The organism is Serratia sp. EC4 (assembly GCF_059652115.1).
In genome coordinates this window covers 55,420-283,852 of record NZ_JBNIDE010000002.1, presented here as the reverse complement: position 1 = coordinate 283,852, position 228,433 = coordinate 55,420, and the positions used below count along the sequence as shown (strand labels likewise).

The 228,433-nt window shown below is 60.5% G+C and carries 219 protein-coding genes, 1 tRNA gene, 1 other RNA gene, 2 pseudogenes, 1 riboswitch and 1 other annotated feature (2 of these 225 running past the window's edge); of the genes and pseudogenes, 115 read left to right on the top strand and 108 right to left on the bottom strand.

Features of this window, described 5'->3' with window-relative positions:
• The 6 genes from ACP39K_RS07985 to ACP39K_RS07960 all read left to right on the top strand — a co-directional run.
• Positions 1–64, top strand: partial view of an amino acid ABC transporter substrate-binding protein gene (locus tag ACP39K_RS07985; RefSeq protein WP_004939976.1) — the final stretch only. It extends 833 nt beyond the left edge of the window; the window shows 64 of its 897 coding nt (coding positions 834–897); its start codon lies off the left edge, out of view; its stop codon occupies positions 62–64.
• Positions 65–277: 213 nt separating this feature from the next.
• Positions 278–1,018: an amino acid ABC transporter permease gene (locus ACP39K_RS07980; protein WP_004939979.1), complete on the top strand. Its 741-nt coding sequence runs from the start codon at positions 278–280 to the stop codon at positions 1,016–1,018.
• On the top strand, positions 1,018–1,692 hold the full coding sequence (gltK, locus tag ACP39K_RS07975) for a glutamate/aspartate ABC transporter permease GltK (protein WP_004939982.1): 675 nt from the start codon (positions 1,018–1,020) through the stop codon (positions 1,690–1,692). The genes ACP39K_RS07980 and gltK overlap by 1 nt, the downstream gene beginning before the upstream one ends.
• Positions 1,692–2,417 (top strand): amino acid ABC transporter ATP-binding protein, encoded by a 726-nt coding sequence (locus ACP39K_RS07970; RefSeq protein WP_004939983.1) that lies wholly within the window; start codon positions 1,692–1,694, stop codon positions 2,415–2,417. The genes gltK and ACP39K_RS07970 overlap by 1 nt, the downstream gene beginning before the upstream one ends.
• 113 nt (positions 2,418–2,530) lie before the next feature.
• The gene (gene rihA, locus ACP39K_RS07965; protein WP_016928768.1) at positions 2,531–3,463 is read left to right on the top strand and encodes a pyrimidine-specific ribonucleoside hydrolase RihA; all 933 of its coding nucleotides are present in this window, start codon (positions 2,531–2,533) and stop codon (positions 3,461–3,463) included.
• Positions 3,464–3,611: 148 nt separating this feature from the next.
• Positions 3,612–4,316: an FMN-dependent NADH-azoreductase gene (locus ACP39K_RS07960; protein ID WP_016928769.1), complete on the top strand. Its 705-nt coding sequence runs from the start codon at positions 3,612–3,614 to the stop codon at positions 4,314–4,316.
• Positions 4,317–4,356: 40 nt separating this feature from the next.
• Here ACP39K_RS07960 and ACP39K_RS07955 read toward each other — a convergent pair whose 3' ends face one another.
• A complete protein-coding gene (locus ACP39K_RS07955) occupies positions 4,357–4,839 on the bottom strand; it encodes a zinc ribbon-containing protein (protein ID WP_004939988.1) in 483 nt (160 codons plus the stop codon).
• 286 nt (positions 4,840–5,125) lie between these two features.
• Between ACP39K_RS07955 and leuS the strand changes: the two genes are divergently transcribed.
• The 13 genes from leuS to lipA all read left to right on the top strand — a co-directional run bounded on the left by leuS (position 5,126) and on the right by lipA (position 18,627).
• Complete coding sequence (gene leuS, locus ACP39K_RS07950; RefSeq protein ID WP_033641093.1) at positions 5,126–7,708, top strand: leucine--tRNA ligase; 2,583 nt, start codon at positions 5,126–5,128, stop codon at positions 7,706–7,708.
• A 14-nt stretch (positions 7,709–7,722) separates the two neighbouring features.
• On the top strand, positions 7,723–8,283 hold the full coding sequence (lptE, locus tag ACP39K_RS07945; RefSeq protein WP_016928771.1) for an LPS assembly lipoprotein LptE: 561 nt from the start codon (positions 7,723–7,725) through the stop codon (positions 8,281–8,283).
• Complete coding sequence (gene holA, locus ACP39K_RS07940; protein WP_016928772.1) at positions 8,280–9,314, top strand: DNA polymerase III subunit delta; 1,035 nt, start codon at positions 8,280–8,282, stop codon at positions 9,312–9,314. The genes lptE and holA overlap by 4 nt, the downstream gene beginning before the upstream one ends.
• A complete protein-coding gene (gene nadD / locus ACP39K_RS07935) occupies positions 9,304–9,966 on the top strand; it encodes a nicotinate-nucleotide adenylyltransferase (RefSeq protein WP_015376938.1) in 663 nt (220 codons plus the stop codon). The genes holA and nadD overlap by 11 nt, the downstream gene beginning before the upstream one ends.
• Positions 9,967–10,160: 194 nt before the next feature.
• The gene (gene rsfS / locus ACP39K_RS07930; protein WP_016928774.1) at positions 10,161–10,478 is read left to right on the top strand and encodes a ribosome silencing factor; all 318 of its coding nucleotides are present in this window, start codon (positions 10,161–10,163) and stop codon (positions 10,476–10,478) included.
• A gap of 3 nt (positions 10,479–10,481) precedes the next feature.
• On the top strand, positions 10,482–10,952 hold the full coding sequence (gene rlmH, locus ACP39K_RS07925; RefSeq protein WP_004940002.1) for a 23S rRNA (pseudouridine(1915)-N(3))-methyltransferase RlmH: 471 nt from the start codon (positions 10,482–10,484) through the stop codon (positions 10,950–10,952).
• Positions 10,953–10,990: 38 nt separating this feature from the next.
• On the top strand, positions 10,991–12,886 hold the full coding sequence (mrdA, locus tag ACP39K_RS07920) for a peptidoglycan DD-transpeptidase MrdA (protein ID WP_016928775.1): 1,896 nt from the start codon (positions 10,991–10,993) through the stop codon (positions 12,884–12,886).
• An 8-nt stretch (positions 12,887–12,894) separates the two neighbouring features.
• The gene (gene mrdB, locus ACP39K_RS07915) at positions 12,895–14,007 is read left to right on the top strand and encodes a peptidoglycan glycosyltransferase MrdB (protein WP_004940006.1); all 1,113 of its coding nucleotides are present in this window, start codon (positions 12,895–12,897) and stop codon (positions 14,005–14,007) included.
• Between the two features lie 10 nt (positions 14,008–14,017).
• Positions 14,018–15,103, top strand: coding sequence for an endolytic peptidoglycan transglycosylase RlpA (gene rlpA, locus ACP39K_RS07910; RefSeq protein ID WP_089184324.1), 1,086 nt, complete (start codon positions 14,018–14,020; stop codon positions 15,101–15,103).
• A 180-nt stretch (positions 15,104–15,283) separates the two neighbouring features.
• Positions 15,284–16,495 (top strand): D-alanyl-D-alanine carboxypeptidase DacA, encoded by a 1,212-nt coding sequence (gene dacA, locus ACP39K_RS07905; protein ID WP_004940010.1) that lies wholly within the window; start codon positions 15,284–15,286, stop codon positions 16,493–16,495.
• A 104-nt stretch (positions 16,496–16,599) separates the two neighbouring features.
• Positions 16,600–16,866, top strand: a complete 267-nt coding sequence (gene ybeD / locus ACP39K_RS07900; RefSeq protein ID WP_004940012.1) for a DUF493 family protein YbeD — start codon at positions 16,600–16,602, stop codon at positions 16,864–16,866.
• A 134-nt stretch (positions 16,867–17,000) separates the two neighbouring features.
• A complete protein-coding gene (gene lipB / locus ACP39K_RS07895) occupies positions 17,001–17,669 on the top strand; it encodes a lipoyl(octanoyl) transferase LipB (RefSeq protein WP_015376934.1) in 669 nt (222 codons plus the stop codon).
• Complete coding sequence (gene lipA, locus ACP39K_RS07890) at positions 17,662–18,627, top strand: lipoyl synthase (protein WP_330764681.1); 966 nt, start codon at positions 17,662–17,664, stop codon at positions 18,625–18,627. The genes lipB and lipA overlap by 8 nt, the downstream gene beginning before the upstream one ends.
• Before the next feature lie 93 nt (positions 18,628–18,720).
• Here lipA and tatA read toward each other — a convergent pair whose 3' ends face one another.
• Entirely contained in the window at positions 18,721–18,936 is a 216-nt protein-coding gene (gene tatA / locus ACP39K_RS07885) for a Sec-independent protein translocase subunit TatA (RefSeq protein WP_048795289.1), read from the bottom strand.
• Between the two features lie 218 nt (positions 18,937–19,154).
• Between tatA and ACP39K_RS07880 the strand changes: the two genes are divergently transcribed.
• The gene (locus ACP39K_RS07880) at positions 19,155–20,222 is read left to right on the top strand and encodes a diguanylate cyclase (protein WP_161544478.1); all 1,068 of its coding nucleotides are present in this window, start codon (positions 19,155–19,157) and stop codon (positions 20,220–20,222) included.
• A gap of 4 nt (positions 20,223–20,226) precedes the next feature.
• On the opposite strand, the gene ACP39K_RS07875 is transcribed toward ACP39K_RS07880, so the two are convergent.
• Positions 20,227–20,652: a GNAT family N-acetyltransferase gene (locus ACP39K_RS07875; RefSeq protein ID WP_497008414.1), complete on the bottom strand. Its 426-nt coding sequence runs from the start codon at positions 20,650–20,652 to the stop codon at positions 20,227–20,229.
• Between the two features lie 83 nt (positions 20,653–20,735).
• Positions 20,736–20,798, top strand: a riboswitch (Fluoride riboswitch).
• Positions 20,799–20,877: 79 nt separating this feature from the next.
• Here ACP39K_RS07875 and crcB point away from each other — a divergent pair.
• From crcB to ACP39K_RS07860, 3 genes are all read left to right on the top strand, one after another.
• Positions 20,878–21,261, top strand: a complete 384-nt coding sequence (crcB, locus tag ACP39K_RS07870; RefSeq protein ID WP_016928782.1) for a fluoride efflux transporter CrcB — start codon at positions 20,878–20,880, stop codon at positions 21,259–21,261.
• A 289-nt stretch (positions 21,262–21,550) separates the two neighbouring features.
• On the top strand, positions 21,551–22,147 hold the full coding sequence (locus tag ACP39K_RS07865) for a TetR/AcrR family transcriptional regulator (protein WP_016928784.1): 597 nt from the start codon (positions 21,551–21,553) through the stop codon (positions 22,145–22,147).
• Positions 22,148–22,153: 6 nt separating this feature from the next.
• Positions 22,154–23,344, top strand: a complete 1,191-nt coding sequence (locus ACP39K_RS07860; protein WP_033641097.1) for a multidrug effflux MFS transporter — start codon at positions 22,154–22,156, stop codon at positions 23,342–23,344.
• 57 nt (positions 23,345–23,401) lie between these two features.
• Here the strand turns inward: ACP39K_RS07860 and cspE are convergent, their stop codons facing one another.
• Positions 23,402–23,611 carry a transcription antiterminator/RNA stability regulator CspE gene (cspE, locus tag ACP39K_RS07855; protein ID WP_004940030.1) on the bottom strand — a complete coding sequence of 70 codons (210 nt, stop codon included), beginning with the start codon at positions 23,609–23,611 and terminating at the stop codon, positions 23,402–23,404.
• A gap of 346 nt (positions 23,612–23,957) precedes the next feature.
• Here cspE and ACP39K_RS07850 point away from each other — a divergent pair, with 346 nt between their 5' ends.
• The 6 genes from ACP39K_RS07850 (at position 23,958) to ACP39K_RS07825 (ending at position 29,876) form a co-directional block, all read left to right on the top strand.
• Positions 23,958–25,121 (top strand): M20 peptidase aminoacylase family protein, encoded by a 1,164-nt coding sequence (locus ACP39K_RS07850; RefSeq protein WP_033641098.1) that lies wholly within the window; start codon positions 23,958–23,960, stop codon positions 25,119–25,121.
• Positions 25,122–25,310: 189 nt separating this feature from the next.
• Positions 25,311–26,636, top strand: a complete 1,326-nt coding sequence (locus ACP39K_RS07845; protein ID WP_244757999.1) for an LLM class flavin-dependent oxidoreductase — start codon at positions 25,311–25,313, stop codon at positions 26,634–26,636.
• 26 nt (positions 26,637–26,662) lie between these two features.
• The gene (locus tag ACP39K_RS07840) at positions 26,663–27,583 is read left to right on the top strand and encodes an ABC transporter substrate-binding protein (protein WP_004940036.1); all 921 of its coding nucleotides are present in this window, start codon (positions 26,663–26,665) and stop codon (positions 27,581–27,583) included.
• A 9-nt stretch (positions 27,584–27,592) separates the two neighbouring features.
• Positions 27,593–28,120: a GNAT family N-acetyltransferase gene (locus ACP39K_RS07835; protein ID WP_015376925.1), complete on the top strand. Its 528-nt coding sequence runs from the start codon at positions 27,593–27,595 to the stop codon at positions 28,118–28,120.
• 31 nt (positions 28,121–28,151) lie between these two features.
• The gene (locus ACP39K_RS07830; protein WP_004940038.1) at positions 28,152–29,039 is read left to right on the top strand and encodes an amino acid ABC transporter permease; all 888 of its coding nucleotides are present in this window, start codon (positions 28,152–28,154) and stop codon (positions 29,037–29,039) included.
• A 9-nt stretch (positions 29,040–29,048) separates the two neighbouring features.
• Entirely contained in the window at positions 29,049–29,876 is an 828-nt protein-coding gene (locus ACP39K_RS07825) for an amino acid ABC transporter ATP-binding protein (protein WP_015376924.1), read from the top strand.
• 36 nt (positions 29,877–29,912) lie between these two features.
• Here ACP39K_RS07825 and ACP39K_RS07820 read toward each other — a convergent pair whose 3' ends face one another.
• Entirely contained in the window at positions 29,913–30,422 is a 510-nt protein-coding gene (locus ACP39K_RS07820) for a VOC family protein (protein ID WP_016928790.1), read from the bottom strand.
• Positions 30,423–30,588: 166 nt separating this feature from the next.
• On the opposite strand from ACP39K_RS07820, the gene ACP39K_RS07815 reads away from it, so the two are divergent.
• On the top strand, positions 30,589–31,068 hold the full coding sequence (locus ACP39K_RS07815; protein ID WP_016928791.1) for a cold-shock protein: 480 nt from the start codon (positions 30,589–30,591) through the stop codon (positions 31,066–31,068).
• Positions 31,069–31,092: 24 nt separating this feature from the next.
• Here ACP39K_RS07815 and ACP39K_RS07810 read toward each other — a convergent pair whose 3' ends face one another.
• The 4 genes from ACP39K_RS07810 to ACP39K_RS07795 form a co-directional block, all read right to left on the bottom strand.
• The gene (locus ACP39K_RS07810; RefSeq protein ID WP_033634293.1) at positions 31,093–32,541 is read right to left on the bottom strand and encodes a sensor domain-containing diguanylate cyclase; all 1,449 of its coding nucleotides are present in this window, start codon (positions 32,539–32,541) and stop codon (positions 31,093–31,095) included.
• Between the two features lie 630 nt (positions 32,542–33,171).
• Positions 33,172–33,723, bottom strand: coding sequence for a flavodoxin family protein (locus tag ACP39K_RS07805; RefSeq protein ID WP_033641101.1), 552 nt, complete (start codon positions 33,721–33,723; stop codon positions 33,172–33,174).
• 324 nt (positions 33,724–34,047) lie between these two features.
• The gene (locus tag ACP39K_RS07800) at positions 34,048–35,580 is read right to left on the bottom strand and encodes a glycosyltransferase family 39 protein (protein ID WP_161544473.1); all 1,533 of its coding nucleotides are present in this window, start codon (positions 35,578–35,580) and stop codon (positions 34,048–34,050) included.
• Positions 35,581–35,705: 125 nt separating this feature from the next.
• Positions 35,706–35,849: a hypothetical protein gene (locus ACP39K_RS07795; protein WP_016928795.1), complete on the bottom strand. Its 144-nt coding sequence runs from the start codon at positions 35,847–35,849 to the stop codon at positions 35,706–35,708.
• Between the two features lie 357 nt (positions 35,850–36,206).
• On the opposite strand from ACP39K_RS07795, the gene ACP39K_RS07790 reads away from it, so the two are divergent.
• Complete coding sequence (locus tag ACP39K_RS07790; protein WP_033641103.1) at positions 36,207–36,518, top strand: MoaF-related domain-containing protein; 312 nt, start codon at positions 36,207–36,209, stop codon at positions 36,516–36,518.
• 188 nt (positions 36,519–36,706) lie between these two features.
• Positions 36,707–36,948 (top strand): annotated as a pseudogene (locus ACP39K_RS07785) (tyrosine-type recombinase/integrase); the annotation flags it as partial.
• 15 nt (positions 36,949–36,963) lie between these two features.
• Here ACP39K_RS07785 and ACP39K_RS07780 read toward each other — a convergent pair.
• Positions 36,964–37,040: transfer RNA gene (locus ACP39K_RS07780), tRNA-Arg, on the bottom strand.
• A 412-nt stretch (positions 37,041–37,452) separates the two neighbouring features.
• A complete protein-coding gene (locus tag ACP39K_RS07775) occupies positions 37,453–37,662 on the bottom strand; it encodes a hypothetical protein (protein ID WP_497008413.1) in 210 nt (69 codons plus the stop codon).
• A gap of 205 nt (positions 37,663–37,867) precedes the next feature.
• Between ACP39K_RS07775 and folD the strand changes: the two genes are divergently transcribed.
• Together folD and ybcJ are read left to right on the top strand one after the other, a co-directional pair.
• Entirely contained in the window at positions 37,868–38,734 is an 867-nt protein-coding gene (folD, locus tag ACP39K_RS07770; protein WP_016928798.1) for a bifunctional methylenetetrahydrofolate dehydrogenase/methenyltetrahydrofolate cyclohydrolase FolD, read from the top strand.
• A 10-nt stretch (positions 38,735–38,744) separates the two neighbouring features.
• Positions 38,745–38,957, top strand: a complete 213-nt coding sequence (gene ybcJ, locus ACP39K_RS07765) for a ribosome-associated protein YbcJ (protein WP_015376914.1) — start codon at positions 38,745–38,747, stop codon at positions 38,955–38,957.
• 60 nt (positions 38,958–39,017) lie between these two features.
• On the opposite strand, the gene cysS is transcribed toward ybcJ, so the two are convergent.
• Positions 39,018–40,403 carry a cysteine--tRNA ligase gene (gene cysS / locus ACP39K_RS07760; RefSeq protein WP_497008412.1) on the bottom strand — a complete coding sequence of 462 codons (1,386 nt, stop codon included), beginning with the start codon at positions 40,401–40,403 and terminating at the stop codon, positions 39,018–39,020.
• Between the two features lie 309 nt (positions 40,404–40,712).
• Here cysS and ppiB point away from each other — a divergent pair, with 309 nt between their 5' ends.
• The 4 genes from ppiB to purK all read left to right on the top strand — a co-directional run bounded on the left by ppiB (position 40,713) and on the right by purK (position 43,678).
• Positions 40,713–41,207 (top strand): peptidylprolyl isomerase B, encoded by a 495-nt coding sequence (gene ppiB, locus ACP39K_RS07755; protein ID WP_016928800.1) that lies wholly within the window; start codon positions 40,713–40,715, stop codon positions 41,205–41,207.
• Between the two features lie 10 nt (positions 41,208–41,217).
• Positions 41,218–41,940: a UDP-2,3-diacylglucosamine diphosphatase gene (locus ACP39K_RS07750; protein WP_016928801.1), complete on the top strand. Its 723-nt coding sequence runs from the start codon at positions 41,218–41,220 to the stop codon at positions 41,938–41,940.
• Between the two features lie 149 nt (positions 41,941–42,089).
• A complete protein-coding gene (purE, locus tag ACP39K_RS07745) occupies positions 42,090–42,614 on the top strand; it encodes a 5-(carboxyamino)imidazole ribonucleotide mutase (protein ID WP_016928802.1) in 525 nt (174 codons plus the stop codon).
• Positions 42,611–43,678, top strand: coding sequence for a 5-(carboxyamino)imidazole ribonucleotide synthase (gene purK / locus ACP39K_RS07740; RefSeq protein ID WP_033641106.1), 1,068 nt, complete (start codon positions 42,611–42,613; stop codon positions 43,676–43,678). Before purE ends, purK begins: the two co-directional genes overlap by 4 nt.
• 77 nt (positions 43,679–43,755) lie before the next feature.
• Here the strand turns inward: purK and ACP39K_RS07735 are convergent, their stop codons facing one another.
• The 3 genes from ACP39K_RS07735 to ybbA all read right to left on the bottom strand — a co-directional run bounded on the left by ACP39K_RS07735 (position 43,756) and on the right by ybbA (position 47,300).
• Positions 43,756–44,055, bottom strand: a complete 300-nt coding sequence (locus tag ACP39K_RS07735) for a hypothetical protein (RefSeq protein WP_048795096.1) — start codon at positions 44,053–44,055, stop codon at positions 43,756–43,758.
• A gap of 129 nt (positions 44,056–44,184) precedes the next feature.
• Positions 44,185–46,617, bottom strand: a complete 2,433-nt coding sequence (ybbP, locus tag ACP39K_RS07730; protein WP_497008411.1) for a putative ABC transporter permease subunit YbbP — start codon at positions 46,615–46,617, stop codon at positions 44,185–44,187.
• The gene (gene ybbA, locus ACP39K_RS07725; protein WP_004940192.1) at positions 46,614–47,300 is read right to left on the bottom strand and encodes a putative ABC transporter ATP-binding protein YbbA; all 687 of its coding nucleotides are present in this window, start codon (positions 47,298–47,300) and stop codon (positions 46,614–46,616) included. The genes ybbP and ybbA overlap by 4 nt, the downstream gene beginning before the upstream one ends.
• Here ybbA and tesA point away from each other — a divergent pair.
• The 3 genes from tesA (at position 47,271) to ACP39K_RS07710 (ending at position 49,644) form a co-directional block, all read left to right on the top strand.
• Positions 47,271–47,909, top strand: coding sequence for a multifunctional acyl-CoA thioesterase I/protease I/lysophospholipase L1 (gene tesA, locus ACP39K_RS07720; protein ID WP_161545168.1), 639 nt, complete (start codon positions 47,271–47,273; stop codon positions 47,907–47,909). The genes ybbA and tesA overlap by 30 nt on opposite strands.
• A gap of 26 nt (positions 47,910–47,935) precedes the next feature.
• Positions 47,936–48,712 (top strand): SDR family oxidoreductase, encoded by a 777-nt coding sequence (locus tag ACP39K_RS07715; protein ID WP_016928808.1) that lies wholly within the window; start codon positions 47,936–47,938, stop codon positions 48,710–48,712.
• A 77-nt stretch (positions 48,713–48,789) separates the two neighbouring features.
• A complete protein-coding gene (locus ACP39K_RS07710; protein ID WP_025160052.1) occupies positions 48,790–49,644 on the top strand; it encodes a co-chaperone YbbN in 855 nt (284 codons plus the stop codon).
• 114 nt (positions 49,645–49,758) lie between these two features.
• On the opposite strand, the gene cfa is transcribed toward ACP39K_RS07710, so the two are convergent.
• Entirely contained in the window at positions 49,759–50,910 is a 1,152-nt protein-coding gene (cfa, locus tag ACP39K_RS07705; RefSeq protein WP_497008410.1) for a cyclopropane fatty acyl phospholipid synthase, read from the bottom strand.
• 325 nt (positions 50,911–51,235) lie between these two features.
• Here cfa and ACP39K_RS07700 point away from each other — a divergent pair, with 325 nt between their 5' ends.
• A complete protein-coding gene (locus ACP39K_RS07700) occupies positions 51,236–52,141 on the top strand; it encodes an SPFH domain-containing protein (RefSeq protein WP_004940203.1) in 906 nt (301 codons plus the stop codon).
• Positions 52,142–52,143: 2 nt separating this feature from the next.
• Entirely contained in the window at positions 52,144–52,605 is a 462-nt protein-coding gene (locus tag ACP39K_RS07695; RefSeq protein WP_016928811.1) for an NfeD family protein, read from the top strand.
• Here the strand turns inward: ACP39K_RS07695 and cueR are convergent.
• Positions 52,602–53,003: a Cu(I)-responsive transcriptional regulator gene (gene cueR, locus ACP39K_RS07690; protein WP_015376888.1), complete on the bottom strand. Its 402-nt coding sequence runs from the start codon at positions 53,001–53,003 to the stop codon at positions 52,602–52,604. The genes ACP39K_RS07695 and cueR overlap by 4 nt on opposite strands.
• A gap of 406 nt (positions 53,004–53,409) precedes the next feature.
• Between cueR and pigA the strand changes: the two genes are divergently transcribed.
• From pigA to ybaK, 17 genes are all read left to right on the top strand, one after another.
• Positions 53,410–54,567 (top strand): prodigiosin MBC biosynthesis dehydrogenase PigA, encoded by a 1,158-nt coding sequence (gene pigA / locus ACP39K_RS07685; protein ID WP_033641110.1) that lies wholly within the window; start codon positions 53,410–53,412, stop codon positions 54,565–54,567.
• Positions 54,564–56,579 (top strand): prodigiosin MAP biosynthesis oxidoreductase PigB, encoded by a 2,016-nt coding sequence (gene pigB / locus ACP39K_RS07680; RefSeq protein WP_239686209.1) that lies wholly within the window; start codon positions 54,564–54,566, stop codon positions 56,577–56,579. The genes pigA and pigB overlap by 4 nt, the downstream gene beginning before the upstream one ends.
• Positions 56,576–59,242: a prodigiosin ligase PigC gene (pigC, locus tag ACP39K_RS07675; protein WP_497008409.1), complete on the top strand. Its 2,667-nt coding sequence runs from the start codon at positions 56,576–56,578 to the stop codon at positions 59,240–59,242. The genes pigB and pigC overlap by 4 nt, the downstream gene beginning before the upstream one ends.
• Before the next feature lie 170 nt (positions 59,243–59,412).
• Complete coding sequence (gene pigD, locus ACP39K_RS07670; protein ID WP_497008408.1) at positions 59,413–62,016, top strand: prodigiosin MAP biosynthesis protein PigD; 2,604 nt, start codon at positions 59,413–59,415, stop codon at positions 62,014–62,016.
• Positions 62,013–64,574, top strand: coding sequence for a prodigiosin MAP biosynthesis aminotransferase PigE (pigE, locus tag ACP39K_RS07665; RefSeq protein WP_147827475.1), 2,562 nt, complete (start codon positions 62,013–62,015; stop codon positions 64,572–64,574). Before pigD ends, pigE begins: the two co-directional genes overlap by 4 nt.
• A 10-nt stretch (positions 64,575–64,584) precedes the next feature.
• Positions 64,585–65,601: a methyltransferase gene (locus ACP39K_RS07660; protein WP_004940222.1), complete on the top strand. Its 1,017-nt coding sequence runs from the start codon at positions 64,585–64,587 to the stop codon at positions 65,599–65,601.
• 23 nt (positions 65,602–65,624) lie between these two features.
• Positions 65,625–65,888, top strand: a complete 264-nt coding sequence (locus tag ACP39K_RS07655) for an acyl carrier protein (protein ID WP_004940224.1) — start codon at positions 65,625–65,627, stop codon at positions 65,886–65,888.
• A complete protein-coding gene (locus ACP39K_RS07650) occupies positions 65,885–67,831 on the top strand; it encodes an aminotransferase class I/II-fold pyridoxal phosphate-dependent enzyme (protein ID WP_060444129.1) in 1,947 nt (648 codons plus the stop codon). The genes ACP39K_RS07655 and ACP39K_RS07650 overlap by 4 nt, the downstream gene beginning before the upstream one ends.
• Before the next feature lie 4 nt (positions 67,832–67,835).
• Positions 67,836–69,311, top strand: a complete 1,476-nt coding sequence (gene pigI, locus ACP39K_RS07645; protein WP_497008407.1) for an L-proline--[L-prolyl-carrier protein] ligase PigI — start codon at positions 67,836–67,838, stop codon at positions 69,309–69,311.
• Entirely contained in the window at positions 69,308–71,596 is a 2,289-nt protein-coding gene (pigJ, locus tag ACP39K_RS07640) for a prodigiosin MBC biosynthesis protein PigJ (RefSeq protein WP_497008406.1), read from the top strand. The genes pigI and pigJ overlap by 4 nt, the downstream gene beginning before the upstream one ends.
• A 13-nt stretch (positions 71,597–71,609) precedes the next feature.
• Positions 71,610–71,924 carry a RedY/HapK family protein gene (locus ACP39K_RS07635; RefSeq protein ID WP_497008405.1) on the top strand — a complete coding sequence of 105 codons (315 nt, stop codon included), beginning with the start codon at positions 71,610–71,612 and terminating at the stop codon, positions 71,922–71,924.
• Positions 71,908–72,555 carry a 4'-phosphopantetheinyl transferase family protein gene (locus tag ACP39K_RS07630; protein WP_048795908.1) on the top strand — a complete coding sequence of 216 codons (648 nt, stop codon included), beginning with the start codon at positions 71,908–71,910 and terminating at the stop codon, positions 72,553–72,555. Before ACP39K_RS07635 ends, ACP39K_RS07630 begins: the two co-directional genes overlap by 17 nt.
• Positions 72,552–73,610, top strand: coding sequence for a nitroreductase family protein (locus ACP39K_RS07625; protein WP_060444125.1), 1,059 nt, complete (start codon positions 72,552–72,554; stop codon positions 73,608–73,610). Before ACP39K_RS07630 ends, ACP39K_RS07625 begins: the two co-directional genes overlap by 4 nt.
• Positions 73,611–73,628: 18 nt before the next feature.
• Positions 73,629–74,357, top strand: a complete 729-nt coding sequence (locus tag ACP39K_RS07620) for a DUF1295 domain-containing protein (RefSeq protein WP_016928822.1) — start codon at positions 73,629–73,631, stop codon at positions 74,355–74,357.
• 206 nt (positions 74,358–74,563) lie between these two features.
• Positions 74,564–77,275: a copper-exporting P-type ATPase CopA gene (gene copA, locus ACP39K_RS07615; protein WP_497008404.1), complete on the top strand. Its 2,712-nt coding sequence runs from the start codon at positions 74,564–74,566 to the stop codon at positions 77,273–77,275.
• Positions 77,276–77,408: 133 nt separating this feature from the next.
• Entirely contained in the window at positions 77,409–78,215 is an 807-nt protein-coding gene (locus ACP39K_RS07610) for a TraB/GumN family protein (RefSeq protein WP_033641125.1), read from the top strand.
• A gap of 228 nt (positions 78,216–78,443) precedes the next feature.
• The gene (gene ybaK / locus ACP39K_RS07605; protein WP_197787960.1) at positions 78,444–78,923 is read left to right on the top strand and encodes a Cys-tRNA(Pro)/Cys-tRNA(Cys) deacylase YbaK; all 480 of its coding nucleotides are present in this window, start codon (positions 78,444–78,446) and stop codon (positions 78,921–78,923) included.
• Positions 78,924–78,933: 10 nt separating this feature from the next.
• Here the strand turns inward: ybaK and dacB are convergent, their stop codons facing one another.
• Entirely contained in the window at positions 78,934–80,400 is a 1,467-nt protein-coding gene (gene dacB, locus ACP39K_RS07600) for a D-alanyl-D-alanine carboxypeptidase/D-alanyl-D-alanine endopeptidase (RefSeq protein ID WP_244757987.1), read from the bottom strand.
• 149 nt (positions 80,401–80,549) lie between these two features.
• Positions 80,550–82,202 (bottom strand): bifunctional UDP-sugar hydrolase/5'-nucleotidase UshA, encoded by a 1,653-nt coding sequence (ushA, locus tag ACP39K_RS07595; RefSeq protein ID WP_033641128.1) that lies wholly within the window; start codon positions 82,200–82,202, stop codon positions 80,550–80,552.
• Positions 82,203–82,380: 178 nt separating this feature from the next.
• Between ushA and ACP39K_RS07590 the strand changes: the two genes are divergently transcribed.
• Positions 82,381–83,601, top strand: a complete 1,221-nt coding sequence (locus ACP39K_RS07590; RefSeq protein WP_244757985.1) for an MFS transporter — start codon at positions 82,381–82,383, stop codon at positions 83,599–83,601.
• Between the two features lie 245 nt (positions 83,602–83,846).
• Entirely contained in the window at positions 83,847–85,538 is a 1,692-nt protein-coding gene (gene ybaL, locus ACP39K_RS07585; protein ID WP_004940247.1) for a YbaL family putative K(+) efflux transporter, read from the top strand.
• 59 nt (positions 85,539–85,597) lie between these two features.
• On the opposite strand, the gene ACP39K_RS07580 is transcribed toward ybaL, so the two are convergent.
• The 12 genes from ACP39K_RS07580 to ACP39K_RS07525 form a co-directional block, all read right to left on the bottom strand.
• The gene (locus ACP39K_RS07580) at positions 85,598–86,902 is read right to left on the bottom strand and encodes an inosine/guanosine kinase (RefSeq protein ID WP_004940249.1); all 1,305 of its coding nucleotides are present in this window, start codon (positions 86,900–86,902) and stop codon (positions 85,598–85,600) included.
• Positions 86,903–86,992: 90 nt separating this feature from the next.
• Positions 86,993–87,955 carry a ferrochelatase gene (gene hemH / locus ACP39K_RS07575; RefSeq protein WP_004940253.1) on the bottom strand — a complete coding sequence of 321 codons (963 nt, stop codon included), beginning with the start codon at positions 87,953–87,955 and terminating at the stop codon, positions 86,993–86,995.
• Positions 87,956–88,074: 119 nt separating this feature from the next.
• Positions 88,075–89,238 carry a glycerate kinase gene (locus tag ACP39K_RS07570; protein ID WP_244757984.1) on the bottom strand — a complete coding sequence of 388 codons (1,164 nt, stop codon included), beginning with the start codon at positions 89,236–89,238 and terminating at the stop codon, positions 88,075–88,077.
• A 9-nt stretch (positions 89,239–89,247) separates the two neighbouring features.
• On the bottom strand, positions 89,248–90,513 hold the full coding sequence (locus tag ACP39K_RS07565) for a GntP family permease (protein WP_033641131.1): 1,266 nt from the start codon (positions 90,511–90,513) through the stop codon (positions 89,248–89,250).
• A gap of 119 nt (positions 90,514–90,632) precedes the next feature.
• Positions 90,633–91,766, bottom strand: a complete 1,134-nt coding sequence (locus ACP39K_RS07560; protein WP_016928832.1) for a sugar diacid recognition domain-containing protein — start codon at positions 91,764–91,766, stop codon at positions 90,633–90,635.
• Between the two features lie 166 nt (positions 91,767–91,932).
• Positions 91,933–92,577, bottom strand: coding sequence for an adenylate kinase (adk, locus tag ACP39K_RS07555; protein ID WP_004940261.1), 645 nt, complete (start codon positions 92,575–92,577; stop codon positions 91,933–91,935).
• Positions 92,578–92,779: 202 nt separating this feature from the next.
• Complete coding sequence (htpG, locus tag ACP39K_RS07550) at positions 92,780–94,645, bottom strand: molecular chaperone HtpG (RefSeq protein ID WP_016928833.1); 1,866 nt, start codon at positions 94,643–94,645, stop codon at positions 92,780–92,782.
• Positions 94,646–94,788: 143 nt separating this feature from the next.
• Complete coding sequence (recR, locus tag ACP39K_RS07545; RefSeq protein WP_004940263.1) at positions 94,789–95,394, bottom strand: recombination mediator RecR; 606 nt, start codon at positions 95,392–95,394, stop codon at positions 94,789–94,791.
• On the bottom strand, positions 95,394–95,723 hold the full coding sequence (locus tag ACP39K_RS07540) for a YbaB/EbfC family nucleoid-associated protein (protein ID WP_004940264.1): 330 nt from the start codon (positions 95,721–95,723) through the stop codon (positions 95,394–95,396). The genes recR and ACP39K_RS07540 overlap by 1 nt, the downstream gene beginning before the upstream one ends.
• A 41-nt stretch (positions 95,724–95,764) precedes the next feature.
• Positions 95,765–97,723, bottom strand: coding sequence for a DNA polymerase III subunit gamma/tau (gene dnaX, locus ACP39K_RS07535; RefSeq protein WP_016928834.1), 1,959 nt, complete (start codon positions 97,721–97,723; stop codon positions 95,765–95,767).
• Positions 96,368–96,432: a sequence feature (DnaX frameshifting element), on the bottom strand. It overlaps the preceding gene by 65 nt.
• Before the next feature lie 92 nt (positions 97,724–97,815).
• Positions 97,816–98,367, bottom strand: a complete 552-nt coding sequence (gene apt, locus ACP39K_RS07530) for an adenine phosphoribosyltransferase (RefSeq protein WP_015376864.1) — start codon at positions 98,365–98,367, stop codon at positions 97,816–97,818.
• 153 nt (positions 98,368–98,520) lie between these two features.
• A complete protein-coding gene (locus ACP39K_RS07525) occupies positions 98,521–98,901 on the bottom strand; it encodes a DUF454 family protein (protein ID WP_019454167.1) in 381 nt (126 codons plus the stop codon).
• A 134-nt stretch (positions 98,902–99,035) separates the two neighbouring features.
• Here ACP39K_RS07525 and priC point away from each other — a divergent pair, with 134 nt between their 5' ends.
• Together priC and rsmS are read left to right on the top strand one after the other, a co-directional pair.
• Positions 99,036–99,572 carry a primosomal replication protein PriC gene (gene priC, locus ACP39K_RS07520; protein WP_033641136.1) on the top strand — a complete coding sequence of 179 codons (537 nt, stop codon included), beginning with the start codon at positions 99,036–99,038 and terminating at the stop codon, positions 99,570–99,572.
• 106 nt (positions 99,573–99,678) lie between these two features.
• Positions 99,679–99,858, top strand: coding sequence for a pleiotropic regulatory protein RsmS (gene rsmS, locus ACP39K_RS07515; protein WP_016928837.1), 180 nt, complete (start codon positions 99,679–99,681; stop codon positions 99,856–99,858).
• A gap of 31 nt (positions 99,859–99,889) precedes the next feature.
• Here rsmS and mscK read toward each other — a convergent pair whose 3' ends face one another.
• From mscK to acrR, 3 genes are all read right to left on the bottom strand, one after another.
• Positions 99,890–103,282, bottom strand: coding sequence for a mechanosensitive channel MscK (gene mscK, locus ACP39K_RS07510; RefSeq protein ID WP_497008403.1), 3,393 nt, complete (start codon positions 103,280–103,282; stop codon positions 99,890–99,892).
• A gap of 100 nt (positions 103,283–103,382) precedes the next feature.
• The gene (locus ACP39K_RS07505) at positions 103,383–103,736 is read right to left on the bottom strand and encodes a DsrE/DsrF/TusD sulfur relay family protein (RefSeq protein ID WP_016928839.1); all 354 of its coding nucleotides are present in this window, start codon (positions 103,734–103,736) and stop codon (positions 103,383–103,385) included.
• Positions 103,737–103,747: 11 nt separating this feature from the next.
• Positions 103,748–104,431, bottom strand: coding sequence for a multidrug efflux transporter transcriptional repressor AcrR (acrR, locus tag ACP39K_RS07500; RefSeq protein ID WP_042705619.1), 684 nt, complete (start codon positions 104,429–104,431; stop codon positions 103,748–103,750).
• 142 nt (positions 104,432–104,573) lie between these two features.
• Between acrR and sdeX the strand changes: the two genes are divergently transcribed.
• The 4 genes from sdeX (at position 104,574) to ykgO (ending at position 109,519) form a co-directional block, all read left to right on the top strand.
• Positions 104,574–105,761 carry a multidrug efflux RND transporter periplasmic adaptor subunit SdeX gene (sdeX, locus tag ACP39K_RS07495; protein WP_004940290.1) on the top strand — a complete coding sequence of 396 codons (1,188 nt, stop codon included), beginning with the start codon at positions 104,574–104,576 and terminating at the stop codon, positions 105,759–105,761.
• Between the two features lie 17 nt (positions 105,762–105,778).
• Entirely contained in the window at positions 105,779–108,925 is a 3,147-nt protein-coding gene (sdeY, locus tag ACP39K_RS07490; protein WP_016928842.1) for a multidrug efflux RND transporter permease subunit SdeY, read from the top strand.
• Positions 108,926–109,111: 186 nt separating this feature from the next.
• Entirely contained in the window at positions 109,112–109,366 is a 255-nt protein-coding gene (locus ACP39K_RS07485; RefSeq protein WP_004940303.1) for a type B 50S ribosomal protein L31, read from the top strand.
• Positions 109,367–109,378: 12 nt separating this feature from the next.
• Positions 109,379–109,519 (top strand): type B 50S ribosomal protein L36, encoded by a 141-nt coding sequence (gene ykgO / locus ACP39K_RS07480; protein WP_004940304.1) that lies wholly within the window; start codon positions 109,379–109,381, stop codon positions 109,517–109,519.
• A 107-nt stretch (positions 109,520–109,626) separates the two neighbouring features.
• Here the strand turns inward: ykgO and ACP39K_RS07475 are convergent, their stop codons facing one another.
• The 3 genes from ACP39K_RS07475 to ACP39K_RS07465 are packed head-to-tail and all read right to left on the bottom strand — an operon-like array spanning position 109,627 to position 112,098.
• Positions 109,627–110,505, bottom strand: a complete 879-nt coding sequence (locus ACP39K_RS07475) for a metal ABC transporter substrate-binding protein (protein WP_244757982.1) — start codon at positions 110,503–110,505, stop codon at positions 109,627–109,629.
• Positions 110,506–110,530: 25 nt separating this feature from the next.
• Positions 110,531–111,388, bottom strand: coding sequence for a metal ABC transporter permease (locus ACP39K_RS07470; protein WP_161544447.1), 858 nt, complete (start codon positions 111,386–111,388; stop codon positions 110,531–110,533).
• A complete protein-coding gene (locus ACP39K_RS07465; protein ID WP_497008402.1) occupies positions 111,385–112,098 on the bottom strand; it encodes a metal ABC transporter ATP-binding protein in 714 nt (237 codons plus the stop codon). Before ACP39K_RS07465 ends, ACP39K_RS07470 begins: the two co-directional genes overlap by 4 nt.
• 404 nt (positions 112,099–112,502) lie before the next feature.
• Between ACP39K_RS07465 and ACP39K_RS07460 the strand changes: the two genes are divergently transcribed.
• The 3 genes from ACP39K_RS07460 to hha all read left to right on the top strand — a co-directional run bounded on the left by ACP39K_RS07460 (position 112,503) and on the right by hha (position 113,636).
• The gene (locus ACP39K_RS07460; protein ID WP_048795900.1) at positions 112,503–112,856 is read left to right on the top strand and encodes a hypothetical protein; all 354 of its coding nucleotides are present in this window, start codon (positions 112,503–112,505) and stop codon (positions 112,854–112,856) included.
• Between the two features lie 158 nt (positions 112,857–113,014).
• On the top strand, positions 113,015–113,383 hold the full coding sequence (gene tomB, locus ACP39K_RS07455; protein ID WP_004940312.1) for an Hha toxicity modulator TomB: 369 nt from the start codon (positions 113,015–113,017) through the stop codon (positions 113,381–113,383).
• Positions 113,384–113,432: 49 nt separating this feature from the next.
• On the top strand, positions 113,433–113,636 hold the full coding sequence (gene hha, locus ACP39K_RS07450) for a hemolysin expression-modulating protein Hha (RefSeq protein ID WP_004940313.1): 204 nt from the start codon (positions 113,433–113,435) through the stop codon (positions 113,634–113,636).
• A 331-nt stretch (positions 113,637–113,967) separates the two neighbouring features.
• Here the strand turns inward: hha and ffs are convergent.
• Positions 113,968–114,064: signal recognition particle sRNA small type (gene ffs, locus ACP39K_RS07445), an RNA gene on the bottom strand.
• Positions 114,065–114,220: 156 nt separating this feature from the next.
• Between ffs and ACP39K_RS07440 the strand changes: the two genes are divergently transcribed.
• Positions 114,221–114,535 (top strand): MGMT family protein, encoded by a 315-nt coding sequence (locus ACP39K_RS07440; RefSeq protein ID WP_004940317.1) that lies wholly within the window; start codon positions 114,221–114,223, stop codon positions 114,533–114,535.
• 64 nt (positions 114,536–114,599) lie between these two features.
• Here the strand turns inward: ACP39K_RS07440 and ACP39K_RS07435 are convergent, their stop codons facing one another.
• Entirely contained in the window at positions 114,600–115,091 is a 492-nt protein-coding gene (locus ACP39K_RS07435) for a YbaY family lipoprotein (RefSeq protein ID WP_016928846.1), read from the bottom strand.
• Positions 115,092–115,321: 230 nt separating this feature from the next.
• Here ACP39K_RS07435 and tesB point away from each other — a divergent pair, with 230 nt between their 5' ends.
• The gene (gene tesB / locus ACP39K_RS07430) at positions 115,322–116,185 is read left to right on the top strand and encodes an acyl-CoA thioesterase II (RefSeq protein WP_016928847.1); all 864 of its coding nucleotides are present in this window, start codon (positions 115,322–115,324) and stop codon (positions 116,183–116,185) included.
• A 90-nt stretch (positions 116,186–116,275) separates the two neighbouring features.
• Here the strand turns inward: tesB and amtB are convergent, their stop codons facing one another.
• From amtB to ACP39K_RS07405, 5 genes are all read right to left on the bottom strand, one after another.
• Entirely contained in the window at positions 116,276–117,562 is a 1,287-nt protein-coding gene (amtB, locus tag ACP39K_RS07425; protein ID WP_004940322.1) for an ammonium transporter AmtB, read from the bottom strand.
• A 35-nt stretch (positions 117,563–117,597) separates the two neighbouring features.
• Entirely contained in the window at positions 117,598–117,936 is a 339-nt protein-coding gene (gene glnK / locus ACP39K_RS07420) for a P-II family nitrogen regulator (RefSeq protein WP_004940327.1), read from the bottom strand.
• Positions 117,937–118,214: 278 nt separating this feature from the next.
• Positions 118,215–119,993, bottom strand: a complete 1,779-nt coding sequence (gene smdB / locus ACP39K_RS07415; RefSeq protein WP_016928850.1) for a multidrug efflux ABC transporter permease/ATP-binding subunit SmdB — start codon at positions 119,991–119,993, stop codon at positions 118,215–118,217.
• On the bottom strand, positions 119,986–121,761 hold the full coding sequence (gene smdA / locus ACP39K_RS07410; protein ID WP_497008401.1) for a multidrug efflux ABC transporter permease/ATP-binding subunit SmdA: 1,776 nt from the start codon (positions 121,759–121,761) through the stop codon (positions 119,986–119,988). The genes smdB and smdA overlap by 8 nt, the downstream gene beginning before the upstream one ends.
• 92 nt (positions 121,762–121,853) lie before the next feature.
• Positions 121,854–122,315, bottom strand: a complete 462-nt coding sequence (locus ACP39K_RS07405; RefSeq protein ID WP_004940330.1) for an Lrp/AsnC family transcriptional regulator — start codon at positions 122,313–122,315, stop codon at positions 121,854–121,856.
• A 122-nt stretch (positions 122,316–122,437) separates the two neighbouring features.
• On the opposite strand from ACP39K_RS07405, the gene ACP39K_RS07400 reads away from it, so the two are divergent.
• The gene (locus tag ACP39K_RS07400) at positions 122,438–123,478 is read left to right on the top strand and encodes a PLP-dependent cysteine synthase family protein (RefSeq protein ID WP_049299677.1); all 1,041 of its coding nucleotides are present in this window, start codon (positions 122,438–122,440) and stop codon (positions 123,476–123,478) included.
• Positions 123,479–123,538: 60 nt separating this feature from the next.
• Here the strand turns inward: ACP39K_RS07400 and cof are convergent, their stop codons facing one another.
• A complete protein-coding gene (gene cof / locus ACP39K_RS07395; protein WP_497008400.1) occupies positions 123,539–124,363 on the bottom strand; it encodes an HMP-PP phosphatase in 825 nt (274 codons plus the stop codon).
• A 104-nt stretch (positions 124,364–124,467) separates the two neighbouring features.
• On the opposite strand from cof, the gene ACP39K_RS07390 reads away from it, so the two are divergent.
• Together ACP39K_RS07390 and queC are read left to right on the top strand one after the other, a co-directional pair.
• Positions 124,468–126,183: an SgrR family transcriptional regulator gene (locus ACP39K_RS07390; RefSeq protein WP_115116170.1), complete on the top strand. Its 1,716-nt coding sequence runs from the start codon at positions 124,468–124,470 to the stop codon at positions 126,181–126,183.
• Between the two features lie 115 nt (positions 126,184–126,298).
• Positions 126,299–126,997, top strand: a complete 699-nt coding sequence (gene queC / locus ACP39K_RS07385) for a 7-cyano-7-deazaguanine synthase QueC (RefSeq protein ID WP_004940343.1) — start codon at positions 126,299–126,301, stop codon at positions 126,995–126,997.
• Positions 126,998–127,033: 36 nt separating this feature from the next.
• On the opposite strand, the gene ACP39K_RS07380 is transcribed toward queC, so the two are convergent.
• The 9 genes from ACP39K_RS07380 to bolA all read right to left on the bottom strand — a co-directional run bounded on the left by ACP39K_RS07380 (position 127,034) and on the right by bolA (position 137,678).
• Positions 127,034–127,447, bottom strand: a complete 414-nt coding sequence (locus ACP39K_RS07380) for an acyl-CoA thioesterase (RefSeq protein ID WP_089184301.1) — start codon at positions 127,445–127,447, stop codon at positions 127,034–127,036.
• Between the two features lie 154 nt (positions 127,448–127,601).
• A complete protein-coding gene (locus ACP39K_RS07375; protein ID WP_033641142.1) occupies positions 127,602–127,976 on the bottom strand; it encodes a ComEA family DNA-binding protein in 375 nt (124 codons plus the stop codon).
• Between the two features lie 138 nt (positions 127,977–128,114).
• Positions 128,115–129,998 carry a peptidylprolyl isomerase gene (ppiD, locus tag ACP39K_RS07370; protein ID WP_016928857.1) on the bottom strand — a complete coding sequence of 628 codons (1,884 nt, stop codon included), beginning with the start codon at positions 129,996–129,998 and terminating at the stop codon, positions 128,115–128,117.
• A 178-nt stretch (positions 129,999–130,176) separates the two neighbouring features.
• Entirely contained in the window at positions 130,177–130,449 is a 273-nt protein-coding gene (gene hupB, locus ACP39K_RS07365) for a nucleoid-associated protein HU-beta (protein WP_004940351.1), read from the bottom strand.
• Between the two features lie 216 nt (positions 130,450–130,665).
• Positions 130,666–133,020: an endopeptidase La gene (gene lon, locus ACP39K_RS07360; RefSeq protein WP_004940352.1), complete on the bottom strand. Its 2,355-nt coding sequence runs from the start codon at positions 133,018–133,020 to the stop codon at positions 130,666–130,668.
• A gap of 194 nt (positions 133,021–133,214) precedes the next feature.
• Positions 133,215–134,486 (bottom strand): ATP-dependent protease ATP-binding subunit ClpX, encoded by a 1,272-nt coding sequence (clpX, locus tag ACP39K_RS07355; protein WP_004940354.1) that lies wholly within the window; start codon positions 134,484–134,486, stop codon positions 133,215–133,217.
• A gap of 143 nt (positions 134,487–134,629) precedes the next feature.
• A complete protein-coding gene (gene clpP / locus ACP39K_RS07350; protein WP_016928858.1) occupies positions 134,630–135,253 on the bottom strand; it encodes an ATP-dependent Clp endopeptidase proteolytic subunit ClpP in 624 nt (207 codons plus the stop codon).
• Between the two features lie 438 nt (positions 135,254–135,691).
• On the bottom strand, positions 135,692–136,996 hold the full coding sequence (gene tig, locus ACP39K_RS07345; protein ID WP_004940358.1) for a trigger factor: 1,305 nt from the start codon (positions 136,994–136,996) through the stop codon (positions 135,692–135,694).
• Between the two features lie 367 nt (positions 136,997–137,363).
• Positions 137,364–137,678: a transcriptional regulator BolA gene (gene bolA, locus ACP39K_RS07340; protein ID WP_004940361.1), complete on the bottom strand. Its 315-nt coding sequence runs from the start codon at positions 137,676–137,678 to the stop codon at positions 137,364–137,366.
• Between the two features lie 314 nt (positions 137,679–137,992).
• On the opposite strand from bolA, the gene ACP39K_RS07335 reads away from it, so the two are divergent.
• The 8 genes from ACP39K_RS07335 (at position 137,993) to ACP39K_RS07300 (ending at position 146,900) form a co-directional block, all read left to right on the top strand.
• Complete coding sequence (locus ACP39K_RS07335; RefSeq protein WP_004940363.1) at positions 137,993–138,571, top strand: lipoprotein; 579 nt, start codon at positions 137,993–137,995, stop codon at positions 138,569–138,571.
• 51 nt (positions 138,572–138,622) lie between these two features.
• The gene (ampG, locus tag ACP39K_RS07330) at positions 138,623–140,101 is read left to right on the top strand and encodes a muropeptide MFS transporter AmpG (RefSeq protein WP_497008399.1); all 1,479 of its coding nucleotides are present in this window, start codon (positions 138,623–138,625) and stop codon (positions 140,099–140,101) included.
• Positions 140,102–140,541: 440 nt separating this feature from the next.
• Positions 140,542–141,492: a cytochrome o ubiquinol oxidase subunit II gene (gene cyoA / locus ACP39K_RS07325; protein WP_004940365.1), complete on the top strand. Its 951-nt coding sequence runs from the start codon at positions 140,542–140,544 to the stop codon at positions 141,490–141,492.
• 3 nt (positions 141,493–141,495) lie between these two features.
• The gene (gene cyoB, locus ACP39K_RS07320) at positions 141,496–143,487 is read left to right on the top strand and encodes a cytochrome o ubiquinol oxidase subunit I (protein WP_004940366.1); all 1,992 of its coding nucleotides are present in this window, start codon (positions 141,496–141,498) and stop codon (positions 143,485–143,487) included.
• Positions 143,477–144,091: a cytochrome o ubiquinol oxidase subunit III gene (locus ACP39K_RS07315; protein WP_004940367.1), complete on the top strand. Its 615-nt coding sequence runs from the start codon at positions 143,477–143,479 to the stop codon at positions 144,089–144,091. Before cyoB ends, ACP39K_RS07315 begins: the two co-directional genes overlap by 11 nt.
• Positions 144,091–144,429 (top strand): cytochrome o ubiquinol oxidase subunit IV, encoded by a 339-nt coding sequence (locus tag ACP39K_RS07310; protein ID WP_016928864.1) that lies wholly within the window; start codon positions 144,091–144,093, stop codon positions 144,427–144,429. Before ACP39K_RS07315 ends, ACP39K_RS07310 begins: the two co-directional genes overlap by 1 nt.
• A gap of 17 nt (positions 144,430–144,446) precedes the next feature.
• Positions 144,447–145,337, top strand: a complete 891-nt coding sequence (gene cyoE / locus ACP39K_RS07305) for a heme o synthase (protein WP_015376842.1) — start codon at positions 144,447–144,449, stop codon at positions 145,335–145,337.
• 198 nt (positions 145,338–145,535) lie between these two features.
• Positions 145,536–146,900, top strand: a complete 1,365-nt coding sequence (locus ACP39K_RS07300) for an MFS transporter (protein WP_048795896.1) — start codon at positions 145,536–145,538, stop codon at positions 146,898–146,900.
• 34 nt (positions 146,901–146,934) lie between these two features.
• On the opposite strand, the gene ACP39K_RS07295 is transcribed toward ACP39K_RS07300, so the two are convergent.
• Positions 146,935–147,426 carry a YajQ family cyclic di-GMP-binding protein gene (locus ACP39K_RS07295; RefSeq protein ID WP_004940373.1) on the bottom strand — a complete coding sequence of 164 codons (492 nt, stop codon included), beginning with the start codon at positions 147,424–147,426 and terminating at the stop codon, positions 146,935–146,937.
• 182 nt (positions 147,427–147,608) lie between these two features.
• Between ACP39K_RS07295 and panE the strand changes: the two genes are divergently transcribed.
• Positions 147,609–148,520 (top strand): 2-dehydropantoate 2-reductase, encoded by a 912-nt coding sequence (panE, locus tag ACP39K_RS07290; RefSeq protein WP_033641148.1) that lies wholly within the window; start codon positions 147,609–147,611, stop codon positions 148,518–148,520.
• Positions 148,483–149,073, top strand: coding sequence for a protein deglycase YajL (gene yajL, locus ACP39K_RS07285; protein ID WP_033641150.1), 591 nt, complete (start codon positions 148,483–148,485; stop codon positions 149,071–149,073). Before panE ends, yajL begins: the two co-directional genes overlap by 38 nt.
• Positions 149,074–149,139: 66 nt before the next feature.
• Here yajL and thiI read toward each other — a convergent pair whose 3' ends face one another.
• Complete coding sequence (gene thiI / locus ACP39K_RS07280; protein ID WP_004940377.1) at positions 149,140–150,588, bottom strand: tRNA uracil 4-sulfurtransferase ThiI; 1,449 nt, start codon at positions 150,586–150,588, stop codon at positions 149,140–149,142.
• 160 nt (positions 150,589–150,748) lie between these two features.
• Here thiI and xseB point away from each other — a divergent pair, with 160 nt between their 5' ends.
• From xseB to ACP39K_RS07260, 4 genes are all read left to right on the top strand, one after another.
• Positions 150,749–151,012 (top strand): exodeoxyribonuclease VII small subunit, encoded by a 264-nt coding sequence (gene xseB, locus ACP39K_RS07275; RefSeq protein ID WP_015376838.1) that lies wholly within the window; start codon positions 150,749–150,751, stop codon positions 151,010–151,012.
• Positions 151,013–151,017: 5 nt separating this feature from the next.
• On the top strand, positions 151,018–151,938 hold the full coding sequence (gene ispA / locus ACP39K_RS07270; protein WP_033634008.1) for a (2E,6E)-farnesyl diphosphate synthase: 921 nt from the start codon (positions 151,018–151,020) through the stop codon (positions 151,936–151,938).
• 34 nt (positions 151,939–151,972) lie between these two features.
• On the top strand, positions 151,973–153,838 hold the full coding sequence (dxs, locus tag ACP39K_RS07265) for a 1-deoxy-D-xylulose-5-phosphate synthase (RefSeq protein WP_060444112.1): 1,866 nt from the start codon (positions 151,973–151,975) through the stop codon (positions 153,836–153,838).
• Between the two features lie 106 nt (positions 153,839–153,944).
• The gene (locus ACP39K_RS07260) at positions 153,945–154,919 is read left to right on the top strand and encodes an aldo/keto reductase (RefSeq protein WP_016928870.1); all 975 of its coding nucleotides are present in this window, start codon (positions 153,945–153,947) and stop codon (positions 154,917–154,919) included.
• A gap of 33 nt (positions 154,920–154,952) precedes the next feature.
• Here the strand turns inward: ACP39K_RS07260 and pgpA are convergent, their stop codons facing one another.
• The 6 genes from pgpA to nrdR form a co-directional block, all read right to left on the bottom strand.
• Entirely contained in the window at positions 154,953–155,447 is a 495-nt protein-coding gene (pgpA, locus tag ACP39K_RS07255; protein ID WP_016928871.1) for a phosphatidylglycerophosphatase A, read from the bottom strand.
• Positions 155,440–156,432, bottom strand: a complete 993-nt coding sequence (thiL, locus tag ACP39K_RS07250) for a thiamine-phosphate kinase (protein WP_049190507.1) — start codon at positions 156,430–156,432, stop codon at positions 155,440–155,442. Before thiL ends, pgpA begins: the two co-directional genes overlap by 8 nt.
• Before the next feature lie 51 nt (positions 156,433–156,483).
• The gene (gene nusB, locus ACP39K_RS07245) at positions 156,484–156,900 is read right to left on the bottom strand and encodes a transcription antitermination factor NusB (RefSeq protein ID WP_004940384.1); all 417 of its coding nucleotides are present in this window, start codon (positions 156,898–156,900) and stop codon (positions 156,484–156,486) included.
• A 20-nt stretch (positions 156,901–156,920) separates the two neighbouring features.
• A complete protein-coding gene (ribH, locus tag ACP39K_RS07240) occupies positions 156,921–157,391 on the bottom strand; it encodes a 6,7-dimethyl-8-ribityllumazine synthase (RefSeq protein WP_004940385.1) in 471 nt (156 codons plus the stop codon).
• A gap of 107 nt (positions 157,392–157,498) precedes the next feature.
• Positions 157,499–158,608, bottom strand: a complete 1,110-nt coding sequence (gene ribD / locus ACP39K_RS07235) for a bifunctional diaminohydroxyphosphoribosylaminopyrimidine deaminase/5-amino-6-(5-phosphoribosylamino)uracil reductase RibD (protein ID WP_197788181.1) — start codon at positions 158,606–158,608, stop codon at positions 157,499–157,501.
• Positions 158,609–158,618: 10 nt separating this feature from the next.
• Complete coding sequence (gene nrdR, locus ACP39K_RS07230) at positions 158,619–159,068, bottom strand: transcriptional regulator NrdR (RefSeq protein WP_004940387.1); 450 nt, start codon at positions 159,066–159,068, stop codon at positions 158,619–158,621.
• A 174-nt stretch (positions 159,069–159,242) separates the two neighbouring features.
• Between nrdR and ACP39K_RS07225 the strand changes: the two genes are divergently transcribed.
• Positions 159,243–159,803 carry a SadB/YajI family lipoprotein gene (locus ACP39K_RS07225; RefSeq protein ID WP_016928875.1) on the top strand — a complete coding sequence of 187 codons (561 nt, stop codon included), beginning with the start codon at positions 159,243–159,245 and terminating at the stop codon, positions 159,801–159,803.
• Between the two features lie 66 nt (positions 159,804–159,869).
• Here ACP39K_RS07225 and secF read toward each other — a convergent pair whose 3' ends face one another.
• The 5 genes from secF to queA form a co-directional block, all read right to left on the bottom strand.
• A complete protein-coding gene (gene secF, locus ACP39K_RS07220; protein WP_004940389.1) occupies positions 159,870–160,838 on the bottom strand; it encodes a protein translocase subunit SecF in 969 nt (322 codons plus the stop codon).
• 10 nt (positions 160,839–160,848) lie between these two features.
• Positions 160,849–162,696 carry a protein translocase subunit SecD gene (gene secD / locus ACP39K_RS07215; protein WP_004940390.1) on the bottom strand — a complete coding sequence of 616 codons (1,848 nt, stop codon included), beginning with the start codon at positions 162,694–162,696 and terminating at the stop codon, positions 160,849–160,851.
• A gap of 24 nt (positions 162,697–162,720) precedes the next feature.
• Positions 162,721–163,053, bottom strand: a complete 333-nt coding sequence (gene yajC / locus ACP39K_RS07210; RefSeq protein ID WP_004940391.1) for a preprotein translocase subunit YajC — start codon at positions 163,051–163,053, stop codon at positions 162,721–162,723.
• A gap of 33 nt (positions 163,054–163,086) precedes the next feature.
• A complete protein-coding gene (gene tgt, locus ACP39K_RS07205; RefSeq protein ID WP_016928877.1) occupies positions 163,087–164,211 on the bottom strand; it encodes a tRNA guanosine(34) transglycosylase Tgt in 1,125 nt (374 codons plus the stop codon).
• Positions 164,212–164,283: 72 nt separating this feature from the next.
• Positions 164,284–165,354 carry a tRNA preQ1(34) S-adenosylmethionine ribosyltransferase-isomerase QueA gene (gene queA / locus ACP39K_RS07200; protein WP_038873252.1) on the bottom strand — a complete coding sequence of 357 codons (1,071 nt, stop codon included), beginning with the start codon at positions 165,352–165,354 and terminating at the stop codon, positions 164,284–164,286.
• 120 nt (positions 165,355–165,474) lie between these two features.
• Between queA and ACP39K_RS07195 the strand changes: the two genes are divergently transcribed.
• The 3 genes from ACP39K_RS07195 to ggt all read left to right on the top strand — a co-directional run bounded on the left by ACP39K_RS07195 (position 165,475) and on the right by ggt (position 168,886).
• Positions 165,475–166,056 carry an acyl carrier protein phosphodiesterase gene (locus tag ACP39K_RS07195; RefSeq protein ID WP_033641155.1) on the top strand — a complete coding sequence of 194 codons (582 nt, stop codon included), beginning with the start codon at positions 165,475–165,477 and terminating at the stop codon, positions 166,054–166,056.
• A 229-nt stretch (positions 166,057–166,285) separates the two neighbouring features.
• The gene (locus ACP39K_RS07190) at positions 166,286–166,888 is read left to right on the top strand and encodes a peroxiredoxin C (protein WP_004940403.1); all 603 of its coding nucleotides are present in this window, start codon (positions 166,286–166,288) and stop codon (positions 166,886–166,888) included.
• A gap of 234 nt (positions 166,889–167,122) precedes the next feature.
• Positions 167,123–168,886 carry a gamma-glutamyltransferase gene (gene ggt / locus ACP39K_RS07185; protein WP_016928880.1) on the top strand — a complete coding sequence of 588 codons (1,764 nt, stop codon included), beginning with the start codon at positions 167,123–167,125 and terminating at the stop codon, positions 168,884–168,886.
• Positions 168,887–168,939: 53 nt separating this feature from the next.
• Here the strand turns inward: ggt and malZ are convergent, their stop codons facing one another.
• Positions 168,940–170,763 (bottom strand): maltodextrin glucosidase, encoded by a 1,824-nt coding sequence (malZ, locus tag ACP39K_RS07180; RefSeq protein ID WP_497008398.1) that lies wholly within the window; start codon positions 170,761–170,763, stop codon positions 168,940–168,942.
• Positions 170,764–171,009: 246 nt separating this feature from the next.
• Between malZ and ACP39K_RS07175 the strand changes: the two genes are divergently transcribed.
• The 4 genes and pseudogenes from ACP39K_RS07175 to ACP39K_RS07160 all read left to right on the top strand — a co-directional run bounded on the left by ACP39K_RS07175 (position 171,010) and on the right by ACP39K_RS07160 (position 173,315).
• Entirely contained in the window at positions 171,010–172,266 is a 1,257-nt protein-coding gene (locus ACP39K_RS07175; RefSeq protein WP_016928882.1) for a mechanosensitive ion channel family protein, read from the top strand.
• Positions 172,267–172,398: 132 nt separating this feature from the next.
• Positions 172,399–172,668, top strand: coding sequence for a hypothetical protein (locus ACP39K_RS07170; RefSeq protein WP_497008397.1), 270 nt, complete (start codon positions 172,399–172,401; stop codon positions 172,666–172,668).
• 86 nt (positions 172,669–172,754) lie between these two features.
• Positions 172,755–173,030, top strand: coding sequence for a type II toxin-antitoxin system RelE/ParE family toxin (locus ACP39K_RS07165; protein ID WP_147827522.1), 276 nt, complete (start codon positions 172,755–172,757; stop codon positions 173,028–173,030).
• Positions 173,030–173,315: pseudogene (locus ACP39K_RS07160) on the top strand (HigA family addiction module antitoxin). Before ACP39K_RS07165 ends, ACP39K_RS07160 begins: the two are co-directional and overlap by 1 nt.
• Before the next feature lie 45 nt (positions 173,316–173,360).
• Here ACP39K_RS07160 and proY read toward each other — a convergent pair.
• The 5 genes from proY to phoB all read right to left on the bottom strand — a co-directional run bounded on the left by proY (position 173,361) and on the right by phoB (position 179,651).
• Complete coding sequence (gene proY / locus ACP39K_RS07155; RefSeq protein ID WP_097103129.1) at positions 173,361–174,767, bottom strand: proline-specific permease ProY; 1,407 nt, start codon at positions 174,765–174,767, stop codon at positions 173,361–173,363.
• A gap of 73 nt (positions 174,768–174,840) precedes the next feature.
• On the bottom strand, positions 174,841–176,157 hold the full coding sequence (brnQ, locus tag ACP39K_RS07150) for a branched-chain amino acid transport system II carrier protein (protein WP_016928887.1): 1,317 nt from the start codon (positions 176,155–176,157) through the stop codon (positions 174,841–174,843).
• A 486-nt stretch (positions 176,158–176,643) separates the two neighbouring features.
• On the bottom strand, positions 176,644–177,606 hold the full coding sequence (locus ACP39K_RS07145) for a PstS family phosphate ABC transporter substrate-binding protein (RefSeq protein WP_033641159.1): 963 nt from the start codon (positions 177,604–177,606) through the stop codon (positions 176,644–176,646).
• Positions 177,607–177,620: 14 nt separating this feature from the next.
• Positions 177,621–178,937, bottom strand: a complete 1,317-nt coding sequence (gene phoR / locus ACP39K_RS07140) for a phosphate regulon sensor histidine kinase PhoR (protein WP_004940434.1) — start codon at positions 178,935–178,937, stop codon at positions 177,621–177,623.
• Positions 178,938–178,961: 24 nt separating this feature from the next.
• Positions 178,962–179,651 carry a phosphate response regulator transcription factor PhoB gene (gene phoB / locus ACP39K_RS07135; RefSeq protein ID WP_004940438.1) on the bottom strand — a complete coding sequence of 230 codons (690 nt, stop codon included), beginning with the start codon at positions 179,649–179,651 and terminating at the stop codon, positions 178,962–178,964.
• A 215-nt stretch (positions 179,652–179,866) separates the two neighbouring features.
• On the opposite strand from phoB, the gene sbcD reads away from it, so the two are divergent.
• The 3 genes from sbcD to licT all read left to right on the top strand — a co-directional run bounded on the left by sbcD (position 179,867) and on the right by licT (position 185,427).
• Positions 179,867–181,099, top strand: coding sequence for an exonuclease subunit SbcD (sbcD, locus tag ACP39K_RS07130; protein ID WP_048796796.1), 1,233 nt, complete (start codon positions 179,867–179,869; stop codon positions 181,097–181,099).
• Complete coding sequence (gene sbcC / locus ACP39K_RS07125; protein WP_497008396.1) at positions 181,096–184,347, top strand: exonuclease subunit SbcC; 3,252 nt, start codon at positions 181,096–181,098, stop codon at positions 184,345–184,347. Before sbcD ends, sbcC begins: the two co-directional genes overlap by 4 nt.
• A gap of 231 nt (positions 184,348–184,578) precedes the next feature.
• Positions 184,579–185,427, top strand: coding sequence for a BglG family transcription antiterminator LicT (gene licT, locus ACP39K_RS07120; protein ID WP_033641162.1), 849 nt, complete (start codon positions 184,579–184,581; stop codon positions 185,425–185,427).
• On the opposite strand, the gene ACP39K_RS07115 is transcribed toward licT, so the two are convergent.
• The 3 genes from ACP39K_RS07115 to mak all read right to left on the bottom strand — a co-directional run bounded on the left by ACP39K_RS07115 (position 185,424) and on the right by mak (position 187,057).
• The gene (locus tag ACP39K_RS07115; RefSeq protein WP_033641163.1) at positions 185,424–185,810 is read right to left on the bottom strand and encodes a type II toxin-antitoxin system VapC family toxin; all 387 of its coding nucleotides are present in this window, start codon (positions 185,808–185,810) and stop codon (positions 185,424–185,426) included. The two genes, licT and ACP39K_RS07115, sit on opposite strands and share 4 nt — an antisense overlap.
• A complete protein-coding gene (locus ACP39K_RS07110; RefSeq protein ID WP_033641164.1) occupies positions 185,807–186,040 on the bottom strand; it encodes a type II toxin-antitoxin system Phd/YefM family antitoxin in 234 nt (77 codons plus the stop codon). Before ACP39K_RS07110 ends, ACP39K_RS07115 begins: the two co-directional genes overlap by 4 nt.
• Positions 186,041–186,142: 102 nt before the next feature.
• Positions 186,143–187,057 (bottom strand): fructokinase, encoded by a 915-nt coding sequence (gene mak, locus ACP39K_RS07105; RefSeq protein WP_048796822.1) that lies wholly within the window; start codon positions 187,055–187,057, stop codon positions 186,143–186,145.
• 217 nt (positions 187,058–187,274) lie between these two features.
• Between mak and rdgC the strand changes: the two genes are divergently transcribed.
• Positions 187,275–188,186 carry a recombination-associated protein RdgC gene (gene rdgC / locus ACP39K_RS07100; RefSeq protein ID WP_004940461.1) on the top strand — a complete coding sequence of 304 codons (912 nt, stop codon included), beginning with the start codon at positions 187,275–187,277 and terminating at the stop codon, positions 188,184–188,186.
• Between the two features lie 65 nt (positions 188,187–188,251).
• On the opposite strand, the gene ppnP is transcribed toward rdgC, so the two are convergent.
• From ppnP to ACP39K_RS07050, 10 genes are all read right to left on the bottom strand, one after another.
• Entirely contained in the window at positions 188,252–188,542 is a 291-nt protein-coding gene (ppnP, locus tag ACP39K_RS07095) for a pyrimidine/purine nucleoside phosphorylase (protein WP_004940463.1), read from the bottom strand.
• Positions 188,543–188,693: 151 nt separating this feature from the next.
• Entirely contained in the window at positions 188,694–189,485 is a 792-nt protein-coding gene (locus ACP39K_RS07090; protein ID WP_089184293.1) for an energy transducer TonB, read from the bottom strand.
• Between the two features lie 2 nt (positions 189,486–189,487).
• Positions 189,488–190,819 (bottom strand): HlyD family type I secretion periplasmic adaptor subunit, encoded by a 1,332-nt coding sequence (locus ACP39K_RS07085; RefSeq protein WP_033641167.1) that lies wholly within the window; start codon positions 190,817–190,819, stop codon positions 189,488–189,490.
• Positions 190,816–192,600 carry a type I secretion system permease/ATPase gene (locus tag ACP39K_RS07080; RefSeq protein WP_497008395.1) on the bottom strand — a complete coding sequence of 595 codons (1,785 nt, stop codon included), beginning with the start codon at positions 192,598–192,600 and terminating at the stop codon, positions 190,816–190,818. Before ACP39K_RS07080 ends, ACP39K_RS07085 begins: the two co-directional genes overlap by 4 nt.
• 72 nt (positions 192,601–192,672) lie before the next feature.
• Positions 192,673–193,239 (bottom strand): hemophore HasA, encoded by a 567-nt coding sequence (locus ACP39K_RS07075; RefSeq protein WP_016928898.1) that lies wholly within the window; start codon positions 193,237–193,239, stop codon positions 192,673–192,675.
• 78 nt (positions 193,240–193,317) lie between these two features.
• Positions 193,318–196,017, bottom strand: coding sequence for a TonB-dependent receptor (locus ACP39K_RS07070; protein ID WP_497008394.1), 2,700 nt, complete (start codon positions 196,015–196,017; stop codon positions 193,318–193,320).
• 156 nt (positions 196,018–196,173) lie between these two features.
• Complete coding sequence (locus tag ACP39K_RS07065) at positions 196,174–197,127, bottom strand: FecR family protein (RefSeq protein ID WP_033641169.1); 954 nt, start codon at positions 197,125–197,127, stop codon at positions 196,174–196,176.
• Between the two features lie 76 nt (positions 197,128–197,203).
• Positions 197,204–197,704, bottom strand: a complete 501-nt coding sequence (locus tag ACP39K_RS07060; RefSeq protein WP_025301723.1) for an RNA polymerase sigma factor — start codon at positions 197,702–197,704, stop codon at positions 197,204–197,206.
• Positions 197,705–197,848: 144 nt separating this feature from the next.
• Complete coding sequence (locus ACP39K_RS07055; protein WP_015376810.1) at positions 197,849–198,049, bottom strand: YaiA family protein; 201 nt, start codon at positions 198,047–198,049, stop codon at positions 197,849–197,851.
• A gap of 47 nt (positions 198,050–198,096) precedes the next feature.
• Positions 198,097–198,501, bottom strand: a complete 405-nt coding sequence (locus ACP39K_RS07050) for a nuclear transport factor 2 family protein (protein WP_033641170.1) — start codon at positions 198,499–198,501, stop codon at positions 198,097–198,099.
• A 96-nt stretch (positions 198,502–198,597) separates the two neighbouring features.
• On the opposite strand from ACP39K_RS07050, the gene ACP39K_RS07045 reads away from it, so the two are divergent.
• Positions 198,598–199,341, top strand: coding sequence for a helix-turn-helix domain-containing protein (locus ACP39K_RS07045; RefSeq protein WP_033641171.1), 744 nt, complete (start codon positions 198,598–198,600; stop codon positions 199,339–199,341).
• A 36-nt stretch (positions 199,342–199,377) separates the two neighbouring features.
• Here ACP39K_RS07045 and aroL read toward each other — a convergent pair whose 3' ends face one another.
• The 4 genes from aroL to ACP39K_RS07025 form a co-directional block, all read right to left on the bottom strand.
• Positions 199,378–199,902, bottom strand: a complete 525-nt coding sequence (gene aroL, locus ACP39K_RS07040) for a shikimate kinase AroL (RefSeq protein ID WP_016928904.1) — start codon at positions 199,900–199,902, stop codon at positions 199,378–199,380.
• A gap of 109 nt (positions 199,903–200,011) precedes the next feature.
• Positions 200,012–200,530 carry a GNAT family N-acetyltransferase gene (locus ACP39K_RS07035; protein ID WP_497008393.1) on the bottom strand — a complete coding sequence of 173 codons (519 nt, stop codon included), beginning with the start codon at positions 200,528–200,530 and terminating at the stop codon, positions 200,012–200,014.
• Between the two features lie 53 nt (positions 200,531–200,583).
• Positions 200,584–202,707, bottom strand: coding sequence for a TonB-dependent siderophore receptor (locus ACP39K_RS07030; RefSeq protein ID WP_497008392.1), 2,124 nt, complete (start codon positions 202,705–202,707; stop codon positions 200,584–200,586).
• Positions 202,700–203,815, bottom strand: coding sequence for an ABC transporter substrate-binding protein (locus ACP39K_RS07025; RefSeq protein ID WP_048795154.1), 1,116 nt, complete (start codon positions 203,813–203,815; stop codon positions 202,700–202,702). Before ACP39K_RS07025 ends, ACP39K_RS07030 begins: the two co-directional genes overlap by 8 nt.
• 218 nt (positions 203,816–204,033) lie before the next feature.
• Here ACP39K_RS07025 and ACP39K_RS07020 point away from each other — a divergent pair, with 218 nt between their 5' ends.
• Positions 204,034–204,495, top strand: coding sequence for a GNAT family N-acetyltransferase (locus ACP39K_RS07020; RefSeq protein ID WP_021504707.1), 462 nt, complete (start codon positions 204,034–204,036; stop codon positions 204,493–204,495).
• On the opposite strand, the gene ACP39K_RS07015 is transcribed toward ACP39K_RS07020, so the two are convergent.
• On the bottom strand, positions 204,496–205,053 hold the full coding sequence (locus tag ACP39K_RS07015) for a class I SAM-dependent methyltransferase (RefSeq protein ID WP_016928909.1): 558 nt from the start codon (positions 205,051–205,053) through the stop codon (positions 204,496–204,498). It abuts the gene before it with no gap.
• A gap of 241 nt (positions 205,054–205,294) precedes the next feature.
• On the bottom strand, positions 205,295–205,579 hold the full coding sequence (locus tag ACP39K_RS07010; RefSeq protein ID WP_004940519.1) for a YdgH/BhsA/McbA-like domain containing protein: 285 nt from the start codon (positions 205,577–205,579) through the stop codon (positions 205,295–205,297).
• Positions 205,580–205,888: 309 nt separating this feature from the next.
• Here ACP39K_RS07010 and ACP39K_RS07005 point away from each other — a divergent pair, with 309 nt between their 5' ends.
• Positions 205,889–207,064 (top strand): low temperature requirement protein A, encoded by a 1,176-nt coding sequence (locus tag ACP39K_RS07005; protein WP_497008391.1) that lies wholly within the window; start codon positions 205,889–205,891, stop codon positions 207,062–207,064.
• A 31-nt stretch (positions 207,065–207,095) separates the two neighbouring features.
• On the opposite strand, the gene ACP39K_RS07000 is transcribed toward ACP39K_RS07005, so the two are convergent.
• Complete coding sequence (locus ACP39K_RS07000) at positions 207,096–208,457, bottom strand: esterase-like activity of phytase family protein (RefSeq protein WP_261280576.1); 1,362 nt, start codon at positions 208,455–208,457, stop codon at positions 207,096–207,098.
• A gap of 425 nt (positions 208,458–208,882) precedes the next feature.
• Between ACP39K_RS07000 and aqpZ the strand changes: the two genes are divergently transcribed.
• Positions 208,883–209,578 carry an aquaporin Z gene (aqpZ, locus tag ACP39K_RS06995; RefSeq protein ID WP_004940529.1) on the top strand — a complete coding sequence of 232 codons (696 nt, stop codon included), beginning with the start codon at positions 208,883–208,885 and terminating at the stop codon, positions 209,576–209,578.
• 57 nt (positions 209,579–209,635) lie between these two features.
• On the opposite strand, the gene ACP39K_RS06990 is transcribed toward aqpZ, so the two are convergent.
• Entirely contained in the window at positions 209,636–210,406 is a 771-nt protein-coding gene (locus ACP39K_RS06990; RefSeq protein WP_033641178.1) for a class I SAM-dependent methyltransferase, read from the bottom strand.
• Positions 210,407–210,523: 117 nt separating this feature from the next.
• On the opposite strand from ACP39K_RS06990, the gene ACP39K_RS06985 reads away from it, so the two are divergent.
• From ACP39K_RS06985 to ACP39K_RS06975, 3 genes are all read left to right on the top strand, one after another.
• A complete protein-coding gene (locus ACP39K_RS06985) occupies positions 210,524–211,327 on the top strand; it encodes a helix-turn-helix transcriptional regulator (protein ID WP_033641179.1) in 804 nt (267 codons plus the stop codon).
• 107 nt (positions 211,328–211,434) lie between these two features.
• Positions 211,435–212,178, top strand: coding sequence for a DUF2076 domain-containing protein (locus tag ACP39K_RS06980; protein ID WP_033641480.1), 744 nt, complete (start codon positions 211,435–211,437; stop codon positions 212,176–212,178).
• A gap of 95 nt (positions 212,179–212,273) precedes the next feature.
• A complete protein-coding gene (locus tag ACP39K_RS06975) occupies positions 212,274–212,822 on the top strand; it encodes a GNAT family N-acetyltransferase (RefSeq protein WP_033641180.1) in 549 nt (182 codons plus the stop codon).
• Here the strand turns inward: ACP39K_RS06975 and ACP39K_RS06970 are convergent.
• The 5 genes from ACP39K_RS06970 to ACP39K_RS06950 all read right to left on the bottom strand — a co-directional run bounded on the left by ACP39K_RS06970 (position 212,813) and on the right by ACP39K_RS06950 (position 215,787).
• A complete protein-coding gene (locus tag ACP39K_RS06970; RefSeq protein WP_016928917.1) occupies positions 212,813–213,064 on the bottom strand; it encodes a hypothetical protein in 252 nt (83 codons plus the stop codon). The genes ACP39K_RS06975 and ACP39K_RS06970 overlap by 10 nt on opposite strands.
• Positions 213,065–213,150: 86 nt before the next feature.
• Entirely contained in the window at positions 213,151–213,603 is a 453-nt protein-coding gene (locus ACP39K_RS06965; protein ID WP_497008390.1) for a thiol-disulfide oxidoreductase DCC family protein, read from the bottom strand.
• A 75-nt stretch (positions 213,604–213,678) separates the two neighbouring features.
• A complete protein-coding gene (locus tag ACP39K_RS06960) occupies positions 213,679–214,008 on the bottom strand; it encodes a hypothetical protein (protein WP_015376796.1) in 330 nt (109 codons plus the stop codon).
• A gap of 154 nt (positions 214,009–214,162) precedes the next feature.
• Positions 214,163–214,789: an isochorismate family cysteine hydrolase YcaC gene (gene ycaC / locus ACP39K_RS06955; RefSeq protein ID WP_004928476.1), complete on the bottom strand. Its 627-nt coding sequence runs from the start codon at positions 214,787–214,789 to the stop codon at positions 214,163–214,165.
• A 116-nt stretch (positions 214,790–214,905) separates the two neighbouring features.
• Positions 214,906–215,787, bottom strand: a complete 882-nt coding sequence (locus tag ACP39K_RS06950; RefSeq protein WP_016928920.1) for a pirin family protein — start codon at positions 215,785–215,787, stop codon at positions 214,906–214,908.
• Between the two features lie 125 nt (positions 215,788–215,912).
• Here ACP39K_RS06950 and ACP39K_RS06945 point away from each other — a divergent pair, with 125 nt between their 5' ends.
• Positions 215,913–216,821, top strand: coding sequence for a LysR family transcriptional regulator (locus tag ACP39K_RS06945; RefSeq protein WP_033634044.1), 909 nt, complete (start codon positions 215,913–215,915; stop codon positions 216,819–216,821).
• Here ACP39K_RS06945 and ACP39K_RS06940 read toward each other — a convergent pair whose 3' ends face one another.
• Positions 216,822–217,205, bottom strand: a complete 384-nt coding sequence (locus ACP39K_RS06940; RefSeq protein WP_033641183.1) for a VOC family protein — start codon at positions 217,203–217,205, stop codon at positions 216,822–216,824.
• A gap of 2 nt (positions 217,206–217,207) precedes the next feature.
• Positions 217,208–217,990 carry a DeoR/GlpR family DNA-binding transcription regulator gene (locus tag ACP39K_RS06935; RefSeq protein WP_048795780.1) on the bottom strand — a complete coding sequence of 261 codons (783 nt, stop codon included), beginning with the start codon at positions 217,988–217,990 and terminating at the stop codon, positions 217,208–217,210.
• Positions 217,991–218,163: 173 nt separating this feature from the next.
• On the opposite strand from ACP39K_RS06935, the gene ACP39K_RS06930 reads away from it, so the two are divergent.
• Positions 218,164–218,781: a hypothetical protein gene (locus tag ACP39K_RS06930; RefSeq protein WP_048795777.1), complete on the top strand. Its 618-nt coding sequence runs from the start codon at positions 218,164–218,166 to the stop codon at positions 218,779–218,781.
• A gap of 36 nt (positions 218,782–218,817) precedes the next feature.
• Here the strand turns inward: ACP39K_RS06930 and ACP39K_RS06925 are convergent, their stop codons facing one another.
• The 4 genes from ACP39K_RS06925 to ACP39K_RS06910 all read right to left on the bottom strand — a co-directional run bounded on the left by ACP39K_RS06925 (position 218,818) and on the right by ACP39K_RS06910 (position 220,973).
• The gene (locus tag ACP39K_RS06925) at positions 218,818–219,081 is read right to left on the bottom strand and encodes a putative hemolysin (RefSeq protein ID WP_016928925.1); all 264 of its coding nucleotides are present in this window, start codon (positions 219,079–219,081) and stop codon (positions 218,818–218,820) included.
• 50 nt (positions 219,082–219,131) lie between these two features.
• Entirely contained in the window at positions 219,132–219,620 is a 489-nt protein-coding gene (locus tag ACP39K_RS06920) for a YjjA family protein (RefSeq protein WP_015376789.1), read from the bottom strand.
• A gap of 126 nt (positions 219,621–219,746) precedes the next feature.
• Positions 219,747–220,337: a lipid IV(A) palmitoyltransferase PagP gene (pagP, locus tag ACP39K_RS06915; RefSeq protein ID WP_028128205.1), complete on the bottom strand. Its 591-nt coding sequence runs from the start codon at positions 220,335–220,337 to the stop codon at positions 219,747–219,749.
• A 156-nt stretch (positions 220,338–220,493) separates the two neighbouring features.
• Positions 220,494–220,973: a universal stress protein gene (locus tag ACP39K_RS06910; RefSeq protein WP_016928927.1), complete on the bottom strand. Its 480-nt coding sequence runs from the start codon at positions 220,971–220,973 to the stop codon at positions 220,494–220,496.
• A gap of 675 nt (positions 220,974–221,648) precedes the next feature.
• Between ACP39K_RS06910 and ACP39K_RS06905 the strand changes: the two genes are divergently transcribed.
• Complete coding sequence (locus ACP39K_RS06905; protein WP_197818006.1) at positions 221,649–223,328, top strand: alpha-keto acid decarboxylase family protein; 1,680 nt, start codon at positions 221,649–221,651, stop codon at positions 223,326–223,328.
• A 55-nt stretch (positions 223,329–223,383) separates the two neighbouring features.
• On the opposite strand, the gene ACP39K_RS06900 is transcribed toward ACP39K_RS06905, so the two are convergent.
• Positions 223,384–224,487, bottom strand: a complete 1,104-nt coding sequence (locus ACP39K_RS06900; protein WP_042706515.1) for a DUF1615 domain-containing protein — start codon at positions 224,485–224,487, stop codon at positions 223,384–223,386.
• Between the two features lie 178 nt (positions 224,488–224,665).
• On the opposite strand from ACP39K_RS06900, the gene tehB reads away from it, so the two are divergent.
• On the top strand, positions 224,666–225,529 hold the full coding sequence (gene tehB / locus ACP39K_RS06895; RefSeq protein WP_497008389.1) for an SAM-dependent methyltransferase TehB: 864 nt from the start codon (positions 224,666–224,668) through the stop codon (positions 225,527–225,529).
• Here tehB and ACP39K_RS06890 read toward each other — a convergent pair.
• Both ACP39K_RS06890 and ada read right to left on the bottom strand, forming a co-directional pair.
• Positions 225,524–226,237 (bottom strand): 2OG-Fe(II) oxygenase, encoded by a 714-nt coding sequence (locus tag ACP39K_RS06890; RefSeq protein WP_497008388.1) that lies wholly within the window; start codon positions 226,235–226,237, stop codon positions 225,524–225,526. The genes tehB and ACP39K_RS06890 overlap by 6 nt on opposite strands.
• Positions 226,234–227,289 (bottom strand): bifunctional DNA-binding transcriptional regulator/O6-methylguanine-DNA methyltransferase Ada, encoded by a 1,056-nt coding sequence (gene ada / locus ACP39K_RS06885; protein ID WP_282677038.1) that lies wholly within the window; start codon positions 227,287–227,289, stop codon positions 226,234–226,236. Before ada ends, ACP39K_RS06890 begins: the two co-directional genes overlap by 4 nt.
• A gap of 237 nt (positions 227,290–227,526) precedes the next feature.
• On the opposite strand from ada, the gene leuE reads away from it, so the two are divergent.
• The gene (gene leuE, locus ACP39K_RS06880; RefSeq protein ID WP_016928933.1) at positions 227,527–228,165 is read left to right on the top strand and encodes a leucine efflux protein LeuE; all 639 of its coding nucleotides are present in this window, start codon (positions 227,527–227,529) and stop codon (positions 228,163–228,165) included.
• A gap of 159 nt (positions 228,166–228,324) precedes the next feature.
• On the top strand, positions 228,325–228,433 hold the start of the coding sequence (locus ACP39K_RS06875; protein WP_004940628.1) for an aldehyde dehydrogenase family protein. It continues 1,391 nt past the right edge of the window; 109 of the gene's 1,500 nt are visible here — the first part of the coding sequence; it begins with the start codon at positions 228,325–228,327; its stop codon lies off the right edge, out of view.

Genomic DNA, 228,433 nt, shown 5'->3' with positions numbered 1-228,433 from the left:
CTTCGAACTGTCGGATGACATGAAGCAGCTGTTCAAAGAGCCTAACGACAAAGCGTTGAACTAAATAGAACAAAAGCCGGGGCGGCCGCCAGGCCAAACCGGCCCAGTTGATGACTGGGACAGACAGGAATGAGGGGGGCCGTTCCCCTCCCTCATTTTCCCCAAGGCGCATCACCGACACCCGTACACAACAAGCCAGCCAGACTGGCCGCGCGGCGATCGGCGCTCATCAAGTCATCAATCTTCGGCGCCCTGCGCCCGTTTATCGGAGTTTGTTATGTCAATAGATTGGAACTGGGGTATCTTCCTGCAGCAGGCCCCGTTTGGGAACACCACTTACCTCGGCTGGATCTGGTCCGGCTTTCAGGTCACGGTGGCCCTCTCCGTCTGTGCCTGGATTATCGCTTTCTTCGTCGGTTCACTGTTCGGTATCTTGCGTACCGTGCCCAACCGCTTTCTTTCCACCCTCGGCACCTGTTACGTCGAACTGTTCCGCAACGTGCCGCTGATCGTGCAATTCTTTACCTGGTATCTGGTGATCCCCGAGCTGCTGCCGGCCAATATCGGCACCTGGTTCAAAACCGAGCTGGATCCCAACGTGCAGTTCTTCGTCTCTTCCATGCTCTGCCTGGGGCTGTTTACCGCCGCCCGCGTTTGCGAACAGGTGCGCGCCGCCATTCAGTCCCTGCCGCGCGGCCAGAAAGCCGCCGGGTTGGCGATGGGCCTGACGCTGCCGCAAACCTACCGCTACGTGCTGCTGCCGAACGCCTACCGGGTGATCGTGCCGCCGATGACCTCGGAAATGCTCAACCTGGTCAAAAACTCCGCCATCGCCTCCACCATCGGGCTGGTGGACATGGCCGCGCAGGCCGGTAAGCTGTTGGATTACTCCGCACACGCCTATGAATCCTTTACCGCCATCACGCTGGCTTATATCGGCATCAACGCCGTTATCATGCTGTTTATGCGTCTGGTCGAAAAGAAAGTGCAGTTGCCTGGCAACCTGGGGAGTAAATAATGTACGAATTTGACTGGGCGTCGATCGTCCCAAGCTTCCCTTATCTGCTGCAAGGCATGGTGATCACGCTGAAGATCACCGTGACCGCCATCGTGGTCGGCATCCTGTGGGGCACCGTGTTGGCGGTCATGCGTCTGTCGCCGTTCAAACCGATAAGCTGGTTCGCCACCCTGTACGTCAACCTGTTCCGCTCGGTGCCGTTGGTGATGGTGCTGCTGTGGTTCTATCTGGTGGTTCCAAGCTTATTACAACAGGTTCTAGGGCTGTCGCCGAAAACCGATATTCGCCTGATCTCGGCTATGGTAGCCTTTTCCCTGTTTGAAGCGGCCTATTATTCGGAAATCATCCGCGCCGGTATCATCAGCATCTCGCGCGGCCAATCCTCCGCCGCGCTGGCGCTGGGCATGACCCACTGGCAGTCCATGCGGCTGGTGATCCTGCCGCAGGCGTTCCGCGCCATGGTGCCGCTGCTGCTGACTCAGGGCATCGTACTGTTCCAGGATACCTCGCTGGTTTACGTACTGAGCCTGGCCGACTTCTTCCGCACCGCGTCGACCATTGGCGAACGCGACGGCACCCAGGTTGAAATGATCCTGTTCGCCGGTTTTGTCTATTTTGTTATCAGCCTCGCCGCCTCGGCGCTGGTAAGCTATTTGAAGAAAAGGACTGTTTGATGATATCCCTGAAAAATGTTTCCAAGTGGTACGGTCACTTCCAAGTGTTGACCGATTGCACCACCGAAGTGAAAAAAGGCGAAGTGGTCGTCGTCTGCGGTCCTTCAGGTTCCGGCAAGTCCACCCTGATCAAAACCGTCAACGGCCTCGAGCCGATCCAGCAGGGAAGCATCCTGGTGAACGGCACGCCGGTCAACGACAAGAAAACCAACCTGGCGCAGCTGCGTGCCAAAGTCGGCATGGTGTTCCAACACTTTGAGCTGTTCCCGCACCTGTCTATCATCGACAACCTGACGCTGGCGCAGGTGAAAGTGCTCAAGCGCGATAAGACCGCCTCACGCGAGAAGGGCCTGAAGCTGCTTGAACGCGTCGGCCTCTCCGCCCATGCCAACAAGTTCCCCGGCCAGCTGTCCGGCGGCCAGCAGCAGCGCGTCGCCATCGCCCGCGCGCTGTGCATGGATCCTATCGCCATGCTGTTCGATGAACCGACCTCGGCGCTCGATCCGGAAATGATCAACGAAGTGCTGGACGTGATGGTCGAACTGGCGAACGAAGGCATGACCATGATGGTGGTAACCCACGAAATGGGCTTCGCCCGCAAGGTGGCGAATCGGGTGATCTTTATGGACGAAGGCAAAATCGTCGAAGACCGCAACAAAGACGATTTCTTCAACAACCCCGAGTCCGATCGCGCCAAGGACTTCCTGGCCAAGATCCTGCACTAAACTCTCTCGATGCGCCCCGCCAGGGGCGCATCTTTTCTCCCGGCACTAAAAGCGCTTGTTTCTCCCCGGTTTTGATCCGATGCTCGCTGGATAACAAACAGAGGAGAAAGAACATGCCCCGCCCTATTATCATCGATTGCGATCCCGGCCTCGACGACGCCATCGCGCTGGCCATGGCGCTGCGTTCGCCGGAGCTGGACGTCAAAGCCATTACCACCTCCGCCGGCAACCAGACGCCGGAGAAAACCCTGCATAACGCGCTGGGCCTGCTGACCCTGATGCAGCGCGAGGACATCCCGGTCGCCGCCGGCGCCGGCGGCCCGCTGATGCGCGAGCTGGTGATCGCCGACTATGTCCACGGCAAAACCGGCATGGGCAACACCCACCTGCCGACGCCGACCCTCAAACCCGATCCCCGCGGCGCCGTTGAGCTGATCGCCGACCTGCTGCGCGCCAGCCCGCAGCCGATCACCCTGGTGGTGACCGGCCCGATGACCAACATCGCCCTGCTGCTGGCCCAGCACGCCGAGCTGAAAAGCCGCATCGAGCGCATCGTATTCATGGGCGGCGGCATGAACGCCGGCAATACCACGCCGGTGGCGGAGTTCAACATCTTCGTCGATCCCGAAGCCGCCGAAATGGTGCTGAAATCCGGGGTGCCGCTGACCATGGCCGGGCTGAACGTCACCCATCAGGCACTGGTGTTGCCGCAGGATATCGAGCGCATTCGCCAGATAGACAATCCGGTCGCGCAGGCGGTCGCGGAGATGCTCGATTTTTACCTGCCGCTGTACCTCAGCCATCCGCGCGGCTTGCCCGGCGCAGCGATGCACGATCCCTGCACCATCGCCTGGCTGCTGGCGCCGCAGCTGTTCACCGGCGTAGAACGCTGGGTCGGCGTGGAGACCAAAGGGGACTACACCGTCGGCATGACGGTGGTGGACTATTTCCAGCAAACCGGCAATGCGGCCAACGTGGAAGTGCTGACCGGCATCAACCGCGAGGGCTTTATCGATCTGCTGGCCGAGCGCGTAGCGCGTTATTGATCCTATCGGGGCGCGCTCGCGCCCCTCATTCAACTTTTTTGATTTAACTCAGCGAATTTTTGCGCTATCACTGTTCATGGCTTGCCTCTACCATGCGTTTACACCGACTGACATCGTTACCGATTAGCCTTCGCCTGGAGATAAGCCAATGAGCCGCGTACTGGTCCTGAAATCAAGCATTCTGGGTGAATATTCCCAGTCTGGAAAATTAGTCGATTTTTTTGTTGAACAATGGCGTGAAACTCACCCTGAAGACACGTTCACCGTGCGCGATTTGGCCAACCCAACGCTGCCGGAGCTGGATGGTGAAGTGATGGCCGGCTTTACCGCCGGCGACAAACCGCTGACGCCGCATCAGCAAAGCACCCTGGCGCTGTCCGATGAGCTGATTGCCGAGCTGAAGTCGCACGACACGCTGATCATCAGCGCCCCGATGTACAACTTCAACATCCCGACGCAGCTGAAGATCTACTTCGATCTTATCGCCCGCGCCGGCCAGACGTTCCGCTATACCTCCGCCGGCGCCGAAGGGCTGGTGACGGGCAAGAAAGCGATCGTCATCTCCAGCCGCGGCGGCGTCCACGCCGACACGCCGACGGATCTGATCACGCCGTACGTGAAGTTGTTCCTGGGCTTTATCGGCATCACCGACGTTGAATTCGTGCTGGCGGAAGGCTTCGCCTACGGCCCGGAAGCGGCGGAGAAAGCCGCCCAGGACAGCCGCATCGCGATCGCGCAGAAAATCCCGGCCGGCGTCGCCGTACCGGCCAGCGCACCGGCGCAGGCGGAAGTTGCCCCGGCAACCGTCAGCGGCGGTTTCCTGAGCAATCTGCTGAAGAAACTGTTCCGTTAAACGCCGGCCTTAGCGTTCCCCGCCCTGCCGGGGAACGTCATCACGGTTCAAACGGCCGGCGCTGGAACTGGTCGTGACCGCATTTCGGGCAGAGCGGCAGCACCTCCGGCGTGTAAAACGCCAGATGGTAGTGACACTGCTCGCACACCAGATTGCCCAGCCCCACCACTTCACCGCTGTGGTAAACGCCGTGGTGGCTGACATCCTTGAACACCTCGCGCCACTCCAGCTGGGTTTTGTCGGTGATATCCGCCAGTTCCTGCCACAGGCTCTCTTTGATCACGCGCATAAACACGCTGTCGGTAAACTCGTCCCGGCTCTCCTGATAGCTGCGCGCGAACTCTTCCAGATCGCGCCGCACCGCCTGCGTCACCTGCCGCACTTCGTCGCGGGTCAAATCTTCGGCCTCGTTCAAGCGCCGCTCCGCGCTGGCCACCAGTTCATCGATATCGCGTTCGCCGTTTTTCAGGCGTTCGCTCAACGATGCCACCAATTCGCGGTAATACTGAGCAACCTTGTTCATAGACTCTCCTCGATAAACGCTGCGCCGGACTTGGCTGTAGGGATCCCCCCTAAGCTACTTGTTCTTATTTTAGCCGTAAATGACTGATGCCACTTGGCAAGACGCGGGATCCGCAGGTTGTGAGCCGCGTCATGACGGCGTTTTTTTTAAATGCGCCGAGTCAGGCGCTTGGAGTTGTTGCCGGGAGGTCTTATCAGCTATGCTATGCGGATCTACGAATACTAAATGTTCATTGCGTTGCCTCTGACCGGGGCAACGGTTTACACCTACAGGACCACCGGCCGCCATGCAAGAGCAATACCGTCCAGAAGACATAGAATCGAACGTACAGCTTCACTGGCAAGAGAAGCAGACTTTCAAAGTTACCGAAGACGACAGCAAGGAAAAGTACTACTGCCTATCCATGCTGCCTTACCCGTCCGGCCGACTGCACATGGGCCACGTTCGTAACTACACTATCGGCGACGTGATCTCGCGCTATCAGCGCATGCTGGGCAAAAACGTACTGCAGCCGATCGGCTGGGATGCGTTCGGCCTGCCGGCGGAAGGCGCGGCGGTGAAAAACAACACCGCGCCGGCCCCGTGGACCTACGACAACATCGAATACATGAAGAACCAGTTGAAACTGCTGGGCTTCGGCTACGACTGGGATCGCGAAATCGCCACCTGCCAGCCGGAATACTATCGCTGGGAACAGTGGTTCTTCACCAAACTGTATGAAAAAGGCCTGGTCTACAAGAAGACTTCGGCGGTGAACTGGTGTCCGCACGATCTGACCGTGCTGGCCAACGAACAGGTTATCGACGGCTGCTGCTGGCGCTGCGACACCAAGGTCGAGCGTAAAGAGATCCCGCAGTGGTTCATCAAAATCACCGCTTACGCCGATCAGCTGCTGAACGATCTGGACACGCTGGAAAGCTGGCCGGAGCAGGTGAAAACCATGCAGCGCAACTGGATTGGCCGCTCCGAAGGCGTGGAAATCACCTTCGACGTGGCGGACAGCGAAGAGAAGTTGACGGTTTACACCACCCGCCCGGACACCTTCATGGGCGCCACCTACGTGGCGGTCGCCGCGGGCCACCCGCTGGCGCAACAGGGCGCGCGCAACAATCCGGCGCTGACCGAGTTCATCGACGAATGCCGCAACACCAAAGTTGCCGAAGCCGAAATGGCGACGATGGAGAAGAAAGGCATGCCGACCGGCCTGTTCGTTGTCCACCCGCTGAGCGGCGAGAAGCTGCCGGTGTGGGTCGCCAACTTCGTGCTGATGGAATACGGCACCGGCGCCGTGATGGCGGTACCGGCGCACGACCAGCGTGACTGGGAATTCGCCACCAAATATGATTTGCCGATCAAACCGGTGATCCTGAACCTCGACGGCAGCCAGCCTGACGTAAGCGCCGAAGCGATGACCGACAAAGGCGCGCTGTTCAACTCCGGCGAGTTCGACGGCCTGGACAATGAAGCCGGCTTCAACGCCATCGCCGACAAACTGGTCGCCAAAGGCGTCGGCCAACGCAAGGTCAACTACCGTCTGCGCGACTGGGGCGTTTCCCGCCAGCGTTACTGGGGCGCGCCAATCCCGATGGTGACGCTGGAAGACGGCACCGTGATGCCGACGCCGGAAGACCAACTGCCGGTGATCCTGCCGGAAGACGTGGTCATGGACGGCATCACCAGCCCGATCAAGGCCGACCCCGAGTGGGCGAAGACCACCGTCGACGGCCAGCCGGCGCTGCGCGAAACCGACACTTTCGACACCTTTATGGAGTCTTCCTGGTACTACGCGCGCTACACCTGCCCGCAGTATGACCAGGGCATGCTGGATCCGGCCGCCGCCAACTACTGGCTGCCGGTCGATCAATATATCGGCGGCATCGAACACGCCATCATGCACCTGATGTACTTCCGCTTCTTCCACAAGCTGATGCGCGATGCGGGCCTGGTGGATTCAGACGAGCCGGCCAAGCGCCTGCTGTGCCAGGGCATGGTGCTGGCCGACGCCTTCTACTACACCGGCAACAGCGGCGAACGCGTCTGGGTATCCCCGGTTGACGCCACCGTCGAGCGCGACGACAAAGGCCGCATCATTAAAGCCACCGATCCGCAAGGCCGTGAACTGGTCTATGCTGGCATGAGCAAAATGTCGAAGTCGAAGAACAACGGCATCGACCCGCAGGAGATGGTGGAAAAATACGGCGCGGACACCGTGCGTCTGTTCATGATGTTCGCTTCACCGGCAGAAATGACGCTGGAGTGGCAGGAATCCGGCGTGGAAGGGGCTAACCGCTTCCTGAAACGCGTGTGGAAACTGGCCTACGATCACGTGGAAAAAGGCGCGGTGCAGCCGCTGGACGTGGCGGCGCTGAACGAAGATCAGAAAGCGCTGCGCCGCGATCTGCACAAAACCATCGCCAAGGTGACCGACGATATCGGCCGCCGTCAGACCTTCAACACCGCGATCGCCGCCGTGATGGAGCTGATGAACAAGCTGGCCCGCGCGCCGCAGGAGAGCGAGCAGGATCGCGCGCTGCTGCAGGAAGCGCTGCTGGCCGTGGTTCGCATGCTGTATCCGTTCACCCCGCACGTGTGCTTCACCCTGTGGCAGGCGTTGGGTGGCGAAGGCGACGTGGACACCGCGCCATGGCCGGTTGCCGACGAGCAGGCGATGGTCGAGGACTCCAAGCTGGTGGTGGTGCAGGTGAACGGCAAGGTTCGCGCTAAAATCACCGTATCTGCCGATGCGACCGAAGAGCAAGTGCGCGCGCGCGCTGCCGAAGAGCATCTGGTGGCTAAATATCTGGACGGCGTCACGATTCGTAAAGTGATCTACGTTCCGGGCAAACTGCTTAACCTGGTTGTGGGTTAACACAAGGAGGAGTTGTGCGACAACGTATTCTGACGCTGTTGCTGGGGTTGGCGGTGCTGGTCACCGCCGGCTGCGGTTTTCACCTGCGTGGCACCACGCAGGTGCCTAATGAAATGAAAACGCTGATCCTCGACAGCGCCGACCCTTATGGTCCGTTGACGCGCGCGGTGCGTGAGCAGTTGCGTCTGAACGACGTGACCATCGTCAGCGATCCGAAGCGTAAAGACGTGCCTTCCCTGCGCATCATCGGCGCGACGGAAAGCCAGGATACCGCCTCGATCTTCCAGGACGGTAAAACCGCCGAGTACCAGCTGGTGCTGACCGTGCAGGCGCAGGTGCTGCTCCCGGGCCACGACCTGTATCCACTGTCGGTGAAAGTGTTCCGTTCGTTCTTCGACAACCCGCTGACCGCGCTGGCCAAAGACTCCGAGCAGGAGATCATTCGCCAGGAAATGCGTGAGCAGGCGGCGCAGCAACTGGTGCGCAAACTGCTGACCGTGCATGCGGCGGAAGAAGAAAACCGGCAAAAAGCCGCTGCCGCCGGCGAACGAGCGGCAAGCCAAACCGCACAATGATCCGTATTTATCCGGAACAACTTGCCGCGCAGCTCCGAGAGGGGCTGCGCGCTTGTTATTTATTGAGCGGCAATGAACCGCTGCTGCTGCAGGAAAGCCAGGATCTGCTCCGGCAGGCTGCGCAACAGCAGCAGTTCAGCGAGCACTACAGCATTTCCCTCGACGCCCATACCGACTGGGACGCCATCTTCGGCATCTGCCAGGCGATGAGCCTGTTCGCCAGCCGCCAGACGCTGCTGCTGATCTTCCCAGAAAACGGCCCGACGGCGCCGATCGGCGAACAGCTGACCAAGCTGGCCACGCTGCTGCACGAGGATATTCTGCTGATCCTGCGCGGCCCGCGCCTCACCAAAGCGCAGGAAAACAGCGCCTGGTTCAAGGCGCTCAGCCCGCACGGCGCTCTCGTCAGCTGCCAGACGCCGGAACAGGCGCAGCTGCCGCGCTGGGTCGCCGCACGCGCCAAGGCGATGAAGCTGGAGTTGGACGACGCCGCCAACCAGTTGCTGTGCTACTGCTACGAAGGCAACCTGCTGGCGCTGTCGCAAGCATTGGAGCGGCTGTCGCTGCTGCACCCGGACGGCAAGCTCACCCTGCCGCGCGTCGAGCAGGCGGTGAACGACGCCGCCCACTTCACGCCGTTCCACTGGCTGGACGCCTTGCTGGCCGGCAAGAGCAAGCGCGCCTGGCATATCTTGCAGCAGCTGCAGCAAGAGGATGTCGAGCCGGTGATCCTGCTGCGCACCCTGCAGCGCGAACTGCTGCTGTTGCTGACGCTGCAGCGCCGCATGGCTTCCGCGCCGCTGCGCACGCTGTTCGATCAGCACAAGGTCTGGCAGAACCGCCGCCCGCTGGTGACCCAGGCGTTGCAACGCCTGTCCGGCCCCCAGCTGCAGCAGGCGGTGCAGCTGCTGACGCAAATCGAGCTGACGCTCAAGCAGGACTATGGTCAGTCGGTCTGGCCGGAACTGGAAACCCTGTCGATGCTGCTGTGCGGCAAACCCCTGGCCACGAGTTTTAGCGATGCCCACTAATCCGGAACACCCCACCGTATTGCACGCGCTGTTCGGCGGCACCTTTGACCCGATCCACTACGGCCACCTGCGGCCGGTGGAGGCGCTGGCCGCCGAAGTGGGCCTGAATCGCGTCACGCTGCTGCCTAACCACGTGCCGCCGCACCGCCCGCAGCCGGAGGCCAATGCGCAGCAGCGCCTGAAGATGGTCGAGCTGGCGATCGCCGGCAATCCGCTGTTTGCGGTCGACGATCGCGAACTGCACCGCACCACCCCCTCCTACACCATCGAGACGTTGGAAACGATTCGTAAAGAGCGTGGCGCCGCCCAGCCGCTGGCGTTTATTATTGGCCAGGACTCGCTGCTGACGCTGCATAAGTGGCACCGCTGGCAGGCGCTGTTGGACGTCTGCCACCTGCTGGTGCTGGCGCGCCCGGGCTATAACGATCGCATGGACACGCCGGAACTGCAGCAGTGGCTGGAACGCCATCGCACCGCCGACCCGGCGCTGCTCAGCCGTCGCCCGCACGGCCACATCTATTTGGCCGATACGCCGGAGCTGGAAATTTCCGCCACCGAGATCCGCCAGCGTCGCCATCAGGGCCTCAACTGCGACGACCTGCTGCCGCGCCCGGTGCAGCGCTATATCGAGTTGCAGGGTTTATATCGCTAGCGAAAGGTGCGTGATATACTGCGCCGCTATTTTTCAGGTATCCGCTGAAAACCCCGGAAACCTTAGCTGGCCGGGCAGTCACCAGTTAGCTGGCTTTCAGCGGCAGCCTGCCGAAACCATTATCCGGTTACGCCGCGGCGCGCGCATTTTGCCCGCCGCAGCCGACTGAACAGAACACACCCGAGGGGGAACCTTTGCAAGGTAAAGCGCTCCAAGATTTCGTCATCGATAAAATCGATGATCTGAAAGGCCAAGACATTATCGCTCTGGACGTTCAGGGCAAATCCAGCATCACCGATTGCATGATCATCTGCACCGGCACCTCGACGCGCCACGTGATGTCGATCGCCAGCCACGTGGTGCAGGAATCCCGCGCCGCGGGCATGGAGCTGTACGGCATGAAAGGCCAGGAAGCCTCCGACTGGATCGTGGTCGATCTGGGCGAAGTGATCGTGCACGTGATGCAGGAAGAAAGCCGTCGCCTGTACGAGCTGGAAAAACTCTGGAGCTAAGCGGTGAAACTGCAATTGGTGGCGGTCGGCACCAAAATGCCAGACTGGGTGCAAACCGGCTTTATGGATTACCTGCACCGCTTTCCCAAAGATATGCCGTTTGAGCTGACCGAGATCCCGGCGGGCAAACGCGGCAAAAACGCCGACATCAAGCGCATTCTGGACAAGGAAGGCGAACAGATGCTGGCGGCGGTGGGCAAAGGCAACCGCATCGTTACGCTGGATATCCCAGGCACGCCGTGGGAAACGCCGCAGCTGGCGCAGCAGCTTGAGCGCTGGAAGCAGGATGGCCGCAACGTCAGCTTGCTGATCGGCGGCCCGGAAGGGCTGGCGCCCGCCTGCAAAGCCGCTGCCGAGCAGAGCTGGTCGCTTTCTCCGTTGACGCTGCCGCATCCTTTGGTGCGCGTCCTGGTGGCCGAAAGCCTCTACCGCGCCTGGAGTATTACAACAAATCATCCTTACCACCGGGAATAGCCGGTGGTGACCGTGACAGAGTGAAATAAAGCAGCGGGATGAAAATAGAACGTAACCCTTTTCGCGACTATACGGCTGAATCCGCCCTGTTTGTACGCCGCGCCCTGGTGGCGTTCCTGGTCATCCTGGTGCTGTCCGGCATCCTGATCGCCAACCTGTATAATCTGCAAGTGGTCCGCGTCGAGGATTACCGCACCCGCTCCAACGAAAACCGCATAAAGCTGGTGCCCATCGCGCCCAGCCGAGGCATTATCTACGATCGCAACGGCACCCCGCTGGCGCTCAACCGCACCATTTATCAGCTGGAGCTGATGCCGGAGAAGGTCGACGATCTCAAAGCCACGCTACAGGCGCTGCGCACGGTGGTCGATCTGACCGACGACGACATCGCCAATTTCGAAAAAGAGCGCAAGCGCTCACGCCGTTTCGTCTCCATTCCGGTGAAAACCGCACTAACCGAGGTGCAGGTCGCCCGCTTTGCGGTCAATCAGTTCCGCTTCCCCGGCGTGGAAGTGAAAGGCTATCAACGCCGCTACTACCCCTATGGTTCCGCCCTCACCCACGTCACCGGCTATGTGTCGAAGATCAACGACCGCGACGTCGAACGTTTGGACAAAGACGGCAAGCTGGCCAACTACGCCGCCACCCACGATATCGGCAAGCTGGGCATCGAACGCTATTACGAAGACACGCTGCACGGCAAAACAGGCTATGAAGAGGTCGAGGTCAACAACCGCGGCCGGGTGATCCGCCAATTGCACGAGCAACCGCCTTCCGCCGGTCAGGACGTTTACCTGACGCTCGATCTTGATCTGCAGCGCTATATCGAGCAGCTGCTGGTCGGCAGCCGCGCCGCGGTGGTGGTGAGCGATCCGCGCACCGGCGCCATCCTGGCGATGGTGTCCAACCCGAGTTACGATCCGAACCTGTTCGTGGACGGCATTTCCAGCAAGGACTATCAGGGCCTGCTGAACGATCCGAATCGCCCACTGATCAACCGCGCTACGCAGGGGGTCTATCCGCCCGCGTCAACGGTGAAGCCTTACATCGCGGTGTCGGCGCTGAGCGCCGGGGTGATCACCAAAAACACCGTGGTGTTCGATCCCGGCTGGTGGCAACTGCCCGGCTCGGAAAAACGCTTCCGCGACTGGAAAAAATGGGGCCACGGCCGCCTGAACGTCACCAAAGCGCTGGAAGAATCCGCGGATACCTACTTCTATCAGGTCGCCTATGACATGGGGATCGATCGGCTGTCGAGCTGGCTGACCAAATTCGGTTACGGCCAGTACACCGGCATCGATCTGTCTGAAGAACGATCCGGCCTGATGCCGACGCGCGAGTGGAAGCTGAAACGCTATAAAAAGCCGTGGTATCAGGGCGACACCATTCCGGTGGGCATCGGCCAGGGTTACTGGACCGCCACGCCGATCCAGATGGCCAAAGCGCTGAACACCCTGATCAACGACGGCACCGTCAAAACGCCGCACCTGCTGCAGAGCACCCGCGTCAACGGCGCGCTGGTGCCGTTCAAACAGGAAGAGAGCACGCAAATCGGCGATATTCACTCCGGCTTCTGGGAAATCGCCAAAGACGGCATGTATGGTGTGGCCAACCGTCCGAACGGGACGGCGCGCAAGTACTTTGCGGACGCACCTTATAAAGCCGCGGCGAAATCGGGTACCGCACAGGTATTCGGCTACGAAACCTACAACGCCCACAAACTGGCGGAGCACCTGCGCGATCACAAGCTGATGACCGCCTTCGCGCCGTTCAACAACCCGACGGTGTCGGTCGCCATCATTCTGGAAAACGGCGGCTCCGGTCCGGCGGTGGGCACCATCACCCGCCAGATCCTCGACCATATTCTGCTGGGCGACAACAATACGCAATTGCCAAGCGAGGCCCCGCTGCCGCCTGGCGTAGAAGGTGACTAAGGTAGAACATGACTGAAAGCCAACAAAAAGGCTCGATCTGGACCAAAATCCACATCGATCCGACGTTCCTGCTGCTGATCCTGGCCCTGCTGGTCTACAGCGCCTTCGTGATGTGGAGCGCCAGCGGCCAGGACATCGGCATGATGGAGCGCAAGATCGGGCAGATCGTCATGGGGCTGATCGTGATGGCCGTCATGGCGCAAATCCCGCCGCGCGTCTACGAAAGCTGGGCGCCCTATCTGTATATTTTCTGCGTGATTTTGCTGATCCTAGTGGACGCCTTCGGCCAGATCAGTAAAGGCGCGCAGCGCTGGCTGGATCTCGGCGTGGTGCGCTTCCAGCCGTCGGAAATCGCCAAGATCGCCGTGCCGCTGATGGTGGCGCGCTTTATGAACCGCGACGTTTGCCCGCCTTCGCTGAAAAACACCGCCATCGCGCTGGTACTGATCTTCCTGCCGACGCTGCTGGTGGCCGCGCAGCCGGATCTCGGCACCTCGATCCTGATCGCCGCCTCCGGCCTGTTCGTGCTGTTCCTGTCGGGCATGAGCTGGAAACTGATCGCCGTCGCCGCCGTCGCGCTGGCGGCCTTTATCCCGGTGCTGTGGTTCTTCCTGATGCACGGTTATCAACGCGACCGCGTGATGATGCTGCTCGATCCGGAAAGCGATCCGCTCGGCGCCGGTTATCACATCATTCAATCCAAGATCGCCATCGGCTCCGGCGGCCTGTCCGGCAAGGGCTGGCTGCACGGCACCCAGTCGCAGCTGGAGTTCCTGCCGGAGCGCCATACCGACTTTATCTTCGCCGTATTGGCCGAAGAGCTGGGGCTGATCGGGGTGTTGGTGCTGCTGGCGCTCTACCTGCTGGTGATCATTCGCGGGCTGATGATCGCCGCCAAGGCGCAAACCACCTTCGGCCGCGTGATGGTCGGCGGCTTGATGCTGATTTTGTTCGTTTATGTGTTTGTTAACATCGGTATGGTCAGTGGCATTTTGCCGGTAGTTGGCGTACCTTTGCCTCTGGTCAGTTACGGGGGTTCGGCGCTGATAGTGTTGATGGCCGGTTTCGGCATCATCATGTCGATCCACACGCATCGGAAAATGCTGTCTAAAAGTTTATAAGAGGTGAGTAATGCGTAAGGAATGGCTTTGGATCGGCGTCGCGGCGGTGTTGCTCTCCGCCTGTACCGCCCCGACCACGGAACAGCAAGCCCCTCCGCAGCCGTACAACGGCCCGGTGGTGGAAATCGGCGGCGTCGAGCCTCAATATGAACCCTATAACCCTAATAACATGCAGGATTATAAGGTTAATGGCGATACTTACCGCATTGTAAAAGATCCGCAGAACTTCTCACAGACCGGCCTGGCGGCCTGGTATGGCGAAGAGGCCAACGGCAACACCACGGCGCTGGGCGAGCAGTTTGACCCCAACGGCCTGACGGCGGCGCACCCAACGCTGCCGATCCCAAGCTATGTGCGCGTCACCAACCTGGCCAACGGCCGTCAGCTGGTGGTGCGCGTCAACGATCGCGGGCCATACACCAAGGGCCGCATCATCGATCTGTCGAAAGCTGCCGCCGATCGCCTCAACCTGTCCAACAACACCAAGGTCAAGGTAGATTTCATCAACGTGGCGCCGGATGGCACGCTGAGCGGCCCCGGCACCATCGGCACCATCGTGGCGAAACAGAGCTACGCCCTGCCGGCGCGCCCGGATCTCGGCTCCAGCGGCATGGGCACCCCTATTCAACAGGAGGCGCCGATCGCCAGCGGCGCGGCGGTGCGCCCGATCGATAACAGCACCCTGCGCACCGACGACAACAGCGCCCCTGCTGCCGGCGGCAATGCCGCCAACGGCCGCAGCGGTTTCCTCGGCGCGCCAAGCGCATTACCGGCCGGCGTGCTGGAAGGTTCCGAACCTGAAGTCGCAGCAGTGGCCGCACCGGTCGCGGCCGGCGCAGCGGCTGTCGGTACGGCTGCCGCCGCCTCTTCCGGCGGCTATGTGGTGCAGGTCGGCGCGCTGAGCAGCGCCGAACGCGCCCAGAGCTGGCAACAGAGCCTGAGCCAACAGTTTGGCGTCCCGGGCAAAGTAGCGGCCAACGGCAACGTTTATCGCGTTCAGCTCGGCCCGTTCAGCAGCCGTCAGCAGGCGGCCCAGCTGCAGCAACGCCTGGCGAGCGAAGCGCAACAACAGTCTTTCGTTACTGCTGCACCCTGAGCGTTAAGCCCGGCGGGCATTCACGGCCGATAAGCGGTTATTTAGCTGAAACATTTTCTTGCAGCTAAAAGGGCACTAACCGCAATTAGTCAGATGAATGGGTAATGCCTGCCGGGATCGCATCTGCTATAGTGTGGCTCGTTTTTTAACTTTACTTTCACGGATGTTGTAGTCCCGATCATGAAACAAGTAACTTCTTTTCGCTTAATCAAAAGCATCGCCCTCGGCACCGTTATCGCAATGAGCGCAGCCTCCGTTGCGCACGCCGATGACGTTAACATCAAAACCATGATCCCAGGTGTCCCGCAGATCGATGCGGAAGCGTACATCCTGATTGATTACAACTCCGGCAAGGTGCTGGCCGAGATGAACGCCGATGCGCGTCGCGATCCGGCCAGCCTGACCAAAATGATGACCAGCTACGTCATCGGCCAGGCGCTGAAAGCGGGTAAAATCGGCCAGGACGATCTGGTGACCGTCGGCCAGGACGCCTGGGCGACCGGCAACCCGGTGTTCAAAGGCTCCTCGCTGATGTTCCTGAAGCCGGGCGATCGCGTGCCGGTCTCCAAACTGACCCGCGGCATCAACCTGCAGTCCGGTAACGACGCCTGCGTGGCGATGGCCGACTACGTCGCCGGCAGCCAGGACGCATTCGTTAACCTGATGAATACCTACGTCAGCAAACTGGGCCTGCAGAACACTCACTTCCAGACGGTACACGGCCTGGATGCCCAGGGCCAGTACAGTTCGGCGCGCGACATGGCGCTGATCGGCCAGGCGCTGATCCGCGACGTGCCGGAAGAGTATGCGATCTATAAAGAAAAAGAGTTCACCTTCAACAATATCCGCCAGATGAACCGCAATGGTCTGCTGTGGGATAACAGCCTGAACGTCGACGGCATCAAAACCGGTCATACCGACGCAGCGGGTTACAACCTGGTGGCTTCGGCGACCGAAGGCCAGATGCGTCTGATCTCCGCCGTGATGGGCGGCCGCACCTACAAAGGCCGCGAAGCCGAGAGCAAGAAACTGCTGACCTGGGGCTTCCGCTTCTTCGAAACCGTGGCACCGCTGAAAGTCGGTAAAGAGTTCGCCTCCGAGCCGGTCTGGTTCGGCGATGCCGACCGCGTTGAGCTGGGCGTGGATAAAGACGTCTACCTGACCATCCCGCGCGGCCGCATGAAAGATCTGAAGGCCAGCTATGTGCTGAACACGCCGGAAATTCACGCGCCGCTGGCGAAAAACCAGGTGGTGGGCAGCATCAACTTCCAGCTGGACGGCAAAACCATCGACCAGCGTCCGCTGGTGGTGATGAACGAAGTGAAAGAAGGCGGTTTCTTCAGCCGCATCGTGGACTACATCAAACTGATGTTCCACCACTGGTTCGGTTAACGGTTGAAACGGGCGAAATTGCCCCCATATACTGAATAACATTAACTCCCGCCCCGGCGGGAGTTATAATTTATAGATTAGCTAGCACTCTGGAGCGCACGCACATGCAAAAAACTAAACTGAACGAACTGCTCGAATTCCCTTGCTCGTTTACCTACAAGGTGATGGGCCTGGCGCAGCCTGAGCTGGTTGACCAGGTAGTTGAAGTGGTGCAGCGCCATGCGCCGGGCGATTACAACCCGCAGGTTAAGCCGAGCAGCAAAGGCAACTACCACTCGGTTTCCATCACCATCAACGCCACTCACATCGAGCAGGTCGAAACCCTGTACGAAGAGTTGGGCAACATTGAAATTGTTCGCATGGTGCTGTAATTCCAGCATAAACCCCTGCTTATCAACCCGGGATGGCGCAGCGTCTTCCCGGGTTGCGCATTTTTGGTCAGCGAAAGGCTGGTCGCCAGCCGGAGCGCCCGGTATAATGGCTTTACCACTTCTGTAACCTGACGATGACTCTTTTGCAACCAGACAAGATCATTTTGCGTCAGCTGGGGTTGCAGCCCTACGCGCCTGTATCCCAAGCCATGCATAACTTCACCGACAGTCGTACCGAGACTACGCCGGACGAGCTGTGGCTGGTGCAGCATCACCCGGTATTCACCCAGGGCCAGGCCGGCAAAGCCGAACACGTGCTGATGCCCGGCGATATCCCGGTTGTCCAGAGCGATCGCGGCGGCCAGGTGACCTACCACGGGCCGGGCCAGCAGGTGATGTACGTGATGGTCGATCTGAAGCGCAACAAGGTCGGCGTACGCCAATTGGTCACGGCGATAGAAGATACGGTTATCAACACCCTCGCCCACTTCCGCCTCGCATCGCGCGCCCGTCCGGATGCGCCCGGCGTGTACGTGGGGGAGCAGAAAATCTGTTCGTTGGGTTTGCGGATCCGCAAAGGCAGCTCATTCCACGGCCTGGCCCTGAATGTGGCGATGGATCTCAGCCCCTTCCAACGCATCAACCCTTGCGGTTACGCCGGCATGCAGATGACGCAGGTCAGCGCGCTGGCGCCCGGCGTTGGCATTGAAGACATACACCCAATCCTGGTACAGGAATTTGTTCATTTACTCGGCTACCAGACGGTCGAGCTTCGTAACTGGAACCTGCACGATTATGAGTAAACCAATTCAGATGGAACGCGGCGTCAAATACCGCGATGCTGACAAAATGGCGCTGATCCCGGTCAAAACGGTGGTCACCGAACGGCAGGAGCTGTTGCGTAAACCCGAGTGGATGAAGATCAAACTGCCTGCCGACTCAACGCGCATTCAGGGCATCAAAGCCGCCATGCGCAAGAACGGCCTGCACTCCGTCTGTGAGGAAGCTTCGTGCCCTAACCTGTCCGAGTGTTTCAACCACGGTACCGCCACCTTTATGATCCTCGGCGCCATCTGCACCCGTCGTTGCCCGTTCTGCGACGTGGCCCACGGCCGCCCGATCGCGCCAGACGCCAACGAGCCGGAAAAGCTGGCGCAAACCATCGCCGACATGGCGCTGCGTTACGTGGTGATCACCTCGGTTGACCGTGACGACCTGCGCGACGGCGGTGCTCAGCACTTTGCCGACTGCATCTTGGCCATCCGCGCCAAGAGCCCGAACATCAAAATTGAAACGCTGGTGCCGGACTTCCGCGGCCGTATGGATCGCGCGCTGGAGATCCTCACCGCCACGCCGCCGGACGTGTTCAACCACAACCTGGAAAACGTGCCGCGCGTCTACCGCCAGGTGCGTCCGGGCGCCAACTACGAGTGGTCGTTGAAGCTGCTGGAGCGCTTTAAAGAAGCGCACCCGGATATCCCGACCAAATCCGGCCTGATGGTTGGCCTGGGCGAAACCAACGCGGAAATCATTGAAGTGATGCGCGATCTGCGTCGCCACGGCGTGACCATGCTGACGCTGGGCCAGTACCTGCAGCCGAGCCGTCACCACCTGCCGGTGCAGCGCTACGTCAGCCCGGCCGAGTTTGACGAGATGAAAGAAGAAGCGATGGCGATGGGCTTCACCCACGCCGCCTGCGGCCCGTTCGTGCGTTCGTCTTACCACGCCGATCTGCAGGCCAAAGGGATGGAAGTGAAATAACGCGTAATAGTTTGTTACGCTATAGACGGCGGAAACGCCAAAAAACGGATGTCCGCAAGGCATCCGTTTTTTATTGCGCGCCATCAGACGGAATTAAACGTCTTTCTTTTCGACGCTCTGCTGAGCGGACTGACTTTCGGCGGCATTGTTGCCGGCGGACGGCGGCGTGCTGTCGTCGCCCACCGCTTTTTTAAAGCCTTTCAGCGCCGCGCCAAGATCGGCGCCGAGCGTGCGCAGTTTGCTGGTGCCGAACAGTAAAATCACCAACACCGCAATCACCAGAAGTTTGGTAATGCTGATACCTTCCATACTCACCTTCTTATCATAGAGCGCTGCGTGAACAGCGAGAAAAACTGACCTTGCCTGCGAATATTTAGCGACTTTCCTTCGGCTCGCACAACCGCAACATGTAACAGAGTGAGATCCGTCGCAGGAATGCCACGCGCCCCCGCGGCGTGAATCCAAGACTATTCTTAGTTTATCACCCGCATGCTACGCTGCCGTGATGCCTATCAGGGAGATGCCGGATGTATATTGCACCACCCATTTTCGATGCCCGAAAATCCGGCCTCAGCTTCGCCAAACGCACCTATCTGCCCCGCGTCGCCGGTCTGGGGCTCGGCTTTATCTGCGTTTGCGCCGCGCTCTACCCCTTGGCTCCGCCCACGGCGGTCTGGCTATTGCTGGCCTTTCACGGCTTTCTCTGGCCGCATCTCGCCTATCGCCTGGCCTGCCGCGCCAAAGAACCGTTCAAAGCCGAGATCCGCAACCTCTTGATCGACTCCGCCTTCGGCGGCTTCTGGGCGGCGATGATGGCGTTCAACGCGCTGCCCGCCATCGTCATCCTGTCGATGATGAGCATGAACAACATCGCTTCGGCCGGCAAAGCGCTGTTTGTGAAAGGATTGGCCATTCAACTGACCACGGCGATGCTCACCGCCGCGCTGCTCGGCTTCCCGTTTCACCCGCACAGCACGGCGCTGCAAATCTATCTGTGCCTGCCGATGATCTACCTGTATCCGACGCTGCTTGGGCTGGTGACCTACCGCACCGCCAAACGACTGGCGGAAAAGAAACAAGAGCTGCAACGCATCAGCACCCGCGATGGGCTGACCGGCTTATATAACCGCCGCCACTGGGAGCACCTGCTGCATCGCCAGTTCGACAGTTGCCGCCGCTACCAGGATAACGCCACGCTGATTCTGATGGATATCGATCGCTTCAAAACCATCAACGACACCTTCGGCCATGCTTTGGGGGATGAGGCCCTGGCGGCGTTGGCGGAAGAGTTGCTGATCGGCATGCGCAACGTGGATATCGTCGGGCGCTACGGCGGCGACGAGTTTGGCGCAGTGCTGCCGAACACCAGTGCTGAACAGGCGGGAATCGTTCTGCGCCGCATCCAGCAGCGGCTGGACGCGGTCAGCTTCAAGGAGGCGCCGCAGCTGCGGCTGCAGATCAGCGCCGGTATCGCTGACTACCACCCCGCGCTGGGCGGCTATCTTGACTGGCTGAAAGCGGCCGACGGCGCGCTCTATCGGGCGAAGCAGAATGGCCGCAACCGGCTGGAAACGGCGGCGCCGCCAGGGGAGTAACTTACTAACTTAATATCTTGGCAAAATACTTCGGCGCTTCGACAAAGCCTTCGCGCCGGTAAAACGCATGCGCCCGCTCGCGGCGGCTGTGGCAATGGACTTCCAGCCGATCGCAGCCGCGACGGTGCGCCAGCGCCTCGCCTTCCGCCAGCAGTCGCCGCCCTACGCCCGCGCCGCGCGCCCGTTCGTCGACGCAAAAATAGCTGATGCGGCCAATGTCGCCGGCCAACGCCAGCTGCGGCAGAAAATGCAACGATAACACGCCCAACACCTGCTCCCCGTCCGCCGCCACCAGCAGCGCCTCATCCGGATGCGCCAACAGTTGCTGCATCCGCTGCGTCAGAAACGCCTCGGTGCCGGGATAATCCAGCGCCGTCATTAATTCAGCGATAGCGTGCCGGTCGCTCAGACGCGCCGTTCTGATTTCCATCCGTTTTACCTCGCAGAGTGTCGATACTACAAAATAGGCGGCGTTAGGTGTAACATCCACCGGGTGCGGCGAAAAAGGCCGTGCGGCACGCTGGAGATGACATTCCTCCCTAACCGCCTTCACAGGCTGATGATGTCTACGTAACCTCTCGGAGAGAGGCGCGTAGCGTTACGCCTGTCCCTTTCCGAGCCTCGTGAATTTCTCTGATTGAAAGGTAGTTGCCCCATGTTGAGCTCTTTACTGGCCGTATTTATCGGCGGCGGCGTCGGCAGCGTTTTGCGCTGGGCGGTAAGCATGAAAATGAATCCGCTGAACGCCCACATTCCGCTCGGTACGCTGATGGTCAATCTGATCGGCGGTTTTATCATCGGCCTGGCGATGGCGATTTTCACCCGCATGACGCATCTGGATCCCACCTGGAAATTACTGATCACCACCGGGTTCTGCGGCGGCCTGACCACCTTCTCCACCTTTTCGCTGGAGGTGGTATACCTGATGCAGGATGGCCGCTTCGGCTGGGCGCTGGCCAACATGCTGCTCAACCTGGCCGGTTCGCTGGCGATGACGCTGCTGGCCTTTATGCTGGTGATGTGGCTCAACGGGCGCTAAGCCCTTAATGTTTCCTTAATCTTGCATGCGCATAATCTCATCCAGTACCCCTGACTGGATGAGAAACCGCTATGTTTAGCCTGCCGAAAACCGCCGCCGAAGCGATTGCCGTTGCGCTGTGCGTCCTGATCGTCGCCGCCTTTATCAAATCCTACCTGTTCACATAAGCGCCTTTTCCCCGCAGCACGCGTTCACCTTGCGTCTTTCCGGCCGTTTACACTACAATTGAGAATGAACGTTCACACTCAAAAATGTGAACCCGGCTCACGCGTAGCAAAGGATCGGGCAGATGCTCCCCCCCAACGACAGTAAACAGGCCAAAGTGCAGGCTCGCCGCGATCAGATCGTCGAAGCGGCGAAAACCAGCTTTCGCCGCCACGGCTTCCACGCCGCCAGCATGGCGGAGATCGCCCAGGGCTCGCAGCTCAGCGTCGGGCAAATCTATCGCTATTTCGCCAATAAAGACGCGATTATCGAAGAGATCGTCAACCGCATCATCACCAACAAGATGCAGCGGCTGGAAAACCTTGGCGATCACATCAACCTGATCGCCGGCACGTTGGCGGCGCGCACGCTGTTTCAGCAGCCGGGCGAGAGCGAAACCGATCACATGCTGATGCTGGAAGTGACCGCCGAGGCCACGCGCAACCCGGTGGTGGCCAAAATGCTCAGCGATGCGGAAGCGCGGCTGTTTCGCCACGTGTGCCACAATCTGCAGCGGCTGTATCCCCATTTCAGCGCGGAGGAGATCGCCGCGCGGGTGGAGTTTATCGCCGTCATGAGCGAAGGCACCGGTTACCGTATCCTTACCACGCAAAAAGCCGATGCGTCCCTGCTGCGCGATCTGTATCAGCAGGCCATTTCTCACCTGTTCAGGAAATCTTAATCTCCCATGACCAAACACTTAGCCAGACAACGTCTGGTGTACGCCGTCGTGCTTGGCCTGCTGGCCGCGCTGGGGCCGCTGTGCACCGATCTCTATCTGCCCGCCCTGCCGGAAATGGCGGGCGAGCTGAATACCTCTACCGCCGCCGCGCAGCTCAGTCTGACCGCCGGGCTGCTCGGCCTGGGCGTCGGCCAGCTGATTTTTGGCCCTTACAGCGACAAGCTGGGCCGTATGCGCCCGCTGTTGCTGTCGCTGATCCTGCTGCTCGGCGCTTCGCTGTGGTGCGCGCTGGCGCCCACCATCGACCAGCTGCTGATCGCCCGCCTGCTGCAGGGCATCGCCGGCGCCGGCGGCGCGGTGATTTCCCGCGCCATTGCCCGCGATCTGTACGCCGGCCATGAACTGACCCGCTTCTTCGCCCTGCTGATGCTGGTCAACGGCCTGGCGCCGATCGTCGCGCCGGTGCTGGGCGGCGTCATGCTGCAGGTGATGAACTGGCGCGGTATCTTCGGCGTGCTGGCGGCCATCGCCGTACTGCTGTTCAGCCTGTCGGCGTTGAAGCTGCGCGAATCCCTGCCGGTCGAGCGCCGCAGCCAGGGCGGTATCCTGGCGATGCTGATGTCGCTCGGCGGGTTGCTGACCCAGCGCTATTTCATGGGCCTGTGCCTGACACAGGGCTTCGTGATGGCCGGCATGTTCGCCTATATCGGCGCTTCGCCTTTCGTCTTGCAGCAGATCTACGGCCTCAGCCCGCAGATGTTCAGCCTGTGCTTCGCCATTAACGGCGTCGGGCTGATCATTGCGGCGCAGCTGGCCAGCCGTCTCAGTTCACGTTGGGGGGAACGCCGGGTATTGAGGGGCGGGTTAACGCTGGCGGCCGTCGCGTCGTTGTTGTTGCTGTTGGCCGCCGCGCTGCATGCGCCGCTGGCCGTGTTGCTGGTGCCGCTGTTCTTCTCGGTGGCGGTGATCGGCATCGTCGGCCCGACCGCCTCTTCACTGGCGATGCAAAGCCAGGGGGACAAAGCGGGCAGCGCCTCGGCCTTGATCGGCGTGTGCATGTTCGCCCTTGGGGCCTGCGCCGTGCCGCTCACCGGGCTGGGCGGCACTTCGGGCCTGTCGATGGCGCTGACCATCGTCGGCTGTTACGCCATCGCCATCCTGCTGTTCAGCCTGTTGGCCCGCCGCAGCGACGCATAACGCGCCCAATAAAAAACCCGCTCAATGAGCGGGTTTTAAGAAATTCAGCTACGCAGCTTAGATAGCAGTAACGTTAGCGGCAGATGGGCCTTTGGCACCGTTCGTGATTTCAAACTCTACACGCTGGCCTTCAGCAAGCGTTTTGAAACCATTGCTAACGATGGCAGAAAAGTGAACGAAAACGTCCTTGCTACCATCTTCCGGAGTAATGAAACCGAAGCCTTTGGATTCATTAAACCACTTAACGCTACCTTTAATCTTAGACATCAAACTTACCTTTAACGTGAATGAAAGACACAAAACCTGTGTCGATTACAGTACAGCAAGCAGGCAAGATTTTGTCCACCACCGCGATCACAGAAATCCGATAAAGAGTGAAAAAATCCGTGTTGCCCGGTGTAAATGCATTGCACCGGTTGCGATACGTTACCGTTCCAGGCCAATCCTCTCCCTGCGCCGGCGAACAACGCGCGAACGCCCAAACTCGCCCGCTGACCCCAGCGTTGACGCCCCCATGCAGACGCAATCGCTATGAAATATAACCAGATGGTCTTTTTGCTTCTGCGCCCCCTGCACTAGGGTTAGGGTTTATTTCCCACTGTGAGCCAAGCCTATGACCAGCCAGTTGGCAGAAAAGATCATCGCCTATCGGCGTGAGCTGCACCAAAACCCGGAGCTTTCCAATCACGAATTCGCCACCACCGCCCGGCTGACCCGCTGGCTGCAAGAGGCAGGCATTCGTATTCTGCCGTTGGCGCTGAAAACCGGCGTCGTGGCGGAGATCGGCAGCGGCAAGGGGCCGATCATCGCCCTGCGCGGCGACATTGACGCCCTGCCGATCGACGAAATCGCCGACGTGCCCTTCAGCTCGCAAAACAGCGGCGTGATGCACGCCTGCGGCCACGACTTTCACACCTCGGTAATGCTCGGCGCCGCGCACCTGCTCAAAGCGCGTGAGGCCGAGCTGCCCGGCACGGTGCGCATCTTCTTCCAACCGGCGGAAGAAACCTTCAACGGCGCCCGGCACCTGATCGACGCCGGCGCGCTGGATAACGTCGCGGCGGTATTTGGCCTGCATAACGCGCCGGAGCTGCCCACCGGCACCTTCGCCACCCGCGCCGGGCCGTTCTATGCCAACGTCGATCGCTTCCAGATCAGCATCACCGGCAAAGGCGCCCACGCCGCCAAACCGGAACAGGGCGTCGATACCATCGTCACCGCCAGCCAGATCGTCGGCGCGCTGCAGACGCTGCCCAGCCGCAGCTTCAGCTCGCTGGAATCGCTGGTGGTGAGCGTGACGCGCATCGAAGGCGGCAATACCTGGAACGTGCTGCCGCAAACCGTCGAGCTTGAAGGCACGGTGCGCACCCACAGCGACGCGGTGCGCCGCCAGGTGCCGGATAAAATTCGCCAGGTGATCGACGGCGTTGCCGCCGCGCTGGGCGCGCAGGCCGAACTCCACTGGCAGCCGGGGCCGCCGGCGGTGATCAACGACGCCCATTGGGCGGCGTTCAGCAAAACCGTCGCCGCCGAGGCCGGCTACCGGGTCGAAGAGGCGGAGCTGCAAATGGGGGGTGAAGATTTCGCGCTGTATCTGCATCATGTGCCGGGCGTCTTCGTCAGCATCGGCTCCGCCAGCGAATTCGGCCTGCATCATCCGCGTTTCAACCCCGATGAACGCGCCCTGTTCCCCGCCGCACAATATTTCACACTGCTGGCGGAACGCACGCTGCAACAGCTCACTACCGCGCCAGAAAAAGCCCTCAGCAACGCCTGAATAACGTGAAATAGTATTTCCCCGACGCCGCAGATGCCGCGCCGGGGATTATTATTTTCGCTCGCCGTGATATTTGCAGTTTTCAACATTTGAATATGCTGTTTTGTTGTTTTACATCCCGTTGCCGCTCATCAATAGTGGACACATCAGACACCGCGCGCCTTTGCGGCGCATGACAGGATAATCACGATGAGCGACAACGCGAATAATCAACGGCAATTACGGCTGGGCGCCATTCTGCACGGCGCATCGGGAAATATGTCCGCCTGGCGCCACCCGGATGCCACCGCTGACGCCAGCATCAACCTCGAATTTAATATCGCCTCGGCGAAAAAAGCCGAACAGGGGAAATTCGATTTCGTGTTTGTCGCCGATGGGTTATATATCAACGAAAAGTCCATTCCCCATTTTCTTAATCGTTTCGAACCGCTCACCCTGCTGGCCGCGCTGTCCGCCGCCACCGATAAAATCGGCCTGGTGGGCACCCTTTCCACCTCTTACAGCGATCCGTTCACCGTCGCCCGTCAGTTCGCCAGCCTCGACCACCTGAGCAACGGCCGAGCCGGCTGGAACGTGGTGACGTCGCCGCTGGAAGGCTCGGCCAAAAACTTCTCGCGCAAAGAACACCCAGAACACAGCCTGCGTTACCGCATTGCCGGTGAGTTTCTCGACGTCGCCAAAGGGCTGTGGGACTCCTGGGAAGACGATGCCTTCGTGCGCAATAAAGCCAGCGGCGAATTTTTCAGAGCCGGGAAGCTGCACACCCTCAATCACCAGGGGGAGTTCTTCTCGGTGCAGGGGCCGTTGAACATCGGCCGCACGCCGCAGGGCCGCCCGATCCTGTTCCAGGCCGGCGCCTCTGAAGACGGAAAACGGCTGGCGGCCCAACACGCCGATGCGATCTTCACCCATCACGACACGCTGGAGCAGGCGCAGGATTTTTATCAGGACGTGAAGCGGCAACTGGTGGAACAGGGGCGCGAGCCGGACGACCTGCGCATCTTCCAAGGTATCAGCGTGATCGTCGGCGACGACGACGCGGACGTCGAGCGCCAATACCAGGAGACCGCCCGCCTGGTCAGCATCGAGAACGCCCTCAACTATCTTGGCCGCTACTTCGAACATTACGACTTTTCCCGCCACCCATTGGACGCCCCCTTCCCGGACATCGGCGATCTGGGGCAAAACAGCTTCCGCAGCACCACCGACGCCATCAAGCGCAATGCCCGCGAGCGGAACCTCACGCTGCGCCAGGTGGCGCTGGAAGCCGCTTCGCCGCGCCCGGCGTTCAGCGGCACGCCGGAAGCGGTGGCGGACGGCCTGCAACGCTGGTTCGACGGCGCAGCCGCCGACGGCTTCATCATCAGCGGCGGCACGCCCAACGCCTTCGGCCACTTCGTCGATCGGGTGGTGCCCATCCTGCAACAACGTGGCCTGTTCCGCCGGGCGTACCATGGCGACACGCTGCGCGAGCACCTGGGCCTGACGCGCCCGTTGAACAGATTCACTCAATAATAAGAACGCTGTCAGGGATACCCGCTATGCAAAAAACCGTTACCGCCGCCCTCGTGGCGGCCTTGCTGAGCCTGACCGGCGCCGCGCAGGCGGGCACCGGCATCGATTTACAGGCCAATGAAACCCCGATCCACGCGCCGAAAAACCCGCAGGCGATCGCCAAATTGCCGGCCGATTTCCACTTCGTGAAGCCGGGCCAATTCACCGTTGCAATCGCCGCGCTCAACACGCCGCCGCTGGCGCTGTTCGCCGCCGACAACCGGCGACTGATCGGCAGTGAAGTGGATATCGCGCAACTGGTGGCCGACAGCCTGGGCCTGGAGCTGAACGTAGTGCAAACCTCGTGGGAAGACTGGCCGCTGGGGGTAGTTTCCGGCAAGTATGACGCGGCCATCACCAACGTCACCGTGACCAAAGAACGCAAAACCCGCTTCGACTTCGCCACCTACCGCATCGACTCGCTCGGCTTTTACGTCAAAACCGGCGGCAAGATCGCAACGATCAAACAGCCTGCCGATATCGCCGGATTAAAGATCATCGTCGGCTCCGGCACCAATCAGGAAGCAATTTTGCTGGCGTGGGACAAACAGAATCGACAACAGGGGCTCAAACCCTTCCAGCCGATCTACGTGACCGACGATGCGGCCGCCACGCTGGCGATCCAGTCCGGCCGGGCCGATGCCTACTTCGGGCCGAACGTGCTGGGCGCCTATAAGGCGGCGTTGAACGGCCGCACCCGGCTGGCGGGCACGGTGGAAGGCGGCTGGCCCAAGGCGGCGCACATCGCCGTCACCACCCGTAAAGGCAACGGGCTGGTGCAGGCGGTGAATGAAGCGCTGAACGGCGCGATCCGCGGCGGACAGTACGATCAGGTGCTCAACCGCTGGGGCGAGAGCGTCGAACGCCTTGCGCAGTCGGAAATCAACCCGCCCGGCCTGGGCGATTAGGAGCGCGCGATGACGCAAGACACTTTCATTCAGACGCTGCCGACCGATCCGCTGATCGCCCCGGTGATCGAGGGGCTGTTCGGCGAATATCGCCAGCGTTACGGCGACTATTTTGGTGACCAGGAACCGGAACCGCTGGACCTGTACGCGCCGCCGCAGGGCGCCTTCATCGTGCTGCTGCGCGCCGGTGCGCCGATCGCCATGGGCGCCTTCAAACGCTATGACGCGCAAACCGCCGAGCTGAAGCGCATCTGGACCCGGGGCGATCTGCGCCGCCAGGGCCTGGCGCAGCGGGTATTGCAGCAGTTGGAAACGCTGGCGCTGGCGCAGGGGTATCGCCGGCTCTACCTGACCACCGGCTTTCGCCAGCCAGAAGCGGTGGGCCTGTACCTGAGCAACGGTTACCAGCCGCAGTTCGATCCCACCGTTGACAGCGAGGTTTACAGCCGTCCGCCCTACGATGGCCGCCTGCCGTTCCGCAAAAGCCTGATTGCAGAGGACGCGTGTTGTTGCGCGTCGGAAAGGAAAATCGCCTAAACCCCCTTTATCTGTAGTCAGGAGACATGACATGTCCAAACAAGAAGTCTTGAAAGTGGTGCCCGCCCGCTATCCGCTGCGGCTGATCGGCGCCCTGTTCTCGCTGTTTATTCTGGCCGCCATCGTGCAATCGGTGGCGGGCAACGCGCGCTGGGAATGGGGCGTGTTCGCCGAGTGGTTCTTCGCCCCGGCGGTGCTGGCGGGGCTGGGACAGACCCTGCTGCTGACGCTGCTCGGCACGTTGTTCAGCATCCTGTTCGGCACCCTGCTGGCGCTGGCGCGGCTGTCGCGCTCTTACCTGTTGGCGTCGCTGGCCTGGGGGTATATCTGGCTGTTTCGCTCGCTGCCGCTGATCCTGGTGCTGATCATCCTGTATAACTTTTCCTATCTGTACGACGCCATCTCGCTGGGCATTCCCTTTACCTCGGTGGTGTTCGCCAGTTACCCGACCATCGACATCCTCGGCCAGTTCGCAGTGGCGGTGCTGGGCCTGACGCTGGTGCAGTCCGCCTACACCGCCGAGATCATCCGCGGCGGCATTCTGGGCGTGGATTACGGCCAGCACGAGGCGGCGGCGGCGCTGGGCCTGCCGGGCTATCGCCGCACCTTCCGCATTATTCTGCCGCAGGCGCTGCGCTCCATTATTCCGACCGGCTTCAACGAGATCATCAGCCTGGCGAAAGGCACCTCGATCGTTTACGTGCTGGCGCTGCCGGAGCTGTTTTACACCATCCAGGTGATCTATAACCGCACTCAGCAGGTGATACCGCTGCTGATGGTCGCCACCGTCTGGTATCTGTTCATCACCACCGCGCTGTCGGTGATCCAATACTACATCGAGCGCTATTTTGCTCGGGGCGCGGTGCGCGAACTGCCGCCGACGCCCTGGCAGAAACTGGCCGGCTGGCTAAAACGTTAGGAGACCCGCATGTCTGAAGCCATTGATTATTACGCCTTGCCCGAACAGCCGGCGCGCAATCTCACCCCGGTGCCGGCGCGCGGCCTGATCGAAATCAGCAACGTCAGCAAGTTTTTCGGCAAACACAAGGCGCTGGACGACGTCAGCCTGACGCTGCAGCCGGGCACCGTAACCGTGATCCTCGGGCCTTCCGGCTCCGGCAAATCGACGCTGCTGCGGGCGATCAACCATCTGGAGCGCGTGGACGAAGGCTTTATCCGCATCGACGGCGACTACGTCGGTTACCGCCGCAAGGGCAACCGGCTGTACGAGCTGAAGGAAAAGGCCATTCTCCGGCAGCGCATCAACGTCGGCTACGTGTTCCAAAACTTCAACCTGTTCCCGCACCTGACGGTGCTGGAAAACATCATCGAAGCGCCGGTGGTGCACAAAATTCACTCCCGCGAACGGGCGAAGGCGGTGGCCTATGAACTGCTGGATACCGTCGGGCTGCGCCACAAGGCGGATGCCTACCCGCGCCACCTCTCCGGTGGCCAGCAGCAGCGCATCGCCATCGCGCGCGCGCTGGCGCTGAACCCGAAGGTGATCCTGTTCGATGAGCCGACCTCCGCGCTTGATCCCGAGCTGGTCGGCGAAGTGCTGGACGTGATTAAAGGGTTGGCGGATCTGGGCGTCACGCTGGTGGTGGTGACGCATGAAATCGGCTTTGCGCGCGAAGCGGCGGATCGGGTGGTGTTTATGGTCGACGGGCAGATCGTCGAGCAGGGCGACGCCAGGCAGGTGCTGGCTCAGCCGCAGCACCCGCGCACCGTTAACTTCCTCAACAAAGTGCTGTGATCGTCGGGGCGCCGCGGCGCCCCGCACCTGATCCGCTTACAGGCCGGCGAAACGCCGCTTCTCGGCGGCGAAATCCAGCGGGCGAATTCCCTGCCGGTTTTTATCCTCTTCGGTCAGCAGCGCCGGCGGAATAAACCAGGTCACCTCAAACAGCAGTCCGTCCGGATCGTGGCCATAAATGCTTTTGTGTACGCCGTGATCCTCTTCCAGCCCGAGAATGCCGCGTTCGGCCAGCTGGTGACGAATGCGCTCCAGCTCTTCCAGACTGTCCACTTCCCAGGCCAGATGGTACAGCCCGGCCGGTGGCTCATGCTCTGCCGGCGGCTCGTTGTTGGCGCGAAACACCCCGGCGCGCTGCTGGCCCAGATTCTTGCTGAACAGCGCCAAATCGTGATCGTTGTCCGAATCGGCGGCCTGGGTAAATACCGCCCGGTCGGGGCTGTCGGACGGCTTCAGCTTGAAGCCCAAGACCTGATGATAAAAGTCGGCGCTCTGCCGCACGTCGCTGACATACAGCACGGCGTGATTGAGACGTTTGATGCCCATCGATATTCCTTTTTCGCATTGAATGAAGTCAGCATGAACATAGCATGTGGGGGGAAAGCCGCTAAATGCCGTTATCGCATGACTAAATGCCGCCCGCGCAATCTGTCGCTGCAAGGCATTCCGCGCTATCATAAGCGCTGTATTGATCCCTTTTGTGAGAATAGCGATGAACGGCAAGATAACGACTTTTTTTGAAGACAAAGGCTTCGGCTTTATTACCGACGAGAACGGAGAAAATCGTTATTTTCACGTGATTAAAGTGCAGAATCCGGAGCTGATTAAGAAAAACGCGGCGGTGACCTTCGAACCGACCAATAACACCAAAGGTCCGTCGGCTTATGCGGTCAAAGTGTTGGCGCCCAGCAAATACATCATCATCGCCAATGAAAGAATCAAGATCACCAGCATCAAGTCTTTCAATACCTTCACCAAGGAAGTGCCGGTCAAAGCCGATGTGGATAAAGAGAACACCGTGCTGTCGGTCGGCCTGCTGATGAATCGCATTCGCCCGCAGTCAGAAGAGCAGGCACAGGCCATGCAAACGCTGCGCATGCTGACCATCACTACTTTCCAGAACACCACCCATACCTTCTCCGAGCACGAGATCGACATGGATGAAACCATCAAGGCGCTGAAAAGCCTGTAAGCAACAGTTTCCCGGCGTCGAGCCCTAACGGAACAGGATATGCTCGACGCTGTTGCCGTTCACCACGTTGAACGACTCCACCCGATTGCGCCCCTGCGATTTGGCGCGATACAACGCGATATCCGCCATGTTCATCAGTTGCTCCAGCGATTTCACTTCGTTCATCGCCAGGCTGGCGACGCCGACGCTGATGGTGATTTTCAACGTCTGCTTGCCTTCCACCTGCAGCGCCGTCTGCTCCACCAGCCGGCGCAAATGTTCCCCCAACGCCACGCCCTGCGCCGCCAGCGCGCGCGGCAGCATGATGGCGAACTCTTCCCCGCCCAGGCGGCCGAACAGCTGATCGTGCCGCAGCTCGCGCCGCACGATGTGCGCGAACGACGCCAAGACCTGATCGCCGGCGCTGTGGCCGTGCGTATCGTTGATCTGCTTGAAATGATCAATATCGATCAGCAACAGCGATACCGCCTCTTTGGAGCGATGTTTATGCTCCAGCAGCTCGCCCGCTTTACGCGTCATCGCGCTGCGCGCCAGCACGCCGGTCAAAAAATCGTGGTTGGCGCTGTGCTCCAGACGCCGCATCAGCTTGCGGTTGGCGGCGATAGAGCTGGCGAGGATCAGCGGCCCCATCACCAGCATGGCGATGCCCAGTCGGGCGGACATCAGCGTATCGAGGAAGGCGTTGTGGTTGTTCGGCGTTTCATACAGCATCAGGTTGGCGGAAATGCTGCTGATCTCGGTCATGCCGGTCAATAGCGTCAGCAACGTCACGGGGAACAGCTGGTAGCGCACCGCGCACCACAGCAGCGCCGGGATCGGGAAGGCGATAGCACCCGGCCCGCCGATATAGACGCTGAACACCAGCGACAGCAGCAGCGCCAGCAGCGGCAGGCAGCCTTGCAAACGCCAACGCACCTGCATGCGCAACAGTTGCTTCAGCCGCGGCGCCGCCATCAGCACCGGCAACAGCAGCAAGGTCGTCGAGAACTGCTCACTGAACCAGGCCAGCCAGGCGATCACCACCGTGTTGTTATAGAGGCTGTCATTACGCAGCACCGACAGCGTCGACGCCACCGCCGCGCCGGCCAAACTGGCGCTGAACATATAGAGTATCGCCTGGGGCTTGCCCATGCGCCGTTGAGATTGGGGCAGCATCAGCATGATGCCGTAACCGACGGCGATCAGCGACATGTTGCAGGCGTTCAGCCACAGCGCCAGGGACCAGCCTTCGCCGGTAATGAGATCGGCGACTATCATGCCCAGATAGGTGGTAAGCCAGCCGAGCGGCGTGGCGTAAATGGGTTTGCGCAGCAGCAGACCGAGCAGAATCGCATTTACCGGCCAAAATAAGGAAAGCGAGCCAATTGGCCGGCTAAGAATACCCACCAGGGAAAGTAAAAAGGCCAGCATGAAAAGATTGATCAGCTGAACCGTTAGCGGCAGGCCATGCCTGGCGTTTATTCTGGCGTTCATCGCCTCGCCCATATTTTGCTAATAACCAGAATAATAATGTGCATACTCGCTCGCCCGGCCAGTGAGGGATAGTCAATCCGAATTTCAACCAAAAAAGCCAGACAAATCAATAATAAAAAACATTAACATTTAATTAACAGACTTTTCTTAGCCTGAGGCGGCCGCGGCGGGAACCCCCCGCATAGCGTCAGCAAATAATACCTACTCTGCTGTCAGCATAGCGCATGGCGTAATAGGCCGCCGACGGCGTTAATTACATTAATAAGTTTATGGTTATTGGTCATTAAATGATGTTTGAATCACTGCGCGATTATTTTCCTGCAACTGGGCCGCCTGTGCAATAACAACCCAAAAAAAGCCCGCATGAAGCGGGCTTGCTTGAACAACAGCAAATCGACAGTTACGACACGGCCATGCATTGCATGGCCATGCTGACGCGCAGTATAGCGGCGAAAGCTTAAGCAGACCTTAGCAACAAAAAACCCGGCCTAGGAACCGGGAATATTTGTACGAAATGCAGTGTTAGCCCAAGCAGGCTAATAACATTTCGCAGATTACACGCCAATTGTGCAGAGAAAATGAACGCGGCATCCGTTCAACCGCGTCACCGTCCCATCTACGCGATAGGTCTTACGCCAGTTTGGCGGCAAAGCCCGCTACGCGCTGACCATAGAGCTTGGCGGTCGCCAGATCGCCCGACAGCATCTCATCCACGCCGGCATCCGCCGGGGTCTGCACCAGCAGCCCCACCGAACCGCCCAGGTTATTGACGTCGGTGCGCTGCGCCGATTTGGTGTTGGCCGGCAGCAGCCCCAGGCTGACCCACAGGCCGCCATGTTGCGAAGCCAGCGTCTGCAGCGCGATCAGCGTCACCTGCTTGTCGCCGTTCAGGCTGGCGCTGTTGGTAAAGCCGCCGAACACTTTGTCTTGCCACTTGCGGCCGAACCAGGCTTTGGAGCTGGCGTCGGCGAATTTCTTGAACTGCCAGGATGGGCCGCCCATATAGGTCGGCGAGCCAAAGATGATGGCGTCCGCCTCATCCAGCGTCTGCCAGGCTTCGTCGCTGATATCGCCGTTCTGATCGATGGCGATCAATTCCGCCCCGGCGCCTTCCGCCACCACGTTCGCCAAACGCTCGGTATGGCCGTAGCCGGAATGAAACACCACTACTGTCTTCGCCATAGAAATTCTCCACTCATTGCACAAAGGCGCCGACGGCGCCCCTCTCGCGTTCAATCTAATCAAGCGCGCAGCGACTGAATACCGAATAAAACTGACGGTGTTATTCAAAAAAATCGCGTTACCCCACCAAGCATGCGCAGATAAAAAAAATCCCGCACAAGGCGGGATAAACTTAACAGGGATGGGGTAATACACTACAGGGAATGGATAACACACAACATCATCGGGTAGAGCTACAGTACCAATCTCAATGTATAGAACTGTCATCCCCGCGTAAGTTTGCTCGGCCAGATGTAACGCCGAATGGGAAATATGACATTTTGCTCAACGCACCACGAACAGGCGCGACTCAAAACCGCCGCTCTTGAAGGTAGCGGTGTTGACCCAACCCGGCGGCGAACGGCCGAAGTCCTGGTTGAAATCGCCGCCGCTGACCAGCCAAATCCGGCGATGGCCTTTCGATAAGGCGCTGAGCTTATCGACGTAGGTCTGCGCCGCCCGATCGTGGAAAAAGGTACCGAAACCATAGGCGTTGGGCTTACCCGAGATGCCGTTGGGCCTGGCCGGCGTGTACAGCAAGGCGCGATAGCCCTTCTTGTTGTAATACACATAACTCAGGTAGTTGAACATGTTGCTGACCACCACCGCATCGTTGAGCTGATAGTGGCTGTTGATGTAGTGCACCATCACCTTGAACTCATCTTTCTCGACCGGATAATCGTTACGCACACCGCAACCGAACAACAAACTGAAGAACAGCAGCAAAGAGATCCCGCGCACTCGGCTTTTCGTTCCGGCGATCAGCACGCCCAACACCAACGGGATGCCGAGCGCGGCCGAATAGAGGTAGCGATCGACAAACAGCGGCGAGCGCCAGGAAATGGCGAATACCAGCGTCACCGGTATCAGAATCCCGCCAAGCAACAACAGAGAGAATGTTCTCGGCGTCTCCCGCCGCCACAGCAGCAATGAACACAACGCGACAAACAGCGCCGGCAACAGCCAGAGAATGGCCATGGGATAGTTGCTGCCATCATGCCCAGTGAGAAAACGCCAATACATCGCCGGCAGATCGCCCCAGGAAACCCGAGGGATCCAACCGACGTCGCCGCCGACCCGCAGTTCGGCGATATGCGCCAGCAGATTGAACAGCGCCAGCAGCCAGGGAATATAGGCCATCCCGATCGCCGCATTGGCCAACCACCACGCCGGCCGTTTGATGTAACGTTCGCCTTCGCGGCGGCACGACAGCGCCAGCAGCACCATCCAGTGAGCGATCAGCGTGAAAATCGTGAAGTAATGGGTATAAAAGCTTAGCGTCATCACTAACGCATACAGCGCCAGATAACGGCGGTTATCCGGCGTTTTCAGCCACTTCGCCAACGCCATGGCGGCGGCGATCGCCAGCAGCCCCATCAGCGCATACATGCGCGCCTCCTGGCTGTAGCGCACCGCCATCGGCATGATCGCCATCAGCCATCCCGCGATCAGCGCCGCCCGCTCATTGGCCAGCCAACGGGTAAAGCGCATCGCCAGCGCCACCGTCATCACGCCGAACACCAGACTCAGCGAGCGAGCCGCCAGAATGCCGTCGCCAAACAGCGCCATCCAGCCATGCAGCAGCAGGTAATAAAACGGCGGGTGAACATCGAAGGAAGCGTGATAGAGCAAAGCGCCCACATCGTAACGGCTGGTCAGCACGCTGGAGGCTTCATCGCACCAAAAATACCTGTCCGTTAAGGAAATAGACCGTACGAGCGCCGAAAACGCCACGATCGCCAACGCATAATGTTTGTAACCGATGCCCTTTAAGCCGTTGTTGCTCAAAGAAACATTCGATACCTGCTGCAGTGACATAACCGCATTCCGCCCAAAAGAACCACACAATGTGGAGACGCAGCGTCATCATTGCCGACGGCGGGTAAATGGCGGGTAAATCAGTGCGAAAAAATCGGCGCAGTCCCCTTCAGGCCGCACGGCCCTCAGCGAATTTCAACGCTGATATCCGGGTAGGCCTTCTCGCCGTCGCTGAGGTAATGCCCCAGTGCCCGATATGCCATAACGTACAGCACGGCAGCGGCGCACAGGCACAGCAAGGTCACGAGCAGGAATCTGGATTTGCGCACGATAGGCTCCATGGGGAAATTTTCGCCTATTGTAGCGCGACAAACTAAACGAAGGTTCAATGCCGCTTGCCGTTTCCTGTGACCGCGTTCGGTGCCTGGCAAAGACCCGTCACTTAAACCCCCACTGTCCCCGCAGTGAACAGTAACCAGCCGCCCGTCCTCTTTATGAACAAAAAGAGAAAAGTGAATTGCCCGCCGGTCCCTTTTTCCACCGATGCGCCCTCTCTACTATGGCCCTATCCAGCCGCTTAACGCTCAGCTGGCTGACCTCACTCCCGTCTTAGGCACGAGTGATTCGGGATAGCAGCGTGCTTCACCGCCGCTTTTCAGATACGACACATTAAAGGAGTTGCGACAATGGCTGTAAAATTTCCTTATGCCGGTCAATCTTTTACCATCAAGATGGACAATGGTCTCGAAGTTAAAAACGCCTACCATGCCAGTGAAAACACCATTACCGTTGAGTTTCTAAACGGAGAACTTCGCGGAACCATTATGAATGTGCCTTTCCAGTGGCGTTCATTGGCTGACGGCTATTTCATGATTTCCTGGCAAGAGTCCGATAAAAATACCGTTGTTCACTGCGATAATTTCGAAAAAAATATTTCTTATGCTTACTACACAACGATGAGTGGAGATTTTTACGTGATGGAAGGGAAAATTCTTTAATTTACTTCAGCGCCTTTAATCCTTTACGCATATTAATTGCCGCTCTACCAAATAGCCTATCCTTTAGCGTGGCCATTTTTATGACTTTCTCATATCGCTCCCACATGACGCAAAAAACGGCCGCAGCCGTTTTTTAAATCAAGCCGTCAGGATAATCCCCAGAGTTGGGGCATTTCTTCAACATGTAGATAACTGATTTCCGCTTTCACGATCTGCGGCATACGTGGGCAAGCTGGTTGGTTCAGGCAGCGCCCCGCTTTCGGCACTGCACGAAATGGGCGGCTGGGAGAGCATAGAAATGGTTCAGCGATACGCTCACCTTGCTCCTAACCATCTCACTGAGCATGCGAGGCAAATTGATGCGATTTTCGGAGGTTTAGTCCCAAATATGTCTCATGATGAAATTGGAAAGACGGGACGAAAGGCCTAACTCATTGATACTTAATGGCACGCCCTATAGGATTCGAACCTATGACCTACGGCTTAGAAGGCCGTTGCTCTATCCAACTGAGCTAAGGGCGCATTGAGATGCGGCAACCTGCGGCTGCGGGTTGGGATTATACGGTCAGAGGTTAGCGAGTCAATGCCTTTTCATGACGTTACGACGGCGGCCGTGCTTTATGGCGTTTTTTCCGCCAGCGCCCGCGCGGCGAGGGTTCTCGTCAACCGGCGCCGTTATGCTGAACCAGGCCAACGCCTACGTAAATCGGCGTGTGCTCAGCCTCTTGCCGCCCACCGCTCCGCCGCAGACAAAGGCGCGTAGACTGCACCACTGCGGCAATGTCCCCCCAATCGGCATGCTCAATCACCCGTGTGTTGCAAGTCGCCGTCACGCTTTCAACCCATGCGGCGTCAGGGCGCGCGCTGTTTAAAGAAGCCTGGCTCCATGGCGCCCAAAGCAGCCATAGCGTGCAGCCTACCCATACGCAGCCGTTCATGGGCACAGCTTCCGCCACAGCGCGCTCAGGCGTACCCGCCACGACGGCGCCGCTTCGCGCCGGCCGAGCTGATGCAGCGCGGTGAGTTGCGCGCTATCCGCCGGATGCAGTGAAGAATCGAACACCGTTTCCCCCACATGTTTAGGCTCCGTCGGTTGCTCGTCAGGCTGATGATGCAACGGGTAAAGCCGGGTTATCGCTCTCATGATCCTGTCCTCTTTCGCCCTGTGAACAGCCCCAGCGTATCCAAATACAGGTAAAAATGACGTAGAGGATCCTGAGGCCGGCATAAAAAAAGCGTAAATCGGCGTCGGCAACGGCCACGAGGGTGATTCTGCGCCTGACAGCGCGCTCAGCTTCTGCCAGAATAGCGGCATCCCCGCTTTTCTTAATTGATGGATTTCCACACTGATGTCAGCAAAGATTATTGATGGTAAAACGATTGCGCAGCAGGTTAGAAACGAAGTGGCTGAGCAAGTGAAACAACGTCTGGCGGCCGGCAAACGCGCCCCAGGCCTGGCGGTTGTGCTGGTTGGCGAGAACCCGGCTTCGCAAATTTACGTCGCCAGCAAGCGCCGCGCCTGCGATGAAGTCGGCTTCCTCTCCCGCTCCTACGACCTGCCCGCTGCCACCAGTGAAGCCGAGCTGCTGGCGTTGATCGACCAGCTGAACGCCGACGCGGAAATCGACGGCATTCTGGTGCAGTTGCCGCTGCCGGCCGGCATCGATAACGTCAAGGTGCTGGAGCGCATCCATCCGGACAAAGACGTCGACGGCTTCCACCCCTACAACGTCGGCCGCCTGTGCCAACGCGCGCCCAAGCTGCGCCCGTGCACGCCGCGCGGCATCGTCACCCTGCTGGAGCGTTATAACATCGATACCTACGGCCTGAACGCCGTGGTGGTCGGCGCCTCCAACATCGTCGGCCGCCCGATGAGCATGGAGCTGCTGCTGGCCGGTTGCACCACCACCGTCACCCACCGTTTCACCAAAAATCTGCGTCACCACGTCGAGAACGCCGATCTGCTGGTGGTGGCGGTCGGCAAACCGGGCTTCATCCCGGGCGACTGGATCAAACCGGGCGCCATCGTAGTGGACGTCGGCATCAACCGTCTGGAAAGCGGTAAAGTGGTGGGCGATGTCGACTTCGACGCCGCCAGCGAGCGCGCCGCCTACATCACCCCGGTGCCGGGTGGCGTTGGCCCGATGACCGTGGCTACACTGATCCAAAATACCTTGCAGGCCTGCGAGGAATATCACGACGTTCAACCTAAATAAGTAAGGCAGTATGGAAATTTTCAATCTGGACAATCATCCCCACGTCGAACTGTGCGATCTGCTGAAGTTCCAGGGCTGGTGTGAAAGCGGCGGCGCCGCCAAAGAAGTCATCGCCGAAGGACTAGTGAAAGTCGACGGCAAGGTCGAAACCCGCAAGCGCTGCAAGATCGTCGCCGATCAGGTGGTGGAGTTCAACGGCGGCAAGGTCATGGTTAAACCCTAACCCGCAGCCATAGAAAAAGGCGCTGAATTCAGCGCCTTTTTTGTTTTCACTTCGGCCGGCTTACTTACGGCGCCAGGTGGTGCCCTGCGGGCCGTCTTCCAGCACGATGTTCATCTCGTTCAACCGATCGCGAGCGGCGTCCGCCAGCGCCCAGTCCTTGGCGGCGCGCGCTTCGTTACGCTGTTTGATCAGCGCTTCAATCTCCGCCACTTCGCCGTCGTCAACCTGTGCGCCCCCTTGCAGGAACTGCTCCGGCTCCTGCTGCAGCAGGCCGAGCACTTTCGCCAGCTTGCGCAGTTCCGCCGCCATGCCGTTGGCCGCCGCCATGTCTTCGCTCTTCAGGCGGTTAACCTCTCGGGCCAGATCGAACAGCGCCGAGTAGGCTTCCGGAGTGTTGAAGTCGTCGTCCATCGCTTCGCGGAAGCGGGATTCGAACGCTTCGCCGCCGGCCGGCACGGCATCGGCGTCGGTGCCACGCAGCGCGGTATAGAGGCGCTCCAGCGCGGTGCGCGCCTGCTTGAGGTTCTCTTCGCTGTAGTTCAGCTGGCTGCGATAGTGGCCGGACATCAGGAAGTAACGCACCGTCTCCGCATCGTAATGGCCGAGCACGTCGCGGATGGTGAAGAAGTTATCGAGCGATTTGGACATCTTCTCTTTGTCGATCATCACCATGCCGGAGTGCATCCAGTAATTGACGTACGGGCCATCGTGGGCGCAGCTCGACTGCGCGATCTCGTTCTCGTGGTGCGGGAACATCAGATCGGAACCGCCGCCGTGGATGTCGAAGTGGGTGCCCAGCTGTTTGCAGTTCATGGCGGAGCATTCGATGTGCCAGCCCGGACGGCCCGGCCCCCACGGCGACTGCCAGCTCGGCTCGCCCGGCTTGGACATTTTCCACAGCACGAAGTCCATCGGGTTGCGCTTCACGTCGTCGATCTCCACGCGCGCGCCGGCCTGCAGCTGATCCAGATCCTGACGCGACAGCAGGCCGTATTGCGGATCGCTGTCGATGGAGAACATCACGTCGCCGTTGCTGGCCACGTAAGCGTGATCGCGATCGATAAGACGCTGCGTGATCTCGATGATCTCGGCGATGTGCTGGGTCGCGCGCGGCTCTTGATCCGGACGATCGATCAGCAGCGCGTCGAAGTCGGCGTGCATTTCCGCCAGCATGCGTTCGGTCAGCTGGTCGCAAGTCTCATGATTTTCCGCCGCGCGGCGAATGATTTTGTCGTCTACGTCGGTGACGTTGCGCACGTAGTTCAGCGAATAGCCGAGATAGCGCAGATAACGCGCCACCACGTCGAAAGCGACAAAGGTACGACCGTGGCCGATGTGACACAGGTCATAGATGGTTACCCCGCACACGTACATGCCCACTTTCCCGGCATGAATGGGTTTGAATTCCTCTTTTTGACGACTCAGGGTATTAAAAATCTTTAGCATCGGGAGATTCCGTGGTGTGCGTGATAACAAAAAAGATAACCGGGCTTCAGGTTTTACGCCCGGTAGCGTATTGAAACCTGAAGCCTGATCTATTGCAAGGTTAAGGCCAAGCTTTGCTGATTTCACGCGAAGAAAACGCGTAAAATCCGGCCGTCGGCATTATTGTTATAATATAACAATAAAACAATTACCACAGACAGTGCGCGGTTGACCCGCTGCTGACTCGCCGGGGCGGATATGTTATAAGGGCGGTCTGAATGTTCACTCGCTTTACGTGGCGTCTCACTTCATCTTGTTAGGATTAAAACTATGGTTACTTTCCACACCAATCACGGCGATATCGTCATCAAGACCTTTGCTGACAAAGCGCCGGTTACCGTTGAAAACTTCCTGAACTACTGCCGCGCCGGTTTCTACGACAACACCATCTTCCACCGTGTGATCAACGGCTTCATGATCCAGGGCGGCGGTTTCGAGCCGGGCATGAACCAGAAAGCGACCAATGCGGCTATCAAGAACGAAGCCAACAACGGTCTGAAAAACACCATCGGCACCCTGGCAATGGCGCGTACCAACGATCCGCACTCCGCCACCGCACAGTTCTTCATCAACGTGGCTGACAACGACTTCCTGAACTTCCGCGGCGAAAACGTGCAGGGCTGGGGCTACTGCGTGTTCGCTGAAGTGGTTGAAGGCATGGACGTGGTCAACAAGATCAAAGGCGTGAAAACCGGCCGCAGCGGCATGCACCAGGACGTACCGGTAGAAGACGTCGTCATCAACAGCGTGACCGTCAGCGAGTAATCGCGGCTGCATGAGTACGCTGTTCATCGCAGATCTGCACTTGTGCGCACAGGAACCGGCAATCACTGCCGGTTTTCTGCGTTTTTTACGGCGCGAAGCGATGCACGCCGACGCGCTGTATATCCTCGGCGACCTGTTTGAGGCCTGGATCGGCGACGACGATCCCGAGCCGCTGCACGCGGAGATCGCCGCGGCGCTGAAAGCGCTGCAACAAGCCGGCGTGCCCTGCTATTTCATCCACGGCAACCGCGATTTTCTGCTCGGCAAGCGCTTCGCCCGCGCCAGCGGCATGCAGCTGCTGCCGGAAGAAAAAGTGCTGGAGCTGTACGGCCGCAGGATCCTGATCCTGCACGGCGACACCCTGTGCACCGACGATCAAGCCTATCAGCAATTTCGCCGTAAAGTGCACAACCCGCTGATTCAAAAACTGTTCCTCGCGATGCCGCTGCGCTGGCGACTGAAAATCGCCGCCAAGATGCGCGCCCGCAGCCAGCAATCCAACCAGTACAAGTCGGACGCCATCATGGACGTCAACCCGCAGGCGGTCGAACAAACCATGCTGCGCCACGACGTGCACTGGATGATCCACGGCCATACCCATCGCCCGGCGGTGCACCGGCTGGCGCTGAGCAATGGCGAAGCCCATCGCGCGGTGCTGGGTGCCTGGCACGTCGAAGGATCGATGATCAAAGTCAGCGCCGACGCCGTCGAGCTGATCTCATTCCCATTCTGAATTCCGCACTGGCGCGAGGGTGAAAATTCGCGCTTTCGACGGTGAAAACCGGCGACGCAACCGTTTTCCTCGCCGTGCGCTCATGGTATGCTCTACGCCCTCATTCGGCCCTCAGCCGACGCCAGACAAATCACAGGAGCCTTACACCCATGGGAGCCAACGCCGCTTCAGCCGCCAATACCGGGGCGAAAATCGCAATTGTAATGGGATCGAAAAGTGACTGGGCCACCATGCAGTTCGCCGCCGAAGTCCTGACCCAGCTCGATGTCCCCTTCCATGTCGAAGTCGTTTCCGCTCACCGCACGCCGGACAAGCTGTTCAGCTTCGCCGAGCAGGCTGCCGCCAACGGCTTTGACGTGATCATCGCCGGCGCCGGCGGTGCGGCGCATCTGCCGGGCATGCTGGCGGCGAAAACCCTGGTGCCGGTGTTGGGCGTGCCGGTGCAAAGCGCCGCGCTGAGCGGCGTGGACAGCCTGTACTCCATCGTGCAGATGCCGCGCGGCATTCCGGTGGGCACGCTGGCGATCGGCAAAGCCGGCGCCGCCAACGCAGGGCTGCTGGCGATGCAGATCCTGGCGCTGCACGACGCCGCGCTGGCGCAGCGTTTGGCGGACTGGCGTCAGGCGCAGACCGAAGACGTCTTGAACCACCCCGATCCGCGGGAGGACGCATGAAGCCGGTTTGCGTACTGGGCAACGGCCAACTGGGGCGCATGCTGCGCCAGGCCGGCGAACCGCTGGGCATCGCCGTCTACCCTGTCGGCATCGATGCCGAACCTGAAGCGGTGCCGTATCAGAACAGCGTCATTACCGCCGAGATAGAACGCTGGCCGGAAACCGCGCTGACGCGCGAGCTGGCGACCCACAGCGCCTTCGTCAACCGCGACATCTTCCCGCGTCTGGCGGATCGCCTGACGCAAAAACAGCTGCTCGACCAGCTCGGCCTGGCGACTGCGCCGTGGCAGTTGCTGGCGAGCGCCGCCGAATGGCCGCAGGTATTCGCTGCGCTGGGCGAGTTGGCGATCGTCAAACGCCGGGTCGGCGGCTATGACGGCCGCGGCCAGTGGCGCTTGCGGCCGGGCCAGGAAGCCGAACTGCCGGCCGACGCCTATGGCGAGTGCATCGTCGAGCAAGGCATCAATTTCTCCGGCGAAGTGTCGCTGGTGGGCGCGCGCGGCCACGACGGCCGTTCGGTATTCTACCCGCTGACCCATAACCTGCATGAAGACGGCATCCTGCGCGCCAGCGTGGCGTTGCCGCAGCCCAATCCAGCGCTGCAGCGACAGGCCGAGCAGATGCTGGCGGCGATCCTGAACGAGCTGAACTATGTCGGCGTGATGGCGATGGAGTGCTTTATCGTCGGCGATCGGCTGCTGATCAACGAACTGGCACCGCGCGTGCACAACAGCGGCCACTGGACGCAAAACGGCGCCTCCATCAGCCAGTTCGAGCTGCACCTGCGCGCCATCCTCGGCCTGCCGCTGCCGCAGCCGGTGGTGAGCACGCCGTCGGTGATGGTCAACCTGATCGGCACCGCTGTCAACGAACAGTGGCTGTCGCTGCCGCTGGTGCATCTGCACTGGTATGAGAAAGAGGTGCGCCCGGGCCGCAAGGTCGGCCACCTCAATCTGAACGACCCGAGCGCCGCCGATCTGCGCCAGGCGCTGCAGGCGCTGGCACCGCTGCTGCCGGGCGAATACCAAAGCGGGCTGGCCTGGGCGCAGCAGAAGCTGGCCTAAGGTGCCGCCGCCGAAAGTAAAAGGGGTTAGCCTAAGGCTAACCCCTTTTTTATGACGACAATTTTAAACCGCTGCGCTTAATCAGAAAAAATATTCTTATTTTTCCTTAGCATACTTCTTATCATCAGATTCACACCCAAAAAACCGCTGATGCCATATCCAAGCGCTGTGACGATATGATTGCGCAAGAAAGGGTAATTAAGGGCCAGATCGTTAGCGATAAGAATCGAAAACCACGGCAACAATGCAACCAGCAATATGCCCGTTCCGTTAAAAAATCCCGCTGAAGCAAGGCCACGCTGCCAACGTCCGAGACGTTCGCGCAAAGGCAAATTTTTTAATTCCGGGATACTTTTAAGTGACCAGTAGATTTTCATTCCCTTCGTTCCTGGTGGTAACCCGCAGATAACACATTATAAAACACGAGAATAATACAGTTTAAAGACGACGCCTCTATTTTCTGCCAAGCCGGGTGCTTATCACATCCGGCGTTATAAATAGCCGCATCAACCCTCATAACTGCGGAACAGCGCCTTGCCGCGCAGCAGCCGCACGCCCAGCCAGCCGCCGCACAGCGACAGCAGCAGCGCGCTGGCCAGCGGCAGCGCCCACCACAGCACCGGCGTCGGCGTCCACGGGAAGTCAAACACCCGGCTCTGCAGCAGCCACAGCGCCGCCTCGGCGCCCACCGCCGCCGCGATGCCCGCCACCAGCCCCAGCAAAGCAAACTCGCACCACAGCGTGCGGCGCAGCAGCCGTTTGCCGGCGCCCAGCGTGCGATAGACCACCAGCTCCTGCCGCCGCTGACGCATGCCGACCTGCACCTGCGCCAGCAGCAGCAAGCCGCCGCACAGCACCACCAGCACCACCATCACCTCCAGCGCGCGGCTGACCTGTTGCAGCACGCCGCCGACCTGTTTCAGGATCGCGCCGATGTCCAGCAGGCTGAGCGTCGGGAACTGGCGATTGAGCTGAGTCAGCATCTGGCCGTCGCCATCGTAGCGAAAGCTGGTGAGCCAGGTCTGCGGCTGGTCGTCCAGCGCGCCCGGCGGGAAGATAAAGTAAAAGTTCGGCTTCAGACTTTCCCAATCCACCTGGCGCAGGCTGGTGACTTTGGCGCTGAACGCCTGGGTATCGCCGCTGAAGGTCAGCGTATCACCCAGCGTGATCTTCAGCCGCCCGGCGATGCCTTCATCCATCGAAACCTCACCGGTTTTCGGCGGCCAATTGCCCGCCACCAGCGGATTGTGATCCGGCAGATCGGCCAACCAGGTCAGGTTCAGCTCGCGGTTCACCGCCTCGCCGCCCGGATCGTCTTCATGCACCCGCTCGGTCGCCAGCTGCTGGTTTATCTCGGTCAGGCGCACCCGGACGATCGGATAATAGGTTTCCGGCTTGATCTGGTGCTGCTGCAGGAAGGCTTTCACCTGCGGCACCTGTGCCTCGGTCATGTTGAGCAGGAAATAGTTCGGACTGTCCGGCGGCAGCTGTTGCTGCCAGCGTTCGAGCAGATCGCCACGCAGCACCAACAGCAGCGCCAGCAGCATGAACGACAGCGAAAACGCCGCCAGTTGGCTGATGGTCACCCAGGGCTGGTGCAGCAGGCGGTTGACCGCCAGCCGCAGCGCCAGGCTCTTGAGCGTGATGCGGCGCAGCAACAGCAGGCTGCCCCAACCGATGCCGCCCAGCAGCAGCGCCAGCACCGCCATGCCAGCCAGGATCGCCCACAGCAGCGTGCTGGCCCCCATCAGCGCCACCAACAGCGCGACCACGATCGCCGCCGTCACCGGCAGGAAGTAGCGCAGCGGCCAGACGTTGGCCGTCACATCGCGGCGCAGCACCCGCAGCGGCTGGGTGGCCAGCAGCTGGCGATACGGCCGCAGCCCGACCAGCAGCGAGATCAGCACCAGCGCGCCGAGCGCCCACAGCCAGGGCCAGGCGCCGGGGGCAGGCAACGCAGCCGGTAATACCGGCTTCAGCAGGCGGATCAGCAACGCTTCAAACGCCAGCCCGATCGCCCCGCCGCACGCCGCCGCCAGCGCCATCACCGCCAGCCACTGGCCGACGATCAATTTACGCAGCGCGCCACGCCCGGCGCCGAGGGTTTTCAGCACCGCGATCAGATCGTAACGGCTGCGGCAATAGTGGCTCATCGCCACCGCCACGGCGGCGATCGACAAAAGCAGCGTCAGCAGAGCCGACAGCAGCAGGAACTGTTGGGATCGCTGCAGCGACTTGCCGAGCGCGCTGCCGGACTCCTGCAGCCCGAACCAGCGCTGATCCGGCGTCAACTGCGGCGCCAGCCGTTCCTCGTAACGCTGAATATCCGGCTCGGCGCCGGCGAACATGTAGCGGTAGGTCAGGCGGCTGCCCGGCTGCACCGCTCCGGTCTTCTCGACGTCCGCCAGGTTGATCATGATGCGCGGCGCGGTCTGGAATGGATTGAAGCCGGCGTCCGGCTCCTGAATGATTTCACCGGCGATACGCAGCGTAGTGTCGCCCACCTCCAGCGAATCCCCCACTTTCACGTTCAGCAGCGCCAGCAAACGCGGCGCCACCAGCACGCTGCCCGGTTCGGGCTTGATGTTGGCCGGGCGCGTTTCCAGCTTGCCGTACAGCGGATAGGTCAGATCGGTGGCTTTCACGTCCGCCAGCTGCGGCCGCTCGCCGGCATAGGTCATGGTGGTGAACGACAGCTGGCGGCTCACCTTCAGCCCCTGCTGCTGCGCGTCCAATAGCCAGCCTTCCGGCACCGGATGCGCGCTGCGCAGCACCCGATCGCCGGCGATAAAATCGCGGCTCTGCTGGCTGAGCCCTTTGTCCATGCGATCGCTGATGCTGCCCAGCGCCAGCACGCAGGCGACAGAGAGCGTCAGCGCCAGCCACACGATCAGCAGCGACGGCGAGCGCCATTCGCGCCAGAACCAGCGCCAGATCATGCTTCCTCCCACAGCTTGCCTTCACGCAGCCGCAACCGCCGCTGGCAGCGCGCCGCCAGGGTTTCGTCATGGGTCACCAGGATCAGGGTGGTGTCAAAATCGCGGTTGAGAGAGAAAAGCAGGTCGGCGATGCGATCGCCGGTCTGACGATCGAGGTTGCCGGTCGGTTCATCGGCGAACAGCACCCGCGGCCGGCCGCTGAAGGCGCGCGCCAGCGCCACGCGCTGCTGCTCACCGCCGGACAGCTGCGCCGGCAGGTGATCGAGACGTTTGCCCAGCCCCAGCTGTTCCAGTAACTGCACCGCCTGCTCGCGACTCTGCCTGTCGCTCTCGCCGCGCAGCAGCGCCGGCAGTTGCACGTTCTCCAGCGCGTTCAGCGTCGGCACCAACATGAACGACTGAAACACGAAGCCGACGTTCCTGGCGCGCAGCGCGGCGCGGCCTTCTTCGTCCAACGCGGTCAGCGACTCGCCGAGCAAACGCACCTCGCCCTCGCTGCCGTCGTCCAGCCCGGCCAAAATGCCCAGCAAGGTCGATTTCCCCGATCCGGATTCGCCGATCAGGGCGATCGTCTGCGCGGGTTTGACAAGCAGCTCGACTCCGGTAAGGATGGTGAGCTGATGCTCACCCTGACCAACGTGTTTACTAAGATGATGAACTTCAAGAACGTTTTCCGCTGGCATCTTCCCTTCCTTTTGCTGTTGGGATTATTCAGTTTACGCGCTGCCGCCGCCGATACCTTATTGATTTTGGGCGACAGTTTAAGCGCCGGCTATCGCCTGCCGATCGAGCGGGCCTGGCCGACGCTGTTGGCCGAACAGTGGCAGAAAAAACCGGGCGCGCCGCAGCTGGTCAACGCCAGCATCAGCGGCGACACAGCCGCGCAGGGGCTGGCGCGTCTGCCCGCGCTGCTGAAACAGCATCAGCCGCGCTGGGTGCTGATCGAGCTGGGCGCCAACGACGGCCTGCGCGGCTTCCCGGCGCAGGACGTACAGCGCGATCTCGGCCAAATCATCACGCGGGTGCAGCAGGCCGGCGCGCAGCCGCTGCTGATGCAGATCCGCATCCCGCCGAACTACGGCCGCCGCTACACCGAGGCGTTCAGCGCCGTCTACCCGGCGCTGGCCAAGCAGTTCAACATTCCGCTGCTGCCGTTCTATATGGAACAGGTGGTGGTGAAGCCGGAATGGATGCAGGATGACGGATTGCACCCCAATGGGGACGCTCAGCCGTTTATCGCCACCTGGATGGCGGAGCGCCTGGAACCGCTAGTAAAGCATGAGTCTCACTAAATTAGGGTCGTACACTAGGTAAAGTTATGCAAAAAGCGGTATTGATAACCGGCTGTTCCAGCGGGATTGGATTGATTGCGGCGCAGGATCTGCGCAACCGCGGCTACCGGGTGCTGGCCGCCTGCCGTAAGCCGCAGGACGTGGAAAACATGCGCCAGCTGGGGCTGGAAGGCATTGAGCTGGATCTGGACGACAGCGCCAGCGTCGAGCGCGCCGCCGCCGAGGTGATCGCGCTGACCGACGGCCGCCTGTACGGCCTGTTCAATAACGGGGGGTTCGGCGTTTACGGCCCGCTTAGCCGCATTTCGCGCAGCCAGCTGGAGCGGCAGTTCGCCACCAACCTGTTCGGCACCCACCAACTGACCCAGCTGCTGTTACCGGCGATGTTGCCGCACGGCGAAGGGCGCATCATTCAGACCAGCTCGGTGATGGGGCTGGTCTCCAGCGCCGGGCGCGGCGCCTACGCCGCCAGCAAGTTCGCGCTGGAAGCCTGGTCGGACGCGCTGCGCATGGAGCTGCACGGCAGCGGCATTCAGGTCAGCCTGATCGAACCGGGGCCGATCGCCACCCACTTTAGCCAGAACGTCAACCAGGCGCAGAGCGACAAGCCGGTGCACAATCCCGGCATCGCCAAGCGCCTGACGCTGCCGCCGGAGGCCATCCTGCCCAAACTGCGCCACGCGCTGGAAAGCCCGCGCGCCAAACTGCGCTATCCGGTCACCCTGCTGGCGCACGCGATGAGCGTGCTGCGCCGCATTTTGCCGGGCCGCTGTCTGGATTGGCTGCTGCGCAGCAACGCTTAATTCGCCCTACGGGGTTGAAGAATGGCGGCGCGCCCCCATTTACACCCCATGGCTCCGCACGATCAGAGAGAAAAAAGATGCTAGCTCAAGCTGTTGTTGATATTAACGAAACTAACCTGCACCAGACGCTGGAACAGTCGATGTCCATTCCGGTGCTGTTCTACTTCTGGTCCGAGCGCAGCCAACACTGCCTGCAGCTCACGCCGGTGCTGGACAAGCTGGCGGCGGAATACGCCGGTCAGTTCATTCTGGCCAAGGTGGACTGCGACGCCGAACAGATGATCGCCTCCCAATTCGGGCTGCGTTCCATTCCGACGGTCTACCTGTTTAAAGACGGCCAACCGGTCGACGGCTTCCAGGGCCCGCAGCCGGAAGAAGCGATCCGCGACTTGCTGCAGCGTTTCCTGCCGAAGGAAGAAGATCTGAAACTGGCGCAGGCGCAAGAATTGCTGGCCGCCGGCAACGCCGCCGAAGCGCTGCCGCTGCTGAAAGACGCCTGGCAGAGCAGCCAGCAGCGCAGCGACATCGGCCTGACGCTGGCCGAAACGCAGATCGCCCTCAGCCGCAGCGAAGATGCCGAAGCGGTGCTGGCGACCATCCCGTTGCAGGATCGCGATACGCGCTATCAAGGCCTGGTGGCGCAGATTGAACTGTTGAAGCAGGCGGCGGACACGCCGGAAATCCAACAGCTGCAACAGCAGGTGCAGCAGCAGCCGGACAACGTCGAGCTGGCGGTGCAGCTGGCGCTGCAGCTGCATCAGGTCGGGCGTAACGAAGAAGCGTTGGAACTGCTGATGGGGCATCTGAAGAAGGATCTGGCCGCCGCCAACGGCAACGCGCGCAAGACGCTGATGGACATTCTGGCCGCACTCGGCACCGGCGACGCGCTGGCCGCTAAATATCGCCGCCAGCTGTACTCACTGCTGTACTGATACTCGTCATGCTTGAAGCTGCATCCAGGCGGCAAAGGTGAGAAGCCCTGGGAGCTTAGATAACTAAGCGACCAGGGCTAGAACGTGCAGTCAGCTTGAAATATGGCGAGGATATCAGCGATAGACCCGCACCCCGCCCTCCACGCCCGCCGGGCTGAACAACACCTGCCACAGCTGAATGTTGCGCGAACGGAACGCGCCGGCGCAGGCGTTCAGGTAATAAGTGAACATGCGCTCGAAGCGCTCGGAATAACCGCCCGCCAATTCCGGCCACGCCCGTTTGAAATTCTCCAGCCAGGCCATCAGCGTGCGATCGTAATCGGCGCCGAAGTTGTGCCAATCCTCCATCACGAAACGCCCTTCGCTGGCCTCGGCGACATGCCGCACCGAAGGCAGGCAGCCGTTGGGGAAGATGTATTTGTCTATCCAGGCGTCGACGTTAAGGTCGGTTTGATTGGAACCGATGGTGTGCAGCAAAAACAGGCCATCCGGCTTCAGGTTGCGCGCCGCGACGCTGAAATAGGTCTCGTAGTTTTTCGGCCCGACGTGCTCAAACATGCCGACCGACACGATGCGATCGAACTGACGATCCAGATCGCGGTAATCCTGCAGCAAGATCTCGACGTCCAGCCCGGCGCAGCGTGCCTGCGCCAGCTTCTGCTGCTCGGCCGAAATGGTCACGCCGTGCACCGCGACGCCGTAGTTTTGCGCCGCAAACTGCGCCAGCCCGCCCCAGCCGCAGCCGATATCCAGCAGCGTCATGCCCGGTTTCAGCTGCAGCTTCTCGCAGATCATCCGCAGCTTGGCCTGCTGCGCCTGATCCAGCGTCTGCGCCTCTTTCCAGTAGCCGCAGGAGTATTGCATGTAAGGATCGAGCATCGCCCGAAACAGGTCGTTGCCGATGTCGTAATGCTCTTTGCCCACCTGCCAGGCGCGCTTGCGCGATTGGCGGTTGAACAGCCGGGCATAGGCGATGCGCGCGATGTCGCTCAGGCTTTTCGGCAGGCGCTCATCGACGCCGGCCTGCAGAATGCGGGTAAACAGCATGTCCAGCCGTTCGCATTCCCACCAGCCGTCCATATAGCTCTCGCCGAAGCCGAGCGAGCCTTCCTGCAAAATGCGTTTGAACAGGGCCGGGTTGTGCACCCGAATATCCCAGGCGCGCGGGCCGTTGATGGCGACGCCGGCTTCGGCCAGCATCTCCTCTACAATGCGATACCAGCGGTCTTTCTTCTGGGCGAGTTCATCAACACTGAGCGAATCCATAACAATCCTTGGCCGAAATGTCATTTCAAAAAGCATAGTCGCAAATAAAAATGACAAATTTTTGACGGTAAACACGGGGGTGTTTTTACTCTAGCCAAGGCGAGCAACATCATGAAATGAATAAAAATTATTGAAATCATGCCATTTAGGCATACTTATCCGCCAACTGTGCCAGACTTATTTCAATAACGTTTTTCTCCCTGTTCGGAACAGCGGTTCCGCTTATGGCGGAGTCGCCAATGTCCTGGATTAAGTCGCGGTATCGGTAGGCATTTTTCCGGCGCTGACGTAATATCTGTTTACATATGTCTGACAGGAGGTTTGCATGCTTACTTTTATTCCCATCGTGATCGTCGTCGCGCTGATTGTGGTGTTCGCCGGCGTCAAAATTGTGCCGCAGGGGTTCCAATGGACGGTAGAACGCTTCGGCCGCTATACCAAGACGCTGATGCCGGGCCTGAACCTGGTGGTGCCGTTCATGGACCGCATCGGCCGCAAAATCAACATGATGGAGCAGGTGCTGGATATCCCCTCGCAGGAAGTGATTTCCCGCGATAACGCCAACGTCGCCATCGACGCGGTGTGCTTTATCCAGGTGGTCGACCCGGCGCGCGCCGCCTACGAGGTCAGCAACCTCGAACAGGCGATCGTCAACCTGACCATGACCAACTTCCGCACCGTGCTCGGCTCGATGGAGCTGGACGAAATGCTGTCGCAGCGCGACAGCATCAACAGCCGCCTGTTGCACATCGTCGATGAAGCGACCAACCCTTGGGGGGTGAAGATCACCCGTATTGAGATCCGCGACGTGCGGCCGCCGGCGGAGCTGATCGCCTCGATGAACGCCCAGATGAAGGCTGAGCGCACCAAGCGCGCCGACATCCTGGAGGCGGAAGGGGTGCGTCAGGCGGCCATTCTGCGCGCCGAGGGTGAGAAGCAATCGCAGATCCTGAAGGCTGAGGGCGAACGCCAGTCGGCATTCCTGCAGGCGGAAGCGCGTGAACGCGCCGCCGAGGCCGAGGCGCGCGCCACCCAGTTGGTGTCCGACGCCATCGCCAGCGGCAACATTCAGGCAGTGAACTACTTCGTGGCGCAGAAATACACCGACGCGCTGCAAAAGATCGGTTCTTCCAACAACAGCAAAGTGGTGATGATGCCGCTGGACGCCAGCAGCCTGCTCGGCTCGATCGGCGGCATTACCGAACTGCTGAAAGAAAGCAAAGGCAAATAATCATGCTCGAACTGATCGCGGCGAATCCGCTGTGGTTTTGGCTCTCCCTCGGGGGCGTGTTGCTGGCGGCGGAAATGCTCGGCGCCGGCGGCTACCTGCTGTGGAGCGGCGTGGCGGCGCTGTTGGTCGGCGTCCTGATCTGGCTGCTTCCGCAACTTTCCTGGGCGTGGCAAGGCGCGATCTTCGCCGTCCTGACCGTCGTCGTCGCTTACCTGTGGTGGTACTGGCTGCGCCGGCGCCCGGCGGCCGCATCCGGCGGGTCGCCGGTGCTCAACCAGCGCAACCGCCAGCTGATCGGCACCCGCGCCACGCTGACGGAACCGATGCACAACGGCATGGGCCGCATCAATATCGGCGACAGCAGCTGGCGCGCGCAGGCGGCGGAAGATCTGCCTGCCGGCACTGAAGTGGAAGTGGTGGCGGTGGAAGGGGTCACGCTGGTGATCCGCGCCATCAGCCGTTAATTCGAACGACAGCATCCCGCCAGATTATTGATGATGGGGCACTCCGCCCCCTCGTCGCCCGGACATTGTTCCGCCAGCGTCAACAGGCGTTGGCGCATTTCTCCCAGTTCGCTGATGTGCCTTTCGATCTCCGCCACCTTCTGCAGCGTGCGCGCCTTCACGTCGGCGCTGTGGCGGGCCGGATCGTTGAATAACGCCACCAGCTCACGGCACTCGTCCAGGTTGAAGCCCACCTGCCGCGCCTGGCGCAGCAGCGTCAACTCTTCAACGTGCCTGGCGGAATAATGGCGATAACCGTTATCGCTGCGGATCGGGGCGGTAATCAGCGCTTTCTCCTCGTAAAAACGAATCGTCTTGCTGGTTAACCCGGTCTTTTTCGCGACGTCGCTAATATTCATTTTTTCCTCCGGAATGCTCCTGCTCATCTCCTATCTTAAGCCGCTTTCCGCCACTCACCAAGCCTCAACGCCCTACCGTCGATATCGATGAGAGACCGATAGCCACATCCAAAAGATAGATACTTCACCTGCAAAGTATTCATCAAAAAACAATAGACAATCTAACCTATTAAAATTTGATCAAATTAAGATTTTTATTATATGTAAATTTTTGTGTATAAATAACACAAAATAAAACACAACAAAAACAACAAAATAAAAACATCAATTAACAAAATTGTAATAATAGACCACATAAATAAACATTTATTTACATTTACCATTACTTTGCCTGTTTGAGTTTTGGCCACCTCCAAACTAGAAATATTAGCTAATTTAATCTCTCAACCCAATGGCGGAGTTCGTCATGGATTTTAACTTATCAAGTGAGCAGCAGGCTCTAAGCGAATCCGCTCAGCGTTTTGCCCGCGAGGTGCTGGATCAGGATGCGCATGCTCGGCTTTCACGGCAGGTATTAAGCCTGGATTTGTGGCGACAAGCCGCCGCCTATGGTTTTACCCGAGCCCCCGTGACGACCGCGTTCGGCGGATTGGGCATGAATGCGCTCGATACTGCACTGATGATTGAGGCGCTGGGTAAAGGCAGCCGCGACATCGGCATGTCCTTCTCGCTCTGCGCCCATCTGTGCGCCTGCGTGATCCCGCTTTCCCGCTTCGGTTCCGAGGCATTAAAAGCGCGCTATCTCGAAGCGTTGGCGGCCGGAAAACTGATCGCGGCGAATGCGGCGACGGAGCCGGACGCCGGTTCCGATATTTATGCCATGAAATCAACCGCTCAACCCTGTGAAGGCGGCTACCGGCTCAACGGAAACAAAATTTTCATCACCAACGCGCCGATTGCCGACATCTTCATCGTCTATGCGAAAACCCATCCCGAACATGGCTTTATGGGCGTGTCCGCATTTGTGCTCGAGAAAGGGATGCCAGGCTTAAACGTAGGCGCCGTCAGCCCGAAAGATTGCCTCTCCAACTGCCCGTGGAGCGAACTGACCTTCAACGACGTCTTCATTCCAGAGGCCCAACGGATCGGTATGCCGGGCGCCGGCGGCGCCATCTTCCACGATTCAATGATCTGGGAAAAGGGCTGCCTGTCGGCTCTGTTTATCGGCGCAATGGAGCGCGTGTTCGACAGCGCGCTGGACTATGCCAAACAACGCCGACAATTCGGCAAAGCGATCGGCCAATTTCAGTCCGTCTCCAACCGCATCATCGATATGAAACTGCGTCTGGAACAGTGTCGGCTAATGCTCTACCGCGCCTGTTGGAAACACGATCGGGGCCAGGATGCCGAGATCGACATCGCCATGAGCAAACTGTTGATTTCCGAATATGCCGTGCAGTCCGCGCTGGACGCGATTCAAATCTTCGGCGGAGCCGGCATGGATCAAGAACTCGGTCTGGTGCGCCACTTGCTGAACGTGATCCCCAGCCGGATCTTCTCCGGCACCAACGAGATACAAAAAGAAATTGTCGCCCGCAAGCTGGGTCTGCGGGGAGGCGCATGATGATCGTTCAACGCGTTTTTGCCGTGCTCTATATGTTGGCCGGCCTGGCGAAAGCCTTCCCTCAGTTGGAAAACGTCGCCGATATTCTGCAGCAGGCGGCCGTGGCGAACCAGGGCACCTGGTACGCCGGGGCGACGGCTTGGTTGGCGGCGCAGGGTACAGTGGTTAACGCGCTGATCGGCGTGGCGCTGTTTGCCTCCGGTGCGGTCTTGATGTTCAACCCGCGTTGGACGCCATTGATCATCTACTGCCAGCTGCTGATGATGGCGGGATTTGTCACGATCCTGCACCGCGCCCAGCCGCAGGTCATGTTGCTCGATGCGATTTTCGCGCTGGCGGCGCTGTACATGCTGCGTCAGCAGCACCACCGCAAACCCAAGCCGCGCACGTTCCCCACGCGCGACTTTTCCACGCCCACGCCGGCGGCAGGCGGCCCGGTAACCCCCGCGCTGGACGGCGAGTATGACGTGGTGATCATCGGCGGCGGCGTCTCCGGTTTGGCCGCGGCCAGCGAACTGACCGATCGCCGGGTTTTGGTGCTGGAAAAAAGCGCCTCCTTCGGCGGCAACGCCCGCTACAGTACGGTGAACCGCCTGAAATTTCCTATCGCCGGCGTCTGCTTCCAGGAACCGCTGCCGAATTCTTTCATGGCGCAACTGCTGAAGAAAATCGGTCTGAGCGGCGTATATAAATCCAATGAAAAGGACACGCTGGTATTTTTCGACACCTTCTTGCTGCTACGCTGCCTGGGTGAAGTCGTCGTCGGTTTTATCAAACAACCGGTCTACCTGCTTAAACCCGCCGTCTGGCGCCTGACGGGACAACTATTCCTGCATGCCTTGATCGGTAAACCTTATGTTATCGCGGCAAAACAGCTGGGCGATCCGATCTTTGCCGATCTGTACGCCTTCCTGGATACCTTCTCGCCGCGCGGCGAGCGGTACCCCAGCCTGCCCTGGACGCCGCAGAGCGCCTGGAGCAAAACGAATATGGCGCTGCTCGACACTATCCCGCTGTACACGTATCTGTTCGAACCGCACAAACTGGATCAGATCCCGGCGGATCTGCGGCCACCGAGAAAATTCGGCAAGCTGGTAGAGAATGCCGTCAGCACCACGCTGCGCGTGGAATGTCTCGATATTCGCGAAGTCTCCGCCTATGTCGGATTGCACTTCCTGGTGGGGTATTTACGCGGCAATCTGGTCACGCTGCCGGGCGGTAACGGCAGCATCAGCGCCGGGCTGCTCGACTATCTTGAGGAGCAAAACAACGTCAGGCTGCAAAGCCGCGTACAGCTTCAAAGCATCACGCCCGGCGGCGACGAAACGGTGATCCGGTTCAGCGTCAATGGCGCGGCCAGCGAAATCAGAGCCAAACAAGTGATCTGGGCCGCCCCCAAAACGCATGTGCCCACCTGGTTGCCCACCCTGCCCAAAGAGCAATTGGCGGCGATCCGCCAGATCCGCCATGAAGATTACTACCTGGCGAACGTGCTGTTGAAAAAACCGATCCTCGAACGCTCGTTCGGCGGCTATCTGATCGAGCCGGAAAACACCCGCACACCTTACTATTGGAGCAAAGCCGGCACCTGCCTGGTCGCCAATTGGATGGACAATCACCTCAGCGCGGAAGCCGGGGTATTAACCCTGCTCAAACCAACCACTCGTCCAGAGCGGCAAGGTCGCACCGCGCAAAACGAGTTCCCGGCGCTGCAGCAACAGACCTATGTCGAAATCGCCAAAGTGCTGGGCAACATGGGCATTGACGCCGACATCATTGAAGACATTCAAATCTGGTTCTGGCCCGCGGGTCTGGTGACCTCGGTCGCCGGGCAACAGGCCCAGGGCGTGTTTCACCAGGCCAGCAGGCCGTTTGAGAATATTCACTTCGCCAATCAGGACAGCGTGGGCATCGGTAATATCGAAAGCGCGGTGTTAGCCGGACTGAACGCCGCCAAAGCGGTGAGAGAACGCCTCGCAATGCCCGTTACGTCTGCGGAGGTGATGTCATGAATCCTACCCTGGTGGTTGAACTTTCCGGCGATAAAACGCTGGAACCCCATCGCCTGGGCGGCAAAGCCCATTCGTTGAATCATTTGATTCAGGCGGGCTTGCCTGTGCCGCCGGCGTTTTGCATCACCGCGCAGGCTTACCGGCAGTTTATCGAATTCGCCGTGCCGGGAGCGCTGCTCGACACGGGCGCACCGGGCAACGTGCGCGATATGATTTTGAGCGCCGCCATCCCCGCCCCGCTCGATCTGGCGATCCGTCACGCCTGCAAACAGTTGGGCGACGGCGCCTCGCTCGCCGTGCGCTCTTCGGCGCTGGAAGAAGACGGCCTGACCCACTCTTTCGCCGGGCAATACGACACTTACCTGCACGTGCGCGGGGATGACGAGGTGGTGCGCAAGGTGCAATCCTGCTGGGCGTCGCTCTGGGCGGAACGCGCCGCCCAGTATAGCCGGACATCGGCGGCGCAGAGCGATATCGCCGTCGTCTTGCAAATCATGGTGGATGCAGACGCCGCCGGCGTCATGTTTACCCAAGATCCGCTGACAGGCGATGCCAACCACATCGTCATCGACAGCTGCTGGGGGCTGGGGGAAGGCGTGGTCTCCGGACAAGTCACCACCGACAGCTTCATTTTGGATAAGGCGAGCGGCGAGATCCGCGAGCGGCAAATTCGTCACAAACCGCACTATTGCCAACGCGATCCGCAGGGACGGGTCACGCTGCTGCAAACGCCCGAAGCCAGGCGAGACGCCCCCAGCTTAACCCCGGAACAGCTGCAACAGCTTGCCAGGCTGGCCCGGCAAACGCGGATGATTTACGGCGCGGAACTGGATATCGAATGGGCGGTGAAAGACGATCGCGTGTGGCTCCTGCAGGCGCGGCCGATCACCACGCAGGCCAAACCGGTTCAGATGCTTTACGCCAACCCGTGGGAAAGCGATCCGACGATCAAGGAACGGGCCTTTTTCTCCCGAATGGACACCGGCGAGATCGTCACCGGCTTGATGACGCCGCTGGGGCTGTCGTTTTGCCAGTTCTACCAAAAGCATATTCATGGCCCGGCGATCAAAACCATGGGGCTGGCGGATATCGGCGATTGGCAGATTTATATGGGGTATTTGCAAGGCTACGTCTATCTGAATATCTCCGGATCGGCCTACATGCTCCGCCAATGCCCGCCCACCCGCGACGAAATGAAGTTCACGACCCGGTACGCCACCGCCGATATCGATTTCAGCGGGTACAAAAACCCCTATGGCCCCGGCGTACAGGGATGGGCTTATCTCAAGAGCGCCTGGCATTGGCTGAAACAGCAGAGGCATAACCTGCGCAGCGCCGGCGCGACCGTCGATGCCATGATCGCCCTGCGCCAGCGCGAGACGCGCCGCTTTCTGGCGCTGGATCTGACGACCATGACACATCAGGAACTGGAGCGAGAACTCAGCCGCATCGACGGTTACTTCCTCGACAGCTGCGCCGCCTATATGCCCTTCTTCCTTCAGTCGTTCGCGCTCTACGATGTGCTGGCGCTGACCTGCGAACGTTATCTCAAAGGCCGCGGCAACGGATTGCAAAATCGCATCAAGGCGTCGATGAACAACCTGCGCACCATCGAAGTCACGCTGGGCATTCTCAGCCTGGTGGAGACGGTCAATCGTCAACCGGCGTTGAAGGCCCTGTTCGAGCGACACAGCGCACAGGAACTGGTCACCGTCCTGCCCACCGATCCCGAATCGCGCGCCTTCTGGCAAAGCGACTTCAGCGCCTTCCTGTTCGAGTTCGGCGCCCGTGGCCGCCAGGAGTTCGAATTGAGTCTTCCGCGCTGGAACGACGATCCCAGCTACCTGCTGCAAGTGATGAAAATGTATCTGCAACATCCGGTGGATCTGCACACGAAACTGCGGGAAACAGAGCGGCTGCGCCATGAAGACAGCGCGGCGCTGCTTAAAGCGATGCCCTGGTTTGGCCGGATGAAGCTGAAGTTCATCACCAAACTGTATGGCGTGATGGCCGAACGCCGCGAAGCGACCCGGCCAACCTTCGTCACCGAAACCTGGTTCTACCGCCGCATCATGTTGGAAGTGCTGCGGCGCCTGGAGGCGCAAGGCCTGGTCAAATCGGCCGATCTGCCCTATGTGGACTTCGAGCGCTTCCGCGCGTTTATGGCGGGGGAACAGTCGGCGCAGGAAGCGTTCGCCGCCGATCTGATCGAGCGCAATCGCCACCAGCATCTGCTGAACCTGCATGCGGAAGAGCCGCCGATGGCGATCGTCGGGGGGTATCAGCCCAGGATGAAAGCCCCCACGGCGGAAAACGCCGCCGGCATGCTGTCCGGCCTGGCGGCCAGCCCCGGCAAAGTGGTGGCGAAAGCGCGCGTCATCACCGATCTGCTGGCGCAGGCCGGCGAGCTGCAGCCCAACGAAATCCTGGTGGCGCGCTTTACCGACGCCAGCTGGACCCCGCTCTTCGCGCTGGCGGCGGGCATCGTCACCGATATCGGCTCTGCGCTGTCCCACAGCTGCATCGTCGCACGCGAATTCGGCATTCCCGCGGCGGTCAATCTCAAGAACGCCACCCAGTTGATCAACAGCGGCGACACCTTGATTCTCGACGGCGACAGCGGGACGGTCATTATTCAACGCGGAGAACGTGCCGATGGCTAGTCAGCACCACATCCGGCGAAGGTAAACCATCCGCCTGAACACAGCACAATTCAACGAAGGTGATGCGCGCGGCAACCGCCGCCTGCAGAGACCGTCGCGGGCTTTGTCGTGCCGAATTTGCCCGCCTGGCTGAAGCCGTCACTCCATTTTGGCTGCACAAGGAACTCATCATGACGACCCTGACAGGACAAGCAAGACTCACCAACTCCGCCGCCTACGAGCAAGTGTGGCAAGCGGAGCGCCAGGCCTGCCGCACCGACGCGGATCCCGACACCCTGACGGTCGGCGTGGTGGTGGTGACGCGCAACCCGGCGTTTTTCCAAACCGGGCTTAGCGTACTGAACGATATCCGCGATTATGTTTTCAACCGCGTGCATATCCAGTCCGAGATGCCGCTGAAACTGTTGGATCTGGCGGCGGACTCGCTTTATCTGGCCGCGCGCGAAAAGGCGCTGCACTTTCTCAAAGGCCAAAACAAGGCTATCAACGTTCGCATCATCCAATGCGCCAGCCTGGCCGAGGCCACCGGCAAGATCATCTATACGCATGCGCTGGAACAGCGTCCCGAATTTCATTTGGGCATGCTGTTCTACGATCAGACCACGCCGGCCGGCGTCGATGACAGCATCGAACAGATCGATCGCGATCTGGACGCCTTTTACAGCGCCTTGCAGCGCAGCGGCATTCCCGCGTTTTACACCACCTTCTCCACCGTTGCGTTCATTCGCCAGCTGCGATCGCCCTTCCGCTACCTGCCGCAGCAATACCGCGAAATCGTGCGCAGCGAAGATCCGGCGATCTTCCAAACCGAGCTGTTGTGCCTGTGGATGGACTTCTTCGAGATGAACTACACCAACCGCCGGGTCAAGCCGATCGGCGCGCTGGCGCTGCACAACACGCTGGGTGAGCAGCTGATTCAATTTTTCGAGCGTACCGCCGCCGAACGCTGGCTGGTGTCCTATTACACCGGGTCGATCATCTCCAATCTGATCGGCTATCTGGATCGGCATGCGGAGGCGCGCGGCGCGCTGATCCTGCGCGGCCCTAACGAACACGCCATCGCCTGCGGCGCCATGGCCAACTGGCAGCTGTATCGCATGCCGTTCCTCGGCGTAGTGACCTCCGGGATGATGGATGAATTCAAGGGCACGCTGGCCAACCTCAAGGAAACCGCCGCACAGGGCATCATCGTCGCGGCGGAAAACCGCGGCAATCAATGGTACAGCTTCCAGGGAACGCTGACGCCGACGGAGGACATGCGCGAAGTGCTTATCGCCCGCCGCATCCCGTTCGTTTATATCGATGACGTCGAAATGATCGGCGCCGGTTTGACGGAAGCCTTCCGCCTTTATCATCAAGGCCAGGGGCCAGTGGTGATTCTGGCGACGCAAAACGTGCTGGAGTCGACCCTGTCGCTGGAGGGCGCCGTCTGCGATCCCTCGCCGATCCCGGTTCTGTCGGCGGACGATCCGCTGCCGATGAGCGAAAGCCTGGCACAGGCGATAGCGCTGATCAACCGCGGGCCGGAACGGTTGGTGTGGCAGTTGGGCCCGGTCAGCGACGACGAATACGCCCTGATCCATGACATCGCCGACGCCGCCGGCATCGCCCTGGTGGACTCGTTGGCCCATCCCGGCTCGGCGCCGAAATATTATCAGGGCCGGCGCAATCCCCACTACCTGGGCACCCTGGCGATTTACGGCTATAGCCCGCGCGTCTACAACTTCCTGCACACCAATGACAAGCTCAACGCCATGAGCGAGCAGAGCCTGTTTATGATCAAAAGCCGCGTCGCTCAGATCACTACCCCCTTCTCCGACGGCAGGCTGGAGCGCAAGGTTCATCTGGTGCAGCTCACGCACGATGACCGCCATCTGTCGCCCTATGCCGATCTGCACCTGCACATGAACTGTCTGGCGTTCCTGCGCACGGTGAAAGCGCATCTCGACGTCGATCCGGCATTGCGGGAAAGACGCCGCGCGTTGATCGCCGCCTATCTCGATTCGCCTTCCGACGTGGTCAGCCAGCTTCCCAGTCTGCCCATGTCGGCCAACTACTTCTTCTGCCAGTTGAACCGAGTGATTGAAGAGTTGATCGAAACGGAGGGCTTCGATTTTACCGGCGTATATGACGTCGGCCGGTGCGGCATCTCCGCCGCGCGCAACGTCGCCAAAACGCGCCGCGGCTTTTCCGGCTGGTATGGCCGCGCCCTGATGGGCGACGCTCTGCTGGCCACCGGCTACCTGGCTTACACCAGCCCAAGCCACGTGATGGCGTTTATCGGCGACGGCGCTAAAGGGATCGTACCGGACATCCTGCCGGCTTTTATCGACAACATTCTCACCCATCCGCAGTTGCTGAATAAAAGCATCACCGTCTTCTATTTATGCAACGGCGGTCTGTCCGTCATCAATACCTATCAGGAACGCATTCTGTTCAATCGCACCTCGCGGCAAATGCGGTTGGTGAACGTCGAACAGCCGGACGTCGAACAAACGGTCAATAACTTCCATATCCAGAGCAAAACGCTTACGCATTTCGACGAAGACGTCATTCGCCAGGCGCTGACCACCTCGCACCGACTCAATCTGTTCTCCGTGGTGCTGGGGCACAACAATGAAGGCGACGGTATCTCGCTGGCCACCGCCAAAGGCTGGCAGCGCGATCCGAGCGACCACGACGCCCTGCAGGAGCGCAAAGCCTGGGCAGCCCAACAGCCCGAATCGACCAGCACCACCTTCGACCAAGATCCTACACAGGAAGCCACCTCATGAAATTCGGATTCATCGCTCATCCCACCTCGCTGGGGTTGAAACGTTACGTCAAAATGCTCGATCTGCTGCAACGCAACTCGACCGAGCAGCACAGCGGCTATACGCGTGAACTGTGGGAACGACAAAACCTGGTTCCCTTTATGAACTTCGCCAGGATCACCTCGGCGACCGGCGCCACTTGCGAAGGGGTGATCAAATACATGCCGCTGGTGGCGGATGAGATGCTGGCCGACGCACGCGGTATCGCCGCCAGGGTGGTCCAAGGCATCGAAGAGCTGGCCGGCGATGGCGCCGAACTGGTCGGTCTCGGCGGTTTTACCTCTATCGTTGGGCGACGCGGCGAAGCCACCGCGGAAAAGTCGCCGGTGCCGGTCACCTCCGGCAACTCGCTGACCACCTACGCCGGCTACAAGGCCTTGATGCAGATCCAGTCCTGGCTGGAAATTAGCCCGGAGGAGGAACCCGTCGCCATCGTCGGCTATCCGGGGTCGATCTGCCTGGCGCTAAGCCGTCTGCTGCTGGCGCACGGTTTCTCTCTCCATTTGCTGCACCGCGCCGGCAACCATGATCGCAGCGAACTGCTCAGCCATTTGCCCGAGGAGTATCACTCGCGCGTCACCCTGACCAGCGATCCCGAAGATCTCTACCCGCGCTGCAAACTGTTTGCCGCCGCGACCTCCGCCGGCGGCGTGATCGACCCCGCCAGACTGCAACCCGGTTCGATCTTCATCGACGTGGCGCTGCCGCGCGATATCGCTTCGGAAACGCGCCCGGCGCGGGATGACATTCTGATCATCGACGGCGGCTGCGTCACCGCCACCGATGCGGTCAAGTTGGGTGGAGAATCGCTCAACGTCACCATCAAGCAACAATTGAACGGCTGCATGGCGGAAACCATTGTGCTGGCGCTGGAGAACCGGCGGGAAAACTTTTCGCTGGGCCGCTATCTGGCGCCGGAAAAAGTGCTGGAGATCGGTGAAATCGCCGAGCGCCACGGGTTCTTCGCCTATCCGCTGGCCTCGTACGGCGAGCGCATCGATCGGCAGAGCGTGACCAATCTCAAGCGCTACTACCACCATGACATCTATGCCGGGGAACCGGCTGATGCGGCGCTGCCCGCATCGCGCCTGGCGTTTATCGATGCGGTCATCGCCCAAACGCCGGCCAGGGAAGACACCCTTGACCGCTATCATCAATACATCAACCCCATGATGGTGGACTTCCTCAAGTTGCAGCGCTGCGACAACGTTTTCCGCAGCGCCGCCGGCACCCAGTTGTATGACGATGCGGGCGAGGCTTTCCTGGACATGGTGGCGGGCTACGGGTGCCTAAACCTGGGCCACAACCCGCAGCCAGTGGTCAACGCGCTGAAAAACTACCTCGACGCTCAAGGCCCCAACTTCATTCAATACATTTCCATTCCCGAACAGACCGCCAAGCTGGCCGAAGTGCTCTGTCGTCTGGCGCCAGGCAACATGGGCCGGGTGTTCTTCAGCAACTCCGGCACCGAAGCCGTCGAGGCCGCGATGAAGATCGCCAAGGCCTCGACGGGCAAGCCGGGCATCGCCTATCTGCGCAACAGTTACCACGGTAAAACGCTGGGCGCGTTGTCCATCACCGGACGAGACAAACACCGCCGCTATTTCACACCGCTGCTGGACGCGATGGTGGAAGTGCCGTTCGGCGATCTCGCCGCGCTGCGGGAAGCGCTGAACCGTGAAGACGTCGGCGCGCTGATGATCGAACCGATCCAGGGCGAAGGCGGCGTGCATATCCCGCCCGCCGGTTACCTGCAGGCGGTGCAGCAGCTCTGCCGCGAGACCGGCGTGCTGCTGATGGTGGACGAAGTGCAAACCGGGCTTGGGCGCACCGGCAAACTTTTCGCCTGCGAATGGGACGGTATCGAGCCGGACGTGCTGATGCTGTCGAAATCCCTGTCCGGCGGCCTGATCCCCATCGGCGCCACGCTGTGCCGAACCGAGCTTTGGCAAAAAGCCTATGGCACGGCGGACCGCTTCCTGGTGCACAGCTCCACCTACGGCGGCGGCAACCTCGCCTCGGTCGTCGCCCTCAGCGCGCTGCGCGAGATCCTGGCGCAGGATTTGGTCGGCCATGCCGAACGGATGGGCGCCTACTTTAAGCAGGCACTGAGCGAGATCGCCGCCCGCTATCCGTTCGTCAGCGAAGTGCGCGGCCGCGGCCTGATGCTGGGGATCCAGTTCGATCAGGCGTTCACCGGCGCGGTCAACGCCTCCGCCCGCGAATTCGCCACCCGGCTGCCGGGCGATTGGCACACCACCTGGAAATTCTTGCCCGATCCGGTGCAAGCCCATCTGCGGGCGGCGATGGATCGCATGGAACAGGCGCTCGGCGAAATGTTCTGCATGAAATTCGTCACCAAGCTGTGCCAGGACCACAAGATCCTGACCTTCATTACCGCCAACAGCTCGACGGTGATCCGTATTCAACCCCCGCTCATCATCAGCAAAGCCGAGATCGACCGTTTCGTCGGCGCCTTTGCCACGGTGTGCGAGGAACTCTCCACCTTTTTAGACTAGGGAGCCAGCAATGCCTTTAACCAAGCAAGATGCCGTCAATCAGATGATGGGCTTTTTCCAGGCCAAGGCGCTGACCGCCGCGCTGGCGCTGAAGCTGTTCGATCAGCTGCGCGATCGGGACGCCGACGCGGCGCACATCGCCGCGCGGCTTGACTGCCCGGCGCGTTCCACCGAGCAGTTGCTCATCGCGCTGCGGGCCATGGGGTATCTCGACCAACGAGACGGCCTTTATCATTTGCCCGCCGCCCACCGGGCTTTTCTGTTGAGCGACGAACCCCAGTGGCTGGGATGGCTGGGCCGCCACATCGATACCTTCCTGTATCCGCTGTGGGGCGAGCTGAAAACGGCGGTGCGAAACGATGCCCACCAGCGCCGCACGGTATTCGGCGATGACCGCAGTTGGTTCGACATCCTGTACCAAAATCCGGACGACGTGGCGGACTTCCAGGAATTTCTCGGTAAATTCGCCGCGCCCTTTATCGCCGGCTTTGTTCGCGATTACGACTTCTCGCAACACCGTGCGTTTTTGGACATCGGCAGCGGGATCGGCAGCCTGCCGATGGCGATCGCCGACGCTTATCCGGGGATCGCACTCGCGATCTGCGAACTGCCGCAGGCCTCGGCGTTCTTGCGCGACAAGCTGACGCTGCAAGGCTATGGCGAACGCATTGACGTCGTGGAGGGCGATGTCATCAGCGGCGATCTGCCGATCGGCGGCTATGACCTGATCCACCTGGGATGGATGCTGCACGACTACGCCCCGGAAACCCAACTGACCATCCTGCGCAACATCTATCGGGCGATGCCGGCCGGCGGCCGCTTCATCGCTTCCGAAACGCCGCTGAACGAAGACAAATCAGGGCCGGAATTTACCGCCCTGCTGTCGCTGAACATGCTGGTCTCCACCGACGGCGGCATAGAGAGCAGCGCGCAGGAATACCTGGACAGATTCCGTCTGGCGGGATTCAGCAACGCGCGCATCATGAAAATAGCCGGCCCACGCACCCTGATCGTCGGCGAAAAATAACCAGTTAGCAACGGGAGCTCGCAATGTTAGAAAGCAAATTGATCCAGCATATCGCCACCCAGTATCTGGATGGCGATCACGACGGCCTGAATGCTCAAACCCCGCTGTTTGAACTGAACGTCGTCGATTCCGCCTCCATTTTCGATCTGGTGGATTTTCTGCGTCAGGAGTCTCATGTCGCCATCGGCATGCATGAGATCCATCCGGCGAACTTCGCCTCGGTGCAGGCGATGGTTGCGCTGGTGCAACGGTTGCAAGCGCAAGTCGCCGCAGGGGGTGTCGCATGAGCGTTCACGCCGTCGATAGCGCCGCAAACGCGCATGAAGCCGTCCGGCAGTCGGTGCTGCACACCTTCGCCCGGCTGACCGAGTATGAACCGTCGGCACTGGCCCTGACCAGCCATCTGGAAAACGATTTGGGCGTCGACTCCATCGCGCTGGCGGAAATTGCCATGGTGCTGAACCGTCAGTTCCAATTAAATACGCCGCTGGCGATCCAGGAGATCAAAACCATTCAGGATGCGCTCGACGGTATTTTGCAGCGCGGTTTCACGCTGCCGACGCCGAACGCCGCCGCGCAACCTGCCCCCCAGACGCCTCAGGCCTGGTTGAGCGCTCTCGTGCGCCAGGTGTTCGCCACCCACAGCGGATATGAAGTGCGTGATCTGTCCCCCGACGCCGCCATCGAAGGCGACCTGGGCATCGACTCCGTAGCGGTGGTGATGGCGCGCAACGAGTTGCTCAAAACGCTGGGCCTGGACGATAACGCAGCGCTGGCGGAGTGCCGCACGCTGGCTGAGCTGGAGCACAACCTGGCGGCGCGGCTGGTTCAGGAACAGGGCGAAGCGTGGTTCAGCCGCTTTGGCCAGCACACCGCCGCGTCCGCCGCGCCGCAGCCCACCAAGGCGCCCGCATCGCCGGACGCGCGCGATGAGCTCGGCGATCCGCGCACCATGCGGGACTTCGTCGGCATCGAGCACCCGGATTTGTTCCATAAAACGCGTGAATTCGGCGCTTTTTATCGCGATAAAAAACAGCGTCAGCTTTACTGGTACGGCATGCCGCTTGAAACGCCGTGCAAAAACCGCGCGGTCATGTTCGACGAGGTCACCGGCAAAAGCCGCGAATTTCTGATGTTCGGCTCCAACAGCTATCTGGGATTGTCGAACCATCCGGAAGTGATCCACGCCATCCAGGACGCCGCTGGCCTGTACGGCGCCACCAACACCGGGTGCCGCATCATCGCCGGCAGCAACGTGCTGCATCTGGAATTGGAGCGCAAACTGGCCAAGCTCAAAGGGCGCGAAGACTGCATCGTCTATCCGTCCGGCTACTCGGCCAACCTGGGATGCATCTCGGCTCTGACCAGCCGACACGACCTGGTGTTCACCGACGCCATCAACCACATGAGCATCCAGGACGGCTGCAAGTTGGCGGGCGCGCAGCGGAAAATTTATGACCACTCTTTGACCAGCCTTGAGAAATCGCTGGCCAAATACGCCGATCACCCCGGCGGCAAGCTGATCGTCACCGATGGCGTTTTCAGCATGCACGGCGATATCGTCGATCTGCCGCGCCTGATGAAGCTGGCCGAACGCTACGGCGCACGCGTATTGGTCGACGACGCGCACGCGACCGGCGTCTTGGGCAAAACCGGCTCGGGCACGGCGGAACACTTCAATATGAAAGGCCAGGTGGATCTCGAACTGGGCACCATGAGCAAGGCGCTGTCGGGGTTAGGCGGCTTCGTTTGCGCCGATGGCGAAGTGGTCGAATACCTGCGTTTCTACTCCAACTCCTATGTTTTCGCCGCCACCATCCCCGCCGCAGTCGCCGCCGGCGTGATCGCCTCCATCGACGTGATGCTGCGTGAACCCGAGCGACTGACCAAGCTGTGGGATAACATCTACTACTTCCGCACGCTGCTGCTTAACGCCGGTTTTGACCTTGAGCATTCCGACTCGGCCATCATTCCGGTGGTGGTGGGCGACGACGCCAAAACGCTGCTGTTCGGCCGCGCCGTCCGGGCGCGCGGGCTATTCTGCCAGACCGTGGTCTTCCCGGGCGTCAGCGTGGGTGACGCCCGCTTACGCATCAGCGTGACCAGTGAACACACGCGTGAAGATCTGGATGAAGCCTACGCCATTTTGGTGGCGGCGGCGCTGGAGACCGGCGTGCCGGTCAACGGCGATGTCCGACGGGAAGAGCGCGCACGCGCCACCGAGGTCTGACATCATGGCAACCTTCATTTCACCGATACTGGAGGCCCTGTTCCGGCACGCCCGCCAAGCGCCGGAAAGCACCGCTCTGCTGTACGGCGATCGGCGCTGGAGCTATCGTCGCCTGGCCGATCGCGCCTGCATGATGGCGGCGGCGCTGCGACATGCCGGGTTGAAGCAGCAGGCCGTGCTGCTCAACCTGCAGAAAGGGCCCGACGCCGTCGCCGCCATGTACGCGTGTTGGCTGAGCGGCAACCACTATGTCCCTATCGATTTCAGCCAACCGACGGCGCGCATCGAACGCATTATCGCCGCCGCCTCACCCGCGCTGATCGTCGATGAGGGCTGGTTGAGCGCGCTCGATGACCGCACCGATCTCGATGGCGCCTGGCCGGAAGCGATCGCCGCGTTCGGCTCTCCCCTCGCCGCCATTCTCTATACTTCAGGCTCCACAGGCACCCCGAAAGGGGTGCAAATCACCCATGACATGCTGACGTTTTTCATCGGCTGGGCCGTCAGCGATACACAACTGACGGCGCGCGACGTACTGGCCAACCATGCCAGTTTCGCCTTTGATCTGAGCACCTTCGATCTGTTCGCCGGCGTTTGTGCCGGCGCCGCGACCTGGATCGTGCGCGAAGATGAACAGAAAGATTGCCAGGCTCTCGTTCGCGGATTGCAAACGCACGGCGTCACCCTGTGGTATAGCGTGCCTTCGATTTTAGCCATGCTGGAAAAGAGCGCGTTGCTGGCGCCGTCGACGGTGAAAACGCTGCGCCAGGTCACGTTCGCCGGAGAGCCTTATCCGGCCGCCGCGCTGAGGCGCCTGGTTGCGCATCTGCCGGCCCGCTGCCGCGTCAGCAACTGGTATGGCCCGACGGAAACCAATGTCTGCACCGCCTACGCGCTGGATCGAACGCAGTTGGCGACGCTGGAGCAGATCCCCATCGGCCATCCGCTGCCCGGCTTGACGGCGCAGTTGGTCGATGAGCAGGGGCGTCTGCAGCCGATTGACGGTACGCCGGGCCGACGCGGAGAATTGCTGATCGGCGGGCCGTGCGTTACCCCCGGCTACAGCAACGTCGCCTCATCGCGGCAAGCGCAATGGCATCCGCGCCAATGCCACGCGACCGGCGACTGGGTGGAGACGACGGCGAATGGGCTGGTCTACCGCGGCCGGCTGGACGACATGGTGAAAATCAACGGCTACCGGGTGGAATTGGGGGAGATAGAATCGATCCTTCATCACCATCCCTCGGTCTGCCAGGCCGCACTGTATGTCGAGCTTGGCGAGCTGAAGCAAAAACTGATCGCCGTGATCACCCTCCATCCCGGCGCGCTCCGCCCCAACCTGCTGGAGCTCAAGCAGTTCCTGCAGCCCAGGCTGCCCGCCTATATGCTCCCCAGCCAACTGGTGGTCGCCGACAGCCTGCCCACCAACGCGAACGGCAAGGTGGACAGAGGACGTTTGTCCGAGGTGAATGCGCGATGAACCAGGAAATTCATGCCGCGCCGCTGGCGCTGGTCGGCATCGGCTGCGCACTGCCCGGCATCGATCGTATCGATCTGTCCAACGGCGCCGCCTGGTCGGCGCTGTTCGACGCCCCGCCGCCGATGCCGTGGAGCGATGCGGCCGCGCCGATCCGCGGCCGCCAGATCGACGACGCCGCGTTTGATTTCAAAAAATTCGCCATCCCGCCGCTGTTTCGACTGGCGGTCAGCCGCGAGACCCGCCTGGCGCTGCAGGCCGCCTCCGCCGCCATGCAGCATCTGACGTTATCCGACGCGTTGCGCGACCGCTGCGATCAATTTTGCGCCACCCATTTGGGCAGTGATGCCGCCTATCGCAACGCCACCAAAATCGGCGCGCTGCGCAGGCTGGCCGAACGGCTTGACGCTCAGGGGCTCTCACCGGCGGCGGTCATGCGCCGGATTGACGATTACAAACAGCCGCTGGCCCAGGCGTTCGGCAGTTCATCCCACGATCGCGTGGGGGAAATGGCCTCCAGCATTCCCGCGCGCATCGCCCATTTCGCCCGCACGCGCGGTAAATGCCAAACCCTCGACGGCGCCGATCTGGGCGGCCTGCGCTTGCTGCAGCTGGCACAAGACTGTTTTCGCCATGCCGACAGCCGCATGGCGGTGCTGACCGCCGTACAATGCTTCCACCATCAACCTCAGGCGGACATGCTGTTGGCGCAGGGCGTTTCCTCTTCGGCCTGTTGGCTGGAGGGCGCGATCAGCCTGGTCGTTTGCCCGCTGGACGTCGCTCAGGAACAGGGATGGCCAGCGATCGCGCAATTGTCGACCCTGATCGCCGAACGGCAGGATGCCGCGCCGAGCGCCGGCTATTTTGCCGGCGCCAATCAGGTTTTCTGCCATCTCCTCGACATGCTGTTGCAACGGCAACAGGCGTGCGCCGGCCACTCGTTCACCGGCTACCGCTGGCGGATCGACGCGGCGTCTCCCCCCTCATTAAAACCGACGGCTTCGCCACGCATCAGCATCATCGACTATCAGCCCATCACCGCGCAGGGGCTGGATAAAGCGCGTTTCTGGCAGGCCTTGCGCAACGGGGAGGACGCCCTGCGCGATCACAGCCCCGAGCAGCTGCACCCCGGCGCCTTCGTGCGCCCCACGCCGCAAAAGCTCAGCGCCTACACCGCTCACGCCATGTGCTTCCCAACGCACGATCCGGTGCGGCTTGAGCTGACGCGGCCTATGATGCCGGCCAAAAAACAGCGCCTCGACGTCACACAACTGCACGCCCTCAACGGCTGCGCGGCGTGGCCCGACAGCCTGCGACGCTTTGAACGCATCGCCATTATCGTCGCCAGCAACCTGTCTTTGAGCGCCGATCGACAACAGGCCATGCGCGCCCTGTGGCCGGCGTTGCCTCCCGCCGGCGTCTCCCTTTCGCCACCGCCCCAACCCGCGATCAACCGCTGGAGCTGGCATGGCGCCTGCGGCCTCGGCACCGCGCAGCTGTTGGCGCAACAGCTCGGCGTCGAGGCGGACTGCTACGCGGTCGAGGCGGCCTGCGCCAGTTCGCTGGCCGCCTTGCACAATGCGGTCAGGGCATTACAGGCCGGCCGCTACGATGCGGTGCTCGTCGGCGGCATAGAAACGGCGACGCTCGAACGCGATATGGTGCTGTGCAGCGCGCAGATGATGCTTTCCGCTTCGCGTATGCGACCTTTCGCCCGACAAGCCGACGGTTTTACTCCCGGCGACGGTGGCGGCTTCTTCATTCTGACCGGCCAGGCGACATCGCGGGCCATCGCCACCATCGAAGCGATATCGGGATCTTGCGACAGCTATTCCATGACCGCGCCCGATCCCGAGGGCCAGGCGTTGGCAATCGAAAAAACCCAGAGCCTGAGCGCCGTCGAAGCGCGCCAGATACAGTATCTCGAAGCGCACGGCACCGGCACCGAACTGGGCGATCGGGCAGAAGTCGCGTCATTGCATCAGGGGTATCGCCGCGCCGCGCGCGCCCCTTTGTACATCGGTTCGGTGAAGTACAACTTCGGCCACTGTTTCGCCGGCGCCGGCGCGCTCAGCCTGTGCAAAGTGCTGAGCGCTTTCGAACACGGTCAAATCCCGCCCACGCCGGTGGCGACATTGAATGCCGAACTGCCGCTGGCGGCGATCCCGGCCGAAATCCCGCAAGTCGCGCTCGACTGGCAACACGGTGAAGGCGGACGTCGGGCGGCGATCAACGGCTTTGGCACCGGTGGCATCAATTACCATTTGCTTATCCATCAACCCGTTTAAAAAGGCCGCCCAGATGCACATTATCGTCCATAAGATTCGGCTAAAAGACATCGCCCACCGCGCCGCGTTTCGCGACTGGGTGGAGACGACCGATTACCAGGCTTGCCGCCACCTCGACGCGGTACGCGCCTTCGATGTCATCGAAGTCAGCCCTTCGGCGGAGGCGCCGTTTCACTTTATCGAAATCATTCAGCTGAACTCGCTGAAAATGTTCGAGCGCGAGATGCAAACCCCGCTGTTTAAAAGCCTGGTTGAACGCTTTAATCAGTTGGCGGAAGTCGTTGACGAAATCAGCGGAGAACGCATCGCCGATGGTTATCGAGCTTAGCGTGACGCCGCGTATCGTCATCGCCCTGGGCGGCGCCCACCGCTGCGCCGCCGTTCGGGGATTGCGGCCTCTGTCGGCGGTGAAAAACCTCGCGCGGGCGCAGGCCGTCGCGCTGCTGAACCGGACATGGTGCCAGGGGCACGCGACCGGCTTTACGCTGCGCCATGAGGCGAGTGGACAACCGTTCGGCGAACACCTCCTGCTGGGACGCCGCCACGTTTCCCTCAGCCATTCGCTTGCCTGGTACGCCAGCGCCACCGGCGATATCCCGCTCGGCATCGATCTGCAGCATTATCGCCCCTTCTCCGGCGCGGCGCTGCGCTGGGCCTTTAGCGAGGCGGAACAGCGATTGGGACGCATACAGGCCTGCGCCGTCTGGGCCATTCGCGAAGCATTTTTAAAAAGCCACGGCCGCGGTCTGCCCTACGAATTGCGGACGATCGGCATCGACTGGCGCACCGGGTTGGTCTCAAGCGCCGACGGCAGTTTGCCGAGCAGACGCTTCTGGCTGTGGCGCAGCCTGGACTGGACATGCGCACTCTGCTTTCCGGCGGAGGAGAGCATGTCGTTCAGAGCGAACGTTACCGTATTTTCCCTGCCCGCCCCTTCCGCTTTCGGAGCCTTATCATGACCCAAGACCTTTTCGCCGCGGCGCTGCAACAGGCCGTGGACATCGCGCGGCAGGCGCCCTCTTCACACAACTGTCAACCCTGGTCTCTCCACTATGACGCCGACGCCCGATGTGGCCGGTTGGCTATCGACCGCCGTCGCGCCTTGCAGAGCCTGCCTTCGCTGGAACGCGAGATGCTGATGAGCTGCGGGATTTTCTTCGAGTACCTCAGCGCGCTGCTCAACTGTGCAGGCTCGCCTCTCGCCTGGCGTTGGGAGAATGGCCCCACGCATTTACTGAGCTTTGCCCCCGCCGCGCCTGCCGCGCCCGATCGCGCCGCCCATCGCCAATTGGCGCAGCTGATCGGCGAGCGGCATACCGCACGGGCGGCCTATCAGCCTACGCCAATCAATGAAGCGCAGCGGATGCAGCTGCAGACCTTGTTCGACGGAACGGCGAGTTCACTCAGTATCGCAGGTGACGAACGCGCTCGCCGTCGGGTCGCGCAGCTCACCGCTCGTCACGCCGCGCTCGATTTCTCGGATCGCCAAGCCTGGCGGGAAACCTATCAATACATCCGCTTCAACGAACGGCAGCCTACCGACGACGGTTTTCACCTGCACCACCTGTTTGGCCCGGTATCCCCAGCATTCAAGCGCTTCTTTCAAGTGGCGTTTCATCCTCGCTTAAGCCGGCTGGCGACCGGGCTGCGCCTGCCGGCTTATATGGCGCAAGGGCTGGCGCAACGCGTCGCGGAAGGCCCGCAATACCTGGCGCTGTGTCTGAACGACGAAAGTGCCGAGCACCTGTTCGCCACCGGCATGCGGCTTGGGCGTCTGTGGCTCACGCTGCAACACTGGGGTTGGGGATTGCATCCGATCAGCGTTCTGGTGCAACACGCCGAGGCGCGTCGCGAGCTCGCAGCAACCCTGGCGCTCAGCGCTCCCCCGGTGTTTTTTGCCCGCTTCGGCCACCTGCAACAATGGGGCAGCGCAGCGCCCAGACGCAGTTGGCAAAGCATTTTGACCGCGCCGCCATCCGGCGAATGCGCGCACTCGGGGAACGATTCCCCCTAATCCGCTGAGGAGAACACAATGAATGTATGGATTGCTTTGGCCGTTGTTTTGTTGATCCTTGCCCTGCTGGCGTTTATTACCAGCCGCGGCGCCCAGGACACTCGCCCGATGTTCCTGTGGGGGTTCAACGCCATGGGGCCGGTTACCCTGGTCTATTGCTATTTCGGCGAGGGCGATCTGAGCCACAAAGCCCTGATCCTTCTCATGGTCGGCCTGTACCTGCTGCGCATGAACATCGTGCTGACACGTTGGTACGGCAACACCGCCGCGGCCAAACTCAAGGACGTGATGCCCACGCAGCAGGTGCCCTGGCTGGCGGTGATGATGGTCATGATCTTCGGCGGCCTGTACTGCCTGCCCTTTTACTGGGCCAGCCAACTGCAGGGGACGTGGGGCGCGCTGCAATGGCTGGCCATTGGGGTCTACCTGATAGGCACGCTGTTCCACTTCGGCAGCGATTATCAAAAACGGCGCTTCAAACAGGATCCGAACAATAAAGGCCGGTTGCTGAACAGCGGCTTTTGGGGATTGGCGCGCCATCCGAATTATTTCGGCGACTTTCTTATTTTCGTCAGCTTCGGGCTGCTTGCCGGCAACCTGTTTGGCCTGATCGCACCGCTGACTAACCTGGTGCAGTATTTCGCCGACGCCATTCCCAAAAGCGAGAAAATGGCCGAGAAGCGCTACGGCGAGGTCTGGCGCAACTATAAACGTCAGGTTAAGTGTTTCATTCCTTTCGTGCTGTAACCCCAACGCGGCAGCGCGGTTCGGGTAAGCCGACCGCGCTGCCGCCGATAAAACGCCTTGTCATACAACACAAAACGACCGTCACGCCCGCGCAAGTAAAAACCGCCTTGACCTTACCCTTGCTGGAAGGTTTAAGCTCCCTTCTTAGTGAAAACAGGTCAGGCGGTCAACCTTTAAACACCGCCTTCTAAGCAAGGAGTCCAATCATGTCACACACCACTATGCTGGCATTGCAGGGGCTGTCCTGCATGAACTGCGCGCAGCGGGTGAAAAAAGCCCTGGAAAGCCGCAGCGATGTCGAACAGGCGGAGGTTAACGTCCATTACGCCAAAGTGACCGGCGACGCACCGGACAGCGCGCTGATCGACAGCGTGATCGCCGCCGGTTATCAGGCCGAAGTCGCGCCGCACGCCGATACCGAACTGCAGCTGAGCGGCCTGAGCTGCATGCACTGCGTCGGCACCACCCGCAAGGCGCTGGAGGCGGTGCCGGGCGTATTCGCCGCCGACGTCGCTATCGACAGCGCGAAAGTGTATGGCGATGCCGATCCGCAAACGCTGATCGCCGCGGTGGAAGATGCCGGTTATCACGCCAGCGTAGCAGGCGCCGCCGCCCCAAAAACTGAGCCGTTGACTGACGCAACACCTTCGTTGCCGGACGTTCAGCCAGCGGCGCAACCTTCCCTTCCGGCAACCGACAGCGCGGACGACAGCGTACAGCTGCTGCTCAGCGGCATGACCTGCGCCAGCTGCGTCAATAAAGTGCAGTTGGCGCTGCAAAGCGTACCCGGCGTAGAGCACGCGCGCGTCAACCTGGCGGAACGCAGCGCGCTGGTGACCGGCGCCGCCGATGCGCAAGCGCTGGTGGCGGCGGTGGAAAAAGCCGGCTACGGCGCCGAGATGATTCAGGACGAGACCGAACGCCGCGAGCGCCAGCAGCAGACCGCACGCGCCAACATGAAGCGCTTTAGCTGGCAGGCGGCGCTCGGTCTGGCGTTGGGTATCCCGCTGATGGCCTGGGGGCTGTTCGGCGGCAGCATGACGCTGACGCCGGAAACTCAGCGCCCCTGGCTGCTGGTCGGCGTCATCACCCTGGCGGTGATGGTGTTCGCCGGCGGGCACTTCTACCGCAACGCCTGGCGCGCGCTGATGAACGGCAGCGCTACCATGGACACCCTGGTGGCGCTCGGCACCGGCGCCGCCTGGCTTTATTCGATCGCCGTCAACATTTGGCCCGATTTCTTCCCGATGGCGGCGCGCCACCTCTATTACGAGGCCAGCGCGATGATCATCGGTTTGATCAACCTCGGCCATGCGCTGGAGCAGCGCGCCCGTCAGCGCTCTTCACAGGCGCTGGAGCGGCTGCTGGATCTGACGCCGCCCACCGCGCGCCTGGTGACCGACGACGGCGAGCGCGATATCCCGCTGGCGGAGGTGCAGCTCGGCATGACGCTGCGGCTGACCACCGGCGATCGCGTGCCGGTCGACGGTGAAATCGAGCAGGGCGAAGTCTGGCTCGATGAAGCGATGCTGACCGGCGAAGCGGTGCCGCAGCAGAAAGGCCCCGGCGATACGGTGCATGCCGGGACGGTGGTCGACGACGGCAGCGTGCTGTTCCGCGCCGCCGCCATCGGCAGCCAAACCACGCTGGCGCGCATCATCAAACTGGTGCGTCAGGCGCAGAGCAGTAAACCGGCGATCGGCCAACTGGCCGACCGCGTCTCGGCGGTGTTCGTGCCGGCGGTGGTGGCGATCGCGCTGTTCAGCGCGGCGATGTGGTACTTCTTCGGCCCGCAGCCGCAGCTGGTCTATACGCTGGTGATCGCCACCACGGTGCTGATCATCGCCTGCCCGTGCGCATTGGGCCTGGCAACGCCGATGTCGATCATCTCCGGCGTCGGCCGCGCGGCGGAGTTCGGCGTGCTGGTGCGCGACGCCGACGCCCTGCAGCAGGCCAGCCAGCTGGACACCCTGATGTTCGACAAAACCGGCACCCTGACCGAAGGGAAACCGCAGGTGGTGGAGATCCTCACCTTCAATCAGGTCAGCGAACAGCAGGCGATCGGCTGGGCCGCCGCGCTGGAACAAGGCTCCAACCACCCGCTGGCGCGCGCCATCACGGAACGCGCCGCCGGGCAAACGCTGCCGCAGGTAGCGCAGTTCCGCACCCTGCGCGGCGCCGGCGTCAGCGGGGAGATCGACGGCGTTCAGGTGCTGCTGGGCAACGCCGCGCTGCTGGAGCAGCATCAGGTCGCGACCGCCGAACTGGAAGCGCCGATGCGCGCCCAGGCCGAACGCGGCGTGACGCCGGTGCTGCTGGCCGTGGACGGTAAACCGGCCGCGCTGTTCGCCATTCGCGATCCGCTGCGCGAGGACAGCGTCGCGGCGCTGCAGCGCCTGCACCAACAGGGGTATCAGTTGGTGATGCTGACCGGCGACAACCCGGTAACCGCCAACGCCATCGCCAAAGAGGCCGGTATCGATCGGGTGATTGCCGGCGTGCTGCCGGACGGCAAAGCGGCGGCGATCAAGCAGCTGCAGGCGCAGGGCCAACGCGTGGCGATGGTCGGCGACGGCATCAACGACGCCCCGGCGCTGGCGCAGGCCGACGTGGGCATCGCGATGGGCGGCGGCAGCGACATCGCCATCGAGACCGCCGCCATCACCCTGATGCGCCACAGCCTGCACGGCGTGGCGGATGCGGTGGAACTGTCGAAGGCCACGCTGCGCAACATGAAGCAGAACCTGTTCGGCGCCTTTATCTACAATACGCTGGGCATCCCGATCGCCGCCGGCGTGCTCTACCCGCTGACCGGCACGCTGCTCAGCCCGGTGGTGGCGGGCGCGGCGATGGCGCTGTCGTCCATTACCGTGGTCAGCAACGCCAACCGGCTGCTGCGTTTTAAACCCAGGAAATGATCGCCGGGGCGCCGTCATGGCGCCCCGCCGTTTTCCGGGCTTTCCTGCGCGGCGGATAGCGTTTAGCATGAATGACGATTTCCCCTCGCCTTTCATGCTGAAACGCGCACCCGTTATTCAGGAGCCACGCCGTATGGGTCAACTGTTACGCCGCCTCGCCGCCTTTCTCGGCCTGATCTCGCCCAAAAGTTACGCTTATCCGGCGCTGGACATCACTCTGCCGGGCGAGCGTCGGCTCCATCTGGTGGGCAGCATCCATATGGGCACCGTCGATATGTCGCCGCTGCCGCCCCGGCTGGCCGCCCGGCTGCAACAGGCCGACGCGCTGATCGTCGAAGCTGATATCACCGGCGCCGCCTCCCCTTTCGACCACGCAGAGCAACAGCCCGAGCTGGAACAGCGCCTGTCCGCCGAAGAATATCAACAGCTGCTGGCGCTGTGCCACGAACTGGGTGCCGATCCGCACGCCTTCGCCACCCTGCCCGGCTGGCAGGTGGCGCTGATGATGCAGGCGCGGCAGGCTCAGCGTCTGGGGCTGCGCGCAGAGTACGGCGTAGATTATCAGCTGCTGCAGGCCGCCAGAGCGCAGGACAAACCGGTGATCGAACTCGAGGGGGCGCAGCAGCAGTTGGCGCTGCTGGAACAGCTGCCGGAAGGCGGCATCGCGCTGCTGCGCGATACGCTGGAGCACTGGCATACCAACGCGCGGCTGCTGCAAACCATGGTGAGCTGGTGGCTGGACGCCAAACCGCGCGGCACGCTGGACACGCTGCCGGCCACCTTCAGCGCCGGACTGTACGACGTGCTGATGCATCAGCGCAATCGCGACTGGCGGCGTCAGCTGGAGGCGCTGCCGGCCGGAGACTATGTGGTGGCGGTTGGCGCATTGCACCTGTATGGCGAGGATAACCTGCCGGCGATGCTGCAGCCGCAGGGGTAAAAAAGTGGCCAATATCGCTATTGGCCAGTCAAAGAGGAATTTCTTGTATTCTAGTTATACGCATAGCAACCGTGTTAACGGTTACAGTAAACAGGGTAGCAACCCGGTGAATATCTTGGCAACCCGCTTTATGTAACAGCCGCTCAGGTTGCCGGGCAGGTTGGATTTTTGTATTTTTAAGGCTGGTTATCACCCTTTCCCCGCTGGGGACATTTTGGACAACACATCATGACGCCCGCAGTCGTTCTGCTTGAGAAACAAAAGGTCGCCTTCACCCTTCATCCTTATCACCACGACAGTGACGAAACCAACTTCGGTGACGAAGCGGTGAGAAAGCTGGGGCTGGATGCCGATCGGGTTTACAAAACCTTGCTGGTGGCGCTGAACGGCGACGCCAAACACCTGGCGGTGGCGATCACGCCGGTCGCAACCCAGTTGGATCTGAAAAAGGTTGCCCGCGCCCTCGGCGCCAAAAAGGCCGAGATGGCCGATCCGCAGCTGGCGCAGCGCGTCACCGGCTATCTGGTGGGCGGCATCAGCCCGCTGGGGCAGAAAAAACGGCTGCCGACGGTGATCGACAGCCCGGCGCAAGCGTTCGCCACCATTTACGTTTCCGGCGGCAAACGCGGGCTGGATATCGAGCTGGCCGCCGCCGATCTGTGCCGCCTGCTGGCCGGCAGCTTCGCCGACATCGCCAAACGCGACTGACGCCGCGCGCTCAGCGGCACGCCACCGTGGCGTCACAGGCCGCCAGCGTTTCCACCAGGCGGTCCTCCAGCGCCTTCACCTGCGCGCCGGGCACCAAATAGTTATTGCTGATGATGGCGAATGCCAGCGGCCGACCGGTCGCCGAATCGACATAGCCGCTGAGCGACGATACGCCGGTCATGGAACCGCTCTTGGCGTGGGCGCGCCCTGCCGCCGCGCTGTTCACCATGCGGTTACGCAGCGTGCCGCCCACCAGCAATCCCGGCTCGCCCGCAACGGGCAAGGCGTGATACCAGTCGGCGAACCACGGCTGTTTTCTGGCCGCCAGCAGCAGCGTCGTCAGCTGTTGCGGCGTGATCTGGTTCATGCGCGACAGCCCTGAACCGTCCACCTGGCGATAGGCGTCGGCCGCGACGCCCTGGCTTTGCACAAATCCATTTATCGCCTGAAGGCCGGCGGCCCAATCCCCTTTACCCTGCGTCTTGCGGCCCATCGCCTTGGTCAATATCTCGCCGTAGCCGTTATTGGAGACTTTCAGGAAGGTGACGACCAGGCGGGAGAGCGGCGGCGAGGTTTTTTCCGCCAGCAGCTGTGCGCCGGCCGGCGTCACGCCCTCGTCAACCTTGCCGCGCAGGGTGATGCCGTGCGCGCGCAGGGCATGTTGCAATAAGGCGCCGACGACGAGGGACGGTTGATCGACGGTAATCAATCGCGAGCTGGCCTCCGCCTGCGCGGCGATGGTGCCGCTGACCACGATCCGGTTGCTGCCCGGCCGGCGCTCATACGTCAGCGCGGTGTCACTGCCGGTGGTGGTGCGGTTGACGAGCGTCACCGCGTCATTGGCGGGATAGAAGCTCGCCCGTCCCGGCGCGCCGGCGCGGGCGCCCGGCCGCACCGCCACCTGCACCACGTTGATATCGCCGCCGGGAGTAAAGGCGTAGTTCAGCGCCGAGATCGGCGCAGCGAAGGCGAAAGGTTCATCGTCCCAGCTCCAGCCGGCGCCGAATGGCGTCTGATCGAAGGCGCCGGCATCCAGCAACAACCGCCCCTGTATATGACGGATGCCGCGCTGCGCCAGCGCCGCGGCGAAGGTGTCGAGATCGTCCGGATGCAGCGTCGGATCGCCGCTGCCCTGCAGATAGAGATCCCCTTGCAGGGTGTCGCCGCGCTGTTTACCGGCGGTCAGCAGCCGGGTTTCAAAGCGGTAATCGGCCCCCAGCACGCCGAACGCCGCCAGAGAGGTGAACATCTTCATGTTGGAAGCCGGCGCCAAACGCTGATCCGCGTGCGCCTGATACAGCACCTTGCCGCTGTTGGCGTCGCGCACCATCACGCCGCTCGACGCCCCGGCCAACGCCTTGTCCTGGCCGATGGCCGCCAGCGCCTGGCTGAGGGTTTGTTCGTGACGTGGGCCGGATGACGAACACCCCGCCAGCGCCACGATGGCGGGCAGCAGCCAGCCTGCGGTTTTCAACATGTCATCTTCCTGTTTGCGTTATCAAAACCAAATTGTCGCTCAGGCTATCATTGGAAGACGGCGGCGGCGACTTTTGCGTGCGTTTGAGGCGGGGTTTTCGGCGGGAAAACAGGCGGCCCGCCCATGGGGGCAGGCCGCGGCGGTGGCGATTAGCGATAAACGATTTCGCCCTTCGGTTCGTAAGCCGCCGCATCCAGCGGCGAGTGTTTCTCGATGTATTGCTTCAGCACCTCGGCGTCGATAAAACCGGTGTTGACGTAGCTCGGCAGCCCGTCCAGCTTCGGATAGCCGTCGCCGCCCAGCGCGTTGAAGTTCAGCGTCGCCATGCGGTAAGTTTTATCCGCCTGCAGCGGCTGGCCATTGATCTTCACCTCGCTGACGCCCTTGCCGTCCGCCACCAGGCTGACGTTGGCGAACTGGGCGTAGGCGCCGGAATCCGGCTTCATGTTGGCCACCACCGCCAGGTACTGCTCAACCTCGCGGCCTTTCATATCGACATGCACCAGCGTGTTGCCGAACGGCTGCACCTTGAGCACATTTTTGTAGGTGATATCGCCGCTTTCAATCGAATCGCGCACCCCGCCGCCGCTCATCACGGCGAAATCGGCGTCGGCGCGCTCCCTCTGCGCGGCCAGCATCACCCGCGCCAGGTTGGTCTGCACGAAGCGCACCTTGCTGCGATCGCCTTCAAGCTTGCCGTTGACGCTGCCGATCTTCACTTCCAACTGCGCCTTGCCCTTATCCTGGAATGGCGTCAGCAGCTTCATCATGGTCGGATCTTCCGCAATCTGCTGGGTGTAGTACACCCGCTCGCTGGTGCCGTCCGCTTTCTCCACTTTCTTCTTCAGGTTCACCGGGATCAGCTGATAATGCACCAGCTTCAGCTCGCCGTTGCGGAATTCGAAATCGGCGCGCCCCACGTATTTGCCCCACTCGTGCGCCTGCACGATCCAGGTGCCGTTCTGGCGATCCGGCGAGCACGGCGTGCCCGGCACATAATCCGCCTGTTTGCGGTTGTCGCCGGCCATGCACACCGGATCCTGCGAGTGGCCGCCGACGATCATGTCGAGATATCCGGCCGGCAGGCTGCGCGCCATCTCCACGTCGCCCGGCGCGTTCGAGCCGTGTTCGCCGTTGTCATAGTGCCCCATGTGGGTGGCGGCGATAATCACGTCCGGCTTCTCGTCCTTACGCAGTTGCTCCACCACCTGCTTCGCTTCCTGCGCCGGCACGCGGAATTCCATGTCGGTGAAGTACTCCGGGTTGCCGATCTTGGCGGTGTCGTCGGTCGTCAGGCCGATCACGGCAATCTTGATGCCCTGCTTGTCGAACAAGGCGTAAGGCTTGAACAGGCGCTGGCCGGTGCTTTTCTGATAGATATTGGCGGACAGCAGCGGGAAGGTCGCCCACTTCTCCTGCTGGCGCAGCACGCTCAGCGGGTTGTCGAATTCGTGGTTGCCGATCGCCATCGCGTCGTAACCCACCAGGTTCATGCCGCGGAAGTCCGGCTCGGCGTCCTGCAGATCCGATTCCGGCACGCCGGTATTGATATCGCCGCCGGACAACAACAGCAGGCTGCCGCCCTGCGCCGCCACTTCCTGACGAATGCCGTCCACCAGCGTTTTCTGCGCGCCCAGGCCATATTCACCGTGATCGTTCTGCCAGAAGTGACCGTGATGATCGTTGGTGTGCAGAATGGTAATGGCGTAGGTCTTATCCTTTTCCCAGGCACTGGCGGCCCCCGACAGCAACGTCAGGGAAACGGCCAACGCGCATGCGGTGGTTTTCAGCGAAAAACGCATGGCGGATCTCCGTGTATTAAATGGCTTTTATGATGAGGCCGAAATTGTAGCGCGAATTAATGACAGCTGATTTCAAATTTTTGCGATGTGAGTCTGATTATTTCAGATATGGTAAAAATTGAACGTCCTGCCTAAGATGTCATCTCTGTGCTCAACAACTTATCAGGCTAATAATAATATGACCGACAGTAGCCAAAGCGCGATGCCGCCCGCCAAGGGCAATGCGGTGAAGGGAACCGCCTTCTCCATCCTTGGCGCCATCAGCGTGTCTCACCTGCTCAACGATATGATCCAGTCGCTGATCCTGGCGATTTACCCGATCCTGCAAGCCGATTTCCACCTCAGCTTCGTGCAGATCGGCATGATTACCCTGACCTATCAGCTAACGGCCTCGCTGCTGCAACCATTGATCGGGTATTACACCGATAAACACCCGCAGCCTTACTCGCTGCCGATCGGCATGGGCTTTACCCTGTCCGGCCTGCTGCTGCTGTCGGTGGCGAGCACCTTCCCGCTGGTGCTGCTGGCGGCGGCGCTGGTGGGCACCGGCTCATCGGTCTTCCACCCGGAATCCTCGCGCGTGGCGCGCATGGCCTCCGGCGGGCGGCACGGCCTGGCGCAGTCGCTGTTCCAGGTCGGCGGCAACTTCGGCAGCTCGCTCGGCCCGCTGCTGGCGGCGCTGATCATCGCGCCTTACGGCAAGGGCAACGTCGCCTGGTTCTCGCTGGCGGCGCTGCTGGCGATCGTGGTGTTGCTGCAGGTCAGCAAGTGGTATCAACATCAGCATCGGGCAACTAAAGGGCAGCCGAAAAGCCCGTCGCTGCTGAAACCGCTGCCAAAACGTACCGTCGCCTACTCGCTGGGCATCCTGCTGGTGCTGATTTTCTCCAAATACTTCTATCTGGCCAGCATCAGCAGCTATTACACCTTTTATCTGATACATAAGTTCGGCGTTTCGGTGCAGAATGCCCAAATTCACCTGTTCGCTTTCCTGTTCGCGGTAGCGGCTGGCACCATTATCGGCGGGCCTATTGGCGACAAGATAGGACGTAAATACGTGATTTGGGGCTCTATTCTCGGGGCTGCGCCGTTTACCCTTGTTTTACCCTATGCATCCCTCTATTGGACCGGCATTTTAACGGTGATCATCGGGGTTATTCTCGCCTCGGCGTTCTCCGCCATTCTGGTCTACGCTCAGGAGCTGATCCCCGGTAAAGTGGGCATGGTTTCCGGCTTATTCTTCGGTTTTGCTTTCGGTATGGGCGGGTTAGGTGCGGCAGTTCTTGGTTATGTCGCCGATTTGACCAGTATCGAACTGGTCTACCAAATCTGTGCTTTCCTGCCGCTGATCGGCATTATCACCGCATTACTGCCCAATATGGAGCATAAACCGCAATAACCCCGCGAACCGCCCGGATGAAATTATTTATTCATCCGGGTTATCCTACGGATAAATCAATGTTATTTGGTTTATCTGGTCCAAAACCCCCTCATTGCCGCGCCTTAAGTGAGATCCTCTGTTTTTTTACAGAAAAGGCCAAATTAGCCAAGCAAGCCGCGAACAAATGCAATAAACTAAATGTATCTTTTCGTAACTTTGTTGCGATTCTCCCGTGCCGCGATGCATAGCCAGAAGGAGTATGGATGCATAATTCAACACCGCTCATCACCACCATCGTCGGAGGGTTAGTACTCGCCTTCCTCCTCGGCATGCTGGCGAACCGCCTGCGCATCTCCCCTCTGGTGGGGTATCTGGCCGCAGGGGTGCTCGCCGGCCCGTTCACCCCCGGTTTCGTCGCCGACACCTCACTGGCGCCGGAACTGGCGGAAATCGGCGTTATCCTGTTGATGTTCGGTGTTGGCCTGCACTTCTCTTTGAAAGACCTCCTCGCAGTAAAATCTATCGCCATTCCCGGCGCCGTGGCGCAGATAGCCGTCGCTACCCTGCTCGGCATGGGGCTGTCCAAGCTGCTCGGCTGGGATCTGATCTCCGGTCTGGTGTTCGGCCTCTGCCTCTCCACCGCCAGCACCGTGGTGCTGCTGCGCGCCCTGGAGGAACGGCAACTGATCGACAGCCAGCGCGGGCAAATCGCCATCGGCTGGCTGATCGTCGAAGATTTGGCGATGGTGCTGACGCTGGTATTGCTGCCGGCCTTCGGCAATATGCTGGGTAACGACAACGCCAGCAGCAGCCAGCTGCTGATGGAGCTGGCGCTGACCATCGGTAAAGTCATCGCCTTCATCGCGCTGATGATCGTGGTCGGCCGCCGCCTGGTGCCATGGATCCTGTCGAAAACCGCCAGCACCGGCTCGCGTGAGCTGTTCACCCTGGCGGTATTGGCGCTGGCGCTCGGCATCGCCTACGGCGCGGTGAAGCTGTTCGACGTCTCCTTCGCGCTGGGCGCCTTCTTTGCCGGCATGGTGCTGAACGAGTCCGAACTGAGCCACCGCGCGGCGCACGACACCCTGCCGCTGCGCGATGCGTTCGCGGTGCTGTTCTTCGTCTCGGTCGGCATGCTGTTCGATCCGATGATCGTGATTAACGAACCGCTGGCGGTGCTGGCGACGCTGGCGATCATCGTGTTCGGCAAATCCGCCGCCGCGTTCCTGCTGGTGAAAATGTTCGGTCACTCCAAGCGCACCGCGCTGACCATTTCCGCCAGCCTGGCGCAGATCGGCGAGTTCGCCTTTATTCTTGCGGGCCTCGGCATCGCGCTCGGCATGATGTCGGAGCATGGCCGCAATCTGGTGCTGGCCGGCGCCATCCTATCCATCATGCTCAACCCGCTGTTGTTCACCCTGCTGGAACGCTATCTGGCCAAAACCGAAACCATCGAAGAGCAAATCCTCGAAGAGGCGGTGGAAGAAGAGAAACAGATACCGGTGGATATGTGCAATCACGCGCTGGTGGTCGGCTACGGCCGCGTCGGCAGCCTGCTGGGCGGCAAACTGGCCGAGGCGGGCATTCCGCTGGTGGTGATCGAGAATTCCCGCCCGCGGGTGGAAGCGCTGCGCGAACAGGGTATCAAGACGGTGCTGGGCAACGCCGCCAATCCGGAAGTGATGGATCTGGCGCGGCTCGACTGCGCGCGCTGGCTACTGTTGACCATTCCGAATGGCTACGAGGCCGGCGAGATCGTCGCCTCGGCGCGCGCCAAGCGGCCGAATATCGAGATCATCGCCCGCGCCCACTACGACGATGAAGTGGCCTACATCACCGATCGCGGCGCCAATCAGGTGGTCATGGGCGAACGGGAGATCGCCAACAGCATGCTGAACATCCTGCAGTTGGACACCCTGAGCGAAGAAGAAAAAATGGGCGGCTGCCCGATCTGAAGCGCCGCGCGCGCATATAAAAAGGTCCGGCATTGCCGGACCTTTTCTTTTTCAGCGGGTTAACGCTCCCAGTAGGACTCTTCCAGGCTGTCTTCCCGCTCCGGCAGGCCGCGCGTGAGGCGCGGCGAATGCTGGTTCAATACCTGGTAGCTGACGCGGTTGGCGTATTTGCACACCTGCGCCAGGGAGGAGTAGGTCAGGTAACTGCGCACATGCTTGCTGGAGTTCGGCACGTTATGGCGGTGATAACCGTTGGCAGCGATATCGTGCAGCAACGCCGACAGCGCGCCGTCGCCGGCGCCGTTGGTGTTCATGATCTTCTCCGGCCCGCCCATATACGGCGCGATGTGCGAATAAACGCGCAGCGGATTTTCACAGTGCTCGCGGCGCATGGCGCGGCTGAACTCGTAGCGGTTGAACTCGGCGATATGCCCCGGCAACAGCGGGTGCTGGGTCTGGCGCTTATTGGCTTCTTCGGTGTAGCCCGCCATATACAGGCCATTCGGCCCGGCGGTGCACAGCACCAGATCCACCCACTCCAGCGCCATGTCCGACGCGGTCAGCGGATCGCTCAGCCCGGTCAGCTCCAGCGCTTCGTCTTCGTTCATCGCCAGAATCGTCACATTTTCCTTCAGGAAGTCGCGCCACCACTGCGGGTTGTCGGCGATCACGTACTTGGTGCCCAGGGTCAGCACCACCGGCACATCGTGTTTTTTGGCGTACTCGATCGCCTGCAGGGTGGCGTCCTTTATCGGCTCCCCTTCCTTGCAGCGCACCAGATAAGAGCTCAGCACCAGCGCCGACGCGCCGGCGATCACCTCTTCAGGAATGCTTTCCGGGCGCAGCTGGTTCATCTGGCCAGGATTGATGGCGAAGGTGCGCTCGCCGCTTTCGCCGATCAGCGTGAAACAGCGGCCGATGGCGCCATCAACACCCTGCAAATAGTTAAGATCGGTGCGGCTGGAGGTATTGCACAGATAACGGTAGGCGTAGCTGCCGATTTTCACGTTGCTGCACATCACGCCGAGCAGCACCGAGCGATCGTCCGCCAGCACCGAATAGTTGTGCATGGTATTGCCGATGGTGCCGCCGGCGAACTGATGGGTGACCAGGTTGTTTTCATTCAGTTCCTGATACAGCGCCTCGGCGACGTCGTCTTCGATCACCAGAGAGTGGCCCAGGCTCAGGCCGTAACGCTGGACAAAAGCATCGTCCACTTTTGCCTCGATATCCACCAGCGTCTGGTCGATGCCGACAATATACGAGGTGCTGATTTCACTTTCGGGCTGGGCCTGCTGCAGAAGCGGATCGCGGGCGCTCACCGGAAAATAGTGTTTGGACTTGCGTTTACCAGGAAATTTCATGTGATTGGCGGTGGTGACGGTTTAACAAGCGGAGAATGTTAACACATCCCCGCCCGATCACGATGCACCTAATAGACAGATTATGGATGATTACAGACGTTGCGCCACCAGTTGCTGCATCATGTCGATATGCGCCGGCTCGTCGTTCAACGCAGAGATGTATTCAAACTTCTCGCCGCCCGCCTTGAGGAAGATCTCGCGGTTCTGCTCTTTGATCTCTTCCAGCGTTTCCAGGCAGTCTGCCGAGAAGCCGGGGCAAATCAGTTGAATGTGCTTCACGCCCTGCGCCGGCAACCCCTTCAGGGTTTCATCGGTGTACGGCGTCAGCCAAGGCTCGCGGCCGAAGCGCGATTGGTACGTCATCATCACTCGCTCCGGCGCCAGCGGCAGCGTGGCGCTCAGCGCACGCAGCGTATCCTCGCAGCGTTGCGGGTAGTCGTCGCCCAGCCGCGCATAACGTTTGGGGATGCCGTGGAAAGACAGCACCAGCCGGTCCGGCTGGCCGTGCTCGGCGAACGAGCGCTCCACGCTTTGTTGCAGCGCGGCGATATAGGCCGGGTGTTCGGCGTAATCGCGAATGAAGGCCACAGAAGGCAAGCGGCGATAGCCTTTCAGCACCCGCGCCACGCCATCCCATACCGCCGCGCTGGTGGAACAGGAATATTGCGGATAGAGCGGCAGCACCACCAGGTTGGTCACGCCCTGCGCCAGCAGCTTGTCGATGGCTTCCGCCAGGCTCGGCGAACCGTAGCTCATGCCCAGCTCCACCGGCGTATTCGGCATGCGCGCCGCCAGCGCCCGCTGTTGGCGGCGGCTGTACACCAGCAGCGGCGAGCCTTCTTCCATCCACACCGACTGATAGAGTTTCGCCACGCGCGGCGAACGGATCGGCAAGATCGCGCCGTTGAGGATCGGCCACCAGATCAGCGGCGCCGTGTCGACCACGCGATCGTCACTGAGGAATTCCTTCAGATAGCGTTTGACCGCCGACGAGGTCGGCGCATCTGGCGTGCCCAGGTTCACCAGCAATACGCCGTGTTTCTCTTGCTTCATCTCAGTTCCCCTCATTTCCTTTCCGGCCGGCATTCCGTTCTGGGTCGGGATGTCAGCAGCCATTAATGCCGGCTATTGTAACGGAAAAGTCCTGCATCGAAACCGATAACAGCAACAGGCTATGCCTGTGGGCTTCTTCCTTGCGCCAGCTGCCATACCGCCGCCACGTTGCGCGCCGTCACCTGCAGATTGCGATCGGCGTCCACCAGCGCTTCTTCCAGCGTCACAATACGATCGAGCACCGAAAACGCCGCATCGATGCCGTGTTGATGCACCACCGAATAATCCGGCGTCAGGCTGCCGGCGATGGCGATCACCGGCACGCCGTAACGCTGGGCCACCCGCGCCACGCCGATCGGCGTTTTGCCGTGAATCGACTGGCTGTCCAACCGCCCTTCACCGGTGATCACCAGATCGGCATCGCGCACCGCCTCATCCAGGCGCAGGGTTTCAGTGACGATCTCGATGCCCGGCCGCAAGCGCGCGTCGAGCATGCCGAGCAGCGCCGCCCCCATGCCGCCCGCCGCGCCCGCCCCTGGCTGGGCCAGCACGGCGCGACCGGTTTCCCGCTCCAGCAACTCGCCGTAGTGATGCAGCGCCGCATCGAGCTGCGCCACCATCTCCGGCGTCGCCCCCTTCTGCGGCCCGAATACCGCCGACGCGCCCTTTTCGCCGCACAGCGGGTTATCGACGTCGCAGGCGGCGGTCACGCTCACCCGTTGCCAACGCGCATCCAGCCCGGCGAGATCGAGGTGCGCCAGGTGCGCCAGCGCCGCGCCGCCCACCGGCAGCGGGCGACCATCCTTATCCAGCAATTTAACGCCCAGCGCCTGCATCATCCCGGCGCCGCCGTCGTTGGTGGCGCTGCCGCCGATGCCGAGAATGATCGCCTTCACGCCGCGTTCCAGCGCCGCCAGCATCAGTTCGCCGGTGCCGTAACTGGTGGTGATGCGCGGATCGCGCCGGTTGGGCGGCGCCAAATGCAGCCCGGAGGCGGCGGCCATTTCAATCACCGCGGTTTCGCCGTCGCCCAGCAGACCATAGAATCCCTGTACCGGCTCCCCCAGCGGCCCGGTGACCGTTACCTGGACGATCTCGCCGCCGGTGGCCGCCACCATCGACTCCACCGTGCCTTCGCCGCCGTCCGCCATCGGCAGCTTCACGTAGTGCGCCTGCGGATAAATCTGACGGAATCCCCGTTCGATGGCGTCGGCGACGCCGAGCGCGCTCAGACTCTCTTTGAAAGAATCCGGAGCAATAACCACTTTTTTCAGCGCTTTCATCACTGTTCCTTATCCCGCCAGGTTAAATACGCCAAACATCAGCGCCGAGATTGCCGCGATGGTGAACCCCACCAACGTTTCATACGGCAGCAGCTTGAGCCGCTCGTGCACCGCCATATTGACGCTGCCGCCGGTGGCGTGGAAGAAACTGCCATGCGGCAGGTGATCCAGCACCGTGGCGCCCGCGTGGATCATCGCCGCGCCGGCCAACCCGCTCACCCCCAGTTCCAGCAGCGTGGAGCTGAACACCCCGGAGGCGACGGCGGTGCCGGCGGTGGTCGAGGCGGTCGCCATCGACATCAGCGCGCCGGACAGCGGCGCCAGCAGCCAGGCCGGCAGCCCGGTGTGCGTTAAGCCGTTAATCAAGACATCCTTCAGCGCCGAATTGGCGATGATGCCCGCCAATGTGCCGGTGCCGAGCAGCATGATCGCCACCGGCGCCATGCGCGACAGGCCGGAAACCATAAACTGATTGCACTGACGAATACGCCCCATCAGCAGCGCACCCGCCAACCCGCCGACCGGCAGCGCGATCAGCGGATCGACGGCGATCCCGGCGATCGGCCGCAGCGACAACAGCAGGATCGCCACCAGCGGCGCGCTGATCGCCGCAGCAAAACCCGGCCGCGCTCCTTCGGCATGCTGAGTCAGCTCTTCGGCCATCACCCTGCTGCCTTTATCGCTCAGGCGACGCGCCAGCAGATAGGCCACCACCAGGCCGCACAGCCCCGGCACGATGCCGGCCATCATCACCGAAGTGAGCGGCACATGGAAGTTGTCCGCCGCCGCAATGGTGTTCGGGTTAGGCGACATCACGTTGCCGGCCTTGCCGCCGCCGATCATCGCCAGCAGGATCGCCGCGCGTGAAATGCCGGCCTTCTGGGCGATCGACAGCGCGATCGGCGCGACGGTGATCACCGCCACATCGATAAACACCCCCACCGCCGTCAGGATAAGTGTAGCCACCGCCAGCGCCAGCAACGCGCGGGTTTCGCCCACCTTGCGCACGATGGTTTCGGCGATGGTGTGCGCCGCGCCGGATTCGATCAGCACCCCGGCCAATACCCCCGCCGCCAAAATGCGCATCACGGCGTTGGTGATGCCCTGCGCCCCGCCGATCATCAGCGTCACGGTCTGCACCAGGTCGGCGCCGCCGCACAGCCCGCCCGCCAGCGCGCCGGCGATCATGCCGTAAGCCGGCGGCACCTTGCGTAGAATCAGGACGATGGCGACGGCTAACGCCACCAGCGCCCCCAGAGTGGATACGGTTGTCATTGTTGTTTTCTCCGTGGTTGATGTGCAGGCCAACATATCGCGCGCGTCCGGCGTTGACCTGAGGGGAAACAACAAAAAAGCGCCGGGGGAACGGCGCGGAATTTGTGGGTTGGCACAACTCAGTCGTGCATCAGCATGCCGATAAACAACCGCAGAGAGTCAGTTAATTGATTGATTTTCATGCCGGTTATCGCTTCAATGCGCTGCAGGCGATAACGCAGGGTATTGACGTGAATATGCAGCTGCGCGGCGGTCTGCGTCTGATCACAATTCTGCGAAAAATAGTGGCGCAGCGTACTGCGCAGCACGCCTTTTTCATCCTGTTCGCCCAGCGTCCGCCAGGGGCGCCCCAGCTCTTGCGCGCGCCAGTCCTCTCCCAGATCGCACAGCAGCGACGGCAACGGATAGTCGTGGTAGAACAGCGTGGCGTGACGCAGTTTCAGGCGCTGCGCCATTGCCTGGGTGGCGCGCGCCGTCAGGCTGGAACGGTAGGCGCTTTGCGGATCGTCATAAAAACCGCCGACGATCAGCCGCACCCGAAAGCGGTGTTTGAGCTGATTTTGCAAACGCTGCGCCTGCTGGCGCTCCAGCTTCAAACTCCATTCGCCCTGAGCCATGCAGGCCGGGCGCAACAGGGTCATTTCATTGAAGCCGGTAATGGCGATCAACGCGTCGCGCTGGGTGGCCTCCAGCTCCGCCAACAGCTCGCGCAACAGGTGCGGCTGCGCCTCTTGCAGTTCGACGATCCACACGATGCGCGTCTGGCGCAGATCCAATCCCAGATACGCCGCCATCGCTTCCAGCGACGCCGTGTTCGGCTGCGGCTGCAGCAGCTGGTTCGCCAGCTCTTCCCGGTAGCGCTTTTCCCACTGGTGCTGATCCAGCAGCGCCGCCTGCTCTACCATCATCTCCGCCGCCATCTTGACCAACTCGGCGTAGGCGCGCACCTCGGCCGGTTCGCCGGAAATGCCAATCACCCCCACCCGCTGGTTACGAAAGCTGAACGGCAGGTTGATGCCGGGCCGCACGCCCTTCAGGTGCTCGGCGGTGGCGCGGTCGATTTCCACCACCCGATTCTCCGCCAGCGCCAGCACCGCGCCTTCATGGCGCTGGAACAGGCGCTGCGGGTTGCCGGAGGCGATGATCACGCCGTTGCTGTCCATCACGTTGACGGAATGGCTGATGATGCCCATCGCCCGCTGGACGATCTGGCGCGCGGTGGCTTCCGCCAGAAGATTGGTTTGTCTGAGCATGCCCGGCTCCCTGCTGAGGGTGAAAACGCAGGCTTGTTATACGCCATTTGGCGTGGGCGATTAACGGGCACGGTTGCAACAAGCCGCCGCGATCACAATTTGGCGGCAAAACGGCAAAAAAAAACGCCGGGCCACTGGCCCGGCGTCATGCACAATGTGCTTGCGATCAACCGAGGATGGTCGCCAGCTCTGCGCTCACTTCGGCCACCTTGCGGGTGCCGTCGATTTTGCGGTATTGGGTGTTGCCCGCTGCCGCTTCTTTGCTGTAGTAAGAGATCAGCGGCGCGGTCATCTGATGGTATTCCACCAGACGCTTGCGCACGGTCTCTTCCTGATCGTCCTTGCGCGTGGTCAGCTCTTCGCCGGTCACGTCGTCTTTGCCTTCCACCTGCGGCGGATTGAACTTCACGTGGTAGACGCGGCCGGACGGCGCGTGCACGCGGCGGCCAACGATGCGGTCAACGATCAGCTCGTCCGGCACGTCGAACTCCAGCACGAAGTCCACGTTGATGCCGGCTTCTTTCATCGCGTCAGCCTGCGGAATGGTGCGTGGGAAACCGTCCAGCAGGAAGCCCTTGCGGCAATCTTCCTGAGCGATGCGCTCTTTGACCAGCGCGATCACCAGCTCATCGGTCACCAGCTTGCCGGCGTCCATGATCTCTTTCGCCTGCTTGCCCAGTTCACTGCCGGCCTTCACGGCTGCGCGCAACATATCACCGGTGGAGATTTGCGGAATGCCGTATTTCTCCATGATGAATTGAGCCTGAGTACCTTTACCAGCGCCCGGAGCGCCCAGCAGAATGATACGCATTGCGTAAATCCCCTTGCTATGTAGTTTTTATAAAATTGCGAAAACGCTCAACGATACCATTTCAGGGGGGGCAGGCTCAAGGCGCGCGAAGGAAATCGATTGCGGAATGTGCAAAAAAACCGACGAACAAAAGGCGAGAAAAGGTGGGGAAAAACCGAAAATGCGCCCCTAACGGTGCCGTTAAGGGCGCATATCTTCAACTTTAGGCGGACAGCAACTTATTCATGCGGCGGATGAACAGGTTCGGATCCTCCAACGTGCCGCGTTCAGCCAACAGCGCCTGATCCAATAACAGGTCGATCCATTCGGCAAAATGTTCGTTATCGCCCACGTCGGATGCGCGTTTGACCAGAGCATGTTCCGGATTAAGCTCGAAAATGTACTTCACTTCCGGCGCCTGCTGGCCGGCGGCGGCGAACAGCTTGGCCATCTGGGTGCTCATTTCGTCGGCGTCGGTCACGACGATCGCCGGCGTATCGGTCAGGCGGTGCGTCAGGCGCACATCCTTCACGCGATCGCCCAGCAGGGTTTTCACGCGTTCGATGAATGGTTCCAGCTGCTTCTCGGCGGCCTTCTGCTCTTCGGTTTCATCCGCCAGTTTATCCAGCGCTTCATCCGCCTTGCTGACCGACTGGAACGGCTTGCCGTCGAACTCGGTCAGGTAGCTCATCATCCACTCGTCGATGCGATCGGACAGCAGCAGCACTTCGATGCCTTTCTTGCGGAACAGCTCCAGGTGCGGGCTGCTCTTGGCCGCGGCGTAGCTGTCGGCGGTGATGTAGTAAATCTTCTCCTGGCCTTCCGCCATCCGGCCGACGTACTCTTCCAGCGATACGGTCTGCGCCGAGCTGTCGCCGTGGGTGGTCGCGAAGCGCAGCAATTTGGCGATCGCTTCCTGGTTGCCGTTGTCTTCCGCCGGGCCCTCTTTCAGCACCAGACCGAACTGCTGCCAGAATTTCTGGTAGCCTTCGGCGTCGTCTTTGGCCAGCTTGTCCAGCATCTGCAGCACACGCTTGGTCAGCGCGCCGCGCAGGTTTTGCGTCACACGGCTGTCTTGCAGGATCTCGCGCGATACGTTCAGCGGCAGATCGTTGGAGTCGATCAGGCCGCGCACGAAGCGCAGGTAGTTCGGCATGAACTGCTCGGCGTCGTCCATGATGAACACGCGCTGCACATACAGCTTCAGGCCGTGCTTGTGATCGCGGTTCCACATGTCCCACGGCGCCTGCGCCGGGATGTACAGCAGGCTGGTGTATTCCTGCTTGCCCTCCACCCGGTTGTGGCTCCAGCTCAGCGGATCGGTGAAGTCGTGGGCGATGTGTTTGTAGAACTCTTTGTACTCTTCGTCGGTCACGTCAGCCTTGCTGCGGGTCCACAGGGCCTGCGCCTTGTTGATCTTCTCCCAGGTGACGGTGTCGTCTTCTTCGTTTTTGCTTTCGATCTCCACCGGCAAGGCGATGTGATCGGAATATTTGCCGATCACCGAACGCAGGCGCCAGGCGTCGAGGTACTCATCTTCGCCTTCGCGCAGATGCAGGGTGATTTCGGTGCCGCGGGTCTCTTTGGTGATATCGGCGATGGTGTAGTCGCCTTCGCCGGCGGACTCCCAGAACACGCCTTCGTCATCGGCGGCGCCGGCGGCGCGGGTGCGCACGGTCACTTTGTCCGCCACGATGAACGCCGAATAGAAACCGACGCCGAACTGGCCGATCAGTTGGCTGTCTTTCGCCTGATCGGAACCGATGGACTCCAGGAACGCTTTGGTGCCTGACTTGGCGATGGTGCCGAGGTTTTCAATCACTTCTTCGCGGCGCATGCCGATGCCGTTGTCGGCGATGGTCAGGGTGCGCTGCTCTTTATCGAAGGACAAACGTACGCGCAGTTCGCCGTCGCCGGCGTACAGCTCTGGCGCGGACAGGGCGCGGAAGCGCAGCTTGTCGGCGGCGTCAGAGGCGTTGGAAATCAGCTCGCGCAGGAAAATTTCTTTGTTGGAGTACAGCGAATGGATCATCAAATGAAGCAGCTGTTTTACTTCAGACTGGAACCCGCGGGTTTCTTGACCTTTCATACTCATTGATTACCTCAAAAGACAATGGCTACCAAAATCGAACAATGAGGATCAGATGAGGGTCAGGGTGTTGTTTTTCAAGCGGACAGCGGGAATTTTTTGGCAAAAAACGGTGGGGCCGGGCGGCCCCATCCGGGAAAACATCAGAACTTGATAGCGTGGCGCCCGGCCAGCGAATGCGACAACGTGGTGCCGTCGACCATCTCCAGCTCGCCGCCCACCGGCACGCCGTGGGCAATGCGGCTGGCGAGCACGCCATACTGGCCGCACATCTCGGCAATGTAGTTGGCGGTCGCTTCCCCTTCCACCGTCGGGTTGGTGGCGAGGATCACTTCGGTGATGCTTTCCTTTTCCAGCCGTTGCTCCAGGCGATCCAGACCGATATCGCCCGGCCCGATGCCGTCCAGCGGCGACAGATGCCCCATCAGCACAAAGTAGCGCCCGGCGAACTGGCCGGTCTGCTCGATGGCGTGGATATCCGCCGGGCTTTCCACCACGCAAATCTGGCCGTTTTGCTGACGGCGCGGATTGGCGCAAATAGTGCAGACGTCCTGTTCGGTGAAGGTGCGGCAGTCGGCGCAGTGGCCGATCTCCGACATCGCGCGCGTCAACGCCTGCGCCAGGCGCATCCCGCCGCTGCGATCGCGCTGCAGCAGTTGAAACGCCATGCGCTGCGCCGATTTCGGGCCGACGCCCGGCAGACAGCGCAGCGCCTCCATCAGGGATTCAAGGAGCGGGCTGGTTTGCATCAGAACGGCATCTTGAAGCCAGGCGGCAACTGCATGCCGCTGGAGACGGAAGCCATTTTCTCTTTCTGAGTCTCTTCGATGCGGCGCGCGGCGTCGTTAAACGCAGCGGCGATCAGATCTTCCAGCATCTCTTTGTCGTCTTCCATCAGGCTAGGATCGATCTCCACGCGGCGGCAGTTGTGCGCACCGTTGATGGTGACTTTCACCAGGCCCGCGCCGGATTCGCCGGTCACTTCCAATTTGGCGACTTCTTCCTGCATCTGCTGCATTTTTTCTTGCATTTGCTGGGCTTGCTTCATCAGGTTGCCCAGACCGCCTTTACCAAACATAGTCGTCTCTCGTCGCTAGGGCCGCGCACCTCGCGCGGCGTTTAAAGGGGGCGAATACTCTCTTCATCCAGATCCGCGTCGAAGAATCGGCGCAGCGTCTGAATGTTGGTATCCGCTTCGATGGACTGGCGCGCCTGCGCCAGCTTTTCTTCATAGATGGCTTGTCGCCATTCCAGCGGGGTCCGCCCCGCCGGATTATCGTCCTCCACCACGGTCAGCTCAATCGGGCCGCCGTACAGCTCACCGAGCGCGTCGGCCAGCGTCTTCTGCGCCGAAGGTGAATTCAGATGGCGCTGCGAAGACCGCAGATGGAGGTTAATTTTGCCCGGCTCCGGCTGCTGCTTGAAGGCGTTCAACGCCAGCTGCTGCACCAATTTCGGGATCTTCAGCTTATCGATTTCCGCCGCCCAGGCGTCGCGCTCCAGCGACTCCACCACCAGCTTGGCGGCCAGCTCCGGCGTTTTCTCGTGCTCCAACGCCGTGCGCAGCGCTTTCGGCGTCGCCAGCGGTTCCGGCGCCGCTTCCGGCTCGGTCTGCGCGCGCCAGCGATAGGCTTCCGGTTTCGCCGGTTTTTCCGGCACCTTCTTCTCCGCCAGGCGCTGCTGGCTGCGCTCGGTCACGGAAGCCAAACGCCCCAGCGCCGAGTTTGCCGGCCGCGCTATTCCTGGCGCCGCCGGCTCATTCTTTTTTGGTGTGGATGCTCCCTGCTGCCGTTGCAGCTGGGACCGCGCTTTCAACAGCTGGGCGGTGGCATCCGGTAAAGGGGCCGATGATTGTCGCTGTGGCGCGGCCGGCTGCCCTAGCGGCGGCGGCGCGTCCTGAAACTGCGGCGGCTGTTGTGAAGCGGCGGCCTGCGGCTGCGCCATCGGCGCCGGCGCGGTCTGCACCAACGCCACCGGCTCCGGGATCACCGCTTTCGGGTGAAACGCCAGCGCGCGCAGCAGGGTCATCTCAACCCCCATGCGGCGATCCGGCGCATAGGCCAGCTCTTTGCGGCCCACCAACAGCGTCTGGTAGTAAAGTTGCACATCGGCCGGCGGCAGGGTTCGCGCCAGCTCGCGCAGCCGTTGCTCCACGGCGGCGTACTGGTTGTCGAGCATCGAAGGCAACAGCTGCACCATCGCAATGCGATGCAGCAGCGCCAACGTCTCCACCAGCAGATTTTCCCAGTCCACGCCGCGCGAAGCGGCCTGCGCGACCTGCGCCATCACCTTTTCGCCGTCGGCGCTGACCAGCGCTTCGAGGATCGCCAGCGGTTGCTCGTCATCGAGCGTGCCGAGCATCTGGCTGACGGTGGCGGCGGTCACCTGCCCCTGCCCCATGGCGATCGCCTGATCGGTCAGGCTCAGCGCGTCGCGCATGCTGCCGTCGGCGGCGCGCGCCAGAAGCTGCAGCGCACGCGCGTCGCTGGTGATCTGCTCCGCCGTCAGCACCGTTTCCAGCTGCTGACGGATCTGATCGACGTCCAGCGCTTTGAGGTGGAACTGCAGACAGCGCGAGAGAATGGTCACCGGCAGCTTTTGCGGATCGGTGGTGGCCAACAAGAATTTGACGTGCGGCGGCGGCTCTTCCAACGTCTTCAGCAACGCGTTGAAGCTGTGGCGCGAGAGCATGTGCACTTCGTCGATCAGGTAGACCTTGAAGCGGCCGCGCGCCGGCGCGTACTGGACGTTGTCCAGCAGATCGCGGGTATCCTCCACCTTGGTTCGGGAAGCGGCGTCGATCTCGATCAGATCGACGAAGCGCCCCTGCTCGATCTCGCGGCAGTTGTCGCATTGGCCGCACGGCGTGGCGGTGATGCCGGTTTCACAGTTCAGGCCTTTGGCCAGCAAGCGGGCGATGGTGGTTTTCCCCACGCCGCGCGTGCCCGAGAACAGATAGGCGTGATGGATCCGCCCCAGTGAGAGGCCGTTGGCCAGCGCGGTCAGGACATGTTCCTGGCCGACCACGTCTGCGAACGTTTGAGGGCGCCACTTACGGGCGAGAACCTGATAGCTCATTAATACCGGAGAAGTCGAGGAATCTGGAGGGTCATGCTAACACAGCCCCGCGGCGATCCGCGAGGCCGTTGTGCCCAAGGGGCAATGCCGCATCAATGGCCGGCGAAGTCCACCAGGCAGTAGCAATCGATGCCCAGCTTGTTCAGACGCGCTTCCCCGCCCAGATCCGGCAGGTTGATGATGAACGCGGCGTCGTTCACTTCACCGCCCAGACGGCGGATCAGTTTGGTGGTCGCTTCGATGGTGCCGCCGGTCGCCAGCAGATCGTCCACCACCAGCACTTTGTCACCCGCAGTGATGGCGTCGGTGTGGATCTCCAGCTTGTCGGTGCCGTACTCCAGCTCATAGCTTTCGCTGAGCGTGGCGCGCGGCAGTTTGCCCGGTTTGCGCACCGGCACGAAACCGACGCCCAGCGCCAGCGCGACGGGCGCGCCGAACAGGAAACCGCGCGCTTCGGTACCCACCACCTTGGTCACGCCCGCTTCGCGATAGCGCTCAACCAGCAGCTCGATGCTGGCGGCGTAGGCCAACGGGTTTTCCAGCAGGCTGGTCACGTCGCGGAACAGGATGCCCGGCTTCGGATAATCCGGGATGGTTTTGATACTGTCTTTAATAAACTGAAGCTGCTGCGCAGTAGCGGTCATAATTGTTGCCTGATAAAACTGCCTGAAAACCGGCGCGCCGCTCACCCGCCGCCCCCGGGTGAAACACACCGGAGAAGAAATGGCAGGCGATCCGCGCACGAAAACGCCCAAATCTATGCAAACTGGCGGACAAATGCAACCAGCGGCGCACAATCAGCGCTGTTTTTGTTGCGACAGGTCAATAACCGGCAGGCGCAGCATAAAGGTCAGCAAAATAGCCAGCATCAGCAGCAACAGCCCGCGCACCCACCAGATTTTCACCAGCCACAGCGAACAGGCGAAGGTCAGCACGATCACTAGCACCGCCTTCCACTTCGCCCCCGGCGGCAGCGCGCGATGCTGCTGCCAGTGGCGCAGATAAGGGCCGAACCAGGAGCGGTGCAGCAGCCAGTGATGAAAGCGCGGCGAAGAGCGGGCGAAGCACCAGGCGGCCAACAGCAGGAACGGCGTGGTCGGCAGCAATGGCAGCACCACGCCCAACGTCGCCAGCACCACCGCCAGCCAGCCCAAAATGATCAATAACCCACGCGTCATGCGGCTCTTCGCTCCTCAATCGGTTGCCGCCTACTGTAGCATCGGCGCCGCGCCGGCGGAATATGCGTACGGCGCTTGTTTCACGGCAGGATCGCGGGCAAGCTTACGCCTGTTGAAATCAAGAGGGAGCTTATGTGAGCACTCAGCGTCTATTACAGGTGTTGGCGCAGCAGATCGCGGCGCTGGCGGCCGAAGTGACCCCGCGCGGCGACGTTCCGATCCCGCAGGCGCGCTTCGACGCCGCCCTGTTCGCCAATCGCGGCACGCGGCTGCGCGACTACCTGGCCGAAGTGGAGAAAAATTTCGCCCAATTGCAAAGCGCCGCCAACGACAACCGCACCAGCCAGGTGGCCTTTCTGGCCGAAAAACTGGTGGCTCAAATCTCTGCCCTGCAGCGCGAGCTGGCAACCCAGGCGCTGCGGCGCAAGAACCAGCCGAAAGAAGCCCCCGAGGCCGATCTGTACCACAAGCTGGCCGAACATCAGGACTACGAACGCCGGCTGATCGCCATGATTCAGGATCGGGAAAGCCTGCTGGGGCGCCAGACCACGCTGGCGGCGCAGCAAAAGCTGCAGCACGAGCTGGCGGCGCTGGAGGGGAGACTGATGCGCTGCCGTCAGGCGCTGGCGCGCATCGAGCGCAATATCGAGCGCAAAGAAAACGGTTTTTGAAGATTTATCACAATATTTTAATGATTATTCCCGGTTGCGCGCCGGGTTCACTATACTCTGCCGAGACACGAGTTTTTCATCCCATTAATTAATAAGCGCAGGTGCTATGTCTCTGGAAAACGCCTCACCCGAACTGCAGCTGGCGGTAGACTTGATTTACCTGCTGGAATGCAACGAGATCGATCCGGCTACCGCGCTGGCGGCGCTGGATATCGTCAAACGGGATTATCAGGAAAAGCTGCAGCGCGCCGGCGTCACCTCGCCCTATCTGCCCGCCGGACAGTAACCGGGGACAGCGCCGCTGTCCCTTTCGCCTCTCATTGCTTATCCGCCGCCGTCTGGCCGCCGTCGTCCGGCGACAGCGTTCTTTTCACTTCCTGCACTTCGTTGCCCTGCTGGTTATGCAGATACACCTCCAGCTGGTTGAAAGCGATGTCGATGTCGTTTTCCCGGCACAGGCGGTCGATTGAGCGATTCAGTTCATCCACCGTGTAGCTGCGATCGCGCAGTTCCCGCACATAGAGTCGCAGTTCGTGATCCAGCGTGCTGGCGCCGAAGTTGAGGAAGAACACCTGCGGTTCGGGATCGGTCATCACCCGCGGGTTGTCGTGCGCCGCCTGCAGCAGCACCTTTTTCACCTTGTCGAGATCGGAGCCGTAGGCCACGCCGACCTTGATCAGCACGCGGGTGATGGTGTCGGACAGCGACCAGTTGATCAGCCGTTCGGTGACGAACGCCTTGTTCGGAATGATCACCTCTTTGCGGTCGAAGTCGGTAATGGTGGTGGCGCGAATGCGGATCTTGCTGACCGAACCGGAGAAGGTGCCGATGGTGATGGTATCGCCGATGCGGATCGGGCGTTCGAACAGAATGATCAGACCGGAGACGAAATTGGCGAAGATCTCCTGCAGGCCGAAGCCCAACCCGACCGTCAGACCGGCGGCCAGCCATTGCAGTTTGTCCCAGGATACGCCGAGCGATCCCAGCGCAACCACGGCGCCCACGGCGGTAATCAGGTAAGTGAGCACGGTGGTGATGGCATAGGACGCCCCCTGCCGCAACTGCAGCCGCGACAGCACCACCACCTCCAACAAACCGGGCATGTTGCGGGTGAGCACGTAGGCGACGATCACCGCGGCGATCGCCACCATCATGTTGCCCAGCGTCACCGCCTGCGCCACGCTGCTGCCCGCCACGGTGCTGGTGTAATGCCACAGCGTGATGCTGTCCAGGTAAGCGATGACCGTCACCAGATCCGACCAAATGGCGTAAAAGGCGCTGGCGAAGATGGCGAACAGCACCAGGGTGGTCAGGCGCAGCGACTGTTGGTTGATCTGATCGAGCGCCAGCGGCGGCTCTTCCACCACCGGTTCACCGCCTTCGGCCCCCTCTTTCGCCACGTTTTGCCGCCGCGCCAACGCGCGCCGGTAGGCCAGACGCCGCGCCGCCACGCTCAGGCCGCGCAGGGCAGTCAGGTACACAATATTCCACAGGAAAAACAGATACAGGCTGTCTATCCAGCGGCTGGCCAGCCGCAGCGTGGTATAAAAGTAGCCGGCGAACATCAGCCCCAGCAGGATCAGCGGCGTGGCGGCCAGCGCAGTGACCATCACCAGCCGCACGGCGTGCGAGCCCTTTTCACGCCAGCTGTCGCGACACAGCGGGAACACCAGCACCGTGAGCAGCGCCAGCGTCAACATCACCACGATCTGGCCGATGACGTCTTCCACCAGGCGCAGCGGCGCTTTTTCGCCCAATACCGACCAGAAGATCAGCGGCTGCAGCGCCAGCCCCAGCCGCAGCGTCTGGCGGCGATAATGCGCGCACAGGTTGGGGCCGAAGTTGAAATGCCGCTCGGCGATGCCGCCCGGTTTCAGCATGCGGTAACTGAAAGCGAATACCAGCCATGACAGCGCCAGCTGCTGCGACAATGCCCAGATAAAGTCGCTGATGCCAAAATCTGCGCGATACATCCAGAAACCGACGCCAAGGAGCAACGCGGCGCCAGGCAACACCTTCAGCAAGGTCAGCGCGATGGCCTTCGGCGTATGCAGTTGGCCGTCGCGCTTCAGTTGCCCCACATCGTTGGCCAGCTTTTGTAAATGGCCGTCGATTAGCCGGTAGCGCCAACGCAATACCCCGATCGCCAACAGCAGCGGGATCAGGAACACCAGCGCATTCACCCCGCCCTGCAATAGCTTGCCGCCGTCGAATTTGAGATCGAGCCCGGCAATCTGATCGCGCACCGCCTCCGGCATCGCCTTCAGCCACGCCAGATCGACCGGCTTGTTGCTGTTGACCCAGAAAATCTGCTGGGTCAGCGTATCCTGCAGCGAGCCGTAGACGCTGGTGAGCTGCTGTTGGTTAATCTGCAGGTTGATCGACAGCGACAGCTGGTTGCTGAGCTGCTTGTTCAACTGATCCAGCAGTTCGCGGCGCATGTCGACGATCTCATTCAACGCGTCGATCACTTCCGGGCCGGCCTTTTCCTTGCTCTCGGTCACCAGCTGGTTGATGTAATCTTCGCCCTTGAACAGATCGTCGCGTTGCTGATTGATATCGAACTGCTCCAGCCGCAGATCGGCGATGCGCGTATCCATATCCGCCAGCAGCGTGCCCTGCGGCAGGCTTTGCTGCTGCTGATACAGAATGCGCGACAGCACCAGGCTGCCTTTCAACACCTGGATCTGCTCTTTCAGGTTACGCTCCGCCTGCAGCCCGCGGTCGAGCCAGTTCTTGACCCGAATGTTCTGCTGGAACAGGGTGTTGCTCTCTTCGGTGGCGGCGATCAGCCGCTGGCTCAGTTGGCGGTTGACGTCCAGCTGCTTGCTGACCAGCTGATCGTGCTGAATATCGGTGGCGTCTTCCGGGTTCTGCGCCTCTTTGGCGGTCTTTTCGGACAGCGTCAACCGCTTGCTGTTGACGATCTCCTGCAGCAGTTGCACCGACCGATCGAGCGCATCGATATGCGCGGTGGTGTAATCGCGCTGCTTTTGCAGCAGATCCTGCAGCGTGGTATTGGCTTCCAGGCTTTTACGCTGCAGCTCCAGCTGCGCATTGAGCAGCGCCTGCTCGGTGCTCAGCATCACCTGCTGACTGTTGCGCAGCGAATCTTGCCCCGGCGTCTGGCCGCTGAGCTGGCTGCGGATCTCCTGCAGGCGCTGCGAGGCGGCGTACATGGTGCTTTGTACCCGCTCGGGCTGGGTTTGCAGCGACACCAGTTGGCTGTTGTAGGTGGAGAGGCTCTCCTGCGCGCTTTGCAGCTCGTCGAGCGTTTGATACAGCCGGCTTTCCAACTGACGCAGCGACAGCGGCAACAGCGCAGCGCGCGCCGCCGCATTGTCTACCGGCTGCTTCAGCGCATCCAATTCGGCGGTGACCTGACTGAGTTTCGCCGGCGCCTGCTGCACCTGCTGTTTAAGCTGCGCGGCGTCTTGCCGGTTGCGCTCGAGGGCATCCAGCAGCTCCAGCGTGCGGGTCAAATCCTGCTGGGAGAGCTTTTCGACCGGCGTCAGGGCTTTTTGCTTGTTCAGCATTTCCAACTGGCTTTGCACTTCGCTGCGCTGCGGCAGATCGCCGCTCAGCGCCGCCTGCGCCGGCGAGCTGAACGCGTAAATAAGGAAAAGGAGAGTCGCGGCGGCGATGCGCCGCCGGCATGCGCCGACAAACATGAGCGGCGCCAGAGAAGGCAGAGTCAACCAGCGATGCATGATTTAGCTTCGGATCGGTTAAGAAGCCTGAAGATTATCACGATCGCCGGCAGGCAACGAACAACAAAAGCGTTGCCGGTGATGTCCCATTGTCGCGAAATCAGAAAGTCAGCACTTTCTCCGCCGCCAGCGTCCACTGCGCCAGCTCGACCAAGGTGCCGATCGCCACGCCGTCCGCCAGCGGCAAGCGGCTGACGCCGCGCGCGTCGGCGCAGGTCTTGCACAGCTTGACCGGCACCTGCTGCGCGGTGAGGATTTCCAGCATCTGCTGCAGGTGGTACCCCTCGTGCGGCTGCTGCCCGGCCAACCCGGCCACCACCGCATCGGACATCAGAAACAGCCGCAGATCGAGATCGCTCTGCTGCTCTTTCATGGCGATGGCCAACCGCAGCGCATTGAACAAGGATTCGTGGCCATAGGCGGCGCCATTGGCGATGAGAACGACTGATGACATGAAATCTCTCCTTATAAAGGCAGGGAGCCGGCGTTGGACGGTGCAGCCGTCGGCATATCGGATTTGAGGCGCAAGGTGGGGCAAAACTGCAGCATCTCCAAAAACGCATCCACCAGCGCTTCGGCTTCAGCCCGCAAATCGAAACTTTCCGGCATAAACAGCCAGTTTTCCAGCAGGCCGGTGATATAACCGCGCAGGATGATCGCCGCGCGACGAGTGTGCAGATCGGCCGGCAATTGCCCGTGGTGAATGCAGTTGCACAGCACCGCCTCGATGCGTTCGTAACCGGCGAGGTACAGCACCTTGCGCGAATCCAGCAGCGGCATCATTTCACCGACAAACTCGCATTTGTGGAATATAATTTCCATCAACGCCCGCCTGCGGCCGTCTTCAACCGTAGACGTCAGAATGTAAATCAGAATTTCTCGGATAACCCGCAGTGGATTATCGGGAAACTTTGCCTGATACTCTGTTTCGAGCTGGTCAATTTTCGGCTCGGTAGATTCCCAAACTTCATTAAACAGGTCTACCTTATTCTTGAAGTGCCAGTAAATGGCTCCACGCGTAACCCCAGCAGCGGTGGCAATATCTGTCAGTGACGTTGCAGCAACGCCACGTTCAGAGAACTCTCTCACCGCAGCATCGAGGATTTGCTGTCGGGTTTCTTGCGCCTGCTGTTTGGTTTTTCGTGCCATGGCATTGTTATTTAGGGGGAGTGTGATTTACATACATTCGCGAATGTATGTACCATAGCACGCACATATAATTAACGCAGCAATGGGTTTTAAAGCTTGTGATCCATTGATCATTTTGAAATCGGACACTTGAGGTTTTTCTATGAACAAAAACAGAGGGTTAACGCCTCTGGCGGCCGTTCTGATGCTTTCAGGCAGCTTAGTGCTAACAGGATGTAACGATAAAGAAACCCAACAGCAAGGTGCCCAACAACAGGCACCTGAAGTGGGCGTAGTCACCTTGAAGGCCGAGCCTCTCAACATCACTACCGATCTTCCTGGCCGCACCGCTGCGTATCGTATCGCCGAAGTTCGCCCTCAGGTCAGCGGCATCATCCTGAAGCGCAACTTCGTCGAAGGCAGCGATATCAAGGCCGGGACGTCTCTGTACCAAATCGATCCCGCAACCTATCAAGCCAGCTACGACAGCGCGAAAGGCGATTTGGCCAAAGCACAGGCCAGCGCTTCCATCGCACGCGTGACGGTAAACCGCTACAAGCCATTGCTGGGTACCAGCTATATCAGTAAGCAGGACTACGACAACGCCGTCTCCACGCTGCAGCAAGCGGATGCCGCCGTCGTGGCCGCCAAAGCCGCCGTCGAAACCGCGCGCATTAATCTGGCGTACACCAAAGTGACCTCCCCGATCTCCGGCCGCATCGGCAAATCCGCCGTGACCGAAGGCGCGCTGGTCAGCAACGGCCAGGCGACCGCCCTGTCCACCGTGCAGCAGTTGGATCCGATGTATGTCGACGTCACCCAGTCGAGCACCGACTTCCTGCGCCTGAAGCAAGAACTGGCCAGCGGCGCGCTGAAGCAGGAAAACGGCAAGGCCAAGGTGAAACTGATGCTGGAAAACGGCACCGAATATGCGCAGGAAGGCACGCTGGAATTCTCTGACGTCACCGTCGATGAGACCACCGGCTCCATTACCATTCGCGCCCTGTTCCCTAACCCGAACGATACGCTGTTGCCTGGCATGTTCGTGCGCGCCCGTCTGGACGAAGGCGTGCGCAGCGATGCGCTGCTGGTGCCGCAGCAAGGCGTCACCCGCAACCCGCGTGGTGAAGCGACGGCGTTAGTGGTCGGTGCAGACGATAAAGTTGAGCTGCGCACGCTGAAGGCGGATCAGGCGATTGGCGACAAATGGCTGGTTACCGATGGCCTGAAAGCCGGCGATCGCGTGATCGTCTCCGGCCTGATGAAAGTGCATCCAGGCGCGCAGGTAAAGGTGCAGGAAGTTGACACTCAGGCGCAAAAACAGCCGCAGTCTGAAGCGCAGAAGTCATAAAAAGGAGCCTGTAATACATGGCTAAGTTCTTTATAGACCGCCCAATTTTCGCCTGGGTAATCGCCATCATCGTCATGTTGGCGGGGGTGCTTGCAATAATGAAACTGCCGATCGCGCAGTATCCCACTATTGCACCGCCGGCGGTGAGTATTTCCGCCACCTACCCGGGCGCAGATGCCAAAACGGTGCAGGATACCGTCACGCAGATTATCGAACAGAATATGAACGGTATCGATAACCTGATGTACATGTCCTCCACCAGTGATTCCTCTGGTAGCGTCACCATTACCCTGACGTTTGATTCCGGCACCGATCCTGACATCGCGCAGGTTCAGGTTCAGAACAAACTGTCGTTGGCCACCCCATTGCTGCCGCAAGAAGTTCAGCAACAGGGCCTGAAAGTAGAAAAATCCAGCAGCAGCTTCCTGATGGTGGCCGGCTTCGTTTCCGACGATCCGAACATGACGCAGGACGATATTGCGGACTACGTGGCGTCCAACATCAAGGATCCGATCAGCCGTTCGTCCGGCGTGGGCGAGGTGCAGCTGTTCGGTGCCCAGTACGCGATGCGTATCTGGCTGGATCCGAACAAGCTGAACAACTACCAGCTGACGACCACGGACGTGACCTCCGCCATCACCGAGCAGAACAACCAGATCGCCGCAGGCCAGCTGGGCGGCCTGCCGCCGGTGCCGGGGCAGCAGTTGAACGCCTCGATCATCGCGCAGACCCGTCTGACTTCGCCGGAAGAGTTCGGCAAGATCCTGCTGAAGGTGAATACCGACGGTTCCCAGGTGCGCCTGCGCGACGTCGCTCACATCGAGCGCGGCGCGGAAAGCTATGCCGTTACCGCGCGTTATAACGGCAAGCCTGCCGCCGGCCTGGGTATCAAACTGGCAACCGGCGCCAACGCCTTGAACACCGCCAAAGGTGTGAAAGACGAGCTGGCCAAGATGGCGCCATTCTTCCCGCAAGGGATGAAAGTGGTTTATCCGTACGACACCACCCCGTTCGTTAAAATCTCCATCAACGAAGTGGTGAAAACGCTGATCGAAGCCATCATCCTGGTGTTCCTGGTGATGTATCTGTTCCTGCAGAACTTCCGCGCGACGCTGATCCCAACCATCGCGGTGCCGGTAGTACTGCTGGGGACCTTTGCGATACTCGCGGCGTTCGGCTTCTCGATAAACACCCTGACGATGTTCGGCATGGTGTTGGCGATCGGCCTGCTGGTGGATGACGCCATCGTGGTGGTAGAAAACGTCGAGCGCGTCATGTCCGAAGAGGGGCTGCCGCCGAAAGAAGCCACCCGTAAATCGATGGGCCAGATCCAGGGCGCGCTGGTGGGCATCGCCATGGTGCTGTCGGCGGTATTCGTGCCGATGGCGTTCTTTGGCGGCTCAACCGGCGCCATCTATCGCCAGTTCTCGATCACCATCGTGTCCGCGATGGCGCTGTCGGTGCTGGTGGCCTTGATCCTGACGCCGGCGCTGTGCGCCACCATGCTCAAACCGATCCCGAAAGGCGATCACGGGGTTAAAACAGGCTTCTTCGGCTGGTTTAACCGCATGTTCGAGAAGAGCACGCATCACTACACCGACAGCGTGGGCAACATCCTGCGCAGCACCGGCCGCTATCTGATCATCTACCTGCTGATCGTGGTTGGCATGGGCCTGCTGTTCCTGCGCCTGCCTTCCTCGTTCCTGCCGGACGAAGATCAGGGCATCCTGTTGACCATGGTGCAGTTGCCTGCCGGTGCCACCGAGTCCCGCACCAACAAAGTGCTGGAAGAAGTCTCCGACTACTTCCTGAACAAGGAAAAGGACAACGTGGTTTCGGTGTTTACCGTCGCGGGCTTCGGCTTCAACGGTAACGGCCAGAACAACGGCCTGGCATTCGTCAGCTTGAAAGACTGGGGCGAGCGCCCAGGGGCTGGGAACAAGGTCGAAGCGATCGCGGGTCGCGCCATGGGCGCCTTCTCGCAGATTAAAGAAGGCCTGGTGTTCCCGTTCAACCTGCCGGCGATTATCGAACTCGGTACCGCAACCGGCTTCGACTTCGAGCTGATTGACCAGGGCGGCCTGGGGCACGAAAAACTGACCGAAGCGCGTAACCAGCTGTTGGGCATGGTTGCTCAGCATCCGGATGTGCTGGTGGGCGTGCGCCCGAACGGCCTGGAAGATACGCCGCAGTTCAAACTGATCGTCGATCAGGAGAAAGCCAAGGCGTTGGGCGTCAGTATCACCACCATTAACAGCACGCTAAGCACCGCGCTGGGTGGCTCGTACGTCAACGACTTCATCGACCGCGGTCGTGTGAAGAAGGTGTACGTACAGGCCGAAGCCCCGTTCCGCATGCTGCCGGAAGACATCAACAAGTGGTACGTGCGCGGTACAAGCGGCCAGATGGTGCCATTCTCCGCCTTCTCTTCGGCGAAATGGGAATACGGCTCACCGCGTCTGGAACGCTATAACGGCTTGCCGTCGATGGAAATTCTGGGCCAGGCCGCACCGGGCAAGAGTACCGGTGAAGCGATGAACCTGATGGAGCAACTGGCGTCCAAACTGCCAAGCGGCATCGGTTACGACTGGACCGGCATGTCCTATCAGGAACGTCTGTCGGGCAACCAGGCGCCGGCGCTGTACGCCATCTCGATTCTGGTGGTGTTCCTGTGTCTGGCGGCGCTGTATGAAAGCTGGTCCGTGCCGTTCTCGGTCATGCTGGTATTGCCGCTGGGGGTTATCGGTGCGTTGTTGGCCGCGACGATGCGCGGCATGAACAACGACGTGTACTTCCAGGTGGGGCTGCTGACCACCATCGGTCTATCGGCGAAGAACGCCATCCTGATCGTGGAATTCGCCAAAGACCTGATGGAAAAAGAAGGCAAAGGCCTGATCGAAGCGACATTGGAAGCGGTGCGTATGCGTCTGCGTCCAATCCTGATGACGTCCCTGGCCTTCATCCTCGGGGTTCTGCCGCTGGTTATCAGCAGCGGTGCGGGCTCCGGCGCACAGAACGCGGTTGGTACCGGCGTAATGGGCGGGATGATCACCGCTACCGTCTTGGCGATCTTCTTCGTACCGGTGTTCTTCGTGGTGGTTCGCCGCCGCTTCAGCAAGAAGAACGAAGACCTGGAACACAGCCATCCGGTAGAGCACCACTGATCGCTCAGTGATGTGAGCTCCACCTGATAATCGAAAAGGCCGCGCATGCGGCCTTTTTCTTTTGCTTCAGTTACTTAATGCAAACCGTTCTCATTAATTCACTTTTGTGTGCAATTTGCGCTTGATCGCGATGCCAGGTCGGCGCATAATTATTGTTATAGTATAACATTACACGAGAGGGCCATTATGAAACCCGGCATCCACCCCGATTACCGCACCGTGGTGTTCCACGACGTCAGCGCCAATGCCTACTTCAAAGTGGGATCGACCATCAAAACCGATCGCACTATCGAACTGGACGGCGAAAGCTGGCCGTATGTCACCCTCGACGTCTCTTCCGCTTCGCATCCGTATTACACCGGCAAGCAGAAAGACTATTCCAAAGAAGGCAGCACGGCGCGCTTCCAGCAGCGCTTTGGCCGCTTTATCGGCAATAAGTAACAAGGAAACCCCATGCAGGTATTGAGTTCATTGCGTTCGGCGAAAAACCGCCACCCGGATTGCAAAGTCGTGCGTCGTCGTGGCCGCATCTATGTGATCTGTAAAAGCAATCCGCGATTCAAAGCGGTACAGGGACGTAAGAAAAAGCGTTAACTCCCAAGTGTCATCTGTCGCAAAGCCCCGTTGCTGCTCAACGGGGCTTTTTTTATGGCGAGAAAGTGCCTGCAAGCTGTCCCCCACCCGCGGGCGGGGGGCAGAGATTACTTCATGCTGCTCAGCAGCGTGTCGACATTGTGTTTGAACGCCTGCTCATAGGTGGCCGCCGGGCCGCCGGCGCGGGAGAGCGCTTCAGGGTACAGCTCGCCGCCCGCCTTGGCGCCGGTGGCGGCGGCAATCTGTTTCACCAGCCGCGGATCGGTCTGGTTTTCGATAAAGTAAGCGTTAACCTTCTCCTGTTTAATCTGCTTAATCAGGTTCGCCACGTCGCTGGCGCTGGCTTCCGCTTCGGTGGAAAATCCGACCGGGGCAAGGAAGGTGACGCCATACTCTTGCCCAAAGTAGCCAAAAGCATCATGGCTGGTCAGCACCTTACGTTTCTGCGGCGGCACTGCGGCGAACTGGGTTTTGGCCCACAGATCCAACTTTTGCAGCTGCTGAATGTAGTCGGCGCCGCGCTGGCGAAAATAGTTGGCATCCTCAGGATCGGCGGCGATCAGGGCGTGCATCACGTTGGTGGCGTACTGTACGCCGTTTTTCATGCTGTTCCACGCGTGAGGATCGGTAATCGGTTTGCCATCCTCTTCCATCTGGCGGGTGTTGATGCCCTGTGAAGCGGTGATCACCTGCCCTTTATAACCCGAAGCGCTGACCAGGCGATCGATCCACCCTTCCAGCCCCAGGCCGCTGACGAAGACCACATCAGCCTGAGCCAGCTTCTTGCCGTCCTGCGGCGAAGGCTCGAAACTGTGCGGATCGCCATCCGGCCCCACCAGCGTGCTGACCTTGACGTGATCGCCGCCCACTTGCTTGACGATATCTCCCAGAATGGAAAAGCTGGCGACGGCGTCGACGGTCTTCGCCATCGCCAATGGGCTGGCCAGCAGAGCAGCAACCGCCAGCGATATAGGTAAACGTTTCATACTTTCTCCTTGCAAATGGCACTTCTCAACGGCGCGCAAAGGCGTAAATGCCCCCGCGCGTTCCAAACAGGATTGAGACAAAAAAGAGGATGCTGGCGCTGAGCACGATCGCCGGGCCGGCGGGCAGCGAAGCGTGATAGGACCACACCAGCCCCATCAGACTGGAAAGCGCGCCGATGCCCATCGCCGTCGCCAGCGTCTGCGGCAGATTGCGCGCCCAGAAGCGCGCGCTGGCGGCGGGCAACATCATTAACCCAACCGACATCAGGGTGCCGAGGATCTGGAATCCCGCCACCAGATTGACCACCACCAGCGCCAAAAACAGGCCGTGGATCAGCGCCAACCGGCGCGGCGCGTTAACGCGCAGGAAAGTGACGTCGAAGGATTCGATCACCAGCGCGCGGTACAGCGCCGCCAGCGCCAGCAGCGAAACCGAGGCGATCGCACCGACCATCAGCATCGCCTGCGCATCCACCGCCAGGATCGAACCGAACAACACGTGCAGCAGATCCACGCTGGAACCGCGCAGCGAGACCAGCGTGACCCCCAGCGCCAGTGAGCCCAGATAGAATCCGGCGAAGCTGGCGTCCTCTTTCAGCGGCGTGCGGCGGCTCACCAGGCCGGACAACATCGCCACCGCCAGCCCGGCGATAAAGCCGCCTACGCCCATCGCCACCAGCGACATGCCGGAGATCAGATAGCCGATCGCCGCGCCCGGCAACACCGCGTGGGACAAGGCATCCCCGACCAGACTCATGCGGCGCAGCAGCAGAAACACGCCCAGCGGGGCGGCGCTGAGCGACAACGCCAGGCAAGCCATCAGCGCGCGACGCATAAAACCGAAAGAGAGGAAAGGATCGATAAGCCCATGCAACAGCATCATGGCGCCACCGCCCGCAGATCCGGCTGCCGTTCGGCGGTGTGATGCCTCGGCACCTGCTCCAGCACTTGCTCGGCCGCGCCCCAGTGGCAAGCCTGCGGCGTCAGCAACAGCGCCTGCGGAAAATGCTCGGCGACCATCGACATATCGTGCAGCACGGCGATCACCGTTTTCCCCTGCCGGTGCAGTTGCGCGATCGCCTGCAGCAGGATCTGCGTGGTGGCGCTATCGATACCGGTGAAAGGTTCATCCAGCAAAATCAGCGGCGCTTGTTGGACCAGCAGGCGCGCAAACAACACCCGCTGCAGCTGACCGCCGGACAGCTCGCCCACCGGGTTGCGCACCAGCGCGCTCATGCCAACGCTCGCCAACGCCTCATTGACCTGGCTCGCCGCACGCTTGTTCATGCCTCCGAACATGCCGCTTTGCGGCCAACAGCCCATCGCCACCAGATCGCTCACCGCGATCGGGAATTGCCGATCCAGTTCCGCCTGCTGCGGCAAATAAGCTCTGCGCGGCGGCTTTCCGCCGCTAAAATTCAGGCTGCCGCTCATCGGCGGCAGCAAACCGGCGAGCGTTTTCAGCAATGTCGATTTTCCGGCCCCATTGACGCCCACCACCGCGGTTAGCGAGCCGGAGGTAAACTGCCCGCTCAGCGGCGGAAAAAGCGGCGTGGCGCCATAGCCCAGCACCAACTGGCGCAGGGTGATCATGGCAGCGATACCGCCCAAAAGATGCCGAGCCACAGCAGGGCCAGCAGCACAGCCGAACCCGCACAACGCGCGGCAGCGGAGGTGGTGAACAACGAATTCAGTGACGGCGCGGCGCCATGTTGCGAAGTGGGAATCAATGTGGTGACCAAAATGACAGGTTAATGGTTATAATATAACATCACAACAACTGCCGTATCTCAAGCTATGGCGCGACAATAATGCAACGGAACGTAACAATCCCTCGCACAGCGGATCTTCCCCCGTCCCCCTTACAAAACTCAGGGCTATTTCCATTCGGTTGGAATGTTGGCGTAAGGTAAAGAACAGCGGTAAATCGAAAAATTTACCGACGAGGGCGGAAAAGGAGTAAGATAAGCAGATAACATTGTTGTTGGCCGAGATTAATGCTTGTTACCCTTGCCTGTAACCTGGAAGTCAACGCACTTTCTGTTAAAAAATTAAAGAAATTGATTAATGACAATAGCGCGGAGTTAGTGCCGGCGCTGACCAGCGGACTCAGCTTTTATTCTGAAAGCGCACGCTATGCCGAAGATTCATTAGAAATACTTGATATAGTGCAACAAGGTGGCGGCGATTATTCAATGAGTTATCGTTATAAGTGGGGCATTTTTAATGCCTGCCTGGATATCAACAGCGAAGATATCATCAACGACAGCGTCCGGTTTCAAGTGACGTCTCGGGGTTTAATCTTCGACATCATTGATAACTCACGCCCATCAACTGCGGATGAATTGTAAGTTTACGTAATAACTACAGGCCAAACGCGAAAAAATGATTTATATTCATTTTACGGGAAGTTTATTTAACCACCGTTAAGCTGCCTCCGTTCATGATGTAAATCAGCTTACTCACATAGTGTTATCACACCGCAATTAAGACTTACGGAGGGGATGATATGGATGAGTATTCGCCTAAGCGGCACGACATTGCTCAGCTCAAATTCTTGTGCGAAAATTTGTATGATGAAGGTATCGCTACCCTGGGAGACAGTCATCATGGGTGGGTCAACGATCCGACGTCCTCCGTCAACCTGCAGCTTAATGAGTTGATCGAACATATCGCTTCGTTTGTGATGAGTTATAAAATTAAATACATGGACGAATCTGACCTGTCGGAGTTAGTCGAAGAATATCTCGACGATACCTATACGCTGTTCAGCAGCTATGGTATCAATGATTCCGACCTGCGCCGCTGGCAAAAAACCAAGGCGAGATTATTCAGAATGTTCTCAGGAGAGGACATCTGTACGACAATGAAAACTTAGGGGATAATTATTCCCAAGCTATTTTACGGTTATTAAACTAAAGGCCACCATGACTAAAACCGACTATCTGATGCGTTTACGTAAATGCACCACGATTGATACTCTCGAACGTGTTATTGAGAAAAATAAGTACGAGCTTTCCGATGATGAACTGGAGCTGTTTTACTCAGCGGCCGATCACCGTCTGGCAGAGCTCACCATGAACAAACTGTATGACAAAATCCCCACCTCCGTTTGGAAATATGTCAGATAATCAGCCCCCCAACGCGTTGAGCCGATGCTTTTATCGGCCTCAATGTTCAAGTTAAATACGTACTTTTCCTATTGACAGTAAAACTTCATTTACGTTCCCTCTTTCGATAATAATATTGTCCGGAAACAATTTTCTTTTTTAATCGAGACAGGTTACCTCATCGGCCGCCTCACTATGCCTTCACCCCAGCACCGCTAATTCATTATCCAAAAGAATTGAGGGCGAGAAGAAAAGAAATGCGTGTCGCTCTGCCTGATGACAGAAATGGATAATAGATACGTGGAAGAGAGGTGACAAAAGCGCGGATTGGCGAAGCCCAAATGGGTGGGGACCCTGCCAGCTACATCCCGGCACACACGTCACCTGCTGCGGCTGCTTCCTTCCGGACCTGACCGAGTTCACAAGTTAGTGTTGCGGGAGAACCAACAGGGCCCCCATTGACGGCTTCTGTACTCTGAAGCGGTGGGCATTATCGGCGATGCCCCACCAAATAGCAAGCCAACCGGGGCCAACCGCTGTTTTCTTACCCACCTGCGCTGTGGCACACTCTTCGCCTGGGTTTTGACTCGTGCAGGAACAGCAATATGCAACCAGAAGACGCCTCTTTCAGCCAGCGGGTTTTCCATATCGTGGCCGCCATCCCGTTCGGCAAAGTCACCACTTACGGTGAAGTCGCCCGGCTGGCCGGCTCGCCGCGCGCCGCACGTCAGGTTGGCGGCGTGCTGCGGCGTTTGCCCGAAGGCAGCACGCTGCCCTGGCACCGGGTGATCAACCGGCACGGACAGATCTCGCAGCAGGGGGAGGATTTTCAACGGCAACGGCAGGCACTGCTGGCGGAGGGGATAATTTTCGGCCCGCACAGCACGGTCGATTTCGAACGCTACGGCTGGCGCTGGTAAAACAAAACAGCCTTTGGCCGAAGCGCAAAGGCTGTTGATTTCATCTTGCTGTACCGCAGTAAGTTTACTGCATGGCGGTTGGCGCAGCCTGAATCGGCACACCCTGAACCGGAACCAGCAGCAGATCGGCGCGGGTGCCGTTGCGGTTAACCACTTCCTGGATGGTGTCGGTAATGAACATCAGGCGCCCGTTGACCGTCACCGCCGCGCTCAGAATGATGCGCGCATTCGGTTGGATGTCGGACGGGTTGTACGGCAGCGTAAAGCTGAATGGCGCCTGCTGCCCTTCAGTACGTACCGCGCGCTGTGCAATCACTTTGGACGGCGCATCTGCCAGCGAAGCGTCAGAGAGGGTGACCGTCAGTACGGCGTCCGGCGGCAGCGCAATGCGCTGACGTATATTAACCGAACCTGTCACCGCCGGGCCCTGAATCTGCGTTTGCGCAGCCGCCGGGTTACCGGCCGCCTGTGTAGGCACATCGGCACTCTTTTGCGCGCATCCTGCCAGCGTGATCGTCAGTGCCGCGGCACCGCCTACGATTTGCCAGAGTTTCATGGATCGGTCTCCTTTTTTATTATCAACATGTTGGTGGCTTTCACCACCTCACCTATTAAACCTAGCACAAAACACTGATAAATCCACTTTACCCCGCCTATTAATCACTTAAGCAGCCCACAGCGTCCATGATTAAGAGCATTCTCATCGGCCCTTAACGCAAAATGTTGACGCCGCGCCGTGATATTCCGCACACTGCGCAAAATGATTATTAGAAAGGTAACAACTTTATGAGCCAGGCATTGCAAAACCTCCTCGATCTGCTGGATCTGGAGAAAATCGAAGAAGGATTGTTCCGCGGTCAGAGTGAAGATCTGGGGCTGCGCCAGGTATTCGGCGGGCAGGTGGTCGGCCAGGCGTTGTACGCCGCCAAACAGACGGTGCCGGACGAGCGCAGCGTGCATTCGTTCCACAGCTACTTCCTGCGCCCGGGCGATAGCAGCAAACCAATCGTTTACGACGTGGAAACCCTGCGCGACGGCAACAGCTTCAGCGCGCGCCGCGTCAGCGCCATCCAGCACGGCAAACCTATCTTCTATATGACCGCCTCCTTCCAAAGTCCGGAAACGGGCTTCGAGCATCAGAACCTGATGCCGGACGTGCCGCCGCCGGAAGGGCTGCTGTCTGAATCTGAGATCGCCCAGAAGCTGGCGCATATGCTGCCGGAAAAAGTGCGCGAAAAATTTATCGGCCAGAAGCCGATCGAAATGCGCCCGGTGAAATTCCATAACCCACTGAAAGGCAGCGTGGAAGAACCGCATCGCTATGTGTGGTTCCGCGCCAACGGCAGCATGCCGGACGATCAGCGCATCCACCAATATCTGCTGGGCTACGCGTCGGACTTTAATTTCCTGCCGACGGCGCTGCAGCCGCACGGCGTCGGTTTCCTCGAGCCGGGCATGCAGGTGGCCACCATTGACCACTCAATGTGGTTCCACCGTCCGTTCCGCATGGATGACTGGCTGCTGTACGCGGTGGAGAGCTCCTCCGCCTCCGGCGCACGGGGCTTTGTGCGCGGCCAGATTTATACCCGCGACGGCGTACTGGTCGCCACCACCGTGCAGGAAGGGGTGATTCGCCAACGCGACGCCTGATCCGCAGCATAAAGAAAGGGGCGATGTTTCCATCGCCCCTTTTGGCTTCATCATTATTTTAGTCTTTAGCGCACTGCCCTGCTTTGAGCCTTATTGGTTGTAGGCGCTCTCGCCGTGGCTGTTGACGTCCAGCCCCTCGCGTTCCTGCTCCTCCGGCACTCTCAATCCAACCATCGCGCCCGCGATCTTGAAGGCGATAAAGGCGGCGACGCTCGACCACACCAGCGTGATCAGCACGCTCACCAGCTGGATCCAGACCTGATGGCCCATCGTCACCCCTTCGGCGTAACCGGTGCCGCCCAGTGAAGAGGCGGTGAACACCCCGGTCAACAGGCAGCCGACGATGCCGCACACCCCGTGCACACCGAACACGTCGCAGGTGTCGTCCACTTTCAGCCATTTTTTCAGCGTCACGACGCCCCACAGGCCGGCAACGCCGCCCACCAGGCCGATGATCAACGCCCCGCCCACCCCCACGGTGCCCGCCGCCGGCGTCACTGCAACCAGCCCGGCGATCATGCCGGAGCAGGCGCCCAGCAATGAAGGCTTGCCGCGCAGCACCCACTCGGCGAAGGTCCAGGAGAGAATGGCGCCCGCAGTGGCAACCACGGTATTGAGGAATGCCAAGGCCGCAATGCCGTTGGCCGCACTGGCGGAACCGGCATTGAAGCCGAACCAGCCGATATACAGGATGGACGCCCCGGTAAACACCATCGGCAGGTTGTGCGGTTTGAAGGCCTCTTTACCGAAGCCGGCGCGTTTGCCAATCAGGTAGGCGCCGATCAACCCGGCGCTGGCGGCGTTGATGTGCACCACGGTGCCGCCGGCGAAGTCCAATGCGCCGTCGGCGGCCAGGTAACCGCCACCCCACACCATGTGCGCGATCGGCAGATAAGACAGCGTGAACCACAGGATCGCGAAGATCAGCACCGCCGAGAAACGAATGCGTTCGGCGAAGCCACCCACCACCAACGCCACGGTGATACAGGCGAAGGAGGCCTGGAAAGCGACGTGGATCATCTGGCTGATGCTGCCGGTGACGCTGTCGATGCCGATGCCTTTCAGCATCGCCGTCTCGAATCCGCCGAACACCGCATTGCCTTCGCTGAACGCCAGGCTGTAGCCATACAGCACCCACAGCACGCAGACCAACGCGAAGGTGACGGTGACCTGCGTCAGCATCGACAGCACGTTTTTACCGCGCAGCAGACCGCCGTAAAACAGCGCGATGCCCGGCAGCGTCATGAACAGCACCAACGCGGTGCAGATCATCATAAAGGCGTTGTCGGCCTTATCGGCGACCGCCGGGGCGGCCAGGGCCAAAGAAGGAACCAGGGTTACCGAACTCAGGCCCAACATGGATAACAGTCTTTTCATTATCAATCATCCCCATCACTTAACTGAGTTCGCGGTTACAGTGCCGATTCGTCGGTTTCGCCGGTGCGAATGCGGATCACGCGTTGCAATTCGGCAACGAAAATTTTGCCGTCGCCGATTTTGCCGGTGTAAGCGGCTTTGCTAATCACATCAACCACTTCATCCAACTGATCGTCGGCGATGGCGATATCGATTTTGACCTTGGGCAGGAAGTTGACGTTATATTCGGCGCCGCGATACAGCTCGGCGTGCCCCTTCTGGCGGCCAAAGCCCTTCACTTCGGTTACGGTCAACCCCTGAATGCCCACGGAGGACAAGGCCTCGCGCACGTCCTCCAGCTTGAACGGTTTGATTACCACGGTCACCAGCTTCATATTGCCCCTCCACGAATTAAGCCCAAACTCACCCCTGGTACGCGTCATATGTAGCAAGGGCTGTGCCAAATTTAATTTTGTAGGGCGATTCAGCGGATTAGCGGGCACGCGGGCGCAGCCGCGAGGCGGCACGGCACCGATACCTTGGACAGGTTAAATAATGCGCACCGATTTGGTGCGCATCGCGTCGAAAAAGTGCAGAAAGGGGGCGTGGCCCAGATGGTTTGCCTGCTTATGGTGCGTTGGAAAGAAAGAAGGGCCGCGAGCGCGGCCCATGTTCAGGCGGGTTGGCTCTCCTCGCGCACCGCTTCCGCCAGTTGTTCGCCCGCCAACTGCAGCTGGTACATCTGGTAGTAACGCCCCTGCTGCGCCAGCAGCTGCTGATGGTTGCCCTGCTCCACCGCCTGGCCGCGATGCAGCACCAAAATGGAATCGGCATCGACGATGGTCGACAGCCGGTGGGCGATCACCACCAGCGTGGTGTGCTCGCGGATCGCACGCAGCGCGCGCTGGATAGCCTGTTCGGTGCCCGAGTCGATATTGGCGGTCGCCTCGTCGAGGATCAGGATCTGCGGCGCCTGCACCAAGACCCGCGCCATCGCCAGCAGCTGTTTCTGCCCGACCGACAGGTTATTGCCCTGCTCCCCCAGGCGGGTGTGGATACCCTGCGGGAAGCCGCGCACCAGATCCGCCAGCTGCACCGTTTCCAGCGCCCGCCAAACGGCGTCTTCCTCGATATTGCGCCCCAACGTGACGTTGGCCAGCACCGAATCAGCGATCACCACCGGATCCTGCTGCACCATCGCCACGCCCTGGCGCAGCGTGCGGTGCGACAAGCTGGAGATCGGGCGGCCATCGAGACGCACTTCCCCCTCGCTGACCGGGTAATAACCCATCAGCAGGTTAGCCAAGGTGCTCTTGCCGCTGCCGGTGTGCCCGACCAGCGCCACGAAGCCGCGCGACGGCACCGACAGCGAAATATGCTGCAGCACCTTTTTGTCCGCGCGGTAAGCGAAGCTCAGATCGGTGATGTCGATACGGCCGCCGGCCAACGGACTATCGTCGGCGCCGTAGCTCTGCTGGCTGCGATCCATCAGTTCGAAAATACGTTCGCCGGCCACCACCGCCTGCTGCAGGATCGACTGTTGTGACGTCAGCTCGATCAGCGGTTCGTTCAAACGCCCCAGGTAGTTGATGAAGGCATAGAGCACGCCGACGCCAATCACGCCTTCGCCGCTGAAGCCGAACAACATCAGCAAACCGCACAGCACCAGCGCCGAAAACAGGCTGAGCAGCGGCCGCAGCAGAAAACCGTCGAGCCGCAGGGTCTGCATGCGCGCGAGATAGTGCGACTGGCTGGCGGCGCTCATGCGCTCGCCGAAGCGCACCTGCTGGCGGAATTGCTGGATCACGCCCATGCCGTTGATCACTTCGTTGAAACCGTCGTTGATGTCCGCCAGATAACTGCGCACCCGGCGCACGATCGGCGTGCTGTAATATTGATAAATGCCCATCACCACGAACACCGCCGGGAAGATGCAGATGGCCACCAGCGCCATGCGCCAGTCGAGGCTGAACATCGCCACCAGCATGGCGCCGATCAGCGCGGCGCTTTTCAGCACCGTGGAGACCACCATCACGTACAGATCCTTGATCACTTCGGTGTCGTTGGTAACGCGCGAGATCAATTGCCCGACCGGTTGCGTGTCGAAGGCGCTGAGCGGCTGGCGCAGCGCGGCGTCCATCACGTCGGTGCGCAGCCGCTGCACCACCCCCACCGCCGCCTGGTTGAACAGCAGCGCCTGGAAGTAGTGCAGCGCCGCCGCCAGCAGCTCCAGCAGAATGTAGGCCGCCGCCAGCCCGCCGACGATCATCAGCGGCAGTTGCCCTTTGGCGACGTAATTATCGATAAAATAGCTCACCAGGATCGGCCCGGCGACTTCCGCCGCCGCCGCGATCCACAGCATCAGCACCGCCAGCCCCAGCGGTTTGCGGTACGGCGAGCCGTAGGCCAGCAGCCGCTTCAGCGTCGGCCACAGCTTTTGCACTTTATTCATCGGCCAACGCCTCCTCGCCGTTTTCCGGCGCCTCGTCCAGCGCCGCTTCCAGCTGCTGATAACGGTACATATCGCGATACCAGCCCGGCTGCGACGCCAACGCCGCCGGATCGCCGCGCTGCGCCACGCCGCCGTGCTGCATCACCAGGATCTCGCTGGCTTCGGTCAATGCCGACAGCCGGTGCGCGCTGATGATCACCGTGCGATCTTGCCCCCAGCTGCGCAGGTTGTGCAGGATCTGGTGTTCGGTACGGCCATCCACCGCCGACAGCGCATCGTCGAGGATCAGGATCTCCGCATCCAGCAGCAGCGCTCGTGCAATGGAGATGCGCTGTTTCTGCCCGCCCGACAGCATCACGCCGCGTTCGCCCACCTCGGTGTCATAGCCCTGCGGCAGCCGCAGAATGTCCTCATGGACGCTGGCCAACCGCGCCGCCTGTTCGATCTGCGCCTGCGTCGCCCCCGGATGGCCCAGCGCGATGTTGTTCGCCACGGTATCGGAGAACAGGAACGGCGTTTGGCTCACCACCGACAGCCGCGAACGCCAGTCATCGAGTTTGACCTGCGGCAACGGCAGGCCGTGATAGCGGATCTGCCCTTGGTCGACGTCGAACTGGCGCTGGATCAGCGACAGTAATGTCGACTTACCGGCCCCGGTCGGCCCGCACAGCCCCAGCATCTGCCCCGGCTTCAACGTCAGCGCCACGTCATGCAGCGCCGGATGTGGGTTGTCCGGGTAGTGGAACGCGCGGATATCCACGTCCAACACGCCGCGCCCGGCCGGCAACGCCTGCGGGCCATCCTGCACCGCCGGCGCCTCATCGAGCAGGCTGCGGATGCGGCTGTAGGCCGCGCTGCCGCGCTCGACGATATTGAACATCCAGGCCAGCGCCAGCATCGGCCAGATCATCAGGCCGAGGTACATCACAAAGCTGGTCAGTTGCCCGAGCGTCAGTGAACCGTTCACCACCATCCAGCTGCCGCCGCCGATGGCCAACAGGTTAGACGCGCCGATGGCGATATAAATGGTCGGATCGAAGCGCGCATCCACCCGCGCCACGTGCATGTTCTTGGCCCCGGTCTGCGCCGCGACATCGGCGAAGCGGTTCGATTGGTGATCTTCCAGCCCAAAGGCCTTGATCATGCGTATGCTGGTCATGCTTTCCTGCGCCTGATCGTTCAGGCTGGAAAACGCCGCCTGCGCCGATTTAAAGCGCTGGTGCAGCTGGTCGCCGTAATATTTGATGGCGATCGCCATCAGCGGCATCGGGATTAACGCCAACACCGTCAGCTGCCAGCTGATTTGGGTGCTCATCACCACCAGCACCACCACCCCCATCACCAGCGAATCCACCAACGTCAGCACGCCTTCACCGGCGGCGAACACCACGCGATCCACATCGTTGGTGGCGCGCGCCATCAGGTCGCCGGTGCGGTGGCGCAGGTAGAACGCCGGGTTTTGTTGGCTGAGCTGGCGGTAAAAGTTTTCGCGCAGTTCGACCGCCAGCTGGTAAGAGGCGCCGAACAGCAATACCCGCCACACATAGCGCAGCAGGTAAACGACGATCGCGGTGCCGATCATCAGCCCGAGCCAGGCCATCAGCACGCCGGCGGACATCTGTTTTTCGGTGACGCCGTCCACGATGATGCCGACCAGCTTAGGCGGCAACAGTTGCAGGATGGCGATGACGATCAGCAGCACCACCGCCCCGAGGTAGCGGCGCCACTCCCGGCGGAAGTACCAGCCGATTTGTGCAAATAATCTCACGCAGTTTGATTCCAGGATTTTATGGGATTTGTCTCTTTTTCTGCTTCAGCAGAGCAGGATACCATCGTTGAGCCGCCCGTCCGGTGAACTTTTCACTCCGGCACCGGCAGCGCGGTGGTGTATTTGATTTTTTCCATGGCAAAGCTCGAGGTGACGTCAATAAGGCCCGGTACGCCGTTCACCAGGCGCTTATAAAAGCCGTCGTAGCTTTTCATGTCCGCCACCTCGACCTGCATCAGGTAGTCATACTCCCCCGCCATCCGGTAGAACGCCAGCACCTCGGGCATTTGGCTGGTCAACTGCACAAACGCCTGATACCACTCGCTGCTGTGCTGCTGGGTCTTGATCAGCACGAACGCCGTCAACCCCAGGCCGAGCTTTTCATTATCCAGCAAGGCCACTCGGCCGCGAATATAGCCCTCGTCCTCCAGGCGCTTCAGGCGCTTCCAGCACGGCGTCGAGGTCAAATTGACCGCATCGGCCAGCGCCTGCAGCGACTGGGTGCAATCTTGCTGCAGCATGCACAGCAGCTTACGGTCTGTTTTATCTAACATAGCGGCCACCAGGAGAAAAATTTTCTCTCATTAGGCGATTAAACAGGGAAAATGGCAATCCTTTTTTCCCGCCGACAGGCTATGCTACGCCATAAACCAGCCCCCTATTCTGAGGCCAAATCATGACAAACTCTTGGGTAAAATATGCTATCGGTGAAATAGAAGCGGATTTTCAGCGCTCCGCCGATACGCATCTGATTCGCCTGAACCTGCCGGCGTTTCCCGGCATCTGCCTGTACCTGAAAGATGAGAGCACCCACCCGACCGGCAGCCTGAAACACCGCCTGGCGCGCTCGCTGTTCCTTTATGGCCTGTGCAACGGCTGGATCACCGAGAACACCACCATCATCGAGGCCTCTTCGGGCAGCACCGCGGTGTCCGAAGCCTACTTCGCCCGTCTGATCGGCCTGCCGTTCATCGCGGTGATGCCGTCCTGCACCGCGCGCCGCAAGGTGGAGCAGATCGCCTTCTATGGCGGCCGCTGTCACTTCGTCGATCACGCCGCCCAGATCTACGCCGCCTCCGAACAGCTGGCGAAAGAGCTGAACGGCCACTATATGGATCAGTTCACCTACGCCGAGCGCGCCACCGACTGGCGCGGCAACAACAACATCGCCGACAGCATCTTCCGCCAGATGGCGCGCGAACCCTTCCCGGTGCCGAAACACATCGTGATGAGCGCCGGCACCGGCGGCACCTCCGCCACGCTGGGGCGCTATATCCGCTATCAGGGGCACGACACCCAATTGACGGTGGTCGATCCGGAAAACTCAGTGTTCTATGACTGCTTCCACCACGGCGATCGCACCCTGATCGGCAGCTGCGGCAGCCGTATCGAAGGCATCGGCCGCCCGCGCGCCGAGCCGTCGTTCATCCCGGCGGTGGTCGACAACATGCTGCGCGTGCCGGATGCCGCCAGCGTCGCCACCATTCACTGGCTGGAAGGCGTGCTGGGCCGCAAGGTTGGCGCCTCTACCGGCACCAACGTTTGGGGTGCGCTGCAGTTGGCGAAGCAGATGCGGGAAAACGGCGAGCAAGGGGCGATCGTCACCCTGCTGTGCGACAGCGGCGAGCGTTATCTGGATACCTATTACAACCCGGAATGGGTCAGCAACAACATCGGCGATCTGCAGCCGTATCTCGCGCAGCTGGCGGATTTGTAACGCCAGGCTTCGGGTAAAAAAAAGCCGGGTAGTCATACCCGGCCGGCTGTAAGGAGAACCTCATTCTTCGGGGGAATAGGTGAGGCAAGGTGAACACAGCCAATGTTGTAAATAGTGGGCCACCGCCTGTTGTTGGCAATGGCCGATAACCGGTAGCTGCGGCAGCAGGGATTTCAGCTGCGGCAGGGCGTTGCCCATCACCACGCCGTGCCCCACCGCTCCCAGCATCTCTTTGTCGTTCATCGCGTCGCCGAACGCCATGCAGTCGGCCATCGTCAGCCCCAGGTGACGGCTCAACCGCTCCAGCGCCGTGCCTTTGTTGCAACCAAGCGGCAGCACCTCCAGACAGTCGTAGGCGGAAAAGCACAGGTCTGCCTCGTCGCCCAACTGCGCCCGCAGCTGCACCTGCAACGCCAGCAACTCTTCATGCGGCGCGACAAAGCACACCTTGCTGTTGCCGAACGCCGGCAGACGGCGCACATCGGCCAGTTGAAAACGAAAGCCGCTCAGGTGGTGCGCCCGCAGCATCTCTTCCGGCACGGGAAACTCGGTCAGCCAACCTTCGTCGCGGAATACATGCATGCTGGCGCGGGTGCGCCAATGATGATGCAGCACCTCTTCGGCGATCTCCGCCGGCAGGTCGGTGGCGTGCAGCTGTTGGCCGCGGTTGTCATATACCCGCGTGCCGTTGCCGGTGATCAGGTAACCCTGCAGCCCCAGTTGCGCCATGATCGGTTGCGCATCGAGGTAGTGCCGCCCGGTGGCGAAGGTCACCACCATCTCCCGCTCCACCAGCTGGTTCAGCACCGCCAGCGTTTCCGGACCAACCCGGTGATCCGGCATCAACAGCGTGCCGTCCATATCGAAAGCCGCCAGGCGATACATAAAGACCTCTTGAATGTGAACGCGATTACAATCACTGCAGTATGGGATGGCATTTGCGGAAGTAATAGTGAACAATTTGAAAAAACTGTTCCGGATTTCTGCCCATGCGCCTGGTTCACCGTCTCAGCCAATATCAACGCCTGTACCATCAGCTCGGCAGCGCGCCGGTCGCCGTGACCATCGGCGAGCTGGCGGCGATGTTCTACTGCAGCGAACGCCATGCCCGCACGCTGGTGCAGCAGCTGCAGGATCAGGGCTGGCTGAGCTGGCATTCGCAGCCCGGCCGCGGCAAACGCGCCAGCCTGCACTGCCTGAAAACCCCGGATGAGCTGCGCGCGCAGCTGTTGCAGCAGCTGTTGCAACAGGGCAATCATCAGGGGGCGCTGGAGATGGCGCAGCTCGATCCGCAGCACCTGCAGGATCTGCTCAGCCCGCACCTCGGCGGGCAATGGCAGGCCGGCAGCCCGACGCTGCGCATTCCCTATTACCGCACGCTGGAAGCGCTCGACCCGCTCACGCTGACCGGCCGCGCCGAGCAACATCTGGTGTCGACCCTGCACGCCGGACTGACGCGCCTGATGACCGGTAACCCGGAACCGCAACCCGATCTGGCGCACCATTGGCAGATTAGCGATCGCGGCCTGCGCTGGCGCTTCTTTCTGCGCAGCCAGCTGCGCTGGCACAACGGCGAACCGTTGACCGGCCACCAGCTGCTGCAAACGCTGGAAAAACTGCAGCGCCATCCGCGCAGCCAACCGAGCCTGGCTAACGTCGCGCGCATCAGCCTGCCGCATCCGCTGTGCATTCAGTTCGATCTGCACCTGCCGGACTACTGGCTGGCCCACCGGCTGGCGGAGCTGCCTTGCCTGATGACGCACCCGGAGCTGCCGGCCATCGGCGCCGGCCCGTTCAAGCTGACACTGAATGAGCCGCAACTGGTACGGCTGGAACAGCACGCCGGTTATCATCTGCAGCATCCGTATCTGGATACCATCGAATACTGGATCACCCCCGATTTACCTACCGCCGGCGCCGACGCCAGTTGCCAGCATCCGGTGCGCATCACCATAGGCCAGCAAGACGATTTGGCGCAGGCCCGGCCGGTGCAGCGCAGCATGAGCCTGGGCTGGTGTTATTTGGCGCTGAACCTGCGCCACGGCGTGCTGAGCGAAGCCCAAGGGCAAAAGCTGCTGATGCTGATCCAGCAGTCCGGCCTGCTGAGCCATCTGCCGATCCCCAACAGCGTGATCACCCCCAGCCATGAAATGCTGCCCGGCTGGCGCATCCCGCACCAACAGGTCGAAGAGGACGTCGCCCTGCCCGCCCGGCTGACGCTGCTGTATCGGCCACCGGTCGAGCTGGAAACGGTGACGGCCGCACTACAGCGGTTGCTCGCGCAGCACGGCTGCGAGCTGGAAGTGCGCTACTACGCCGGCAAGCGCTGGCAAAGCGAGGAACAGATCGCCCAGGCCGATCTGCTGCTGGCGGACAACCTGATCGGCGAAGCGCCGGAGGCGACGCTGGAGAGTTGGCTGCGGCAGGATACGCTGTGGCGCGGCATCCTCACGGAAAGCCGCTGGCAGCAGCAACAGGATACGCTGCGGCAGATCCAGCAGCTGCAGGCGCAGCAACCGCGCTTCGCACGGCTGCAGGCCTATTATCAACAGCTGATGGCCGCCGCCATCATCACGCCGCTGTTTCACTACCAGTATCAGATCAGCGCGCCGCCGCGCATGCATGGCGTGACGCTGACCGCCCACGGCTGGTTCGATTTTTGTCAGGCGTGGCTACCGCCGCCGGTGGATGACGCACCGGCCTGAGCCGAACCGCCCTGCGCCTGGCGGCCCTTTCTGCTACTATTGTCGCCGCAACGCAATTTTTATCCTGCCGCCCGAATGTGTATCGGGAGAGGCCAAAGCCCAAAAAGGTGATTTTATGAAGCGCGCGGTTGTCGTTTTCAGCGGTGGACAAGACTCCACGACCTGCTTGATCCAGGCATTGCAACAGTATGACGAAGTTCACTGCGTCACGTTCGATTACGGCCAGCGCCATCGCGCCGAGATTGAAGTGGCTCAGGAGCTGTCGGTGGCCCTCGGCGCCAAAGCGCACAAGGTGCTGGACGTGACGCTGCTCAATGAGCTGGCCGTCAGCAGCCTGACGCGCGACAATATTCCGGTTCCCGCCTACGATCCCAACCAGAAAAATGCGCTGCCGAGCACCTTCGTGCCGGGCCGCAACATCCTGTTCCTGACGCTGGCGGCGATCTACGCCTACCAGGTCGAAGCGGAAGCGGTGATCACCGGCGTGTGTGAAACCGATTTCTCCGGCTACCCGGATTGCCGCGACGAGTTCGTTAAAGCGCTGAACAAGGCGGTGACGCTGGGCATCGCCCGCGATATCCGCTTCGAAACGCCGCTGATGTGGCTGAACAAGGCCGAGACCTGGGCGCTGGCGGATTATTACCACCAGCTGGATCGCGTACGCCAGGATACGCTGACCTGCTACAACGGCATCAAGGGTGACGGCTGCGGCGAGTGCGCCGCTTGCAACCTGCGCGCCAATGGCCTGACGCAGTACCGGGCCAACCAGGCAGAAGTGATGGCGGCGTTGAAACAGAAAGCCGGCCTGGCCTGAGGGCAGTGACGGCGGCAACCTCTGCCGCCCGTGAGCTTACTGCAGATTATCCTTCAGCGTGAGCGCCTCCAGGTGCTCGCGCAATTCGCCTTCGATCGGCAGCGCCCGCTGCGTTTTCAGATCGACGCACACGAAAGTCAGCAGCGCGTCTGCCACCGGCGTCCCCGCCGGATCCTGCGTCACCTTTTGGCTCAGCACCCCGCTCTTGCCGTTGAGCTGCACCATCTGGCTGTCGATACGCAGTTTATCCCCCAATACCGCCGGGCTGCGGTAATTGATATTGATGTTCACCACGATAAAAGCGATGTTGTTTTCCGTCATCCAGCGGAACCCGGCTTCGTTCTCCAACCACTCCCAACGCGCCTCTTCCAGAAACTCCAGATAGCGGGCGTTGTTAACGTGCTGGTAAACATCAAGGTGATAACCGCGAACTTTGATAAAGGTTTGCATAGGGAACGATCGCTCCTGCCTGGTGATTACAGAAAGAGGGAGCCACGCTGGCTCCCTCGCCCGTTTGGTCAATGCGCCAAACTGGTAAGACCTGTAAAATGTAGCAGAGGAGTCACGGCCTCAGCGGCATTTTGCCACGCAGCCGCGACCGGGATCACATTTTCAGCCGGGTGCGGTTCTTCTCAAACAGCGCCGGCCCGATGCCAGGCACCTCCTGCAACTGCTCAACCTGAGTGAATGGCCCGTTCTGTTCGCGATAGCGCACGATGCCTTCCGCCTTCTTCAGACCGACGCCGCTCAGGGCGGCGGCCAGCTGTTCGGCGGTGGCCTGATTGATGCTGACCGCCGCCTCTTCGGTTGCCTTGGTCATCACCGATTGTCCGCCATTGCTCGCCGGTGTTGAGAGCATGGGCGCCTCGTTTTTTTCCACCGCGGCGGCCGGCCCAGCCAGGCATAACAACAGCGCGGTCAGCGCGGCGTTAACGTGACGACGGTAACCGAAAAACGCTTTTTTCTCTGAATATTGCATGCTGTATCCTCCTTGTGTGTGACAGCACGGCTACCTTGCCGCGGCGGCGGATATTCAGCAATCGGCGGATATCAGATGTGGAAAAGGCCGCGAAAGCGGCCTTTGTTTGTTGCACTGCGTTGCAGAAAAATGCGGCGATTACTGAGGCTGTTGCTCAGCGGCGCCCATTTTGATCTTGGCTTCTTTACGCAGGCTCGCCAGCAGCGAATCGAAGGAGACGCCGGTCGCGCCCTCTTCCATCTTGCCGACGAAGGTTTTCATTTCGTCTTCCGGCAGCGTGCCCGGCTTCACCGCATCAAGCGCAATCAGCACCACGTTGTCCTGGCGATCCTGCGACATGCCGTACACCGGTTTGCCGTCCTGCGGGTGCGGCAGCGCGAACACGCTCTCCACTAGTTGGCTGTCTTCCGGCGCGCGCGCCATCTTCTGCACGGCGCCAAAGCTCAGGCCGGCGGCTTTCATCGCTTCATCGCCCTTGCCCTGCTTCAGCTCAACCAACAGCTTCTCGCCCTGCAGCTTCGCTGCCTGCAGCGCCTTGTTGCGTTTCACCAGTTCCGCCACGCGGTCTTTTACCTGGTCGAACGGTTCGATGCCTTCCGGCTTGTGGCCGCTCACGCGCACCACGAAGGCGCGGTCGCCGTCTACGGTGATCACGTCAGAGTTGCTGCCCGGCGCGCCGTTCTCGCCGATCAGCGAGCCGTCGAAGATCGCCTGCACCACCGGCTTGAAGTTCAGCGCGGCAGGAATGTTGTCACGGGTGAACCAGTCGCTTTGCGCCGCTTTCACGCCGGCCGCTTCTTCAGCCGAGGCCAGAGATTCGTTGTCGCTGGTCGCCGCTTCGCTCACCTTCTGCTGCAGCGCGTAATACGCGTCTACCGCTTTCTCCTGCTGCACCTGCTTGGCGATAGCGTCATGCACGTCGCTCAGCGGTTTCAATTTCTCAGGTTCGATGTCGTTCAAACGCACGATCAGGAAGCCGACAGAGGATTTCACCACGCCGGACAGCTGCCCTTTCTCGGTCAGGTTAGCCTGCTTCAGCTCATCGGCGGTGGTTTCCGGCTCCAGCCACCCCAGCTCACCGCCGGTACGGCGTGAGATGATGTCGGTGGATTTCTCTTTCGCCAGGGTGGCGAAATCGGCACCCTTCTTCAGCTCGTCCAGCGCCGCGTTGGCTTCCGCCTCGGTTTTCAGCTGGATCACGCTGTAGTTTTTGCGCTCCGGCTGGCCATAGCTGCTCTTGTGCTGGTCATAGTAAGCGCTGATGTCCTCTTCGCTCACTTTCACCTTGTCCTGCATGGACGCCGCGTCCAGCGGGATATAGCTCACCTTCACCTGCTCCGGGGCGATGAAGCTGTTCTTGTTCTGATCGTAATACGCCTTCAGTTCGTCGTCGCCGGCGCTTTGTTTCGCCTGCAGCGCTTTCAAATCGATGGTCGCCAGGCGCACGTCGCGCTCCTGCAGCACCAGCGCCGCCATCGCTTGCGATTCAGACGGCAGCACAAAACCGGACTCGCCGAAGGCCTGGATCACCTGCTGATTGACCAACTGCTGACGCATCGACTGCGCGAAGTTGTCGGCGGTGTAACCCATGCGGCCGATCAGGTCGAGGTATTTGGCGTTATCAAACTGGCCGTTGGTCTGGAAGTAAGGCGCCTTGCGGATGGCGTCCTTGATCTGATCGTCGCTGACCGCCAGGCCCAACTTTTTGGCGTACTGGTCGAGCAGCATGTTGTCGATCAACTGGGACAACACCTGACGGCGCATCTGCTGCATGTAGCCTTCGTTGCCGGCCAGCGCAGAGAACTGGTCACCCAGCTGCTGCTGCATGCGGCTGCGCTCGCTTTGGAAAGCCTGTTCCAGCTGAGCGCGTTCGATCGTCTGACCATTTACTTTCGCAGCATAATCGCCGGAGCCGCCGATCAGGTAGTTACCCACCCCGGTCAGAACGAATGACAGGATGATCAGGGCCAGGATGATTTTGAGCACGACGTGATTGGCAGCCGCGCGTAAATTGTCCATCATAGTGTGACAACACTCCGCTGTGATGTGGATTAACAACCCTTGCGCAGGCGCGTTCCCTGCGACAAAAATAAAAAAAGCGCATCAGTCCGATGCGCCTTGTATCTTACCTTACCAGCACCGCTGCGTCAGGTGATTGTTTATTACAAAACCCTGTTACGCTAAACGGTTAGACGCTAAATCAGTTTACAGCGTCTTTCAGCGCTTTCCCTGCACGGAAGGCAGGTACTTTGGCTGCCGCGATCTTGATCTCTTTACCGGTCTGCGGGTTGCGGCCGGTACGGGCCGAACGTTCACGCACGGTAAAGGAACCGAAACCTACCAGAGCCACGTCATCCCCTGCTTTCAGGGAGTCGGTAACGGAAGCGATTACTGCGTCTAAAGCACGTCCCGCTGCCGCTTTGGAAATATCAGCACCTGCGGCAATCTTGTCGATCAGTTGTGACTTATTCACTCTATCATCCCCTCTAGAATTCTATCGTCGCACCGAAAAATCCCTACGGTTGCGACAGCGCAGCTGTTATATCAATCCCATCGAACCTTGGCAAGCCACCGACTGGGTGACAAAACGCGGGCCGACAGAGATCTAACTTAGCGGTACAAAAAAATACTGGCAAGTCCGAAATGGCTTGCCAGTATAAGTTTTATCAATGGTTTTTGCGATTCGTCACTATTTTGCCGCTACCGGCAGTGCGCCGAAGGCCGGGTTTTGCAACGCAATGTTCAAAACTTCATCGATTCGCTGCACCGGATGAATCTCCAGATCGGCGATAACATTGTCCGGAATCTCTTCCAGATCGCGCTTGTTCTCGTAAGGGATCAGCACGGTTTTGATGCCGCCGCGGTGCGCCGCCAACAGTTTCTCTTTCAGGCCGCCGATCGGCAACACCTGACCGCGCAGCGTGATCTCGCCGGTCATCGCCACATCGGCGCGTACCGGGTTGCCGGTCAGGCAGGAGACCAGCGCGGTGCACATCGCGATACCGGCGCTCGGGCCGTCTTTCGGCGTCGCCCCTTCCGGCACGTGCACGTGGATGTCGCGTTTCTCGTAGAAATCGGCGTTGATGCCCAATTTCTCCGCGCGCGCACGCACCACGGTCAGCGCCGCCTGAATCGATTCCTGCATCACTTCACCCAGAGAACCGGTGTAGGTCAGCTTGCCTTTGCCCGGCACGCAGGCGGTTTCGATGGTCAGCAGATCGCCGCCCACTTCCGTCCACGCCAGCCCGGTGACTTCGCCCACGCGGTTTTCGGTATCCGCACGGCCGTAATCGACGCGCTGCACGCCCAGGTAATCCTTCAGGTTGTCGCCGTTGATCTCGATATGCTTGCGCTTCTTGTCCATCAGCAACGTTTTCACCGCTTTACGGCACAGTTTGGAGATTTCACGCTCCAGGCTACGCACCCCGGCTTCGCGGGTGTAGAAGCGAATGATGCCGATGATGGCGCTGTCGTCGACCGTCAGTTCGCCTTTTTTCAGCGCATTGCGCTCAAGCTGCTTCGGCAGCAGGTGCTGTTTGGCGATGTTGAGCTTCTCGTCCTCGGTATAACCCGACAGGCGGATCACTTCCATACGGTCCAGCAGCGGCGCAGGAATGTTCATCGAGTTCGAGGTGGCGACGAACATCACGTCGGACAGATCGTAATCCACTTCCAGATAGTGGTCGTTGAACGCCACGTTCTGTTCCGGATCCAGCACTTCCAGCAGAGCGGAAGCCGGATCGCCGCGCATGTCGGAAGACATCTTGTCGATCTCATCCAGCAGGAACAGCGGGTTCTTCACCCCAACCTTGGCCATCTTCTGGATCAGTTTGCCCGGCATCGAACCGATGTAGGTACGACGGTGACCGCGGATTTCCGCTTCGTCACGCACGCCGCCCAGCGCCATGCGCACGTACTGGCGACCGGTCGCTTTGGCGATCGACTGCCCCAGCGAGGTTTTACCCACGCCCGGCGGCCCCACCAGACACAGGATCGGCCCCTTGATTTTGCTGACGCGACTCTGCACCGCGAGGTACTCGAGGATGCGATCCTTGACGCGCTCCAGGCCGTAGTGATCGGTATCGAGCACTTCCTGCGCCTTGTTCAGGTCTTTTTTCACCTTGCTGCGCGCATTCCACGGCACCTGCAGCATCCAGTCGATGTAGCCGCGCACCACGGTCGCTTCCGCCGACATCGGCGACATCATCTTCAGCTTTTGCAGTTCCGCTTCGGTTTTTTCGCGCGCCTCTTTCGGCATTTTCGCCGCATCGATCTTGCGCTTCAGCGCTTCGTGCTCGTCCGGCGCGTCGTCCATCTCGCCCAGTTCTTTCTGAATCGCCTTCATCTGCTCATTCAGATAGTACTCGCGCTGGCTCTTCTCCATCTGCTTCTTGACGCGGTTACGGATGCGTTTCTCAACCTGCAGCAGGTCGATCTCCGATTCCATCATCGCCATCAGGTATTCCAGACGCTCGGTGATGTCGGACATCTCGAGCACCGACTGCTTATCGCTGAGTTTCAGCGGCATATGGGCGGCGATGGTGTCCGCCAGGCGCGCGGCGTCGTCGATGCTGTTGAGTGAAGTCAGCACCTCCGGCGGGATTTTTTTGTTCAGTTTGATATAGCCTTCAAACTGATTGATCGCGGTGCGCACCAGCACTTCCTGCTCGCGCTCGTCGATAGCCGGCGACTCAAGGTATTCCGCCTGCGCGGCGAAATGCTCACCGCTGTCGGACAGCGTAGTGATGCGTGCGCGCTGCAGCCCCTCGACCAGCACTTTTACCGTGCCGTCCGGCAGCTTCAGCATCTGCAGGATCGACGCTACGGTGCCGACCGAGAACAAGTCGTTAATGCCAGGTTCATCCGTTGAGGCCTCTTTCTGTGCCACCAGCATGATCTTCTTATCGTGATCCATTGCGGCTTCGAGGCACCGAATCGATTTTTCCCGGCCAACAAATAACGGGATCACCATGTGCGGATAAACCACCACGTCGCGCAATGGCAAAACGGGGATTTCAATGCGTTCGGAACGCTCAGGGTTCATAGAGCTCTCTCTTAGTTTAATTTCCGCCAGGTTGAGGGGGAATCTCATGAGACGCAAGCATCTAACGTTTCATAAAATCTGGTTAATGAGTATATGGGGATGAATCTCTTACATTCAACGGCAAGAATGCAGGAAAAAGAAATGGGGGATGAAATCCCCCATTTTGCTGATAACGCGCTGGTTTAACTGGCTAATTATTCGCCAGACGCCTGGGCTTCAGGCTTGCCGTAAATCAGCAGCGGTTTGGATTGGCCGGCGATCACCGACTCGTCGATCACCACTTTGTCTACGCTGTCCATCGACGGCAGATCGTACATGGTGTCGAGCAGCGCGCCTTCCACGATGGAACGCAGGCCGCGGGCGCCGGTTTTGCGCGCCATGGCTTTCTTGGCGATGGCGTTCAGCGCTTCGTCGCGGAACTCCAGCTCCACGCCTTCCAGATTGAACAGCGCCTGATACTGCTTGGTCAGGGCGTTCTTCGGCTCTTTCAGGATCTGAATCAGCGCGTCTTCGCTCAGCTCGCTCAGGGTCGCCACCACCGGCAGACGGCCGATGAACTCAGGGATCAGACCAAACTTGATCAAATCTTCCGGTTCGGCCTGCAGCAGCAGTTCGCCTTCGGTGGCCTTCTCGGACTCGCCCTTGACGGTCGCGCCGAAGCCGATGCCGGAGCCGGTGTTGACGCGTTGACCGATCACCTTATCCAGGCCGGCGAATGCGCCGCCGCAGATAAACAGGATCTTGGAAGTATCGACCTGCAGGAATTCCTGTTGCGGATGCTTGCGCCCGCCCTGCGGCGGAACCGCGGCGATGGTGCCTTCAATCAGCTTCAGCAGCGCCTGCTGCACGCCTTCACCCGAAACGTCACGCGTGATCGACGGGTTGTCGGACTTACGGGAAATCTTATCGATTTCATCGATATAAACGATGCCGCGCTGCGCTTTCTGCACGTCATAGTCGCATTTTTGCAACAGCTTCTGGATAATATTTTCCACGTCCTCGCCCACATAACCGGCTTCGGTCAGCGTGGTGGCGTCGGCCATGGTGAACGGCACGTCCAGGAAGCGCGCCAGCGTTTCCGCCAGCAGAGTCTTGCCGCTGCCGGTCGGGCCGATCAGCAAGATGTTGCTCTTGCCCAACTCGATACCGTTGCTGGTATCGCCGTTGCGCAGGCGTTTGTAGTGGTTGTACACCGCAACCGCCAGCACTTTCTTCGCCTGCTCCTGGCCGATGACGTAGTCATCCAGGTGGTGGCGGATCTCGTGCGGCGTCGGCAGCGCACTGCGCTCACGATGCGGGGCAACTTCTTTAATCTCTTCGCGAATAATGTCGTTACACAGATCGACACATTCATCGCAGATATACACTGACGGCCCGGCAATCAGCTTACGCACTTCATGCTGGCTTTTGCCGCAAAAAGAGCAGTACAGCAGCTTTCCTGAACCGTCTTTGCGCTTATCTGTCATCAGTCAAACCTCTTCTTTAGTCTTGTCCCGCAGGAAAATCACGGCGGCAGTGCGCCCAAACTCATATCGGGAACGCCGAGGGGCTACAACAGAGCGAGCCCCTGCCCACTCTGATTACTATAGTCCATCGGCGCCGCGTGGTTCTAGCTGCGGTGTGTCAGAATGCCGTCAACCAGGCCGTATTCCACGGCTTCTTCCGCGGTCATAAAGCGATCGCGCTCGGTGTCGCGCTCGATCTGCTCCAGCGGCTGGCCGGTATGCTCGGCCATCAGTTCGTTCATGCGCGCTTTCACCTTGAGGATTTCACGCGCGTGGATTTCGATGTCCGTCGCCTGGCCCTGGTAGCCGCCCAGCGGCTGGTGAATCATCACGCGCGAGTTCGGCAGGCAGAAACGTTTGCCTTTGGCGCCCGCGGTCAGCAGGAAGGAGCCCATTGAGCACGCCTGGCCCATACAGATGGTGCTGACGTCCGGCTTGATGAACTTCATGGTGTCGTAAATCGACATGCCCGCGGTGATCACCCCGCCCGGCGAGTTGATGTAGAGGAAAATGTCTTTTTCCGGGCTTTCCGCTTCGAGGAACAGCATTTGCGCCACGATCAGGTTGGCCATGTGATCTTCCACCTGGCCGGTCAGGAAAATGATGCGCTCTTTCAGCAGGCGGGAATAAATGTCGTAAGAACGCTCCCCGCGTGAAGTCTGCTCTACCACCATCGGCACCAGCGCCATGTTCGGTGCAAATTGATCTCGTTCGCCACTGTATGACATTACCGTCTCCTAATAGAAATTGCCTTGGCGGCCAGGGTGTCACCCTAATACGCCGATTCTACTTGAGAACGGCCATGATGACTATGCTCAAGCATTCGACCCGCGCCGCACGTACCCGACGGTTAGTTTATCCCGCGCACTTTGGCAAACAGCCCCAGAATCATTCTTTACAGATTGGGGGATCCCGGCGCAATTTCAAGCCCAGGGGCCGATTTTCTCCGCGCGCCGAAAACGATGCCGTTAATCTGACCGTTATCATGCCAGCCAGTTCCCCAGGCAACAGGGTAAATATAGTGCATATTATCCCGCTTAACCTGAGATTAATCAGCAACGTGGCAAAAAGAAAAGCCCGCAACCTGAGGTTGCGGGCTTTTTCATCGTGCGCCGGTTCGCCAGGCGAAACCGGGGGCGCCGTTCATCGCGCCCGGCACGCCGGCATTACGCCTGTTGAGTCTGGTTCATCAGCTCGCTGAAGGTAGTGGCTTTTTCAGTCACTTTCGCTTTTGCCAGCAGGGCTTCAACCGCTTGCTCTTCCAGAGCCACGTTGCGCATGTTGTTCATCAGCTCTTTGTTTTTGCTGTAGAACTCGATGACTTCGCTTGGATCTTCGTAGGCAGAAGCCATTTCTTCGATCAGCGTCTTCACGCGGTCTTCGTCAGCTTTCAGATCGTTGGTGCTGATCACTTCGCCCAGCAGCAGGCCAACCACTACGCGGCGTTTCGCTTGCTCTTCGAACAGTTCGCGTGGCAGTTCCAGCGCTTGCTTCTCGTTGCCGCCGAAACGCTGTGCAGCCTGACGACGCAGCACGTCGATTTCGCCGTCGATCAGGGCAGCAGGCACGTCGATTTCGTTCGCGCTCACCAGGCCGTCGATCGCCTGAGACTTGATGCGGTTACGCACCGCGCCTTTCAGCTCGCGCTCCATGTTCTTGCGAACTTCGGTGCGCAGGCCGGCAACGGAACCGTCCGCCACGCCGAAACGCTTGATGAACTCTTCGGTCAGTTCCGGCAGCTCGCGCTCTTCAACTTTCTTCAGCACGATAGCGAATTTGGCCGCTTTGCCCTTCAGGTTTTCCGCGTGGTAGTCTTCCGGGAAGTTCACGTCGATGGAGAACTCTTCGCCCGCTTTGTGACCAACCAGACCTTCTTCGAAGCCTGGGATCATGCGGCCCTGGCCCATTGCCAGCACGAAGTCGGACGCTTTGCCGCCTTCGAACTCTTCACCGTCGATAGAACCGGTGAAGTCAACGGTCACGCGATCTTCAGCTTCCGCTGCGCGATCGGTTTCTTTCCAGGTTGCCTGCTGCTTGCGCAGGGTATCCAGCATCGCGTCGACGTCTTCGTCGTTCACTTCAACTACGGGTTTTTCAACTTCGATGTTTTCCAGGCCTTTCAGCTCAACTTCTGGATACACTTCGAACTCAACGGCGAAAGTGAAGTCTTCACCTTCTTTGTACTCGCCCGGCACGTAGTTTGGTGCGCCGGCCGGATTAATCTTTTCTTTGATGATCGCGTCAACGAAGCTGCGCTGCATCGCTTCGCCCAGCACGTCCTGACGAACAGAGGCGCCGTAACGCTGTTCCACGATGTTCATCGGCACTTTGCCTTTGCGGAAGCCGTCGATACGCACGCTTTTCGCTGCGTTGATCAGCTCTTTCTTCACCGCCTGCTTGATAGTATCAGCCGGTACAGTAATAGAGAGACGGCGCCCAAGGCCTTGAGTGGTTTCTACTGAAACTTGCATCTTGTTACCTCAAAAAAATCACAGTGCTCGGTCAACTCCGTTCCAAGAACCAGGACGGCTACAGATAAGAACCGAGTTCCCTGATGACAGAAGCGTCCCGAAACCATTCCGGAAAAATAAGACGCGACATTATAGCGGCGCATGCGTGGCGAGTCGAGGAAAGCTAGGCGGCGCAGGCGCGCTAAAACTCACACTTTTGCCGATTCGATCGCCAAAAGGCCGCCAAAACAGACCGAACGTTGGCCACATTGCGCGTCGGCCGTGTCGTCGTCAAAAACAGAAACGGCCCGCAGGCCGTTTCAAAATTCGTCAGTAGTAATACCCTAATTCAAGGGCAAAGTTCCACTGATACCTGAAAATTTCCCCCTCAGGCCAGCGTGCCCGCGCCGCGGCACGGCGGCGAGGCCGGCACGGTATCCTGCAGACCTTCCCACTCTTTGAGCGTATAGGTATGCAGCGCCAGCGCGTGTACGCCGTCCGCCAGCTCCTCCGACAATACGCCGTAGATGGAGCGGTGGCGCGTCAAAAAACGTTCGCCGACGAAGCGATCGCTGACCAATACCACTTTGAAATGGCTTTCTGAACCCGCCGGAACGTTATGACGATAGCTTTCATCAACGACTTCCAGATACGCGGGCTCAAACGCCGCCCTTAACTTTGCTTCTATTTGCTCGCGAATCATAGGATCTCCTTACAACACCGGCAGAGGACCGTGCCCATCTAGTTCAATATTAGCCGGTTTTCCCCCGTTTAGACCATCGCCGGGACAAATTTCTCTTTTCTGCGGTCAAATGATGAGCACCATCCCCGCCGCTTGGGGGATTATCCGATTGAGCGGGCCAAAAAAGCGTGTTTTTATCAACGGCAGGTAAAAATTTGTCACTCAGGCGCCTTCCGCGCTTCCACCGCACGGCGGCGATGCTATGATGTCGGCAATTTGTTGTCGGCTATCCCGCTCTGATTATTGCTAAATCCATCGAGAATGAGACAGAAAACATGTTAAAGAAACTTTGTCTTCCTTTGCTGGCCGCCCTGCTGCTGGCCGGCTGCGCGACCAGCAGCAACACCCTGAACGTCACGCCGAAAATCGTTCTGCCGCAGCAGGATCCTACCCTGCAGGGCATCACTGTCAGCATCAACGGCGCGGATCAGCGCACCGACCAGGCGCTGGCCAAGGTGAACCGCGACGGCCAGCTGGTCACGCTGACGCCATCGCGCGATCTGCGTTTCCTGCTGCAGGAAGTGCTGGAGAAACAGATGGGCGCACGTGGCTACATGATCGGCGCCGACGGCCCGGTGGCGCTGCAAATCGTCGTCAATAATCTGTACGCGGACGTCGCCGAAGGTAACCTGCGCTACAACATCACCACCAAAGCCGACATCTCGATCATCGCCCAGGCGAAGAACGGCAACAAACAGGTGAAGAATTACCGCTCGACCTATAACGTGCAGGGCGCCTTCACGGCGACCAACGAGAAGATCACCGACGCCGTCAACTCCGTGCTGGGCGACGTGATCGCCGACATGGCTCAGGACACCAGCGTCAACGATTTCATCAAGCAAAACGCGCGTTAATCGCCGCGCCTTGTGCCGCCCGGCGGATCGGGCGGCGCAGACAGGGAACTCATGTCGAAACACTATTTGAACATCTTCACCCAGCGTAACTCCGCCATTCTGCTGCTGCTGGGCTTCGCGTCGGGTCTGCCGCTGGCATTGACCTCCGGCACGCTGCAAGCCTGGATGACCGTCGAAAATATCGATCTGAAAACCATCGGCATCTTCTCACTGGTGGGCCAGGCCTACGTCTTCAAATTCCTCTGGTCGCCGTTCATGGACCGCTATACCCCGCCGTTTCTCGGGCGGCGGCGCGGTTGGCTGCTGATCAGCCAGCTGTTGCTGGTGGCGGCGATTGTGGCGATGGGCTTTATGCAGCCCGCGCAGCACCTGTGGTGGCTGGCGGCGTTGGCGGTGCTGGTGGCGTTCTGCTCCGCCTCGCAAGATATTGTGTTCGACGCCTATAAAACCGATCTGCTGAAAGCCGAAGAACGGGGCACGGGCGCGGCGATCTCGGTGCTGGGTTATCGGCTGGCGATGCTGGTTTCCGGCGGCCTGGCGCTGTGGCTGGCGGATCGCTATTTCGGCTGGCAAACCACCTACTGGCTGATGGCCGGGTTGATGCTGATCGGCGTGGCCGCCACGCTGCTGGCGCCTGAGCCGGACGAAAACATCCCGGCGCCGCGCACCATGGAACAGGCGGTCGTCGCGCCGCTGCGCGATTTTTTCGGCCGCAACAACGCCTGGCTGATCCTGCTGCTGATCGTGATGTACAAAATGGGCGACGCTTTCGCCGGCAGCCTGAGCACCACCTTCCTGATCCGCGGCGTGGGGTTCGACGCCGGTGAAGTCGGGCTGGTGAACAAAACCCTCGGCCTGTTCGCGACCATCGTCGGCGCCCTGTTCGGCGGCGTGCTGATGCAGCGTCTCAGCCTGTTCCGCGCGCTGATGCTGTTCGGCGTCCTGCAGGCGGTCTCCAATCTCGGGTATTGGATCCTGGCGGTGACCGACAAGAGCCTGCTCACCATGGGCAGCGCCATCTTCCTCGAAAATCTGTGTGGCGGCATGGGCACCGCGGCCTTCGTGGCGTTGCTGATGACGCTGTGCAACCGGTCGTTCTCCGCCACCCAGTTCGCGCTGCTGTCGGCGCTGTCCGCCGTAGGGCGTGTCTATGTCGGTCCGATCGCCGGTTGGTTCGTCGAAGCCCACGGTTGGCCGTTGTTCTACCTGTTCTCTATCGCCGCTGCCCTGCCCGGCTTGCTGCTGCTCGGTATCTGTCGTCAGACGCTGGAGCACACCCAGCAGCATGGCAATTTTATGCCGCGCACCGAGTTTTCAGAATCTTACCGTTGGGCACTGCGCTTGCTGACGCTAGGCTGTTCGCTGTTGGGCCTGTGGTTGCTGTTGCTTATCGCCAATGCGCTGGAGTGGACGCAGGCCCCGCAGTTGGCCGATCGGCTGCTGCAGGTCGGCGCCGCGCTGAGCCTGCTCGGCGTCGCAATGGGCAGTACGTTGGATTACCTCGCCCTGCGCCGCACCCGTTTGGCATAATCTGAACGGCCGGTGATTTCGCCGGCCGAAAAAAAAGCGATCCGGGGGTATATTTATTTCGGTAAAAAAAGATAATCGGCGCGGAAATTATTTTTTTATCCGACTGCCGCGCTCGGAAATAAAATTAAATTCACCTTTAAGACACAATTATTTTACATTAAATAAACCTTTTCTGCGTATTTCCCCGCCGCGCATTTCTTCGCCAAATTCATCATACCTTTAGTTTTCCTTAACATACGGGCTGCTCGTCACGATTCAGCGTGCCAACGCGTTGTTGTCATTGGTAAATTGTCACGCAGGGTTACATCTGTGACCCCCTTAACAGAAAGTGTCAACAAGCCGCTGACACTCCCTTAAGCATGTTTACAGTACTGCAACCTTCCCGTAAAATGCCCGCACACATGAAACGACAATTGAGCCTTTGTTATTGAGGTCGTTAGATGAGACTTAAGAAATACAATAAAAGTATTGGGATGCTGTCATTAATCGCAGGCACTGTATTGCTCAGTGGCTGCGATATGGTTTTGATGAATCCCAAAGGAGCAATTGGTGTTGAGCAACGGACACTGATTATCACTGCAATCGCGTTGATGTTGATCGTAGTGGTGCCAGTTATCTTCATGGCGTTCGCCTTTGCCTGGAAGTATCGCGCTTCCAACAAAGACGCCAAGTACAGTCCGAACTGGGCCCACTCCAACAAGATCGAAGCGGTCGTCTGGACCATTCCTATCATTATCATCGCCATCCTTGGCACCATTACCTGGAAGACCACCCACGAACTCGATCCGTTCAAGCCGATTGTCACCGACAAGAAGCCGATGACGATCGAAGTGGTGTCGCTCGACTGGAAATGGCTGTTCATCTACCCGGAACAAGGCATTGCGACCGTTAATGAGCTGGCTTTCCCGAAAGATGTTCCAGTCGAATTCAAGATCACCTCTAACTCGGTAATGAACTCGTTCTTTATCCCGCAGTTGGGTGGACAGATTTATGCGATGGCCGGCATGCAGACCAAACTGCACCTGATCGGCAACGAAGCCGGTGCCTACAAAGGCATCTCCAGCAGCTACAGCGGCGCAGGCTTCTCCGGTATGAAATTCACCGCGATCGTTACCCCGACCGAAGGCGACTTCGATCAGTGGGTGGCCAAGGTGAAGGCATCGTCTAAAAACCTGAACACCACCGACGACTTTAACAAACTGGCAGAGCCGAGTGAAAACAACCCGGTTGAGTACTTTGCCGCTGTCAAACCGAATTTGTTCAAAGAAACAATTGCCAAATTCATGGGCGACATGGATATGCACAAGGGCGCTGGCGCGCACGAAGGCATGGACATGAGCCAAGGTATGGACATGGGTGAACATGCTGCTCACGCCGGAGCCGAGGAATAACTGATGTTGGGAAAATTAACACTTGATGCGGTTCCGTACCACGAACCGATCATCATGGTCACCGTAGCCGCAATTATTGTCGGGGGCCTGGCAGTGCTGGCGCTGCTGACGTATTTCGGCAAATGGAAGTGGCTGTGGAGCGAATGGCTGACTTCGGTCGACCATAAAAAAATTGGTATCATGTACATCATCGTGGCGATGGTCATGTTGCTGCGCGGCTTCGCCGACGCCATCATGATGCGTAGCCAGCAGGCGTTGGCGTCCGCCGGCGAAGCCGGGTTCCTGCCGCCGCACCACTACGACCAGATCTTCACCGCGCACGGCGTTATCATGATCTTCTTCATGGCGATGCCTTTCGTGGTCGGCCTGATGAACGTCGTGGTGCCGCTGCAAATCGGTGCGCGCGACGTCGCCTTCCCGTTCCTGAACTCCCTGAGCTTCTGGTTCTTCGTGGTGGGCGTTGTGCTGATCAACATCTCCCTGGGGGTCGGTGAATTCGCTCAGACCGGTTGGCTGGCGTATCCGCCGCTGTCGGGTAAAGAGTACAGTCCTGGCGTCGGGGTCGATTACTGGATCTGGAGTCTGCAGATTTCCGGTCTGGGTACCCTGCTGACCGGCGTGAACTTCTTCGCCACCATTCTGAAGATGCGTGCCCCTGGCATGCCTATGATGAAGATGCCGGTGTTCACCTGGGCGGCGCTGTGTACCAACGTCCTGATCATCGTTTCTTTCCCAATTCTGACCGTCACCATCGCGCTGCTGACCCTGGATCGCTATCTGGGCACCCATTTCTTCACCAATGATATGGGCGGCAACATGATGATGTACATCAACCTGATTTGGGCCTGGGGTCACCCAGAGGTGTATATCCTGGTTCTGCCGGTGTTCGGCGTGTTCTCCGAAGTCACCGCGACCTTCTCCAGAAAACGCCTGTTCGGCTATACCTCACTGGTATGGGCAACCATCGCGATCACCGTTCTGTCGTTCATCGTCTGGCTGCACCACTTCTTCACCATGGGGTCCGGCGCGAACGTTAACGCCTTCTTCGGTATCGCCACCATGATCATTTCCATCCCGACCGGGGTGAAAATCTTCAACTGGCTGTTCACCATGTATCAGGGCCGTATCAAGCTCAACTCCGCGATGCTGTGGACCGTTGGCTTCATCATCACCTTCTCCGTGGGTGGTATGACCGGCGTTCTGCTGGCGGTGCCGGGCGCGAACTTCGTGCTGCACAACAGCCTGTTCCTGATCGCACACTTCCACAACGTCATCATCGGCGGCGTGGTGTTCGGTTGCTTCGCGGGCCTGACCTACTGGTTCCCGAAATCCTTCGGCTTCACGCTGAACGAAAAATGGGGCATCCGCGCGTTCTGGTTCTGGATCATCGGCTTCTTCACCGCCTTCATGCCGCTGTACGCATTGGGCTTTATGGGCATGACCCGTCGTATCAGCCAGAACATCAACCCTGAGTTCCACCCTCTGCTGCTGGTTGCAGCCGGCGGTGCGGCGCTGATCGCCTGCGGCATCCTGTGCCAGCTGACCCAGATCTTCGTCAGTATCCGTGACCGCGAACAGAACCGCGATCTGACCGGTGACCCATGGGGTGCTCGTACTCTGGAGTGGTCAACCTCGTCTCCACCGCCGTTCTATAACTTTGCCGTAGTGCCGCAGATTCATGACCGTGATGAATTCTGGGACATGAAAGAAAAAGGCGAAGCGTATAAGAAACCGGCTAAATACGAACCGATTCATATGCCTAAGAACACCGGCGCCGGCGTTATCATCGCCTTCTTCAGCCTGGTATTCGGTTTCGCAATGATTTGGGAAATCTGGTGGATGGCTCTGGCCGGCTTCATCGGTATGATCGTTGTCTGGATCGGCAAGAGCTTCGATCACGATGTTGACTACTATGTGCAGGTTGATGAAATCGAGCGCATTGAGAACCAACACTACGAACAAATCCGTAAAGCAGGCGTGAACCATGTCAACTGAAACTCTGACCAATCATAACGCAGCCCATGCAGAGCATGGGCACCACGACGCGGGAGAGACCAAAGTCTTCGGATTCTGGATCTACCTGATGAGCGACTGTATTTTGTTTGCGAGCTTGTTCGCGACTTATGCAGTCCTGGTGAACGGGACCGCTGGCGGTCCCTCAGGCAAAGACATCTTCGACCTGAAGTTTGTCCTGGTCGAAACTTTCCTGCTGTTGTTCAGCTCCATCACCTACGGCATGGCGATGATCGCCATGAACAAGGGTAAAGTTGGCGGTGTAAACACCTGGTTGTTCCTGACCTTCCTGTTTGGTCTGGGCTTCGTGGCGATGGAAATCTATGAATTCCATCACCTGATCGCCGAAGGCTTCGGTCCGGATCGCAGCGCGTTCCTGTCCAGCTTCTTCGCGCTGGTCGGCACCCACGGTCTGCACGTGACTTCCGGCCTGATTTGGATCATCGTGCTGATGATTCAGGTGAGCAAGTTCGGCCTGACCGCGACCAACAAAACCCGCCTGATGTGCCTGAGCCTGTTCTGGCACTTCCTGGACGTGGTCTGGATCTGCGTATTTACCGTTGTCTACCTGCTGGGGGTTATGTAATGAGCCATTCATCCCATGAAACCTCTCACGGCGGCGCAAGCCACGGCAGCGTGAAGTCATACCTGATCGGCTTTATCCTGTCGATCATCCTGACGGTAATTCCATTTGCGATGGTAATGAACGGCTCCGCCTCTCATTCCACCATCCTGGCGGTTGTTGTCGGTATGGCGGTTATCCAGGTGATTGTTCACCTGGTTTACTTCCTGCACATGAACACCTCATCGGAAGAGCGCTGGAACCTGGTGGCATTGCTGTTCACCGCTATGATCATCGGTATCGTTGTTGTAGGTTCACTCTGGATTATGTACAACCTCAACATCAATATGATGGTCGATTAAGAGCTGAGCTGCACGTGATGATTAAGCAATACCTGCAAGTCACTAAACCAGGAATTATTTTCGGCAATTTAATTTCTGTCGTTGGGGGATTCCTGCTCGCTTCCAAAGGGAGCATCGACTATCCCCTGTTTCTCGCCACCCTGGTGGGTGTCTCGTTGGTGGTCGCGTCGGGCTGTGTGTTTAATAACTACATCGACCGCGACATCGACAAGAAAATGGAGAGAACGAAGAATCGGGTGCTGGTAAAAGGCCTGATCGCGCCGAGTGTCACCCTGGTTTATGCGACCGTGTTGGGTATTGCGGGCTTCGCGTTGCTGTATATCGCGGCCAACCCGCTGGCCATGTGGCTGGCGGTGATGGGCTTCGTGGTTTATGTCGGCGTTTACAGCCTGTACATGAAACGCCATTCGGTCTACGGCACGCTGATCGGCAGCCTGTCGGGCGCCGCGCCGCCGGTTATCGGCTACTGCGCGGTGACCAACGAGTTCGACGCCGGCGCGTTGATCCTGCTGGCTATCTTTAGCCTGTGGCAGATGCCGCATTCTTATGCGATCGCTATCTTCCGCTTTAAAGATTACCAGGCGGCCAACATTCCGGTGCTGCCGGTGGTGAAAGGCATTTCCGTCGCCAAGAACCACATCACGGTCTACATCCTGGCATTTATGATCGCCACGCTGATGCTGACCCTGGTAGGTTATGCCGGCTACAAGTACCTGATCGTCGCTGCGGCGGTGAGCGTATGGTGGCTGGGCATGGCGCTGCGCGGTTACAAGACCGAAAACGACAGCGTCTGGGCGCGTAAACTGTTCGTGTTCTCCATCGTCGCCATCACCTCGCTGAGCGTGATGATGTCGATCGACTTCAGCGCCACGGCGGCGCCTGAAGCGCTGGTGACCTACGTTTGGTAAACCAAATCATCTGTGAATGGGCCGCTTTTGCGGCCCATTTTATTTGTCACGCCGAAAAGCGGCCAAACTGTAATATCTGTTAAACAACATTCGATTTACCCCCCCTGCCCCGCACACTAAAATGACGCAGCTTTACAGAAATCATGCCATCAGGCGCTGTCTCAACGTCTGATGGCATGGTTTTTACCGAGGTTTGATGTGAACGATAATTCAATGACCCCGCAGGAGCGCCGCGCTACCTGGGGATTGGGCACCGTATTCTCCCTGCGCATGCTCGGCATGTTTATGGTATTGCCGGTGCTGACCACCTACGGCATGGCGCTCAACGGCGCCAGCGAAGCGCTGATCGGCATCGCCATCGGCATCTACGGCCTGGCGCAGGCGGTGTTTCAGATCCCGTTCGGCCTGGTGTCCGATCGCATCGGCCGCAAGCCGCTGATCGTCGGCGGCCTGCTGATTTTTGCCCTCGGCAGCGTGATCGCCGCGGTCACTGACTCTATCTGGGGCGTGATCCTCGGCCGCGCGTTGCAAGGCTCCGGCGCCATCGCCGCCGCGGTAATGGCGCTGCTCTCCGATCTGACCCGCGAGCAGAACCGCACCAAAGCGATGGCGTTTATCGGCGTCAGCTTTGGCATCACCTTCGCCATCGCCATGGTTCTGGGCCCTATCATCACTCATGCCTTTGGCTTACATGCGTTGTTCTGGATGATCGCCGTGCTGGCGCTGGCCGGCATCGTCATCACTCTGGCAGTAGTGCCTTCCGCCGATACCCATCTGTTGAACCGCGAGTCCAGCATCGTGCGCGGCAGCTTCCGCAAAGTGCTGAGCAACTCGCGCCTGCTGAAGCTCAACGTCGGCATCATGTGCCTGCATATCCTGCTGATGTCGAGCTTCGTGGCGCTGCCGCTGGCGATGGAGAAAGCCGGGCTGGCGGCCAGCGAACACTGGATCGTCTACCTGGTGACCATGCTGGTGTCGTTCGCCGCCGTAGTGCCGTTCATCATCTATGCCGAAAAGTATCGCCGCATGAAGCAGGTGTTTATGGGCTGCGTGGCGGTGCTGTTTTGCGCCGAAGTGCTGCTGTGGCTCTCCGGCGCGCGCCTGTGGGGCATCATCGCCGGCGTACAGCTGTTCTTTATGGCCTTCAACGTGATGGAAGCCATTCTGCCTTCGCTAATCAGCAAAGAGTCACCGGCCGGCTACAAAGGCACCGCGATGGGGGTCTACTCCACCAGCCAGTTTATCGGCGTGGCGATCGGCGGCAGCCTCGGCGGCTGGCTGTACGGTTTACAGGGGGCAGGCTTGGTGTTTATCGCTGGTGCCGTGTTGGCCGCCGTCTGGTTCCTGATCAGCAGCACCATGAAAGAGCCGCCGTATGTCAGCAGCCTGCGCATTACGCTGTCGGAACTGGCGGTGAAGGATTCGGCGCTGGAAAGCCGCCTGAAGGCGCAGCCCGGCGTGGCCGAGGCGATCGTGGTGCCGGAAGAGCGTAGCGCCTACGTCAAGGTGGACACCAAGCAGACCAATCGCGGTCAGTTGGAAGCGCTGGTCAATTCGCTGTAAAGAAACGGGGCCGGCAATGCCGGCCCCGTCGAGATTAATCGCGGAAGTTCTTGAACTGGAACGGCTGCCCCAGATCGCCGCCGCGCACCAGCGCCATCACGCTCTGCAAGTCGTCGCGTGATTTGCCGGTCACCCGCACTTCTTCGCCCTGGATCTGCGCCTGCACCTTCAGCTTGCTGTCTTTGATCAGCTTGACGATTTTCTTCGCTACAGAGGTTTCAATCCCCTGCTTCAGCTTGGCTTCCACGCTGTAGGTTTTACCGCTATGGGTAAACTCTTCCGGGATCTCCAGCGCGGCGCCGTCGATGCTGCGCTTGCTCAGCTTTTCGCGCAGAATGTCGAGCAGCTGCTGCACCTGAAAATCAGACTCGGTGGCAACCTTAATGCTTTGGTTTTTCTCGTTTAGCTCAAAGCTGGCCGGCACGTTGCGAAAATCCCAGCGGGTGCCGAGATCGCGGGTGGCGTTCTCAACGGCGTTACGCACTTCCTGCATATCAATTTCGGAAACGATGTCGAAAGATGGCATACTTCTTCCTCCTGAATGAGTGCCTAATAGCTTAGGCGATTTTGATGCCGAGCATGATAACCGCTTTGCCGCCTCAGACAAAATCTGCTGAACGCACGCAGGGATAGCGCTTCAGGCTGCCATAAAACCTATAGTTAAATCACGGTAATTGAGCGGTATTCCCGTGTTTCCAAGGAGACTGAATGAAAATAACCATTCTTGGTTGCGGCGCGCTCGGACAACTGTGGCTCTCCCGGCTGTATCAGCAGGGCCACGATGTACAGGGATGGCTAAGAGTGCCGCAGCCTTTTTGCGCCGTGAACGTGATCGAGCCGGAAGGCGTCTCGTTTAATCGCAATTTGCCCACCAACGATCCTGAGCACCTCGCGCAGAGCGAGCTGCTGCTGGTGACGCTGAAAGCCTGGCAGGTGTCCAGTGCGGTCAGCGCGCTGCTGCCGAAGCTGAACCCTCAGTGCGCCATTTTGCTGTTGCATAACGGCATGGGCACCCAGGAGGAACTGCCGCCAAACGGCCAGCCCATCCTGCAGGGCACCACCACCCACGCCGCGCGCCACGAAGGCAGCACCATTATCCACGTCGCCACCGGCATCACCCACATCGGCCCAACCTCGCCGGCCGCCCAACAGCTCAGCCACCTGGCGGAAGTGCTGCATCAGGCTTTGCCTGACGTTGCCTGGCACAACAATATCGCCTCGGCCAACTGGCGCAAGCTGGCGGTCAACTGCGTAATCAACCCGCTGACGGCGCTGTACGGCTGTCGCAACGGCGATCTGCAGCGCTACCCGGAGCAAATCGAAGCGCTGTGTCGTGAAGTCGCCAGCGTGATGGCGATGGAGGGCTACCACACCTCCTGCGAAGGCCTGATGCAATATGTGATGGACGTGATCCACAGCACCGCCGACAACGTTTCGTCGATGCTGCAGGATATCCGCAGCCAGCGACACACCGAGATCGACTACATCACCGGCTACCTGCTGCGCCGCGCGCGCAGCCACGGCCTCACGCTGCCGGAGAATGCGCGGCTGTTTGAATTGATTAAACGAAAGGAAAATGAATATGAGCGTATCGGCGCTGGTTTGCCTGGCACCTGGTAGCGAAGAAACCGAAGCCGTCACCACCATCGATCTGCTGGTGCGGGCGGGCGTAAAAGTCACTACGGCCAGCGTCGCCGGCGACGGCGAGCTGACTATCGTCTGTTCACGCGGCGTCAAACTGCTGGCCGATGCGCCGCTGGTGGCGATCGTCGATGAGCCTTTCGACGCCATCGTGCTGCCCGGCGGCCTGAAAGGCGCAGAATGCTTCCGCGACAGCCCGTTGCTGGTGGAAAAAGTGCGGCAGATGCACCTGCAGGGGAACATCGTCGCCGCCATCTGTGCGGCGCCGGCGCTGGTGCTGCAGCACCACGATCTGTTCCCGGTCGGCAACATGACCGGCTTCCCGGGCCTGAAAGACCAGATACCGGCGGAAAAATGGATGGAGCGCCGCGTGGTGTACGACGCGCGCGTCAACCTGCTCACCAGCCAGGGGCCGGGCACCGCGATGGAGTTCGCGCTGAAGCTGATAGACCTGCTGCTCGGCAAGGCCAAAGCGGCGGAGATCGCCGCGCAGCTGGTGCTGATCCCGGGAATGTACGATTTCCGCGACTGAGCGGCTTGCCGATAAAAAAAGGGCTGAACATCGGTTCAGCCCTTCTCGTTTATGGCGCTCCGCGCGTTACGGGCGATAAACCTTCACGTTGCTGAAGCCCTGCTCCAGCAGGTACAACGCCTGCAGACGGCTCATCACGCCGCGCTCGCAGTACAGCAGGTAGGTTTTGCTTTGGTCCAGATCGCCGAATTGGGTGCTCAGCTTGTAGAACGGCAACGCTTTCACTTCAACCTGTTCCAGCTGCAGCGGCTTCTCTTCCTGCTCGTCGTTGGAACGGATATCCAGGATCACCTCATCGGCGCCGAAGGCCGCAACGGTTTCTACCTCGGTCACCTGCTCCTGCGCCTGCTCGGCGATGGAGCGAATATCAACGTTCTTCGCCTCGCTCACCACCCGATCGAGAATGCTGAAATCGAAGTGGCTTTCTTCCTCTTCAATCTTGGCCTTGACGGCTTTTACCGTCGGGCTCTTCGAAATCACGCCGCAGTATTCCGGCATGGTTTTGGCGAAGTCTTCGGTGCCGATTTCACGCGCCAGTTTGATGATGTGCTCTTTATCGTGCGAGATCAGCGGACGCAGGATCAGCGTATCGGACGCGTTATCGATCAAGCGCAGGTTGGTCAGCGTCTGGCTGGACACCTGCCCCAGCGCTTCACCGGTTACCAGCGCCTGCACGCCGTAGCGTTCGGCCACTTGCGAAGCGGCGCGCACCATCATGCGCTTGAGCACCACGCCCATCTGGCCGTCGTCGACCTTCTCCAGGATCTCGCCCACCACCGGTTCGAAGTCGATGGCGACGAAGCGCACCTTGTGCGAACTGGCGAAGCGGTTCCACAGATAGTGCGCCACCTGCTTCACGCCGATCTCGTGCGCGGCGCCGCCCAGGTTAAAGAAGCAGAAGTGCACGCGGCAGCCGCGACGCATCAGCATGTAGCTGGACACGCCCGAATCGAAACCGCCGGAAATCAGCGACATCACGTCTTCCTGGGTGCCGACCGGGTAACCGCCGATGCCTTCGAGGCGGCGTTTGACCAGCATCAGCTTGTCGTCTTCAATCTCCAGATTTACCGTGACCTGCGGGCGGGTAAGATTAACGCGCGCGCTCTCGATATGCTGGTTCAGGCCGCCGCCGACGTAACGCTCCACGTCCTGCGAATTGAACGCCTGCTTGCCGCGGCGCTTGACGCGCACGCAGAAGGTTTTGCCTTCCAGCTGGGCGCGGTAGGCTTCCAGCGTCTGCTCGAAGATGTGATGGATGTCGGTGTAAGCGCGATCTTCCACTTCCAGAATATGGTGGATGCCGGGAATGCGCGTCAGCGCGTCGGCGATGATCGGCCGCTGGTTTTCATCTTTGGCGCGAACTTCGATATGATCCCAGTGACGGACGACCGCCAGCGTTTCATCATACTGCTTCAGGACGTTGCGAATATTGGTCGAGAGAATCTTGATAAAGCGCAAGCGCACAGATTGGCTCTTGATGGTGATTTCCGGGAACAATTTAATGATAAACTTCATGGCGGTCTTTGTTGTCAGATAAGAATTACGGCGCGGAGTATATCACCATATCGCCGCGCTCTGCGCACAAAACCACACATGAGCGCCATGATTTGCTAATCAAGATCCGCTAGGATAGGCTCTGGCGCCACGGTTCACATGATGACGTAAAAAGAAAATTATGCCGAAAAAACCAGCACAATCAGCCAGTACAGAGCAAACAGCCAGCTTTGAAAGCGCCCTCGGCGAGCTGGAAAGCATCGTGACGCGTCTGGAGTCGGGCGAACTGCCGCTGGAAGACGCGCTGAACGAATTCGAACGCGGCGTGCAGCTGGCGCGCCAAGGCCAGCAGAAACTGCAACAGGCGGAACAGCGTGTGCAGATACTTCTTAACGACAGCGCCGACGATGCGGCGCTGGCGCCTTTCACACCGGATGCCGAGTAACCGACATGTCTGAGATCGCCCCATCGGCCGCTTTTGCCGATCAACTGCAGATTTTCCGCCAGCGCGCCGATCGCGCGCTGCTGGACTTCATCGCCCCGCTGCCGTTCAACGACGGCAACATGGTGGCGGCGATGCGTCATGGCGCCTTGCTGGGCGGCAAGCGCCTGCGCCCGTTCCTGGTCTACACCACCGGCCAGATGTTCGGCGTGTCGCTGAGCAACCTGGATGCGCCGGCGGCGGCGGTGGAATGCATTCACGCCTACTCGCTGATCCATGACGATCTGCCGGCGATGGACGACGACGATCTGCGCCGCGGCCAGCCGACCTGCCACATTAAATTCGGTGAAGCCAACGCGATCCTGGCCGGCGATGCGCTGCAAACGCTGGCGTTTTCGATCCTGGCCGATGCCGAGATGCCTGACGTGGCGCTGCGCGATCGGCTGGCGATGGTTTCCGAACTGGCGACCGCAAGCGGCGTAGCCGGCATGTGCGGCGGCCAATCGCTGGATCTGGAAGCTGAAGGCAAGCGCGTTGATCTGCAGGCGCTGGAACAGATCCACCGCCACAAAACCGGCGCGCTGATCCGCGCGGCGGTGCGTCTGGGCGCGCTGAGCGCAGGCGAAGCCGGGCGAGCGGCGCTGCCGCAGCTGGATCGTTACGCCGCCGCGGTCGGCCTGGCGTTCCAGGTGCAGGATGACATTTTGGACGTTGTCGGCGAGACTGAAAAGATCGGCAAGCGCCAGGGAGCGGACCAACAACACGGAAAGAGTACCTACCCGGCGTTACTCGGGCTTGACAGCGCGAAAGCAAAAGCGTGGGATCTCTATCAGGAAGCATTAGCTGCATTAGACACTTTGGCAGCGCAATCTTATAACACAGCGCCATTGCGAGCGTTAGCCAGCTTCATTATTGAACGCGACAATTAACGTGTGACGTTAACTCCTCTGATATGAGTATCGAATGAGTCTTGATATAGCCAAATACCCAACCCTGGCGCTAGCGGAAAACCCCGAGGAACTCCGCTCACTGCCCAAAGAGAGCTTGCCGAAGCTGTGCGATGAGCTGCGGCAATATCTGCTGAACAGCGTCAGTCGCTCCAGCGGCCACTTTGCCTCCGGGCTGGGTACCGTCGAACTGACGGTGGCGTTGCATTTCGTCTACAACACGCCGTTCGATCATCTGGTGTGGGACGTCGGCCACCAGGCCTACCCGCACAAAATTCTGACCGGTCGCCGCGACCGGATCGCCACTATCCGGCAAAAGAACGGCTTGCACCCCTTCCCGTGGCGCGCCGAAAGCGAATACGACGTTCTGTCGGTCGGCCATTCGTCAACCTCGATCAGCGCCGGCCTCGGCATGGCGGTGGCGGCGGAGCGTGAAGGCAAAGGCCGCCGCACGGTGTGCGTGATCGGCGATGGCGCCATCACCGCCGGCATGGCGTTCGAAGCGATGAACCACGCCGGCGACATCAATCCGGACATGCTGGTGGTGCTGAACGACAACGAGATGTCGATCTCGGAAAACGTCGGCGCGCTGAACAACCATCTGGCGCAGCTGCTGTCCGGCAAGCTTTATTCCACCCTACGCGAAGGCGGCAAGAAAGTGCTGGCCGGCGTGCCGCCGATCAAGGAGCTGGTGAAACGCACCGAAGAGCACCTGAAAGGCATGGTGGTGCCGGGCACGCTGTTCGAAGAGCTGGGCTTCAACTACATCGGCCCGGTAGACGGGCACGACGTGCAGGGGCTGGTCGCCACGTTGAAAAACATGCGCGATCTGAAAGGCCCGCAGCTGTTGCACATCATGACCAAGAAAGGCCGCGGTTACGCGCCGGCGGAAAAGGATCCGATCAGCTTCCACGCGGTGCCGAAGTTCGATCCCGCCAGCGGCACGCTGCCGAAAAGCGCCGGCGGTCTGCCGACCTATTCGAAAATCTTCGGCGACTGGCTGTGTGAAACCGCCGCCAAAGACAGCTCGCTGATGGCGATCACGCCAGCGATGCGCGAAGGCTCCGGCATGGTGCAGTTCTCCCGCGACTACCCGCAGCAATATTTTGATGTGGCGATCGCCGAGCAGCACGCGGTCACCTTCGCCGCCGGGCTGGCGATCGGCGGCTACAAGCCGGTGGTAGCGATCTATTCCACCTTCCTGCAACGCGCCTACGATCAGCTGATCCACGATGTGGCGATCCAGAACCTGCCGGTGATGTTCGCCATCGATCGCGGCGGCATCGTCGGCGCCGACGGCCAGACCCACCAGGGGGCGTTCGATCTGTCGTTCATGCGCTGCATCCCGACCATGGTGATCATGACGCCGAGCGACGAAAACGAATGCCGCCAGATGCTGTATACCGGCTATCACTACAATGCCGGCCCGAGCGCCGTGCGCTATCCGCGCGGCACCGGCACCGGCGCGGCGCTGGAGCCGCTCAGCATGCTGCCGATCGGCAAAGGCGTGGTGCGCCGCCAGGGGGAAAAGATCGCCATTCTCAACTTCGGCACACTGCTGCCGGAGGCCGCGCAAGCGGCGGAAGCGCTCAACGCCACGCTGGTCGACATGCGCTTCGTCAAGCCGCTGGACGAGCAGTTGGTGCTCGAGCTGGCCGCCAGCCATGAAACGCTGGTGACGCTGGAAGAGAACGCCATCATGGGCGGCGCCGGCAGCGGCGTCAACGAACTGCTGATGGCCAAACGCCGACCGGTGCCGGTGCTGAACCTCGGCCTGCCTGACAGCTTCGTCTCGCAGGGCAGCCAGGAAGAGCTGCGCGCCGATCTGGGGCTGGACGCCGCCGGCATTCAGCGCCAAATCGAAACCTGGCTGGCGCAGTAATCCCCCCAGCGCCTGAAAAAACGCCTCCGCTCTCGGAGGCGTTTTCGTTTCCGCCCTCCGGGATCCGCGCTACAGTTACTGTCTGAGCTGTGAATGGGAGGCAAACATGAAGTACCTGAAACTGGGCAACACCGATCTGAACGTTTCGCGCATCTGCCTGGGTTGCATGACCTACGGCGAACCGAATCGCGGCAATCACGCCTGGACGTTGCCGGAAGAGAGCAGCCGCCCGCTGCTGAAACAGGCGCTGGAAGCCGGCATCAACTTTTTCGACACCGCCAACAGCTATTCCGACGGCAGCAGCGAGGAGATCCTCGGTCGGGCGCTGCGCGACTATGCGCGCCGCGAGGACGTGGTGATCGCCACCAAGGTCTATTTCCCACTGAGCAACCTGGAGCGCGGTTTGTCGCGCGCCAAGATCATGCAGTCCATCGACGACAGCCTGCGGCGTCTGGGCACCGACTATGTCGATTTGCTGCAGATCCATCGCTGGGATTACGAAACGCCGCTGGAAGAGACGCTGGAAGCGCTGCATGACGTGGTGAAAGCCGGTAAAGCGCGATACATCGGCGCCTCCTCGATGTACGCCTGGCAGTTCGCCAAAGCGCTGTATACCGCCGATCTGCACGGCTGGACGCGCTTTGTCAGCATGCAGGATCAATACAACCTGATCCAGCGCGAAGAAGAACGCGAGATGCACCCGCTATGCGCCGCCGAAGGCATTGCCGTACTGCCGTGGAGCCCGCTGGCGCGCGGCCGCCTGACCCGCCCCTGGGGCGAAACCACCGCGCGGCTGGTCTCCGACCAGTTCGGCAAGAGCCTGTACGAGGACACTGAAGGCATCGACGCCATCATCGCCGAGCGCGTCGCCAGCCTCGCCGACGAACGTGGCGTTTCACGCGCGCAGATCGCGCTGGCCTGGCTGCTGAACAAACCGACGGTCAGCGCGCCGATCGTCGGCGCTTCACGCAGCGAGCAGTTGGATGACGCCATCGCCGCGGTCGATTTGAGTTTGTCGCCACAAGAGGTGGCGGAACTGGAGACGGCCTACGTGCCGCACCGGGTGACAGGGTTTGAATAAAGAGAAGCGGGCGCGAAGAAGCGCGCCCGTCTGTCAGAACAGCCCGATAGGCCAGTGGTGGCCAATCAGGTAGATGATGCCGGCGGACAGCACGCCGGCGATGATATCGTCGACCATGATGCCCATGCCGCCATGCACGTTGCGGTCGAACCAGCGGATCGGCCACGGCTTCCACATATCCAGAATGCGGAAGATGACGAAACCGGCGGCGACCCAGCGCCAGTCGTTGATCGGCAGCGCCATCAGCGTGATCCACATGCCGACGAACTCATCCCAGACGATGCTGCCGTGATCGTGCACCTTCATGTCTTTTGCCGTGCGGTGGCAAATATAGACGCCGATACAGATGCTGAACATCACCGCCAGCGAGTAGAGCTGCCACGGCAGCTGGATCAGCAGCAGCCAGAACGGGATCGCCGCCAGCGATCCCATGGTGCCCGGCATCACCGGCGACAAACCGCTGCCAAAACCGGTGGCCAGCAGGTGCCACGGATTGCTCATCCGCAGCCGACGCTTGGCTTCATCCATGGGTGCCCGGCTCCGCATTGAAATGATCGAACCCGGCCCAGTCCAGCTCTACCGCTTCGTCGTCGCGATAATAGCGGATGCCTTCAGACAGCGGACCAATTTGGCCGATGCAGGTGTAGTCGGCGCCGAGGTGGCTCAGCGCCACTTCCAGCGCGCCGCGGTTGATCTCCGGCACGGTGAAGCACAGCTCGTAATCTTCGCCGCCCGCCAGCGCCCAGCGCAGCGCCTGCTCGGCGTCGGTGTGGCTGCTCAGCGCCTGCGACATCGGCAGCTCGTCCAGCACGATGCGCGCCCCGCAGTCGCTGGCCTTCAGGATGTGTTTCAGATCGGAAATCAGGCCGTCGGAGATGTCGATCGCCGAGCTGGCCAGATCCCGCAGCGCCTGCCCCTGCAGCACCCGCGGCTGCGGCCGCAGATGGCGAGCGAGCAGGTAATCGCGCGCCGCCGTATCCGGCACCGCCAGGCGATCCTGCAGGATCGCCAGACCGGCGGCGCTGTCGCCCAGCGTGCCGGTCACGTAGATCCAGTCGCCGATGCGCGCGCCGCTGCGGGTCAACGCCCGGCCGGCCGGGATCAAGCCCTGAATGGTCAACGTCATGCTCAGCGGGCCGCGCGTGGTATCGCCGCCGATCAGCTGCATGCCGTAATAGTTGAGCTGATCAAACAGGCTGTCGCTGAAGGCCTTCAGCCAGGGTTCGTTCACCTCGGGCAGGGTCAGGGCCAGCGAGAGCCACGCCGGATCGGCGCCCATCGCCGCCAGATCGCTCAGATTGACCGCCAGCGCTTTATAACCGAGATCGGCCGGATCGATATCCGGCAAGAAGTGCACGCCCGCCACCAACGTATCGGTACTGACGGCCACCAGCTGTTTTTCCGGCACTGCCAGCAGTGCGCAGTCATCTCCAATGCCCAACTGTACATCCCGGCGCACGCGCTTAAACCGGTCAAAATAGCGGGCAATGAGGTCAAATTCGCCGCATGCCATATCGATATTCCACGAGAAGAAATTAAGGCCGGGAATGCCGGCCTTAATGTTTTACTTTTTCTTGCGAAGGGTTGGTGCCACTTTATCCAGCACCCCGTTCACAAACTTGTGGCTGTCTTCCGCGCCGAAGGTTTTCGCCAGCTCGATCGCTTCGTTGATCGCCACTTTGTAAGGGACATCCTCGCGCATCTTCAGTTCAAACAGCGCGACGCGCAGCACCGCGCGCTCCACCTGGCCCAGCTCTTCGAGCTGACGCGACAGGTAAGGCGCCATCAGTTCGTCCAGCATACCTGCATTCACTGCCGCGCCGGACAGCAACTCGCGAAAATAGGCGACGTCAACATCTTTGACATCCTGCTCCGTCAGGAACTGGTGTTCAACATCGGCAAGGTCGTTTTTAGACAACTGCCAAGAGTAAAGCGCTTGAACAGCGCACTCACGAGCGCGGCGACGAGCAGCAGGTTTCACGGAATTCCCCTTAACTAAATTCAGGCTTTAATAGCTTTGATAACATTAATCATTTCAAGTGCGGTCAACGCGGCTTCAGCGCCCTTGTTGCCCGCTTTGGTGCCGGCGCGTTCGATCGCCTGTTCGATGCTTTCGGTGGTCAGCACGCCAAAGGCAACCGGAATTTCGGCATTCATCGCAACGTTGCCGATGCCGGAGCTGGCTTCGCCCGCCACATATTCGAAGTGCGCGGTGCCCCCGCGGATAACGGTGCCCAGCGCGATAACCGCGTCGTATTTGCCGGTTTTGGCCAATACGCTCGCCGTCAGCGGCAGCTCGTAAGCGCCCGGGACCCAGACAACGGTGATGTTGTCGTCAGCAACCTGACCAATGCGTTTCAGCGCGTCGATGGCGCCTTCCAGCAGGCTGTCGTTGATGAAATTGTTAAAACGTGCAATTGCGATCGCCACACGGGCATTTGGAGTAGCAACAACACCTTCGATAACTTTCATGGGCTTTCCTTAAAAATGGGTTCAATACCCCGCAGGGGGGCGGATTCTATCATATTCTTTCATCGCCTGCGCGGCGCTTTTGTAAAACCGGCGCGCGGGCGCGAGATTCAGTGTTTCGCCCGCAGGCGCAAACGCAGATCGGGGCCGACCTGGCGCACGTCGCTAAAGACGAATTCCGGCGCGTCGGCCAGCCGTTCCAGGCCCGGCAGATGACACAGGCCACGGCCATTATCGCCCAACAGTTTCGGCGCGATGTACAAAATGAGCTCATCCACCAGGCCGGCCTGCAGCAGCGCGCCGGCCAGCATTGCGCCCGCCTCTACCCAGATTGAATTCACCTGGCGCTTGGCCAACAGCATCATCATCACCACCAGATCAATGCCGCCGCCGCGCGCCGGGCAGATAAACTGTTCGACCTCTTGCGGCCAGGCCTGTTCATCCGCCTGCAGGCGCGCCAGCCAGGTAGCGCCCGGCTGCTGCACCACGCGGTGCTGCGGGGTGATGCGATTTTGGCTGTCGAGCAGGATGCGCAGCGGCTGGCGCAGATTTTCGCGCGGATAGAGGCGCTGCGTCTCGGCGTCCAGCTCATCCCAACGCACCGTCAGCGACGGATCGTCCGCCAGCACGGTGGCGCTGGTGCTGAGAATCGCGGCGCTCTGCGCGCGCAGGCGCTGCACGTCCTGACGCGCTTCGGGTGAGGTGATCCACTGGCTCTCGCCGGTGGCCATCGCCGTGCGGCCGTCCAGCGACGCGCCCAGCTTCAGCTGCACGTAAGGGAAACCGGTGCGCATGCGCTTGAGGAAGCCCAGGTTGACCGCTTCGGCCTCGGCCAGCATCAGGCCATGACGGACTTCGACGCCGGCCTGCTGCAGCTTGTACAGCCCGCGCCCCGCCACCTGCGGATTGGGATCTTGCATCGCCGCGACCACCCGTGTTACGCCGGCGGCCACCAGCGCATCGGCGCAGGGCGGCGTGCGGCCGTGGTGGCTGCACGGCTCGAGCGTCACATAGGCGGTGGCGCCGCGCGCCTTGTCGCCCGCCATGCGCAGCGCGTGCACTTCCGCGTGCGGCTCGCCGGCGCGCAGATGGTAGCCTTCACCGACAATTTCGCCGTCGCGCACGATAACGCAGCCGACGTTCGGATTGGGCGCGGTGGTGAAACGCCCCAAGCGCGCCAGTTCGAAGGCGCGCGCCATATAAAATTCGTCGTGATGCATGAAAGATCCTTTAGTCTTGCAGGCGGGCGATCTCTTCGCCGAACTCGCGCACGTCCTCGAAGCTGCGGTACACCGACGCAAAGCGAATGTAGGCGACCTTATCCAGCTTTTTCAACGCGTCCATCACCAGATTGCCCACCAGTTTGGTCGGCACTTCGCGTTCGCCGGTGGCGCGCAGTTGGGATTTGATATGATTAAGGGCGTTTTCCACGTCGTCCGAGCTGACCGGGCGCTTTTCCAGCGCTTTCAGCATGCCGCGGCGCAGTTTGTCTTCGTTGAACGGCTCGCGCACCTCATCGCTTTTAATCACTCGCGGCATCACCAGCTCGGCCACCTCGAAGGTGGTGAAGCGCTCATTGCACACCAGACACTGGCGGCGGCGGCGCACTTGCGAACCGTCCCCCACCAGGCGGGAATCAATGACTTTGGTATCAACGGCGGCGCAGAAAGGGCAATGCATAACACGTCCTGATAAACGTTTTTATAGATAAACGCAGTTTACCCCGAAGTGCAGCCACAACAAAGGGCGGCGGCCATTTGTTGCGACACACAGCCGGGAAGCGGCGCCGATATGACTTTCCCCTCCGGGCGGACTAAGCTGATAGCAGGAGATTCAGCATAGGAAATCGCCGTCATGACAACCTGTTACCCCAAAATCGCCCTGCTCGCCGCCGCCGTGTTGCTGGCAGGCTGCGCGCACAACGCCGCCGTGCCTCAACTGCGCCATCAGGTCGCCGCGCTGAACCAGAAAGTGAGCGTGCTGACCGATCAAACCACCGCGCTGGAGCGGCAGAATATGCTCAATCAGCACTCCGACAACGGCGTCTACCTGCTGCCGGCGGCCCGAAGCGCCGCCCGTTTGCAGAGCGGCATCGGCGAGCTGAGCGTTTCGCTGAGCCACATCAAGAGCGAAGCCAACGGCACGCAGGCGCAGCTGCATGTGCGCATCCTCTCACAGGCCACGCTGCCGCCGTTCAAAGCGGTGGTGGAATGGGGCCAACTGGACGACGCCACCGGGCGGCCGCTGACCGCCGAGGCGCTGTCGCAACCGATCGCCAGCGCCGATTCGCTGCTGCCGAAACCCGGCCAGGACTTTGAGCTGCGCTTCAGCGGCGTGACGCCGGAACAATTGGGCTATATCCGTCTGCACAGTCTGGTTTCGACCGCCCAACCGGCGGTGGTGCAGCAACGCTGAAACCCAAAGCAAAAAAAAAGGAGCGCCGATGGGCGCTCCTTCTCATTTCGCTGAATACTGCGGCGGTTAAGGCAGAATCGAAGGCTGATCCGCGCCCTCTTTTTCCACTTTTTGCTGCAGCATGTGCTCGCGTTTCATCCCCAGTTTCAACGCCAGCGCGGACGCGACGTAGATGGAGGAGACGGTACCGATCGACACGCCGATCAACATCGCCAACGAGAAGCCTTGCAGCATCGCGCCACCGAAGATGTACAGCATCAGCACCACCATCAGGGTAGTACCGGAAGTCATCAGCGTACGGCTCAGCGTCTGGGTCAACGACACGTTCATGATCTCGTAAGGCGTGCCGCGGCGGATCTTGCGGAAGTTCTCACGAATACGGTCGGAAACCACGATGCTGTCGTTCAGCGAGTAACCGATAACCGACATCAGGGACGCGACGATGGTCAGGTCAATCTCGATGTGGAACAGCGACAGCACGCCCAGCGTGATGATCACGTCGTGCGCCAGCGCGATAACCGCCCCCAGCGCCAGGCGCCATTCGAAGCGGAAACCGACGTAGATCAGGATACAGATCAACGCCACCAGCAGCGCCATGCCGCCGGTTTGCGCCAGTTCGCTGCCCACGCTCGGGCCGACGAACTCGATGCGCTTCACGGTGGCATTTTTATCCACCGAGTCGTTGATCACGCCGATCACCTTGTTGCCCAGTTCCTGGCCTGCGGTGCCGGTCGCCGGTGGCATGCGCACCATCACGTCGCGGCTGCTGCCGAAGTTCTGGATGATCGGATCCTGGAACCCGGCCTTCTCCAGCGTATCGCGCATCAGGTCGAGGTTAGCCGGTTTCTCCAGGTTGATTTCAATCACCGTACCGCCGGTGAAATCCAGACCCCAGTTAAACCCGCGCACCGACATGGTGACGATCGACGCGACCAACAGCAGCAACGAGATGCCGAAGGCCAAATAGTCCCAGCGCATAAAGTCGTAGACTTTACGGCCGTAGTTGAGTTGCTCAACAGTATAATCCTGTGCCACAACGCACTCCTCAGATAGACAGCTTGTTAATGCGTTTGCCGCCGTAAAGCAGGTTGACGATGGCACGGGTACCGACAATCGCGGTGAACATGGACGTCGCCACACCGATAGCGGTGGTGATCGCAAAGCCTTTGATCGAACCGGTGCCCACTGCGTACAGGATGACCGCGGTGATCAGGGTGGTGATGTTGGCATCGACGATACTGGAGAACGCGCCTTTATAGCCCTCATGGATCGCCTGCTGAACGGACCGGCCGTTCTTCAGCTCTTCCTTGATACGTTCGTTAATCAGTACGTTGGCGTCAACCGCCACCGCCAGCGTCAACACGATCCCGGCGATACCCGGCATGGTCAGCGTCGCCCCCGGCAACAGGGACATCACGCCGACGATCAGCACCAGGTTGGCGACCAGCGCCGTGGTGGCGATCACGCCGAACTTACGGTACCAGACCACCATGAAGACGATGGACGCCACCAGGCCCCACAGACAGGCTTCCAGACCTTGGGTGATGTTCTGCTGACCCAGGGTTGGACCGATGGTGCGCTCTTCGACGATCTGAATCGGCGCGATCAACGCACCCGCACGCAGCAGCAGCGAAAGCTGACGCGCTTCGTTCGGGTTGCCGATGCCGGTGATGCGGAAGCTGTTGCCCAGACGCGACTGAATGTTCGCCACGTTGATCACTTCTTCCTGTTTCACCAGCACCGCACGGCCGTTAGCGTCTTTCTTGCCGCTGTCCTTATACTCCACGAACAGGGTCGCCATCGGCTTGCCGATGTTATCCTTGGTGAAGTTGGACATGGACGTGCCGCCGGCGCTGTCCAGCGAGATGTTAACCTGCGGCTGGTTGTATTCGTCGGTGCTAGAGGTGGAGTCGGTGATGTGGTCACCGGTCAGGATCACGCGCTTGTACAGCACGATCGGCTGGCCGTCACGGGTGTATTTCACCTCGGAGTCGCCCGGCACGCGGCCGTTGGCCGCCGCAGTGGCGTCCGCATTGGTGTTCACCAGACGGAACTCCAGGGTCGCGGTGGCGCCCAGAATTTCTTTGGCGCGCGCGGTGTCCTGAATGCCCGGCAGCTCAACCACGATGCGGTCGGCGCCCTGGCGCTGCACCAGCGGTTCGGCGACGCCGAGCTGGTTGACGCGGTTACGCAGGATAGTGATGTTCTGCTGGACGGCGTATTCGCGCGCTTCGCTCAGACGGGCGTCCGTCAGGTTGGCTTTCATGGTGTTGGCGCCGTTGGCGGACAGCACCAGATCGCGTTGACGCGGACCGATGTAGCTGATGGCCTGATCGCGAGCCGCATCGTCACGGAAGCGAACTTCCACGCCGTTGTTGTCCAGCTTGCGGATAGACGCGTAAGGAATGCCCTTTTCGCGCAGCTCGCTGCGCAGGGTATCCATGGTCTGTTCCTGCAGCTTGCTCAACGCGGTGTCCATGTCCACTTCCATCAGGAAGTGTACGCCGCCGCGCAGGTCCAGGCCGAGTTTCATCGGCTCTGCGCCCAGCATGGCCAGCCAGGTCGGCGTGGCCGGCGCCAGGTTCAGCGCCACGACGAATTTGTCACCCAGCTCGGTCACCAGCGCTTCGCGGGCGCGCAGCTGAACGTCAGGATCTTTAAAGCGAGCCAGGATGGCGCCATTTTCCAGCGCAATCGACTTGCTCGCGATGTTGTCTTTTTCTAATACGGTACGGACCTGGTCCAGCGTAGTTTCACTGGCGGCGACGCCGCGCGCGCCAGTGATTTGTACGGCCGGATCCTCACCGTAGATGTTGGGAAGCGCATAAAGCAGACCGACGAGGATCACGACGATCAACATCAGATACTTCCACAAAGGATAACGGTTTAGCACGGCAATTCCCTTCGGGAAAAAAGATTACAGGGCCTTCATGGTACCTTTCGGCAGAACGGCCGCCACGAAGTCACGCTTGATCATCACTTCCGTGGTGTCGTTCAGCGCGATGGCGATGATGCCGGTGTCGGCCACTTTGGTCACGCGACCGATCAGGCCGCCGGTGGTCAGCACTTCGTCGCCTTTACCGATGGAGTCCATCAGCTTCTTGTGATCTTTCGCGCGCTTCTGCTGTGGGCGCAGGATCATGAAGTAGAAGATCAGGCCGAACACCACCAGCATAATGATCAGAGAGTACGGGCTTCCCTGAGCCGGAGCCCCTGCGGATGCGACGGCGTCAGAAATGAAAAAGCTCATTGAAATTCCCTCATTAAGTTATCAATTATTAGATCAAGCGTTTAAAGGCGGAATCGGCTTGCCGATCCGACCATAGAAATCCGCAACAAACTGCTCTAATTTACCCTCTTCGATAGCCTGGCGTAAACCCGCCATCAGGCGCTGGTAGTGACGCAGGTTATGAATTGTGTTCAGTCGAGCACCCAATATTTCGTTGCAACGGTCGAGATGGTGCAAGTAGGCGCGGCTGTAATGGCGACACGTGTAGCAATCACAGTCCTTATCCAGCGGAGAAGTATCATCCTTGTGCTTGGCATTACGGATTTTTACCACACCGTCAGTCACGAACAAATGGCCGTTGCGGGCGTTGCGGGTCGGCATGACGCAGTCGAACATGTCGATGCCGCGACGCACGCCTTCCACCAAATCTTCCGGCTTGCCGACGCCCATCAAATAGCGTGGCTTATCTTCCGGAATTTGCGGGCAAACGTGTTCAAGAATGCGATGCATATCCTCTTTCGGCTCGCCTACAGCCAAGCCGCCCACAGCGTACCCGTCAAAGCCGATATCCACCAGCCCTTTGACGGAAACATCACGTAAATCTTCGTAAACGCCGCCCTGAATGATGCCGAACAGCGCATTTTTATTTTCCAGCTCGTCGAAACGCTGGCGGCTGCGCTGCGCCCAACGCAGCGACATTTCCATCGAACGCTTGGCGTAGTCCCAGTCGGCCGGGTACGGCGTGCATTCATCGAAAATCATCACGATGTCGGAACCCAGGTCATACTGGATTTCCATCGATTTTTCCGGGCTCAGGAACACCTTGTCGCCGTTGATCGGGTTGCGGAAGTACACGCCTTCCTCTTTGATCTTGCGCATCGCCCCCAGGCTGAACACCTGGAAACCGCCGGAGTCGGTGAGGATCGGGCCCGGCCACTGCATGAAGTCGTGCAGATCGCCGTGCAGCTTCATGATCTCCTGGCCCGGGCGCAGCCACAGGTGGAAGGTGTTGCCCAGCAGGATCTGCGCGCCGGTCTCTTTCACTTCTTCCGGCGTCATGCCCTTGACCGTGCCGTAGGTGCCGACCGGCATAAAGGCCGGGGTTTCCACCACGCCGCGGTCGAAAATCAGGCGGCCGCGGCGTGCGCGGCCATCGGTAGTTTGTAGTTCGTACTTCACAAAGCCTCCAGCATCAGAGAAACAGTCTGATGTCGTTGAAACGGGGCCGCGCCGTAGGCGCAGCCCGGGAAATTAACCGCCGACGGACTCGTTTTCCGCCTGCGGATTACGGCTGATGAACATCGCATCGCCGTAGCTGAAAAAGCGATACTGCTCGGCCACCGCCTGCTGATAGGCATTCATGGTATTTTTGTAGCCGGCGAAGGCCGACACCAGCATGATCAAGGTCGATTCCGGCAGGTGGAAATTGGTCACCAGCGCGTCGATCACCTGGTAGTGATAGCCCGGATAGATAAAGATGCTGGTGTCGCCGAAGAACGGCGCAATCAGCGCCTCTTTGCTGGCCGCCGCGGCGCTTTCCAGCGAACGCACCGAGGTGGTGCCCACCGCCACGACGCGCTTGCCGCGCGCCTTGCAGGCCAGCACCGCATCGACCACGTCCTGCGGCACTTCGGCGTATTCGGCGTGCATCACGTGATCTTCGATGGTTTCCACGCGCACCGGCTGGAAGGTGCCGGCGCCGACGTGCAGCGTCACGAACGCCATTTCCACGCCTTTGGCGCGCAGCGCCGCCAGCAGCGGTTCGTCGAAGTGCAGGCCGGCGGTCGGCGCGGCGACCGCGCCCGGTTTCTCGCTGTAGACCGTCTGATACAGCTCACGGTCGGCGTCTTCATCCGGGCGGGCGATATAAGGCGGCAGCGGCATGTGGCCGGCCGCGTTGAGAATGGTGAATACGTCGCGTTCGTCGTTGAAGCGCAGCTCGAACAGCGTCTCGTGGCGCGCCACCATGGTGGCGGCGATGCTCTCGTCATCCCCCAACAGCAGCTCGGCGCCCGGCCTGGGCGCTTTCGACGCGCGCACGTGCGCCAGCACGCGATGGTCGTCCAGCACGCGCTCCACCAGCACTTCTATCTTGCCGCCGCTGACCTTGCGGCCGAACATGCGCGCCGGGATCACGCGGGTATTGTTGAACACCAGCAGGTCGCCGGCTTCCAGCTTATCCAGCAGATCGGTGAATACGCCGTGCGTCAGCGCCCCGCTCGGCCCATCCAGCTGCAGCAGGCGGCATGCGCTGCGCTCGGCCTGGGGGTAGTGGGCAATCAGGGATTCGGGAAGTTCAAACGAAAAATCAGCGACGCGCATGGGTATTCACTTCTTCAATTTAAGGCTGGTTGGTAAAAAACAGGCGGCCTAGTCTAAAGCCGGGGGCGGTCAGCGGCAAGAAATAAGGAGGATTTGCCTGACTTCAGGTATAGTTGAGGGATGAATTTTCTCGCTCACCTTCACCTGGCCATGCTGGCGGACAGTTCGCTGCTGGGCAACCTGCTGGCCGATTTCGTGCGCGGCAACCCCGCCGCCGACTACCAGCCCGAGGTCGTGGCCGGCATCATGATGCACCGCCGCGTCGACGTGCTGACCGACAGCCTGCCGCAGGTGAAAGCCTGCCGCGACTATTTCAGCGCCCCCTACCGCCGCGTGGCGCCGATCACCCTCGACGTGGTGTGGGACCATTTTCTGGCGCGCCACTGGCAACAGTTGGAGCCTTCACGCGACCTGCACCAGTTTACCCAGGAAGCCCGCAGCCAGATCGAACCTTACCTGCCGCTCACGCCCCCGCGTTTTCAGAACCTGAACGGCTATCTGTGGCCGGAACGCTGGCTGGAACGCTACGCCGAATTGCCGTTCATCGCCCGGGTATTGCAGGGCATGGCCAGCCGCCGTCCGCGCCTCGAAGCGCTGGCCGGCTCGTTCGCCGACGTCGAACAACATTATCATCAGCTTGAAACACAATTCTGGCAGTTTTATCCGCAAATGATGCAGCAGGCGAAGGAAAAAACGCTCTGAGGTCAAGCCCAAGCGTTTGAAATTGCAGCGCATTGCAAGAATTTACGTTTTGCCGCTTGCCCTTTTGCAAGAAAAGGTTATTTTTAAAGCTTGATAAATTATATCAACGACTTTGATAGGTAAAAGCTATCTCATTGATTGGTCTTTTACCCTTTATTCACCAAGTCATGGCCCCTATACTGGCCCTTGTTTTTACATCCACCCTTTAACACCTATTACAGGAGTAATTATGGTCCTGGTAACTCGTCAAGCCCCTGACTTCACTGCAGCTGCCGTACTGGGTAGCGGCGAAATCGTTGAAAACTTCAACCTGAAGAAGCACCTGAACGGCAAACCGGCCGTGCTGTTCTTCTGGCCAATGGACTTCACCTTCGTATGCCCTTCCGAGCTGATCGCTTTCGATCACCGCTATGAAGAGTTCCAGAAGCGTGGCGTTGAAGTGGTTGGCGTTTCCTTCGACTCAGAATTCGTCCACAACGCATGGCGTAAAACCCCTGTCGACAAAGGCGGCATCGGTGAAGTGAAATACGCAATGGTTGCTGACGTTAAGCGTGAAATCCAGAAAGCTTACGGCATCGAACACCCGGAAGCCGGCGTTGCGCTGCGCGGCTCCTTCCTGATCGACAAAGACGGCATCGTGCGTGCTCAGGTTGTTAACGACCTGCCAATCGGCCGTAACATCGACGAAATGATCCGTACCGTTGACGCGCTGCAATTCCACGAAGAGCACGGTGAAGTCTGCCCGGCTCAGTGGGAAAAAGGCAAAGCAGGTATGGGCGCTTCCCCAGACGGCGTGGCAAAATACCTGTCTGAAAACGCTGCCAAGCTGTAATTTCAGCCTAATAGTGAATCAACCGGCCCACGCGGCCGGTTTTTTTATGCCCCTTTTTGGGGCAAACCACCCGCCTGCAGTGCTTTATTTCCCTGTTTCCGCTCACATTTCCCGCCCAGTTCGCCGCGCGAATGCCCATCTGCGGCTACTATCAATAACGCTGGCTCGCGCTTTGCAAGTGAACAACGGCAAGCAAACACAACACAATAAAAAACTGACAGGGTAGGAATAACTATGTTTTTACAGAAATGGAGCAAACCCCTGACCATGGCGGCGCTGCTGGTCAGCGGCAGCCTGTATGCGGCATCCAACCCAGCGGTGGAAGCCCAAAACGGCATGGTGGTCACCTCGCAGCATCTGGCCTCGCAGGTCGGGGTGGATATCCTGAAGATGGGCGGCAACGCCATCGACGCCGCCGTGGCGGTCGGCTATGCGCAGGCGGTGGTGAACCCCTGCTGCGGCAACATCGGCGGCGGCGGCTTTATGACCGTCCACCTGGCGGACGGCACCGACACCTTCATCAACTTCCGCGAAACCGCGCCGGCGGCGGCCAGCGCCAACATGTATCTGGACGCCGACGGCAAGGTGAAGAAAGACGCCAGCCTGTACGGCTATCTGGCGGCGGGCGTGCCGGGCACCGTGCTGGGGATGGAAACCGCGCGTGAGAAGTACGGCAAACTGAGCCGCGAACAGGTGCTGGCGCCGGCGATCAGGCTGGCGCGCGAAGGCTTTGTGCTGACCCGCGCCGATACCGATATCCTCGACACCACCATCGCGCGCTTCAAGCAGGATCCCGAATCGGCCAAAATCTTCCTGCGCCCGGACGGCAGCCCGCTGCAGCCGGGGGACAAGCTGGTGCAAACCGATCTGGCCAACACGCTGGAAGCCATCGCCAAAGGCGGAACCGACGCCTTCTATAAAGGCAAGATCCCGCAGGCCGTGGAGGCGGCGGCCAAACAGGGAGGCGGCATTTTGACCGCCGCCGACTTCGCCAACTATAAAGTCACCGAAACCCCGCCGATCACCTGCAGCTATCGCGGCTACAAATTCGTGTCGGCGCCGCCTCCCAGTTCCGGCGGCGTGACGCTGTGCGAAATCCTCAACGTGGTGGAAGGCTATGACCTGAAAAGCATGGGCTTCAACTCGGCGGCGGCCATTCACACCATGACCGAAGCGATGCGCCATGCCTACATGGACCGCAACACCTACCTCGGCGACCCGGAATTCATCAAGAACCCGATCGACCGGCTGGTGAGCAAGAGCTACGCCGAGCAGATCCGCAAGAAAATCGTCGCGGACAAGGCCACGCCGTCGGAAAACGTGCAGCCCGGCATGGAGCCGCATGAGAAGCCGGAAACCACCCACTATTCGATCGTCGATCACGACGGCAACGCGGTCTCCACCACCTATACCGTCAACGGTCGCTTCGGCGCTGTCGTCATCGCACCGGGTACCGGCTTCTTCCTCAACGACGAGATGGACGACTTTACGGTGAAAGTGGGCGAGAAAAACCTGTACGGGCTGGTACAGGGCACCGCCAACAGCATTGCCCCCGGTAAGCGCCCACTATCGTCGATGAGCCCGACGCTGGTGACCAAGGACAACAAGATCTTTATGGTGCTGGGCTCGCCGGGCGGCTCACGCATCATCACCATCACCCTGCAGACCGCGTTGAACGTGATCGACCACGGTATGGCGCCGCAGGAAGCGGTGGACGCACCGCGCATCCATCACCAATGGTTGCCGGATGAGGTGTACTACGAACAGCGCGGTGTTTCCGCCGATACGCTGAAGCTGCTGAGCGGCATGGGCTATAAGATGGTCGAGCAAACGCCGTGGGGCGCCGCCGAACTGATTCTGGTCGGTTTGCCGGGTGCGGCGGGCGTCAGCCCGGCCAACTCCGGCAACGATTCGGCGGTTTCCGGCAAAGTGCGTGAAGGCTACCTGTACGGCGCCAACGACGTGCGTCGCCCGGCGGGCTCCGCGGTCGGTTACTGATGTAAACACCCACTCACCTTAACCGCGGGGGCGTTTCTGCCCCCGCATTCCCTTTAGCCCTCGCAGCGCCACACGGTGGCCGACTCTTCCGCCAGCTGCAGGCGCAGCCCGCCGACCGTTTCGCTCAACTCTCCCCGCCCTTCCACACGCCGCCACGGGCCGCGGGCCAACAGCGGGTTGTGCGGCAGCTGCGCCTGGCCGCTGCCGTCGCGCTGCAGCGCCACCAACACCTGCTCCTGCTGATACAGACGCACGAACACCAGCGTTTCTCCGCTGGCGTACAGCACCTGACAGCCGCCGCGACGCAGCGCCAGGCTCTGTTTACGCAGCGCCGCCATGCGCTGGAACAGCGCCAGCAGCGGCCGATCCCAGTCACCGACGTCCCACGGGAACGGCTTGCGGCAGAACGGATCGTTGCCGCCGTCCAGGCCAATCTCATCGCCGTAATAGAGACAAGGCACGCCGATCCAGCTCAGCAACCACACCGCCGCCATCTGCATGCGCGCCGCGTTCCCCTGCAACAGCGTGAGGAAACGCGCGGTATCGTGGCTGTCCAGCTGATTGAACTGGATCAGCTGGCGGCCGTGCGGCAGCCCCGCGCGGTAGCCGTCCATCCACTGCGCGCACCCGGCGGCGTCCAGCCGCACCGGGTGGTAGGCCACGTCCAGCCCCGCCAAAAACGCCCGCACCGGCAACGCGAACCCCATGTAGTTCATCGCCGCATCCTCCACGCCGGCGTGCAGCCAGCGGCGCGCGTCGCCGAAGTGCTCGCCCAAGACATAGGCCTGTGGATTCTCCTGCTTCACCGCCTGATAGATGCCCGCCAGGTGGCGCAGATTGCCGGTGGCGCCGCCGTTCTCCCCCAGCATATGCACCACGTCCAGCCGCCAGCCGTCGATGCTGTACGGCGGGCGCAGCCAGTGACGCACCACGCTGCCTTCCCCCTGATAAATCGCTTCCGCCACCTGCGGCTCGGCGAAGTTGAGCTTCGGCAGGCTGGCGTTGCCCTTCCAGTCGAGCGCGCGGCCGTCCGGGTAGAAGTTGAACCAGCCGCGATACGGTGAATCGGGATGGTGACAGGCGCCGTTTTCGCCCTGACGATGGCGGTCGAACCACGGGTGCGAGTCGCCGGTGTGGTTAAAGACCCCGTCCAGCACCAGTTTCATGCCCACCTTGTGAGTGCTCACTCGCAAACGCTGCAGCGCCGCGTTGCCGCCGAAGTGCGGATCGACCTGGTAATAGTCCTCGGTATCGTACTTATGCACGCTCGGCGCGGTAAAAATCGGGTTCAAATACAGCGCCGTCACGCCCAGCTGCTGCAAATACGGCAGTTTGGCGCAAATGCCGTCCAGATCGCCGCCGTAAAAGGTCGAGGCGGCGTGGCGATCCTCCAACGGGTGCTGCCAGTCGCGCCGAATCACCTCGGCGCCGGCCGCGTGATGGCGGTAGCTGCCGCTCTGGATGCCGTGCTCGCCGCCGCTGCTGGCGAAGCGATCGGGGAAAATCTGGTAGAACAGCTGATCCGCCACCCACGCGGGGCCGTTGTCGGGCTCGTCGACGGCGAACTGCGCCAGCTGGCCCGGCGGCGTTGGCGACCAGCCCTGCGGGCCGAACCACTGTTGGCGATCGGCCCACAGCAGCTTGAAGCAGTAACGCCGCGTCGGCTCGCCCTCATTCAGCGTCAGGCTGGCCTGGTAGCGCCGCATCCCCTCGTGGCGCTGCGCTTTCATCGTCAGCAGCCACTCTTCGTTGTCCGGTTCGGCGCGCAAAAATACCCGTTCCGGCAGTTCATCCCCTTGTAACCACAGCGTGATATCCAAACGTTGCCCTTGTTTCACCACAAAAGGCGGGACCGGTTGATGCCAGGCGTTAAGCATACTGTTCTCCTGCTGTACCAAACGAAATCGACGGCGTTCTTCAAAAAACGAACAATGCCACGTTAAGTGCAACTCCCCCTCCTCTCTGGCCGCAAAACCCGGGGATGAGCCGGGGGGCGGAGACTGAAAAATAACGCTAACTTGATGTAAAAAAAGGTAAACAGGCACAAATCCTGCACGTTACCCCTTAGGCTAACGCGTTTTAAGTTTACAGGATATTTTTTGCGCATTTTTTAAGGAGCGGTAATGCAACAACAGATAACGCGCTGGCTGGAACAGTTTGGTTTGGAATTCGGCGGAGTGATGTCGCTGTTGATGGTATTGGGGTTGATTGTTCTGATCTCGGTCGCGATCCACCTGGTGCTGCACCGGGTGGTGTTGGCGGCCCTTCAGCGCCGTGGCCAGCAGTCGCAGCGCGTCTGGCAACAGGCCATCACCCAATACAAACTGTTCCAGCGCGTGGCGCTGCTGCTGCAAGGGGTGATCATCAGCATCCAGGCGACGCTGTGGCTGCAGAGCGGCAGCCAGACTCAGGCGGTGATCGTCACCGCCGCGCAGGTGTGGATCCTCGCCTTCACCCTGTTGTCGCTGTTCTCGCTGCTGGATACGCTGCTGGCGCTGCTGCGCCAAAGCCCGATTTCCAATCAGCTGCCGCTGCGCGGCATTTTCCAGGGCCTGAAGCTGGTGGCGGCGATCCTGATCGGCATCATGATCGTCTCATTGCTGATGGGCAAATCGCCGCTGCTGCTGCTCAGCGGTCTGGGCGCCATGACCGCGGTCTTGATGTTGGTGTTCAAGGATCCGATCCTCGGGCTGGTGGCCGGCATCCAGCTCTCCGCCAACGACATGCTGAAGATCGGCGACTGGCTGGAAATGCCGAAATACGGCGCCGACGGCGCGGTCACCGACATCGGCCTGACCACGGTCAAAGTGCGCAACTGGGACAACACCGTCACCACCATCCCCACCTACGCGCTGATCTCCGACTCATTCAAGAACTGGCGGTCGATGTCGGAATCCGGCGGGCGCCGCATCAAGCGCAGCCTGAATATCGACACCGGCAGCGTGCACTTCCTGTCGGAAGAAGAGCAGCGCCGCCTGCAGCGCAACCCGCTGCTGCACAGCTATCTGAACGTTAAGACCCAGGAGCTGAGCCAGCACAACCAGGAAATCGCCGTCGATCTGGCCTCGCCGCTCAACGGCCGCCGCCTCACCAACCTCGGCACGCTGCGCGCCTATCTGGAAGCCTACCTACGCGCTCATCCGCGCATTCACCAGAACATGACGCTGATGGTGCGCCAGCTGGCGCCGACGCCGGAGGGCCTGCCGCTGGAAATCTACGCCTTCACCAACACCACGGTCTGGGCGGAGTACGAAAGTATTCAGGCGGATATTTTCGATCATATCCTGGCGGTGATCGACGAGTTCGGCCTGCGCGTGCATCAGACGCCAACCGGCAATGACCTGCGCGGCATGCTGCGACAAAGCGCGAACGCTTCCTGACGTCGGCTGACGTAACTGTGTCTGCTGGTAATTATTCTCTTTCAATTGCCAGCAGATATCTCCATCCCCTTCTTTTCCCCGGCGAAAACGGCGTTAATGCGCCATCACCTTCACCACCGAGAGGGAAAGCCCTTGCTGAAACGGATACGTCATCGGCTGTTTACCCTGCTGGCCACCCTGCTGTTTATCGGCTGCCTGCACAGCGCGTCGCTGGATGAAAGCCGCATGCCCCGCAATCTGCAACCTTCGCTGAGCGCCCTCAGCAGCAATCTACAGGACATTCGCGAAGTGCTGGCGCGCTGCGCCGGCGAGGAAGAGGAGGAACGGCTGAACGACGGCGGCATGCGCATCGAAGCGCGCGCCGCCGGGGAGGAGGAAGCGGAAGACAAACTCTTGGCATAGCAGGTTAAAAAAACGCCCCATCTTGTTCCGCCACACGCAACACCTGGCTATGATGCGTATAGCGCAACACTCATGGAGCTTTCAGGATAAGAAGCTTCAAGCATAAGGGACTCAAAAAGTTTTTCGAAACCGGTTCAACGGCAGGTATCGACGCCAAGCAGGCGAAGAAAATCGCGCTGCGGCTGAGCGTGCTGGATCTGGCGAAAGTGATTGATGACGTAGATCTGCCCGGCTTCTTCTTGCACCCGCTAACGGGCGCTTGCAGCGGGCAATGGTCCGTCACCGTAACCAGCAACTGGCGTATCACGTTTGAACTGGTCGAGGGTGATGTTTATATCGTGAATTATGAGGACTATCACTAATGAACCGCATGCATAATCCTCCTCATCCTGGAGAATTGATCAAAGAAACCATGGAAACGCTGAATCTCAGCGCGCGCGCTGGCCAAAGCATTGGACGTCGCGCCGTCTACGGTTCAACGCCTGATCAGCGGAAAATCCGATATCTCGCCGGAAATGGCCATCCGCCTGTCCATCGTAATAGGCAGTTCCGAACAGGTCTGGATGGGCATGCAAGATGCTTACGATCTGTGGCAGGCCAGGCAGTCCATCGACGTTTCGAAACTGCGCAAGCTGGACTTCGCTTAACGCCTGCCCCTAAAAAAACACCGGCCTCAGCCGGTGTTTTTCCATTTAGTCTTGCTGCGTCGCCAACGGCGCGCGTTTTTTCTGATGGTTGACCTTGAACCAGTACCCCGCCAGCAGCAACACCACCCAGACCAGGCCGGCGTACAGCGAGACGCGCGTGGTCGGGAAGTAACCGATCAGGCCGATGATGAACACCAGGAACACGATCGCCACCACCGAGGTGAACACCCCGCCGCGCAGCGGGAACGCCAGCTGCTTCACCTGCTCTTTGCTCAGGCTGCGGCGGAAGGCGATTTGCGAGAACAGGATCATGATCCACACCCACACGGTGGCGAAGGTCGCCAGGGAGGCGATCACCAGGAACACGCTCTCCGGCATGATGTAGTTGAGGTATACAGCCAGCAGCAGCGCCAGCATCATCACCACCACCGTCACCCAGGGAATGCCGCGTTTCGACACCTTGCTGAACATCTTCGGCGCGTGCCCCTGCTCGGCCATGCCATGCAGCATGCGGCCGACGCCGAACACGTCGCTGTTGATCGCCGACAGCGAAGCGGTGATCACCACGAAGTTGAGGATGCCCGCCGCCACGGTGATGCCCATATGCTGGAAGGTCAGCACGAACGGGCTGCCGTTGGTGCCCACCTGGTTCCACGGGTAGATCGACATGATGACAAACAGCGTGCCGACGTAGAACACCAGAATGCGCCACGGCACCGAGTTGATGGCTTTGGGAATCGATTTTTTCGGATCTTTGGCTTCGCCGGCGGTGATGCCGATGATTTCAATGCCGCCGTAAGCGAACATCACCAGCTGCAGCGACAGGATCATGCCGATAACGCCGTTGCTGAAGAAGCCGCCGTTCGACCACAGGTTATGAATGCCGGTCGGTTGCCCGCCGTTGCCGATACCCCAGATGATGATGCCGATGCCGGCCGCGATCATGATGATGATGGTGGCGACCTTGAAGAACGAGAACCAGAACTCCAGCTCGCCGAATACCTTGACGCTCATCAGGTTGATGGCGCCGATGATCAGCACCACGCTCAGCACCCAGATCCAGTGCGGCACTTCCGGGAACCAGACCCCCATATAGATGCCGAAGGCGGTCACGTCGGCGATGGCGACGATCAGGATCTCAAAGCAGTAAGTCCAGCCGGTGATGTAACCCGCCATCGGGCCGAGGTAGTCCTGCGCGTAGCGGGAAAATGAGCTGGCCTGCGGGTTGTTGACCGACATCTCCCCCAGTGCGCGCATGATGATAAAGGCCACGATGCCGCCGATCAGGTAAGCCAGCAGCACGCTCGGGCCGGCCATTTTGATGGCGTCCGCCGAGCCGTAGAACAACCCGGTGCCGATGGCCGATCCCAGCGCCATAAAGCGGATATGACGCGTGCTGAGGCCGCGTTTCAGCTTATTGTCGGGGGCAGTGGTGGGTGACTGTTGTTGCATGAAAATGACCCATAGTTTTAAACGAAAAAAAGCCACGGACATGTCCGTGGCCCTGGATTTAGCCGGGGGATTATCAGTGCGCGGTCACTTGGGAACGCGTGCACACCCGATCATAAATCGCGACCAGCGCCAACATCAGCAGCGAAGGCGGCAACCATGCCAACCCCTGCTCCGCCAGCGGCAGGTGAGTGGACCAGGCCGGCAGCAGCTGCTGGAAGCTGGACGCTTTCACCGCGTCAAGAATACCAAACAACAGGCTGACAAGCATCACCGGCGCGATGATGCGCGGCGCGCTGTGCCACCAACGCAGGGTGAAGCTCAGCACCACCAGCACGATGCACGGCGGATAAATCGCGGTCAGCACCGGAATGGAGATCTGGATCAGGTGGCTCAGGCCGAGGTTGGACACCACCATCGAGAACAGGCCCAGGATAAACACCAGCGTCTTGTAAGAGAACGGCAGGTATTGCGCGAAGAACTCGGCGCAGGCGCAGGTCAGGCCCACCGCGGTCACCATGCAGGCGATGAAGATCAGCGCCGCCAGGAAGAAGCTGCCGAGGCCGCCGAAGGTGTTCTGAACGTAAGCGTGCAGGATCACCGCGCCGTTGGTGGCGTCAGGCACCAGCGCGCCGCTGCCGGAGCCCAGCTTGAACAGGCTCAGATAAACCAGCGTCAGGCCCACGCCGGCGATCAAACCGGCCAGAATGGTGTAACGGGTCAACAGACCGGCGTCTTTCACGCCGCGCGAGCGCGCCGCGTTGACGATAACGATGCCGAATACCAGCGCGCCCAGCGTATCCATGGTCAGATAGCCGTTAACGAAGCCGGAGGAGAAAGGCACGCTCTGATAAGCCGCCGTCGCCGGGATAGGCGCGCCGGCAGGCCACAGCAGCGCGGCGATGCCCAGTACGGCCAGCGCGACGATCTTCAGCGGCGCCAGCACGTGGCCGACGGTATCGAGCAGACGGCCCGGATACAGGGAGATGCCGATCACCAGCGCGAAGTACACCAGACTGTAGATGAACAGCGGCATGGCGCCGTCGCCGGTCAGCGGGGCGATGCCCACCTCAAAGGACACGGTGGCGGTGCGCGGCGTGGCGAACAGCGGGCCGACGGCCAGGTAGCAGACGGTCGCCAGCAGCAGGCCGGCGCCGCGGCCGATCGGCGAACTGAGGGCGTCGATGCCGCCGCCGACGCGCGCCAGCGCGATGACGGTGATGACCGGCAGGCCCACGGCGGTGAGCAGGAAGCCCAGCGCAGCGATCCAGACGTGTTCACCGGACTGCAAGCCGACCATCGGCGGGAAGATGATGTTCCCGGCCCCAACGAATAAGGCAAAGGTCATGAAGCCCAGTGCCAGGATATCTTTTGACGTTAAACGATGACTCATACGATGTCGTGTTGCCTGTTCAAATGAAAAAAAATTGTCCGATAGCGTGGTGGCGAAACGCCCCACCCGGTTGCCGGCATGCCCGATCGTCGCAGCGCCTAATAAGCACCCTAAACGCAGTCGATCCGGCGTTTATGTCCCTATTCGAAAGTGGCCGCTCATGAAGATGGGCAAAATTTTAGGAGTTATAAAAATGGAGGTTTAATCCGACAACGAAGGCTAAGGTAAACGTTTATAGCGCTTCAAGGCAAGACGCACGGCGAAAAGCAGAGCTATCGACCATATAAACTTTAGCCACCAGTCGATCATATTGGCTATCAATAAATATACACTACATGATTTGTATCATTTTTGAACAATGAATTCACGAAACGTGAAGCATATATCGCTTTACCGCGCGAAAACGCCAATAAATGCCCGGTTTTCGCGTGGTATAAGCTCCGTTTTGCCGTGAAAAAAGGCGAAAATTACGCCGATTTTTGTCGCTTATTGCGCCGTGGCCGGCGCGAGCGGTGGCAACCCGAGCGCCTGACGAGTCTTCTGCAGGGCGGCCGGCGGCAGCGGCAGATAGCCGTCGTGGTTGACCAGGCTTTGCCCTGGTGTCGACAGCACGCGATCGAGGAACGCGGCGGTCAGCGGCTCCAGCGGTTGATTGGGGGCTTTGTTGATGTAGATATACAGATAGCGCGACAGCGGGTAGCGATCGTTGCGCACGTTGGCGGCGGTAGGCGCGACATAGTCTTCTCCCGACTCCGCCAGCGGCAGCAGCCGCACGCCGCTGGCGCGAAAACCGATGCTGGCGTAGCCGATGCCGTTGAGCGAACCGGCCACCGCCTGCACCACCGAAGCCGAACCAGGCAGCTCATTGACGCGCGGCATGAAATCGCCGCCGCACAGCGCGCGCAGTTTGAAATAGCCGTAGGTGCCGGACGCCGAGTTGCGGCCGAAGCGTTGCAGCGAGCGTGTCGCCCAGTCGCCGCGCAGCCCCAGCTCGCCCCAGCGCGTCAGCGGCTGGCTTTCACCGCAGCGCCGGGTGGCGGAGAAAATGCGATCGAGCTGCTGCAGGTTAAGGCCGCGCAGCGGATTGTCCTGATGCACCAACACCACCAGCGCATCCACCGCTACCGGCACCGCCAGCGGCGCATAACCGTAACGGTGTTCGAACGCCGAAACCTCGGCCGCCTTCATCGGCCGGCTCATCGGGCCCAGCTGCGCGGCGCCCGCCGCCAACGCGGTCGGCGCGGTCGACGAACCGGCGGCCTGGATCTGCAGGTTGACGTTGGGATAATGCTGGCTGAAATCCTGCGCCCACAGCGCCATCAAATTCGCCAGCGTGTCGGAGCCGACGCTGGACAGGTTGCCCGCCAACATGCCGTCAGGCTGCGCCAGCGCGCCGCGTCCGGCCAGCAGCGCCAGGCAAAGCAACAGCCCTCGGGTAATTCGGGTCATACCGGTGTCTCGCGTTAATTTTTCACCGCATTCTCTGATAAAGCGGCGGGAACAATCAACCGATTGGGCAAGGTAAAGATAAAGCGGGTGCCGATCCCCGGTTCGCTGAGGATCTCCAGCCGCGCGTCGTGATGGCTGAGCGCGTGCTTGACGATCGCCAGCCCCAGCCCGCTGCCGCCGGTCTGGCGCGAACGGGCCTTGTCGACGCGATAAAAACGCTCTGTCAGGCGCGGCAGATGCTCGGCGGCGATGCCCGGCCCGTTGTCGCTGACCTGGAATTGCGCGCCGTGCGCCGTCTGCTGCCAGCTGACTTCGATATGGGTGCCCTTCGGCGTGTGGTTGACCGCGTTGTACACCAGGTTAGACACCGCGCTGCGCAACTGATCTTCATTGCCGAACACGTTGAGCTGTTCGTTCACCCGGAAGGTGATCTCGTGATTGCCGCCGCTCAGCGATTGCGCCTCGCGCTGCAACACCCGCAGCATCAGCGGAATATCCACCCGCTCGTTCATGTCGACATTGGGCGCCGCCTCGATGCGCGACAGCGTCAGCAGCTGCTTGACCAGCCCGTCCATCCGGCGGGTCTGCTCTTGCATGGTGCTAAGCGCCTTGCTGCGCAGCGAGCCATCCTGCTCTTCGTCGCCCATCATCTCCAGATAGCCCTGCAGCACCGTCAGCGGCGTGCGCAGTTCATGACTGACGTTGGCGAAGAAGTTGCGCCGCGCGCCCTCCAACTGGCGCATCTGGGTGACGTCGCGCGCCACCATCAGCAGTTGCCCTTCAGAATACGGCATCACGCGGAATTCGACGTAGTGTTCGTTGTTCAGCTGCAGCGTCAGCGGGCGCGAAAACTCCTGCTGTTGCAGATAGTGGCTGAATTCCGGATAACGCAGCAGGTTAAGGATGTGCTGGCCATTGTCTTCCGGCCAGCGAAAGCCGAGCAGATGCTGCGCCAGCCCGTTGCACCAGAAGATATTGCCTTCGACGGTGGTCATCACCACCGCGTCAGGCAGCGATTCGGCCCCGCTGCGAAAGCGCTTGATCAGCAGCGCCAGCTCGCGCCGGCGGCGGCGGTTGCGCTGCTGCATCTGATACAGGCCATAGAACAGCGGCTCCCAGCTCCAGCGGCCGGGCGGCGGCGTCATGCTGCGGTCGATCCACAGCCAATGGGAGAGTTTGAGCTGGTTGTAGAAATTCCATACCAGCGCAGCCAGCGCGGAGGCCAGCAGGAACCAGGGCAGATAACCGAAAATCAGCCCCAGCAGTAAGGCGGGCAGACAGAAAAGAGCCAGCTCCAGAGCCAGCCTCTTCCACGACAGACGTTCTAACACGGCATATTCTCCAGCGCGGCGCGATCAGTAGCGCGTTGAGAACCGGTAGCCGGTGCCCCGAACGGTTTGAACCATTTTATCATGCCCACTGGTTTCTAACGCCTTGCGGAGCCGACGGATATGCACGTCAACGGTACGGTCTTCCACATAAACGTTAGTGCCCCAGACGTGATTAAGCAACTGCTCGCGGCTATAAACCCGCTCCGGGTGGGTCATAAAGAAGTGCAGCAGCTTGAACTCTGTCGGCCCCATGTCCAGCGCCTGATCGTTCGCCATTACGCGATGGGAGGACGGATCCAGACTCAGCCCTTGCATTTCAATCACTTCTTCCACCGCCATCGGCGAAATGCGGCGCATGACCGCTTTGATGCGCGCCACCAGCTCCTTGGGCGAGAACGGCTTGGTGATGTAATCATCCGCCCCCACTTCCAGGCCGCGCACCCGGTCTTCTTCTTCGCCGCGCGCGGTCAGCATCATCACCGGGATATCGCGGGTCAGCGCTTCGCGCTTCATATGTTTGATAAACTGAATGCCGGAACCGCCGGGCAACATCCAGTCAAGCAACACCAAATCAGGGAACGGCTCAGACAGACGCGTCACGGCGCTGTCATAATCCTCGGCTTCCAACGGTTGGTAACCATTCTGTTCCAACACAAAGCACACCATCTCACGGATCGGCGCTTCGTCTTCCACCACCAGTATGCGTCTTGCCATCGTCAATCCTGCCAATGTGTTAGCGACTTTTCGGGCGCCATTATGCGTCAGTTTTGTGACACTTTTATGAAAAAAACCGGCTGTTATAGGCAGTAAGCATAGCGATTATTTCCCGCAGTAAAGAAAAATCATCCGGTTGTCATCATCATTGCGCCGGGACAGCCGCCGCCGCGGCCTTTATAATCATCGCCATTATCTTCACATCCGGGAGTGTCATGCGCCTGATCCACACCTCTGACTGGCACCTTGGCCAGTACTTTTTCACCAAAAGCCGCGCCGCCGAGCACCAGGCTTTTCTGAACTGGCTGATCGAACAGATCGAACAGCAGCAGGTGGATGCGCTGATCGTCGCCGGGGATCTGTTCGATACCGGCTCGCCGCCCAGCTATGCCCGCGAGCTGTACAACCGCTTCGTGGTGGAACTGCAGCGCACCGGCTGCCAGTTGGTGGTGCTGGGCGGCAACCACGATTCGGTCGCAACGCTGAACGAATCGCGTGAACTGCTCTCCTGCCTGAACACCACGGTGATCGCCAGCGCGCAGGGCGCCCCGGAACAGCAGATCGTGGTGCTTAACCAACGCGACGGCCAGCCGGGCGCGGTGCTGTGCGCCATCCCGTTCCTGCGGCCGCGCGACCTGCTCACCAGCCGCGCCGGCGAATCCGGCGCGCAGAAACAGCAGGCGCTGCAGGAAGCCATCGCCGAACATTACCAAGCGCTGTATCAGGCGGCCTGCGAGCGCCGCGACCAGCTGGGCCTACCGCTGCCGATCGTCGCCACCGGCCACCTGACCACCGTCGGCGTCACCACCTCCGACTCGGTGCGCGACATCTATATCGGCACCCTCGACGCCTTCCCGGCGCAGGCCTTCCCGCCCGCCGACTATATCGCGCTCGGCCACATTCACCGCGCGCAGAACGTCGCCAAATCGGAGCATATTCGCTATAGCGGCTCACCGATCCCGCTCAGTTTCGATGAGCTGGGCAAAGCCAAAAGCGTCTTCCTGGTCGATTTCGCCGACGGCGCTTTGCAGCGGGTAGACGCGTTAACGATCCCGCAGTTTCAGCCCATGCAACTGATCAAAGGCGATCTGGCCGAGATCGAACGGCAGCTGCGGCAATTTGCCGACTATGCCGGCGAGCTGCCGGTGTGGCTGGATATCGAAGTGGCGACGCAGGACTACCTCAGCGACATCCAGCGCCGCATCCAGCTGATGGCGGATGAGCTGCCGGTGGAAGTGGTGCTGCTGCGGCGCAGTAAAGAGCAGCGCCGCCAGGCGATCGCGCAGCAGGATAAAGAAACGCTGAACGAGCTGAGCGTCAACGAGGTGTTCGAACGGCGTCTGACACAGGAGGCCGACATGCCCGAAGCGCGCCAACGGCGGATGCACCAACTGTTCCGCCAGGTGGTCGAGGCGGTGCAGCAGAACGCCGAGGAGAACAACCCATGAAGATCCTCAGCCTGCGGTTAAAAAACCTCAACTCGCTGCAGGGCGAATGGAAAATTGACTTCACCGCCGAGCCGTTCGCCAGCAACGGCCTGTTCGCCATTACCGGCCCGACCGGCGCGGGCAAAACCACCCTGCTGGACGCCATCTGCCTGGCGCTGTACCACCAAACGCCGCGCCTCAACGTCACGCCGAGCCAGAATGAACTGATGACCCGCCACACCGCCGAATCGCTGGCGGAGGTCGAATTCGAGGTCAAGGGCGTCGGCTATCGCGCCTTCTGGAGCCAGCGCCGCGCCAAAAACGCGCCGGACGGCAATCTGCAGGCGCCGAAGGTCGAACTGGCGCGCCGCGAGGACGGCAAGATCCTGGCGGACAAGGTGCGCGACAAGCTGGAGCTTACCGCCGCCATCACCGGGCTGGACTTTGGCCGCTTCACCAAATCGATGATGCTGTCTCAGGGGCAGTTCGCCGCGTTCCTCAACGCCGACGCCAACGATCGCGCCGAACTGCTGGAAGAGCTGACCGGCACCGAAATCTACGGGCGGTTGTCCGAACAGGTGTTCGAGTCGCACAAGCAGGCCAAAACCGACCTGGATGCGTTGCATCAACGCGCCAGCGGCATCGAACTGCTGAACGACGAGCAGCGCCAGTCTCTGACCGAACAGCTGACGGCGCTGAGCGCGCAGGAAATCGCCCTCGGCGAGCAAACCCAGCGGCAGCAACAGGCGCTGAGCTGGCTGCAGCAATGGCAACGCCTCCGGCAACAGCAAAGCGAGGGGCAATTGCGGCTGGACACCGCCCAGCGCGAGCAGGCGGAGGCCGCCCCGCAGCTGCAGCGGCTGGCGCGCAGCGAGCCGGCCGAGAAATTGCGGCCGCTGCGCGGCGAACGCGACCGTTGCCGCGCCGAACTGCAGACGATACAACAGCAGGCAGCCCAGCTGACGCAACAACAGGAACAGCACTCGGCGCAGCTGGCGCCGCTGCAGCAGGCGGTGGAAAAAAACCGTCTGGCGCAGCAAGCCCATGCCGAGCATATGCGGCAACAGCAACAGTTGATCGATGACCAGGTGGCCCCGCTCGACCATCAAATAGCCCAACTGCAGTCGACACAGGCCGAGCGGCGACAGGCCGGCGATGCCGCCGCGCAGCAATGCGCCCAGCAGCAGACCGCGCTGGAGCAGCTCACCACTCAGCGCAGCCAGCTGACGACGCAGGCCGCACAGTTTCAGCAGCAGTTGAATGCGCTGACCGAAGCGCTGGCCGCTCAACAGCAACAGCAACAGGCGCTGGAGGCGCAAACGCCGCTGGCCCCGCTGCGCCAGCGCCTGAGCGCCCTGGCGGATCTGCGCCCAACGCGCCAGCAGCTGTTTACTCTATCTTCTTTGTCGCAGCAAATCGTTAAACGGCTGGAACAGCAGCGGCAAGAGCTAAACATCGGTCAACATGAACTGACCCAGTTGGAGCCACAGCTAGAACTCATCCGTCAGCAATTTAAGCAGCAGAAAGCCCACCAGGCCGATGTTGAAAAAACCTATGCGCTGGAACAACGGATCGTGGGTCTGGAGGCCGAGCGCGCCCGTTTGCAACCCGGCGCCCCCTGCCCGCTGTGCGGCTCATGCGAGCACCCGGCGGTAGAACAATACCAAGAGGTAAAACTGTCAGAAACCGCGCAACGTCTGGAGCAAATGAAAGCCCAGACCGAAGCATTGCAAAAACAAGGCGTCGAGCTGCGAGCCCGTTACGACAACCTGCAACAGCAATTGCAGCGTCAGCAGCAAACCATCGCGCAGGATGAACAACAGCTGGCCGGCCAACAGCAACAGTGGCAGCAGCTCAGCGCGCCGTTGGCGTTCGACTTTACGCTGGCGGATGGCGAGCAACTCAGCGCCTGGCTGAACGGCTGCGACGACGAAGAACGGCGCGGGCAACACGCGCTGCAACAGCATGAACAGGCGGCGCAGGCGGTACAGCAGGCGAAGGATGCGCTCATCGCTCTGCAAACGCAGCAGCAGCAGACGCAGCAACAGCTGGCGTTGCTCGAAGAACGCTTTACGCTGCTGCAGAAAGCCCACGCCGACAGCCAGCAACAGCAGCAAGAGCTGCATCAACGCTGGCAAGAAGGCGAGAAGACCCTTGCCGAACGACGCGCGCAGCGGCTGGCGCTGTTCGGCGAACAGCAGGTCGCCGAGGTGCGCGAACAGCTGCGCGCCAAACAAACCGCCTGCGAACAGGCCAGCGTTCAGGCCGCCGAGCAGTGGCAAAAGGCGCAGGAACTGCGCGAACGCCTGGCCGGCCAGCAGGCCGGGCTGCAACATCAACACACTCAGATGCAGGAGCGGCTGCAGCAGGCGCAGCAGCAGTGGCAGCAGGCGCTGGCCGACAGCGAATTCGCCGATGAAACCGCCTTCACCGCCGCGCTGCTGGACGATGTCCTGCGCCGCGAATTGCAACAGCGCAAAGAACAGCTGCAACAGCGGCAGGTGGAGGCCGCCGCCCTGCTGACGCAGGCGACGCAAACGCTGGAGCAGCACCGGCAAAACCGCCCTGAAGGGGTGGATGAAGCCAACGCGGATCTCGATGCGCTCACCCAATCGCTGGCCGAACTGGCACAGCAGTTGAAGGCGCTGCAGCTGCGCCAGGGCGAACTGCGCAACCAGCTGGAAAGCGACGCCGAACGCCGTCTCAATCAACAGGCGCTGTTCGAGCAGATCGCCCGCAGCCAGCAAGACTACGACGACTGGAGCTGCCTCAACCAGCTGATCGGCTCAAAAGAGGGCGACAAATTCCGCCGCTTCGCTCAGGGGCTGACGCTCGATCATCTGGTGTATCTGGCCAACCTTCAACTCGGCCGGCTGCACGGGCGCTACCTGCTGCAGCGCAAGACCAGCGACGCGCTGGAGCTGCAGGTGGTGGACACCTGGCAGGCCGACGCGCTGCGCGATACCCGCACCCTGTCCGGCGGCGAGAGCTTCCTGGTCAGCCTGGCGCTGGCGCTGGCGTTGTCCGATTTGGTCAGCCACAAAACCAGCATCGACTCGCTGTTCCTCGACGAAGGTTTCGGCACGCTGGATGCCGAAACCCTCGATACCGCGCTGGACGCGCTGGACAGTCTGAACGCCTCCGGCAAAACCATTGGCGTGATCAGTCACGTCGAGGCGATGAAAGAGCGTATTCCGGTGCAGATCAAAGTGAAAAAGGTCAACGGGCTCGGCGTCAGCCGGTTGGAGGCGCACTTCAGGCTGGAATGATCCCGCCGCGCGCGGCGCAGAAGTGTGACCGCGGCGGCACTCCGCAGTGAAAAGCGTTGAGCCGCGGCAAGCACGGGTTATTATGCAGGCATAACAGGATTGTTACTGTATCCCCTTCGCCGCTCAGGCCGCAGGACAGAAACATAAAATACAGGCAAAACCTGACGCCCGGGATCGCTTCCGGGCGTCAGGTTTTTTCGTTTTCAGGATGCTGAAACACCGGGAAAAACCATGAAAATCGCTAAAATACTCAATAATAACGTGGTGATTACGCTGGACGACCGTCAGGAAGAGACGGTGGTAATGGGAAAAGGAATCGGCTTTAAAAAGAAGCCCGGCGATACGCTGGACGAAAGCCTGATCGAAAAGGTGTTCACCCATAACGGCGGTGAAATCGCCGAGCGCTATAAAGAGCTGCTCGCAGAGATCCCATTGGCCTGCGTCACCACCGCCGACAGGATCATCACCCTCGCCCGCGAACGCCTGCCGGGCAAGTTGCATAACATCGTCTACATCACGCTGACCGATCACATCCACTTCGCCCTGCAGCGCCATGCGCAAGGGCTGGATATCAAAAATGCGCTGCTGTGGGAGATTAAAAAGCTCTACCCGGCCGAGTTCGCCGTTGGGCTGGAGGCGCTGGCCCTGATCGCCCAGCGGCTGGATACCGCGCTGCCGGAAGACGAAGCCGGATTTATCGCCCTGCACCTGGTCAACGCTCAGCTTAACGACGAGATGCATAACACGCTGCACATCACCCGCGTGATGCAAGAGATCCTCAACCTGGTCAAATACCATTTCCGCTTTGATTACAACGAGGAATCCCTGAGCTACCACCGCTTCGTCACCCATTTGAAGTTCTTCGCCCAGCGCCTGCTGGGGAAAAACTACGTCGACAGCGACGACGACTCGCTGTATCAGGTGGTGAAAGAGAAATACCGCGAGTCTTTCGCCTGCGCCGGCAAGATCAACCGCCACATCGAAAAGCACTATCAGCATCAGCTCACCACGGAAGAGATGATGTTTCTGACCATTCATATCGAACGGGTGCGCAGCGAAAGCGAGGAAAAGCCGGCTTAACGGCGGGCGTCCGCCACCCGCACGCCGTACTGCGGAAACACCGCGTCGGCGGAGATCAGCGTCAGCCCCTCGGCCTGCGCCTGTGCGATCAGCATGCGATCGAAAGGATCCTGATGATAGGGCGGCAGCTGCCCGGCCTGTTGGCAGTGAAAGGCGTCCATCGGCAACGACAGAAAATCCTCGGCCTCGATGATCGCAAAGATGTCTTCCGGCAGCGCCAGTTTGCCCTGCGTCTGCTTGATCGAGATCTCCCAAATGCTGGCCGCGCTGACGTACACCGCATTGCCCGGATCGGCGATCTGCCTTTTGGCGTTCGCGCCCAGGCAGGCGTCATCAATCAACCACCACAGCAACGCGTGGGTATCCAGCAACAGGCGCTTCATTCATCGCCCTCAAACAACGCCGCAATGGCCGCATCCCCCGCGTTGAAATCCGCCGGCACGGTGAACTTGCCCTTGGCGGCGCCAGGGCGGCGCGCTCCCCCCTTGATGGCGACCAGCTGTACGTACGGCTTCCCTGCTTTTGCAATAATCACGGTTTCTCCCTCCGCGGCTCTGTCCGCCAACTGACTCAGATTGGATTTGGCTTCGTGCATATTGGCCTGAATCGGCATACGCGTCCTCCTTAGCTAAGTTAGCTAAAGCATAAAGCGCCGTCCAGTTTTTGTACAGTGAAGGGTTTAAAGCGCGAGCAGCCTCGCGCTTTGTTGCAACGCTTAGCGCTGCTGTTGCGGCCACAGCCAGGCCGCGCCGCGCACGCCGCTGGAGTCGCCGTGAACCGCCTTGCGGATCGGCGTTTCACACTCGCCGCCGAACACCCAGTCTTTCACTCGCTGCGGCACCGTGCGGTACAGGCGATCCACGTTGCTCATGCCGCCGCCGAGCACCACCACGTCCGGATCCAGCATGTTGATCACGTGCGCCAGCGATTTCGCCAATCGCATTTCGTAACGTACGATCGCCTGCTCCGCCAGCGCATCGCCCCGCTCGCTCAGCGCCATGATCTCATGCCCTTGCAGCGCGTTGCCGCTCAGGCGCGCATAGTCGGTGGCGAAACCGGTGCCGGAAATAAAGGTTTCGATGCAGCCCGGTTTGCCGCAGTAGCACGGCACTTCGCGGGCGTAACGCAGCTCATCGTCATCCTGCCACGGCAGCGGGTTGTGGCCCCATTCGCCGGCAATGCCGTTGCCGCCGGAATGCGCCTGGCCGTTCAGCGCCACGCCGGCGCCGCAGCCGGTGCCGATGATGACCGCAAACACGGTTTTCGCGCCGGCGCCGGCGCCATCGGTGGCTTCCGACACCGCCAGGCAGTTGGCGTCGTTGGCGATGCGCACCTCGCGCGCCAGCAGCGCCGACAGATCCTTATCCAGCGGCTGGCCGTTGAGCCACACCGAGTTGGCGTTCTTCACCCGCCCGGTAAACGGCGACAGCGTGCCGGGAATGCCGATCCCGACCGATCCTCGTTCGCCGGTATGATCCTCCGCCAGTTTCACCAGTCCGGCGATCGCCGCCAGGGTTTGCCGGTAGTCATGGCGCGGCGTGGCGATGCGATGGCGAAACAGCTCCCGCCCGTCATTCGCCAACGCGATCACTTCAATTTTTGTTCCACCCAAGTCGATGCCAATGCGCACGTATTTTTTCTCCTCGATGCCACGCAGCGTTGTCACAGCCTAATGTAAGCGCGCGAATGAATCACCTGTTTCCCATTCTCCGTCCCGTCCTTCCCCGGTGCGCAAAGCGACGCAATTCGGAGAGAATGGGGCGATTTTTCAGCGTCAATTCGTTATCATGCCGCCCTGCTTTTGACGAATCAGCGTGCCGAACGCACGCCCAGCCAGGGATAACATTATGCTGTGGTTTAAGAATTTGATGGTTTACCGTTTGAGCCGCGAAGTGGCGTTAAACGCGGATGAAATGGAAAAACAACTCAGCGCGTTCGCCTTTACGCCGTGCGGCAGCCAGGACATGGCGAAGACCGGCTGGGTCTCCCCGATGGGCTCGCACAGCGATGCGCTGACGCACGCGGTCAACGGCCAGATCGTCATCTGCGCGCGCAAGGAAGAGAAAATCCTGCCGTCGCCGGTGATCAAGCAAGAGCTGCAGGCCAAGATTGAGCGCCTGGAGGCGGAGCAACACCGCAAACTGAAGAAAACCGAGAAGGACGCGCTGAAAGATGAAGTGCTGCACAGCCTGCTGCCGCGCGCGTTCAGCCGCTTCAACCAGACCTTCATGTGGATCGACACCGTCAACGATCTGATCATGGTCGACGCCGCCAGCGCCAAACGCGCCGAAGACACGCTGGCGCTGCTGCGCAAAAGCCTCGGCTCGCTGCCGGTAGTGCCGCTGACCATGGAAAGCCCGATCGAACTGACGCTGACCGAATGGGTGCGTTCCGGCGAGATGCCGGCCGGCTTCGCCATTCAGGATGAAGCGGAACTGAAAGCGATTCTGGAAGAAGGCGGCGTGATCCGCTGCAAGAAGCAGAATCTGATCAGCGACGAAATCGCGGTGCACATCGAAGCCGGCAAGCTGGTGACCAAGCTGGCGGTGGACTGGCAGGAGCGCATCCAGCTGATGCTGTCGGACGACGGCTCGCTCAAGCGCCTGAAGTTCGCCGACACGCTGCGCGAGCAGAACGACGATATCGATCGCGATGACTTCGCCCAGCGCTTTGACGCCGACTTTATCCTGATGACCAGCGAGCTGGCGGCGTTGATCAAAAACACCATCGAAGCGCTCGGCGGCGAAGCCCAGCGTTAATCCCGCCTCAGAAACGACCAGGGCCCAGCCTTCGCTGAGCCCTGCGTTCCCCTAACGAGCAACGTTTATTTGCTCAGGTAGCGGCACAGATAGGCGGTGGCGTCGGCCACCTGCAGGTTGAACTCGCTGTGCCCCGGCACGAAGAACTTCTCGCCCGGCGTAAACACCTGCCAGTCCGGCGCCCCCGGCAGCAGCACTTTCAGCGCCCCGGTGATCACCGTCATTTCTTCCGGCTGCGCGGTGGAGAAGGTGTATTCGCCCTCTTCCATCACGCCCACGCTGGTAAGACCGATGCTGCTACTGTCAAAACCGATAGACTTCACTTTTCCGGCAAAATACTCATTCACTTTCAGCATAGACTGGCACCCGCGTAATCATCTTGATGGAAAATCCATATTGGGGGATTGCGGTTGATCTGTCACTGGTTTTTCGCGCGAAATGCGATCGCGGCGCAGAGGCAAAGGTTTCCGTGCGCCACGCTCAGGCCATCGCCATGAAACAACCGCGTCAAAAACCCGCGCCGCGCAAACTGAAATCGATCGGCAACGTCAATTCCACCGTGCCGTTGACGTAGGCGTCCGCCGGCGGCGTGGGCAGCGGCGACGCGCGTTTGACCAGCGCCTGGATTTCACGATCCAGCGACGGCAGCCCGGCGCTGCTGACCAGCGTCACCGCCAGCACGTGGCCCTGTCTGTCCAACGTGAAACGCACCTGCCCGACGCCCTGGCGCTTCAGCCGCAGTGCGTCTTTGGGGTAACGCTTAAAGCGATTCAGGCGGCCGCTGATGCGACTGCGCCAGTTGTCCTCTCCCGCCTGAGCATAGGGTGTCAGGCGGGTTTGCGGCGCGGCCGTTTTATCCGCGCGGCCCGGCGGCGGCGCGCCGACGCTTTGCTCCTGAACCTTCGGCGGCGCGATGATTCTCTCCTGCGGCGGCGTGCGGGGCAGGTTGTTTTTCTTCACCGGCTTAGGTGGTTTTTTCTGTTTCGGCGGCACGGCGATGTTCGGCTGCGCGGCGTCAGGCGCTTTCACCAGCGGCAACGGCTCCGGCGGCGCCGACGGTTCAGCTTGAGGCGGCGGCGTCCTTTGTCCCGGCGGCTGTTTCGCCTCGGCCGGGGCCTGCGGCGCGGCGGCCATCAGCACCATCACCGCCGGCGGCGGCACCCACGGCGGCTCGGCCTTGTCTCTCCTGGGCCAAAGCAGCGCGGCAACCAGCAGATGCAGCGCCAGCACCAACACCAGACAACGGCGCCAGGGCATGGCGGCGCCGGGCGCGGCGAAAGGCAGCGGCGAAACCGACATGCTCACTCTTCCGTCAGCGCCAAATGGAGGCGATCGGTCAGCGGTTTGAACAGATAGTTCATCATCGAACGCTCGCCGGTGCGGATGAATCCTTCAACCGGCATCCCCGGGCGGATCTCCAACCCGTTCAAACGTTGCAATCCTTCTTCGCTGACCTTGGCGCGCACGCTGTAATAAGGCGCACCGCTTTTCTCGTCGGTCAGGCGATCGGCCCCGACCAACGTCACTTCACCCTCGACGCGCGGCGTGGTGCTTTGGTTGAACGCCGAGAACAACAGTTCGACCGGCAGCCCCACCTGCACCTTGTCGATCAGTTCGACCGGGATGCGCGCCTCCACCTGCAGCCCCCGATCGCTGGGCACGATCTCCATCAGTTGCTGACCGGCGCCGATCACGCCGCCTTCGGTGAACACGCTCAACCCCACCACGGTGCCCGCCACCGGCGCTTTCACCTGCGTATGCCCCAGATCGGCCTCCGCCTTGGCCAAGCGGTTATCCAGCTCGTCCAGCTTCATCCGTACCTCGGCCAATTGGCTACTGACCTCTTTCTGATACTCCTCCCGCCGCTGGATCGCCCGCAGTTTCAGCTCCAGGATTTGGCGGCCCAGGCGGCCGATATTCCCGGTATCCTCGGACGCCTGGCCGTCGATCTGCGCATGCTGCCCTTCCAGATCCAACAGCCGATTGCGCGCCACATACCCCTGCGCCGCCAGCTTGCGCATGCCGCTCAGTTGCTCCTGCAACATGGCCTTTTGCCGTTGCTTGCTGGCGTAAGATTGCCGAACCCCTTCCAACATCGCCTGCGATCCGGCGATGCTCTCCGCGATCGCCGCCAGCTCGCTCTGCAGCGCCGCACGGCGGCTGGTGAACAGCTGTTGTTGCAGCAGCATCAGCGACATCACCTCCGGCTCTTCTCGCCGCGCTTGCAGCAATGGCGGGAAAGCGATCGCCTGCAGACCGTCGCGCTCGGCCTGCAGCCGCGCCTGCTGCGCGGCGTTGCTCAACTGCTGGCTGCGCAGCGCATCGCGCTGGGTGCGGCTGTCGACGGTATCCATCAGTAACAGCACCTGCCCGGCGCGGACCCGGTCACCCTCATGCACCTGAATCTGCGACACCACGCCGCCGCTCGGGTGCTGCACCGCCTTGCGGTTGCCGGCCACCACCACGCTGCCGGAAACCGGTACGCCCTTATCCAACGGCGCCAACAGCCCCCACAGCAGGAAGCCGCCAAATCCCAGCAGCACCAGCCAGCCGCCGAGCCGCAGATGGCGCCCTTCGTCAAACTGCCGGGAAAGGGTGTCGATATCGCCGGGGATCACACTCTGATTGCTCATACTTTTCGTTCACCGCTGGCCGTTTTGGCGAAATTGGCGTAATTGACGTTGAAGCCGCCGTTGCTGCGCCCGGTATTGGCCGGAGCGGCGGCAGCGGCGGGCGCAAAACCAGGCAGTTTTTTCAGGATGGCGTCGCTGGGGCCGAAGTGCTGCACCTGGCCGGCGGTCAGCACCAGTAATTTGTCGGTGGTCGCCAGGATCGCCGGTTTGTGGGTCACCAACACGATAGTGGTGCCGCGCGCCTTCAGCGCTTCGATCGCCCGCTGCAGCGCCTCTTCCCCTTCGCGATCGAGGTTGGCATTCGGTTCGTCCAACACCACCAGCGCCGGAGATCCATACAGCGCGCGCGCCAGCGCCACCCGTTGACGTTGGCCTCCGGACAGGCCGCTGCCGCCTTCACCCAGCTCGGTCTCATAGCCTTTCGGTAAATGCAGGATCAGCTGATGCACGCCGGCCAGCGCCGCCGCAACCACCACCTTCTCGGCGTCGACCAGGCCAAAGCGGGCGATGTTGTCCGTCAGGGTGCCGGCGAACAGCTGGATATCCTGCGGCAAGTAGCCGATATGCGGCCCGAGTTGTTGCTTGTCCCACTGTTGAATGTCTGCACCGTCCAGCCGCACGTCGCCGCTGATCGGCGTCAGCGCGCCGACCAGTTGGCGCATCAGCAACGTTTTGCCGGAGCCGGATGCGCCAATCACGCCCAGCACCTCGCCGGCTTCCAGACGAAAACTGACGCCGTGCAACACCGGCGCCGTACCGCCGGGCGCACTGGCGGTCAACTGGCTCACGGTCAATGCGCCACCGGGCGCCGGCAGCGGCAGACTCGGTATTCGTGGCGGGTTAGCGGCCAGCATCACCTCCAGACGCTGCAGGGACTGGCGCGCCGATGACCACTGCTTCCAGGCGCCGATCAGCTGATCGATCGGCCCCAGCACCCTGCCGATCAGGATCGATCCGGCGATCATCATGCCCGGCGTAATGTCACCGCTGACCGCCAACAGCGCGCCGCAGCCCAACATCAGCGACTGCAGCGCCAGCCGCACGGTTTTCGACCAGGCGGTGACGGCGGCGATTTTCTCGCTGGCGCGGTTCTGCAACAGCAGGAACTGCTGATGCTGCCGCAGCCAACGCAGGCGCAAGTCGGTCAGCATCCCCATGGCGGCGATGGCTTCGGCGTTGCGCAGATTGCCGTTGGCCTGCTGTGTAGCGCTCAGCGCGACCCTGCCGGCCTCCGCCAGAGGCGCTTGCGACACCCGCTGATTGAGCCTGGCCAGCAGCACCAGCACGATCACTCCGGCGCTGGCCAACGCGCCAAGCCAGGGGTGGAGCAGAAAAACCACCAGCAGATAAACCGGGAACCAGGGGGCATCGAAAAAGGCGAACAGCGCATTGCCGGTGGCGAACTGGCGCAGGTTGGTCAGATCGTTCAGCGCCTGCCCCGCCAGCGGGTTGCCGGTTTTCAGATTGGTTTCGAAGGCGGCGTCGTAGACTCGCTGATTGAGGCGCATATCCATCTGGGCGCCGAGGCGGATCACCACCTGGCTGCGCACCCACTCCAGCAGCCCCATAAACAGGTAAAGGCCGACCACCATCAGGGTCAGCATCGCCAGCGTCATGCGGTTGCCCGACGGCAACACGCGATCGTAGACCTGCAGCATGTACAGCGCCGGTGCCAGCATCAGCAAGTTGATCACCGCGGTAAACAGCGCGATGCCCCAAAATCCGCGCCGGTATGCGGCCAACACGCTCATCACTTCTCCGCGCCTGACGGCGTTTTTCATGGCGTTTTCCATCGGCTAAAAACGAGAAAACGCCCGCCGGGGCGCACGGCGCCGGCGGGCAAACGGCCGCGATCAGGCCGCCAGCAGTTCCGGGCTGTCGGCGTGCTGCACGCCCACCGCCGTCGCCGCCGCCACCTGATCGAAGGTGGAGTTGACGCTCAGGCCGTAGTCGTCGAGGATGCCGTTCAGCGCGGTCTCCAGCGCGCCGGTATCGCCGGACATCAGGCCGTACACCACCTGGTGCACCACGCCATCATGACCCTGCGCCTGCAGGCTGCTGAGGTTCAGGCCGCCGAAGCTGACGTCAGGCACCTGGATGCTGTACGGCGATGTATCGCCACCGCTCAAACCGTCGCCGAAGGACAGGGAATCCAGTTGGCCGTACAAGGTATGCGCCGGTTCGTTGAACAGCGTGTAGGTCAGGTTGCCGCCCGCCACGAAGGCGGTCACCTGGTTTGCCGTGCTACTGATGGCATACTGACTACCGGACAGGCTGCCGCCATAGAAGCCGCCGCTGTTGGCGTCGGTGACATTGCCGTTGGTGTGATTGACATCACCGAATGTCGAAGCCCACTGGCCCAGATAGTCATGAATGCTGTAACCGCCGAAGCTGCTGTCATAATTGACTGAAAATGCCATTTCTCTATCTCCATTGATGAACGGCGCCCCTTGCGAGGCGGCCCTTGTGCTCAAGGATGAGCAACGCCCTTTTACTGCTTAAAAACGGTATTCCACCCCGCCCTGCACGGTGCGGCCGCGCCCTAGGGTATTAGCCAACGTCTCGCCGTAGCTGACGACATAAGCGCGGTTGGTCAGGTTCTCCACCGAGCCGCGCAGCGTCAGGCTGTCAGTCAGCTTGTAGCTGGCGTACAGATCGAACAGGGTGTACTTCGGCCAGTCGGCCAGGTACGGGTAGTTGGACGGTACCGAGCTGTCCTGATAACCCGGCGCAAAGCGTACGGTCACCCCGGCGTCCAGCTTGCGATCGAAGGCACGCCCGCCCAGCGTCACCGAACCGCGATCGCCCGGCAGGTAGGCGGCGGAGCCGAACTGCGTCCCCCCATCACACGTGACGAAGTCATTGGACGCGGCATCAGGCTCAACATAGAAGTTCCCGCGGCGCGAGCCGTCGCCGTAGCGCAGACGCCCTCCCAACCAGGCCTTGTTCGAGCAGAACTCGTTTTTGCCGATCATGTGGGTGTAGGTCAGGTCGGCGTAGAACACCCCGGCGTCATAGTTGAGCTGGTACTCCAGCCCGCGGAAGCGGGTTTTCGACAGATTGTTGACGTAAGCGGCATTGCCGATGCTCGGCTGCACCAGCCCCGGTTTATTGCGGTCTATCGCCAGGTTGATGTAGTTATCCACTTTGGTGTCGAAGTAGGCCACCTTGGCCACCAACCGATCGCCCTCAAACCACAGATCCGGCTGCTGCACGTTGAACCCGACTTCCCAGGCGCGCGAACGCTCGGGCTGCAAGAACGGATTGGGGTATTGCGTGGAAGAACTGTGCGCGCTGCCGTTGGTCAGCGTTTCAGTGATCGCCGGCGGCCGCCAGGATTTGCCGTAGGTGGTATACAGCTCCAGCCACTCCACGCCGGGGCGCACCGCCACCGCCAGCGTCGGCGACAGCTTGCCCTGATCGCGATCCACGTCCCAATCTTCGCGGGTGGTGGTTGAACAGCCGGTCAGACGCAACGCTTTGCAAGGATTGTCAATCGTGTAGCGTTGCCCATCCTTGGCCAAATCCGGATAGCTCAGGCCGGTCTGGCCGCGCAGGCGATAGCGGTCGTAACGCAGCCCGCCTTCCAACGTCAGCCAGCCGTCGTAGTCGTAGGTCAGATTGGCGAACAGGCTGGCTACCGAACGGTTGCCGGCCGGCGTCACCCCTTCCATGCCTTGGCGGGAAGAGTCGCTGGTCGCTTTGTCGTAATAGAACTCCAGCCCGTAATTGGCGCGGAAGTCATGCCCCGGCGCCAGGCTGAAGCGCGAGGTGTTTTGCGCCTGTGCGCCATAGGTACGCAGGCGGGTGCGCGTCGCGTAGCCGTTGTCCAGCAGCGAACTGGTGCTGTAGGTGTCGCTGTCATCCTGAGTATCGACGTAATACAGCTTGGCCTGAAAATCGAGCCAGTCGACGTCTTCCGGCGCCAGGCTGTAGTCGAACGCCGCGTTGCGCGCCATCACATCGGTGTAGCCGGTGCGTTTCCAGCCCAGTTCATAGGGCGGGCGAGTGCCCAGGTTAGTCAAGGTGCCGGCGATCGGCGATGCGGTCTGGGTCTGCAGATAACTCAGCTGCAGGCGCTGGTTGGCGGGCAGATTCCAGCCCACCTTGGCCAGCCGCGAGTGCATGCGGTAATGGGTGTCGGGGATTTTGTTGTTCTTGATGCTCTCGGCGTAGCGATCGTAATTGCCGGTGTCGTTATTGATGCGAATGTTGCCGATGTCGCCCTTGTTGCCGGGCCAATAGTCGCCGAGGTGGCGTTCGCTGGCGGCCAGCAGGATATCGCCGGTTTCGTTGCCCAATGCCAGTATGCCGCTGCCGATGAAGTGAGTGCCGTTATCGCCGGTGCTGGCGTGCAGCTTGCCGCCCAGCTCTTTGCCCGGCGCCAGGAAATCGCTCGCGCTGACGGTATTGAAGGTGGCGATGCCGCCGAGCGTGCCGGCGCTGCCCATGCCGCCGGTGGTGCCCTTGTCGATGGTCACGCCGGACAGCAGTTCGGAATCGATGTACATGGTGCCATTACGTTGGCCATGGCCGCTCTTTTGAAAATTCTGCCGCATGCCGTCGATATTCATGTTCACCCGGCCATAGTCTTGTATGCCGCGGATGTTGACCGACAGCGCAGGATCTTGCTGGCTGACGCTGGAATAGGCTCCCGTAGTCTGCTCCAGAATATCGGCCGCGTGTCGCGCCGGGCGGTTGTCCATTTGTTCGCGGCTGATGACGCTGACCGAGCGCGGTTCGTCGTAAACCCAATCGTTGGCGTTGATGCCGCCGGCGCCCAGCACCGTCAGGCTGTCCAACGCCAGCGCACCACCGTCGCCGTTCGCCGTCGGCAGCCGGCTCAATACGATTTGCCCCTGCGGCTGCAGGCGGAAAGCCACCGGATTGCCGCCGATCAAGCGCCGCAGGCCCTGTTCAACGCTCATGCTGCCGTTCAGCGCCGCCGCCTGCATGCCGTCGAGTTTCACCTCGTCAAAAAACACCTGCATGCCGGCCTGCTCGGCGAAGCGCAACATGGCGCTCTGCAGCGGCTGCGCCGCAATGTTGAAATTCTTTTGCTGTGCGGCCTGCGCGCCGTTCGCCTCAGCCTGGACGGCGAGCGCCACAGCCGGCTGAGTCAACATCATCGCCGCCAGCGCGGCGCGTACCGCCGTGGCCAATCGGCCGGCCGGCGTGGTTCCCTTGTGAATAAGCATGCGTGTGTGTTCCACCCGAAAGAATGCCAAACTAAGTGATAATGGAAATCAATCTCGTTTAAACATAAGGACGTTCCGGGAGGCAAAAACCCGTAAAGATTTTTTACAGAAAGTGAAAATAACGGCGAAGCGGGCATCCCGGCCCGCCTTGGCCGCTCAGTAAAGCAGCGTGATGCCGGGGAGATTCAGCTGGCGGGCGGAGAGTTCCTGACGAATGGCGCCGACGCCGTCGTCGAGTTTATTGAGCGCGAACACACCGCTCACGGTGCGCGTTCTTAGCGCGGGATTGACCGCCACAATGCGGGTTTCGCGATAGCGGTTGAGCTGCGCGAGCGCCTGCGTCAGCGGTTGGCGGTCGATCACCAGCCAGCCGCGCCGCCAGGCATCATCACCGGCCGTTTGCCGCGTCAGCTGCAGCTGCCCGTTGCGGTAATGCGCCGCCTGGCGTTGCGCGACCACCAGCGAGCGCTCGCCGCGCTCAAGCGTCACCCGCACGCTGTGCTGATGCACGCTGACGTCGACGCCCTGTTCAGTGCGCGCCACGCTGAACTCGGTGCCCAGCGCCTGGGTGACGCCGTTTTTCGCCTCCACCCTGAAAGGGCGACGTTCCGCCCCGCCCAGCGGCGCGACGATAAAATAGGCGGCGCCGCTCAGCAGCCGCACCTTGCGCTCGTCTGCGGAATACGCCAGCGCGATCGCGCTGCCGCTGTCCAGCGCCACCCGGCTGCCGTCCGGCAACGCAACTTCGCGCACCTCACCGCGAACGGTTTGATAATCGGCCTGCAGGCCGATCCACAGATCCGGCCCGCGATAAACGCCGAATGAAACGGCGAGCGCCACCGCCGCTGCCACCGCCCAGCGGGGCCATCGATGGCGAGATGGCGTTTTCAGCGCCGCCACCTGCGGTTGTAACGCCTGCCGCTGCTCAGGCGGCAGTTGCCCAAGCGTCGTCCATAGCAGGCGAGCCTGACGCAGCGCCGCCGGATGCTGCGGATCGGCGGCCAGCCAGGCGTCCAACGCTCGCCGCCGATCGGCCGGCAGCGCCCCTTCGGCCAGACTCACGGCCCAGGCGGCCGCCTGCTGTCGCGCCTGTGCGGTTAGCGGTTTCATAATGGCATAGACCTCTGTTTTTTCTGGTTATAGGTTAAGACGTCTGAGCGCGGATAAACCCGTAAAAAAATTGCCATTATTGTTCTTCCATCCGCGCCATCAGCCGCTCCAGCGCGCTGGCCAGGTGTTTTTCCACCGTGCTGAGCGACACGCCCAGCTGCGCCGCCACCTGCGCCTGGGTCAGGCCATCGAGCCGGTTAAGGCGGAAAATCTGCTGCGTGCGCGGCGGCATGTCCGCCAGCGCCTGCTGTAACAACTGCAGCAGTTGGCTATCGATCGCCCGTTGTTCAAGCGCCGGTTCACCCGAAGGATACTGCGCCAGAATGTCGTCTTCGACCGCTTCGGTCTGCCGCCGCTGCTGCTGGCGCAGATGGTCGAGCATCAGATTCTTGGCGGTTTTATACAGGTAGGCCTCAATATCGAGAATGTTACCCTGCGGATACTGCTCGGTAAGGCGGGTAAAACTTTCCTGCGCCAAATCCGCGGCCAGCTGAGGGTCGCGCAGTTTGGCGTTCAAATAGGCTTGCAGCGGCCGCATATGGCGCAGAAACAGCGCCTGCAACTCGGAATTGGACATCTCTTTTCCCAGAAGTGAAACACCCAATAGGGGCGATAAAAATCACATAAATGATTATCATTATCAATATTGTTCTGGGAAATATGTGCTACGGCGGGGATAAACAGGAAACCGGCCTGACGCCGGTTTCCGCTGGGCTGCAGGTCAGTGCTCTAGCGCTTCGTCTTCATAGCGGTGCTTGGCGTCGAGCGCTTCCTGCTCGGTTTCATGTTCACTGAGCAGCGTATTCGGCTCAATGTCGTCGGTGCGCACTTCAAAACGGCGCAGATGCAGGTTCGGGTCACCCCGAAACACCTCTACGACGCGGGCGCTCCGCGGATAAGCAGGTTGATCATTTTCGCGCATGCCGTTCTCCCGTGTGTTTCACACAGTAGCAAGTATAGCAGTCGCCCTCATTCCGACACGCGCGAGCCAAGATCGCGATCGCCGGGGGCGCCCGTCAACAGCTCGGTCAATTCGTCGCAGGCGCAAATACGCCCTTCACGCACGGTGAAGTGCGCCAGCACCCGCACGCGGCTGCGGGAACCGTCGCGCTTTTCCACCTCGACCAGATGGTGGGTCAGCACCGCCTCGCCCTGCTCCGCCGCCGCGATCACGCTCAGCGTCATGCGGCGGGTTTGCCGCTTCAGCAGCGCCATATGCTGCTCAAACTGCTCGAAGTTCAGCACCTTGCCATCCACCTGCTGGCGGTAGCCTGCGCTGAAACGGGCGGCGAGCTGCGTCGGCCGATGCTCCGGGCTGGCGATCACCTGCTGCAGCGTATCGAGCACCAGATTCAGCGGGGTAAGTTGAGTCATCACGTTTCTCCGAAATAGGGTGAAAGGCGATCCTATCCCGGCCAGGCGATGGCATAATAACCACATCAAGACTTTCAATAACGTTAAACGGCCAACATGACGCAGATCCGCAGCCAACGCCTTCAGCATGAAAAAAAGCACCTGACGCCCTGGCACCGGCACGAAGGCGGCCAGATCTATCTCTTGACGCGCGGCATGCTGGCAATGGAACTCCCGGGCCGGCAATGGGCGATCACCGGCGGCACGCTGGGCTGGCTGCCGCCGGGATGCGCCCATCAGGCGCTGGCCTGCGGCGACGTGGCGGGCTGGAGTCTGTATCTGCCGAGGGAAAGCGTGCCGGAGATGCCGCCGCTGCCGCAGCTGTTCACGGCCTCTGCGCTGTTGCAGGCCCTGGTGGAGCGCATCGCGCAGTTCCCCGCCGGCCCGCTGAGTGCGCCGCAACGGCGGCTGCTGCAGGTGCTGCTGGACGAAATGCACGCGGCAAGCCGCGCGCCGCTGCAATTGCCGCTGCCGCAGGACGCCCGGTTGCTGAACATCGCCCGTGCGCTGCTGAACGATCCCGCCAGCCTGCGCAGCCAGCGCGACTGGGCCGTTTGGGCCGGGCTCAGCCCGCGCACCCTGAGCCGCCGTTTTCTGCAGGAAACCGGCATCAGCTTCGCGCTGTGGCGCCAGCAGGCGCGGGTGTTGCGTTCACTGGAGGGATTATCACGCGGCAAAGCGGTTGGCGAGGTGGCCGACGCCTGCGGCTATGACAACGTCAGCGCCTATATCGCCGCCTTTCGCCGCCGCTTCGGCGTCACGCCGGGGGCGTACTTTGCACCGGCTCGGCAAGCGGAATAAGAAAACGGGCGCCCAGCGCCCGAAGAGAAGAAAGGGTTACTTCACCGTCTCACGCGGCAGCACCGCGAGGATTTGTTCCACCACCCGCTGCGGATCGGCGGCGCCGTCCATCACGTAATGCGCGGCCTCCTGATACAACGCTTCGCGCGCGGCCAGCACCTCGCGCATCTCCTCGGCGATCGGCCTGCCGGTGAGCGTCGGGCGCTGCGCATCTTCCGGGTACTCTTCCAACCGCTGCGCCAACACGCTGGCCGGCGCGCGCAGGTAGATAACGGTGCCATGCTGGCGCATAAACTGACGGTTCTCCTCCGCCAGGATCGCGCCGCCGCCAGTGGCAACTATAGTTGACGGCTTGGTCACGGTTTGCAACGCGATGGTCTCGCGGCGGCGGAACCCCAACCAGCCCTCGCGCTCGACCATTTCCGCTACGCTCATCTGCGCCGCCTGCTGCATAAACAGATCGGTATCGACGAACTGATAGCCCAACGCCAGCGCCAATGCGCTGCCTACCGTGGTCTTGCCGGCTCCGCGAGCGCCTATCATGAACAGGGTTTGTGTCATTACGGGTTGTCCCTTATGCGGTGACTTGAGTGCATTGCATACCAAAATACCGAGCGGGTGCGATGGCGTGGTGGCAGCATCATACCCTGCCCGCTCTGTATTTCAATATTTACGATAGTGTAAATTCCATGGCACAGCGACTGCCGACGGCAAAGCCGTGCGCCAGATCTTCATCCAGGTGCCGCCGCAGGGCGACCGTGAGCCGCGCATCGTCAAGCGGCCGGAATCCCAGCCGCCGGTAGTAAGGCGCATTCCACGGCACCTCAATGAAGGTGGTGAGCGTCAGGCGGCCGGCCCCCTGCCGTTTGGCCTCTTCCGCCACCGCGCCGATCAGGCGGCGGCCGACGCCCTGCCGTTGCCAGGCACCGGCGACCGATAATTCGGCGATATGCCAGTCTTCCCCCTGAGCCAGCACGGCGATAAAACCGGCGCACTCGCCGTTGTCGCTTTCCGCCAGCCATTCACGGCGCTCGGCGATAAACGCGGCATGCTGCTGCGGGGCCATCACCTCGCCTTCGGCGATAAAGCGCCATTCCGGCTGTTGGCGAAACAATTGCGCCGCCGAGCGCTCAACCGCCATCAGATGCGCGATATCCTGCTGCTGCGCCAAACGGATCTGCAGGCTCATGGGTTCTCCTTAACGTTGGGGCGGTTATTTAAGCAAATTTCACCGCCCGTGGCTCAGAAATCGATACTGCCGCGCAGCACCACCTCACGCGGTTCCCCCACCGCCACGCGCAGATTGCCGCCGCTGGACGGATAGTAGGTTTTATCGAACAGGTTCTTCACGTTCAGCTGCCATTTCACCCGATAGCCGTTGATCGGCATGGTGTAAGCGGCGAACGCATCGGCAACGGTGTAGTTATCCAGGTAGAAGCTGTTGGCGGCGTCGCCCGGGCGGCGCCCTACGTAGCGCGCACCGGCGCCGATACGCACCTCATCGCCGCTGTACAGACCCAGGCTGCCGAGGTTCTGGGTCAGGAACAGCGAGGCGGTATGGCGCGCCACGTTGGTCATCTCTTTCCCCTTGTTGTCCGGATCGTCCACCACGCGGGCGTCGGTATACGCATAGGAACCGATCAGGCTCAGCGAGTCGGTAAGATTACCGGCCACGTCCAGCTCCACGCCCTGCGAACGCACGCGCCCGGCGGTACGCGTCACGGTTTCGCCCTCCACCAGCTCATTGACCATCACGTTGCGCTTGGTGATGTCAAACAGCGCCAGCGTGCCGGTGACGCCGTTCGGCAGCGCCAGCTTGCCGCCAACTTCCCACGACTTGCCCTGTTCCGGCGGCAGCGAATCAATTTGGGTGGCGATGGAAGAGTTCGGCTTGAACGACTCGGTATAGCTGCTGTACAGCGACACGTAAGGCGTCAGCTTGTAGACCACACCGGCGCGCGGCACCAGCTTGCCGTCCGAGCTGTCGGTGTTGGTCTGGAACGGCCGCCCCTTGCCGGCATAGACGTCGAAAGCGTCGTAACGCAGCCCGCCCATCACCAGCCATTTATCGGTCAGTTGGATGGAGTCCTGCATAAACCAGCCGTAGCTGGTGAGATTTTCCCGCTGGCCGCTGTCTTTGGCGCTGACCGCGGTCGACGGCGGCATCAGGCCGTATACCGGATGATAGATATTGAAATCGCTGTTCTTTTTACCGCGGATCATGTCGCCGCGGTAGGTACGGTTATCTTCAAAATCAAAGCCGAACAGCATCTGGTGGTTGATGCTGCCCCAGTCCACGTCGCCATTGAGCGTCAGCTGCACCGCGTTGGCGTGGCTGACGGCATGGGCGGTCGAGTCGGCCTGGCGGCTCAATGCGCCGCTCTCCGGGTTCAGCGCCGTAGCGCGCGCCTGGTTGTCGCTGTAGCTGTTGCGGCTGTAGGCGTAGGTCAGCGAGCTTTTCCAGCGCTCATTGAGCGTTTGATCGATCTGCAGAGTGACGCTGTCCTGATCGCCGCGGGTGGCGTTATAGGCTTCGTCGAAACGGCGATCGCGCGGCGTATTCACCGGTTTGCCGGTGCGCGAATCGATAATGGTGCCGCGATCGAACGGCACCAGATATTCCATATGTTCATAGGCCAATCGCACGGTGGTGTTCTCGCCGTACCACATCAGCGAGGGCGCGATCACCGTCTGGCGATTGCGGCCAAAGTTGCGCCAGTAGTCGGTTTCATCGTGATCGACGATCATCCGATAGGCAAATCCCGACGTGCCGAGCGGCCCGGTAACGTCAAGCTGGCCGCCGCCGCCGTTGAAGCTGCTGCCCCAACCTTCCACGTGGGTGTGCTGCTGCAGCTGGGGTTTTTTGGTGATCATATTGATCATCCCGCCCGGCTCGCCCATGCCGTACAGCATCGAGGCAGGCCCCTTAAGCACCTCCACCCGCTCGGTGGTCGGCGTAAAGTTGCGCGCCTGCACCGAACGCACGCCGTCGCGCAGAATGGAGCCGTCGCGGTTGTCGCCGAAGCCGCGTTTCATTACTGCGTCCTGGGTGCCCCCCAGCGTGTTGGCCTGGGTAATGCCGCTGACGTTGTACAGCGCTTCGTCCAGGCTGCTGACCGCCTGATCGGCAATCACCTGTTGCGGCACCACGTCGATAGCTTGCGGCACGTTCAGCAGGTTGGTTTCGCTGCGGGTGCCGGTGACGCTGGTCAACGGCTGATAGCTCTGCACGCCGTCGGCGTCTTTGCGGCCGACCACCACCAGGTTCTCTTCCTGCGGCGCGGCTTTTTCCGCCGCCCACGCCGGCGATGTCGCGCAGGCCGCCAAAGGCAATGCGCACCACCAGCCGCGCTTGTTGTTATTCATTATCTAACTGACTCCAATAGGTCCCTGAAAAAGGTAACGGCAAAAACTGCTGATACAGCTGTTGGAAGGTCTGCTGCGGGTTGATGTCGGCGAACAGATCCGGGTAAAACGCTTTGGCGAACATCTCGACCAGCACGACATGGTACGGGCTGAGGTAAAAATTGTGCCAGACGCTCCAGGCGCGGTGGTTTTTCACCGCCTGCAGGTTGGTCAGCATCGGCTGTTTGGCGATCAGCCGGCGGAAGCTGTCGGCGGCCTCCTGTGGGCTGACCTGCGGCCCGAGGCGCAGATCGGACAGCCGTTTGCCCTGCGGGCCGGCCATGCCGGTGGCGAGGTACACGTCAGGATTGGCGCTCAGAATGGTTTCCGGGTTCAGTTCGCCATACACCCCTTTGACGCTGGCGTTGGCGATGTTGTCGCCGCCGGCGAAGGTCAGCAGATCGCCGAGATTGCCGTGCGCGGCGGTGGTGCAGCAGGTGTCGCGCCGCCCCAGATGCAGGTGCAGCATCACTTTGGGCTTCGGTCCCTGATAGCCCGCCAGCCGTTGCTGAACCACCGCCATATGCTGCTGATAAAACGTGATGAATTGCTCGGCGCGCTGCTGGCGGTTGAGCACTTCGCCCAGCAGCCGCACGCTCGGCACGGTGTTGTTCAGCAGATCGATGCGCAAATCGACGTAGATCACCGCCACGCCGGCCTTGCTCAGTGCGGAAACCAGCCGATCGTTGTCGCCGTCTTCACGCGCGTAGCGCGCCAGGATCACCAGATCCGGCTTCAGCTGCAGCAGGCTTTCGATGTTGACCTGGCGAAAGTTATTGCCGCTGATGACGGGGATCTGGGCTATCTGGGGAAACTTCTGCGTATAAAGCTGCCAGCTTTGCGCATCAAAGCGCGCCAGATCCGCCGGCCAGCCGATGATGCGCTGCGCCGGGTTGCCCGGCTCCAGCAGCGCCAGCGTATACAGCATGCGGCTCTCCCCCACCACGATGCGCTGCGGGTTGTCCGGCACCGCGACCTGGCGGCCGGTGATATCGGTCACCGTCTTCGCCTGGGCGGAGAACACGCCGAACCACAGGGAAAGCAGCAGTAAAATGAGGGAATTGCGCATGATTGAGCCGAAACGGGGGAAATAGTGTGCGCATGATAATCACTCTCATTAGCACTTGCAATCCCACGCCGCGATTGCCAAAAGAAATCCGGGAAACGGTGCCGGGCACGCGGTGAAACACCGTGAAACCGCTAAAATAGCGGCTTTAAAAAGTTAAAAAAATGGCGGAAAAATCGGTTAAATTGGAGGGGGAAACAGCAAAAAACCGGGAGACCGCCATGACTCAACGCATCATTCCGCTGTCGGAGTGCCCGCAGTTTGCCGATGTGTGCGCCGCCTGGGCTTTCGGCCAATGGGGCTCACAGCGCGGCGGTTCGCTGGCGCGCACCCAGCTGCGTTTCGCCCAATGCAGCCGGCCAAGCGACGATCACCTGACGCTGATGATGATCGACGGCGATCGTCCGGTGGGCATGGCCAGCCTGTGGCCCAGCGACGACCATCAGCGCCAGGATCTCACCCCGTGGCTGGCCGGCGTCTTCGTGCATCCCGATCACCGCCGCAAGGGCATCGCCCACCGTCTTGAAATGGCCATCGTCGAGGCGGCACGGCAGCGCCATCACTCGGTTCTGCATCTCATCACCGACAAATCGGAAGCGTTGTACGCCGGCTGGGGTTGGCAACCTCTGGAGCGCCGGCGGCAGCATGACGAAGAGGTGGTGGTGATGGAGAAAAAACTGTAGCTAACGCGGCGTACAGACATACACCAGCGCCGGCGGGAAGTTGCGCACCACCCGCAGGCGCCTCCAGTGAAAATAGCGCGACAGCAATTTTTCCGACAGGTGGCTGTATTGGAACAGCACCAGCGTGCCGTTGCGCGCCAGCAGCCGCTGCCGGGCCTGCTGAAGAATGCGCACGCTGATCCTGACCGGGATCGACAGCAGCGGCAGGCAGGAAAACACCACGTCGTAATCCGTGGCCATCCGGGTCGCCGAATGGCCCATCACCTGCAGCCGCCGATCGTCTATCCCGCGCAGCCGATGCACGAAATGGGGCTGGATTTCGAAAGCCTCCAGCGCCGCATCGGCGCGCATCCGCCCCAAAATGCGTTTGGTCAACACCCCGTCGGCCGCCCCCAGTTCCGCGATCGACAGCGCCCGGGTCCATTCAATCTGGTTCAGCATCGCCTGACACAGCCACGGGGAAGAAGGTGCCAGCGTACCGACGGTGCGCGGTGAAGCCATAAATTGCTGCAGGTAAGCGAAGTGATTCATCAGTTGCAGCCGGGTCGCATTTAACATTGAGGCCTCCTTGGGTTAAGCCCTCAATGTGAGCCGAATTTCTTAAGTAATCATTAACATGATTCCGAAAGCGGCAGACACAGTTGTAATAAAATGCAACCTCATCAGCGGCACGCAAAGAAAAACGGCCGTAATAATGACCTGAAAATAAGTCGTTTATACACCGACTACCCAGATAATTATTACGACCGTTTATTTTATTGACCGTGTTGCCGCGGCCAAAGCGTAAAAAATCCGATGCTTAGCGATAAATTTCCGCATTGCCGCGCCAGTTGCTGGAATCCCCGGGGGTGTCCAGACCGATAATGCGATAATGGCTGGCGCCGTCCGCCGCGGCTTTTTCTTTAAGGGCGGTGATGGCATCATGCGGTGAGCCGCTAATGCCGGAAACCGACACGACGCCGATGCTTTGCAGATTGGCGGCCTGCTCGCTGTTGACCTGTTTCACCGACGACAGCGGCGCGGCGAAAGTGGAGAAGGAAGCGGCGGCGATCAATACGGCTGCGATGCTTGGGATGAGTTTCATGATTGACTCCAGGTGTTCTTGTTTATTAGCTCGTTGTCAGTGATGTTAATTATCCGCTAGCCAATGAAAACGGACGTCATGCAACGTAAAGAACATCAATCATTGTGAGGAGAATAAGGAGGAAGTAAGAGCGGGTGTGTATTTTCAGGCGAGAGTGGCTTTATAGGCTTCACCTTACCCCTATTTGATGAACAATTAAAGACAGGGTGAAAGAAAGAGCGCGCGCCGCGTCTATTTAAGATTTTTTACCCGCCGGAGCGCGCTGAGCTACGCTGATTTTGTGGCTTACCCTTTTAAGGAAGAACGCTTATGTCGCAAAACCTGCTGCGCGTGCGTGACGGTCAGGGCGCTTCGGTGTCATTTTCCGAGCTGCTGTTCGATCTGATCTACGTTTTCGCCGTGACCCAACTCTCCCACTATCTGTTGCATCACCTGACGCTGAACGGCGCGCTGGAAACCCTGCTGCTGTGGTTCGCCGTCTGGCTGGCCTGGCAATACACCGCCTGGGTCACCAACTGGTTCAATCCGGATACCCGTCAGATCCGCCTGCTGCTGTTCGCGATCATGCTGCTGGGGCTGTTCGCCGCCGCCGCGCTGCCACAGGCGTTTGGCGAGCGCGGCCTGATCTTCGCGCTGTTCTATGTCGCCATTCAGGTCGGCCGCTCTGTCACGGTGCTGCGCCTGCTGGCACCTGGTCACCCGTTGAAACAGAACTTTCGCCGCATCCTCGGCTGGCTGTGCATCTCCGCCGTCTTCTGGATCGCCGGCGGGCTGGAGGAAGGCAACGCCCGCCTGGCGCTGTGGGCGATCGCCGTCTTGTGCGAATACGTCTCGCCGATGTTCGGCTTCCGTCTGCCAGTGCTGGGGCGCTCGGACAGCAGCAGCGAATGGACCATCGAAGGCCACCATCTGGCGGAACGCTGCCAGCTGTTCGTTATCGTGGCGCTGGGGGAAACCATTCTGATCACCGGCGCCACCCTGAGCGAGATGGAAAGCTGGAGTCTGCCGGTGCTCATCGCCTCGCTGGTGGCCTTTCTCGGCAGCCTGGCGATGTGGTGGGTTTACTTCGACACCAGCAGCAAAGCAGGCAGCCACGCCATCAGCCAGGCGGAAAACCCCGGCCAGCTGGGCGCTTATTTCCACTACGTGCACGTCGCGCTGGTGGGTTCCATCATCGTCTGCGCCGTGGCCAACGAGCTGGTGATCGCCCACCCCGACGGCCGCATCCAACACGCCACGGCGGCGGTGCTGCTGCTCGGCCCGGCGATTTACCTGTTCGCCAACGCGCTGTATAAACGGCTGGTGTATCGCCGCTTCCCGCTGTCGCACCTGGTCGGGCTGCTGGCGCTGGCGATATTGGCCCCCATCGCCTATTTAACCGATCTGCTGATGGTCAATGGTCTGACGACGCTGATCATGGTGGTGGTGGCGGTGTGGGAGAGCATCTCGCGCGGCAGAGCGCCGCAGCGGCACGCGGAAGCCTGAAGCGAACGGGGGCGCTGTCGCCCCCTCTCGATCACTTCAAGGGTTGCGGCAAGGTGAGCACCCAGAGCTCGCTCAGCGACTCCGGTTGCTCCAGAGGGCGCAATTCGATACGGGCGTCGGTCTTGTCGCCGTCGAGGCTCAACCGCCCTTCTTTCTCCAACTGGTAGTCGCCGATTTTTTTGCTCTTTGGCGACGCATCCACCAGCTTGGCCTGCAAGCCGAAATCGTTGTCATTGATCACCGCCAGCGTGCGATCGTCGATCAGCGCCAGCCCTTCCGCTTTCTCCTGGCGCCAGCCCAACTGGCGCAGATCCGCCACTTCCCGTTTCTGCGCCAGCTTCACGCCGCGTTTAGCCAGATCTTTCGCATCATCGAACTCCAACGCTTTACCCTGGCCGTCAAACGCGCTCAGATCGCTGGCCTGCGCGAGATCCACCAGATAGATCTTGTTGATCATCGTCTTTTCTTTACCGGTTCCCTGTTCAATCAACAGGATGCGCTGGTTGTCCAACGCCACGACATCGCCAATTTTGGCGTCTTTGGCTTTTTTATAGCTGTCGATATCGATGGGATAGCCATACATCGCGGTTTTGCCACTGCGCGGATCGAAGCTCACCAGCCGGGTAAACTGCGCCTTGTTTTTGCTTTTGCCATCGACATCCAGCGTGCTCTGCACCGCCGCCAGAATGCGCCCATCCGGCATCCGGGTCAGCCCCTCAAAACCGCGGTTAGGCTGGCGCCACTTCAGGATGTTCGGCAAACCGCTCGCCACCGCCTGCTCGCCGGCCTGCGGCGTTGGGCCATATTTGGCGAGAATTTTGCCTTTGTCGTCGACGTGGATCAGAAACGGGCCGTACTCATCGCACAGCCAATAACCGCCGTTACCGTCACCGATGATGCCTTCGGTATCCAACCCGCGGCGATCGCCGGACAGCGGTTGCAGCGCGTCGTTCAACGCCACTTCGTTCGTGGAACCAATCAGCTCGCTCGGCAGCGGCAGCCCGCTAATCGGCCCTTTTTCGTCATGCAAGGGCCGCGCATTCTCGGCCACGGCCTTGCCGCCGCCGATACGAATATCCATCAACAGAGGCGTGAATTGCGGATTGGCGAAAATCTTGGCTTCTTGCTTGCCCACCGCAGGGGCATCAGCATTCGGGCCGCGATCGGTCAGCGTCGTCAGCACCAGATCGTCGCCCTGCTTGCGATTGAACGACAGCCCTGAGCCGATCCCCACCGGCAGCCCCTGCGGGAAATGCTTGGCAAACGCCCCCTGATAGGCGACGCGCTCCCCGCCGGGGAAGCCGACCACATAACGCGCCACCTCAATATCTGCAGCGTAGGTGAATACAGGAAACAGCGAAGCCAACAGCAGGGAGAGCGATTTTATTCTCATGTTTTTACCCGAGGTTGAATGAAGCGTTATCAGGCAGAAGAAGATATTAATTTAGCATGACACTTAGATGACAACAGGCGCTGCGTCAAATGTAAAACAAGCAATAAGGTTGGCTGGCAAATAGAAATTAGCAATTAACCTGAGCGTATTGAATGGAGAAAACCGCTGGAAAAAACCGCCCGAAAATAGCCCGCCATTTTGCTTAGGGTAAATTCTTATAGTAAAGATAAAAAAAACGGCAAACGCGCGTCGGAACGGGGAAAAACGGTGTTTTTCTCATAGACAAAATAAAATACCAGGGATTTAATACCGCCGTTATTCAAGGTGCATTAAGAAAATTCTATAGAATATCTGCATGAACTCAAAAAGCTGTTCTATAGTTTTTAGTGCTAACGCCCGTTAGTCTATTCCGCAGGATGGAATCTATGTCAAAGCGACTTTTTGCTGAATTTTTTGGCACATTTTGGTTGGTGTTTGGTGGTTGTGGTAGCGCAGTATTGGCAGCGGCATTCCCACAGCTGGGTATTGGTTTCCTCGGCGTCGCGCTCGCTTTCGGTTTGACCGTGGTGACGATGGCCTATGCCGTCGGCCATATTTCCGGCGGGCATTTTAACCCGGCGGTCACCGTCGGCTTATTCGCCGGCGGCCGTTTCGCGGCGAAAGACGTGATTCCTTACGTTATCGCTCAGGTCATCGGCGGTATCGCCGCAGCGGCGGTGCTGTATTTGATCGCCAGCGGCAAAGCCGGTTTCGACGCCACCGCAGGCGGCTTCGCTTCCAACGGTTACGGCGAACACTCACCGGGCGGTTATTCCCTGCAAGCCGCGATCGTGATTGAGCTGGTGCTGACGGCCTTCTTCCTGATCGTTATTCACGGCGTGACCGACAAGCGCGCGCCGGCAGGCTTTGCCCCGCTGGCGATCGGCCTGACGCTGACGCTGATCCACCTGATCAGCATCCCGGTGACCAACACCTCCGTTAACCCGGCGCGCAGCACCGGCGTAGCGATCTTCCAGGGCACCTGGGCGCTGCAGCAGCTGTGGGTGTTCTGGCTGGTGCCGCTGGTCGGCGGCATTATCGGCGGCCTGATCTACCGCTGCCTGCTGGAAGACAAAAAATAAGCGTATCGCAGTCGATCGCGTTTCACGGGGCAGCCTTCATCGGCTGCCCCGTTGCTTTCAGCCCTTCGTCACTGCAAACATCATGATATCGCTGGTAAAGGAGCCGTCCGGCTGAATCGCGAAATGCGCCGCCACCTCCTGCGACACGCTTTGCTGCAGCGCGCGGATCGCGGTAACGAAATGCGCCGGCGTGCGCATGCGCGCCACCCAGCTGCCGAACTCCAGCATCAAGCGATCCGACGTCACCTCACGCACCACCAACCCGGCTTCGGTCAATAACGTCAGCCACTCGCCCGGCGCATAATTGCGCACGTGCGAGGTGTCGCGCAGCACTTCCACGGTTTGCAGGTAGATATCCAGCAGCGGATGCCCCGGCGAGACCACGTCCATAAAGATCGCTCTGCCGCCCGGTTTGAGTACCCGCCTGACCTCGCGCAGCGCCTGGCCGACGTCGTGCCAGTGGTGCGCCGAATAGCGGCTGATGACCAGATCGAAGCTGGCGTCTTCAAACGGTAAAGACTCGGCCACGCCCTGCTGCAGCTGAATGTTATTCAGGCCTTTTTCCGCCGCCGCCTGCTTCACCACCGCCAACATTTGCGCCGACAGATCGTAGGCCACCACCTGCGCCACCTTGGCCGCCGCCGTGAAGCTGGCGTGCCCGGCGCCGCAGCCCAGATCGAGCAGGCGCGCGTCGGCGTGCGGCTCCAGTAACTGTGCAAGGCGTTGCAAATCCTTGCCCTGCGCGTGTACCGCGCTGGTTAAGTAGGCATTGGCCTGCTCGCCGAACTGCCGGTCTACCGCGTTTTTATGGCTGTTGCTGATGCTCATGTTTGCTCCCGTTATTATCCGGCTTGCGCCTGTGCCTGAAGGCTTTTGGCTACTATAATCAGGCTACTATACGGGTACAATATGAGCAGTTATCCTGGTATAAATAGGTACCACGCTATGTCATCAGAAGCCTTATCCGGGCCAAAGGCCCTCGGCGCGTTCCTGCGGGCGCACCGCGAACGCATCACGCCGGAAATGCTCGGCCTGCCCAGCTCCTCGCGCCGTCGCACCAGCGGCCTGCGGCGCGAAGAGCTGGCGCAAATCAGCGGCATCAGCGCCACCTGGTATACCTGGATCGAACAGGGCCGCGAGGTATCCATTTCCCCCTATACGCTGGCACGCATCGCCAAGGCGCTGCGGCTCGGCCCGGCCGAACGCCACTACCTGTTTACCCTCGCGCGCGTCGCCGACCCCGAGCAGGAAACACACCGCGAAACCGCCAACGACGCGGTGCTGCAAAGCGTGCACCAGATGACGGTGCCCTGCTACCTGCTGGACGTGACCTGGAACGTCGTCGCCTGGAACCCGCAGGCGGCGGCGCTGTTCAGCGGCTGGCTGGATGTGGCCAACAGCCCCAACCTGCTGCACTTCATGTTCTTCCACCCGTTGGCGAAAACGCTGGTCAGCGATTGGGAGGAACGCGCTCGCCGCGTGGTGGCCGAGTTTCGCGCCGAGACCAGCCATCATCAAAATACCGAAGAGATGCGCGCCTTCGTGCGCAACATGACGCACAACAGCGCGGACTTTAATCACTGGTGGAAGCAACATGACGTCATGGCGCGCGAAGGCGGCGAAAGAGCGTTCGAGCATTCTCGGCAAGGCGCACTGCGCTATCGCCAACTGACCTTCCACCCGGCAGAACACGCCGGTCTGAAGCTGGTGATGCTGATCCCGCTGCCGCAATTGGTAACAAATTCATAGGCAAGTTTACCCGCCATTTATTTATTGGTTCATGTAAACGCGCTAGGGTGATTAATACCGATGATAATGATCATCCAGCACCGTTATTTATCTCCTGAGGTACTCCTATGCAATCCGAAGAACAACGCCTTATCGATGGTCTGTTTGGCCGCCTGAAAGACGCCGAGACCAAGACGGGCCCACGGGATCTCCAGGCAGAGCAGCAAATCAACCAGCATATTCGCGAGCAGCCTTCCGCCCCTTATTACATGGCGCAGGCGATGATTATTCAGGAGGCGGCGCTCAAGCAGATGGATCAGCGGGTCAAAGAGCTGGAGGCTCAGGTGGCACAGCTGCAGCAAACCGCCAACGGCCAGCAGAGCAGCGGCGGCTTCCTGGCCGGTCTGTTCGGCGGCGGCAGCCGCACGCCAAGCCCGCGCGAACAGTATCAGGCACAGCAGCAAAATACGGCGGCCTGGAACAACGCGCAGCAGGGGGGCTACACGCAACAGCAGCAGCCTGCCTATGCCCAACCGCAGCAGGCGGCGCCTTCACGCGCCGGCGGCTTCCTGGGAGGCGCCTTGCAAACGGCGGCGGGCGTCGCTGGCGGCGTGGTGTTGGCCGACATGCTGACCGGCATGTTCCGCCATTCGCAACCACAGGAAATCGTAAATATTATCGAGGAAACCCCGGCGCCGCTGGACGACAGCGCAATGCGCAATTTCGACGCCTCCAACAACCTCGATACCTTCAACAACGGCGATGGTGGCAGCTTCCTGAACCAGGACAACGGCTTCCAGAACGCCAGCTATCAGGACGACACGGATTACGCCGACGACGATTACAGCGACGACGACGACTCCTTCCTGTAATTCCCTTCGCCCCCTCTCACCTGCAGAGGGGGATTTCCCGTTTCACCAATCTGGTCTACAGTGAACACTGTTCATTTATCCAGCCGGGAGAAACGATGATGAGCCTTACTCCTTCAGACCCTTTTTTCAGCGAACGCCTGCAGATGCGCCCGCCAGTGATGGCGGATCTCGAACGTTTCTACGCCATCTTCGGCGATCCGCAAACCCAGCGTTTCAATCCCGCCGGCCCGCTCACCAGCGAAGCGCAGGCCGCCTCGGCGCTGCAAGAGAGGATTTCCGGGTGGCAACAACACGGTTACGGTTCCTGGGCGATCGCCCTGCGCGAACGGCCGGATTGGATTATCGGCTTTGGCGGATTGTCCTGGAAACCGCTCGGCGCGCAGCGCACCGTGAACCTCGGCTATCGATTCGATACACGCGTCTGGGGCATGGGGTTGGCCACCGAGATGGCGCGGGCTTCGCTGCAATATGGTTTTGTCGGATTGGCGATGGAGGAAATTTCCGCCATTGTGCGAGCGGAGAATCAGGCGTCGTGGCGAGTGCTGGAAAAGATCGGCATGCGGCGGGTGGATACGCTGGATGACGTGCCCGGCGCGGCGCCGAGCCTGGTGTACACACTAAAGCGCGGCGACTATCAGGGCTGATCGTCGCTGATTTTGGCCAATGCCATGCGATAAGATTTGACCTTCTGACGCTTCTTTAGCCAGGTAGTGGTCGACACGATGAACACCGCGCCCGACATCGCCAACACGCCGGTCGGGTGGCCGTAAAACACCATCAAGGCAAAGTACACGGCGGAAACGATCGCCACCCATTTCGCCGTATTGCCCATGTCGTTTTTCTCCTGGGTCAAACGGCGAATGCGCTCTTCTTCACTGATTCCCATACGCGCTCCTTGTTGGTTGAACGTTCCATTATATGGAGTTGGAGTGCTGATATTTCAAGCGATTGGATGGTAAAGAAGCGTAAAGCTCAGGCCGGCGGCTCCCGCCGCCGAGACAGATAGCGCCCGGGCTGATCGGCGCCCGGCAGGCCGCTGCCGTCGTTGCGGCCAAACAGCCGGTAGCGATTGCCGGCGACCGCATCATAGACCTTGTCCGCCAGTCGCGGCGGCAGGTAACGCGCCAGCGCCAGCGCGCGGTACGGCCATCCCAATTGGCGCAGCGCCTGAAACAACGCCGCCGAACGTAGCCAACAGCGCCCCTGCTCAACATAGACCACGGAATCGAATCGATCGGTCGGCAATCCCAGCGCCTGCAGGATCGCCAGCCCTTCGACGGATTGCACCGTCGCCAACAGAATGCGCCGCTGCCGATCGGCGCGAATAAGGTATCTCACCAGCCCGTGACACAGATTGCATTCGCCGTCGAACAACAGCGCGCGATCGCCGGGCTGGAGATAAGGCAGCTGTGATAAAGGGGTCATCCCGCCTCCCGAGAACCGCTCTCCTTAGCCTAACGCACCTGGCGCCCCCAGGCCAGGACGGGATGACAGGGCTCGTTAAGGCGCAGGCGGCGCGTCAGGCACGGCCACCACCGCGACGCGCACTTCGTAATGTTTCGCGCTGCCCGCCGGGATCACCGCCGTCAGTTTGTTGATGGTTTCCACCGGATTGTCGCTGGCCGAGGTGGCGCAGAACAGCTCGCCGCCGTGGCAGAATCCCGGCTTGGGCGGGTGCCCGCCCGGGAAAGGCGGCATGCGCATCGGCGCATCCATCAAAGGCGGCAACGCGTTGGCCGCAGGCTTCTCAGGCGCCGACATCGCGCTCGCGCTGAACAATAGCGCCATGCCCATGCAGGGCAGCGCCAGGATCTTGATTGCTTGTTTCATTAAATTAGCCTCATTTGCCGGGTTCGGGATTACGCTACCCCGCCCCCGGCCCATGAGAAAGCCGCTTTTCGCTATCTTTTCGCCTCACTGCGTTTTGCTTACATCCCGCGTCTAACGTGATGAAAGGCGAAAGGTTGGGTAAAGGGCCGTCGCGTTACTTACCGTTCGTCAGCGTGTTATAGCTGGTCATCAGGTTGCGGTAGTCCGGGATATGGTTGGAGAACAGCGTGCCCAGCCCTTCGATATCGTTACGCCAGTCACGGTGCAGCTCGCAGGCGACGCCGAACCAGGTCATCAGCTGCGCGCCGGCGGCTTCCATGCGGCTCCAGGCCGACTGACGCGTCAGCTCATTGAAGGTGCCGGAGGCGTCGGTCACCACAAAGACCTCGAAACCTTCATTGAGCGCCGACAGCGCCGGGAATGCCACGCACACTTCGGTCACTACGCCGGCGATGATCAGCTGCTTGCGGCCGGTGGCTTTTACCGCTTTGACGAAGTCATCGTTGTCCCAAGCGTTAATCTGGCCGGGGCGCGGAATAAAGGGAGCATCGGGAAATTGGGCTTTCAGTTCCGGCACCAGCGGGCCATTGGGGCCGTTTTCGAAACTGGTGGTGAGAATGGTCGGCAGGTTGAAGTACTTCGCTAAATCACCCAGCGCCAGCACGTTGTTTTTAAACCGATCGGGATCGATATCACGCACCAGCGAAAGCAGCCCTGCCTGATGATCCACCAGCAATACGGCGGCCTGGTCTTTGTCAAGGCGCTTGTAGTTTGCAGTCATGGTTTTACTCCTGTGGGGTTGATGTTGCGGATGAAACGCCCCGCCTTGCGGCGGGGCGTTGAGGTTTAAGTGTAGCGCCTGAGCCGGGAAACACGGCCCGCCCCAGGCGCCAAAGTTCAACCGGCGCTCGCTTCGGCGTTCATGCTGCCGAACTTGCCGCTGTTGAAATCGCGGAACGCCTGCTGGATTTCCGCGTCGCTGTTCATGACGAACGGGCCGTAGCCGACGATAGGCTCATCGATCGGTTCGCCGCTCAGCACCAGCAGCGCGACGTCGTTGTTGGCTTCGATGGTGATCGAATCCCCCGCCCGGTCGAAACGCACCATTTGGGTTTCACGCACCACGTCTTCGCCGTTGACCAGGATCGCGCCGTGCAGCATCACCAGCGCCAGCGTATGGCCTTCTTTCACCGTCAGCGTGGTGGTATGGCCGGCATTCAGCTTCATGTCCCACACGTTGAGCGGGCTGAAAGTGCGTGCCGGGCCGGCGTGGCCGCCAAAATCACCGGCGATCACCCGCACCTGCCCTGCGCCGTCCGCCAACGGAACCACCGGAATATCGGCGTTCAACAGCGTCTGGTAACCCGGCTCGGCCATTTTGTCCTTGGCCGGCAGGTTGACCCACAGCTGCACCATTTCCATGGTGCCGCCCTTGCGCGAGAAGTCCCGCGAATGGAACTCTTCGTGCAGAATGCCGGAGGCGGCGGTCATCCACTGGACGTCGCCGGGGCCAATCACCCCGCCGCTGCCGGTCGAGTCGCGGTGTTCCACTTCGCCCTGATAGACGATGGTCACCGTTTCAAACCCGCGATGCGGGTGCTGACCCACGCCACGAGTGCCGGAGGCGGAGCGGAATTTGGTTGGCGCCGCGTGATCCAGCAGCAGGAACGGGCTCATTTCCGCCCCCAAATCGTTATAAGAGAACAGCGAATTCACCAGGAAACCGTTACCGACCCAATGTGCTTCCGGGCTGTTGTGAATACCGAGGATTTTTTTCATCTTGAACTCCCGTTTCAGACCTCACGGCCTTAAGTTGATGTCAGAAGTTTAATCCGCCGGAGTTTGCTGCAGTAGTAGGCAAGATGTACACTCAGCGTTCTACTGATAGAACGATAAGGGATACAATGCTGACCGATCTGAACGATCTGTTTTTCTTCGCCAGCGTGGTCGATCACCAGGGATTCGCCCCCGCCGGCCGGGCGCTGGGCATTCCCAAATCCAAGCTCAGCCGCCGCGTGGCGCTGCTGGAGGAGCGGTTGGGCGTGCGCCTGATCCAGCGTTCAACGCGGCGCTTCTCGGTGACCGAGGTCGGCCAAACCTATTACGCGCACTGCAAAGCGATGCTGGTGGAAGCGGAAGCGGCGCAGCAGGCGATCGAACAGACGCGCGCCGAGCCCTGCGGCACGGTGCGCATGTCCTGCCCGGTGGCGATCCTGCACACTCGCGTCGGCAGCATGGTGGCGGCCTTTATGGCCGATTATCCCAAGGTGACGGTGCATCTGGAGGCCACCAACCGCCGGGTGGACGTGGTGGGGGAAGGATTGGATCTGGCGATCCGCGTGCGGCCGCCGCCGCTGGAGGACAGCGATCTGGTGCTGAAAATCCTGGCGCAGCGCACCTGGTGCGTCGCCGCCAGCCCGGCGCTGGTGCGCACCCTCGGGCCGGCGCACACGCCGGAAGACCTGCGTAAATACCCGACGCTCGATCTCGGCCCGGCGCGCGGTCAGCACCAATGGCGGCTGACCGGCCCACAGGGTGAACGGGTGGAGTGGGAACACACGCCGCGGCTGGTCACCGACGACATGCTGATGCTGCGCACCGCCGCCATCGCCGGCGCCGGCATCGTTCAGTTGCCGGCGATGATGATGCGCGACGACATGCTGCGCGGCGAGCTGGTGCAACTGTTGCCGGGCTGGCAGCCGCAGGGCGGTGTGGTGCATGCGGTTTACCCATCGCGCCGCGGCCTGCTGCCGGCGGTGCGGCTGCTGCTCGACTATCTGGGCGAGCAGTTCGCCAGCATTGAAGAAGAGTGATCAGGCGGTGATTTCGATCGCGTTGCCGTCTGGATCGCGAATGACGGCCTCGTAGAAACCGTCGCCGGTCCAGCGCGGCGCGGACAGCAAGATGCCCTCCTGCCGTGCGCGCTGCGCCAACCGATCGACCTGCCGCTCATCCCCCAGCGACAGCGCGATGTGCGCCCAACCGACCCGCTCCTCCTGCGCCTGCGCCGGCAGCAACGTCGGCACGCGCATGATCTCCAGCGACGGCCCGGCCGCCAGACTGACGAAGCGGGAAACGAACCCCGGCCGGTTGCGACTGACATACTCCTCCCCCGCTGCACCGTTGAAATAGCGCTGCCAGAACGCCAGCTGCGCGTCGATGTCACGGGTCCACAGAGCAACATGGGCTATTTTCATCATCATTCTCCGGTCGGTAAATCGCTGTGCCAAACCTGGCCGCCGCCCTGCGCCACCTGCAGCTCAAGCTGCGGGTGCGCGCCGCGCGCCGTCACCAGATGATCCACCCGCCCGGCGGGCAGGAAGGGGTAAGGGGCGTAGGTATTGAGCTTGTCGCGGGTGCACAGCACCGCCACGCTGCCGGCGCGCGTCAACAGCCGCTTTTTGAAGGTGGCGTCCTGGTAGCTCAACGCGGAGAAGCCGCCGGCCGGGTCGTAGGCGCAAATGCCGGTGAACACCAAATCGAAATGGAAACCGTCGATTTCTTCCGCGGCCTTGGCGTCCACGCAGCCGCCGACCTGCGCATCCAACTCGCCACCGATCAGGATGGTGCGGATCCCCGGCCGCTCCAGCATTTTGCCGGCGATGCTCAATGCATTGGTCACCACCGTTAAACGCCGATCGCGCGGCAACAGATCCGCCAGATACAGGTGGGTGCTGCCGGCGTCGAGGAAGATCAGCTGTTCTTCACCGATCACCCCCAGCGCGGTTTGCGCCAGCGCCAGCTTCTCGTCACCGCTGAGCGCAATGCGCGTCGCAACGGGCCCCTCGGCCGGCGTCGGCGCCAGCGCGCCGCCATAGATGCGTTTGCACAGGTTCTGCGCCGCCAGCTGGCGCAGATCGCGGCGGATGGTCGCTTCGGTGGTGTTCAGCCGCTGCGCCATCTCCAGGGCCAGCACCCGCCCCTGTTGGCGGAGCGTGTCAAGAATGACCTGGTGACGCTCATTCGGTAACAGTTTGGACATCATGTCAATCCGGTGACGCTAAAAGTGATCATTAATGTACACAAACAAACACAAACGTACAATCCAGGGCGGAAGAAAAATCGCCGGGCAGGATTTTCGCCTGCGGGATGTTGGCTATACTGAGGCAAGCGAAGTTACCGCAGACGTAACGGCTTGGGCGCTAAGGGAAAACGATGTTATTGACGATCGCAAGGTGGCTGTTTCAACTCCCCGGGAAGCTGTTCGGGCTGATTTTCAAAAATCGCCTGAGGATATTTTTGTTCTTCATGCTGGTCGCCGTTGGGGTGCTCGGCGCCAAGCGCTATCTGCGCGCCCACCAATATGACGACGAATTCAGCCTCGCCGCCCCCGCCGATTACAATCGCGCAATCAAGCGCGAAATGCCGCTGCGAGAGGCGCGCGAACAGTGCGGTGGGCCGTTGCACGACAATGTCGGCCAGCCGTGGCCCGCCTCAGCCGGTTATCTGCATCAGCCGACGCGGCTGCCCGCATCCGGCCTGCATCGGCTGACGCTGGATAATCAGGGCAACGATTTCGCGGTGCTGGTCAAACTGGAAACGCCGGCGGCGCCGCAGCAGCTGGCGGAAGTCTTTATTCCGCCCGCCGGCAGCTTCGAGGTAAAAATCAATGCGGACGCGGAACACGTGATGAAAATCAAGAACATCAAGACCGGCTGCATGTTCCGCTCCCGGCCGTTCAACCTGGATAAACAGCGCGATTGGCGCATGCCGCTGACGCTACAGAAGGATGGCAGCCTGCAGCTGCAGCCGATAGGCGATCGCCAATTCTGATCGGGCGCCGGGCGGAAGAGCCGGCGCCGCATAGGGTTACTTTTTCACCGGATGATCGCGGCGGAACAGTTCCCAGCTTTCAATTTCCTGCCCACTCGGCAAGGTACAGGTGGAATACTGGCCTGCCGCATTCTCTTTGGCGTTCAGCTTGCCGCCGATTTGGGTGCAGTACACGTCGGCCGGGTTCGCCATGCCGATCGGTTTCACCTGCGGCGGTGGCGGCGCCTCATTGGATTTCACGGAACACCCCTGCAACATCGTCATCCCTGCCAGCAGGGAAAGCATCAACGTTTTTTTCATTTTTTCAGCTTATGCAAAAACGAACGGCGGAGCGCTCCGCCGTTCGCTCATCATGAAATAAAGGATTTGCCCTGTTTCAGCACCAGATCGCAGGCTTTTTGCTTCACCTTCTCGGTGATCTGCGAGGTGCCCAGGCTGTTCAGATCCAGACTCTTGCCTTCGCCGGTCTGCAGCAAGCCGCCCAGGCCCTGCTGATAATCCTGGCTCTTGGCGTTTTCGGTGCTGGTGATGCCCAGCTTGCTGAGCAGCTGATCTTTCACCCCTTCGGCGCCGTTAGCCGACAGCACGTTGTTTTTCACGCAGTACTGCAGGATACCGGCGGCATTGGTCATGCTGCTGGAGCTCAACGCCTTGTCGCCGCCGTTCAGCAGGCCGGTCAACGAGGAGAGCGACATGCCGCCGCTGCTGTCGCCGCCCGACTTGCTCAGTTCGCCCGCCGCGCTGCTGAGGGAATCCATCAGCCCGGCGGCCTGGGTGGCGCCGCTGGCCAGGGTAGCGGACAGCGCCAAAGCCAGCAATAAACGATGTTTGGTGATCATAGTGGTGAAACTCCTGTCATAACGGCATGCAATCGGCGCAGCGCGCCGGGATACCCTTCCGACGCCGTCGGCGGCGACAAGTTCCTTTTATCTCGCCGCCGCGCCGTTTTTCGGAATTCAGGAAGTTTAGAACTGCCAGCGCAGCCAGGCGAAGAACACGTTGCCGTTGTTATAGGTGCCGGGAATGTAGGTCGCCTGGAACGTCAGCCGCTGATAGCCGATAGAGGCCAGCGGCAGCGGCGCCGGGATAGGGATGTAATTCCAGTTGTCGCGCGCGGTGACGCTGGCGGTGAAGCCCAGCCCCAGACGAAAATCCTTGTCATCCAGCGGGCGCCAGATCTTCTCGTAGGCGTAACCGCCGATCGGCTCCCATTTGTTGAAGGAGTCCTTGAACGCCATGATGTAGATGCCGTGCCAGTCACCGTCGCTGTCGTAGCGGGAGATGCCGTAACCGGCGCCCCACGGGCGTTCGTTGTACTTATCGATATGCTCATCATCATAAGTCCAACGATTGTGCCAGGTGATGGCCGGGATATAGAGATCGTGGTTAGGCGAGTTGTTCCAGGTCTCCGCCACGTTATCGGTAAAACGCTGCCATAAACCCGGTTTTTCAGCCTGTGCGGCATTGCCACTTTCTGCACCAACCTCAGCGTAAGAAGGCAGTGCAGGAAATATCAACGCCAGAGAACACGCCAAAAGAGTCCGTTTTAGAAACATCGTAAAGCTCCTGTAAAAATACGGCCGCAGATTTTTACCGATAGCCCGGGCAAGATCAAGCCGTATCTAATTTATCCAACGCCCGTTGTGCTTTGGTTAAGTTTAGCACCGGAAAATTCCCAATAATTCATGACAGACCGTACCGATATCCGCATGCTATCGCCTTTCGGGCGGCAAAACCGTGGGAAAAGTCCGCTTTGTCGCACGCGACTCGCGAGCAAGGTGCTTGACCAACACATCGACATCGAGACGGTTCACAAACGCCAGGGAATAAGAGGAATAGAGGCCGAACAGGCGGTTTTGGTGCCCGACCACCACCAGATCGATGCCGGCCTGGTGAATAAAATCGCTCACGTCCTTAAAGCGCCTTATGGTGACAATCTCCTTGACCGCGACCGGCACATCGACGGCGCTCACCAACCGGCTCAGCATCGCCTTGGCGGCGATCACTTCCTGCGCCTGGCGATCCTTGATTAACGCATCGCTGCCGTACTCCAGCTCCGCGTAGTCGGCGTTAAGATGGCCGACAGTGAGGGCGATTGGCTGCCCGCGCACCATCGCCGCCGCTTGACTCAGCAACGGCAGCCCATCACGCTCGTTATGAATCAGTACCAAAATATGTCGATAGCCTTTCATCACACTTCCCCCTCTCAGGCCAGCGCTGATGGGACATGATCCCCTCTGGTAGGTATACGCCATCCGTGCACACGTAGAGAAAAGTTTACGTATCACTTCCCACAGAATGTGATGACCGCCACGTTATATTAACGCCCGTGACGGCCCATTTTTACACCGGCCCGACGCGGCGCGCATTGCGGCATCTGTAAAGCAAAACTGACAACCATGACCGAATAAAAAAACCTCATTGTTAATTTTTTGTTTTTTATTAGTTACAGAGTGGTTTCGTGAAATAAGCGTGCGGCGGATCACCAAAATGCCCCTTTACGCCAGGCTCTGCTTTTCTTTCCCAGGCAAAAAGCGTTACGCCACCCGATGGGATTTAACGCGGCGTCAAAAGTACCGGATGTCTCGCCCTGCATCACGATAAATGCCAATGCGCCGCCGCTTCTCTGCCGATATACCGTCAATGAAAAATACCGTCTCTTCCCAATATCCAATAACCCTACTTTTTATGTATTACTCATTCGCGTAAAGCGCCGAATACAAACCGCCTATTCACCGGCCGCCCTCCTTATCTTGAACAAGCCGAGACTTTAAATAACTGTTAATGCTAACGACACAACATCGCCAGCAATTTATTTTTGCTGATTTTCGCCTGACAAAATAAAGATAAATAATCCGGAGCAATCAATGAAAATAACTATCGGGTCATTCATTCTGCAACAGCTTCATGCCCTGAGCGTCGATCGTATTTACGGCGTGCCCGGCGACTATAACCTCAGCCTGCTGGAGCTGTTGGAAAGCGACGAACGGCTGACATTTGTCGGCAACTGCAATGAATTGAACGCCTCCTACGCCGCCGACGGCTACGCACGGATGAAAGGCGCCGGCGCGCTGATCGTCACCTACGGCGTCGGCGATCTGGCCGCGTTGTCCGGCATCGCCGGCGCCTATGCCGAATCTTCACCTGTGGTCTGCATCGCCGGCACGCCGCCGCTGCACGCGATGAAGAATCATCAGCTATTGCACCATACCCTGGGCGACGGCAATTTCGACAACGTCATGAACTGCTTTAAACAATTCACCGTCGCTCAGGCTCTGATCACGCCGGAAAATGCCGCTCAGGAAATTCCACGCGTTATTTCTCGCGCCTGGATAGAGAAGAAACCGGTATATTTACAGCTGCCGTCTGATATTTGCGATGTCGAAATTGAAGTCGCCGCAGCCGCAGCACCGCCGCAGTTGCCGGCGAGCGATAAATACAATGTGCAATTAGCGGCGATGGCGCTGTTAACCAAAATAAAACGCGCGCAGCGCCCGATCATATTGGTCGACCAAATGGTGGATCGTTATCGGTTGCAGCAGCAGGTTATCGCCGTCGCTCACCGCTTTGCCATTCCGCTGACCAATATGCCAACCGCCAAATGCATTATTCCGGAAGATACCGCCGGTTGGATGGGCGGCTACAGCGGCAACCTGTCGCGCCCCGAACTCTATGAACGCATGGCCCACTCGGACTGCGTGCTGAGTTTCGGCGTGCGTCTGGTGGACTCCACCACCGGCTATTTCTCGCAGCAAATTCCCGCCGCCGCTCAGGTGGATATTCAGCCATTCTCGATGACGCTGGACAAGACTTCCTACCCGGCGGTGTCAACGGCGGATCTGCTGCAGGCGCTGTTGGATCTGAGCGAAGACGCGCCGGCGCAGCGTTTATCACCGCTGGCCGATCCCCGTGAGAAGCTGGCGACGCCGAGCGACGCGCCTCTCGACCAGGCCTATCTGTGGCGACGCATCCAACGCTTCATTCAGGCGGATGATGTGGTGGTGGTGGAAAACGGCACCTCGGGCGCGGCCATCGGCGGCATGCGCATGCCGGGCGGCGTCAAGGTGGTCAACCAACCGATTTGGGGCTCGATCGGTTATACCCTGCCGGCGCTGCTCGGCACCCTGATGGCGGCTCCTGAGCGCCGTCACCTGCTGTTCATCGGCGACGGCTCCTTCCAGCTTACCGCGCAGGAAGTGTCCACCCTGCTGCGCTGTGAACAAAAACCGATCATCTTCCTGATCAACAATGACGGTTACACCATCGAACGCTATATCCTCGGCGAAAACTCGTCCTACAACGACATCAGCCCGTGGGACTACGCCAAACTGCCGGCGGTATTGAATACCCAGGCGCAGCCGTTCAGCGTGGCGGTGGAAACCACACAACAGTTGGAAATGGCCCTGGAACACGCCTCGCGGCAGGATCGGCTGGCGTTTATAGAGGTGAAAGTGCCGATGATGGACACGCCGCCGGTGATGAAAGAGTTCTGTAACCGCTGCAACAGCTTTAACTTCGGCCTGACCAACCCGCGCCGCAGCGCCTGAGGCGCGATGATCGCGCCGCCGGTGGTTCAGGCCGCCGGCGGCGTTTTTCATGCCGTTACCCGCCGGCGCGCGCCATGCAACGCTGGCGGCGTTCATCCACCCGCTTGGCGAACCAGGCGGTGGTCAGCTTGCGGGTGATTTTCGGGCTTTCCAGCTGAATGCCCGGCAGCATCTCACGCGGCAGCTTGCCGCCCGCCAACGCAAAGACCTTCTTATACAGGCCGGTATCGGCAAAGTCAGCCGTATCGCCTTTCTCAAGCGCCCGGCGAATGGCGCTGTCGCTCATGTTCAGGCGCTTGCCGAGCGTGCGCACCGCCAGCTCGGTCGAGCCGGGCTTGTCGCTGCTGAAGTCGATCAGATCGCCGTCCAGCGCCAGCGGAATGGCGCTCGCCCGGCTGACCGCGTTTTGGAACGCCGCGTTGCGGCTGGCGTACCAGCCGGCGTTGAAGTCAGCAAAGCGGTAAATCGGCCGGCTGTAATCGGCCGGGTATCCCAGCAAATGCATAATGCCGAAGTACATGCCGCCGCGCCGGCTGAAAACTTCGCGGCGAATCGAGCCGTCGACCGGATAAGGATACCCTTTGGCGTGCGCCTCGGCGAAGGCGATGCTCACCTGCATCGGGCCGCCGGTATGAACCGGGTTCAAATGACCGAACAGCTTCTGCCCCATCGGCACGCGGTCGATCATGTCATCGAAGATATCGCTCAGATCCTTTTCGGTGCGCACCTTATCCAGGCGTTCGCTGTAGCTCTGGCCGTTCGACGACGAGATCTTCAACGCGGTATGCACCAAAAAGTTCGGGATGTGCATCTGATCGGCGCGGCGGTCGATCTCTTTCCAGGCGATCTTCGGCAGCCCCGGCACCTGCGGGTTAGCCTGGAACGTCGACTCTTGTTCGGTCACCGCCAGCACCGAACACAGGTTCTCATCGCTCGGTTCGATGCCCTGGGCGGCAAAGGCGGCGGTAATATCGGTGGCCCAGCCCTGACGATCGCCGGCGTTGGCGGGGATCAGCGTCATCAGTCGGGCTTTGACGTCGGCGGGACGCGCCGCCGGCGCCGTGGTGGTGGTTTTGCTGGTACAGCCCGCCAGCGCCAGCAGCGCGGCCAGGCTCAGCAAACGGAAGGGCATCGGGTGGAATAAACGAGGTATCGGCATCTTTTCCCTGAACGTGATGACATGAACAGCACTGAAATTAGCCCAGCCGCCGCACACAATCCAGTATAAAGATACCGCCGCGCCTTTCCGTCAGGCCGCTATGTTCAAACGATCGATAAAGATGTATTTTATATACATCATATAAATCACTTTGCTCAACTAGCCAGAGGAGCCCCCTATGGAGCAGCAGCTGCTTTGCTATAAAACCCTGCCGGAATGGAACAGCGATACGCTGCCGGAAGCCTTCCGCCAGCGCCACAACACCCAGAGCGGCACCTGGGCGAAGCTCACCGTACTGAGCGGGAACCTGACGTTCGCCATGATGACCGAAGACGGCGCCACCACCGAAACCTGGCAGTTCAGCCCCGAAAGCCAGCCGCCGTTTATCGCGCCGCAGCAGTGGCATCGCATCGTTTCCTTCTCGGACGACATGACCTGCCGGCTGGCGTTTTACTGCACGCCGGAAGATTACTACCACAAGAAATACGAACTGACGCGCACCCACTCCGAAGTGATCGAGGCGGCGGCGCGCATCGCGCCGGGCAAGGCGCTGGATCTGGGCTGCGGCGGCGGCCGCAATTCGCTCTATCTCAATCTGAAAGGTTTCGACGTCACCGCCTGGGACAAGCACGCGCCGTCGATAGCTCGCCTCAACCAGATCGTCGACGCCGAGCAGCTGACCCGCCTGCGCGCCGGGGTGCAGGATCTCAATACTCACCGCTTCAGCGGCGAATATGACTTCATCCTGTCCACCGTGGTAATGATGTTCCTCGAGCGGCAGCAAATCCCGCATATCGTGCAAAACATGCAGGACAGCACCGTGCGCGGCGGCCATAACCTGATCGTGGCGGCGATGGATGCCGAAGATTATCCCTGCCCGCTGCCGTTCCCGTTCACCTTCAGCCCGGGTGAGCTGAAGCATTATTATCGCGACTGGGAAATCCTCAAATACAACGAAGATGTCGGCCAACTGCACAAGACCGACGCCAACGGCAACCGCATCTCGCTGCGCTTCGCCACCCTGCTGGCGCGCAAGCTATAGCGCGTCGTGAAAGATCACCCCCAGCGTATGGCGTTGGCCGGTGCGTATCCGGCTGACGCCGTGGCGCAGATTGACCCGATAGTAACCTTTCATTCCCGCCACCGGCCGGTGATGCACGGCGAACACCACCGCGTCGCCCTGCTGCAGTGGCACCACCTCCGGCCGGCTCTGCATCCGCGGCCGCTGTTCGGTCAGCACGAATTCGCCGCCGGTGAAATCCCGTTCGGGGGCGGAGAGCAAAAACGCCACCTGCAGCGGAAACACCCGCTCGCCGTACAGATCCTGATGCAGGCAGTTGTAATCCCCTGTTTCGTAGCGCAACAGCAGCGGCGTCGGCCGCCGTTGGCCGGCCCGGTGGCATTCGGCCAAGTAGGCTTCGTGTTCGGCGGGATAGCGCGCCGCCAGGCCCAACAAGGCGTTCCAACGGTTGGCCACCGGCGCCAGCCGTGCATACATCAGGCTGCGCGCCTCGGCCACCGGCGGCGGCAGCGGATAGGCGAAATAGCGGTACTCGCCGCGGCCAAAACCGTGCTTCGCCATTACGATGCGGCTGCGGAAGTGCGCATCCTGCGGGTAGAGCGCTGTCAGCTCGCGGCACAGCTCTTGGCTGAGCACGCTGGGCAGCCGCGCGCAGCCCTGCGCATCGAGTTCGCGCTCGATCGCCGCCCAGTCCAATTCGGCCAGCCGTGCCGCCAGCGCGCCGCTCATCGCAGCGCCTCTTTTTCCAGCAAGGCTTTCTTGCGCTCGACGCCCCAGCGATAGCCGGACAAGGCGCCGTCGTTGCGCACCACCCGGTGGCAGGGGATCGCCACCGCCAGTATGTTGGCGGCGCAGGCGCCGGCCACCGCGCGCACCGCTTTGGGCGCCCCAATGCGCCGGGCGATATCGGCATAGCTGACGGTTTCGCCGACCGGTATCGCCTGCAGCGCCCGCCAGACTCGCTGTTGAAACGCGGTGCCGCGAATATCCAGCGGCAGCGCCAGCCCGTTTTCCGGCGCTTCAATCAGGCCCACCACCTGCGCCATCAGCGCTTCATACTGCGCATCGCCGCCGATCAGCTCGGCGTTGGGGAATTTGTCCTGTAGATCCTGCACCAGCTGCTGCGCATCGTCCCCCAGCAGAATAGCGCAGATGCCCACCTCGCTCTGCGCCGCCAGGATCTCGCCCAGCGAACAGCGCCCGACGGCGAAATGGATGCGCATGCCTTTGCCGCCCGCCCGATAGGCCTTCGGCGTCATGCCCAGCGCGGCGTTGGCCTGCTGGTAGAAGCGGCCATTGGCGCCATAGCCGGCGTCGAAGATCGCGTCGGTCACCGTTTCCCGCTGTGTAAGACCGGCGCGCAAGCGCTGGCTGCGCTGCGCATCGGCGTAGCCTTTCGGCGTCAGGCCGGTGATCGCTTTGAACAGCCGGTGGAAATGGTATTGGCTCAACCCGACGTGGCGCGCCAGCGTCTGCAGCGACGGCGTTTTTTCCGCCCGTTCGATATAGCGGCAGGCCGCGGCTATCTGCCGCGCATGCTGTTCCGTCAGCGGCGTCAGCCCTTGCCGGCAGCGTTTGCAGGGCCGATAACCCGCCGCCTCCGCCTGCTCCGCATCGTCGAACAGCTCCACGTTTTGCCGATTCGGCTGGCGTGACGGGCAGGAAGGCGAGCAATACACGCCGGTGGTTTTCACCGCGTAGATAAAGCGGCCGTCGGCGTGCTTGTCGCGGCTGACGATCGCCAGCCAGCGCGGATCGGCGCTGTCGATTACGTTTTTCATCATCCGTTCCTCACTGCGGTTTCGATGTTAACCAGCATAGTGACGGGCCGTTGGCGAAACACGCCGACTCTTGCTTTTTAATTCGATGCCGACGTTTTCAACAATGTTTCGACAATTTTTAACCAACAACATGAAGTTTATTACGTTGCCAACCCGGTTGCACGGCGTTAGGATCGCGGCCGGCCACGGGCGTGGCCAGTGTTTCTGCCTGTTAGTTGCGCGCATGGAGAGGTTATTGTGTTAGAGAGTTTTGGCGTCCTGAATTTATGGACCTATTTGGCCGGGGTGGTCTTCATCATCATTCTGCCGGGGCCGAATACGCTGTACGTGCTGAAAACCGGCGTATCGCGCGGCGTGCGCGCCGGCTATACCGCGGCGCTGGGCGTGTTTATCGGCGATGCGATCCTGATCTTCTGCGCCTATATCGGCGTGGCTTCGCTGATCCGCACCACGCCGTTCCTGTTTACCCTGGTGCGTTTTCTCGGCGCGATTTACCTGCTGTTCCTCGGCGCAAAAATCCTCTACGCCACCTTCGTGCAGAAGGCGCAGGCGCAACAGCAGCAAATTGAAGGCGGCCACAGCATTCTGCGCAAGTCGCTGACGCTGAGCCTGACCAACCCGAAAGCTATTCTGTTTTACGTGTCGTTCTTCGTCCAGTTCATCGACTTCAACTACGCGCACACCGGGCTGTCGTTCACCATTCTGGCGCTGATCCTCGAAGCCGTCAGCTTTATCTACATGAGCACGCTGATCTTCTCCGGCGCGATGCTGGCGCATTTCTTCAATCACAAGAAAGGCCTGGCGAAGCTCGGCAACGGTCTGATCGGCCTGCTGTTCCTCGGTTTCGCCACCCGTCTGGCGACCCTGAGCTCGTGATCCCTCCCGGCCGGCGCCCGCCGGCCGCGGTTTACTGTTCCGTCACGGCAAAATGACACGCAGGACAAACCGAATGTCAGGCAGAGCAAAGCCGCCGCTTTACCGCTGATCTAGACTCTCAGGGTTAACGATAACCTGATGAGCCTGATCGGAGGATGTATGTCTGACAATACCGTAGCCGTGCTGGATAGCGTGTCGCGTTTTCTCGATCGTCAGCATGGGCTGTATATCGACGGCCAGTGGCGCGCGTCCGCCGCGGAAGGCCGCC

Coding starts and splice junctions, on each gene's coding strand:
- cfa (WP_497008410.1), bottom strand. CDS start 50,910: ATGGATTCGCTCAGTGTTGATGAACTCGCCCAGAAGAAAGACCGCTGG.
- clpX (WP_004940354.1), bottom strand. CDS start 134,486: ATGACAGATAAGCGCAAAGACGGTTCAGGAAAGCTGCTGTACTGCTCT.
- ACP39K_RS07865 (WP_016928784.1), top strand. CDS start 21,551: ATGCTCCCCCCCAACGACAGTAAACAGGCCAAAGTGCAGGCTCGCCGC.
- ACP39K_RS07980 (WP_004939979.1), top strand. CDS start 278: ATGTCAATAGATTGGAACTGGGGTATCTTCCTGCAGCAGGCCCCGTTT.
- ACP39K_RS06940 (WP_033641183.1), bottom strand. CDS start 217,205: ATGAAAATAGCCCATGTTGCTCTGTGGACCCGTGACATCGACGCGCAG.
- xseB (WP_015376838.1), top strand. CDS start 150,749: ATGCCGAAAAAACCAGCACAATCAGCCAGTACAGAGCAAACAGCCAGC.
- tesA (WP_161545168.1), top strand. CDS start 47,271: ATGAACTTCAAGAACGTTTTCCGCTGGCATCTTCCCTTCCTTTTGCTG.
- pigB (WP_239686209.1), top strand. CDS start 54,564: ATGATGATCGTTCAACGCGTTTTTGCCGTGCTCTATATGTTGGCCGGC.
- ACP39K_RS07070 (WP_497008394.1), bottom strand. CDS start 196,017: ATGCTTATTCACAAGGGAACCACGCCGGCCGGCCGATTGGCCACGGCG.
- ACP39K_RS07880 (WP_161544478.1), top strand. CDS start 19,155: ATGTATATTGCACCACCCATTTTCGATGCCCGAAAATCCGGCCTCAGC.
- ACP39K_RS07295 (WP_004940373.1), bottom strand. CDS start 147,426: ATGCCATCTTTCGACATCGTTTCCGAAATTGATATGCAGGAAGTGCGT.
- sdeY (WP_016928842.1), top strand. CDS start 105,779: ATGGCTAAGTTCTTTATAGACCGCCCAATTTTCGCCTGGGTAATCGCC.
- ACP39K_RS07485 (WP_004940303.1), top strand. CDS start 109,112: ATGAAACCCGGCATCCACCCCGATTACCGCACCGTGGTGTTCCACGAC.
- ACP39K_RS07145 (WP_033641159.1), bottom strand. CDS start 177,606: ATGACCCGAATTACCCGAGGGCTGTTGCTTTGCCTGGCGCTGCTGGCC.
- nadD (WP_015376938.1), top strand. CDS start 9,304: ATGCCCACTAATCCGGAACACCCCACCGTATTGCACGCGCTGTTCGGC.
- ybaK (WP_197787960.1), top strand. CDS start 78,444: ATGACGCCCGCAGTCGTTCTGCTTGAGAAACAAAAGGTCGCCTTCACC.
- ACP39K_RS07830 (WP_004940038.1), top strand. CDS start 28,152: ATGTCCAAACAAGAAGTCTTGAAAGTGGTGCCCGCCCGCTATCCGCTG.
- tesB (WP_016928847.1), top strand. CDS start 115,322: ATGAGCCAGGCATTGCAAAACCTCCTCGATCTGCTGGATCTGGAGAAA.
- ACP39K_RS07540 (WP_004940264.1), bottom strand. CDS start 95,723: ATGTTTGGTAAAGGCGGTCTGGGCAACCTGATGAAGCAAGCCCAGCAA.
- tig (WP_004940358.1), bottom strand. CDS start 136,996: ATGCAAGTTTCAGTAGAAACCACTCAAGGCCTTGGGCGCCGTCTCTCT.
- ybeD (WP_004940012.1), top strand. CDS start 16,600: ATGCAAAAAACTAAACTGAACGAACTGCTCGAATTCCCTTGCTCGTTT.
- tehB (WP_497008389.1), top strand. CDS start 224,666: ATGGAGCAGCAGCTGCTTTGCTATAAAACCCTGCCGGAATGGAACAGC.
- ACP39K_RS07190 (WP_004940403.1), top strand. CDS start 166,286: ATGGTCCTGGTAACTCGTCAAGCCCCTGACTTCACTGCAGCTGCCGTA.
- ACP39K_RS07840 (WP_004940036.1), top strand. CDS start 26,663: ATGCAAAAAACCGTTACCGCCGCCCTCGTGGCGGCCTTGCTGAGCCTG.
- ACP39K_RS07085 (WP_033641167.1), bottom strand. CDS start 190,819: ATGAGCAATCAGAGTGTGATCCCCGGCGATATCGACACCCTTTCCCGG.
- pigA (WP_033641110.1), top strand. CDS start 53,410: ATGGATTTTAACTTATCAAGTGAGCAGCAGGCTCTAAGCGAATCCGCT.
- ACP39K_RS06965 (WP_497008390.1), bottom strand. CDS start 213,603: ATGACCCCTTTATCACAGCTGCCTTATCTCCAGCCCGGCGATCGCGCG.
- ACP39K_RS07505 (WP_016928839.1), bottom strand. CDS start 103,736: ATGTCATCAGTCGTTCTCATCGCCAATGGCGCCGCCTATGGCCACGAA.
- ACP39K_RS07065 (WP_033641169.1), bottom strand. CDS start 197,127: ATGAAACCGCTAACCGCACAGGCGCGACAGCAGGCGGCCGCCTGGGCC.
- ybbP (WP_497008411.1), bottom strand. CDS start 46,617: ATGATCTGGCGCTGGTTCTGGCGCGAATGGCGCTCGCCGTCGCTGCTG.
- hemH (WP_004940253.1), bottom strand. CDS start 87,955: ATGAAGCAAGAGAAACACGGCGTATTGCTGGTGAACCTGGGCACGCCA.
- ACP39K_RS07015 (WP_016928909.1), bottom strand. CDS start 205,053: ATGTTAAATGCGACCCGGCTGCAACTGATGAATCACTTCGCTTACCTG.
- tatA (WP_048795289.1), bottom strand. CDS start 18,936: ATGGAAGGTATCAGCATTACCAAACTTCTGGTGATTGCGGTGTTGGTG.
- ACP39K_RS06990 (WP_033641178.1), bottom strand. CDS start 210,406: ATGAGCATCAGCAACAGCCATAAAAACGCGGTAGACCGGCAGTTCGGC.
- malZ (WP_497008398.1), bottom strand. CDS start 170,763: ATGCTTAACGCCTGGCATCAACCGGTCCCGCCTTTTGTGGTGAAACAA.
- ACP39K_RS06905 (WP_197818006.1), top strand. CDS start 221,649: ATGAAAATAACTATCGGGTCATTCATTCTGCAACAGCTTCATGCCCTG.
- ACP39K_RS07850 (WP_033641098.1), top strand. CDS start 23,958: ATGACCAGCCAGTTGGCAGAAAAGATCATCGCCTATCGGCGTGAGCTG.
- ACP39K_RS07460 (WP_048795900.1), top strand. CDS start 112,503: ATGCTTGTTACCCTTGCCTGTAACCTGGAAGTCAACGCACTTTCTGTT.
- cyoA (WP_004940365.1), top strand. CDS start 140,542: ATGAGACTTAAGAAATACAATAAAAGTATTGGGATGCTGTCATTAATC.
- ACP39K_RS07390 (WP_115116170.1), top strand. CDS start 124,468: ATGCGCCTGGTTCACCGTCTCAGCCAATATCAACGCCTGTACCATCAG.
- ACP39K_RS07825 (WP_015376924.1), top strand. CDS start 29,049: ATGTCTGAAGCCATTGATTATTACGCCTTGCCCGAACAGCCGGCGCGC.
- ACP39K_RS06890 (WP_497008388.1), bottom strand. CDS start 226,237: ATGAGCGGCGCGCTGGCGGCACGGCTGGCCGAATTGGACTGGGCGGCG.
- ACP39K_RS07025 (WP_048795154.1), bottom strand. CDS start 203,815: ATGCGCAATTCCCTCATTTTACTGCTGCTTTCCCTGTGGTTCGGCGTG.
- ppnP (WP_004940463.1), bottom strand. CDS start 188,542: ATGCTGAAAGTGAATGAGTATTTTGCCGGAAAAGTGAAGTCTATCGGT.
- ACP39K_RS07750 (WP_016928801.1), top strand. CDS start 41,218: ATGAGTACGCTGTTCATCGCAGATCTGCACTTGTGCGCACAGGAACCG.
- ACP39K_RS07115 (WP_033641163.1), bottom strand. CDS start 185,810: ATGAAGCGCCTGTTGCTGGATACCCACGCGTTGCTGTGGTGGTTGATT.
- ACP39K_RS06985 (WP_033641179.1), top strand. CDS start 210,524: ATGTCATCAGAAGCCTTATCCGGGCCAAAGGCCCTCGGCGCGTTCCTG.
- ACP39K_RS07810 (WP_033634293.1), bottom strand. CDS start 32,541: ATGAACGCCAGAATAAACGCCAGGCATGGCCTGCCGCTAACGGTTCAG.
- holA (WP_016928772.1), top strand. CDS start 8,280: ATGATCCGTATTTATCCGGAACAACTTGCCGCGCAGCTCCGAGAGGGG.
- ACP39K_RS06935 (WP_048795780.1), bottom strand. CDS start 217,990: ATGTCCAAACTGTTACCGAATGAGCGTCACCAGGTCATTCTTGACACG.
- ACP39K_RS07075 (WP_016928898.1), bottom strand. CDS start 193,239: ATGGCATTTTCAGTCAATTATGACAGCAGCTTCGGCGGTTACAGCATT.
- aqpZ (WP_004940529.1), top strand. CDS start 208,883: ATGTCAAAGCGACTTTTTGCTGAATTTTTTGGCACATTTTGGTTGGTG.
- dacB (WP_244757987.1), bottom strand. CDS start 80,400: ATGTTGAAAACCGCAGGCTGGCTGCTGCCCGCCATCGTGGCGCTGGCG.
- ACP39K_RS07660 (WP_004940222.1), top strand. CDS start 64,585: ATGCCTTTAACCAAGCAAGATGCCGTCAATCAGATGATGGGCTTTTTC.
- ACP39K_RS07005 (WP_497008391.1), top strand. CDS start 205,889: ATGTCGCAAAACCTGCTGCGCGTGCGTGACGGTCAGGGCGCTTCGGTG.
- lipB (WP_015376934.1), top strand. CDS start 17,001: ATGACTCTTTTGCAACCAGACAAGATCATTTTGCGTCAGCTGGGGTTG.
- rdgC (WP_004940461.1), top strand. CDS start 187,275: ATGCTGTGGTTTAAGAATTTGATGGTTTACCGTTTGAGCCGCGAAGTG.
- ACP39K_RS07020 (WP_021504707.1), top strand. CDS start 204,034: ATGACTCAACGCATCATTCCGCTGTCGGAGTGCCCGCAGTTTGCCGAT.
- sbcC (WP_497008396.1), top strand. CDS start 181,096: ATGAAGATCCTCAGCCTGCGGTTAAAAAACCTCAACTCGCTGCAGGGC.
- lipA (WP_330764681.1), top strand. CDS start 17,662: ATGAGTAAACCAATTCAGATGGAACGCGGCGTCAAATACCGCGATGCT.
- cueR (WP_015376888.1), bottom strand. CDS start 53,003: ATGAATATTAGCGACGTCGCGAAAAAGACCGGGTTAACCAGCAAGACG.
- ACP39K_RS07590 (WP_244757985.1), top strand. CDS start 82,381: ATGACCGACAGTAGCCAAAGCGCGATGCCGCCCGCCAAGGGCAATGCG.
- ACP39K_RS07440 (WP_004940317.1), top strand. CDS start 114,221: ATGCAACCAGAAGACGCCTCTTTCAGCCAGCGGGTTTTCCATATCGTG.
- ybcJ (WP_015376914.1), top strand. CDS start 38,745: ATGGAAATTTTCAATCTGGACAATCATCCCCACGTCGAACTGTGCGAT.
- ybaL (WP_004940247.1), top strand. CDS start 83,847: ATGCATAATTCAACACCGCTCATCACCACCATCGTCGGAGGGTTAGTA.
- ACP39K_RS07465 (WP_497008402.1), bottom strand. CDS start 112,098: ATGATCACCCTGCGCCAGTTGGTGCTGGGCTATGGCGCCACGCCGCTT.
- ACP39K_RS07655 (WP_004940224.1), top strand. CDS start 65,625: ATGTTAGAAAGCAAATTGATCCAGCATATCGCCACCCAGTATCTGGAT.
- ACP39K_RS07955 (WP_004939988.1), bottom strand. CDS start 4,839: ATGAACAAGGTTGCTCAGTATTACCGCGAATTGGTGGCATCGTTGAGC.
- cof (WP_497008400.1), bottom strand. CDS start 124,363: ATGTATCGCCTGGCGGCTTTCGATATGGACGGCACGCTGTTGATGCCG.
- phoB (WP_004940438.1), bottom strand. CDS start 179,651: ATGGCAAGACGCATACTGGTGGTGGAAGACGAAGCGCCGATCCGTGAG.
- ACP39K_RS07010 (WP_004940519.1), bottom strand. CDS start 205,579: ATGAAACTCATCCCAAGCATCGCAGCCGTATTGATCGCCGCCGCTTCC.
- ACP39K_RS07055 (WP_015376810.1), bottom strand. CDS start 198,049: ATGCGCGAAAATGATCAACCTGCTTATCCGCGGAGCGCCCGCGTCGTA.
- ACP39K_RS07735 (WP_048795096.1), bottom strand. CDS start 44,055: ATGAAAATCTACTGGTCACTTAAAAGTATCCCGGAATTAAAAAATTTG.
- ACP39K_RS07805 (WP_033641101.1), bottom strand. CDS start 33,723: ATGGCGAAGACAGTAGTGGTGTTTCATTCCGGCTACGGCCATACCGAG.
- pigD (WP_497008408.1), top strand. CDS start 59,413: ATGACGACCCTGACAGGACAAGCAAGACTCACCAACTCCGCCGCCTAC.
- ACP39K_RS07310 (WP_016928864.1), top strand. CDS start 144,091: ATGAGCCATTCATCCCATGAAACCTCTCACGGCGGCGCAAGCCACGGC.
- licT (WP_033641162.1), top strand. CDS start 184,579: ATGAAAATCGCTAAAATACTCAATAATAACGTGGTGATTACGCTGGAC.
- pigC (WP_497008409.1), top strand. CDS start 56,576: ATGAATCCTACCCTGGTGGTTGAACTTTCCGGCGATAAAACGCTGGAA.
- ACP39K_RS07335 (WP_004940363.1), top strand. CDS start 137,993: ATGTTAAAGAAACTTTGTCTTCCTTTGCTGGCCGCCCTGCTGCTGGCC.
- leuS (WP_033641093.1), top strand. CDS start 5,126: ATGCAAGAGCAATACCGTCCAGAAGACATAGAATCGAACGTACAGCTT.
- ACP39K_RS07845 (WP_244757999.1), top strand. CDS start 25,311: ATGAGCGACAACGCGAATAATCAACGGCAATTACGGCTGGGCGCCATT.
- ACP39K_RS07715 (WP_016928808.1), top strand. CDS start 47,936: ATGCAAAAAGCGGTATTGATAACCGGCTGTTCCAGCGGGATTGGATTG.
- brnQ (WP_016928887.1), bottom strand. CDS start 176,157: ATGAGTCATCGTTTAACGTCAAAAGATATCCTGGCACTGGGCTTCATG.
- ybbA (WP_004940192.1), bottom strand. CDS start 47,300: ATGCCAGCGGAAAACGTTCTTGAAGTTCATCATCTTAGTAAACACGTT.
- ACP39K_RS07710 (WP_025160052.1), top strand. CDS start 48,790: ATGCTAGCTCAAGCTGTTGTTGATATTAACGAAACTAACCTGCACCAG.
- ACP39K_RS07060 (WP_025301723.1), bottom strand. CDS start 197,704: ATGTCCAATTCCGAGTTGCAGGCGCTGTTTCTGCGCCATATGCGGCCG.
- nrdR (WP_004940387.1), bottom strand. CDS start 159,068: ATGCATTGCCCTTTCTGCGCCGCCGTTGATACCAAAGTCATTGATTCC.
- ACP39K_RS07405 (WP_004940330.1), bottom strand. CDS start 122,315: ATGTTAGATAAAACAGACCGTAAGCTGCTGTGCATGCTGCAGCAAGAT.
- yajC (WP_004940391.1), bottom strand. CDS start 163,053: ATGAGCTTTTTCATTTCTGACGCCGTCGCATCCGCAGGGGCTCCGGCT.
- mscK (WP_497008403.1), bottom strand. CDS start 103,282: ATGCATCGCTGGTTGACTCTGCCTTCTCTGGCGCCGCTCATGTTTGTC.
- glnK (WP_004940327.1), bottom strand. CDS start 117,936: ATGAAGCTGGTGACCGTGGTAATCAAACCGTTCAAGCTGGAGGACGTG.
- clpP (WP_016928858.1), bottom strand. CDS start 135,253: ATGTCATACAGTGGCGAACGAGATCAATTTGCACCGAACATGGCGCTG.
- ACP39K_RS07875 (WP_497008414.1), bottom strand. CDS start 20,652: ATGGAAATCAGAACGGCGCGTCTGAGCGACCGGCACGCTATCGCTGAA.
- ACP39K_RS07820 (WP_016928790.1), bottom strand. CDS start 30,422: ATGGGCATCAAACGTCTCAATCACGCCGTGCTGTATGTCAGCGACGTG.
- ACP39K_RS06970 (WP_016928917.1), bottom strand. CDS start 213,064: ATGGGAATCAGTGAAGAAGAGCGCATTCGCCGTTTGACCCAGGAGAAA.
- ACP39K_RS07650 (WP_060444129.1), top strand. CDS start 65,885: ATGAGCGTTCACGCCGTCGATAGCGCCGCAAACGCGCATGAAGCCGTC.
- ACP39K_RS07080 (WP_497008395.1), bottom strand. CDS start 192,600: ATGAAAAACGCCGTCAGGCGCGGAGAAGTGATGAGCGTGTTGGCCGCA.
- ppiD (WP_016928857.1), bottom strand. CDS start 129,998: ATGATGGACAATTTACGCGCGGCTGCCAATCACGTCGTGCTCAAAATC.
- ACP39K_RS06975 (WP_033641180.1), top strand. CDS start 212,274: ATGATGAGCCTTACTCCTTCAGACCCTTTTTTCAGCGAACGCCTGCAG.
- ACP39K_RS07815 (WP_016928791.1), top strand. CDS start 30,589: ATGAACGGCAAGATAACGACTTTTTTTGAAGACAAAGGCTTCGGCTTT.
- tomB (WP_004940312.1), top strand. CDS start 113,015: ATGGATGAGTATTCGCCTAAGCGGCACGACATTGCTCAGCTCAAATTC.
- ACP39K_RS07560 (WP_016928832.1), bottom strand. CDS start 91,766: ATGCTCAGACAAACCAATCTTCTGGCGGAAGCCACCGCGCGCCAGATC.
- panE (WP_033641148.1), top strand. CDS start 147,609: ATGAAAATAACCATTCTTGGTTGCGGCGCGCTCGGACAACTGTGGCTC.
- ACP39K_RS07380 (WP_089184301.1), bottom strand. CDS start 127,447: ATGCAAACCTTTATCAAAGTTCGCGGTTATCACCTTGATGTTTACCAG.
- bolA (WP_004940361.1), bottom strand. CDS start 137,678: ATGATTCGCGAGCAAATAGAAGCAAAGTTAAGGGCGGCGTTTGAGCCC.
- ACP39K_RS06950 (WP_016928920.1), bottom strand. CDS start 215,787: ATGAAAAAAATCCTCGGTATTCACAACAGCCCGGAAGCACATTGGGTC.
- ACP39K_RS07775 (WP_497008413.1), bottom strand. CDS start 37,662: ATGAGAGCGATAACCCGGCTTTACCCGTTGCATCATCAGCCTGACGAG.
- ppiB (WP_016928800.1), top strand. CDS start 40,713: ATGGTTACTTTCCACACCAATCACGGCGATATCGTCATCAAGACCTTT.
- cysS (WP_497008412.1), bottom strand. CDS start 40,403: ATGCTAAAGATTTTTAATACCCTGAGTCGTCAAAAAGAGGAATTCAAA.
- ACP39K_RS07970 (WP_004939983.1), top strand. CDS start 1,692: ATGATATCCCTGAAAAATGTTTCCAAGTGGTACGGTCACTTCCAAGTG.
- purK (WP_033641106.1), top strand. CDS start 42,611: ATGAAGCCGGTTTGCGTACTGGGCAACGGCCAACTGGGGCGCATGCTG.
- thiL (WP_049190507.1), bottom strand. CDS start 156,432: ATGGCATGCGGCGAATTTGACCTCATTGCCCGCTATTTTGACCGGTTT.
- aroL (WP_016928904.1), bottom strand. CDS start 199,902: ATGACACAAACCCTGTTCATGATAGGCGCTCGCGGAGCCGGCAAGACC.
- ispA (WP_033634008.1), top strand. CDS start 151,018: ATGTCTGAGATCGCCCCATCGGCCGCTTTTGCCGATCAACTGCAGATT.
- ACP39K_RS07030 (WP_497008392.1), bottom strand. CDS start 202,707: ATGAATAACAACAAGCGCGGCTGGTGGTGCGCATTGCCTTTGGCGGCC.
- rlpA (WP_089184324.1), top strand. CDS start 14,018: ATGCGTAAGGAATGGCTTTGGATCGGCGTCGCGGCGGTGTTGCTCTCC.
- sdeX (WP_004940290.1), top strand. CDS start 104,574: ATGAACAAAAACAGAGGGTTAACGCCTCTGGCGGCCGTTCTGATGCTT.
- ACP39K_RS06925 (WP_016928925.1), bottom strand. CDS start 219,081: ATGAAAAAAACGTTGATGCTTTCCCTGCTGGCAGGGATGACGATGTTG.
- mrdA (WP_016928775.1), top strand. CDS start 10,991: ATGAAAATAGAACGTAACCCTTTTCGCGACTATACGGCTGAATCCGCC.
- ACP39K_RS06920 (WP_015376789.1), bottom strand. CDS start 219,620: ATGATCACCAAACATCGTTTATTGCTGGCTTTGGCGCTGTCCGCTACC.
- ACP39K_RS06910 (WP_016928927.1), bottom strand. CDS start 220,973: ATGAAAGGCTATCGACATATTTTGGTACTGATTCATAACGAGCGTGAT.
- ACP39K_RS07435 (WP_016928846.1), bottom strand. CDS start 115,091: ATGAAACTCTGGCAAATCGTAGGCGGTGCCGCGGCACTGACGATCACG.
- smdB (WP_016928850.1), bottom strand. CDS start 119,993: ATGAATAAAGTGCAAAAGCTGTGGCCGACGCTGAAGCGGCTGCTGGCC.
- dxs (WP_060444112.1), top strand. CDS start 151,973: ATGAGTCTTGATATAGCCAAATACCCAACCCTGGCGCTAGCGGAAAAC.
- ACP39K_RS07525 (WP_019454167.1), bottom strand. CDS start 98,901: ATGACGCGTGGGTTATTGATCATTTTGGGCTGGCTGGCGGTGGTGCTG.
- ACP39K_RS07625 (WP_060444125.1), top strand. CDS start 72,552: ATGACCCAAGACCTTTTCGCCGCGGCGCTGCAACAGGCCGTGGACATC.
- gltK (WP_004939982.1), top strand. CDS start 1,018: ATGTACGAATTTGACTGGGCGTCGATCGTCCCAAGCTTCCCTTATCTG.
- ACP39K_RS07375 (WP_033641142.1), bottom strand. CDS start 127,976: ATGCAATATTCAGAGAAAAAAGCGTTTTTCGGTTACCGTCGTCACGTT.
- ACP39K_RS07610 (WP_033641125.1), top strand. CDS start 77,409: ATGGGTCAACTGTTACGCCGCCTCGCCGCCTTTCTCGGCCTGATCTCG.
- pigE (WP_147827475.1), top strand. CDS start 62,013: ATGAAATTCGGATTCATCGCTCATCCCACCTCGCTGGGGTTGAAACGT.
- yajL (WP_033641150.1), top strand. CDS start 148,483: ATGAGCGTATCGGCGCTGGTTTGCCTGGCACCTGGTAGCGAAGAAACC.
- dacA (WP_004940010.1), top strand. CDS start 15,284: ATGAAACAAGTAACTTCTTTTCGCTTAATCAAAAGCATCGCCCTCGGC.
- cyoB (WP_004940366.1), top strand. CDS start 141,496: ATGTTGGGAAAATTAACACTTGATGCGGTTCCGTACCACGAACCGATC.
- recR (WP_004940263.1), bottom strand. CDS start 95,394: ATGCAAACCAGCCCGCTCCTTGAATCCCTGATGGAGGCGCTGCGCTGT.
- ACP39K_RS07470 (WP_161544447.1), bottom strand. CDS start 111,388: ATGATGCTGTTGCATGGGCTTATCGATCCTTTCCTCTCTTTCGGTTTT.
- ACP39K_RS07035 (WP_497008393.1), bottom strand. CDS start 200,530: ATGAGCCTGCAGATCCGTTTGGCGCAGCAGCAGGATATCGCGCATCTG.
- ACP39K_RS06945 (WP_033634044.1), top strand. CDS start 215,913: ATGCTGACCGATCTGAACGATCTGTTTTTCTTCGCCAGCGTGGTCGAT.
- pagP (WP_028128205.1), bottom strand. CDS start 220,337: ATGTTTCTAAAACGGACTCTTTTGGCGTGTTCTCTGGCGTTGATATTT.
- ACP39K_RS07565 (WP_033641131.1), bottom strand. CDS start 90,513: ATGACAACCGTATCCACTCTGGGGGCGCTGGTGGCGTTAGCCGTCGCC.
- ACP39K_RS07195 (WP_033641155.1), top strand. CDS start 165,475: ATGAATTTTCTCGCTCACCTTCACCTGGCCATGCTGGCGGACAGTTCG.
- ACP39K_RS07000 (WP_261280576.1), bottom strand. CDS start 208,457: ATGAGAATAAAATCGCTCTCCCTGCTGTTGGCTTCGCTGTTTCCTGTA.
- amtB (WP_004940322.1), bottom strand. CDS start 117,562: ATGAAAAGACTGTTATCCATGTTGGGCCTGAGTTCGGTAACCCTGGTT.
- hha (WP_004940313.1), top strand. CDS start 113,433: ATGACTAAAACCGACTATCTGATGCGTTTACGTAAATGCACCACGATT.
- rsmS (WP_016928837.1), top strand. CDS start 99,679: ATGTCTCTGGAAAACGCCTCACCCGAACTGCAGCTGGCGGTAGACTTG.
- ACP39K_RS07790 (WP_033641103.1), top strand. CDS start 36,207: ATGGCTGTAAAATTTCCTTATGCCGGTCAATCTTTTACCATCAAGATG.
- purE (WP_016928802.1), top strand. CDS start 42,090: ATGGGAGCCAACGCCGCTTCAGCCGCCAATACCGGGGCGAAAATCGCA.
- ACP39K_RS07050 (WP_033641170.1), bottom strand. CDS start 198,501: ATGACTCAACTTACCCCGCTGAATCTGGTGCTCGATACGCTGCAGCAG.
- ACP39K_RS07700 (WP_004940203.1), top strand. CDS start 51,236: ATGCTTACTTTTATTCCCATCGTGATCGTCGTCGCGCTGATTGTGGTG.
- ACP39K_RS07400 (WP_049299677.1), top strand. CDS start 122,438: ATGACAAACTCTTGGGTAAAATATGCTATCGGTGAAATAGAAGCGGAT.
- proY (WP_097103129.1), bottom strand. CDS start 174,767: ATGCAACAACAGTCACCCACCACTGCCCCCGACAATAAGCTGAAACGC.
- ACP39K_RS07090 (WP_089184293.1), bottom strand. CDS start 189,485: ATGTCGGTTTCGCCGCTGCCTTTCGCCGCGCCCGGCGCCGCCATGCCC.
- ACP39K_RS07835 (WP_015376925.1), top strand. CDS start 27,593: ATGACGCAAGACACTTTCATTCAGACGCTGCCGACCGATCCGCTGATC.
- ACP39K_RS07110 (WP_033641164.1), bottom strand. CDS start 186,040: ATGCCGATTCAGGCCAATATGCACGAAGCCAAATCCAATCTGAGTCAG.
- ribH (WP_004940385.1), bottom strand. CDS start 157,391: ATGAAAGTTATCGAAGGTGTTGTTGCTACTCCAAATGCCCGTGTGGCG.
- mrdB (WP_004940006.1), top strand. CDS start 12,895: ATGACTGAAAGCCAACAAAAAGGCTCGATCTGGACCAAAATCCACATC.
- ampG (WP_497008399.1), top strand. CDS start 138,623: ATGTCGAAACACTATTTGAACATCTTCACCCAGCGTAACTCCGCCATT.
- adk (WP_004940261.1), bottom strand. CDS start 92,577: ATGCGTATCATTCTGCTGGGCGCTCCGGGCGCTGGTAAAGGTACTCAG.
- cyoE (WP_015376842.1), top strand. CDS start 144,447: ATGATTAAGCAATACCTGCAAGTCACTAAACCAGGAATTATTTTCGGC.
- ACP39K_RS06960 (WP_015376796.1), bottom strand. CDS start 214,008: ATGAAACAAGCAATCAAGATCCTGGCGCTGCCCTGCATGGGCATGGCG.
- sbcD (WP_048796796.1), top strand. CDS start 179,867: ATGCGCCTGATCCACACCTCTGACTGGCACCTTGGCCAGTACTTTTTC.
- ACP39K_RS07175 (WP_016928882.1), top strand. CDS start 171,010: ATGCAACAACAGATAACGCGCTGGCTGGAACAGTTTGGTTTGGAATTC.
- ACP39K_RS07570 (WP_244757984.1), bottom strand. CDS start 89,238: ATGAAAGCGCTGAAAAAAGTGGTTATTGCTCCGGATTCTTTCAAAGAG.
- folD (WP_016928798.1), top strand. CDS start 37,868: ATGTCAGCAAAGATTATTGATGGTAAAACGATTGCGCAGCAGGTTAGA.
- acrR (WP_042705619.1), bottom strand. CDS start 104,431: ATGGCACGAAAAACCAAACAGCAGGCGCAAGAAACCCGACAGCAAATC.
- ACP39K_RS07225 (WP_016928875.1), top strand. CDS start 159,243: ATGACAACCTGTTACCCCAAAATCGCCCTGCTCGCCGCCGCCGTGTTG.
- rihA (WP_016928768.1), top strand. CDS start 2,531: ATGCCCCGCCCTATTATCATCGATTGCGATCCCGGCCTCGACGACGCC.
- apt (WP_015376864.1), bottom strand. CDS start 98,367: ATGACCGCTACTGCGCAGCAGCTTCAGTTTATTAAAGACAGTATCAAA.
- copA (WP_497008404.1), top strand. CDS start 74,564: ATGTCACACACCACTATGCTGGCATTGCAGGGGCTGTCCTGCATGAAC.
- lon (WP_004940352.1), bottom strand. CDS start 133,020: ATGAACCCTGAGCGTTCCGAACGCATTGAAATCCCCGTTTTGCCATTG.
- ACP39K_RS07860 (WP_033641097.1), top strand. CDS start 22,154: ATGACCAAACACTTAGCCAGACAACGTCTGGTGTACGCCGTCGTGCTT.
- ACP39K_RS07620 (WP_016928822.1), top strand. CDS start 73,629: ATGAATGTATGGATTGCTTTGGCCGTTGTTTTGTTGATCCTTGCCCTG.
- ycaC (WP_004928476.1), bottom strand. CDS start 214,789: ATGACTGCAAACTACAAGCGCCTTGACAAAGACCAGGCCGCCGTATTG.
- cspE (WP_004940030.1), bottom strand. CDS start 23,611: ATGTCTAAGATTAAAGGTAGCGTTAAGTGGTTTAATGAATCCAAAGGC.
- dnaX (WP_016928834.1), bottom strand. CDS start 97,723: ATGAGCTATCAGGTTCTCGCCCGTAAGTGGCGCCCTCAAACGTTCGCA.
- htpG (WP_016928833.1), bottom strand. CDS start 94,645: ATGAAAGGTCAAGAAACCCGCGGGTTCCAGTCTGAAGTAAAACAGCTG.
- ACP39K_RS06980 (WP_033641480.1), top strand. CDS start 211,435: ATGCAATCCGAAGAACAACGCCTTATCGATGGTCTGTTTGGCCGCCTG.
- crcB (WP_016928782.1), top strand. CDS start 20,878: ATGTTGAGCTCTTTACTGGCCGTATTTATCGGCGGCGGCGTCGGCAGC.
- ACP39K_RS07635 (WP_497008405.1), top strand. CDS start 71,610: ATGCACATTATCGTCCATAAGATTCGGCTAAAAGACATCGCCCACCGC.
- ACP39K_RS07960 (WP_016928769.1), top strand. CDS start 3,612: ATGAGCCGCGTACTGGTCCTGAAATCAAGCATTCTGGGTGAATATTCC.
- ACP39K_RS07315 (WP_004940367.1), top strand. CDS start 143,477: ATGTCAACTGAAACTCTGACCAATCATAACGCAGCCCATGCAGAGCAT.
- ACP39K_RS07800 (WP_161544473.1), bottom strand. CDS start 35,580: ATGTCACTGCAGCAGGTATCGAATGTTTCTTTGAGCAACAACGGCTTA.
- ACP39K_RS07475 (WP_244757982.1), bottom strand. CDS start 110,505: ATGAAACGTTTACCTATATCGCTGGCGGTTGCTGCTCTGCTGGCCAGC.
- ACP39K_RS07630 (WP_048795908.1), top strand. CDS start 71,908: ATGGTTATCGAGCTTAGCGTGACGCCGCGTATCGTCATCGCCCTGGGC.
- thiI (WP_004940377.1), bottom strand. CDS start 150,588: ATGAAGTTTATCATTAAATTGTTCCCGGAAATCACCATCAAGAGCCAA.
- ACP39K_RS07580 (WP_004940249.1), bottom strand. CDS start 86,902: ATGAAATTTCCTGGTAAACGCAAGTCCAAACACTATTTTCCGGTGAGC.
- ykgO (WP_004940304.1), top strand. CDS start 109,379: ATGCAGGTATTGAGTTCATTGCGTTCGGCGAAAAACCGCCACCCGGAT.
- ggt (WP_016928880.1), top strand. CDS start 167,123: ATGTTTTTACAGAAATGGAGCAAACCCCTGACCATGGCGGCGCTGCTG.
- ACP39K_RS07045 (WP_033641171.1), top strand. CDS start 198,598: ATGACGCAGATCCGCAGCCAACGCCTTCAGCATGAAAAAAAGCACCTG.
- ribD (WP_197788181.1), bottom strand. CDS start 158,608: ATGCATCACGACGAATTTTATATGGCGCGCGCCTTCGAACTGGCGCGC.
- queC (WP_004940343.1), top strand. CDS start 126,299: ATGAAGCGCGCGGTTGTCGTTTTCAGCGGTGGACAAGACTCCACGACC.
- ushA (WP_033641128.1), bottom strand. CDS start 82,202: ATGCGTTTTTCGCTGAAAACCACCGCATGCGCGTTGGCCGTTTCCCTG.
- queA (WP_038873252.1), bottom strand. CDS start 165,354: ATGCGCGTCGCTGATTTTTCGTTTGAACTTCCCGAATCCCTGATTGCC.
- ada (WP_282677038.1), bottom strand. CDS start 227,289: ATGAAAAACGTAATCGACAGCGCCGATCCGCGCTGGCTGGCGATCGTC.
- ACP39K_RS07260 (WP_016928870.1), top strand. CDS start 153,945: ATGAAGTACCTGAAACTGGGCAACACCGATCTGAACGTTTCGCGCATC.
- pgpA (WP_016928871.1), bottom strand. CDS start 155,447: ATGGATGAAGCCAAGCGTCGGCTGCGGATGAGCAATCCGTGGCACCTG.
- ACP39K_RS06900 (WP_042706515.1), bottom strand. CDS start 224,487: ATGCCGATACCTCGTTTATTCCACCCGATGCCCTTCCGTTTGCTGAGC.
- pigJ (WP_497008406.1), top strand. CDS start 69,308: ATGAACCAGGAAATTCATGCCGCGCCGCTGGCGCTGGTCGGCATCGGC.
- ACP39K_RS07695 (WP_016928811.1), top strand. CDS start 52,144: ATGCTCGAACTGATCGCGGCGAATCCGCTGTGGTTTTGGCTCTCCCTC.
- ACP39K_RS06930 (WP_048795777.1), top strand. CDS start 218,164: ATGTTATTGACGATCGCAAGGTGGCTGTTTCAACTCCCCGGGAAGCTG.
- pigI (WP_497008407.1), top strand. CDS start 67,836: ATGGCAACCTTCATTTCACCGATACTGGAGGCCCTGTTCCGGCACGCC.